Here is a 222,514-nt window from a genome sequence, read left to right as displayed (position 1 = left end):
CTTCGTCGAGAACCGCGTCCTCTACGCGATTCTCCGCGAGTGCATGGCGCTGCTCGAGGAGGGCATCGTGACGCCCGAGGGCCTCGACGCGTGCGTCAAGTGGGGCATCGGCTACAAGCTGTCCGTCGTGGGCCCGACGCGCCTTCTCGACATGGCCGGACTCGACATCTACCAGGCCGTGTCCGGTTACCTGAACAAGGACCTCGACGCGAGCACCGACACCCCGCAGTTCATCAAGGACAAGATCGCGGCCGGTCAGCTCGGCTTCAAGACCAACGGCGGCATGTACGAGTACGGCGACGGCGACGTCGACGCGAAGCGCAAGGAGATCATCACGGGTCTCATCGCGGCGCGGAAGACGCTCGCCTCGATCCCCAACGTCTGATCGGGGACGTCGATGGGTTCCGCGGTGACCGTCGTCGACATCGGCGACGGTCTCTCCCGCACCCGGGGCGCGGCGGTCGACGTCGCGTTCCGGGTGCGGGGGAGCGGTCCTGCTGTGGTGCTGCTGCACGGCACGTCGGCGAACCACGCGGTGTGGGAGCCGGTCGGCGATGTGCTCGCCGAGAACGCGACGGTCGTCGCACTCGACCAGCGCGGGCACGGCCGGAGCGACAAGCCCGCCACCGGGTATCGCGGTGAGGACTTCGTATCGGACGTGGAGACTGTGCTCGACGCCCTCGGCATCGAGCGCGCCGTCGTCGCGGGCCACTCGCTCGGCGGCCGCAACGCCTGGCTCGCCGCCGCGCGCCTCCCGGATCGCGTGAGCGGTGCCGTCGTCGTCGACTACACGCCGTACGTCGAGCCGGCGGTCCTCGACGAGCTCGACGTCCGCGTCGCCCGCGGCTTCCGATCGTTCGCGGATCGCGCCGAGGTCGAGCAGTACCTCCGCGACCGTTACGCCGCGATCCTCCCGGGTTCCATCTCGCGCCGCGCCCTCTGGGGCTACGGCCCCACCGAGGACGGCCGACTCGAGCCGCTCGCCTCACCGAGGGCGATGACCCAGCTCATCGAGGGCTTCCGGACCCCGTACGACGAGGAGTTCCGGAGCGTCCGGGTGCCGATGACGCACCTCCGCGGCCGGGGGAGCGCAATCGTCAGCGAGGCCGCATGGGCTCGTGCGATGATCGACCGCCCGGACGACCTCTTCGTCGTCGTCGACGACACCGACCACTACATCCCCGAGGAGCGCCCCGCGCTCGTCGCCGCCGAGATCACCTCCGTTCTCGGAATCTGACCGAAAGGACGACCACCATGCCCCTCTTCATCGCCGACCTCGCCGTCTCGAGCCCCGACATCGAGAACCTCGGTGCCATCCCCCTGAACTTCACCGCAGACGGCGGCAACGACACCCCGTCGATCGAGATCTCGGGAGCCCCCGAGGGCACCGTCGAGCTCGCACTCATCGTCAACGACCCCGACGCTCCGCTTGCGCAGGGCTTCACCCACTGGGTGGTCTACGGCATCGCGCCCGACGCGACGACGCTCGACCTCTCGGCCCCCGGCGTCCGCGTCGCCCCGAACGGCGCCGGCCAGGCTGCGTACTTCGGACCGCAGCCGCCCGTGGGTCACGGCGTGCACCACTACTTCTTCTTCCTCTACGCGTTGGGCACTCCGGTCGAGGGCGACCCGTCGCGCGAGGAGTTCCTCGCGACCTACGCCGACTCGATCATCGAGCAGGCACGCTTCGTGGGCACCTTCCGCCGCGACTGACCCCGCCGAACCCCCTCGTCGCGACGAGGTTGTGAACGTCGAGATCCGGCAAGAGCAGATTGCGAGATCCCTCGATCGCGATACCGATAGGCGCGTCCCGGCTGATCGTTGCCGTCGACTCGGGACGCGGTCGTATTGCAACGGCGGCTTGGCGTGCGAGGCCCGGAGCGCGCGTGCTGCGCGGGTGGGGAAATGGTCCTGGTCATTCCGCGAGGTTGCCAACCGCTTCGCGGTCGATGCCTCCGCCCAGGAGGCTGGGGATTCACGTCGGTCGCGGCCAATGCCGGCGAGTGACGGATCTCATCATCAGAACGCTGAGCGGCCGGCGCGGTCGAGCATCAAGACTCGGAATGACCTGGTCGCCAGAAGGAAACGAGGTGACTGGGGCTCTCAGGAGAACCGGGTTCGGCCGCCTCCGGGCGCGACAGACGCGCGGCAAGATGTCGTCGCGACGGCCGCGTTTGCTATCCGTGGAAAGTTTCTGATCCGGGGGCTCTCGGGCTGGGCGACCCTCCACGCAATTTCCGGAGCAGGACCCCGAGCTGAGCGACTTCGGCGGATGTGAGCCGGTCGGAGGCGAACTGGTCGACTTCGTCGCGCACGGCGGCCGACGCCCCTCGTAGGACGGCTTCGCCGGCAGCGGTGACCGACAAGAGGGACGCGCGGGCGTCACCGGGGTCTGAGCTGCGTTCGAGAAGCCCGGCTGCTTCGAGGCGGGAGAGCAACTTGCTGGCACCACCTTCTGTGATGGAGAGGTCACGTGCGACATCAGCGCCACGGCTGCGGCCGCGAGCCGCCACGACGCGGAGCGATTCATACCACGACGCGGGTACTCCTGCTTCGGCGCGGGTGCGGGACTCGACGCTGTTCCACAGAACGATCTGAGATCGCACGAGATCGTCGAAGAGTTGTGCCGAATCGTGCCGCCCGCGAGTGATACCGCTGTCCGGAGGGCTTTCGCTCCTGCTCTCGAGACCGTCTTCGGAGTCAGCGCGTTCGGCGACCGCGTCGAGGTAGCGGGCGATCTCTCCGGCTACGGCAGGATCGACTGGCGGCTTGAGGATCATCGCTCGCAGTTCGTGCGCGCGCGACGACTCATCCAACAAAGCCTGGCCAGCCGGGGTGATGCGTACCTGATTTCCGCGTCCATCGACGACGCACTCTTCGCGCTCGACCAGTTCACGGCGCTCGAGCGCCGTGACTGCGCGCGAGGCGCGACTGAAGGACAGCCCTCCGCGGGCGGCGATCTCGCCGATTCTCACCGAAGCGGGGGCATCATCGCCGAGGCCGAGCAGGACGTCGAACTCGACGAGCGTCACACCGCTCGTGGCGGCGAGTTCCCGCTCGAGCCGCCGGGGCACTGCGGCCGCTGCACGGAGGATGCCGCTCCACAACCTGTCCTCGGTGCGCAGGATGCGCCCTCGTTCGTTCGGCGTCATGTCGAGATCCTACAGGTGCTTGCGTACGCAAGGACGTTGTGTAATGTCATTACTTGCAAATGCATATATCTCCACGAAAGGACACGTCCATGGCAGACCTCAAGATCGCGATCATCCTCGGAAGCACTCGCCCCGGCCGCAACGGCAAGGGAGTAGCGGACTGGGTGTTCGCGAAGGCATCCGAGCGCACCGCGGCCGACTACGAGCTCATCGACCTCCTCGACTATCCGCTGCCGCACCTCGATGAGGCTGTCCCGCCGTCGATGGGCCAGTACACGAACGACCACACCAAGCAGTGGGCACAGAAGATCGCTTCATTCGACGGCTTCATCTTCGTCACCCCTGAGTACAACCACTCGACGTCGGGCGTGCTGAAGAACGCGATCGACTATGTCTACGCCGAATGGAACAACAAGGCCGCCGGTTTCGTGGCCTACGGTTCGCTGGGGGGCGCCCGAGCCATCGAGCACCTGCGCGGCATCTCTGCCGAACTGCAGCTCGCCGATGTGCGCCAGCAATTGAGCTTCTCACTGTTCACCGACTTCGAGAACTTCAGCACTTTCGCTCCGGGTCCTCAGCACGACGGCGCAGCTGTCGTGCTGTTCGATCAGCTCGAGGCCTGGGCTGGCGCGATGAAGACGCTCCGCTAGGAGCCACCCGGCGGGCGGAGCGTAATCAGGCGCTTCGCCCGCTTTCCCTCTCGCCAGAACTGCGTCCGCGGCACGCTGGCTCTCGTCGGTGCTGCTCGCTCCGGCACAACGGCCTCGTTCGAAATCGGCGACTCTCTCATCAAGGGGTGGACCTTCAAGACCATCGTGCAGGGAAGCTCGGTCCCACAGGTGTTCATCCCCAGATCATCGATCTCTGGCGGCACGGCTCGTTCCCGTTAGAAAAGCTCGTCCGCGAGTACCCGTTGAGCGGTATCAACCAGGCGTTCGAGGACTCCCGCACCGGCCTCACCGTGAAGTCGGTCGCCATCATGCCCGAAGCCTGACTGCCGACCCGTCACCAGGTGACGGAGGCGGTGACTCGGTACGAACGGAACGATCACGCCGTGGTCGTGCTGGGCGCGGTCCTCCTGGCACGTCGAGAGAATTCCGCGCATGTATTTTGAATGACTGGGAATGTATTGACGCAACGTTCGGTTCCTCCCTCTGTAGGCGGACTGCCTACGACCTGAACAAGGAGATCATCATGGCCACCCCGCTCGAAATCGTTCAACAGCTTCTGAGCAATCCGACCGACGCCGACAACGTCAACGCGATCCTCGCACCCGATGCGAAGTACGTCTCCCTCAATTTCGACACCCCGGACCTGCAGCGCATCATGCCGTGGGCCGGCAGCCATGACGAGCCAGGCGCCCTGCTGCAGACCTTCACCGACGTCAACCGGTATTGGACGAACGAGGCCTTCGAGATCACCGACTGGATCGAGCAGGACGGCAGCGTCGCGGCCTTCGGATCGTTCACCTACCGTTCGACAGTGCTCGGCAAGCAGGTCACGTCCGCCGTCGCCATCCTCGCGAAGGTGGTGGACCAGAAGGTCACGTACATGCAGTTCATGGAAGACACCTTCGCGACCGCCCGCTCCTTCCGCTCCGGCGGAACATGGACGATCCAGTCAAACCCCGACGGCACGACAATCGAGGTCTGAGTCATGCAGTTCGGAATCTTCTCGGTCAGCGACATCACCGCCGACCCGACGAGCGGCTCCACCCCGAGTGAGGCGGAGCGTATCGAGGGCACCGTGCTGATCGCGCGGAAGGCGGAGGAGGTGGGGCTCGATGTCTTCGCGATCGGCGAGCACCACAACCCCCCGTTCTTCTCCTCGTCCCCCACGGCGCTCCTGTCGCACATCGCTGCGCTCACCGAGCGGCTGATCCTGTCGACATCGGTGACTCTGGTCACCACGAATGACCCGGTGCGCCTCGCCGAGGAGTACGCGATGGCTCAGCACCTGGCCAAAGGGCGCCTCGACCTTACGCTGGGGCGCGGCAATACGGTGCCCGTCTACCCCTGGTTCGGGAAGGACATCAGACAGGGATTGCATCTGGCGCTGGAGAACTACAATCTGCTGCATCGGCTCTGGCGCGAGGACGTCGTCGACTGGGAGGGGCAGTTCCGGACGGCGCTCCAAGGCTTCACGTCGACGCCCCGCCCACTGGACGACGTTCCCCCGTTCATATGGCACGGCTCCATCCGCACTCCGGAGATCGCCGAGCAGGCCGCGTACTACGGCAATGGGTTCTTCGCGAACAACCTCTTCGCCCCCATCGGCCATTTCAAACCACTCGTCGAGTTCTACCGTCAGCGATTCGAGCACTATGGACACGGAACTCAGGAGCAGGCCATCGTCGGTCTCGGCGGTCAGGCATTCATCGCGAAGAGATCGCAGGATGCATTCGACGGTCTCCGCCCCTACTTCGCGAAGGCGCCCGTCTACGATCACAGTCTCACTCTCGAGCAATGGGCCGAGAGAAGTCCCCTCGCGGTAGGCAGCCCTCAGCAGGTGATCGACAAGACACTCGAACAGCAGGAGATCTTCGGCGACTACCAGCGCCAGCTCTGGATCATGGACCACTCCGGGCTGCCGACCAAGACGGTCCTCGAACAGCTCGACCTCCTGGGCGAAGAGGTCGTGCCCGTGCTCCGCACGGAGATGGCCGCACGCCGCTCGCCTGGCGCCGCCGAAGCGCCGACCCATGGGTCACTGGTGAGGGCGAAGTACGGAGACGGCGAACCCCGCCAGCCGCGCCCGAACGCCAACCGTGGCGACAACGTCACCGGCACCTCGCCGTACCAGGACAGTGATCCGTCCCAGCCTGCCCGTCATCCGGTGTTCCAGTGACCCCCGATACCCGTCTCGCCAACGAGGCCTGGGAGGCGCTCTTTCGCGCTCAGGTTCTCTTGATGCGCCGATTCGCTGACGATGACATCTGGATCGAGGTGACGCAGAACGAATACGACGTGCTCTACACCCTCTCGAAGGCGCCGGACGGTCTCAGTATGGTCGAGGTCAATCGCGGCATTTTGATGTCCCAGGGTGGAGTGTCGCGACTCGTCCAAAGGCTCGTCGGCCGCGGCCTCATCGAACGGTGCACCGATGCGCGCGACCGTCGCGCGTCATCTCTCCGTCTGACACGTGAGGGGGCGGAACTGCAGCGCACCGTCGGACGGCGGCACGCCCGCTCGGTCGCAGAGGCAATGCAGCGAGCTCTCGATACCGAAGACCTCCGGCTCATACGCGAACTCGGTCGGAGGATCGTCGCGTCGGAAGGCAACTCGAGGACACCGTCATCACAGGCACCCGTGAAACGTGAGGAAGAACTGACATGACCGAACTCGACTCGGAGACGCGACGCCTCGTCATCGTGAACGCAGGCACGAGCGACCCCTCCTCGTCCCGGATGCTCGCGGATCGCATCGCTGGAAAGACGATCGATCGGCTGAACGCGGATGGCATTCACGCCATCGTCCAGACGATCGACCTCGGGCCCCTCGCGGGCGAGGTCGGTCACGCCATCGTCTCCGGCACTCCGGAGGGTGCTCTCGCCGAGGCGATCCTGTCGTTGGCCGGTGCCGACGGCGTGATCGCGACGACGCCCGTGTACAAGGGCGGTATGAGCGGATTGTTCAAGTCGTTCGTGGATGTCCTGGACAACGACCTCCTGATCGCGACGCCGGTGGTGCTGGCGGCGACAGCCGGCAGTGCACGCCACGCCCTCGTCATCGACGACCAACTCCGTCCGCTCTTCGCCTTCATGAGGTCGCTGCCGACACCTACGTCCGTGTTCGCCGCGCCGGAGGACTGGGGTGACCCCGCTCTGGGGAAGCGTATCGATCGCGCGGCCCTCGAGCTGTCGGCGCTCGTTGGAAGCGGGATCGCCGCAAAGATCAGCACCGAGGGGTGGAAGAACTATCAGCACGGCTGGGGTGGCGTCGCCGCAGGACAGGACGCCTACGCCGTCGATCTCGGTAGCGACCTCATGCGGATCGCGGCCGGCGGGCGATGACACTGTCGGAGTTCGCTCTGTCACGTCCGCACACGGCATGAAAAGCGTCCGATGCGACAGTCGCATCGGAATTCTCAAGAAGAAAGAAGGGCCATCGTGGCCAGATTCGACAACAAGGTAGCGATCGTCACCGGAGGAGGAAGCGGCATCGGGGCGGAGATCTCCCGCGAACTCGCCGAGGAAGGAGCCTCCGTCGTCATCACCGACATCAAGATCGAGGCCGCGCAGACGGTCGTCGACGAGATCGTCGCGGCCGGAGGAAGAGCTGCCGCGTTCGCCCAGAACACCGCGAAGTGGCAGGACTCGGAGGCAGCCGTCGCCTTCGCGCAGGCGACGTTCGGTGGTCTCCACCTCGCCGTGAACAACGCCGGTATCGGCGCAGCGCCGCAGACCATCGGTGATTACGACATCGCCGCCTGGGACCGAGTGCGGGCTGTCGACCTCGACGGTGTCTTCTACGGTCTCAAGTTCCAGCTTCCGGCGATCGTCGCCGCGGGCGGCGGTGCCATCGTGAACATGGCCTCTGTCCTCGGCTCCGTCGGCATCGCGCAGAACGCCGCCTACGTGACGAGCAAGCACGCGCTCATCGGTCTGACGAAGGTGGCCGCGCTCGAGTACACGTCGCAGGGCGTCCGTACCAACGCCGTCGGACCCGGCTTCATCGACACTCCGCTGGTGCGCTCGAGTCTCTCGCCCGAGGCGCTCACCGCGCTCGAAGGCGAACACGCCTCCCGCCGTCTTGGTACCGACAAGGAGGTCGCTGCGCTCACGCTGTTTCTCTTGAGCGATGCCGCGTCCTTCATCTCCGGCAGCTATCACCTCGTCGACGGTGGTTACTCAGCGCACTGATTCCGCAACCAACGGCTGCCCGCCCGCGGTCATCGCAGGTGGGCAGCCGCGGGCATCAGATCCTGCAACGAGCTCAAAAGACTTGAGACCGGCCGCTGCATGTGTCCGACCTCGTGTTTTCACCGGACGCGGGTCAGCCGCCGAAGCGCGCCGCGAAGGACTCGGCGATCGCGATGACCGCGGCGTGGACCGGGCCGGCCGTGATCGACGGGATCACGGACGCGTCGACGACGTGGAGGTTGTCGAGGCCGCGGAAGCGCAGGTCCGGCGTGACGGGGGCGTCGTCGGCGGAGCCTATCGCGAGCGTGCCGACGGGGTGGTGGTGCGTGATCGCGGCGCGCGCGATGAAGGCATCCGCCTCGTCGGGTGTGGACACGGATGGGCCGGGCAGCACCTCGGCGTCCCGCCAGTGGGCGAGTTCGTCCGATCGGCCGACCATGCGGGCGTGCTCCAGCGCCAGCCGGAACATCTCGCGGTCGTGGGCGGTGTCGAGGTAGTTCGGGTCGATCACGGGCTCATCGCCGATGTCCGAACCCGAGATGCGGAGCGATCCGCGGCTCGTCGGGTTGGTGACTCCGAAGAGGAGCGTGTAGCCGGCGCCCGGCAGGACGTGCGCGGCCTCGGCCGTGAACGACTCGGACGCGCTCGGGCCGACGACGCAGCCCACCACGATGTCGGCCTCGCCGGTCGTCCGCTCCCAGCCGTCCTTCGACAGGTACGTCATCGACTCGGACAGCTGCAGACGGCTCGCAGGCACGGGAATGCGCGAGGAGTAGAGGTTGCCGGCGCCGAGCAGGTGGTCGTGCAGGTTCTTGCCGACCTGCCGCGACTCGATGAGCGTGTCAACGCCGGCCGCCGAGAGAACAACGGGATCGCCGACGCCCGAGCGCATCAGGAGGAGGGGGTCGCCGATGGAGCCGCCGGTGAGGATGACCTCGTCGGCCTCGAGGATTTCGTCCTGGCCGTCGCGCGTGACGGCGACACCGGAGACCCGCGCGTCCGAGAACAGGAGACGGTGGACGGTCACGCCCGTGAGCAGGGTCAGGTTCGGCCGGCCGAGCACGGGGTCGAGGTAGACGTCCGACACCGTGACGCGCTGTCCGTCGCGGATCGTGAGCGAGTTCGGGGTGGCGCCGAGCATCTCGCCTTGACTGTGGTCGGGGATCCGCGCGACGCCGAGCGCCTCCCACGCCGCGAGGTAGTCGAGCACGAGCGGGCTCGACAGGTCCGGGCCCGGCAGCAGGACGGGGAGCGGACCGGCGTCGCCGTGCACGTCGCTCGCGCCGCCGGAGAACGTCTCGGAACGGATGAAGGCGGGAAGGAGCGCGTCCCACGACCAGCGGTCGTCGCCCGTCGCCTCGACCCACCGGTCGAAGTCGGCGCGGCAGCCGCGCATGTGCGCCATCGCGTGCACGAGGCTCGACCCACCGGGCCCCCGGCCGCGCGCCCAATCGAGCGATCGGCCGGCGAGCCCCGGTTGCGGGGTTGTGCGGTACGACCAGTCGTACGAGCGACCGTGGATGAACGGCCACAGCTCCGGCCGTCGCATCTCGGGATCGGTCACACGCTCACCGGCCTCGAGCACGGTCACGCGGCGGGACGGATCGGCGCTCAAGCGATTCGCGATGACGCTCCCCGCCGAGCCCGCCCCGATGATGAGGACGTCGGAACCCATGGCGGCGCTCAGTTGCGTGTGTGGCCGGCGTCGACCACGAGCGTCTGGCCCGTGATCCACCCAGCCTTCTCCGAGGCGAGGAACGCGACGGCGGGCGCCACATCCTGCGGGAGCCCGCGGCGGTCGAAGGCCTGCATCGGCACGACGTAGTCGAAGCCCGACTCGTGCGGGCCGGAGAGCACGCCCTCACTTGCGATGATGCCGGGAGCGACCGCGTTGATCGTGATGCCGAGCGGGCCGAGCTCGCCCGCGAGCCCGCGGACGAGGCCGATCGAGGCGCCCTTCGTCGCGACGTAGTGGGCGCAGTCGGGGGTGCCGGCGACGAAGGTGTTCGAGGCGATGTTCACGATGCGACCGTAGCCCGCCTCACCCATGACCGCGGTGACGGCGTGTGTCATGAGGTAGATGCCGTCGAGGTTCACCGACATGACCTTGCGCCACTCCTCGAAGGAGATCTCCGCCCAGGGTGTCAACGGCACAAGGGCGGCGTTGTTGACGAGCACGTCGATGCGGCCGAACTCCTCGACGACTTCGGCGACGACGGCGGCGACGCGCTCGGGGTCGCTCACGTCGAGGATCTTCGCGACGCCGGAGTTGCGCTCGGCGACGGCGGCGGCGCCCTCTGCGTTGACGTCGGCTACGACGACGGTCATGCCGTCGGCGGCGAGCTCGTCGGCGATGGCGGCGCCGATGCCCTGGGCCGCTCCGGTGATGAGGGCGACGCGTTTCGTGGACTCGGGCATGTCGGGTTCCTCTGATTCGGGTGGTGCACTGCTGATGGGAGAGTCGTGCGGGAGACGGGGAGGGAAGCTGATCGGCCTAGGAACCGCCGTAGTACTCGGGGGCGAGCTTCCAGCCCTCGAACGAGGCGAGCTCGTGCGACGGGTAGATGTCGGCGTCCTTCGTGCGTGCGAGGTAGTTGAGACGGCGGATCGCCTGGACCGACTTGGCGGGGTCGAGGTGGAAGCCCGCGATCCACTCCTTCTCGAGCGTCGTCCGTGTGTAGGCGGCGTCGCCGCAGAACAGCATGTTCTTCTCGTTCTCGAGCTCGACGAGCAGGGAGTAGTGACCGATCGTGTGACCGGGCGTCTCGAAGAGCCAGACCCCGGGGACGATCTCGTAGTCGCCCGAGATGGGGCGGTACTGGACGTCCGCGTGATCGAAGGACATGTCGGAGTAGCCGAGCCGCTCGAACGGCTCGGGCACCTTCGCGTGACGCAGCTCCTCGGTGTGTACGAGGGTCGTCGCCTTCGTGAGGTGCTTGTTGCCGCCCACGTGGTCGAAGTGGAAGTGCGAGTTGACGACGATGTCGACGTCGTCCGGCGTGAAGCCGCACGCGGCGAGCTGCGCGGGGATCGTCTGCTCGGGCGTCTGCAGCGGGAGTTCGAAGGGGAGCACCTTGTTGACGTGGTCGAGGTCGAAGCCCGTGTCGTAGAGGATGAGCGCGTCCGGGTGCTCGATGAGCACGCTGTAGACGGGGAAGCGGACCGGGTTGCCGGCGTTGATGTGCCAATGCACGTCCGACTCGTCGATCACGAGAGTCCCTCCGTCGAGGAGGTATACCTTCGGGTCCGTCATGGCGGTACTCGCTTCCTGGAAATTATCACTCCGCGTTAAGTGATGATCACGTTATGAGAAGCGATTCTCAACTGTCAAGGAATCGGCCGCGAGTTTACGGACCGGAAACACCGAGCCTCAGTCGGCCGCGACGGCAGGGAAGTCCTCGAACATCGGCATGCCCGTGTAGTAGGCCCAGCGGTAGCAGTGCTCGAGCATGGGTTCCGCCGCGAAGTCGCCGACGCACGTCGCGTCCTGGTAGCGGTCACCGCTGTCGTCCACGTAATGCGCGCGGCAGAGCACGCGCCACGACGTGTCGCTCACGCTCTCGTCCTCGATGGGATGATCGGAGGGAAGCCAGCACTCGGTACGGGTGATCGCCTCCGGGTCGACGTTCGACGTCGGGCCGGCGACGGCGGCCAGCGTAGCGAGCGCTTCCTCGTCCTCCTCGGAGAGCGGAGGGGCCGAGCTGCAGGCCGCGAGGGTCGAGGCGAGCAGGACGGCGAGCATGGCGTGGATGGAGCGACTCATGGGTACAACCTCCCGCAGACGGCGTCGACCGGCAGTGTTTCCGACAGGTAACAAGTGAATTTCGTGCTTGGCAACCGCAATTTATTCTCATATCGTAGCGCTACCCCTGCACAATGTAAGAGGAACTTGAGACCAGCACTCCTCGAGGCCCCGGGGGTCCATCACCCTGAGAGGAAGATCTCGGCAATGAACGGATACACCAGCGGAGCCCGCCGCAGTAGGGCGTCACGCGTTCTCATCCTCACGGTCTCCGGCGCGCTCGCCGTCGCCCTCACCGCGTGCTCCTCCGGGCGCGGCGGTAGTGGCGACACGGGCGGAACCGACGACTCGGCCGGAACCGACGTCACCCAGTTCGCCCTCGTGGCTCCCGAGAACGAGTCGGACTACGGCTACAACCAGGCCGGCATCGACGCCGCGAACGGTGCGGCCGAGGAACTCGGCATCGACGTCACGATCGTCCCCGACGCGGGCTACGACAACATCGAGACCGTGCTCAACCAGGTCGCCGACGGCGGAGCGCAGTTCATCGTCGCCCACGCTTCCGGCTACAACGTCGGAGCGGCCGCCGCGGCCGCTGCGAAGAACGTCCCGATCCTCATCCAGGACGCGGGCGAGGAGGAGAACGTCCCCGACCTCATCGCGGCCGTCAAGCCCGAAGGCCAGGAGGGCGGGTATCTCGCGGGAGTCGCCGCGGCCATGGCGACGACCTCCAAGACGGTCGGCATCGTCGTCTCCGCCGACAACGCGAACTGGTTCGCGATGTCGTCGGGCTTCGCCGAGGGTGTCTACAGCGTCGACCCGACCATCCAGGTCCTCTACACCTCCGTCGGACCGGCCGCCTACGCCGACGCCGCCGGTGGCAAGACCGCGACGGAGCAGATCATCGCGTCCGGCGCCGACGTCGTCTTCGGCATGGGTGACGGTGCGACGCTCGGATACCTCCAAGCGATCGAGGCATCGGAGGGCGTCATGTACATCGCCGACATCGGCGACGTCACGCCCGGCCTCAACGACACGAGCAAGCTGCTCACCTCCGTCCGGTGGAACTACGAGCCCGCCTACGTGCAGGCGATCAAGGACATCGAGGCGGGGACGTTCGGCGAGAGCACCTACCCCGTGGACGTCGAGAACGGCGGCATGTACCTGCAGGAGACGGACGCCCTGACGCCCGAGATCATGACGGCGGTCGAGGAGGCCTCGACGGCCATCGCCGACGGCTCGATCACGCCCACGATCGCGACCTCGGCCGACGAGGTCGCGGGCATCATCGCGGCCAAGGGCGAGTAGCACGGCGGTCGGTGCCGGAGACCGCCCTCTCCGGCACCGACCTCCTCCTGTCGCAAGTCCCCTCCTCCCGCACACTCAAGGAGCAATCGTGACGACAACGGCCACGAGCGACGTCATCTCCCTGCGAGGCATCACGAAGGCGTTCCCCGGCGTCGTCGCGAACGACGACGTCTCCCTCGACATCGTCCCCGGTCAGGTCCACTGCCTGCTCGGGGAGAACGGCGCCGGCAAGTCGACGCTCATCAGTATCCTCGCGGGCATGCAGCAGCCCGACTCCGGGACCGTGTCGATCGGCGGGACCGTCGTCGACATCTCGTCGCCGAAGGTCGCCGTGGACAACGGCATCGGTGTCGTCCACCAGCACTCGACCCTCGTGCCGGCGTTCACCGTCCTCGAGAATCTCATGCTCGGCGACGGCGGGGTCCTCCTGGACGAGAAGCGCGCGACCCGGCGGCTCGAGGAACTCGCCGGACTGCTCGGCGTCGAGATCGACCCCCACGCGCTCGCCTCCGACCTCGGGCTCGGCCAGCAGCAGCAGGTCGAGATCGCGAAGGCGATGTGGAAGGGCAGCCGGCTGCTCGTGCTCGACGAACCGACGTCGATGCTCACGCCTCAGGCGATCGAACACCTCGCCGAGAGCATCGCCCGCGTCAAGGCCGAGGGCCTCGCCGTCGTCCTCATCACCCACAAGCTGCGCGAGGCGTATGCGATGGGAGACTGCGTGACCATCCTCCGCGCCGGTCGCAACGTCGGCCACATCTCCACGGAGGAGCTCGCGACCTACTCGGAGCAGCAGGCGCAGGACGCGATCCTCGCCGCGATGTTCGGGGAGGACATCGTCGCCGTCGGCGACGAGGCCACCGAACTCGCGGGCGCGACCGAAGCGAGCAGGGAGACCGCGGCGATCGACTTCGCGAGCCGCCCGGTGCGGCTCGAACTCCGCGGCGCCTCGAGCCGCGGTGCGGGGCGCGACGTCGATGTCGAGGACGTGTCGCTCACGCTGAGGGAGGGCGAGATCCTCGGGATCGCGGGAATCGACGGCCACGGCCAGAACGCGCTCTCGGAACTCGTCGCGGGACAGCGGCCGGCCTCGACGGGCACGCTCGTCTTCGACGGCGACGACATCACACGATCCGGTGTCCGGGGGCGGCAGCGCCTCGGCATCCGCTACGTGACCGACGACCGGTTGCACGAGGGCACCGTCGGTTCGATGTCCGTCGCGGTCAACCTCGTCATCAAGCGCATCGGCGAGCAGCCGTTCTGGCGCTCCGGCCGCATCCAGCCGAAGGCCGTCGACGCGGAGGCGAAACGCCTCATCGACGAGTACGGGATCCGCACGCCGTCGCCCGCGACCCGCGCCGGGACGCTCTCGGGCGGCAACATCCAGAAGATCCTGCTCGCACGCGAACTGACGAACGGCGCCCGACTCGTCGTCGTCAACAAGCCGACGTACGGGCTCGACCTCAAGACCGTGCACCTCGTGCGCGAGATCCTCACGGACTTCGCCGCGCAGGGCGGCTCCGTCCTCCTCCTCTCCACCGACCTCGACGAGCTCATCGAGCTGTCGCATCGGATCCAGGTCATCTCCCGCGGACGCCTCGTGGGCAGCGTCGTCAACGACGGCCCGGGTACCGCCGAAAAGGTGGGCCAGTACATGACAGGCGCGATCGAAGGCACCGACTGATGAAGACCGAGACCAGTTCAGCCCTCGTCCAGGGCTTCGTGAGATCCGTCGTCCCCGTGCTGCTGGCCCTCATCGTCTCGGGGCTCATCATGCTCGCGATGGGAGCGAGCCCGCTCGACTTCTTCGCCGGGGTGTGGCGGTACGGCATCACGGGCAGCAACTGGCAGCGCAGCCTCGCGCTCATGTCGCCGCTGCTCATCGTCGCGATCGGCATCATCGTCGCCTTCCGCGGCCAGCTCTGGAACCTGGGCTACAACGGCCAGTACCTCCTCGGCGCCGTCGTCGCCTCGGGCCTCGGGCCGATCCTCTACGCGGTGATGCCGGCGTTCCTCGCCACGATCATCGTGTTCGTCGTCGCGGTGCTCGCGGGTGCGGTGTGGTCCCTCATCCCCGCGATCCTGAAGGCGCGGTACGGTACGAACGAGATCATCACGTCCCTCGTGATGTCGTTCATCGCCATCGGGGTCGTCAACCTGCTCATCAAGGGTGTGTTCAAGGACCCGGGTGTCACGACGCCGCAGACGACGGTGATCCCGGAGGACCAGCTCCTCCCGTACATCCCGGGCACCGAGATCCACATCGGGTTCCTCATCGCCATCGCGCTCGCGATCGTGGCGCAGATCGTGCTCAGCCGGACGTCGTTCGGCTTGCGGATCGACATCTTCGGTGCGAGTCCCAAGGCGGCGCGCCACGTCGGGCTCAACTCGACCTGGATGGTCGTCCTGCTGTTCGCGATCTCGAGCGGCCTCATCGCATTCGCGGGGTCCGTCGACATCCTCGGTCAGTTCACGTACCAGCGCGCCGACTGGGACCCGCGGTACGGTGACGCGGTCATGCCACTCGTGTTCCTCGCGCGGTTCCGGCCCGTCGCGGCGATCCCGTTCGTCGCCTTCTACGCCGTGCTCGCGACCGGCGGCACGCTCGCCGCCCAGCAGGCCGGCCTCAACGTCGACTTCCTGTTCGTCATCGTCGGTCTGATCCTGCTCTTCATGACGATCACCGAGTACATCGGCAACCGCCGCGCCCTCGGGCAGAGCTACGTTCCCGCCGGGCTCCGACGCACCGTACTCCAACCGTTCACGCGCACTTCCGAGAGGACTTCGGCATGAGCGAGATGCTGTCAGCGACCTTCATCACCGTCTTCATCGCGACGGTGATCGCGCAAGCGATGCCGCTCATGCTCGCGGCCGTCGGCGAGACGATCGGCGAGCAGGCCGGCATCCTGAACCTCGGTATCGAGGGCGTGATGCTCATCGGCGCCTACACGGGCTTCGTCGTCACCCTCATGACGGGGAGCTTCTGGATCGGGATGCTCGCCGGGGCCATCGGCGGCGTCGTCGCGAACGCGGCGATGCTCGTGCTCAACGTGTGGCTGGGGCTCAACCAGATCGTCATCGGCCTTGCGATCACGCTCATCGGCGAGGGCATCACGAGCGTCCTCTACCTGCAGAATTACACGAGTTCCCCGGCGAGCCTCGGCGCACAGCCGCGCATGCCGATCCCCGGCCTCTCTGAGATCCCCGTGATCGGGCCGGCGCTCTTCCGGCAGTCGGGCATCTTCTGGCTCATGATCGTGCTGATCCTCGTGCTCGCCTTCGCCCTCGCACGGACGAGCTGGGGGCTCTCGACCCGATCCGCTGGGCAGAAGCCGTCCTCCCTCGACGCGGCCGGCGGCAGCGTCATGCGGACACGTTCGACGGCCGTGATCCTGAGCGGCGTGCTCGTCGGCCTCGGCGGCGCCTACCTTGCGCTCCTCACGACCGCGACGTTCAGCCCCCACCTCACCAACGGGCTCGGCTTCATCGCGATCGTCATCACGATGCTCTCCCGCGGACGCATCCTGATCGTGATGCTGACCTCGCTCGTCTACGGTCTCGCCGTGGCGATGGGACCGGCCCTCCAGGTCATCGGCTTCACCGTGCCCGCCGACATCATCAAGATGTTGCCGTTCATCATCGTCATCGTCATGCTGATCGTCTTCGCACGGAGTTCGGTCGTTCCGCCAGCGCTCGGTGCGCCGTACACCCGCGGGGCACGATGACGGCCAGGCCTCCGCTGCCCGCCGCTAGGATCGATCGGAGCCGATGACCATGACAGCCGACGACGAGAACCTCGAAGAGCCCACCGCGACACCGGCCGAACCCCAGCGGACGAAGGGTGTGGACAGCGCGCGGCGCGCGCTGCAGATCCTGCTCGAGTTCAGCGAGAGCACGCCTGAACTCACGGTCGACAACGTGCTCGAGAAACACGACATCTCCGTCCCGAGCGCCTACCGCTACATCTCTCTGCTCCGTGAGCTCGACCTCATCGAGGAGCGCGAGAAGGGCCGGTTCGTCCTGTCGCCGCAGATCCTGCGTCTCGCGCGCGCCGCCGAGACGGCGATCGATTTCCGCGCCCAGGTGCAGCCGATCCTCAACCGCATGGCCGAGGAGACGGGTGAGACGGCCCTCTACCTCCGCCGCGTCAACGATTCGGCCGTGTGTCTCGCGATCGCCGAGTCCGACCACCCGATCTCGATCTCGTTCCAGCCCGGCAACCTCATGCCGCTCTACGGCGGCGCCGCAGCGAAGCTCCTCCTGAGCGAGCTGACACCGGCGAAGCTCGCCCAGTACTTCTCGAGGCTCGGTTCCGTGCTGTCGAAGAAGGAGAAGAAGAGACTCGAGGAGGACCTCGGGCCGCTCCGCGAAGCCGGGTACGCCGAGAGTGCCGGTGAGGTCGACCGCGGCGTGTGGGCGAGCGCTGCGAGTGTGCACAGCAACGGGCTCTCGCTCGGCGCACTCACGATCGTCGCGCCCGACTACCGCCTCACGGACGAACACAAGGCGCGCATCGCCGACGCCGTGCGTGCGGGGGCCGCGGCCTTCCAGGACGTGGTCGCCGACCGCACGTGACGCGACTCGCGCGTGGCCGGCGGCGCCCGGACGGCGCCGCGTGGACCGGAGGGTCAAGCCCGAGATTCCCGCATCAGTGGCGTGATCGGGTTGCGGAATGGCCGAGGCCGGTCCTCGGGCGTACCGGGGACCCGTCAGGGGAGGGTCTTCAGGTGTTCGACGAGCGCGGCGAGCACCGGCAGCTGACCCGCGTGGATCTTGTCGGCGGCGGTGAGCAGGTCGTACCAGCGAGCATCGTCGATCTCCGGGAATTCGACGAAACGGCCCGACCCCTTCGGCACCTCGATCGCGATCGTATTGCTCGCGACGGTCAGATCGCCGAGATCGTGTTCGACCGCGAAGACGGTGATCACCTTGCCCGACGATTGTCGGAACTCTCCGAGTTCGACGTACCGGCCATCGGGAGCGGGCACGCCCGTCTCTTCGGCGAACTCGCGCCGTGCAGCGATCTCGGCGGTCTCATGCTCGCCGTACTCGCCCTTCACGACGCCCCAACCGCGAGCGTCCTTCTTCGCCCAGAACGGACCGCCTGGGTGCACGAGCCAGACCTCGACGCTCTCGTCGGTATGGCGGTAGGGGAGGATTCCGGCGCTGCGCTTCACCTCCCCATTCTCGCTCCCGTCACCGACACCGGTGACGGGAGCGAGACGTCGGCGCCCGCCGCGTCGGGGATCGCGGGCGGGCGCCGGCCGGCGGGGGAGCCGGTCTTGCAGTACCGTGTTAGGTACGTTTCCACGCTAGATGCCGTCGGCGATCGTCGCCAGTCGGCTAAAGAGGGGACCCCGACGGCGACGGGCGCGTCCCCGCGGAACCGATGCGCCGGATCCGCGAGAACGCGCCCGTCGGGGTGCGTCCGCGTGCAGTTACTTGGCGAGGAACGTGAGCAGGGCCTCGTTGATCTCGGCGGCATGCGTCCAGAGCATGCCGTGAGGCGCGCCCTCGATCTCGACGTAATCGGCGCTCGGGACGAGCTTCGAGAAGACGCGTCCGGTCGAATCGATCGGAAGGATGCGGTCGTCCGTGCCGTGCACGATGAGCGTCGGCACGTCGATCTTCGCGACGTCCGCGCGGAAGTCGGTCAACCAGGTCGGCTGTGCCGCAGTGGCGGCGAAGGGTGCCGATCCGATCGCGGTGATCCAGCTGGCGTGCGACGCCTGCTCGCTGAGGCGCGAGGGGATGTTCTCGTCCTCGTTGTAGAAGTTCTTGAAGAACTCGGTGAAGTAGGCGTATCGGTCGTTCGTCGCGGCCTCGAGCAGTCCGTCGAACACTTCCTGGGGGACGCCCGTCGGGTTGTCCTCCGTCTTGAGCAGGAACGGCTCGAGCGAGCCGAGGAAGGCGGCCTTCGCGATGCGCTCCGAGCCGTAGGTGCCGAGGTAGCGGCCGAGCTCTCCGGTGCCCATCGAGAAGCCGACGAGGACGACGTCCTGGAGATCGAGCGTCGTGAGGACCGTGTCGAGGTCGGCCGCGAAGGTGTCGTAGTCGTAGCCCGTCGTGACCTTGCTCGAGCCGCCGAAGCCGCGCCGGTCGTAGGTGATGACGCGGTAGCCGGCGGTCAGGAGCGCCGCGGTCTGCTTCTCCCACGACGCACCGTCGAGCGGGTAGCCGTGGATGAGGACGACGGGCTGGCCGGCTCCGTGATCCTCGTAGTAGAGCTCGATGTCCGTGCTGTTTTCGGTTCCGACGGTGATGTAACCCATGGTCTGTTCCTTTTCGTCGAGTGCTCTCGAGGATCGTTCCGATGAAGCGGTCCCACGAAGGGAGAACGGTCGTTCTCCGTTGGTGCTCAATCTAGAGAACGTTCGTTCTCAAAGTCAAGTAGTGTGGGTGTCATGACAGTGGCCGCTTCGAGAACACTCGCGAACGACACCGCAGCGCGAATCGTCGCCGCGGCCGATGTGTTGTATTACGCCCGAGGATTCCAAGCCGTGGGGATGGACGAGGTCCGATCGGCAGCGGGTGTCTCGTTGAAGAAGCTCTACCAGGAGTTCCCGTCCAAAGAGGCGCTCGTGCTCGCGGTCCTCGAGGCGCGGCACGAGATGTGGGAATCAGGGGTGACGTCGGCCGTCTCGCATGCTGCGAACGCTCGCGACGGTCTCCTCGCCATCTACGACTACCTCTCGAGCTGGTTCTCCGACGAGTCGTTCCGGGGCTGCGGATTCATCAACGCCTTCGGTGAGCTCGGAACGGTGTTCCCCTCCGTGGCGGAGATGGCGCGTGAGCACAAGGAGTCGTTCCAGCGCGATGTGGCCGCCCTCGTCGCCCGCGCGGGCGCCGACGCGTCTCTCGCGCCCCAGCTCGCGCTCCTCGCCGAAGGCGCTCAGACGACGGCGGCGATCTCCGGGTCGGCCGAGTCGGCCCGTCATGCTCGCGCCGCAGCCGAGGTGCTCATCGAGGCGGCACTCGCGCGCTGACGGGTCTCACGGGGTGTCCGCGGGGCGGAGGGCGAGCCGCCCGAAGGCGCTCCCTCCACTCCCGCACGCGGCCATCCCCCCCCGAAGGGGATCGCGACGCCGCGAGCACCGGCCGCGAGGCGACCGGTTCGCCCGCTCCGCATGGCGGTGACCGTCGGGGCGACGGCACCTGCCGTGTAAGGACGAGGGTCGAGAACGGGCGTTCTCAACCGTGATGAGACTAGAAAACGTTCGTTCTCGAAGTCAAATCGACGCGCTGCTGCGACCTCAGTCGCGCGCGGCTTCGAGTTCCAGCACGGCGTCGAGGAGGGCGTGTGCGACCGCGTCCTTGGAGCCGTCCACCTCGGCGACCGGGACGCCCGCGCGATCGATCACGATGACCGCGTTGTCGTCGGCGCCGAATCCCGTCCGCCATCCCACGACGTTGAGCGCAAGCAGGTCGGCACCCTTTCGCGCCATCTTCGTGCGGCCGAGCTCGAGGAGGGCCTCCCGGTCGGGAGCGGTCTCCGCAGCGAATCCGACGACCACCTGCCCGCGTGGGCGTTCCGCGGCCAGACCGGCGAGGATGTCCGGAGTCCGCTCCAGTGTGAGGCTGAGCGCGTCGCCCGAGTCGTCCTTCTTGATCTTGGACTCGGAGACGGTGGCGGGTCGGTAGTCGGCGACCGCTGCGGCCATGACGACGACATCGGCGGTCGCGGCCTCGGCGCGCATCGCCGTCGCGAGCTCCTCCGCTGTCTCGACCCGGATCACCTCCGTGCCGAATTCCGTGCGAAGGTCCCCCGTCGCGGGTGCGACGTCGGCGTCGAGGTGGGCGGTGACGAGAGTCACGCGCGCCCCGCGCGCCGCCGCAGCGCGGGCGATCGCGAGCCCTTGCTTGCCGCTCGAACGATTCCCGATGAATCGCACCGGATCGAGCGGTTCGCGTGTGCCGCCCGCCGAGACGACGACCTGGCGACCCGCGAGATCCTGGGGGGCCGAGGCCGGATTCGCCTCGCCGTCGACGCGTGCGAGGGCTGCTGCGACGATGTCCTCCGGCTCGCTCATCCGCCCGGGGCCCTCGTCCGGCCCGGTCAGCCGTCCATACTCGGGGCCGACGATGCCGACTCCGCGTGAGCGGAGCGTCGCGATGTTCGCGACGGTGGCGGGGTGCTGCCACATCTCCGTGTGCATCGCGGGAGCGAGCACCAAGGGAGCGCGGCTCGCGAGCACCGTGGTGCCGAGCAGATCGTCGGAGAGACCGTGCGCGAGTTTCGCGAGGGTGTTCGCGGTCGCGGGGGCGATCACGATGAGGTCGGCCGCTTGACCGAGCGCGACGTGCCGGACGGTGTCGACGCCCTCGTAGAGCGAGGTGGTCACGGGGTTGCCGCTGATCGCCTCGAGAGTGGGGAGCCCCACGAACCGGAGGGCGTTCTCGGTCGGGACGATGTGGACGTCGTGGCCCGCCTTCACGAAGAGGCGTGCGACCCCGACCGCCTTGTAGGCGGCGATCCCGCCCGTGATCCCCACGACGATCGTCAGCCGCTCGGCCATGCGCCACCTCTTCCGGGCGGTCAGGACCCGCCGTTCGTCTAGTCTGACGTAGTCCGTTCGCCAACGCCCGGGAGGCCGTCGCATGTGCACCGTCGTCGTGGGATTCGAGCCCGGGAGCGCGTGGCCCGTCACCATGCTCGGGCTGCGCGACGAATCGCCGGGCCGGCCGTGGGACCCGCCGGGCGCCTGGTGGCCGGAACTCGGGGACGGTGTGGTGGGGCTGCACGACCGCGAAGCGGGCGGTGCGTGGCTCGCGACCAACTCCGGAACGGGGCGCGCGGCGGTCATTCTCAACCGCCGCGAGGAGTTGCCGGAGCCCGAGGGCGGCTGGACATCGCGCGGCGTCGTCCCCCTCGAGGCCGTCACGACGGGGGTCGATCCGCTCGTCGTCCCGCGGACGCGTACGTTCAACCTCGTCGAGATCGCCCCCGATCGTGTGCGTTTCACACGTTGGGACGGCACGCGCGTCCAGTCAGTCGACCTCGGGCCGGGCGTGCACATGATCACGCACGAGGGCCCCGACACCTTCGATGTGCCCCGGGTGTCGCGCTGGCGTCCGCACTTCATCGACGCCGGTCGCCCGACCGGGTCGCCCGGAGGGGCGGATTGGGATCCCTGGCTCGACGTCTTGCGTGAGAGTTCGCAGCTGCCGCCGGATCATGCTGAGGCGATCGTGCGCCAGGACGAACATGACGGCTTCGTCCTCGCGTCGCTCTCCGTGACCGCCTTGGCCCTCGGGCCGGGCGGCGTCGACCTGCGCACGGCCCGCCTCGACGAACCGGGCCGTCTCCCGGAGCGCCTCGACTGGCTGGAGGCGTGAGGTGACGTACACGGTGCGGCGGGCCGAGGTCCGCGACATGGATCCCCTCGTGCTCTATCGGATCCTGCAGGTGCGGAACGCGGTCTTCGTGGTCGAGCAGGTCGCAGCCTACGACGACATCGACGGGCGCGATGCGGAGTTCGGCGCCGAACTCATGTGGGCTGAGGAGGACGGCGAGATCCTCGCGACGCTGCGCATCCTCCAGGAGACGGACGCGATCCGGATCGGCCGGGTTGTGACCGCGGCCGCCGCTCGTGGTCGCGGGATCGGCGCCGATCTCATGCGGCGCGCCGTGCAGCGCTGCGTCGAGGTACGGCCGGACGAGCCGATCCTGCTCGACGCACAGTCCCACCTCGTGGACTGGTACGCGCGGTTCGGCTTCGTCGTCGAGGGCGAGCCGTTCGTGGAGGACGAGATCCCGCACCGCCGCATGCGGCGTCCCGCGGCCTGAGTGTCATCAATGCGGGGCAGCCCTTCTTACGTGAAATCTCTCGGAGCACGACGGTCCCGATGCGGCGTATCGAGCGAGGAGGCTCCCGAGCCGCCCACGTACCGCGGGCCGAAGGGGTGGGGGATCGAGGCGCCCCGCAATCCCCCGGGGAACGACGGCTCGCCGGGCTAGCCTCGAGGACATGCGCGATTGGACCGAACACGTCATCTGGTGGCACGTCTATCCGCTCGGCTTCGTCGGTGCCGACACGACGGGGCAGGATCGCACGCCGACCCACGAGCTGCGCCGCCTCGAGGGCTGGCTCGACGACGTCATCGCCCTCGGCGCGAATGGGATCGCGCTCGGCCCGATCTTCGCCTCCTCGACGCACGGCTACGACACGATCGACTACTTCCGCATCGACGAGCGCCTCGGCGACGAGGACGACTTCGCATCGCTCGTGACGGCGGCCCACGATCACGGCATCCGGGTCCTGCTCGACGGGGTCTTCAATCACGTCGGTCGGGAGTTCCCCGACACCGCCCTCCTGCGCGAGGGCGGCACCTTCGAGGGACACGACGCCCTCGTCGAGTTGGACCACGACGACCCGGCGGTCGCCGATCTCGTCGCTCGCGTGATGATCCACTGGCTCGACCGAGGTGCCGACGGTTGGCGACTCGATGCCGCATATTCGGTGCCGCCGGCGTTCTGGGCGCGTGTGCTCCCGCGGGTCCGCGAGGTCCACCCCGACGCATACATCGTCGGTGAAGTGCTGCATGGCGACTATGCGGCGATCGTCTCGGAATCCGGAATGGACGCGGTCACGGAGTACGAGTTGTGGCAGGCGACCTGGCACGCGATCGCGGAGATGAACTTCTTCGAGCTCGACTGGACCCTCACGCGCCACAACGAGATGCTCGACACCTTCGTTCCGTACACCTTCGTGGGCAATCATGACGTCTCGCGGCTCGCCACGCGCATCCCCGACGAGCGCCACCGGGCGCACGCCCTCGTCCTGCTGTTCACCCTCGGGGGGACGCCGTCCGTGTACTACGGCGACGAGCGCGGGCTCGAGGGGCTCAAGGAGGAGCGCTTCGGGGGCGACGACGCCATCCGCCCCGAGTTCCCCGCGTCACCCGCCGAACTGCCCCGGGGGCGCGAGGTCTTCGCCCTGCACCAGGAACTCATCGCCGTGCGGCGCCGACACGCGTGGCTGCATACGGCGCGGAGTCGGACACTCGCGCTGACGAACGAGACGCTCGTGCTGGAGGTGCGCTCGGGCGACGACCGGCTCGTGGTCGCCCTCAACCTCGACGATGCGCCGCTCGTGCTGGACGGATTCGACGGGGTCGATGCCGGGAACGCGATCGCGGGGGCGTTCGACGGTCGCGTCGTCCCGCCTCACGGCTGGGCCATCCTGGCCTGACCGCTCCGACACCGAGTGGGTCGACGGGGCGGGGTGGACCGGTCAGTCGGCGGAGGCGGCCTTCTCGGCGCGGCGTCGGTCGCGTTCGGCGTCGGCCGCCGCGGCTTCTTCGGGGGTCGGAGCGGTGCCTCCGAGGTGGCGGGGTTGCCACCACTGGCCGGTGCCGTCCTGCCGGTATCCCGCTTGCAGCGTGTCCGTGAGCGACTGCAACTGGGCCTTCAGTTCGGCGAGCTTCTCGGGCACCGAGTCCTCGGGCGTGACGCGGATGGGCTCGCCGTACGCGAAGTCGACCTCGACGCCGATGCGGTCCCGCAGACGGATCTTCCGATTCTTCGTGAGGAGACGCTGTCCGCCCCATACCGCAACGGGGATGACGGGCACGCCGGCCTCGGCCGCGAGCCGCACGGCCCCGGACTTGAGGTCGCGGACCGTGAACGAGGCGCTCACGCCCGCCTCCGGGAACACGCCGATGATCTCCCCGCGTCTCAGGGCGGCGACGGCCTCGGCGTAGGCGGAGGCGCCTGCCGACATGTCGACCTCGATGTGCTTCATGCCGCGCAGCAGCCATCCGACGATCGGCTTGTCGAAGGCGCGCTTCGTGGCCATGAACCGCACGCGGCGGCGCGTGTGCAGCCACGTCTGCCACTCGACCAGGGCGAACTCGAGGTAGCCGAAGTGCGTCATCGCGAACACGGCACCACCGGTGCGAGGGATGTGCTCGAGTCCCGTCGCACGGCGCTTCAGACGCCACGACGCGAACAGTGCTCGACCCGCGCCGATAGCGGCGGAGTAGATGGGCTCGGGGGATCGCCTCGTCATGTCTATAAGCGTATGGGGAGGCTCCGCAAAGACGTGGGGAGGGCGGGGGCGTTGTGGCCGGCCGTCGCCCTGGTGTAGCGGATCGGTGCGTGCTCAGGCGGGTGCGCGCAGGGCGTCGACGCACTGCCGCAGTGTTGCGACGAGGGCGGCGCGGTCCTCGGGGGCGAGGGGCTCGACCATACGGTTCTCGACCGTCTTCACGGCGGCGCTCGCCGTCCGGAGCTGTTCGCGCCCGCGGTCCGTGAGGCGCGTGGGGATCGCGCGGCCCGAGGCCTCGTCGCCCACCCTCTCGACGAGGCCGTCGCGCTCGAGTGACTGGAGAAGCACGTTCATCGACTGCCGGGTGACGAATGCCCCGCGCGCGAGCTGGGAGTTCGAGAGCCCGGGGCGTTGCGCGAGTAGTTCGAGACAGGAGTAGTGCGTGATCGTCATGCCCAATGGCCGCAGCGCGGCCTCCATGCTGATGCGGAGAGCGCTCGACGCCTCCTTGAGCAGATAGCCGACGGAGGTGTCCAGATCGATCCCGTTGCGCACTTGACCCATGTCAGCATTCTGACATACGCTCGCCTATGTCAGAAACCTGACATCCGCTTCAGGAGGACACCATGACCACGATCGGCCCCGACTTCATCTCACTCCAGGTGCGCGACCTCGACCGCGCCGCCGACTTCTACGAGCACCACCTCGGCCTGACGCGCCAGCCCGGTCCACCGCACGCCGTCGTCTTCGACACGAAGCCCGCCGCCTTCGCGGTTCGCGAGGCGGTTCCCGGCATGGACCTCGACGCCGCTCCACTCGGGCGAGGCGTCGCGATCTGGCTGCATGCCCCCGAGGCGCAGAAGGTCCACGACGCGCTCGCCGCGGCCGGCGTCGAGATCGCGTCCGCACCGATCGACGGCCCCTTCGGGCGCACCTTCACCGTCGTCGACCCCGACGGATACAGCATCACGTTGCACGACAAGGCCTGACGCCTCCGGGGAGTCGGCGGTCGAGCTCGATCTAGAGCGCGGCGACCCGGGTGACGTGCACGACGGCCACGCCCTCCTCCTCGGAGGCGGCGAGGTCGACGTCGGCGAAGATCCGCCAGTCGTGATCGCCCTCCGGGTCGTCGAGGATCTGTTGCACGTGCCAGACGCCCTCATCCGGTCGCTCTTCGATCGAGAGCATGCGCGCGCTCCGGGCATCCGGGCCCGTGCCGATCGAGTCGTGCTGCGCGTAGTAGGCGTCGAGCGCGTCGCCCCACTGGGCCAGCCCGAACCCTGCCGGGCCGTCGAGCTCCATGAGGCCCTGCTCGTCCTCGAGTGCCATGAGTTGCACGCGCCGGAACAGCTCGTTGCGCACGAGCACCGTGAATGCACGCCTGTTCCGCAGCACGCTCGGCGGGGGCGGCGGGGCGACCGGCGCCTCCGGATCGATCGTCGGATTGATGAGCCTCTCCCACTCGTCGAGGAGGCTCGAATCGACCTGGCGGACGAGTTCACCGAGCCACTCGACGATGTCGAGGAGCTCCTCGCTCTTGAGCTCCTCCGGGACCGAGTGACGCAATGCGCGGTAGGCGTCACCGAGGTAGCGGAGCACGAGACCCTCGCTCCGACCGAGCGCGTAGTAGGAGACGAACTCGCCGAATGTCATCGCCCGCTCCGCCATGTCGCGCACGACGGACTTCGGCTTGAGCTCGTAATCGCGCACCCACGGCTGCGTCTCGGCGAACGTCTCGTAGGCCGCGGTCAGCAGCTCCTCGAGCGGCTTCGCATAGGTGACGTCCTCGAGGAGTTCCATGCGTTCCTCGTACTCGATGCCCTCCGCCTTCATCGCGCCGACGGCATCGCCCCGCGCCTTGTACTCCTGCTGCGAAAGCACGGGACGCGGGTTGTCGAGGGTGGCCTCGATGACGCTCACGATGTCGAGCGCGTACTCCGGTGATGCCGGGTCGAGCAGATCGAGTGCCGCGAGGGCGAACGGCGAGAGCGGCTGGTTGAGGGCGAAGTCGTGTTGGAGCGGCGCCGTGAGCCGGATGATCGGCCGGAGCGGCGTGCCGTCCTCGGCGACATCGCCGTGCACGACCTCGACCACCTCCGCCGTGACGAGGGTGCGGAAGATCTCGATCGCACGGCGGGCGAGCGCGTATTTCCGGACGCGCGGTTCGTGGCTCGAGAAGATGAGGTCGCGCACGTCGGAAAGGGCGTCGCCACCGCGGGAGATGATGCTCATGAGCATCGATGCGGTCATCTGCATGCGGCTCGTGAGCGGCTCGGGCTCGGCCGCGAGGAGCTTCTCGAAGCTCGCCTCGCCCCACGAGACGAAGCCCTCGGGTGCCTTCTTGCGGATGATCTTCCGCTTCTTCTTCGGGTCGTCGCCCGCCTTCTCGATCGCGCGCGCGTTCTCGATCTCGTGCTCGGGGGCCTCGACGGCGACGTAGCCGGCGGTGTCGTAACCGGCGCGGCCGGCCCGACCCGCGAGCTGGTGGAACTCGCGCGCGGTGAGCTGACGCATCTTCGTTCCGTCGAACTTGGTGAGCGCCGTGAGCAGAACCGTGCGGATCGGCACATTGATCCCGACGCCGAGCGTGTCCGTTCCGCAGATCACGCGCAGCAGCCCGCGACCCGCGAGCTGCTCGACGAGACGGCGGTACTTCGGCAGCATCCCCGCGTGATGCACGCCGATGCCCGAGCGCACGAGTCGGCTGAGCGATTTGCCGAACGCCGTCGTGAAACGGAACTCACCGATCGCGTCGGCGATCTCATCGCGCGCCTCTCTCGAGAGCATCTTGATGCTCATGAGCGCTTGCGCGCGCTCCATCGCCGCCGCTTGCGAGAAGTGCACGATGTAGACGGGGGCCTTGTCGGTGTGCAGTAGTTCCTCGACCGTCTCGTGAATGGGCGTGCGCTCATAGGAGTGGAAGAGGGGGACGGGGCGCTCGACGCCTGTGACCTTCGCGACGGGGCGACCGGTGCGCTCTTCGAGGTCGTCCGCGATGTCGGTGACGTCGCCGAGGGTCGCGGACATGAGGAGGAAGCGCGCGCGGGGAAGTGTGAGGAGAGGCACCTGCCAGGCCCAGCCGCGGTCGGTGTCCGCGTAGTAGTGGAACTCGTCCATGATGACGACGTCGACGAGCGCCTCCTCGCCGTGGCGCAGCGCGAGATTCGCGAGGATCTCGGCGGTGCAGCAGATGATGGGGGCGTCGGCGTTCACCGACGTGTCCCCTGTGACCATGCCCACGTTCTCCGCGCCGAAGACATCGACGAGCTGGAAGAACTTCTCACTCACCAGGGCCTTGATCGGCGCCGTGTAGTAGCTGACCTCGCCGCGCGCGGTCGCGACGGCGTGGGCGGCGATCGCGACGAGCGACTTCCCGGTCCCGGTGGGTGTGGAGAGGACGACGTTCGCGCCCGTCACGATCTCGAGGACCGCCTCCTCCTGTGCGGGATAGAGCGCCGTGCCGCGTTCCTCGGCCCACTCCGCGAACGCGGTGTACGCGGCGTCCGGGTCGTCGGTCGTCGGCATGCGTTCGAGGAGGGTGGTCACCCTACGACGCTAGTCGCTCCCGCTTCGGCCCGCCCCGTTCCGTTCCCACTCCGCCACGGACCCCCTTCCCCGGCGTCAATTGCGTACGCAACGGACGTCCGCGGCCGTAATGACACCCGCCACTGTCCGTTGCGTACGCAATCGCTCGGTGGTGTGGGCGGCGGAGGTCAGGGGTGCAGGGGGCGGGGAGCCGAGAACACGGTGTCGACGCCGGGGGAGTAGAGGACGGAGTCCGGTGTGCGGCCGGCGAGGTCCGGAAGGTCGGCCGCGGTGAGGAGCTCGTCGTCGAGGTGGACGAGTTCCGCACGCTGCAGCGGCCACGGCTCATGGGAATTGCGGCTGTACGTCGTCCGGCCGAGGTGGCGCTCGTGGAAGGCCCAGCGCGCCGAGAGGAAATCCGCGAGCGGATCACTGACGACGGGTTCGTCGAGCACGCGCGCCACGAGGTGCGTCGATGGTCGGCCCGATCCGAAGCGCCGGGAGCGGTAGGCCACGAGGTCGACGCGGCGGCCGAGCGACATCCGCGCCCACCGGTAGTTCAGCCCGAACGCCACCCGCGCGGCGAGTACGGGCACGAGGTGCGACGCTTCGAGCGAGGCGAACACGACGCCGCGATGGCCGGCGTCGTCGACGGAGTAGTGTCGCACGTTCACTTCCGGGAAGTCGCCGAGCCACGGGACGGGCGGGCCGCCGAAGAACGACGAGCGCGACATCTGAAAGGCGATGAGCCCGACCCACGCGCTACCGTCGAACTCGTCCGGGCGAGTGCCGACCGGGAATCGTGACGCGATCTCGGCGGCGTCGACGCGCCAATGCACGAAGGTGACGTCACTCCAACGCTGCGAGAGGATGCGCCGGCCGGGAAGCGGCGGCGCGCTCGGCGTGATCGGTTCGGGTCCGTCGCTCATTCCGGTAGCTTCGCAGAGAGCAGTCCGTCGCGGCGCGGCTCGGGGGATCCGGTCAGCGGTACCACGCGGCTCGACCGAGGAAGGTGTCGTCGAGCATCATGCGGACAAGGCCGAGGCGGAAGACCTTATAGGTCTGGTGTCGCGCCTCCCGGAACGACGCATCGACGCGCGGATCGGGAGAGTAGAGGTCATTGACGCTTCCCATCCCGCCCCGCAGCATCCGCCCGACGTGACGATGGATCTTGCGCCGTTCAGCGGGGGAGTCCGTCCTCTCGAGGTTCCGTGCGATCGAGCGGAAACCGTCGGCCCAGTAGGTCGCGGTCGGGCTGTCGAGGCATCGAGCGAGGAGCCGAAGTCATCGAGGGTACGCACGGCGTGCGCCTGGTCGTCCGATCTTCGCCCGATGATCATCGTCGCCAGATCAGCGGGTCCGCTGTCAGCCCACCGGCCCCGTGTCCAGCCGCTGAGCCGAGTCGTGCTCCTCGATAGGGTCAAGCCATGAGTAAGTCCCCCGGGTCGGTGGCCGTTGCGTTGATCGCTGTCGCCCTCCTCAGCGGGTGCGGCATCTCGATCCCCGCTGACCCCGACGGTACCCTGGAACGCGTGACCGGCGGTGAGCTGCGTGTCGGCGTCACCGAGAGCGTCCCCTGGACGGAGATCGAGGGAGGCGGAGATCCCACGGGCACCGAGGTCGACCTCGTCGAGGAGTTCGCGGAGAACATCGACGCGGACATCGAGTGGTCCGAGGGTGGCGAGGCGGATCTCGTCTACCGCCTCGAACGGGGTGAACTCGATCTCGTCATCGGCGGCTTCACCGACACGACACCGTGGACCTCGAAGGCCGCGATGACGCAGCCGTACGCGGAGTCGACGAACCCGGAGGGGAAGACGGCGAAGCACGTGATGCTCACCCCGATGGGGGAGAACGCATTCCTCGTGCGGCTCGAGCGGTTCCTTCTCGAGGGGGAGGGGGAGCAGTGACGAAGGCCACACCCCGCTTCGGCCGAACCGAGCTGCCCGACCGGCAGGCGGACGTCCTGAAGGCGTCCATCCGCATCCAATGGGCGACGCTGGCCTTCCTCGTGATCACGATCGTGCTCGTCTACCTCGTGCTCGGGAACTCGCAAGCGATGAAGGCGGCGTGGATCGAGGACTTGCTGTCCCTCGCCCCACCGCTCGCCTTCCTCATCGCGGTCCGCATCGTCAACCGGACCCCGACCATGGGGAACCCGTACGGCTTCCATCGCTCGGTCGGCGTCGCGCACCTCGTCGCGGGCGTCGCGCTCTTCGTCATGGGCGCCTACCTCATCGTGGACTCCGCGTCCGGGCTCCTCTCCGCGGAGCACCCGCCGATCGGATCGGTCGAGCTGTTCGGTAACGTCATCTGGCTCGGCTGGCTCATGATGGGCGTGATGGCGCTCACCATCCCCCTGCCCATCTACTTCGGGCACCGCAAGATGGCACTCGCGAAGGAACTGCACGACAAGGTGCTCTACGCCGACGCCGACATGAACAAGGCCGACTGGCAGACCGCCGTCGGGTCGATCGTGGGCGTCGCGGGCATCGGCATCGGCTGGTGGTGGGCCGACGCGGCGGCCGCGATCTTCATCGCCTCGAGCATCGTGCGGGACGGCGTGAAGAACGTCCGGGCGGCGGTCACCGACCTCATGGACTCGCGCGCGACGACGTTCGACGACGGGAAGCCGCATCCCCTCGGCCGCCGCGTGGTGGACGAGGTGCGCGCGCTGCGTTGGGTCGACGACGCCGGCGTCCGCTTGCGCGACCAGGGTCACGTCTTCCACGCCGAGGTGTTCGTCGTGCCGCGTCGGGGCAAGGTGTCGCTGAGCGAGCTCGAGGACGCCCGCGACCGACTCATCGCTCTCGACTGGAAGCTGCAGGACGTCGTGCTCGTTCCCGTCGAGCAGCTCCCGGAGGAGGTCGGCGGTTCCCTCCACGACCACCAGTCGGAGCGCAACCGGTAGAGGGCCGTCCACTGTCAACGGGCGGACGTGCGGCCGTAGCGTCGGTTGGATGGAGGGACGACAACGGAAGGACGACTCATGCTGGGTGAACGACCGATCGATGCGATCCTGCTCGTGACGGACCTCGACGAGGCCCGTGAGTTCTACGGCGGCACGCTGCAGCTCGAGGTGATCGAGGCCAACGAGAAGACGATTTCGTTCCGGGCCGGTGAGACGCGCCTCAAGGCTTCCCTCAGCACGACGGGCACGAAGGACGAGCAGACGCAAGCGTCGTGGCGCGTCGACGACGTCCGCGCCGCTGTCGAGTGGCTGCGGTCGCGCGGCGTGCAGCCCGAGGAGTACGACACCGACGAGCTGAAGACCGAGGACGGTGTCGCCGACCAGGGCGATGCGTACGTCGCCTGGATCACCGACCCCTTCGGCAACGTCCTCGGCGTGGAGCAGTCGAAGTCCTGAACCGGCGGTCGGCCGGGCGAGGCCCCCCTCACAGCCTCGCCCGGCTACGGCGTGGGCATCCGGCTTGATAGGCAAGTGGTTACTTGCTTATACTCGTCGTATGGCCGACGTGTTCAAGGCGATCTCCGACGAGACGCGCCGGGCCATCCTCGACGAGCTGATCGAGCGCGACGAGCAGACGCTCTTCGAACTGTGCTCGCGGCTCGCGATGCGTCACGCCGTGACCTCGTCGCGGCAGGCGGTCTCGCAGCACCTCGACGTCCTCGAGGCCGCGGGCCTCGTGCGTCGGGAGAAGCGCGGCCGCTACACCTTCCACACCATCGACACCCGACCGCTCGCGCAGATCGCCGAGCGCTGGCCCATCACGGAGGCGCCGCAATGAAGCTTCAAGCCGTATCCATCTTCGTCGACGATCAGCAGAAGGCCCTCGACTTCTACGGAGGAGTCCTCGGCTTCCAGACGGCCGCCGACGTGCCGATGGGGGAGCACCGATGGCTCACCGTCGTGTCTCCGGAGGATCCGACCGGAACGCAGATCTCTCTCGAGCCGAAGGACCACCCGGCCGTCGTCCCGTTCACGGACGCACTCGCCGCGGACGGTATCCCCTTCTGCGTGTTCGGCGTCGAGGACATCCACGCCGAGTGCGAGCGACTCACCGGTCTCGGCGTCGTCTTCACGCAGCAGCCCACCGACATGGGTCCGGTCACGGTCGCGGTGCTCGACGACACGGTCGGAAACCTCGTCCAGCTCGCCCAGTACACCGGAGCCTGACTGCCGCGAGGTTCAGTCGCGGCGGAGCATGCGGTCGACGGCCTCGGCGACGAGCGCGTCGTCGACCGGTCCGACCGTGAGGGCGCGGTGGATCGTGAGGCCCTCGATGAGCGCATCGAGCAGCATCGTCGTGTCCGCGTCGAAGTGGCGCCGGAGCGCGATGCGGCTGCGCGTCATCCACCGGTCGGTGATGGTGCGGAACTCCGGTCGGCGCGCGGCGAGCGTGTAGATCTCGTGCGAGAGGACGAGGTCCTCTGGGTGTGTGAACACGTCCTTGAGGATGATGTCGACGACGGCTCGGCGCGCCTCGTGGGGCGTCGTCGCGGCGCTCATCCGCGCTTCGAAGCGGTCGGCGACGGTGTCGGCGAAACGGTTGAAGGCGGCCTGAAGCAACTCGTCCATTCCGGCGAAGTGATAGGTCATGGAGCCCAGTGGGACATCCGCCTCGAGCGCGATGCGGCGGTGTGACGCTCCGGCGACGCCTTGCTCGGCGATCACGCTCAAGCATGCGTCGATGATTCGATCGCGCCGCTGCGGGTCGGTCCTCCGCGCGGCGTTCACGGCTCGACCTTCCGGGGCGCGCGGGCCGGGGCCGCCGGCGCGTCGTCCGTCGTCATGTGTACGAGTGTACACATCATGTGTACGCTCGTACACGTGCCTGCACCATCCCTTCCCGGTCCCTCCCGTGAGGAGCGCCGGGCCCGTGCCGCCGTGAATGCGCTCTTCCTTACAAACGGGGCCCTGATCGCGAATGTCGTCCCGCGATATCCCGAGATCAAGGCCGATCTCGCCATCGACAACGCCGCCTACGGCATCGCGATCGCGGCCTCGGCGGCGGGCGCGATCGTCGCGGGTCTCGGAGCCGCAGCCCTCCTCCGCCGTTTCGGATCGGCGCGCACGGCCGTCACCGGCACGATCCTCACGGCGCTCGCGACGGTGCTCGTCGCGTTCGCGCCGTCGCTCGCGCTCTTCGCGGGCGCGCTGCTCGTCTCGGGCGCGCTCGACTCGATCACCGACGTCGCGCAGAACTCACACGGCCTGCGCGTGCAGCGCCGCTACGGGCGATCGATCCTCAACTCGTTCCACGCGACGTGGTCGATCGGCGCCGTCCTCGGCGGTGTCATGGCGGCCGGGGCGATCGCGCTCGACCTGCCCCGTCAGGTGCACTTGCCGATCTCCGCCGCGATCTTCGCCGTCGTGTCGCTTGTGGCGTTGCGCTTCTGTCTCCCGGGTCCCGACAGTGATGATGCCGCTCCCGTAGACTCGAGCCCCGGCGCCTCCGGTCGAGCGGGGCTGCGCCCCCGCACCGTCTTCCTCCTCCTCGCGCTCGTCGCCGTCGCCGTCTCGGGGATCGTCGTCGAGGATGCGGGTTTCTCGTGGGCGACGCTGTACCTCGACCGCGACCTCGGCGCGTCGATGGCCGTCGCGGCATGGGGCTTCATCGCCCTGGTCGGCGCCCAGTTCGTCGGACGCCTCCTCGGCGACGCCTTCGTCGATCGCTTCGGGCAGCGGAACGTGGCACGCGCGGGCGGTGTCATCGCCGCGCTCGGCATGGGTGCTGCGCTCCTCTTCCCGTCCGTGCCGGGCACGATCGCGGGCTTCGCTGCCGCGGGATTCGGCGTCGCGACCCTCATCCCGGCAGCCATGCATCAGGCCGACGAGATTCCCGGACTCCGCGCGGGCACGGGGCTCACGATCGTCTCGTGGCTCATGCGGCTCGGATTCCTGCTCTCCCCGCCCATCGTCGGCCTCATCGCGGACGCATCGAGCCTGCGTCTCGGACTCATCCTCGTGCCCCTCGCCGGGGTCGTGACGCTCCTACTCGCCGGTGTACTCGGGCCGCGTCGCCGCATCACGGGGTGACGGTCAGCGGTGGGTCTCGAGGAGGGTGATGAACTCGTCCGCCATCGCGAGCTGCTGCTGCAGCCTCGCTCGCCGCTCTTCGGCTTCGGCGAGGAAACGTTCGAGGGCCTCGCGTGTCGCGGCGTCCGGTTCGTCCGCCATGGTGTCGATGACCTGCAGGAGCTCCGCCATCTCCTCGAGGGTGAAGCCGAGGGGCTTCATCCGGCGGATGAGGATGAGGCGGTCGTAGTCGCCTTGGGTGTAGAGGCGGAATCCGCCCTCGGTCCTGCCGGACGCGCTCACGAGCCCGACCTCGTCGTAGTGGCGGAGCGTGCGCAGGGAGAGGCCGGTGCGTTCGGCGAGTTCGCCGATGTGCATCGTCGTCGGTTCGGTGGTCACGCTGGCCTCACTTCAAGTCAACCCTTACGTTAGGGTAGAGTCATGGGTATCGGCTGATCGAGCCGAGAACCCCCACCATCTTGCCGCGTCGCTGAACGCATGCTCGGATGGCGCGACGAAGCGCCGGACCTCGCACTCTCCCCACCGGTCCTCGCGCTGAGGGCCCCGACTCTGACTGGAGCCCCTCCATGCCCATCGGCACGAAGACCCTCTCTCGCGAACGCTATCGAGCGGAACCGTCGGTCATGACCGCACTCCGCACGCCCCGCATCCTCACCCGTGAGGTGCTTGCGGGCCTCGTCGTCGCACTCGCGCTCATCCCCGAGGCGATCTCGTTCTCGATCATCGCGGGCGTCGACCCGCGGGTCGGACTGTTCTCCTCCTTCGTGATGGCCGTCTCCATCGCGTTCCTCGGAGGTCGGCCGGCGATGATCACCGCCGCCACCGGCGCGATCGCTCTCGTCATCGCGCCCGTCGCGCGCGAGTACGGCATGGACTACTTCATCGCGACCGTGATCCTCGGCGGGATCTTCCAGCTCATCCTCGGTGCCCTCGGTGTCGCGAAGCTCATGCGGTTCATCCCGCGGAGCGTCATGGTGGGCTTCGTGAACTCGCTCGCGATCCTCATCTTCTCCGCGCAGCTCCCGCACCTCATCGGCGTTCCGTGGCTCGTTTACCCGCTCGTGGCCATCGGCATCGTCATCATGGTCGTCATGCCGCGCCTCACGAAGGTCGTCCCGGCGCCGCTCGTCGCGATCGTGCTCCTCACGGCGGCCGTGATCGTGACGGCGATCGCCGTTCCGACCGTGGGAGATCAGGGCGAGCTGCCCCGGAGTCTGCCCGAGCTGTTCATCCCGGACGTGCCGCTCACCTGGGAGACGTTCACGACCATCGCGCCCTACGCGATCGCCATGGCCCTCGTCGGTCTACTCGAGTCGCTCATGACGGCGAAGCTCGTCGACGACATCACGGACACGCACTCGCAGAAGACGCGGGAGTCCCTCGGCCAGGGGGCCGCGAACGTGCTCTCCGGTCTGTTCGGGGGCATGGGCGGCTGCGCCATGATCGGCCAGACGATGATCAACGTGAAGGCGTCCGGCGCACGCACCCGCATCTCGACGTTCCTCGCCGGGGTCTTCCTGCTCATCCTCGTGGTGGTCCTCGGTGATCTCGTCGCGATCATCCCGATGGCGGCTCTCGTCGCCGTCATGATCATGGTGTCGGTGGCGACGTTCGATTGGCACAGCATCCGGCCGTCGACCCTCCGCCGTATGCCCATCGGCGAGACGGTCGTGATGGCGGCGACCGTGGTCGTGGTCGTCGTGACCCACAACCTCGCGATCGGCGTGATCATCGGGGTCATCGCGGCGATGATCGTCTTCGCCCGCCGCGTCGCTCACTTCGCGACCGTGGAGCGCACCGTGGACGACGGCGCCGCTGTTCCCACCGCCTACTACGCGGTCACGGGCGAGTTGTTCTTCGCCTCGAGCAACGACCTCACGACCCAGTTCGAGTACGCCGCCGATCCGGAGCGCGTCGTGATCGACATGTCCCGTTCGCACATCTGGGACGCGTCGACGGTCGCGGCGCTCGACGCGATCGTGACGAAGTACGAGAACCACGGGAAGCGCGTCGTCATCGAGGGCATGAACGATGCGAGTGCGAGCATGCACTCCCGGCTCGCCGGCCACTTGGGCTCGGGCGAGTAGGGCCGGCCGGACCCGGCGAAAACGACGGAGCCGCGGGTGTGCATCGCACCCGCGGCTCCGTCGTGTTCGGTCAGTGGTCGGTCAGACGCCGACCGTCGGGGCGGACCCTGCCGGGGGCTTCCGGTGGTCGGCCGTCTCGCCGGGCACCGTCGTGTCGTCGGCGGGCAGGACCACGTGGTCGATCGCCCCGGTCGTCGCGGTGGTGTACCACTCGCTGAGCGACGGATCCTCCGTGTCGAGCCAGGCGCCGGCACCCTTGTGGGCCTCGACCTCGCTGACACCGAAGACGAAGTCGTCTCCGTGCTCCTCGATCCCTCTGCGGACACCCTGCGAGATCGCCGTGCGCGCGAACCGCTGCCGCAGCACGTAGGGGTCGGTGCGCAGTTCCTTCGCCCACGACACCATGATGCCGATGACGACGAAGGCGAACGGGAGCGCCGTCACGACCATGATCGACTGCAGACCGCTCAGCGCCGTCTCCCCTCCCGCGAGCAGGAGGGCGAGCGCACCCGCTCCGAGGAGCAGGCCCCAGACGATCGTCACCCAGGTCGAGGGTTCGGGCTTTCCGCGCTGACTCATCGACCCCATGACGATCGCGGCCGAGTCGGCTGACGTCACGAAGAAGATGACGATCGAGAGCATCGCCACGACGGAGGCGATCGCTCCGAAGGGCAGCTGGTCGAAGACGGCGAACAGGACGGCGTCGGAGCCTCCGGCGTCGCTGATGGCCGCACCGCCCTGCTCGAGCCACATGGTCGTGCCGCCCATGATCCCGAACCACACGACGCAGACGAGCGAGGGAACCATGATGACGACCGTCACGAACTCCCGGAGCGTCCGGCCACGCGAGATCTTCGCGATGAACATGCCCACGAACGGCGTCCACGAGATCCACCAGGCCCAGTAGTAGGTGGTCCAGCTCGACATGAAGGCCGACGCCTCCTCGCCTTGCGTCGGGTTCCTCACGAGCATGGTTCCGAGCTCTCGGAAGAAGTCGATCATCGCGGCCGGGATGAGGTTCAGAAGGAACAACGTCGGGCCGGCGATGAAGATGAAGACGCCGATGATACCGGCGAGCACCATGTTGATGTTCGACAGCAGCCGGATCCCGCGCTTGATGCCGGAGACGGCGGAGACGACGAAGAGAGCGGTCAGGATCGTGATGGTCAGGATGAGGAATCCGTTGCCGAGCGGACCGATGCCGGTGACGTATTCGACGCCCCGACCGATCTGCAGCGCGCCCATACCGAGGGTGACCGCGGTGCCGAAGAGCGTGACGATGATCGCGAACACATCGATGACGGCACCGAGGGGCCCCTCGGTGCGCGAGCCGAAGATCGGTGTGAAGATCGCCGAGATCAGCGGGGACCGCCCGCGGCGGTATGCGGCGTAGGCGATCGCCCCGCCGACGAGCGCGTAGAAGCCCCACGCCATGGGGCCCCAGTGGAGGAACGCCTGGGCGAGCGCCGTGTTCATGGCGTTCACTGTTCCGGCCTCGGGAGTCGAACCGGGCGGGGGCGAGTTGAAGAAGGCGAGCGGCTCGGCCGGCCCCCAGAACAGCAGCCCGATGCCCATGCCGGCCGAGAACAGCATCGCGATCCAGGAGACCGTCGTGTACTCGGGCTTTTCGTCGTCGGAACCGAGACGGATCCCGCCGGTGCGGCTGTAACCCACCCAGAGCATGAAGATGATCACGGCGATCGCGAGCGCCGAGAACAGCCAGCCGAAGTTCATCGTGACCCACCCGAGCGACGCCCCGCCCGCGGCGCTGATGCTCTCCGGCGCGGCGAAGCCCCAGATCACGACAGCCAGGACGAGCGTGCTCGCGATGGCGAGCACGACCCAGTTCGTCGGGAAGGTGCGACCCGTCTTCTCGACTCCGATCCCGGGGATCAGCGCCGGGTGGACGGGGATCATCCCCGGATCGTTCACCTCGCGGATGACCGATTTCACGGGATCCGGTCTCGGGGGAACAGGGTTCTTTCGTGAGTCGACCATGCGGTCCTCGCGTTTCGTATGTCGTCGTGCGTTGCGTATGCGTCAGGCGTGTGTGTTCGGCGAACAACCATAGCAACGAGACGAGCGAGCGGCCAGGCGACGGGCGAGGCGGCGGACCGGCGGAGGCGGCTCACCCGATGATGGGCCGCTCCTCGGGCACGTCGTAGAGAAGGTTCCGCTGCCGAACCGCGAGCGCGGCGGCGAGTCCCGCCGGTCCGATGCGCCCGGCGACCATGAGCGCACTCAGCACGTACTTGCCGAACGGGTGGAGTTCCTCGCTCAATCCGACGGACAGGCCGCACGTGGCGAAGGCGGAGATGACCTCGAAGAGGATGCGGTCGAGTGGCGCATCCGTGACGAGCATGAGGAGCGCGGTCGCGCTGAGGACGAGGGTCGCCCCGAGGAACGTGACGCTGATGGCGAGCCGGAGCGTGGCATCGGGGATCGTTCGGTTCGCCGCGCGGACGTGCCGGTCACCGCGCGCCTCGGCGACGATGGCGAGGAACAGGACCGCGATCGTCGCGACCTTGATCCCTCCGGCCGTCGACGCGGATCCGCCGCCGACGAACATGAGCGCGTCGGTCGCGAGCAGCGTCGCGGGCAGCGACTCACCCGTGTCGGTGAGGGCGAAGCCGCCTGAGCGCATCATGACCGACGAGAACAGGGAGTGGAAGATCTTGTCTCCGACGCCGAGGTGTCCGACGGTTCCCGCGTTGTTCCATTCGAGAGCACCCCAGGCGATGGCGCCCGCGACGAGCAGCATCGTCGTGACGGAGAGCGTGAGCTTGGTGTGCAGCGTCCAGCGGGCTTTGTTGAAACGGTGCGTGATGATCGTGAGGAACACGGGGAAGCCGAAGCTCCCGACGAAGACTCCGACCATGATCGGCGTCAGGATCCAGAGATCCTGCCCGTAGGCGGCGAGGCCGCCTACGTTGGAGACGAAGCCCGCGTTGTTGAACGCCGACACGGCGTAGAACACGCCGTGCCAGACCCCGTCCCACCAGCGCTCGTCGACCATGACGAAGCGGGGTACGAGGACGACCGCGAGCGCCGCCTCGATCGTCAACGTCGTCAGGACGACGATCCGGAGCAGGCTTCCGACTTCGCCGAGCCCGGAGGACCCGATGCTCTGCTGGGCGAACACCTTGCTCTTGACCCCGAGCCGGCGGCTCACGGCACGCGCGAGCAGCAGCGCGATCGTGATGATGCCGAGGCCGCCGGTCTGGATCGCGACGAGGATGATGACCTGACCGAGGAACGACCAGTGCGTGGCTGTGTCGACGGTCACGAGGCCGGTGACCGTGACCGCAGACACCGCCGTGAACATGGCGTCATGCAAGGGGGTCGAGCGGCCGTCGGCGGATGCCGCCGGGAGGGAGAGGAGCACCGTGAACAGGGCGGCGGCGAGGATGAAGACGAGCGCGGCGGTCCGGGCCGGGGTCTTCTTCGCGGCGTCGCCGATCGCCCCGGCGATGCGGTGACCGAGAGGGCGCACGAACGCTCCCGTCGGCGACTGCGGCGACTGCGGCGACTGCGGCGAACGGGGGCGGAGCGGTGACGTCACGGGAGACCTCCTTCGAGACGCGAGGAACCGGGGCCGGACGGTCGTCCCGGCCCAATCCGAGTCAGCTTAGGTCAGACAGGGCCCGTCGACACAGCCTTCGCCCTCCGGAACCGCAGGTTGAGTGTCACGGCGAGGGCCGCCGTGACCGTGAGGATGACCGCGGCCAATCCGACGGCGTAGACGCTGATCATGCCGTACCCGCCCGCGGCATCGGGGTCGAGGAAGAAGTAGGGGTACCAGTTGGCGGATCGGCCCCGCACGAGCGTGTAGATCGCCCAGACGACGGGGAAGGCCAGAGACAGCCAGACCGCCTTCGGGGGAACGCGCTGTCGGGTGAAGAGCGCGAAGTCGAGGATCGCGTACACGGGGAGGACGAAGTGGAGCAACCGCGACGACAGAGGCGCCTGGAGGAGGAACGGTGCGAGAGCCTCGTTGAAGATGAGCAGCGCGAACACTCCGCCCGAGATGACGACGTACGACGTCGCGAGGAGTCGGAGCACCGTGAGCCAACGGGGCTCCGGGCGGCCACGGACGCCGAAGACGATCGCGAGGGTGAGGGCGATGACGGCGATGATGTGGCTGTGGATCGTGAAGTAGCTCATCACGTTGACGGCGTAGCACGTCCCGTAGATGTAGAAGCAGCTCGTCCGCGACAGAAGCGCCCACACGGTCGTGACGAGCGCCACGGATCGAATGGCCGTAATGACGAGACGCACGGCGCACCTTCCGACGAACGAGTGGTGTTACGCAGCGTACCGGCCGGCGGATAGCTTCTTCGGTCACCGGGCGCCAGAGGTCGCCCGAAACCGGTGAACCGTGTTCACTGGTGGGGTCGACGTCCGCTGACCGTCAAGGAGCATCCATGTGGTTCGACTCGTGGTCCGATGTCTGGCGGGTGCTGCTCGTCGGGACCGCAGCATACGTCTTCCTGGTCCTCCTCCTCCGGTTGTCCGGGAAGAGGACCCTCAGCCAGCTGAACGCCTTCGACTTTATCGTGACGGTGGCGCTCGGCTCCACTCTCGCGACGATCCTTCTGAGTTCGGACGTCGCGTGGGTCGAGGGGGCGATCGCCCTCGCCCTGCTCGCGGCCCTGCAGCTGCTCGTGGCCTTCACGACGTCACGACTCCCGCACGTGCAGAAGATCGTGAAGTCCCGACCCACCATGGTCCTCACCGACGGGAGGGTCGATACTCGGGCACTCGCCCGCAATCGGCTCACCGAGCAGGAGCTCCATCAGGCCGTCCGCAGCAGCGGGGTGGGGGATCTCTCACTCGTCGCCGCCGTCGTCCTCGAGACGAACGGGAAGCTCAGCGTCATCCCGAAGCAGCAGCTCGGGGACGGATCCGCCCTCGCCGACGTGGACGGCGACGTCGGGCGGTGGTCCTCCTCGGACGACTGACGGGTGCCGAGCGGGGACCCCGGCTGCCCCGCGCCCGGCGTACTCTCGACGGCGTTCCCTACGCTGGGTTCATGACACGATCCGTCGACCCCTCGTCCGGCTGTCAGAGGGCCCGTGACGAAATGGCCCCACGCGCGAACCACCGCACCGGGACGGAGGGCGGCCGATGAACGGCGACCTCCTCCTCAACATCGCCCTCGTCGTCGTCTTCGTCCTCGTCGGTGGCGTTTTCGCCGCCACGGAGATGGCGCTCGTCACCCTGCGCGAGAGTCAGGTGAACGCGATCGCGCAGCGCGGCAAGCGCGGCGAGAAGGTCGCGGGCCTCGCCCGGAACCCGAACACCTTCCTCTCCGCCGTGCAGATCGGCGTGACCGTCGCCGGGTTCGCGTCGGCCGCGTACGGCGCGTCCTCGATCGCCCCGTCCGTCGCGCCGCTGTTCGTGTCGCTCGGCCTGTCGGAGCCGGTCGCCTCGACCGTCGCGACGATCGCGCTCACCCTCGTGATCGCGTACCTCTCGCTCGTGCTCGGCGAGCTCGCACCGAAACGCCTTGCAATCCAGCGGAACGCCGCATTCGCTTACGCCGTCGCCCCCGTTTTGAACGGGTTCGCGACGCTCATGCGTCCCGTCATCTGGCTCCTGTCGGTCTCGACGAACGCGGTCGTGCGCCTGCTCGGCGGCGACCCGAACAAGTCGGGCGAGGAGCTGACCGAGGAGGAGTTGCGCGACATCGTGTCGAGCCACGAGGGCCTGCCCGACGATGAGCGCCGCATCCTCGACGACGTGCTGTCGTTGCGGGACCGCCAGATCAGCGAGGTCATGCGGCCGCGTCCGGAGGTCGCGGCGCTCGATGGTGCGGGGACGATCGCGGACGCCGTCGATCGCGTCCAGGACCAGCCGTTCTCGCGCTACCCGGTGGTCGACCAGTCGATCGATGACATCACCGGCTTCGTGCACGTGCGTGACCTCTTCGACGCGGCGTCCGAGGACGCCACCCGCCCCCTCACGGCCGTCGTGCGCGACATCCCGTACCTGCCGTCGACAGCGCGAGTGCTGCCGACGCTCACGGGCATGCGGGCGAAGAACCAGCAGATCGCCGTCGTCGTCGATGAGTACGGCGGGACGGACGGCATCGTGACGCTCGAGGACCTCGTCGAGGAGGTCGTCGGCGAGATCTTCGACGAGTACGACACCGATGTGGCGCCAGACGAGCTCGCCGCGGAGGGCGGTCTCGTCGACGGTCGCCTCAACATCCAGGACTTCGAGGAGACGACGGGGCTGCAGGTGCCCCGCGGTACATGGGACACCGTCGCCGGGTTCGTCCTCGACCGACTCGGCCGTCTCGCGGCCGTCGGAGACTCGGTCGAGCTCGACGGTGCCACGATCCAGGTGACGGCGATGGACCGGCGCCGCATCTCGGAACTCCTCGTCACGAAGCGCCCCCGCCCCGCCGATGATGTCCCCGCCGAAGGCGACGCGCCGCGCCCGTCCGACGCAACCCGGTGAGGTGTCCGGTGTGGTCGCTCTCGCCGTCCGGGAGGCGACCACAGGTGACACCTCACGGGAGGTGGGGGAGGGTCAGTCGGTCGTGAGCTCGATGAGGATGGAGTGCTGGGGGAAGAGGATCGGCCGCTGCAGGCCCACCGACATGAGGGCGCGCCCCGAAAGGGTCACGCCGTCCTGCGCCCACGGTAGCGGCGACTGCCCGGGGCCGAGCACACGGGGGAGCGGGGCGGGTACGCGAACCGTGTAGAGGCGCGCGGGGTCGAGCCCAGCGAGGACGAACCGTCCCGGCGGATGCGCGATGCCGGTCGTGACCTGGGTCAGGGCGAAGAGTCCCCACGATCCGTCGTGCGTGATGGCGCCCCGCAGGTCGATCGCGGGATCGGTGACGTCCACGTGAACGGTCCGTGCGGTGTGGAGGCGATCACGCCACCGCTTGTGGGCGGAGATCCAGTCGCCGAGGTGTGCGCGCTCCTCCGGAGAGGCCTCGCGCACGTCCCACTCCACGCCGAAGTGGCCGAAGATCGCGCCGGCGGCTCGAAGGTCGAGGCCGAGCGTCCGTCCCGTCGAGTGCGACGTCGGGCCGCTGACGTGCTCGCCCATGAGTTCGGGTGGGAGCAGCAGCCCCGTGTAGCGCTGGATGTCGAGCCGCTCGATGGGGTCGATGCAATCGCTCGTCCAGACGCGATCGGTGTGCTCGAGGATGCCGAGGTCGACGCGGGCGCCTCCCGATGCGCACGATTCGATCTCGAGCCCGGGATGGCGACGGCGGAGCTCGTCGAAGAGTGCATAGAGCGCGACGGTCGCCTCGTGGACGCCCGCACGCCCCGTCATCGAGGAGGCGCCGTCGACGACGTCACGGTTGTGGTCCCACTTGATGTAGGCGATGCCGAGCTCCGCGACGAGCGCGTCGATCCGCTCGAGCAGGTAGGCCGAGACCGCCGGGTTCGCGACGTCGAGGACGTACTGCTGTCGTCCGGGGAGCGGTGTGCGCCCTGCCACGGCGAGCATCCAGTCCGGGTGTTCCCGCGCGAGGTCGCTGTCGAGGCTCACCATCTCGGGTTCGAACCAGAGCCCGAACTCGAGCCCGAGCGAGCGGACGTGGTCGGCGAGAGGGCGGAGTCCCTCCGGCCATACCGTCTCGTCGACGTACCAGTCGCCGAGGGACGTCGTGTCGTCGCGTCGGCCGCGGAACCAGCCGTCATCGAGGACGAAGCGCTCGGCGCCCACGCCGGCGGCGACCTCCGCGAGCTCGGCGAGACCGGCGAAGTTCTGATCGAAGTAGACCGCTTCCCACGTGTTGAGCGTCACGGGGCGCGGGCGTGACGGGTGAGTCGGCCGGGCACGGACGTGTTCGTGCAGTCGGGCGGAGAGCGCGTTGAGCCCATCGCCCCAGGTTCCGTAGACGGTCGGAGTCGTGTACGACTCGCCGGGTGCGAGGACGATCTCGCCGGAGCCGAGCAGCTCGCCACCCATGAGCAGGGTCTCGCCCGTGACGCGTTTCTCGGCGCGGATCACGTGGTTGCCGCTCCATCCCACGTGCAGCGCGTGGGCGATCCCCCGCTCGAAGCCGAAACCCGGTTCGCCCGCGACGAGCAGCAGGGTCGCGTCGGCGCCGGGGCGGCCCTTGTGACTCGACCGCTCGTGGGTGCCGATCGTGAACGCGTGGCGTTGCGGCGAGCGCTCGTGCAGGTGCCGTCCCGTCGTGTCGAGGATCTCGCGCGCCGACGGCGGCACGGGGAGCGTGACGGCGAGGGCGTCGAGCGTGTATTCGTCGTCGCCGGTGTTCGTGAGGGCGATGGTGCTCGTGACGACGCCACCGGCGCCGATCGCGAGCCGGAACTCGGCGCCGAGGGCTGCGGAGGGGTCTGCGGCCTGGGCGATGATGCTCGTCGCGGGCCCGTTCGTCCTGTCCGCTCCGGTGTCCGCGTCGCGCACGGCCTCCACGTGAGTCGTGCGGAGGGCGGGTGAGAAGCCGAGTCCGCCGGTCCGGTGCCCGCGCAGACCGGGCGAGCCGAACCACCCGTCTGCGTGCTGCGGCAGCAGCGTGAGTGGCGCCGGGTCATCGAGCCCGCCGGACGCCCGCTGCGGGATGGAGGCGGTCGCGAGGTCGCGCAACTCCCCGTCGGCGACCTCTCCGAGGTCCTCTCCCCACCAGAGGATCGTGGGGAGGGGGGTCGCGAGGTCGATGACGACGCTCGTGCCGCCGCGCCGGAGATGGAGCATGTCGCGTCGTTGCATGACTTATTTCTACGGTAGAAATAAAGTGCGGTCAAGCCGGGCGGTCGCCGCGGGCTGACCGGTGTGCAGCGCGGAGGGGATCGGACGATGAAGCAGATCACGACAGGCGGGCTGATCCCGTCCGCCCGAGAGCTCGCCCGCCAGATCCTCATCCACGGCCCCGTGACACGCGCTGAACTCGGGCGGACCCTCGGCCTCTCGCCCGCGAGCCTGTCCCGATTGACCCGGATGCTCACCGACGCCGGTTTCATCGTCGAGGGTCACGGGCCCGCGGACAAGGCGCTCGGCCGCCCCGTTCGGCCCCTCGACGTGCGACTCGACCTCGGCGTCGTCGTGGGCGCGAAACTCACCGGGGACGCTATGACCGTCGTCGCCACCGATCTCCGTGCCCGAGTCCTGCGCCAGGCGGAGCGGCCTCTCGAAGACCGTCGCCCCGAGGCGGTCGCGGCGATGCTCAGGGGGCTCGTAGCCGACATCACGCACGGCGAGCGTGTCCTCGCGATCGGGGTGGGACTCGGCGGACTCGTCGATCCCGACGGTGTCGTGCGGCACGCTCCGTACCTCGAGTGGCGCGACGTGCCGCTGCGCGAGATGCTCCGGGGCGGCTCCGGCTCCGATGAGACCCTCGTCATCGAGAACGACGTGCTCGCACTCACTCGAGCGGTGCAGTGGTTCGGCGCCGGCCGCGGACTCCGCGACGTGGCCGTCGTGACCATCGGCATGGGCGTCGGCTACGGGCTCGTCATCGACGACCGTGTCGTCGCCCGTCCCGACTCGGGCGTCGGACTGGCCGCGCATCTCCCGCTCCGCTCCGACGGGTGGACGTGCGTGGAGGGCCACGTCGGGTGTGCATCGGCGATGCTCACGATCCCGGGGATCGTCGGGGAAGCGTCCTCACGCATCGGCCGCTCCCTCGACTACGCCGACGTGTTGCGGCTCGCCCACGGGGGAGAGGCGGAGGCCGCGGCGGTCGTCCGGATGTCCGGTGCCGCGTTCGGTCGGCTCCTCGCCCTCGTCGCCAATCTCACGAGCGTGAGTGACATCGTCATCGCGGGGGACGGCGTGGCGCTGTACGACATCGCGCGATCCGAGGTGCGCGCGGCGCTCGACGCGGACCGGCGACCACTCGCGGGACCGGTTCGCATCGTGAGGGATCCGAGCGGCTTCGACGAATGGGCGCGAGGGGCTGCCGCCGCCGCGATCCAGTCGTTCCTCCTCGACGACTGACGTGGGCCGGCGGGTGGATCGCTGTCATCCCGTGTGGGTGGACGGCGGGGGGCCGACGGCGTGCAGGCGGCGCCCCGTGGGAGCGGGCGGCTCCTCCTGGTCCGTGAACTCGAGCGGGGCCGCCTCCTCGATCGCGATCGAGACGCCCTGCGTCACGAGGCACGACAGGCGGCTCCCGCCGGCGAGCGTCACGACGACGAACCGCCCGCCGTCGCGCGCCGCAGTGAGGATGTCCTCCTCCAACCCGTCGACCGATTGCGCGACGTCGAGCGGATACGATCGTCCGCCCAGGATCAACGTGTGATTCATCTCGTCCCCTCCGTCGGTCAGCGCATCCTCAAGACGACGGTAAGAAGCGACTCCCCCTTCGGTCGAGCACTTGACCTCTTCCCGTGGCCCCCGGTTACGATGTCGGCCCGCCCACCGGGGGACGACGCCTTCCCGACGTCGGCCGTCACGGCTTCCTCGGCCTGACTACGTCCGGATCACGGGGACGGGGTCGCTTGAGCCGGCGAACGGCTGACGACCCGAGTATCACGCGCTGACGCGGAACCGGCGCCCCTCGAACCCCACGACGTCCCCGACGGCGAGCTGCCGCCCCCGGCGCCGGTCGACCTCGCCGTTCACGGTCACGAGACCGTCGGCGATGATCTCCTTCACCTCGCCCCCGGAGTCGAGGATCCCGGCGAACTTGAGGAACTGCCCGAGGCGGATCATCTCTCCACCGATCACAACGTCCTCGGTCGGCGTTCGCTTCGTCATCCCGGAATGCTAACCGATGCGCCCTGCCCAGCAGACCTGGTGTTCAGGCATTCGGGGGCCCGGCGGCCTCACGTCAGGAGGCGGGCGCCACACTCACGGTCCACGTGACCCCGAAGCGATCGGTGAGCATGCCGAACCCGGGGGACCAGGCCGATGCGGCGAGCGGCTCGATGACCGTTGCGCCCTCGGACAGCGCGGTCCACGGGCCGGTCACCTCGCCGAGACTGTCGCCGCCGAATGCGACGAAGAACGGTGAGTCCGTCACAGTCGTGCCGTTCTCTCGGTGGGTGGCCGCCACCGCTCGCGGCTCGCTCCGCCCGGGTACGTCGTACGCCATGACTCGGAATCCCACGGGAGAGAAGGCGGCGCCGAAGACCACCTTGTCGCTGTCGGGGAGGCCGGCCGGCATGCCGAGGTCCCCATACGTGGTGACGGTGCTGTCGCCACCGAAGGCCGCGGCGTAGAACGCGAGGGCCTCTCGTGCCTCGCCGTGGAAGTTGAGGTGGGTCGTCGTGGTCAGGGTCATGGTGTCTCCTCGATAGGTGAGCGTCCGCTCGTGTCATTACCGATTGGGGTGAGACCAGGGTCCGTGCCATTGCGGTCAGGGAACGTCCGGTATGTGAGAGAGGATGTCCCCATGCCGGTCTCCGATTCGCCTTCCACGTCGAAGCGACTGCTCGCGCTGCTGTCGCTCCTGCAGACGCGGCGTGATTGGCCGGCACCGGCGCTCGCCCGTCGGCTCGACGTGAGCGAGCGCACCGTGCGCCGCGACATCGGCCGCTTGCGCGAACTCGACTACCGGATCGACGCCACGCGCGGTCCGGACGGCGGATACCGCTTGCAGGCCGGTTCCCGGCTGCCGCCGCTGCGGTTCGATGATGAGCAGGTCGTCGCCATCGTGCTCGCATTGCGGACCGCGGGGGCGCTCGGGGCGGATCTCGACGAAGCGGCGGAGCGTGCCCTCGGTACGATGTCGCGTCTCATGCCCTCGCACCTCGCGCACCGCATCACGGGTCTCGTGTCCGTCTCAGCGGCGCCGACCGGGGGAGCGCCGACCGTCGTCGATCCGGCCGTCCTCCTCCGGGTCGGCGAGGCGATCCGGGCGGGGGAGGAACTGCGCTTCGGCTACGCCTCTCCGGGCGTGTCTTGGGAGGACCGCGTGCGCAGGATCGAACCGCATCACCTGCTCCTGCACGTCGGCTGCTGGTACCTGATCGGCTATTCCGCCGAGCACGAGGAGTGGCGGGTCTACCGCGTCGATCGCATGGAGCTCCGCAGCCACAACGGGCGTCGGTTCGCGCCCCGCGTCGTCCCCGGCGGTGATCCTGCGCGCTACCTGTCTGCGCGCTTCCGCGGGTCCGACGGCGAGGGCAGCTGGGCGTGCTGGGGCGAGGCGACGGTGCATGCGGCGCTCGCCGACGTCGCACCCTTCGTCGGGGACGGGACCGCGGAGACGCTCGACGATGAGCGGTCGCGCGTCCGGCTGGGCTCGTGGTCGTGGGGGAGCCTCGCCGCCACCCTCAGTCGCTGGGAGGTGCCCCTCTCGGACGTTCATCCGCTCGAGCTGCGTACAGCGTTCGCCGCGCTGGCGGCTCGGGCCACCGCGGCCGCGACGGGCCCCTCGACCGTCACGTGATTGGGACGCCGCGGCGTGCCGCAGCCCCCTCGCGCACGGGGCGATCGCGTGCGCAGTGGACAACTGCGGGTGGAATTGCACCCGCAGTCGCCGTTGCGCACGCGATTGTGGACTGTCGAGGCGGCTCAGTCCTGACGGCCGTGGGCGGCGACGAGTTCGTCGTAGCCGACCCTGTAGTCGGGATACTCGAGGTGGCCGAGCACGGAGCGGAGTGCCGTCCCGTCGAAGGCGTTGCCGCTCGGTTCGTTGCTCTCAGCCGTGGGCGGTGCCGTGACACCGAGCCGTGATGCGATGTGGTCGACGACCGCGCGGAGTGCCGCCGGTTCCTCGTCGACGGCGTGGAGGACGCGTGGAGGTGCCTCCATGGTCAGGAGTACCTCGAGCGCACGGGCGAGGTCGGCCTCGTGGATCCGGTTCGTCATCCGCCCACCGTCGACCGAGGGTGCCGTGAGGGTCTGCCGGATGAGGAAGTCGCGGCCCGGACCGTAGATCCCGGCCGGGCGGAGAATGATCGCGCCGAGGATGTCGACGGCGGCCGACTCTCCGTCGATCAGCATCCGCGCCCGCTCGGTCTCACCCGTGGGTTCGCCGGATTCCGTGATCGGCTGGGGGCCACGCCAGCTCTCGAAGACGCCGGTCGACGAGACGAAGACGGTGCGGGTGGGCCGCGTGGGCAGTGCCGCGGTCAACCCGGAAAGGGCGGTCCGGTAGCCGCCGTTCACGGCACTCGGCGTGAGGGTCACAACGAGGGAGTCGGCGTGGGGGAGCGGGGTGGCGCTCGGTTCGGAGAGGTCCGCCGCGATCGACGAGAACGTCGGCGGAACGCCGCTCACGTCGCGACGGAGCGCGACGACCCGGCCCCCCGCGGCGATGATGCGATGGCCGAGCGCCGTGCCGAGCTTCCCGCATCCGGCGATGAGGGTGGTGCCGGGTGCGCGCGCGGGGAGAGTCGTCACGGACCGACTGTGCCACACCCGAGCAACTGCGTACGCAACGGACAACGGCGGGTGCAATTCCACCCGCCGTTGTCCGTTGCGTACGCAAACCCGCCGGGTGAGGGCCTCAGGGCGGACGCGACCAGGGAGGACGCGCCCTGAGCGAGGCACGGCCCTCGGGGCTCGGTACCGAGCACGGCGCTACGCTGAGCCGTGATGAGCGAGAGCGAAGCGGGTCGGCCGGTCGGCGTCCGTGACGTCGCGCGTCTCGCCGGCGTCTCGACGCAGACGGTCTCGCGTGTGCTCAACGACTACCCCGGCATCCGGGACGAGACGCGCCAACGGGTGCTCGACGCGGTCGCGTCGCTCGACTACCGCATCAACAACGCGGCGCGCGCTCTCGGCACACGTCGTTCACGCATCATCGGGGTCGTCGCCTCCGACACCTCGCTGTACGGTCCGTCGGCGGGGATCACGGCCCTCGAGGCGGCGGCTCGCGAGCGGGGACGTTGGATCGCGACGGCCTACGCCGACGCGGACGACGCCGAGTCGGTGCTCGCGGCGGTCGGACATCTCCTCGCCCAAGGCGTGGACGGTATCGTGCTCGTCGCGCCTCATGTGGGCACGCGTGCGGCTGTCGAGAAGGCGGCCATCACGATCCCGGTCGTGTCGCTTCACGCCGAACCGGGGGCACGTCAGGCGGACGGGGCGGCACTCACCGTCACACACCTCGCGGATCTCGGTCACCGCCGGATCGCCGAGATCGCCGGCCCGTCTGACTGGTTGGAGTCCTCGGTCCGGAGTGCGGGCGTCGCCATGGCGGCGGCGCGGTCTGGCGTCCAGGTCGTCGCGCGTTGGGAGGGCGACTGGACGGCGTCCTCCGGCCACGCACTGGCGGAAGCAGTCGAAACGTTGCTCGCGGGCAGGAACGCCGGAACGGACAACAGCAGGAATGTCGGCAGGAACACGCCGACGGGGATCGTCGTCGCCAACGACCAGATGGCGCTCGGCCTCATGGCGGGCCTCACCGCGCGCGGCATCGCGGTTCCGGGCGGCGTCTCGATCGTGGGGTTCGACGACAACCCGGATGCGGCGTTCTACACGCCGGCGCTCACGACCGTGCGCGTGGATGTGGCCGGCGAGGCGCGTCGCGCCATCGACGCCGTGCTCGGCGAGACGGGCTCGGAGCCGGCGGCACCACGGCTCGTCGTGAGGGCATCGACGGAGGCCTTCTCGCGCTGATCCGATCGGATCTCGGTGTTCGGGCCTGCGCAGACCGGGCCTCTGGCGGCGAGAGCATGTTACCGGTAACATCATTCGGAGCCGGTGGGAGCCGGCGCTCGACCACTTTCACTGGAGAAACGTATGACGAGCCCTGCCGCGGCGACGACGCCCCCGCCCCACCTCTCGGATCCGGACATCCTGTCGGCGATCGAGACCGTCAGGGCGGACGTCGCCCGGCTCCACGGAGAGCTCGTCCGTTATGGGCTCGTCGTCTGGACGGGCGGAAACGTCTCCGGCCGTGTCCCCGGTGCCGATCTCTTCGTCATCAAGCCGTCCGGGGTCTCATACGACGACCTCACCCCCGAGAGCATGATCCTGTGCGACCTCGACGGCAGCGTCCTCCCCGGTACGCCGGGCAGCGAACGCACCCCGTCGAGCGACACCGCGGCCCACGCCTACGTCTACCGGAACATGCCGGACGTCGGCGGCGTCGTGCACACCCACTCGACGTATGCGGTCGCCTGGGCGGCCCGCGGCGAGGAGATCCCGTGCGTCATCACGGGCATGGCCGATGAGTTCGGCGGGCCCATCCCGATCGGCCCGTTCGCGATCATCGGCGACGACTCGATCGGCCGGGGCATCGTCGAGACGCTGTCGGGTCACCGATCCCGTGCGGTCCTCATGCAGAACCACGGCCCCTTCACGATCGGGGTCGACGCGGCCGATGCCGTGAAGGCCGCCGTGATGTGCGAGGACGCGGCCCGCACGGTGCACATCGCGCGCGAGGCCGGTCCGCTCATCCCCATCCCGCAGGATCGCGTCGACGCGCTCTTCTCGCGGTACCAGAACGTGTACGGCCAGGCATCGGACGAGCGCCGATGAGCGGCGCAGAGGCGATCCTCGCTGGGCGCACGTCCCTCGGCATCGAACTCGGTTCCACCCGCATCAAGGCCTGCCTCGTCGGGGAGGACCCGTCGGACGTGCTCGCGACCGGGAGCCACGACTGGGAGAACGCATTCGTCGACAGGATGTGGACGTACTCGCTCGACGACGTGTGGACGGGTCTTCGAGCGGCCTTCGCCGACCTCGTGGCCGATGTCGAGCGTCGTTACGGCGTCCGACCGGAGACCGTCGGCGCGATCGGGATCTCGGCGATGATGCACGGCTACCTCGCGTTCGACGAGAGCGACGAACTGCTCGTTCCGTTCCGGACGTGGCGCAACACCACGACGGGCCGCGCCTCGGAGGAGCTCTCCGGACTGTTCGGTGTCAACATCCCCCTCCGCTGGTCGATCGCGCACCTGCACCAGGCGGTACTCGACGCGGAGCCGCACGTCCCCGACATCCGGTTCGTGACGACGCTCGCGGGTTACGTCCACTGGCGGCTCACGGGTGAGAAGGTCCTCGGGGTGGGCGACGCGTCCGGCATGTTCCCGATCGACTCGTCGACGACCGATTACGACGCCGACCTCCTCGCGCGCTATGACGACCTCGTGGCTCCCACCACGCCGGGGTTTCGACTCCCCGACGTGCTGCCGACCGTGCTCGCGGCGGGACGTCCGGCGGGAGAGCTCACGGCGGACGGCGCAGCCCTTCTCGATCCGACGGGAGCGCTCCGCCCGGGTATCCCGATGTGCCCGCCGGAGGGTGACGCCGGAACCGGCATGGTGGCGACGGGAGCGGTCTCGCCGCGCACCGGCAACGTGAGCGCCGGGACGAGCATCTTCGCGATGGTCGTCCTCGAACGCCCCTTGCAGCACCCGCACCCCGAACTCGACGTCGTCACGACGCCGGGGGGCGATCCCGTCGCGATGGTGCACTGCAACAACGGCGCGAGTGAACTCGCCGCTTGGGTGGGACTGTTCCGGCGCTTCTCCGAAGCCTCCGGAGCCCCGGTCGACGCGGACGCCGCCTTCGAGACGCTCTTCCGCGAAGCGCTCGAGGGCGATTCCGACGCGGGGGGACTACTCGCGTACAACCATCTCGCGGGTGAACCGATCGCGGGTCTCGACGAGGGGCGGCCTCTCGTCGTCCGCGCCCCGGACAGTCGCTTCACGCTCGCGAATTTCATGCGGGCACAGGTCTACGGCGTCTTCGGGACCCTAAGCCTCGGCATGCGCGTTCTCGCGGATGAGGGCGTCGCCCTCGACACGATGTTCGCCCACGGCGGCGTCTTCCGCACGGCGGGCGTCGCGCAGCGGTTCTTGGCCGCCGCGATCGATGCGCCCGTCGCGGTCATGCGGACCGCGTCGGAGGGCGGCGCGTGGGGCATCGCCGTCCTCGCGTCGTACCTTTCGGCGGCTCCGTCCGGTGCGTCTCTCGGCGATTACCTCCACGACCACGTCTTCGCGGGTGCCGCGATCGACACCGCGGCACCCGCGCCCGACGACGTCGCGGGCTTCAGGGTCTACCTCGCGCGCTACGAGTCGGGGCTCGCCATCGAACGCTCCGCGGTCAGCGCTCTCTGACGCTCCGCTCACGACGCCCATTCTGCAGACAGGAAGAAGGACCTCCCATGCCCGCACTCACGACCTCGTTCGATGCCCTCGAGATCTGGTTCCTGACCGGCAGTCAGGGCCTCTACGGCGAGGACACCCTCCGCCAGGTCGCCGAGCAGTCGCAGACCATCGCGACGACCCTCGGCGACTCGGGGCTTCCCGTCCGCATCGTTTGGAAACCCGTTCTGACCGACTCGGCGTCGATCCGTCGCGCGATGCTCGACGCGAACGGCGACGACAACGTGATCGGGCTGATCGCATGGATGCACACGTTCAGTCCGGCCAAGATGTGGATCGCGGGGCTCGACGCTTTGCAGAAGCCGCTCCTGCACTTCCACACGCAGGCGAATGTCGAGTTGCCCTACGCCGACATCGATTTCGACTTCATGAACCTCAACCAGGCGGCGCACGGCGACCGCGAGTTCGGCTACATCCAGACGAGGCTCGGCGTCGCGCGGAAGACCGTCGTCGGTCACGCGACGAACCCGCGCGTCACGGCCGAGATCGCGACGTGGAGTCGCGCGGCCGCGGGGTGGCACGCCGCGCAAAACATGAAGCTCGCGCGGTTCGGCGACAACATGCGCTACGTCGCGGTCACGGAGGGCGACAAGACCGAGGCCGAGCACCGTTTCGGCGTCCAGGTCAACACGTGGTCGGTCAACGAGCTGGCGGCCGCTGTCGACGCCGTGCCATCCGATGCGATCGACGCGCTCGTGGCGGAGTACGAGGAGCTCTACGACGTCGCGCCGGAGTTGCGCGTCGGCGGCGAGCGGCACAGCTCGCTCCGTGACGGTGCGGCGATCGAGCTCGGGCTGCGCGGCTTCCTCGAGGAGGGTGGCTTCTCCGCCTTCACGACGAGCTTCGAGGACCTCGGGTCACTCCGGCAGCTGCCGGGACTCGCGGTGCAGCGCCTCATGGCGGACGGCTACGGCTTCGGCGCCGAGGGCGACTGGAAGACGGCCGTGCTCGTGCGCGTCGCGAACGTCATGGGCAGCGGACTGCCCGGCGGCGCGAGCCTCATGGAGGACTACACGTACGACCTCGTCGACGGCGCCGAGACGATCCTCGGGGCTCACATGCTCGAGGTGAGCCCGACGCTCACGACGGCGAAGCCGACCCTCGAGGTCCACCCGCTCGGGATCGGCGCCAAGGACGATCCCGTCCGCCTCGTCTTCACGGCCGACCCCGGCACGGCCGTCGTCGTCGCGCTCTCGGATGTCCGCGACCGGTTCCGCCTCACCGCGAACGTCGTCGACGTCGTCGAGCCGCGCGCCCCGCTCCCGAACCTCCCCGTCGGTCGCGCCGTGTGGCAGCCGCGGCCCGACTTCGCGACGTCGGCGGCCGCGTGGCTGACCGCGGGCGCCGCGCACCACACCGTGATGTCGACGGCCGTGGGGATCGAAGCCTTCGAGGACTTCGCGCGCATTGCGGGTGTCGAGCTCCTCGTGATCGACGAGTCGACGACGCTCCGCGCGTTCGAGCAGGAGGTGCGCTGGAACGCCGTCTACCACCGCATCGCCGACGGCCTCTGACCCGCCCCTCTTCCTGGCGCATCTGCGTACGCAACAGTCATCCGCGGGTGAAATAGCACCCGCGGATGACTGTTGCGTACGCAAATGCCGGGGGTGGCGGTGGGGGCACGTGCGTTTGGATTCCGTGAGGACGGCGGAACGGGTGCGATCTCGGGTGTCTACTCGGTTGCGGTGCCCGATATCGGGCACCGCCAGCCGTATCGGCGGGCGTGAACCGCCTCCAGGAGGAGCCGTCCGTTGCTCGACATCCTCTTACGTACTCGGTATCCCGCAACGGGAGACGATCCCCGACCGTGGCTGCGCGCAGCCGGTCAGATCGAGGTCATCGGCCTCGCCCCCGACGCGCTCCGCGACCGGCTCGCCGGTGGCCGGATCTACCCCGCCGAACGCATCGACGCCGCGCTGTCGAACTACTTCCGCCTCGGCAACCTCACGGCGCTGCGCGAGCTCGCCCTGCTCTGGCTCGCCGACGAAGTGGATAGCGCCCTCAAGGACTACCGGGCCGAGCACGGGATAGACAGCAAGCGGGAGGCGCGGGAGCGCGTCGTCGTGACCCTCACCGGCCCCGGCATGGGTGCGCCGGCGCGTCGCTCAAGCGGCAGCGTGAGAGAGGTGCGCCTCGCAGCGGGCCAGGAGGTCGCCGCGGCGGGCGCCCGCCGCGCGGGCGCTGTCCATGACGCTGCGGCCCGTGCGGCTCTGCGTTGTGACGTCGAGCTGCGGGCAGGCGAAGAGCACGTCGTAGAAGGGCGCGAGGGTGCCGTCCGAGAACGCCGTCATCCGACTGAGGGCCTGCACCGGTGTGCCGTAGCGCTGACCGGAACAGAGGTTGACGTCGGCACCGCCGTCGATCAGGCGCTGCAGGAGAGCGGGCTCGGTCGCGAAGTCGTGCTGCATCGCCGAGAGCAGCGTGTGCAGGGCGTTGACGTGATCGCCCGTTTCGGCCGCCGTGTCGGCGCCATCGTCGATCAGCCGATTGGCGATGGCGACACGCGCCAGCGGGTCGGCGTTCTTGAGCGCGTACATGAGCACCGTCGTGCCCGTACTGTCGGACCACCCCGCTTGTTCCGGCTGGTAATCGGCGAGGAAAGCGCGCTCGCTCTTCCGGGTGTTGCGGAACACGGTGGGATACGTCATGTTCCAGTGTCGCAGGTTTGCGAGGAAGCGCCGACGATTCCGTGAAGATCGACCGGGCATCGTGTTCGTCTAGGGGTGTCTTCCTCGATGGGCGGCCAACTCGCAAGGGGCTGCGCAGCGTCGACCGGCTCACGACACTGGGGAGCATGACCGACATCGGAATGCGGGCGTCGTCGACGCTCCTCAGCGCGCGCGGCCCGCTGAGCGCCTCCCTCCTTCAGCTCCTCGAGAGCCGCCCCGACGATGTGGGCGCGATCACGTCCTGGCACGACGCCGTGCAGGGGACGCTCGCGTCGACGAGCGACGTCATCGTCGACGACGACATCCAGTTCACACTCTTCCTGCTCTACTCCCTGCACTACGGCGGACTCGTCGACCCGGACGGTGTCTGGGAATGGAACGTCGACCTGCTCTCGGGGCGTGCGCGCATCGAGGCGACGTTCGACGGCCGGCTGCGCGACGTCGTGCCGATGCCGGAACTCCCGGAGGCCCGGAGCGCCGCGGTCGCCGCGATGCTCTTCGAGCTCACCAAGCCAACGCCCGGTCCGAGCCTGTCGCGTTTCCTCGCGCGGAAGGCGACGGCCGAGCAGGCACGCGAATTCCTCATCCAACGCACCGTCTACACACTTCGCGAGGCCGATCCGCATTCGTGGGGGATCCCGCGCCTGCAGGGGCGCAGCAAGGTCGCGCTCGTCGAGATCCAGTCGGACGAGTACGGGGCCGGGCGGCCGGAACGGCAGCACGCGGCGATCTTCGCGCGCACGATCGAGGGTGTCGGACTCGATGCGACGTACGGTGCCTATCTCGACGACATCCCCGCGATCACCTTCGCATCGCTCAACGTCATGTCGATGTTCGGCCTCAACCGACGACTGCGCGGAGCGATCGCCGGCCACCTCGCTGCGTTCGAGATGACGTCGTCGATCCCCAACAAGTCCTACGGCGACGCGTTCCGGCGGCTTGGCTTCGGCGAGGACGTGACCGAGTACTTCGACGAGCACGTCGAGGCCGACGCCGTGCACGAGCAGATCGCCGCACACGATCTCGCCGGGTCGCTCGCCGAGGACGAGCCACACCTCCTCGCGGACATCGTCTTCGGGGCGAGCGCGGGGTTGTACGTCGACGGACTGCTCGCCGACCACATCCTCGAGGCGTTCGAAGCCGGCCGGTCCTCACTTCGCTCGTCCTCACGGTCGGTATGAGCGACGCTCCGAGCACCCCCGGCGGCGTCCGTGACGATCGCGGCGTCCGTGCTGATCGAGGGGCTCGCGTGGAGAAGCGGCTCGATGCCGAGTACGTGCTGCCGCTGCGGTGGAACGAGGACGAGGAGACCGGTGAGGGGTCGATCGAGCTCGCCGACTACCTGCGCCGACTCGACGGCTGGATCGATGTGACCGTCGTCGACGGGTCGGACGCCCCGATCCTCGCAGCGCATCGGCGCCGGTGGGTCGACGAGTCGCGTCCCACGGCACTCCGGCTCATCCCGGCCGAGCCGTGGCCGGGCCGGAACGGGAAGGTCGCTGGTGTGATGACGGGGATCCGTCGCTCCCGCCATGAGCGCGTCGTGATCGCGGACGACGACGTGCGGTACGACCGCGAGTCGCTCGCGCGCGTGCTCACCCGGCTCTCCGACGCCGATATCGTGCGTCCGCAGAACGTCTTCCGACCGATGCCGTGGCACGCACGGTGGGACACGGCGCGCTCGCTGCTCGCGCGTGCGACGGGTGGTGACTTCCCCGGGACCTTCGCCTTCCGCCGCTCGACGCTCCTCCGCGCGGGCGGGTACGACGGCGACGTGCTGTTCGAGAACCTCGAGCTCCTGCGCACGGTGCGCGCCGCCGGTGGCCGGGAGGAGCGTGCCGACGACGTCTTCGTCGCCCGGCGGCCACCGACGACGCGCCGCTTCCTGGAGCAGCGCGTCCGGCAGGCGTACGACGAGTGGGCGCGGCCCGGGCACCTGGCCGTCGAGCTCGCGATCGCCCCCATCGTCGTGTCCTCCCTCCGCACTCCGACGCGGCTCGTGGCCGTCACGGTGGTCACCGTCGCGCTCGCCGAGGCCGGTCGTCGCACGGCGGGCGGCGCGGCGGCGTTCCCTCCGTCATCGTCGCTCTGGGCACCGCTGTGGCTGCTCGAGCGCGCCGTCACGAGCTGGCTCGCGGTCGTCGCCCGCGCACGCGGCGGCGTCCCCTATCGCGGCGCGCGCATGCCGGTGGCCGCGCATTCTGTTCGAGAGGTACGCGACCGGGTCGCGGGAGTCGGAGGTCCGTCGTGACTCGTGACGAGGAACGGGTCCGCATCTCGCCGTATCCGGACGGACCGCTCGTCGTACGCGGCGACGTCGTGATCGTGGGGCCCGACGGCGAGGAGATCGTGCCCAAACGACGCACGGTCGCGCTGTGCCGGTGCGGCGTCTCGGCGATCAAGCCGTGGTGCGACGGCACCCACAAACTCGTGAACTTCCGGACGGAGCCGCCGGCGCCGGAGTGAACGCGACGGGCCGTCGGACGTCGGCAGCGGTTCGGAGCGGGACGTCACCCGGTCTTCATCCGCCGGCCCTGGAATGGGGGAGAGACGTCCACCGGGGAGGAGTAGCGTGGCGAACAGTCCTCGAGGGCATCGCCCTCTCACGAGCTCTGCACCGGCGCCGAGATCGAACCCTCTGTACCGTCCCGACCCGGTAGTGGAGTTCTGGTGGCCCTCACAGTCACGCCGTACGGCGAACGCAAATTCGGATCGACCAACGCCCGGCCTCGCATTCGCGAGGTCTACGACTCGACGTCGGGCTGGCGCGACAGCCCCGAGCCGGGTCTACGGCTCGATGAGCAGAGCGCTCGGCAACTGCAGCGCCGCGGCTTCACCGCGGTGCGTGTGCGCTGGCGGCTGCGCACCGTCGAGATCGTCTTGAGGCGGTACCTCGGCGAGTGACCGTCCTCCCGCCCCATCGTCGAGTCCCTCGGCTACGAGCAACCAAAGAGCTACACCCGTCCGAGGGCGCCAGGTAGACCTAGCGCCCTCGCACCCGAAGTGCAGCCTTCGGCGCCCCCCCTGGTGTGCGGGCTTCGATTCCCGGCAATAGTCGTGAGGGACGACGAACCCCCCGTGACCACAGGGTCGCGGGGGGTTCGTCAGCGAGAGGCGTGAATGTCAGCTCGTCGTCTCGCGGCGGCGGCCGTGGATCAGGGCAGCTCCGATGCCGGTGACGAGCAGCGCGAGCGCCGCGAGCAGCGCCCCGGCGGGCTCGGCTCCCGTGACGGCGAGGCCATCGCCCGCGTCCGGATCCGCGTCCGGTCCGGACGGCGCCATGCCGTCGTCGGGGACCGTCGGGTCCGTCGGGTCCGTCGGGTCCGTAGGGTCACCGGGCGTGGGCTCGCCCGGGACCTCCGCGAGAGTGCACACAATCGTGCCTTCGCGAAGCGAGAACCCGTCCGTGCCGTTGTCGTCCGACCACACGACCAGCTTCACACCGTCGACGCACTGATCGTTCGGCGCGATCGCGAGGCCCTCGTTGTTCACGTTCGGCATGTCGGCCGGACGCTCCACGACGAGGACGACCCCGAAGGCGCCGGGGGCCGCCGCGATTCCCATCGCGCCCTCGGCCGGAGCAGGAGCAGTGGCGTCGATGTCGAGGATCGCGGAGCGGCCGTCGCACGTGTCGTCGCACACCGCCCAGAGCAGGTCCGTCGCACTGTCGTACTCGAGTTCCATGATGCTCGGGAACCCGCTCTCGATCGTCGCGATGCGCTGCAGGTCCGTCGAGTCCTGGTCGAGCGCGTACACGTAGAGCGAACCGGTGGCCTCGAGTCCGACGACGAATAGGCCGCCGCCGTGGCCCGGGTAGTCGGCCGGGTCGTAGAGCGAGCCCGTGCTCTCGTCGACGAAGCCCTTCGCGAGGAGGTCGGCGTCCGGGATCCATGTGATGCCCTCGAGACCGGCGTTCGCGCCGATCGTCGGGACGTCGCTCGCGAGGTCTGCGGCGAGGTTCCACTCCCGGTCGGCCGAGAGCTCCGTCCCCGTCGCGGAGACGTCGTAACGGATGACCGACGGGCGGCTCGTGCCGGAGACGTCGTTGTTGCGCTCCGTGGAGACGAAGACGCCGCCGGCCGAACCCGCGTCGGTGAGCGCGACGCCCTCGGCGTCCACGTCGCCCGTTCCGTCGGCGTAGTGCAGCGCCTTGCCGGATTCCCACCCGGGAGTGGACGATGGGGTCCACTGGCCGTCGATGTTGTCGAGACGGTAGAGCGTGCCGGGACCGTTCTTGACGGCCCAGAGCGTGTCGGCGCCGGTCGCGCCGGCGGAACCCGTGTCGGTGTCCTCGAACACGAGACCACTCATGTTGCTGCCGAAGTAACCGGCCTCGTCGACCGTCGAGACGGACTCGTCACCAGGCCAGGGTGCCGTGACGAGGTCGCCCTCGCAGGCATTCGGGGCTCCCTTCGTCGGCTCCGTCGTCGCGGCGAACTCGCCGGTCCCATCGGGGCAGCGGCCGTAGGTCGTCGCCGCGTGCCCGGTCCAGGAATAGGCGTCCACGAGAGTCGTGCCGTCGGCCGCGAAGAGTCGGGCCGAGTCGGTGCCGCCGAGACCGAAGCCGCCGTCGACGTCGACGTCGATCGCGAGGTGCGCACCGGCCTCGACGGTCGTCCCGGCCGGGATCGCGAGCGTGCGCGCGTCGTTGTCGTCCTTGAGGATCATGCCCGAGATGTCGACGGGCGTCGCGCCGTTGTTGACGATCTCGATCCAGTCGACGGGATCGGCGCCGCTCGAGTCGATCTCGTTGATGCGCACGGGCAAACCGCAGTCGTTCAGGGCGGCCTTCGTGACGGAGGTCATGAGGACGAACTCACCGGCCGCGTCGGGGCAGCGCCCGTAGGAGGTCGCCGCGTGGCCCGTCCAGGCGTGCTGGTCGACAGTCGTGGCGCCGTCGGGAGCGAAGAGGCGCACGGCGTCGTTCGCACCGAGGCCGTAGCCGAGTTGCGTCTCCTCGACGATGAAGAATCCCCCTGCCGCGATGCGCGACCCTGCGGGCAGCACGCTCACGTGGGTGTCGTCGCTGTCCTTCACGATCCAGCCGCTCAGGTCGATCGCCGCGGCCGTCGGGTTGACGAGTTCGACCCAGTCACCCGGCGTTCCGCCGTTCGACTCGATCTCGTTGATCCGCACGTCGGCGCCCTCCGGCGCGGGCACGGCGTTCGCGGCGCCTCGTGTCGACTCGAGGGTCTGCACGAAGCCGCCGCCGCCGTCCGGGAAACGTCCATAGGTCGTGGGGGAGTGCATCGACCACGTGTACTCGTCCACGAGGGTCGTGCCGTCCGTGTCGAACAGCCGCACGCTGTCCGCTCCGCCGAGACCGAAGGTCATCTCCGGCTCGCCGACGACGAGGAAGGCGCCCGGCTCGATCGTCGACCCGGCAGGAACGACGAACGTGTGCGTGTCGTCGCTGTCGCGGAGCACGAGGCCGGTGGCGTCGACGGCGACGAGGCCCGTGTTGGTGAGCTCGATCCAGTCGCCGGGCTCGCCGCCGCTCGACTCGATCTCGTTGATGACGACGGCGTCGACGGCGTCGAGGGAGCAGGCGTTCGCGGTGCCGCGGGTCTGCTCGACGGTGAGGATGAACTCGCCGGTGCCGTCGGCGCAGCGGCCGTAGCTCGTGGCGGCGTGGTCGGTCCACGCGTAGCTGTCGACGAGGGTCGTGCCGTCGGCGAGGTAGAGGCGGGCCGTGTCGGCTCGGCCGAGGCCGAAGGTCATCTCGGGTTCGCCGATCACGAGGTAGCCACCCGGGGCGACGATCGAACCGGAGGGGAGCGCGTCGGTGCGCTCGTCCTTGTCGTCCTTGATGATCCAGCCGGAGACGTCGACGGCCGTCGTGCCGGTGTTCGTGAACTCGATCCAGTCGCCGGGGACGGCGTTGCTCTGGGCGATCTCGTTGATGCGGATGGGTGACGCCTCTGCGGCGGTCGCGGTCGGAGCGATCGCGAGGGTCGCGAGGAGTGGTGCGGCAGCGGCGAGCGCGAGGAGCGCGCGCGCCGATGGTCGGGTGGGTGTGCGCATGGGGTGCCCTTCGAGGCGAGCGTGTGGCGGCCCGGGGACGTGAGCCGTCGTCGAGTCTGTCGGCACCCGGCGAACCCTGGGTGAACACCAAGCAAACGCCGTCCCCTCCGCCCCGAAAGGGCTACTGCCGCACGAGGGCGCCAGGTCCACCTGGCGCCCTCGGCACCGGTGTACCGCCCTCGTTTCGAGCAGGGCGCCAGCGGGACAGCACGTCACACACAACCGCGCAAGAGGGACGACACGACCTCCGGCGGTTGCCCATACTGGGCCGACCGAACACGAGGAGGACAGGATGAGATCCGTCGCCGATCAGAGCGTCGCGGAACTGGGGGGACGCATGAGCGTGCTCTCCCGTCAGAAGAGCGACCACATCGAGCTCGACCGGCTCCTGCAGCGCTTGGGGGAATCGACGCACGAGGAGCAGCTGCCCGTGCTGCTCGATCTCTACCGTCTCGTCTTCCCTCACGCTTTCGCGGAGGAATCGGTGCTCTGGCCCGTCATGCGCCGGGTCCTTCCGGACGGCGGGGAGCTCACCCTCCAGGTCGAGCAGGAGCACCAGGAGGTGAACGAACTCGTGACGCGGCTCGAGGATCTCGAACTCGGCTCGGTCGAGCGCCAAGCGGCGATCGACCGACTCGTCGACGTGCTGCGCGAGGACGTCCGGGACGAGGAAGACGAACTATTCCCCCGACTGCAGGAGCGAGTGCCCGCTGGCCGACTTCGGCTCCTCGGTCTCGCCTGGGAGGTGACGCGGCGGATCGCGCCGACGCGCGCGCACCCGATCGTGGCGCGGCGCCCGCCGGGCAATGTCATCGCCGCGCTGCCGCTGTCGGTGCTCGACCGGTCGCGTGATCGACTCGACGCCCTCCGCCTGCGCGGAGCGGGTCGAGGGGAAAGCGCCCTGCTCGCCACAACGACCGCCCTCACTCGAGCCGCACACTCGATCGAGCACCTTCCCGCCATGCGGCGGGGCGAGGATTCGTCGACACGTGTCGACCCTCGCCCCGGTCGGCCGAGGGCCGCCGCATCCGCCTCGGCGATCGCGGGAGTGCTCCTGGTGGTCGCCCTCGTGCGTCGGGCCCGTCAGAGGTCGTAACCTCCCGAGACCTCGACGTCCTGACCGGTGACCCAACGAGCCTCGTCCGACGCGAGGAGACCGATCACGGCGGCGACGTCGTCGGCCTCACCGATCCGGCCGAGCACCGTGCGACGCGCTTGCGGTTCGATGAGCTCGGGGAACCGCGAGAACGCATCGTCGCCGAGCCGGGTCCGCGTGACTCGGTGCGAGACGGAGTTCGCGCGGATGCCGCGCGCACTCAACTCGCGAGGGCGCTAGTTCGCAGCCGAGGGCGCCAGGTGTACCTGGCGCCCTCGGACGGGTGTAGCTCTTTGGGTGGGGTCAGCGCGCGGTGCGCGACGTGCGACCGCGGAGGCCGGCGACGGTCGTGAGGGCGATTCCCGCGAGGAGGACGAGCGTGCCCGCGATGATCGGCACGGTGGATTCCGAGCCGGTCACGGCGAGGGGCTCGCCGGAGCCGCCCGCGCCGGAGGTTCCGGAGCCGCCGCCCGAGCCGTCGCCGCCATCCGAGCCGTCGCCGGATCCGTCACCGGATCCGTCACCGCCCGAGCCGGGGAGTGGCGCCGGGGTGGGGCCGTCGGTCGGGGCCGGCGCGGGAACGACCGCGGCCGCGACGATGACGATGGTGTACGACTCGGTGTCGGTCACGCTGTCGCCGTTGTCGGCCTCGACCGTGACGTCGTAGCTGCCGGGAGTGGTCGGCGTGCCGGAGAGGGTGCCCGTGTCAGAGTCGAGTTCGAGACCCGGCGGGAGAGCGCCGTCGACGACCGTGAAGCTCGAATCGGGCGTGCCGTCGGCCTCGATGTCGAATGCGTACTCCGTGCCGACCGTGCCGTCATCGGGAGCATCGGAGATGATCTCCGGCGTGGTCGTCTCGGTCGTGCTGCCGGCTCCACAGGGCTCGGGAGCCGTGATGAGGTTGGAGTCCAGTGTGACGGCCCCGGTGAGTGCGAGGAGCCGGCCGGCGATGACCGCCGACGTGTTCGCCGTGACCGATTCGCCGGCGATGACGGTTCCGGCGAATTGCGCCGCACTTCCGATGGTCGCGGAGCTCCCGACCTTCCAGAAGACGTTGCAGGCGCTCGCGCCGCCGGAGAAGGTCATGACCGTCGCCGAACCGATCGTGAGGGAGCTGTCCGCCTGGATGACCCACACGCTCTCGGCCGAACCGGAGAACGCGAGGTCGCCGTTCTCGGCCAGATCGATCGCGCCGCCCGAGTAGACGCCGGGAGTCAGCGAGCGGCCGTCGAGCTGCGTGATTCCGCTCTCCTGCGGCGTGAGCGAATCGGCGACGCCGAACGCGGCCGACGCATCGGTCTGAGCGTCCTCGGCCTCCTCGACGTTGACGTAGAGCTCGCCTCCCACGATCACACCGGGTCCTTCGGTGAATCCCGTCACGGAGGTCCCCGGGCTGAGCCCTACGTCGCCGTTCACGACGGTGGGGCCGGTGTTGGTCACGGTCTCGTCGCCGAGTACGGCGAAGGTTGCCGCGCGACCGAGGTTCACGGGGCCGTCGATGATGATGTCCGCGTGGGCGGCCGACCCGAACGCGAGCGCGAGTACGGCGGCGAGGCCGAGAGTGGCGGCCGAGCGGGGGAGGGCGGATGAATGGACCGAGGGGGCCATGGCGGCACCTGACTGCGAAGAGGAGGCACCAGAGTGGACGCAGTCGATGCGTCAGTATGTTCCCCGTTAACCTCTGACTACACCCGGGAGTGCTCGTCCGCAAGAGCGCGGCGGGCGCCTGGCAATCGGCCCGGCGCTCTTCCACGGTCGTCGTTCGTGTGAGCGGACCCCCGGGAGGTGCGGATTTCTGCGGCCGGTCGGGCCGATCGTCGTGCTCGGCCCCGCGGTGCGGCCGGCCGTCTCGCCCCGAAAGGGGGGATGGAGGCGGGCGACGACCGGAGAGCGACAGGCATCGTCGATGCGCTCCGTGAGGTGGACTGAAGGGCGCTCGCGCAACCGTCGATTCAGATCGCTCGCGTGATGCGATCATGGGTCGCATGGGATCTATGAATGTCGACGGACAGAGCTACGACTTCGAGGATCGGTTCCTCGCGCACGTGCAGGTCGTCCTCGCCCAGAAGATGCGTCGCCACGAGAGCTTCCTCCTGTCGTGGACGTCACCGTCCCACGAGGAGGCGTACGGCCGGGTCTCGGTATGGATCAGTCCCGCCGCCGTCGTCAGCTTCCGTTTCGCCGGGTCACGCACGGCGGCGCTCAATCACGCCTGGCTCGAGACGATGATCACGGCGACGCACTCGACGAGGGGCCTCGACCTCGACGTCCAACGCGAGCCGGTCGAGGGCTCCCCGGCCTCCGGCTGATTCCGCACGGCGAGCGCTCTCCGACTCTGCGGCGGGCACTGCATACGGGGTCGATCCACATTGCGCAACGCCACGCGGTCCCGGGCGCTTCGCGACAGAGTGAGCGAATGCGATGCATCACCTACGCCGGCGAAAACGTGATCACCTCCGATGACGCCGCGGCCACCCTCGTCGAACTCACCGCTGCCCTGGCCAAGCGCGGCCACGCCGAGGCTGTACGGTTGCCGATCGTGCTCGAGGACAGCGGGGCGCACGAGTGGGCCGAGCTCGTCATCGGCGTCGGAAACGACGTGCTCTCCATCCCGCACCCGTGGGAAAGCGGGGACGTCGACTTCTCCGAGGAGACCGTCGAACTGCGTCGCCAACTCGACTCCGTGCGTCCGGCCCGTGTCGCCGAGATCGTCGTGGGCGGCGACGGTCCCCGCACGGGTTTCGATGGCGAGGAGGACGTCGACCGGTTCTTTGATCTCGACATCACGTTCGACGACGGCACACGGCGCTGAGGACGGTGCTTCCGGCATCGCCGATCCGGTCATCCGGCTCGGCGATTCGTCGTTTCGGGGCGGCGCGGCAGGGGTCGCGCAGGGGTCGCGGAGGGGGCGCCCAGGGGTTCCAGTGAGGTCGCCGGAGCGATGCGCAGCGGGGTGTGGGAAGGTAGAGGGTCTGCGGTTCTCTCCACGGGAGGTCCGCACCGACAGCGGGAGCTCTCCATCCGAGGTGATTCCGCGACATCCCCGCCCCCACGACGACGCGTGCATCAGCATCGTCGGAACCGCGTCTCCGATCCTCTCGGTCGCGCGTCGGGGCCCATCGACTCCGGCACCCCAGGTGGTGCCACCCCTCGCGCCGCACCGAGCGACGCCCGTTCCGAAAGCACCCATACGTGACTCTCAAGAAGACCCCCCGCCACGAACTCGACCTCCCCACGCCCCGCCGTCTCGCCGACGGCGGTCTGCGCGTGACGCCCCTCGGCGGCGTCGGTGAGGTCGGCCGCAACATGACCGTGTTCGAGCACAAGGGCAAGCTGCTCATCGTCGACTGCGGCGTGCTCTTCCCCGAGGAGAACCAGCCCGGCATCGACGTCATCCTCCCCGACTTCACCGCGATCCGTTCGCGCCTCAAAGACGTCGTGGCCGTCGTCCTCACGCACGGACACGAGGACCACATCGGCGGGGTGCCGTACCTCCTGAAGGAGCGGCCCACGATCCCCATCGTCGGTTCGCGCCTGACCCTCGCGCTCGTCACGGCGAAGCTCGAGGAGCACAAGATCACGCCGAAGACGGTCCAGGTGAAGGAAGGCGACGAAGTGCAGTTCGGTCCCTTCGGCACCGAGTACTTCGCCGTCAACCACTCGATCCCCGACGGCCTCGCCGTCGCGCTCCGCACGAGCGCCGGCACGGTGCTCTGCACCGGCGACTTCAAGATGGACCAGTTCCCGCTCGACCGTCGCATCACCGACCTCGGCGGCTTCGCGCGTCTCGCCGACGAAGGCGTCGATCTCTTCCTCACCGATTCGACGAACGCGGACGTCCCGGGCTTCACGACGAGCGAGGAGGACCTCGCCCCCGCGATCGACCAGGTGTTCCGCACCGCGCCCCGTCGCATCGTCGTGTCGAGCTTCGCGAGCCACGTGCACCGCATCCAGCAGGTCATCGACGCGGCCGAGCGCCACGGTCGCAAGATCGCGTTCGTGGGACGTTCGATGGTGCGCAACATGGGCATCGCCGCCGAGCTCGGCTTCCTGCGCATCCCCAAGGGCATGCTCGTCGACATGAAGGCGATCGAGAAGATGCCGGACGAGAACACCGTCCTCATCTGCACCGGCTCGCAGGGCGAGCCGATGGCCGCACTGTCGCGGATGGCCAACCGCGAGCACATCATCGAGATCGGCGAGGGCGACACGATCCTGCTCGCGAGCTCGCTCATCCCCGGCAACGAGAACGCCATCTACCGCATCATCAACGCCTTCACACGCTGGGGCGCGCAGGTCGTGCACAAGGGCAACGCGAAGGTGCACGTCTCCGGCCACGCGAGCGCCGGTGAGCTCACCTACTGCTACAACATCGTGAAGCCCTCAGCCGTGCTGCCGTACCACGGCGAGTGGCGTCACCTCACGGCCAACGCGGCGCTCGCGCGCAAGACGGGCGTCGCCGACGACCAGGTCTTCGTCATCGAGAACGGCGTCTCCGTCGACTTGGTCGACGGTCGATCGAGCATCAGCGGCCGCATTCCGGCGCCATACATCTTCGTGGACGGGCAGACCATGGGTCTCGCGACCGAGACCGCCATGAACGACCGCAAGGTCCTCGCCGAGGAGGGCACGATCACGATCCTCGCGATCGTCGACTCGACGACGAACGCGCTCCTCGAGCCGCTCGAGTTCTTCGCGCGCGGCTTCGTCGAGGAGAAGGGCTGGGAGGAGAACGCCAACAAGGCGATCACCGAGGCCCTCGCGGGCGCCGGCCCGCGCTCGAAGACCTCGGCCGACGAGCTCGAGGCCCTCATGACGCGCACGATCGGTCGCTGGCTCTCGCGCCGGCACCGCCGGAACCCCGTCGTCACGACGATCGTCGTCGACGAGTAGGACGACCGCTCGGAGCCCGACCGAATGTCGGTGGTCACGGGGAGACTGAGGGGACATGGATACCGTGACCGCTCCGTCCTCTCCGTCCTCCGAGGCTCTCCCGCGTCCGGCGCGGCCGCTGCTCGAGATCACGCGCATCTATGCGGAACCGGCGGCGGCCGCCGCCGAGCGGGGTCGGCAGATCCTCGCGCGGTGGCCGGAGGCCGAGGTCGTCGAGGTGCCGAGCCACTGGCAGATCCCCGAGCTGCACGGCGACGAGCGGAATGTGCGGCGCTGGGTCCGCATCAAGACCGAGGCGCTCGTGCTCGGCACGAAGAAGACCCTCACCGTGCGTCCGAACGGTCGTTCGGCCGACTTCATCGCGCCCTCGCACGCGAACGGCTGCGCCATGGCGTGCGTCTACTGCTACGTTCCGCGACGCAAGGGCTTCAGCAACCCGGTCACGACGTTCACCAATATCGAGCAGATCGCCGCGGCCATCGCCAAGCACGCCACGAAGCAGGGCATCAAGCTCGAGCCGAACCAGTGCGACCCGGACCTCTGGGTCTACGACCTCGGTGAGAACAGCGACTGCAGCGTCGACGCGATGATCAGCGACAACGTACGCGATCTCGCCGAGCTCTTCGGTGCGCTTCCCAACGCGAAGGGGTCCTTCGCAACGAAGTACGTCAACCGCGACATGCTCGAGTGGGACCCTCAGGGCAAGATGCGCGTGCGTTTCTCGCTCATGCCTGCAGAGACGGCGAAGCTCGTCGACATCCGCACGTCGCCTGTACCCGAGCGGATCGCCGCGATCGACGACTTCGTCGAGGCCGGATACGAGGTGCATGTCAACTTCAGTCCCGTCATCATCGAGGACGGTTGGCAGGAGAAGTGGGCGGAGCTCCTGCAGCAGCTCGACGCGTCGACCTCGCCGGCGGCCAAAGCGCAGATGGCGTGCGAGGCCATCTTCCTGACCCACAACCGCGCTCTCCACGAGGTCAACACGGGCTGGCATCCGAAGGCCGAACAAGTGCTCTGGCGTCCCGACCTGCAAGAGGCGAAGGTGTCGCAGAACGGTCAGGCGAACGTCCGCTACCGCTGGGAGGACAAGCAGCAGTACCTGCGCGAGTTCCTGCAGCTCGTGGAGCGGTACGCGCCGTGGTGCCGGGTCCGTTACGCGTTCTAGTGCAGGGCCTGTCGAGCGCTCAGCCGCGGTGGCGTCGGATCCGGATCGGCCCTTTCGCCGTGGACGGATCGACGACGTTCCCGCCACCACCGTCATGAACCGGCGTCATGAATCGGCGGGTGCGCGGTCTCTCGGATGGGCCGTGCGAACGCGCCCGAACAATCCGAAGGAGTGCCATGACCACCACCACCTTGAGTCCCCTGCCGCAGCGTTCGACCGAGGGAACCGGCGTCGACCTCGTGGGCGGAAGTCACACCGCCGATCAGCGGCTCGCCGCTCTCGTCGACGAGCTCTCGGACCGCGACCGGCGTCACCTGGCCGAGGCGGCCGCGCGGCGTCCCGTCCTCTGGCTGCTCGCGATGACCGCGACGGCCGTCGCACTCGCCCAGATGGCCGTATCGATCGCCGTCGCCCCGTTCTGAGGGGTTCGCGCCCGAGACTCCGCAGCGCTTAATTCCTTCCGTCGCCGTCAGAGACCGGGCGGGGTGTACGACGTGGAGAAGATCCGCCCCTCAACGCCACCACGCTCGCGGCGCTTCATTCGCGACCCCGGGCTGCCCACCCGGTCCGCGGACGTTCTCGTCAGCGCGCGGCGGGACGACGTTCGTCTCCGCTGCGCGCCAGATCGGCCTCCAGCTCGCGCACGATGGGGAGCACACGTTCCCCGAAGGCCTCGACCTCCTCGATGAAGTGCAGGAAGCCGAGGAGGAAGAGGTCGACGCCCTTCTTCTTGTATTCGATGATGCGGCGGGCGACGAACTCCGGGTCGCCGATGAGCTGGGTGCGGAAACCTCGTTGTACTGGACGAGGTCCTCGAACGAGGAATCCGCCCACATGCCCTTCTTGTCGCTCGTCGACGGTCCGGCCTGTTGCACGGACTTCCGGAAGCCCTCGACGGAGGCTGTGTCCGTCTTCGCGATGATCTCCCGCAACTGCTCGCGCGCCTCTTTCTCGCTGTCTCGCACGATCGCGAAGCCGTTGAGCCCGAACCGCACCGTGCGGCCGTGCTCCGCCGCCACCCGCGTGGTGCGGGATCGTGTGCTGTTCCGTTGGTCCGTCACCGTGCTCGTGGTCCTCGCCCCCGCGCTCGTCTCGGGGCTCGAGGTCTGGGCCCCCGCCCTCGCGGCGGCGGTCGTCCTGACCGTCGTCTTCGCGGTCCGCCGCCGGTCGGCCCTGCGGTTCTCGCTGCTTCCGTGGCAGCTCGTGCTGTTCGCCTCCGGACTCTTCCTGACCGTCGACGCGGCGCAGGGCCTCGGCCTCACGCACGCCGTGGCGGCTCTCGCCGGCACGGGAGACGGACCGGCGGAACTGCTCCGGCTCGCGTCCGTGTCGGCGGTCGGCGCGAACGCGCTCGACAACCTCCCCGCGTATCTCGCGTTCGAGCCCGCCGCCGGGAGCCCGGAGCGACTCGTCGCGCTCCTCATCGGCGTCAATGCCGGCCCCCTCGTGACGCCGTGGGCGTCGCTCGCGACGCTGCTCTGGCACGGGCGACTGACGTCGCTCGGGGTCGAGATCTCGTGGTGGAGGTTCGCCGGACTCGGTCTCATCGTCGCCCCGATCACCGTCGTCGCCGCGACCCTCGCGTTCGCGCTCACACTCTGACCGGTGGCCTAGCGCTCTCGCGGCCCGCTGTACATAGCCAAGTCGTCTAGCTATGTCGAGTGAGGATGATTCCACCGCACCGGAGTTCCGACGTCACGACCGGGGATTCGCACAGCGTGATGCAGACGTTCGCCGACCGAGCGGACGGACCATCCCCCCGTCAGCGGATGTGACGGAACGTGATCCGCGCTCGGCGCAGGGGGAGGCCCAGTCGATCCGCGCGGGAGTAGGCGACGAGGATCCCGGCGATCCCGCCGACCGCCTCGACGACCTCGGGGAGCGACATCCGATCGGTCTCGACGTGGGTCGCGAAGCGGTCGGTGCGCAGGGCCGCGTCGTTGTCGTCGAAGTGCTGTAACGGCCAGCCCTCGGGGTCCTCGAAGCGCGCGCGGACGCGGCGCCGCACGGAGTCGCGGGACGCGAGCAGCGTCACGTGATGCGTCTCGACACCGGCGGAGTGGAGGGTGCGGAACACGGTCTCGTGGCGGTCGGGGTCGGCGAGCGTCATCGGCACGATCACCGGGCCGGGGTGTCGCAGCGCGAGATCCGCGAGCAGCTCGGCGATGGTCGGCGTCCACCAGGGCGTCTCCTGGAAGTCGACGCGCAGCTCCGGCGGGTACATGCGCTGGATCCCGATGCCGAGCAGCTCCGGGTCGGAGACGACGCTTCCGCGGACCTGGCGATGCAGCTCGTGGGCGACGTGGGTCTTCCCGACGCCGAACGTCCCGTTGATCCACAGCAGCACGCTCCGACCCTATCGGTGGGGGCACCGGGGCCCGCGAGACCGCCGTCCGCACCCCGCCACGGTCGTAGGCTGGAGGGCATGCCAGCCGACAGACGGTTCACACCCGCGCCCGACGTCGCCCATGAGGGCACCGACGTCGTCGCGATCCTCTCGGCGATCGCGGGCGGTCTCGCGGTCGCGTGCTTCTTCGCCCCGTGGTTCTGGGTGATCTACGTCGCGATCGGCGTCGCGGTCCTCGGCTTCCTGCTCGGACTGCGCTCCCGCAAGCGGCTCCAGGCGGATCCGACACTCGGCGGAGCCGGGCTCTCGGCCTTCGGGTTCCTCGCATCGATCGTCGTGCTGATCGTGCGACTGCCCGTGCTCGTGATCGACATCTCGGTGCTCCTCGGCGCGAGTTAGACCGCGGCGGGCGCGGCCGGATGGAGCGCGGATCGACCGCGGATCGACCGCACCGCTCCGCCTCTCCGTCACGTAGCATGTCGGGCATGGCATCCGATCGCTCCGACGACATCGATCACCTCGACTTCGAGACCCCGAGCGATCTGGAACGTCAGTTCGCGGCGCCGGCCGCACGTCGGGACTCACCCGTGACGCCGATCGCGTCATCGCAGCGTCCGGAGCCCGACGACGATGACGACGAGGACGGCCCGACGCGACTGCCCTCCTACCGTCGACGCCGCGCGATCATGTTCCTCGTCGCGATCGTGCTCCTCGTCGCACTCTTCCTCTCGAGCGGCATCCTGAGTCTCTTCCGCCAGGCGCCGGCTCCCACGGACGACGGCGACCGCACGGTCAACGCCACCCGCCCCCTCCCCACCCCCTAAAACGAGAGAGCTACTGCGGCTCGAGGGCGACAGTTCCACGGGGCGCCCTCGCACCCGAACTGCGGCCCTCACGGCGCGGTGACGGCGGCCCGCGACGGCGGCCCGATCGGGGGATGGGCCGGCCGACCCTCGCGCTCCTACTCTGGGATGAGTCGGAGCGTGGCGCGGGGGAAGGAGTGGCCGATGGTCGCGACCCTGCACTTCAGCGGTCCCGTGTTCGAATGGCGGGGTCCGGCCCCCATCCATTTCGCGCGCATCCCCGAGGACGGCGCTGATCTCCTCGGCGAGCGCGTTCCTGTCGTGTCCTACGGCTGGGGGATGGTCCCGGTGTCCGTCCGCATCGGCGACACCGAGTGGAGGACGTCGCTGTGGCCGAAGGAAGGTGGCTACGTGCTGCCGGTGCGGGATAAGGTCCGCCGGGCGGAGCGGATCGCGCTCGATGGTGTGGTCGACGTGAGGATGACGGTGATCGGATCCTGACGGCTCGCCGGCTCGCCTCCCCGAGGGCGCCACGACAAACTGCCGCCCTCGGGCCGCAGTAGCCCTCTCAGACGAGGAGTCGGCCGAGTTCGTCCGCGCCCGCCTCGAGCGTCGCGAGCACATCCCCCGGGTCCTCGATGCGCGAACGGGGTGCCGCGAAACTGACGCTCGCGACGAGTCGCCCGCGCTCGTCGCGGATCGGCACCGCGAGGCATCCGAAGCCCGGGACGAGTTCGTCGACCTGTCGAGCGAAGCCGGCGCGGCGGGTCTCCTCGACGATCGCGCCGAGGGTGTGGCCGGATCGCGTGGACGTCGCGGAGACGCCGCGCTCGGCCAGGAGGAGCCGCCCCATGGCGGATGCGTCCCAGTCGCGTACGATCCGGTTCTCGTCCGAGAGGGGGAAGTCGTCGTCGACATCGACCACGGCGATCCGGTCCGTGTCGTAGCGGGCGAGATGGACACCTCCGCGGATCCCGGAACGCAAGCGCTCCATGACCTCGCGCGCGGCACGGGGCGGCGGGGACGGTGCGACGAGATGCGCGAGCTGGACGACCTTCCGGCCCAGAGTGAAGCCCGTGAGATCGGGCATTCGGACGAGGTACTCCTCCTGGACGAGGAGATTGATCAACCGGTAGGTCGTCGCGCGCGGCATCCCGAGGGCGTCGGAAATCTCGCGCGCGGTGACCCCGGCGCCGCGCGCCGCGACCTCCTCGAGCACCGCCAGAGCGCTGTGGATGGCCTTGGGCTGGCGCGCTCGCACGTCGTCGACGAGCGGTCGGGAGGGGCGGCCTCCGTCAGGTCCGTCCTCGGGTCCCGCTCCGTTCGTCGCGCGTGCCACGTCGCTCACCGTCACCCGCCGCCGGACCGTTCCGTCCCGCCGGGCCGTCCCGTGCCGTGGCCGCGGAGGGCGCCCCCGAGTACATCGCTCGCGATGGGCTCGTCGTGCACGCCGATCCGGTGCCTCAGGCCGGGGACGTTCCGATCGCGCACGAGCGCCCACACGAGGCCCGCCGCCATGACGGCGAGGAGCACCCACACGCCGGGCGAGCGTTCGCTCTGCGATTCCTCGCCGAGGTAGACGAGGAGAGCACCGAGGAGCAGACCCACCGTGAGGATCGAGCGCACGACGGGCGGCCAGGTCAGTTCGCCGATCCGGTGGAGGAACACGGGCGCGGCGGCGCAGACGAGGACGTAGGCGGTGATGTACCCCCCGGCGGCGACGACGATGAGGACCTGCATCGTGTCCCAGAGCGCTGCTCCGAGGAGAGCCGCGCCGACGGGTACCACGGCGACGAGCGGAGTCGACGCGACGACGGCGACGAACGGCGTCCGGAAACGTGAATGGGTGCTCCCGAGCACGGCCGGAGCGAGTCCTTCCCGCCCCATCGAGAAGAGCACGCGGACGAGCGCGGTCATCGACGCGATGGCGCACGCGACGAACGAGGTGGCGATGCTCAGATCGAGCAACGCGCCGACCCACGCGACACCGAACGCCGACGCCAGCTGATCCACCGGCATGACGCTCTCCGACATCCGTTCGCCGATGACGTCGAATCCGAGGACGAAGCTCGTGCTCGAGAGCACGTAGAGCGCTCCCGACACGACGACGGTCCAGACGATCGCGCGCGGGATGGTCCGGAACGGCGTCCGCGCCTCGACACCGAGGGTCGCTGCGCTCTCGAAGCCCACGAAGGCCGTGAGACCGAGCACGACGCCGACGGCGAGCGTGGGCGGCGAGACGGCCGCCGGCGACAGGACGCTCCAGTCCGCGCGTGGCGCGATTGCCTGGAGCAGGAGGACAACGAGCGTGACGATGATGCCGACGGACACCGCCTCCACGACGAGGGCGACGCGAGTGGAGACGCGGATACCGCGCGCGAGCACGAGGGCGACGAGGGCCGCGACGAGGGCGATCGTCCCGGCGAGGAGCACGGGCGACGCGTCGACGCCCGGGACGACGCGTGCGAGCAGGACGGACGCGTACGTCCCGGCGCCGCCGAGCGCGAACATCGAGATGAATCCGTACCCCGTCAGCAGCGCGACCCCCGCGACGAACGACGCCCGCGTGCCGAGGCCCTTCGCGACGAACGTGTAGAGGGAGCCCGTCGCCGCCATCCGGCGAGTGAACTCGTTCACGGCGGAGGCGACCAGGAGGGCGAGGACGGCGGCGAGGGCGAGCGACCACACCTGGGCGGCGCCCGCGACGACGCTCAGAAGGAGGGGCACCGTGGTCGCCGCGGCCGACGGCGCCGTGGCGGAGACCGACTGCCCGAGCACGTCGGCGAACCCGATGCTGCGCCGGGCGAGGCCGTGCATGGGGGAGCGCGATCCGATGCCGTCGATCGGTCGAGGGTCGCTGATCGCGCGTTCAAGAGCCGTCATGGTGCTTCTTCCTGATCGCCGCCCACGATACGAGCGTGTCGTTGCGGCACGACGACGGCCGTGTTTCGAGCGGGTCAACCCTGAATGAGACAGCCGCGCCGGACCGTCCCATTCACGACCTCCGAGTCGTTACGCACGGGAGACATCGCCGCAACGCGACCGGACCACAGTGGAGCCGAGCACCGCCACCGTCCCGTCCACCCCGACAACAGGAGATCCCCGTGACCGTCATGAAGGACCCGGCGCAGAGCGCCGCACCGATTCAGAAGGACCGCGCCCTGAAGGGGTCGCTCGGCGTCACCGCGATCGTGTTCATGGTGGTCGCCGCGGCCTCGCCGCTCACGGTCATCGGCGGAGCGGCGCCCCTCGGCATCCTCCTCGGCAACGGGGCAGGCTTCCCGAGCCTCTACGCGATCTCCGCCGTCATCCTGCTCCTCTTCTCCGTCGGGCTCGCGGCCATGACGAAGGTCGTGCCGAAGCCGGGCGCCTTCTTCACCTTCGTCGGCTACGGCCTCGGGCGGAGATCCGGACTCGCGGCCGCGTACCTCGCGCTGCTGACCTACACGACCATCCAGGTGAGCGTGCATGGCTACGTCGGCTACATCCTCCAGGTCACCGTGAGCGGCCTCGGCGGCCCCGACATCCCGTGGTACGTCTACTCGATCGCCGTGATCGCACTCGTCGGTCTGCTCGGGTACCACCACATCGACCTCTCCTCGAAAGTGCTCGGCGTGCTGCTCGTCGGCGAGATCGGCATCGTCCTCGGGCTCGTGGCGGCCGTCGTCTTCAGTGGGAACGCTCCGGAGGGACTCTCGCTCGCACCGTTCACCATGGAGAACCTCGCCTCCGGCAACCCGGGCGTCGGCCTCATGTTCGCGATCGCGGCCTTCATCGGCTTCGAGGCGACGGCCATCTTCCGCGACGAGGCGAAGGACCCCGACCGCACGATCCCGCGCGCGACCTACGCCGCCGTCATCGGCATCGGTGTCTTCTACACGCTCGCGTCGTGGGGTCTCGTGATGGCCGTGGGTCCCGAGGGCATCCTCGGCGTCCCGCTCGACCAGGCCGGCTCGCTCATCATCGTCACGACGGCGCAGTACCTCGGTGTCGTGGGCGAGGTCATCATCAACGTGCTCCTCATCACGAGCATGTTCGCGTGCGTGCTCTCGTTCCACAACGTCCTCACGCGGTACCAACACTCGATGGCGAACGCGGGAGTGCTCCCCGCCCGACTCGGCGACGTGCACGCGAAGCACCTGTCGCCCCACGCGTCCTCGCTCGTCCAGACCGCGACGGCGGCCGTGCTCATCGCCGCCTTCGCCGTGCTGGGGCTCGATCCCGTCCTGCAGGTGTTCACGTGGTTCGCCGGGGTCGCGACACTCGCCATCGCCGTGCTCATGGCCGCGACGAGTGTCGCCGTGATCGCCTACTTTCGGCGCAATCGCTCCGCCGACGCTCGCATGTGGAACACCGTGATCGCCCCCGTGCTCGGCTTCGTGGGCCTCGTGGTCTCCTCCGCCGTCATCATCGCCTACTTCCCGATCATGGTCGGCGACGTCGACGCCACGGGCACTCCGACGTTCGGGGCGGTCAGCGTGTTCCTGCTCGCGCTCGTCGTCGTCTTCCCCCTCATCGGCTGGGTCCAAGGCGCCGTGCTGCAGCGCCGTTCCCCCGCCACCTACGCCGACCTGACGGAGGCGATCTCCTCCTGACGTACAGCCGCCGGCGGACCGACCCGGTCGCCCTCCTCTCCCGACTCCAGTCCCGACTCCAGCTCCGACTCCAGCTCCGACCAGCATCGAAAGGCCAGACATGACGATCGCCGACCTCCACTCCACCGACGAGAGCACGAACGCGGACGGGGGCGTGCACCCGCTCGGAAACCTCACCGCGGCGGAGTACGAGACCATCCGCTCGATCGTCTCCGCGTCCGACGAGTTCGCCGAGACGGTGCGGTTCGCCTACGTGGGCCTCGACGAGCCGCACAAGCGCGAGGTGCTCGCCTGGCAGGCGGGCGACGCCCCGCTCCCCGACCGCCGGGCACGGGTCCTCCTCCTCGACATGGCGACGGGCCGCTCGACCGACAACATCGTGTCCCTGACGGCGGGGACGTTCGAGACCCGTCAGATCCTCGACGGGTCTCGCGGGCAGCTGCCGATCCTCGACGCCGAATTCGAGGAGATCTGGAGCATCGTTGCCGACGACCCGCGCTGGGTCGACGCGCTCGCGACGCGCGGGCTCACCGTCGACCAGGTCATGTGCGTTCCGCTCTCGGCCGGGTCGTACGACTTCCCGGAGGAGAAGGGCCTCCGGATCCTGCGCGTTCTCGCATTCCGGCAGGACTATCCTGAGGACCACCCGTGGGCGCACCCGGTCGACGGGCTGAGCGCCTACGTCGATGCGGCGAACCGTCGCATCACGCGCCTGATCGACGACCGAGTGATGCCGATCCCCTCGACGAGCGGCAACTTCGACGATCCCGCGCTGCAGGGCGCCCCGCTCGAGACCCTCAAGCCGATCGTGATCACGCAGCCGGAGGGCGCGAGCTTCGACGTGGACGGCGACATGGTCACCTGGGCGAACTGGCGGTTCCAGGTGGGCTTCGACGTCCGCGAGGGCCTCGTGCTCCGTCAACTGAGCTTCGACGACCACGGCGAGACCCGCCCCGTCATCTACCGGGCGTCAATCGACGAGATGCTCGTGCCCTACGGCGACCCCAGCCCCGTGCGCTTCTGGCAGAACTACTTCGACACGGGGGAGTATCTCTTCGGCCGCTACACGAACTCGCTCGAGCTCGGCTGCGACTGCGTCGGCGAGATCCGCTACTTCGACGTGACGGTGGCCGACGAGCTCGGCGCCCCGCGGACCATCTCCAACGGCATCTGCATGCACGAGGAGGACTTCGGGACGCTGTGGAAGCACAGCGACCTCTTCACGGGCTCCAACGAGGTGCGCCGCAGCCGTCGCCTCGTCATCTCGTTCTTCACGACCGTCGGCAACTACGACTACGGCTTCTACTGGTACCTCTACCTGGACGGCACGATCGAGTGCGAGGCCAAGCTCACCGGTGTCCTCTTCACCTCGTCGTTCGCGGGCGACGCCGAGGACGGCACCGCATACCCCTTCGCGTCGGAGGTCGCTCCCGGTCTCGGAGCCCCCTACCACCAGCACCTCTTCTCCGCCCGCCTCGACATGATGGTCGACGGAGTCGCGAACGCCGTCGACGAAGTGGACGCCGTTCGACTCCCCGTGAGCGAGACCAATCCGCACGGCAACGCCTTCACCAAGCGCGTCACGCGGATCCGCGGCGAGGCCGAGTCGGGGCGCACGGCGGACGCCTCGGTGGCGCGCAGCTGGTTCGTCTCGAGCACGGAGAAGACGAACGCCATGGGCCGCCCGACGGGATACGTCCTCTATCCCCAGGACGCGCCGACGCTCATGGCTGATTCCTCCTCGTCGATCGCCCGGCGCGCGGAGTTCGCCACGAAGCACCTCTTCGTCACCAAGTACGACCCGGCGGAGCGATACGCGGCGGGCGACTTCGTGCACCAGAACCCCGGCGGCGACGGACTGTCGCGCTTCATCGCGGACGACGCCCCCGTCGACGGCGAGGACATCGTGGTGTGGCACACCTTCGGTCCGACCCACTTCCCCCGTCCGGAGGACTGGCCCGTCATGCCGGTCGACTACGCCAAGTTCACCCTCAAGCCATACGGTTTCTTCGATCGGAATCCCGCGCTCAACGTCCCGGCGCCCGTCGTCGCCCACTGCTCGATGTCGCCGGGCGCAGGGGTGCACGGCGAGCACGCGGGTCACGGCCACGCAGGGGCGCACGACCACGCCCACATCGATCACGGCGGCCACGACCACGCGGGTCATGACGGCACAGCGCACTGACGGCCCGTGACCGAACTCCTGCACGTCGCGGCGCTCCTGCCGGCGACCCTCGGTGTGTGCTGCACCGCGGCCCGCCGACGGGCGACGCCCGAGCTCGTGGCGGCGATCGTCATGCTCGTGGTGATGGCGGATCTCGCGCTCGGCGTCGTCTCGGTGCCGCCCATCACCTGGACGGCGGTGCTCGTGGCGACGGCGTTGAGCGTGGTCTGGTCCTCCCGGCGTCGGGAGGACCGGTCGCCCGTCGGGCGGGACGCCCCGGGCACGGGACGGGGTCCGGCGGTCGCAGCGGTCGCTCCGATCACGGGGAGGCACACGGCTCGCGGGATGAGCGTGATGACGGCGGCGGGCGCCCTCGTCATGGCCGGTCTCGCGTCCCTCATGTCCCCCGCCGTTCCCGGCTCGGCCGACGCGGCCGTCACGACGGCCTCGTCGGCGGCGGTGGGCGGTCATCACGCCGTGGACGCGCTCGGCGGCGTCCTCCCCGCTGCCGTCCTTCTGGCGGCGGCCGTCTACACCGGAGTCGTCGTGTGGGGCGTCGTCCGCGGGGTCCGGGAGCGGCGGAGGCGTCTGGAGACCGCCGAGCTCGCGAGCATGGCGACCTCCGTCGCCCTCATGGCGCTCGTCGTCGCCGTCTGAGCCGTCGCCGTCTGAGCCGTCGTCCGAGAGGCCGTCGTCGAGCGCGCTCCGCAAGCGGTCAGGGGTGCCGTCTACACTCGTGACGTCATGACCCCACTCCTCCGCGCACCCGCCGATCGTCGCGCGGGAGCCTGGTGGTGACCGCTCGCCGCCGTCCCGCACGGTCGAGCTCGCGGAGTCGGTCTCGGCCCCGTCCCCGCCGCCGTTCGACGGGATCGGGCGGACTCGTGGCCACCGCCGTCGTCGCCTCCGTGGTCGCGGTCGGGATCGTCGTGTCCCTCGTCGTCCTGGCGACGGGGGTCGGCTCGACCGGCCCCGACGCCGATGCCGCTCCGCCTCCCGGCGCGACGGATCCCATCGTGGAATCGAACCAGATCGACGCCGTGCCCGTGCCCGCGAACCGCTCCGTCTCCGCCCTTCCCGACCCCGACTGGGTCGCCGAGATCGCCGGGCGCACCGGCATCCCCATCCGATCGTTGGCCGCCTACGCGGGCGCGGCTCTGCGTCTGGCCGAGGAGCAGCCCGACTGCCGGCTCGAATGGACGACCCTCGCCGCGATCGGGAGGGTCGAGACCGTGCACGCCACGATCTTCGACTCGGCGCTCGATGATGACGGGCGATCATCGCCGCCGATCGTCGGGATCGCGCTCGACGGTGACGGTGTGCTCGCGATCGCCGACACGGACCACGGGGCGCTCGACGGCGATGCGCAGTGGGACCGCGCCGTCGGTCCGATGCAGTTCATCCCGTCCACCTGGGCGATCGTCGGAGCGGACGGGAACGCCGACGGCGTCGCCGACGCCCAGCAGATCGACGACGCGGTCCTCACGGCCGGGCGCTACCTCTGCGCGCACGAACGCGATCTCTCGAGCTCCGCCGACTGGATCGCCGCCGTCCACGCCTACAACCCGAACACCGAGTACAACAACGCGGTCGCGGACTTCGCCGACCGGTACGCCACGGCGGCGAACGGCTAGCGACGGTCGGTGTGCGCCGTCGCGCCGACGGGTCGCGGCAGCCCTCCACCGCATCGATCGCCCGGCCGACGGGGCCCGACGGCTACCGATACGATGGTCGGCATGGTGAAAATGGCCGAGGCGCTCGTGCGCCTGCAGACCCTCGCCGAACTCCCCACGGTCGCCACGGTGGCCGCGGCATTCCGTGAGGCCGGTCACGAACTGGCACTCGTCGGGGGCCCGGTCCGCGATGCGATGCTCGGGCGGGGGACCAACGACCTCGACTTCACGACCGATGCGCGCCCGGACGAGATCCTGCGGATCGTCACACCCATCTCGACCGCGCAGTGGGACATCGGCCGCGAGTTCGGCACGATCGGCGCCCGGATCGACGCCGAGACCGTCGAGATCACCACGTACCGGGCCGATGAGTACGACGGCACGACGCGGAAGCCCGTCGTCGCGTTCGGGGACTCGCTCGAGGGCGACCTCGTGCGCCGCGACTTCACCGTCAACGCGATGGCCCTGCGGGTTCCCGAGGTCGCACTCGTCGACCCCTCCGGCGGTGTCGAGGACCTCGTCGCCGGGATCCTGCGGACGCCGATCGAACCGGAGGTCAGCTTCGGCGACGATCCGCTGCGCATGTTGCGGGCCGCGCGATTCGCCGGGCAGCTGGGGTTCTCCGTCCACGCCGATGTGCGCACCGCGATGGCGGAGCGCGCGGCGACGCTGGACATCGTGAGCGCCGAGCGCATCCAGGGGGAGCTCACCAAACTGCTCTCGACGGACGCGCCGCGCGAGGGGATTCGCCTCCTCGTCGACACAGGGCTCGCCGAGCGGTTCCTGCCCGAGATCCCGGCGCTGCGGTTGGAGATTGACGAGCACCACCACCACAAGGACGTGTACGAGCACTCCCTCACGGTGCTCGACCAGGCCATCGGGTATGAGAAGCAGAGGCACCCGGGGGAGGCGCCGGACCTCGTTCTGCGCCTCGCGGCACTCCTCCACGACATCGGCAAGCCGGCCACGAAGCGCACGGAGGCCGGCGGGGTGACGTTCTACCACCACGACATCGTGGGCGCGAAGCTCGCGAAGAAGCGGCTCACCACGCTCCGGTACGACGGCGACACGATCCGCGACGTCGCGCGCCTCGTCGAACTGCACCTCCGCTTCTTCGGGTACACCGAAGCGGCGTGGAGCGATTCCGCGGTCCGGCGCTACGTCCGCGACGCCGGTCCACTGCTCGAGCGGCTTCACATGCTGACCCGCGCCGACGTCACCACCCGCAACCGCCGCAAGGCCGACCGGTTGGGCTTCGCCTACGACGACCTCGAGGACCGCATCGCCGTGCTGCGTGAGCAGGAGCAGATCGACGCCGTGCGGCCGGAGCTCGACGGCAACCGCATCCAAGAGGTGCTCGGCGTGCCCCCGGGACGAGTCATCGGGGAGGCGTACCGCTTCCTCCTGGAGCTGCGGCTCGACGACGGCCCTCTCGGCGAGGAGGAGGCGGAGCGCCGTCTCTTGGCATGGTGGGCCGAACGCGACGAACGCGGTTGATCGTGCGAGCCCGGGTACCTGGATGCGCACTCACATCGCGGAGGTGAGGGCCTCTCACTGGGCCGATCCGGGGTGTCGGGCGTATCCTTTCCTTCGGTCGTCCCGCCGAAGCGGCATGCGGACGGCCATGTAAGGCGGAACCCGAGGCCACGACCGCCGTGGCATTCCGCCCGTCGGAGCCGGGCAGTGAGGTGTCCGGTACCGCCCGGTTCGCGTGTCGCCCGCCGATGCCGACCGGACCGAGAAGCCGAAGGACGCCCCATGACACATCGCATCGCCCGCCTCGCCGCCCTCGCCACCGCCGCCTCGCTCGCATTGGCGGCGTGCGCTCCCGAGCCGCGGCCCGACGCCGCGGACCCCACGACCGTGACCTTCCGCTTGTGGGACCCGACAGTCGCCGCGGCGTACGAGGACTCCTTCGCCGCCTTCGAGGAGGAGCACGCCGACATCGACGTGCAGATCAACGTCGTCGAGTGGGCCGATTACTGGACGGATCTCCGGACGGATGTCGCCGAACAGACGATGGACGACCTCTTCTGGGTCAACAACTCCTACTACGGGGCGTACGCCGACGCCGGTACGCTCGTCGACATCGACGAGGCCCTCGGGGAGGCGGCGAAGGACGCGTGGGAGCCGAGCGTCGTCGACCAGTTCACACGTGATGACACGCTGTGGGGTGTGCCGCAGTTGTACGACGGCGGCGTCGCCGTTTACTACAACGCGGCACTCCTGGAGGCCGCGGGTCTCACGCCCGCCGACATCGAGGACCTCACGTGGTCGCCGGACCCCGAGCAGGACACGTACACTCAGGTCGCCCGGTCCCTCACCCTCGACTCGTCCGGGCGCGCCGTCGGCGCCGAGGGCTTCGACCCCAATGCCATCACGCAATACGGCACCAACCTCGCCTACGACCTCCAGGCGATCCTCCTGCCGTTCATCGGCTCGAACGGCGGCACCTTCCAGGACGGCGAGCGCTTCACCTTCGGTGAGGAGAAGGCCACGGAGGCCATCTCCTACGTCGTATCGAAGATTCGGACCGACCGCGTCGCACCGAGCCCGCGCGAGACGAACGAGAACGGCGACTTCAGTCGTGATGCGTTCGTCGACGGACGGATCGCGATGTTCCAGTCGGGCGTCTACAACCTGAAGAACGTCGAGGCCGGCGCTGAGTTCGAGTGGGGCGTCGTCCCCATCCCGGAGGGCCCGGCCGGCCGTGTCTCGGTGACGAACGGAGTGGTCGTCGCCGGAAACGCCGCGTCCGAGAAGCGGGACGCCATCACCGAGGTCCTCGAGTGGCTCGGGTCGGAGGACGGCGCTGCTCCCCTCGGCGAGACGGGTGCGGCGGTACCCGGCGTGACCGAGGCGCAGAGCACCTTCTTCGACTACTGGGAGGAGCAGGGTGTGGACATCGACCCGTTCTTCGATGTCGTCGGAGATGACACCATCCCCGCGCCGACCGGTGCGGACTTCGCGAAGGCGCTCGAACAGTACGACCCGATCCTGCGGGACGTCTTCCTCGGTGTGGTCCCCGCCGACACCGGTCTCCGTCGGGCGGAGGACGCGGCCAACACGGCCGTCGCGGGCTGACCACCCCGCACGTCCCGCTGAGCCTCCCCAAGTAGTCACTTTGAGCGAATTGCGTCCCATGTAGGCGACGCATTCCGCTCAAAGTGACTACCCGAGCGGGGAAAGCGCGTGGGCGTCTGCCGTCCACAGATAGGGCGAGCGCCACTTGTCCACCGAGGGCGGCTCCTCGGGCATCCGGCTACGGCCTGTCAGCGCAGACTGCGTGCATGTCTGACAGGAGTTCGTTGCAGGGACTGCCCCTCATCTCGTCGAAGGACCACCGCAGTCTGGGGCGGCAACGGCGCCCCTCCGACGCCGACGGCGAGAGGCGGATCCGGCGCGGGGTGTACGTCGCGTCCGAACAGTGGGATCGTGCCGACGACGCGGCGCGGTATGTCTCGCGGATCCGTGCCGTCGCCGCCACGCGTATGACCGACATCGTCTTCTCGCACCAGTCGGCTGCGGTCCTCCTCGGGCTGCCGCTGCTGGGCGGCAGCCCCCTCGCCGTTCACGCGACGACGTCCCCGGCCTCTCGGCGGCGAAGTCGCGCGGGCGTGATGTGGCACCACGTCCGACTCGAGGGGGGCGAGGCCGTCGGAGAATTCGACGGTCGCATCAAGTACTCGCGGAATCGTCTCCCGGGCGAGGCGTCGGTCGAAGACGTCGTCTGGGCGGAGAAGCGCCGCGAGGACGACCTCCGCGCGGCGCAGTCAGAGGTCGTCCGATGGACCTGGCAGGACGCCCTCGACGGGACGTCCTTGATCACCGCTCTGGCACGACACGGAATCGCGGCCTCCGCTCCTCATCGATCGCTCCCCGTCTTCACGAAAGGAAAATCATGACCATCACGATCGTGCCCAACGCCACCCTCGCTCTCAGCCGCGGCAGCGCGGTAGTCAGTTCGAGCGGTGCGCGACGCGCAGAGGCGACCCACACCGCTCGAAGTGACTACATGGACGTGGAGCGGAACACGCGCATGGCGGTTCCCCGCGATGTCCGGTACGATAGGCAGGTTGCCCGCGTGGATCCGATCCGCTTCCCGCGTCGCAACGATGCTGATTACCCTCCTGTTGCAGACCGTCTGCAGCCGTTCAAGTCCGAAGGAGGTGGGTTAGTGACGCATCAGTACGAACTCATGGTCATCCTGGACCCCGAGATCGACGAGCGCACTGTCGCTCCGAGTCTCGACAAGTTCCTCAACGTCATCCGCAACGATGGTGGAACGATCGACAACATCGACATCTGGGGCCGTCGTCGCCTCGCTTACGAGATCAACAAGAAGACCGAGGGCATCTACGCCGTCGTCAACTTCACGGCGAACTCCACTGCGACCGACGAGCTCGACCGCCAGCTGAAGCTGTCCGAGGCCGTCATGCGCACCAAGGTGCTGCGTGCGGAAGAGGGTTTCGCCCTCGTCGCCGCGGAGAAGAAGCGCGCTGAGGCCAAGGCCGCTCGTGCCAGCAAGGCCCCCGCCAAGGCTGCCGCGAAGGACGCCTAGTCAGATGGCCGGCGAGACGATCATCACCGTCGTGGGCAACCTCACGGCCGACCCCGAACTGCGCTACACGCAGAACGGGCTCGCGGTTGCCAACTTCACGATCGCTTCCACCCCTCGTTCCTTCGACCGGGCATCCGGCGAATGGAAGGACGGTGAGGCGCTCTTCCTCCGGGCGAGCGTGTGGCGTGAATTCGCCGAGCACGTCGCCGGTTCGCTCACGAAGGGCAGCCGCGTCATCGCGACCGGTCGCCTCAAGCAGCGTTCCTACGAGACGAAGGAAGGCGAGAAGCGCACGTCGATCGAACTCGAGATCGACGAGATCGGTCCGTCGCTGCGTTACGCCACCGCACAGGTGAGCCGCGCGCAGTCGTCCGGTGCCGGCGGTGGCGGCGGTCGTGGTGGGGCTCCTGCCGTGACTGACGAGCCGTGGGCCGCGAGTGCTCCCGCCACGTCGACCTCCGGGTCGGCGGACGGCTGGAACACGCCGGGCTCCTACTCGGACGACACTCCCTTCTGATCCTCCTGACCGCAGCGGCGCAGCGCGTCACGAGCGGTGAGAACACTCTTCATACGTAAAGGAAACCCACATGGCTGGAAAGTCTGGCGGCCCGAGCCGCAAGCCCGCCCGCGGGAAGGGCGCGAAGAACGCGGCCCCCGCGAAGGCGATCCGTGTCGGCGTCATCGACTACAAGGACGTCGCCACGCTCCGCAAGTTCATCTCCGAGCGCGGCAAGATCCGTGCTCGCCGTATCACCGGTGTCTCCGTCCAGGAGCAGCGCCTCATCGCACGTGCCGTCAAGAACGCGCGCGAGATGGCTCTGCTTCCCTACGCCGGTTCTGGCCGCTAAGGAGCGCTCCCATGTCGAAACTGATTCTGACGCACGAGGTCACCGGCCTCGGCACCCCCGGCGATGTCGTCGAGGTGAAGAACGGGTACGCCCGCAACTACCTCATTCCGCAGGGCTTCGCCGTGGCGTGGACCCGTGGTGGAGCGAAGCAGGTCGAGCAGATCAAGGCGGCTCGCGCCGCTCGTGAGCTCGCCACCCTCGAAGAGGCGCAGTCGCTCAAGGCGAGCCTCGAGTCGAACACCGTGAAGCTCGCCGTCAAGGCGGGTGCGGAGGGGCGTCTCTTCGGCTCGGTCAAGACCGTCGACGTCGCGGAGGCCGTCAAGGCCGCCGGGCTCGGCGAGATCGACCGTCGCAAGATCGAGATCCCGACCCCCATCAAGTCGGTCGGAACCCACGAGGCCACCGTGCGCCTCCGTGAGGACCTCTCCGCGACGATCACCCTCCAGGTGGTCGCGAGCAAGTAAGTCGTCGAGCGGCGCTCACAGCCCGCTCCACGTCGCCTCGAGGCGGCGATCGGACTCCGGTCCGGTCGCCGCCTTTCGCGTGTCGGGACCCGAGCGCCTGAGAGGGGAGCGTGCGGGGTTCTGCGCTCGACGGAACATGAGTACTGCTCGGTGATGAGGGGTGAATCGCAGATTTCTCGGGCGATGAAAGTGTGCACTTGTGCACAGGCTGCTTGTCAAATCAAAACCCTCAAGCGGTACTTGAAGCTGTTTTTACCCACAGGCGGTGGAAACTCTACTTTCCCGATGAGAGGCACTTTATTCGACCGTATCGCCCTAGTCTGGTCGAGTTGTCCACAGGTTCTGTTCACAAGCTCTGCGGCGTTTCGCGCACTTTCCCCACAGGTTTATCCACAGGGGTCATTTGTCGCATTCGTTCCACCGTTCGTAGGGTGGGGCAACGCCGAACCGAACCCGCCGAGCCCGCTTCTCCCGGATGTCAGAGGTACCCGATCTACTGGGACTATGGCGCCGGACGTCGCCAGCGAGGGCCCGTCCGGGAACATATTGCGATCGAGCGTCGCGCGGTGACTCCGAGTCCCGCGTGGGGCTGGTCCGTCACAACCGTCCTGGTCCAGTCAACATCCGAGGGAGTACGAATGTCGATCGCTCATCTGGGCCTCTCCGACCAGTTCCCCGGCGAGGAGACCCGCCAGAACGAGCGAACCCCTCCGCACGACATGCTCGCTGAGCAATCGGCCCTCGGCGGCATGATGCTCTCGAAGGACGCCGTCGCCGATGTCGTCGAGACGGTGCGCGGTGGCGACTTCTACGTGCCCAAGCACGAGATCATCTTCGACGCGCTCCTGTCGCTCTACTCGCACGGCGAACCGACCGACGTGATCGCCGTCACCGACGAGCTCATCAAGACCGGTGACCTGCAGCGCGCCGGCGGTGCCGATTACCTGCACACGCTCACCTCGCTCGTCCCCACCGCCGCGAACGCCGGGTTCTACGCCTCGATCGTCGCCGAGCGTGCCCTGTTGCGTCGTCTCGTCGAGGCGGGCACCCGCATCGTGCAGATGGGTTATGCCGGCGAAGGCGAGGTGCTCGACCTCGTCAACAACGCCCAGGCCGAGATCTACTCCGTCGCCGCCAACGACAACACCGAGGACTACGTCCCCCTCAACATCGCGGTCGACGCGGCCATCGAGGACATCGAGGCGGCGAAGGGTCGAGATGGTCAGTTCACGGGAGTCCCGACCGGTTTCTCGGGCCTCGACCAGCTCACGAACGGGCTCCACCCCGGCCAGATGATCATCATCGCCGCGCGACCGGCCCTCGGTAAGTCGACGCTCGCACTCGACCTCGCGCGCGCCGCCGCCATCAAGCACAACATGCCCGCGATCTTCTTCTCTCTCGAGATGGGGCGCTCCGAGATCGCCATGCGACTCATGTCGGCCGAGGCGTCGGTGCCGCTCCAGAGCATGCGCAAGGGCACGCTCGACCAGCGCGACTGGACGACGATCGCGTCGGTCCGGGGCCGCATCAACGACGCGCCCCTCTACATCGACGACAGCCCCAACATGACCCTCGTCGAGATCCGAGCGAAGTGCCGTCGACTCAAACAGAAGGTCGGATTGAAGCTCGTCGTCATCGACTATCTGCAGCTCATGACCTCGGGCAAGCGCGTGGAGAGCCGCCAGCAGGAGGTCTCGGAGTTCTCGCGTGCGCTCAAGCTCCTCGCGAAAGAGCTTCAGGTGCCCGTGATCGCCCTCTCGCAGTTGAACCGTGGTCCCGAGCAGCGCGCCGACAAGAAGCCGGCCATCTCCGACCTCCGCGAGTCGGGCTCAATCGAGCAGGACGCCGACATGGTCATCCTGCTCCACCGTGAGAGCGCGTACGAGAAGGAGAACCCGCGAGCGGGCGAGGCTGACCTCATTGTCGCCAAGCACCGTAACGGTCCGACCGACACGGTCACGGTCGCGTTCCAGGGGCACTTTTCCCGGTTCACGGATATGGCGCCGATCTAGGAGCACCGATCATAGGTTCTCCGCGAAGATGGCGGAATCTCAGATGAAGTGACGCCTCATTGGGGATTCGCCACGTTCCTGAAAACGTGCAGCCGGACGTGGGGACGCCCACCCTGTCGGACGTGTGACGGCGACTCTTCGCGGGAGCGTGGCATGCCCCGGCTCTCTTTGGTGCGAACCTACTCCGACCCCTGGTCGTCCCTCGCCCTCATGGCCGAGAAATGGTGCCCATGGCTTCCGGCGACGGCCGCCAGGATTTCGTCGGCGGAATCGCCACGGACGTGCGAGTACTCATCGGAGATGTGACGTGCGAGTTGGTCGATCACATTCGCCAGAGCGATGCCGTGAGCGCGGACGCGATCGCTCGTCGAGCTCGCCGCAGCATCCCGGAGCACGAGGATGAAGCGCATGGCGTGCGGAGCGGACAAGCGCTCGTCGCGCTCGGCGAAGTAGAAGATCTCGGCGTTCTGCGTGAGGTCCGCTGACACTTCCGCGAGGGAGTGCGTGACCTTCGCCAGTAGGGCGCTGGCTCCGGCATCGTCGACGTTGTCGAGCCGGGTGAGGCCGGCGTCCGCGAGGGCGGTGAGCTCGATCGCGAGCGTCCTCCGGCGTCCGAGAGCCGGGTAGACCTGCATGAACCAGGACACCGATGCCGTGAGGAGTCCGAATCCGCCGAGCGCTTCGAGCGGCGACAACAGGCGCAGGGCGTCGACCGTCGGGACCGCGTCCCCGTAACCGAGGGTGGTGAGCGCCACCATCGAGATCGTGATGGCCTCGGCGAAGGGGTGATGACGGTACGGATCGACGCCCGTGTACGCGAAGCCGCCGGGAACGTGGGGAAGGTAGATGAGGGCCCATCCGAGCGTGCTCAGCATGACCCAGCCGACGGTCACCGTGAGAATCGCCAGCGGACCGAGGCTCGGAAGCGGTCGTCCGCCCCGACCTCGAATTGACCAGGCCGCCCGGAACACGAGGTGGGACAGACGGCCCGTTCCGCTCGGTCGGAGGAGCGTCTGGAAGACGTCGTTCGCCGTGACGATCAGCAGGATCGCGCCGAGAATGGTGGAGAGCACGGCCATGGCGCTCAGTATGCCAGGAGCAAGGAGCCGCGTTCACCGAGGGTGGCGGTGCGGCCCCGCTGTCCGCACATTCGCCGAGCGGCAATCGACTCACGGTGCCGGGGTGCCGGGGTGCCGGGGTGCCGGGGTGCCGATGCCGATGCGGATGCCGACCACGGCGTCCGCGCGCTGACGCGTGCGCGTGAGCCGCGCGGACGCGGTGGTGACGACGGTCTCCTCCGGCCTGCTCAGCGTCGCAGCCGTGCCCTCGTGCGGGTGACTCCCCGCAGCGAGGCGCCGACGGGCTGCCCGAGGTAGATGCCGAGCGATGCCCCGACGGCGAGGCTCACCCCCACGACGGCGGCGCCTGCGAGGGTCGTGAAGCCGGCGAGGAGGACCGCCGCGCTGTCGCCGGACTCGACGATGCTGAGCAGGCCGCGGAACACGGCGGCCCCCGGTACCAGGGGGAGTATCGCCGCGGTCGTGATGGCGACGCTCGGGACGTGGAGGCGATAGGCGACGAGTGTCCCGACGAAACTCCCGACGAAGGCGCCGACCCCGCTCGCGGCGGCTCCCTCGAACCCGAGCTGCGACGCGGTGAGGTAGACGAACCATGCGACGAGACTGAGCGCCGCGCTGATCCCGATGATCCTCCCGCCGGCGCCGTTGAACACCGCCACGGCGACCGCGACGAGGGTCGCGCCGGCGAACTGTAAGGGGACGGAGCCGAGAGGGAGCGCTTCCGTCGGCGGGACCATCGCGAGACCGATCACGCGCGCGGTCTCGAGACCCGCGAGGATGCCGAGCACGACACCGAGCGTGTGCGTCATGAGTTCGAGGATCCGGCCCGTCGCCGTGAGCGCGAAGCCGTCGATGGCGTCTTGCGCCGCGCCGACGACAGTGAGCCCGGCAAGCATGAGGACGACGCCGGACGCGACGATCACGGACGGCCGGACGTCAGCGGCGATGTCCCAGCCCGTTTCACCCAGCAGCGGAGCGCCCGCAGCGATCACCGTCAGCACGAACGCGCCGGCGACCTGACTGAAGAAGAAGGGCACCTGGGCTCGAGCGAGGGCGTACTGGGTGAGCGCCGCGAGCCCCGCGGCGACGAACGCGAGGACCATGACGAGCCAGTTGCCGCCGAACATGACCGCGACGCCGACGGCGAGCAGGGCTTGCGAAGCGATGACGATGGCGGGCGGGTAGCGGAACGGCGCGCGGCGGATCTCGCGGTAGCGGGTTCGGGCTGTCGTGAGATCGAGCCCGTCCGCCACGTCGACGAGCAGGGCTTGCAGGCGTTGCAGCCGAGCGTGGTCGGGCGCCGATCCGCGCACGACGCGCAGCAGGGTGATCGGTTGTGCGGCACCGTCGCGGTGATGAGCGACGGTGATCGAGTTGTAGGTCACATCGACATGCACGGGATGGAGGCCGTACGCGCCGGCGGCGCGGACGATCGCCGTCGTGACGCCGCTCGCGTTCGCTCCGGACACGAGCATCGTCTCACCGATCCGCATAGCCAGGTCGAGGATCTGAACGGCGAGCCGATCGTCGACGATCGGCAGCGTGTCGGTGAGTGTTTCCGTCCGCCGCTCGGGCCGATCGAAACCGGGCAGCCAGGTCAGGATGCTCCGTTCACGCCGACTCATCGCGGTGGTGCTCCTCAGGTTCGGCTGCGTCGATCCGGACGAGTCTAATCGGCCGGGGCCGACGAGCCGGCTCGCGGCGTAGCCTGAACCTCATGATCGATTCGCGTGCCCGTACCGCCCTCGAGGTCGCCGACTGGCGACGTCGGGTGTTCGCCCTCTACGACACCGTGCGCAACGAGGACGACCCGGCGAGAGCGCATCAACTGTGGCGCACCGGTCGTGACGAGCTCATGGGCTCCCACCCCGCGAGCCCGCTGCAGGGCGATGAGCGCGCACGCTTCACGGGCCTCCCGATCGCGCCGTACGACCCGGCGTGGCGCTTCGAGCTGCCGATCGTGCCGACCGAGCCCGCCGGCTTCGAGTTCCCGACAGGAACGGATGGCGTCGTCCCCTTCGAGCGGCTCGGGAAGGTCGAGATCCCCGGCGTCGGCTCCCTCGACGTCTGGCGGCTCATGACGTATGGCGGCGGGCTCTTCGTCCCGGTGCGCGATGCGCTCGCGGGTCGTGAGGGCGGTACGTATGGCGGCGGGCGATACCTCCTCGACACGATCAAGGGTGCCGACCTCGGGCTGGACGCCGAGCGGGAGTCCCTCGTGATCGACCTCAACTTCGCGTACAACCCGTCGTGCGCGTACGACCCGGCATGGGCCTGCCCGCTCGCCCAGCCTGGCAACGTCGTCGGCGTACCGGTCCCGGTGGGTGAGCTCTACGGCGTGTGAGTCGAGATGTGTATGAGTCGAGGGGGTGTGTGAGTCGAGGGGCGTGCCGTCGGCGCTCGGGGCCCGGTCGGACCCCGCCGGGTGACCGCGTAGACTGGAGGGGCTCCGCAGAACCCACCGAAAGAGGCCCCGACCGTGGCTCATCCCGCCGACGTCGATCACGGCGCGACCCTCGGTTCGTCGAGCCGCATCGCCCGCGCCTACTGGCCGGTCCCGCTCGTGCGTGCCGCCGCCGCGGCCGCCGTGGCCCTCGTGACGACCTTCTCGCTCGACCACTCGAGCATGCTCGGGCTGCTCGTCTTCGGGGTCTTCGTGCTCGGCGCCGGCGTGCTGGGCGGCGTGTTCGGCGCAGCACGTCTCGGTGGCGACACGACGTCCCGCCGTTTCTTCCTCGGCCAGGCCGCGGTGTCTGGCCTCGCCGCCATCGCCGCCCTCGCCTTCGCGATCCTCGCGCCGACGCCGCCGGCCTACGTCTACCTCGTCGTCGCCTGGTCGCTGCTCTCCGGCCTCCTCGAACTCGGAGCGGGCGTCGTCGCCCGCTCCCGGATCTCCCTTGCTCGGGACTGGATGACGGTCGGCGGTCTCACCGTCCTCCTCGCGATCGTGTTCCTCGCCGTGCCGCCGGACTTCACGACGAACTACTCTGGCGCGCAGGGCGTTTCGGGCACCATGACGACATCGATCATGGCGGTCGGTCTCTTCGGCGCCTATGCCGCGATCATCGCCGCCTACCTCGCGATCGGCGGCATCACGCTGCGTGGCGAGCGGAACCGCGGAGCCGCCTCCGGCGATCCCCGAGAGACAGGACGGGTCGCCTCATGAGCCGCGACGGACGACCCAGCATGCGCGACGTGCTGAAGCCCCTCGAACTCCTCGCGCTCGCGGCGGGGATGGGCCTGTTCACGGGGCTCATCGCCCTGATGTCGACCCGTGACGTGGTCATCGCGCTCGTCGGCTTCGGCATCGCCTTCATCGTCGCTCTTGTGCTTCTTGCGATGTTCGCTCTCTCGATCGCCCCCACCGAGGACGAAAAGCGCGACATCGCCGAGCAGGACGGCCCGCCCTCGGCGCACTAGATGCGCGCGTGGTCATGCTTGCGACCGTGACGGGGCGCGTCCCTCGACACGATCGTGGGTCACTCGACTCCTCGAGTGACCCACGGTTCCTCGTGCTGACGTGCGCGGCTACGGCAGGTAATCGACGAGGTCGGACGCGACCCCGACGTACGACGCGGGGGTGAGCGCCAGCAACCGGGACTTCGCTTCGTCGCCGATGTCGAGACGGTCCACGAACTCCGTGAGATCGGCGTGGCCGATGCGCTTGCCGCGCGTCAGCTCCTTGAGCATCGCGTAGGGATCGGAGATCGAGGAGCGGCCGGCGACGACCTCGGCGCGGATGACCGTCTGGATCGCCTCGCCGAGCACCTCCCAATTGCCGTCGAGGTCGGTGGCGAGCGCGGCGCGGTCGAGGTCGATCTCGCCGAGGCCGCGGGAGAGGTTGTCGAGCGCGAGGAGCGAATGTCCGAGCGCGACGCCGATGTTCCGCTGCGTCGTCGAGTCGGTGAGGTCGCGCTGGAGGCGCGACGTCACGAGCGTCGCGGCGAGGGAGTCGAGCAGAGCGGAGGAGAGCTCGAGGTTCGCCTCGGCGTTCTCGAAGCGGATCGGGTTGATCTTGTGCGGCATCGTCGACGATCCCGTCGCCCCCGCTTGCGGGATCTGGCGGAAGTAGCCCATCGAGATGTACGTCCAGACGTCGGTCGCGAGGTTGTGGAGCACCCGGTTGGCGTGGGAGACCCGCGCATAGAGTTCGGCCTGCCAGTCGTGCGACTCGATCTGCGTCGTGAGCGGGTTCCACGTGAGCCCGAGACCCTCGACGAACTCCTTCGAGAGCGCCGGCCAGTCCGCGGCGGGGTCTGCCACGACGTGTGCGGAGAAGGTCCCCGTCGCGCCCGAGAACTTGCCGAGGTACTCGGTGCCGTCGATCTGCGTCGCGATGCGCGTGAGCCGGTGGGCGGTGACGGCGAGCTCTCGCCCCATCGTCGTCGGCGTCGCCGGCTGGCCGTGCGTCCGCGCGAGCATGGCGTCGTCACGGAACTCGACGGCGCGCGTGGAGATCTTCTCGATGACGCCGCGGTACTTCGGGAGCCAGACGCCGCGGACCGCGGCGGACACCGTGAGGGCGTACGAGAGGTTGTTGATGTCCTCGCTCGTGCACGCGAAGTGCGTCAGCTCGGCGATGGCGTCGAGTCCGAGAGCGGACAGCCGCGACCGCACGAGGTACTCGACGGCCTTCACGTCGTGCCGTGTCGTGGCCTCGAGGGCTGCGAGTTCGTCGATCTCCTGCTGGCCGAAGTCGCGGACGAGGGAGCGGAGGGCGTCGCGTTGCGCCTCATCGAGCGGGCTCGAGCCGAACATCGAACGGTCGGTGAGGAAGATCAGCCACTCGACCTCGACCTGGACCCGTGCACGGTTGAGACCCGCCTCGCTGAGGTGCTCGCCCAGTTCGGTGACGGCGGCGCGATACCGCCCGTCGAGAGGGCTGAGCGGCTGAGGGGGAAGTGCGGTCATTGTGTTGCTCCCTGACGGACGGCGGGTTGGAGTTGGCGGAAGAGTGCGATGCACGCCCGCTCTATCATCCCAAGAACCTCGTCGAACATCCGATCGTCGGAGTAGTAGGGGTCCGGCACATCACCGAGATGCACCTGACCCGCGTCGAATGCCAGCAGCAGTCCGATCTTGCCCCGGTCCTCGTCCGTCGTGGCCCAGGAGCGGAGGATGCGTTCGTGGCTGCGGTCGAGCGCGACCACGAGGTCGAGGTCCGCGAACCACTCCGCCTCGAATTGACGCGCGCGATGGGCCGTTCCGTCGTAGCCTCGCCGGTGCAGGGCCGCGACGGTCCGGCCGTCCGCCTGCTCACCCACGTGCCAGTCGCCCGTTCCTGCCGAGGCGACGCTGACGTGGGCGCCGAGACCCGCTCGTGCGGCGAGGCTCGTGAACACGACCTCCGCCATCGGGGAGCGGCAGATGTTGCCTGCGCACACGAAGCAGATGCGGAACGGCTCCACTGTCTTCGTCGTCGGGCCGTCGAAGTCCATCCGCTCATTGTGGCCCACCGAGTGTTCGCTGCACAGAGCGGATCGCACCCGTCGTCCAGAGCCTGGCTCCCGGCGCGTTCATCCCCGGGGATCCCCGGCAGCGCGGCTCGGGAGGGTGCGACCCGCGCACAGTGGGTCAGCCGGGCAGGGGATCCGGCGAGAAGGAGGGACATGTCCGAGTTGACCCGTGACGGGCTCGAGAGGATCCGGGAGGCGTTGAGAGCGGAACGGTGGGCCGTCGCCCGACTGCACGCCCTCGCGAGTGCGTCGGCCCGTGAGGTGATGGCCCGAGCCGACGCGGAGGAGTGGGACTCGCGTGCGGCGGACCTCTTCCGATCCCGATTGACGGAGATCTCCGAGGAACTGACGTCGGCGCGCCGAGCGCTCGCGCGGGCGATCGATGCGATCGATCGGGCTCTGCTCGCGCTCGCGAACGTCGTGCCCGTCGAGGAGCCGGCGGGGGTGGCCCGATGAGCGAGATCGAGGTGTCGACGGGAGCACGATCGAGCGTCGACACGGACGAACTCCACGAGCGGGCGATGTACCTCGACATGCTCGCGGCCACGGTGTCCGCGTGGCGCTTCGACGTGCGTGAAGCCGTCGCTGCCGTCGCATCGGTACCGGAGGCCGCGCCGTACGACTTCGCGCGCGACGATCTCGTCGCAGCGACGGCTGCTCTCGAACGGGCCTCCGACCAGGCCGCACGCGTCGGTGCGGCCGCGTCCGTCGCTGCTTCGGCATACGGAACCGCCGACCGAGTCGCCAACTCCCTGATGGACTGGGCCGGAGGGCTCGCCGGACGGGCCTTCGGATTCCTCGCGGCGCGGGCGCTCCCTGCGCTCATCGCACCGATGGCGAGTGCGGCGGGTGCGGCTCTTCCCGTGGTGCTTCCGGCGCTCGTGGCGGCCGGCGTGGTCTGGGCGAACCCCGTATCGAGACGGGCCGTCGCGTCGCTCGGCGCCGACTTCGGAGCCTGGGTCACTGCACAATCGAGACATGTGGCGAACCCCGCGGCAGTGGGGCTCATCCGAGCGGCGGTGTCTGCGACGGACGACGTCGTCGCCGGCGCGCTCCGAGCACCGCGCGGTGCCATGGACGCGGGACTGGTCGGGGTGGTCTCGTCACCACTCGTCGCGGCCACCGCACGCGCGCTGGACACTCCCGTCAGTGTCACCCCCGTGGGATCCGGCCGGAGCGTCGTCGCGCCGGCCTCGGTCGCCGAGGTCGCCGCGCGCATCCCGGCGAACGCGCCCGGGCAGCCCCAAGTCCGCGTCGAGAAGTACCAGACGGGCGACGGCGCTGCGTCATGGGCCGTCTACGTGGGGAGCACCGTCGAGTTCGGCGTGGGTGAATCCGCGGAAGCGTTCGACCTCGAGTCCGCCGTCGGCTCCATGGCGGGCGAGGACGGGGCTGCCTACCGCGCGGTCGTGCAGGCGATGGAGGATGCCGGCGTGGGGGCGGCGGACCCGGTCGCACTTGCCGGTCATTCCCAGGGCGGCCTCGTCGCGGCGGCCGTCGCCGAGAGCGGCGACTACGCGGTCGACTCGCTCGTGACGTTCGGTGCCCCCACGGCCCAGATCCCCGCGGCCGACGGTGTGCCGACTGTCGTCGTCGAGCACTCGGACGACCTCATCCCGGCGCTCGCGGGTCAGGCTCCGGCCGATGACGCGCGGACGGTGGTCGCGCGGGACACGTTCTCCCGGGAGCAGGAGGGCGACTCGCTCATGAGCGCCCACTCGATCGAGGAGTATGCGCGCACGGCGGAACTCATGGATCGGTCGGACGACCAGAGACTCGCGGAGTTCCGCGAGGCGCTCGTGCGATCAGTGCCGGAGGGAGCGCCGGGGTCGTCCGTGGACTACCGGGCGGACCGGGTGCTGCCGTGACGGCGGCCGCTCAGTCGCGCGAGCGCAGCTGCGGCCGCAGGATCAGGTTGAAGATTCCGTTGATGATGGCGAAGACCAAGGCTCCGAGCACACCCCACCAGAAGCCGTCCACCTGCAGGCCGAATCCGAAGAGCGACGTGATGGCGGCGACGAGCATGAGGAGCAGGCCGTTCACGATGAACGAGATGAGCCCGAGCGTGAGGATGTACAGGGGGAAGGCGACGATGCGGATGGCCGTGCCCACGATGCTGTTCACGAGGGCGAAGACCACGGCGACGATCAGATAGGTGACGACGGTCGCGACCCAGTCACCGCCCGTCCAGGGGGTGACGGAGACGCCGGCCACGATGAGAGTGGTGAGCCAGATCGCGACGGCGTTGATCACGATGCGAAGGAGGAGTCCGCCCATGCCGCCACTATCCCACGGAGACGGACGGCGACGCCACCCTCCCATGGGGCCCACGATCCTCCGCGACGGCGCGACCCGGGTATTCCGGACCGGTTATGGGCCGCGCGTCTACACTCGAAGGGTGACAAACCCCGAGCAGCCGATGGTCAAGCTCCGTCCGGAGATCCTGGCCACTCCTCCGTACCGACAGGGGAAACCGGCCGGCGCCGACGCATTCAAGCTGTCGAGCAACGAGAACCCCTTCCCGCCGTTGCCCGGGGTGCTCGAGGCCGTGATGTCCGCCGTCGCCGTCAACCGGTACCCCGACGCCTCGGCGCTCGCGCTCCGGGAGGTCCTCGCCGAACGACACGGCCTGAGCGTCGACGAGGTGCACGTGGGGGCGGGGTCGGTCGCTCTCCTCAGCCAACTCATCACGGCGGCAGCCGGCCCGGGCGACGAGGTCGTCTACGCGTGGCGCTCCTTCGAGGCCTATCCCGGGCTCGTGACCGTCGCGGGCGCCACGAGTGTCCAGATCCCGAACCGGCCGGACCACTCCCACGATCTCGAGGCGATGGCCGCGGCGGTGACCGAGCGGACCAGAGTGGTCATCGTCTGCTCACCCAACAATCCCACGGGCACCGTCGTGTCGGCCGACGAGATCGACGCGTTCCTCGATCGCATCCCGTCCGACGTGCTGGTCCTCCTGGACGAGGCGTACGCCGAGTTCGTGACGGGGCCGGGAGTCGTCGACGGACTGCGGCTCGTCGGCACTCGTCCGAACCTCGTCGTGCTGAGGACCTTCTCGAAGGCCTACGGCCTCGCCGGCCTGCGCATCGGCTGGGCCGCCGGGCCCGCCGTCGTGCTCGACGCGGCGCGAGCCGCCGCCATCCCGCTCTCGGTCACGGAGCCGGCGCAGCAAGCGGCGATCGCCTCACTGCGGCTCGAGGACGAACTCCTCGCGCGCGTCCGTTCCCTCGTCGCGCTGCGCGACTCCCTCGCGGGAGATCTCCGCGCAGCGGGGCTGGCCGTCCCCGAGGCCCACGGCAATTTCCTCTGGATACCGGCGGGGGACGAGGCCACCCGAGCGGGAGAGATCCTCGTCGAGAGCGGTGTCGTCGCCCGGGTCTTCCCGGGGGAAGGCGTGCGCGTGTCCGTGGGTGAGGACGACGCCGCGGGGCGAATCGTCGTCGCCGCGGCCCGGATCGTCGAGATGCTTCCCGCCCACCACCCCGCAAGACGAACGGAGGTTCGAGTTGACTGACGTGACCCGCACGGTGGCGGATGCGCCCGTGCAGTTCCTCGCTCCCGACGGGACGTTCGCGCCGAACGCCGCCGCCGAGGAGTACGCGGCTTTCGTCGACGGTCTCGATGACGCGGCGCTCCAGCGGATGTTCCGCGACATGGCGCTCGTCCGGGCGTTCGATGTCGAGGCCGGGAACCTCCAGCGGCAGGGGCAGCTCGCACTCTGGGTGCCGAGCCACGGCCAGGAGGCCGCCCAGGTCGGATCGGCGTACGCGATGAGGCCGCAGGATCACGTCTTCCCCTCGTACCGGGAGCACGCCGTCGGTCTGGTCCGCGGCATCGATCTGATGAACGTCATCCGCCTTCTCCGCGGACTCACCCACGGCGGTTGGGATCCCAAGGACCCGCGGAACGGCAACTTCCACCTCTACACGCTCGTCATCGGATCCCAGGCGCTGCACGCGACGGGATACGCCATGGGCATCGCGTTGGACGGCGCATCGGGAACGGGTGACCCCGAGAGCGACCAGGCCGTCGTCGCCTACTTCGGCGACGGCGCGACGAGCCAGGGAGACGTGAGCGAGGCGTTCGTCTTCGCCGCCAGTTATCAGACCCCCCAGGTGTTCTTCCTGCAGAATAACCACTGGGCCATCTCGGTCCCGGTGTCCCGTCAGTCGCGCACCCCGCTCTACCGGCGTGGAGAGGGATTCGGCATCCCGAGCGTTCAGATCGATGGCAACGACGTGCTCGCGAGCTACGCCGTCACGGCGAAGAACCTCGACGAGGCCAGGGGCGGAGGCGGTCCACGGCTCGTCGAGGCGCTCACGTACCGCGTCGGTGCGCACACCACGAGCGACGACCCCACGAAGTACCGCACCGACGACGAGCTCGCCTCGTGGGTGGCGCGCGACCCGATCGTCCGCTTCCGGGCGTACCTCGCCGGGCGGGGCGCGTCCGACGAGTTCTTCGCCGGCATCACGGCGGAGACGAAGGACTTCGCCGCCGACACGCGGCGGCGCACCCTCGCCCTGGAATCGCCCCCCGCCGAACTCATGTTCGAGAACGTCTACACCGACGAGCACCCGCTCACGGCCGAGCAGTTCGAGTGGCTCGAACGATACGAGGAGAGCCTCGAAGGGGGCGACGCACGATGACCGAGACCACCACCGCCCACGCGCCGACGACGACCGAGTTGGCCACCATGCCGATGGCCAAGGCTCTCAACGCCGGACTCGCCGCCGCGATGGCGGCGGACGAACGGGTCCTGCTCATGGGGGAGGACATCGGCACGCTCGGAGGCGTCTTCCGTGTGACCGAGGGCCTCAAGAACACGTTCGGCGAGAACCGGGTGATCGACACCCCGCTCGCCGAGTCGGGCATCGTCGGCACGGCGATCGGGCTCGCGATGCGCGGCTACCGCCCCGTGTGCGAGATCCAGTTCGACGGCTTCATCTTCCCGGGCTTCGACCAGATCACCACGCAGCTCGCGAAGCTCACGAATCGTCACGAGGGCAATCAGGCCTTCCCCGTCGTCATCCGCGTCCCGTACGGCGGACACATCGGTGCCGTCGAGCATCACCAGGAGAGCCCGGAGGCCTACTTCGCGCACACCCCCGGCCTCCGGTCCGTGAGCCCGTCGACACCCCACGACGCCTACTGGATGATCCAGGAGGCCATCGCGGCGAACGACCCCGTGATGTTCTTCGAGCCGAAGAGCCGATACTGGCAGAAGGGCGCCGTCGACCTCTCAGCTCCGGCCGTTCCTCTGCACTCGAGTCGTGTGGTGCGCCCGGGCAGTGACGTCACGGTGCTCGCCCACGGCGCCATGGTGAGCGTGTTGCTGCAGGCGGCCGAACTCGCGGCGGCGGAGGACATCAGCCTCGAGGTCGTCGACCTCCGGTCGATCGCCCCCGTCGACTACGCGCCGATCCTCGAGAGCGTCCGGAAGACGGGGCGGCTCGTCGTCGCCCAGGAGGCGCCCGGCTCGGTCTCGGTGGGGTCGGAGATCGCCGCGACGGTCGCTGAGCGGGCGTTCTACTCGCTCGAGGCGCCCGTGTTGCGTGTCTCCGGCTTCGACGTACCCTTCCCGCCGGCGAAGCTCGAGGGCATCTACCTGCCCGACGCCGATCGCATCCTCGAGGCCGTCGACCGCGCCCTCGCCTATTAGTCCGATCTCAGGAGCACCAGCATGAGCGAGCAGAACATCACCCTCCCGGACGTCGGCGAGGGCCTCACCGAGGCGGAGATCGTGTCCTGGCACGTCACACCCGGCGACCGGGTCGAGGTGAACCAGGTCATCGTCGAGATCGAGACGGCCAAGTCGCTCGTCGAGCTGCCGTCGCCCTTCGAGGGTGTCATCGGCTCGGTGCTCGCCGAGGAAGGTCAGACCGTGGAGGTCGGCGCGCCGATCCTCACCGTGCAAACGGCCGTGGCGAGCACGCCCGAGTCCGCGGCGTCGGCATCGGCGGCAACCACAGGGGCGGTCGCACCCGAGACGATTCCCGCCGGCCCGGTGGACGACGCCGAGGAGGCCGCGACGGACGCCGCATCCTCCGTCTCGCCGTCGGAGGACGGCGAGGGTTCCGTCCTCGTGGGCTATGGAACCGGGGGCCACGCGACGTCGCGCCGCAAGAAGGGCCTCGCGGCACGGCGGCCCGCCCCGCCGGCATCCGTCCCGGCTGCCGCCGCAGGTCCTGTCATCGCGAAGCCTCCCATCCGGAAGCTCGCTCGCGATCTCGGCGTCGATCTCGCGGAGGTGGAGGGCACCGGTCTCGCCGGTGAGATCACCCGTGACGATGTCGTCCGGAAGGCGAGCCAGGCGAGCGTGTTCCGCAACATCGAGACTCCGGCGTGGGGCGACAGCCGAGAGGAGCGCATCCCCGTCCGGGGCGTGCGGAAGGCAATCGCCAACGCGATGGTGTCGAGCGCATACAGCGCGCCTCACGTGTCCCTCTTCGTCGACGTCGACGCGACCCGCACCATGGAGTTCACGCGACGCCTCAAGGCGTCGCCCGACTTCGCGGGCGTGAAGGTCTCGCCGTTGCTCGTCATGGCCAAGGCCATGATCTGGGCGGTGCGGCGCAATCCCATGGTGAACGCCACGTGGACGGACGAGGAGATCATCGTCCACCACTTCGTGAACCTCGGTTTCGCCGCCGCGACGCCGCGAGGACTGCTCGTGCCGAACGTCAAGGACGCGCAGGGCATGAGTCTGCTCGAGCTCGCGAAGGCCCTCGAGCAGAAGACGCTCGAAGCGCGCGACGGCAAGACGCCGCCGGCGGACATGCAGAACGGCACCATCACGATCACGAACATCGGCGTCTTCGGCATGGACACGGGCACCCCGATCCTGAACCCGGGTGAGGTCGGGATCGTCGCGCTCGGGACGATCAAGCAGAAGCCGTGGGTCGTCGACGGCGAGGTCCGCCCCCGTTATGTGACGACCCTTGGAGCGTCCTTCGATCACCGCGTCGTGGACGGCGATGTCGCGAGCCGCTTCCTCGCCGACGTCGCGTCGATCGTCGAGGAGCCGGCCCTCCTGCTCGAGTAACGATGACAGGGGAGAGTCGTCTTCCCTGATGGGTCGGCGGCTCACGACGGGCCGAACTCCCGTGATGAGCGCCGCCGATCCTGCACAGCGACCGCGAGACGCCGCTTCTCGGGCCGCCGGGTAACAAATCCACAACGGTTCGTGAACATCCCGATGAGAGGCGCTTTCCGCTCTGTCGTGCGGGCTGAGGAATGCGCCAAAAGGGCCCCGTCGAGAGTCCTCCGGTTCGCGCTCGTGCCTCATGGGCGTTAGCGTTGGGGAGGCCCGCGAGGGCCGAGAACTGAGTCCGCGAGAACGCGACGCAATCCCGCTGGGAGTGCCGCGCGATCGTATGGCGAGGGCGTCGGTGCCGGTCCCATGACCGGCCCAGCGGCCGTCCCGATTCGCTGTGACGCGAGCACCGGAGCATCCTTCAGGGGGATCTCCCGTGTCGTCACCGCTTGATGGGAGAGACGTCCGCACACGCACTCAGCCCGGGCGAGACCAGGAGAACCGCGAGGCGGTATTCGTCGCGCGCGTTTCGGAGTGCAGTGAGCAACGAGCGAGAAAGCAACGACGTCGCCATCCGGGCGGACGGGATCTACAAGGTGTTCGGGCGGCGTCCGAAGGAAGCGGCGAAGCGACTCGCCGACGGGGCCGACCGGAACGCGGTCGCGGGACTCGGGACGGCGGCGGTCATCGACGCCACGTTCGACGTGACGGTCGGCGAGATCTTCGTGGTGATGGGCTTGTCGGGGTCCGGCAAATCCACCCTGATCCGGATGCTCAACGGTCTCCTCGAGCCGACGGCCGGATCGGTCGAGGTCTTCGGCACGGAGGTCGCCGGTGTCTCGGAGGCCGCGCTCCGCGACGTGCGTCGGAAGCGCGTCTCGATGGTGTTCCAGCACTTCGCGCTGTTGCCGCACCGAACGGTCATGGACAACGCGGCCTACGGGCTCGAGGTGCAGGGAGTACCGGTCGCCGAGCGGCGGGAGCGCGCGCAGCGCGTCCTCGAACGCGTGGGCCTCGCGGGCTGGGAGGACAAGTTCCCCGGCCAGCTCTCGGGCGGCATGCAGCAGCGCGTGGGCCTCGCGCGAGCGCTCGCCGCCGACACCGACATCCTGCTCATGGACGAGGCGTTCTCCGCGCTCGACCCGCTCATCCGCCGTGAGATGCAGGAGCAGCTCGTCGAGCTGCAGCGCGAACTCGGCAAGACGATCGTCTTCATCACTCACGACCTCAACGAAGCGATGTTCCTCGGCGACCGCATCGCCGTGATGCGCGACGGCCGCATCGTGCAGTTGGGGACACCCGACGACATCCTCACGGATCCCGCGAACGACTACGTCGCGCAGTTCGTGCAGGACGTCGACCGCGCCCGCGTCCTCACTGCCGCCGGCGTCATGGAGCCCGCACGATCCGTCGTCTCCGCGACGGCCGGTCCGCGAGCGGCCCTCCGGACGATGCGGGATCTGCAGACCTCCGCGGTCTTCGTGGTCGGCAACGGCCGCAAGCTCCTCGGAGTCGTGCACGACACCGACGCTCTCAAACTCGTCAAGCGCGGGCACAAGGACCTCATGCCGATCGTGCGGACGGACGCGTCGACGGTCACCGGCGAACAGCACCTCGTCGACCTGTTCGAGCCGTCCGCCGAGAGCCCACTGCCCGTCGCGGTCGTCGACGACGCCGGTCGTCTCCTCGGCGCCATTCCGCGAGTGACGCTCCTCGCCGCGCTCGGCAACGTGACGAGCAGCGCGATCACCTCTGAACTCGCCGTCGTGGGGCCCGCACCGACCGTGCCCGTCGACGTCATGACCGAGACGCTCAGGGAGACGGCCGTGCTCAGCGACGAACCGGACGCAGCCATCGAAGGGACCCACGCATGAACGACCTCCGCCTTCCCCTCGGCGAGTGGGCCGAAGACGTCGTCGATGTCATCACCGACGTGTTCCAGCCGCTCTTCGACGTGATCCGGACGGTCTTCCTCGGCCTGTACGACGGGGTGGACTGGGTCCTCTCGACCCCGCCGTTCTGGGTCGTCATCATCGTCGCCGCCGCCCTCGCGTTCATGGTGAAGGGCTGGAAGCTCGCCGTCGGATCGGTGCTCGGATTCGTCGTGATCCAACTCGTCGGCCAGTGGGCCAACGCGATGGACTCGCTCGCGCTCGTCCTCGTCGCGGGCCTCGTGGCCGTGGTCGTGAGCGTGCCCGTCGGCATCCTCGCCGCCCGGTCTCAGGTGGCGTCGACGATCGTGAAGCCGATCCTCGACTTCATGCAGACGATGCCGGCGTTCGTCTACCTCATCCCCGCCCTGATCCTGTTCCGTGTGGGCGTCGTCCCCGGCATCGTCGCGACGATCATCTTCGCGATGGCACCCGGCGTGCGCCTCACCGAGCTCGGCATCCGCGGCGTCGACCGCGAGGTCGTCGAGGCCGGTCAAGCGTTCGGCGCCTCGCCAGGGCGCATCCTGCGGCAGATCCAGTTGCCGCTCGCGCTCCCCACGATCATGGCCGGGATCAACCAGGTCATCATGCTCGCGCTGTCGATGGTCGTCATCGCGGGGATGGTCGGCGCCGGCGGGCTCGGCGGTGAGATCGTCGCGAGCCTCAACCGCATCGACATCGGCCTCGGATTCGAGGCCGGACTGTCCGTCGTGATCCTCGCGATCTTCCTCGACCGGGTGACCGCGTCGTTCGGCACGCGGGGCGCGAAGCGCTCGGCCACCAAGTCGGTCGACGAGAAGCCGGCGGCGAACGGATCGGGCGAGGGCGCCGACGATGACACCCGTCGTGACACTCGCGACGAGGCCCGCGACGAGGCTGAGAGAGTCGGCGGCGGCGGCCCCCGGCGCGCACCCACCATGGGTGGCTGAAGCCGTCCGTACCCAGGACCCCCACCCCCCGGAACCCGCGGGGAAGAAAGGAAACAATGAAGAAGCACAGCAGGATCGCCATCGCGGCGGTCGCCACAGCAGGACTTCTCGGACTCGCCGGCTGCGCCGGCGATTCGAGCGACTCGGCCGGAGGTTCGGACGAGGCGTCGAAGGACATCACGATCGCGGTCTTCAACGGCTGGGACGAGGCCGTCGCCACGAGCGAGCTCTGGAAGGCCGTGCTCGAGGAGCAGGGCTACAACGTCGAGCTCGAGTACGCCGACGTCGCACCGGTCTTCGCTGGTCTCTCGTCGGGCGACTACGACATGACCACCGACGTGTGGCTTCCCGGCACGCACGCCTCGTACCTCGAGGAGTTCGGCGACGACATCACGGACCTCGGTGCGTGGAACGACGAGTCGAAGCTCACGGTCGTCGTGAACGAGGACGCTCCGATCGACTCCCTCACGGAGCTCGCGGACAACGCTGACCTCTTCGGCGACACGATCGTCGGCATCGAGCCGGGCGCGGGTCTCACCATGGCGATGGAGAACGAGGTCATCCCCGGTTATGGGCTCGAGGACATGAACTTCGTCACCTCGTCGACCGCGGCGATGCTGACCGAGCTTCAGACGGCGACGGAGTCGGGCGAGAACATCGTGGCGACGCTGTGGGACCCGCACTGGGCCAACACCGCCTACCCGGTGAAGGAGCTCGAGGACCCCGAGGGCGCACTGGGCGGCACGGAGTCGCTGCACACCTACGGCAAGGCCGACTTCGCTGAGGAGTTCCCCGAGGTCGCCGAGTGGATGGGCGACTTCGAGATGGATCTCGACACCCTCTACTCGCTCGAGCAGGTCATGTTCGTCGACTACGACGGTGACGACTACGGCCCCATCGTGGAGCAGTGGATCGAGGACAACCAGGATTACGTCGACGGCCTCACCAGCTGAGTCGATCGTGTCGGATGAGACGGGCGGTGCCGAAGGGCACCGCCCGTCTTGTCGTCTCCGGTGTGATGTGATCGCGGATGTCGTGCGCTCGGTCTCGCCCGCGGTCGGGCGGGTTCAGCGGACGAGTGTCGGTGCGCCCGGGAATGGACGGCGGGGGAGCCGCGTTGCCCGTCCCTATGACCACTACAGGACTCTCGACCATCGGATTCATCGGCTCCGGGAACATCGGCGGTCAACTCGCCCGCTTGGCCGTCGCGCACGGGTACCGGGTCGTCATGAGCAACTCGCGCGGGCCCGAGACGCTCGCTGACCTCATCGAGGAGCTCGGCCCGCAAGCGCGCGCCGCGACCCCGGAGGACGCGGCCGCATCCGGCGACCTCGTCGTCGTGACCGTGCCGTTCGCGGCCTACCGTTCGGTTCCCGTCGCTCCGCTCGACGGCACGGTCGTCGTCGACACCAACAACTACTACTTCGAACGTGACGGACACATCGCGGAACTCGACGACGCGACCACGACGGTGTCGGAGATGCTCCAGGCGCACCTGCCCGGTTCACGCGTCGTCAAGGCGTTCAACAACATCATGGCGAAGGACCTCACGACGGACGGCCGTCCGGCCGGCTCCGCCGACCGCCGCGCACTCCCGATCGCGGGGGACGACGCCGAGGCCAAGCGCATCGTCTCGGAGCTGCTCGACCAGTTCGGGTTCGACGCCGTCGATGCGGGCCCTCTCGCGGACAGCTGGCGCTTCGAGCGCGATCAGCCGGCGTACGGCACCCGCATGACCGCCGCCGACGTCCCTGCGAAGCTCGCCGACGCACGGCGCGCCTGAGGCGGCCCGACGTCTCTCTCCGCGCATCGACGATGGCGTTTTTTTGATAATGAATGTCAATAGCAGGTAGAGTTGCGGTCATGTCTCGACGTCTTCCCGCCTTCCTGCTCGCCGTTCCCGCCGCCGCACTCGTCCTCTCGGGCTGTGCGACAGGCTCGGGGTCCGGATCGGACGGGTCGACCGGCGGCTCCTCGACGGGTGTCTCCGTCGTCGCGTCGACGAACGTGTATGGCGACATCGCGTCCACGATCGGCGGCGACGCCGTCGAGGTGACGAGCATCATCGACTCGGCCGCGAAGGACCCGCACTCGTACGAGGCGACTGCGCAGGATCAGTTGACCGTCTCGAACGCCGCGCTCGTGATCGAGAACGGCGGCGGTTATGACCCGTTCATCGACACCCTCGTCGAGGTCGCGGGTGCGGATGACCTCGTGGTCCTCAACGCCTCCGAACTGTCGGGTCTGATCCCGGGCGAGGAAAGCACCGCCCATGCCGACGAGGAGCACGCCGAGGGCGAGGAGCACGCGGAAGGCGAAGAGGAGCACGCGGAGCACGAGCACATCGAGGGCTTCAACGAGCACGTCTGGTACAGCATCGACGCGATGGACGCGCTCGCGCACGATCTCGCCCACGAGCTCGGCGAGATCGACCCCGACAATGCGGAGACCTTCGAAGCCAACTACGAGGCGTTCGCCGAGGATCTCGGGAGCGTGACCGCCGCAGCGGACGCGATCGCGACCGAGCACGAGGGCGAGGGCGTCGCGATCACCGAACCCGTGCCGCTCTACCTGCTCGAGTCCGCGGGATTCGTCAACGTGACGCCGGACGCCTTCAGTGAGGCGATCGAGGAGGGGACGGACGTGTCACCGGCGGTGCTCGCCGAGACGCTCGACCTGTTCTCCTCCGGTGACGTCGCGCTGCTCGCCTACAACTCTCAGACCTCCGGGCCCGAGACGGAACGTGTGCTCGAGTCGGCGGAGGCGGAGTCGGTGCCGGTGGTCGATTTCACAGAAACGCTCCCCGACGGTGACGACTACATCGGCTGGATGACCGCCAACCTCGAGGCCGTCGCCGACGCCATCGGATGACCGCTCCCGTATCCTCACGTGCACGAGCGACGCCCCCGAGGGTGTTGGATGGACGAGTGGACGATGAGCAGCGTGAGGGCGGCGACGTCCTGCGTCTCGAGAACGCGTCACTCGGCTTCGGCGAACGGACCCTCTGGAGTGGTCTCGACCTCAGCGTGAAGCGCGGAGAGTTCATCGCGGTGCTCGGACCGAACGGGTCCGGAAAGACGAGCCTCTTGAAGACCGTGCTCGGTCAACAGGCCCTCGATTCGGGGCGGGCTCTCCTCGGAGGCGCCCCCGTCCGCAGCGGCGATCGCCGCATCGGCTACATCCCCCAGCAGAAGCTCGTGCCGCCGGGGACTCCGCTCCGCGCACGCGACCTCGTGGCGCTCGGGGTCAACGGGCACCGCTTCGGACTGCCGTTGCCACGGCGCGGCGAGCGGGAGCGCGTCGAGGAGCTGCTCGCGGACGTCGGAGCGACGTCGTACGCCGACCGTCCGGTCGGCAGCCTCTCGGGCGGTGAGCAGCAGAGACTGCGCGTCGGCCAGGCGCTCGCCGACGACCCCGTCCTGCTCTTGTGCGACGAACCCCTCCTGAGCCTCGACCTCGCGCACCAGCGCGGGGTCTCCGAGCTCATCGACCGCCGGCGGCGCGAGCACGACACGGCCGTGCTCTTCGTCACCCACGACATCAACCCGGTGCTCGACAAGGTGGACCGCATCCTCTACCTCGCGGGCGGGCGGTTCCGTGAGGGCACGCCGGACGAGGTTTTGCGCGGAGAGGTGCTGAGCGAGCTCTACGGCTCGCCCGTCGACGTCTTCCGCTCTCACGGCCGGGTCGTCGTCGTGGGCGTCCCCGACGCCCAGACGCACGCGCACCACACGCATCACCCTCCCGACGAACGGCCGGGGGCGCACGCGTGATCGATCTCGACACCTACGTCCAACTGCTCGGTCTGGTTCAGAACTCCATCATCGCCGGGGCCGTGCTCGGTCTCGTCGGCGGACTCGTGGGCGTCTTCGTGATGCAGCGGGACATGGCTTTCGCGGTGCACGGCATCAGTGAGCTCTCCTTCGCGGGAGCGGCCGGCGCACTGCTGCTGGGCGTGAACGTGGTCGCGGGCTCGCTCGTCGGCTCCCTCATCGCGGCGATCCTCATCGGGTTGCTTGGGGCGCGCGCTCGCGATCGGAACTCGATCATCGGTGTGCTCATGCCCGCCGGTCTCGGCCTCGGGATCCTCTTCCTCGCGCTCTACCCCGGTCGGAGCGCGAACAAGTTCAGCCTGCTCACGGGCCAGATCATCGCCGTCGACTCGCCTCAGCTGGCGTGGCTCGTCGGGATCAGCCTCGTGGTCCTCGTGGCGTTGCTCCTCATCTGGCGTCCACTGACGTTCGACTCGCTCGATCCCGACGTCGCGGCGGCCCGCGGAGTGCCGAGCCGCTTCGTGGCACTCGCCTTCATGGTCCTGCTCGGACTCATCGTGGCGGTGTCGGTCCAGATCATCGGTGCGCTCCTCGTCATGGCACTGCTCGTCACCCCCGCGGCGGCGGCGCTGCGCGTCTCGGCCTCACCCGTGCTCGTGCCCATGCTCGCGAGCGTGTTCGGGCTCTTCTCGGCGGTCGCGGGCATCCTGCTCGCGATCGCGGGTTCACTGCCCATCAGTCCCTACATCACGACGATCTCGTTCGCGATCTACGTCGTGTGCCGACTCGTCGGCCGGGCCTCGCGCCGCCGCCTCCGCGCCGCCGTCTGAGTCAGGCCGGTGTCGGTTCCGCAGCTCAGCGCTCGGACGCATCCGCTCCCGCGCCGCCTCGGCCTCCCGACCGCTGCTCGCGCACGACCTCCTGGAACTCCTCGTCGAGACTCTGCGACGCCTTCACGGCCGTGACCATGCCGCTCAGGAACTTCGCGACCGCCGCCAGTTCGTTCTCGTCGAGACCGTCGACGAGGGCGATCATGCGCTGGTGCATGCCGCCGAGCGTCTCGCGGACCTCGTTGTCGCTGTCCACCGTCGGCACGACGATGACGGCGCGACGATCGTTCGGATGTGGTTCGCGGGTCACGTGGCCGCTTCTGCTCAATCGGTCGACGAGGGCCGTGACCGACGCCGACGTGACGCCGAGGATGCGGACGAGGTCCCGCTGGAGGACCACGCGGTCCTCCCTCTGGGCCTTCAACAGGTAGCGCAGTGCGATGAGGTCGGTCTCGTTCATGCTCATCGAGGAGCGCGTCCGAGACCGCATCTCGGTCTCCGCGTCACGATAGTGGCGCAGGAGGTTGAGCACATCGACGCTCGTCGCGCCGGCGTGCTGCGGGTACCAGTAGCCGGAGGAAGGCTCGTCGGTGCGCTCGGGCTGTCCCGGCTCGCGTCGGCGGAACTCGTCGGACGTCATGTCAGGCCGCGGTGCGCTCGATGCGGGCGTAACGGGGGCGCGGTGCGAAGAGGGCACGTCGGCGACGCACGGTTCCCGCGAGCGCTCGCTCGGCATCACTCACGGACGTGAACGTGCCGATGACATCGCCGTCACCGTCGCACGCGACGACCCGATCGGCGCCGGACCAAATCACGGGTCCGCGCGGGAAGCGGTTCACTGTAGTCGATGCGTTCGGGTTCTGCATCATTCTCCTTGCCGGGTGAGTAGCTAGACGGCCTAGCTATATGGTCATCTAAGTAAAGCCGACGAGATCGTCCGGCGCAACGCCCTCGAAAGGACCACACCGATGCCCGCCTCCCCGTCACTCGTCTGGGCCCACCCGGACGCCCCGCTCTGGGTCGCCGTCGGCTCGACGGTCGAGGGCGATTCGCACGCGGGAGTCGTCGAGCGGGTCGCCGGGTCCTTCGTCGCCGTGGACGGCCTCGGTACCCGCCTCGGCGCATTCCGTCGCCGCGAGGAGGCGTCGTCCGCCGTCCGCGCCGCGTGGGCTCGTGGGACGGGGCGGCCGTCTTTGCAGAGCATGCGGTCGCGCGGGGAACTCTCGTCCGTATCCTGATCCTGCGGGGCCACCGCGCGAAGGCGCGGCTATCCTGGGAGGGACGGGCGGACGGCCGAGGAGTGGTGGAGATGGCGAAGCGGAACACATGGCAGCGTGAGGCCGTGCGTGAGGCGCTCGACGAGACCACCGGCTTCATCAGCGCCCAAGCGCTCCACTCGCAGCTGAAGGGCGGCGGGTCCCCGATCGGCCTCGCGACCGTCTACCGGGCGCTCGCCGACCTCGCCGTCGATGGCGCAGCCGACTCGCTGCAGTCGCCGGAGGGCGAGAGCCTCTACCGCGCATGCGAGACGTCCGGCCACCACCACCACCTCATCTGCCGCTCGTGCGGGCTCACCGTCGAGATCGAAGCGAACGAGGTCGAGCGGTGGGCCGTCTCCGTCGCGTCGAAGAACGGCTTCACGGAGGCGCAGCACGTCGTCGACATCTTCGGGCTGTGCAGCGAGTGCACGGCGAAGGCCGCCGCCCTCCGCTGACCCCCTGTCTCGACCCGAGCACCGACCCGTGAGGTGTCGCATGTCGTCGCTCACCGGCATCGAGTAGCGGCGAGTTGCGACACCTCACGGGCGTTGTCAGCGGGCGATGTCGGTGACGAAGCTCTGGACGCGCTGCCGCAGGATCTCGATCCGGTGCTGACGCGCGGCTTCACGATCGAAGCCCAGGTAGGCCGACGGCGGAAGGACGCGTACGTTCTTCGAGCACTCGAAGTGTGAGCACACGAGCGTCGCGACGGTGTTGCCGTTGCGTCCCGCAGCTCCCGATCGCCGTGCGCTGAAGAGCACGACTTCGTTCGGGAGGGTCACGTCCTCGCACCACGAGCACTGCGCTTTCGCGCCCGGCCGGTCACCGCTCTGACGCAGGATGACCCCGACCGGGGCATCGTCGACGTGGGCGACGACGTACCCGAGCGCGGGAGACTTCGGATCGCGCCAACCGAGGAAGTCCCGGCGTTCCCAGTCGAGCTCGTCGAGGGTCGGAGGCAGGAGGACCTCCTTGCGCTCGCGCTGTGAGGCGTTGACGAAGGAGGAGCGGATGTCTTTTTCCGTGAGGGGGAGCATGGTTGTGCCTTTGCTGTCTGGCTGCTGCTGTCTGGCCGCCCGTCGAGCGACGTGGCCGCCGGTGAGTCGGAGAGGGGACGGACGGCGTCGGCCGCACCCGCGTCGGGCGGGCTCGTGACGCGGCCCGGGCGCGGCGCAGAGCGCTCGCGGTCACCGAGGAACAGCGTTACCTGATGTCGGCGTACGAGACGCCGACGACCTCCGAACGCCCGACGGGCAACGAGGGGGACAGGATGGTTTTCACGACGACGATCCTACGCGCTCGGCCGGGCCGGGCAGCGGAAGCAGTCAGAGCGCGGCGAGGGCCTCGTCGATGATCGCGACGCCGCGGCGGGCCTCCTCGTCCGTGACGACGGCCGGCGGGACGACGTGGAGCCGGTTCTCGGCCGTGAACGGCAGGAGACCACGGCCGAGCAGATCGGCCTTGAGCGCACCCATCCGCTTCGCGTCGAGCGGCGTGCGCGCTTCGCGGTCGGAGACGAGCTCGACCGCCCAGAAGACGCCCGTCCCGCGCACCTCTCCGACGATCTCGTGCCGCGAGAGCGCCGTGAGAGCCGGACCGAGCACGTCGGATCCGATCCGCTTCGCGTTCTCGACGACGCCTTCCTCGGCCATCGCGGTGATCGTCGCGATGACGCTCGCCGCAGCGAGCGGGTGCCCCGAGTAGGTCAATCCGCCGGGGAAGACGCGCTCGTCGAAGTGGTGGGAGATGGGGTCGGAGATGACGACACCGCCGATCGGGACGTAGCCCGAGTTCACGCCCTTCGCGAAGGTGATGAGGTCGGGTCGCACGTCGAACGCGTCGAATGCGAACCACTCGCCGGTCCGCGCGAAGCCCGCCATGACCTCGTCGAGGATGAGGAGGATGCCGTAGCGGTCGGCGATCGCCCGAGCGCCCGCGAGGTAGCCGGGCGGCGGCATGAGGACCCCTGCGGTGCCTGGGATCGTCTCGAGGAGGATCGCCGCGATCGTGTCGGCACCCTCCGCCTGGATGACGCGTTCGAGGTGGTGCAGCGCCCGCTCCGACTCCTGCTCCGGTGTCTCCGCCCAGAACTCGGAACGGTAGAGGTAAGGACCGAATGCGTGCACGTGGCCCCGCGCGAACTCGTTCGGCATGCGGCGCCAGTCGCCCGTCGCGACGATGGCCGCCCCGGTGTTGCCGTGGTAGGACCGGTAGTGGGAGACGATCTTGTCGCGACCCGTGACGAGACGCGCCATACGGATCGCGTTCTCGTTCGCGTCGGCTCCCCCGTTCGTGAAGAAGACCTTCGAGAAGCCCTCCGGGGCCCGCTCGAGGATGAGGCGCGCCGCCTCCGCTCGCGTCTCGTTCGCGTGGGCCGGGGCGACCGTCGTGAGCCGCGCGGCCTGCTCCTGGATCGCGGCGACGACCCTCGGGTGCTGGTGACCGATGTTGACGTTGACGAGCTGGCTCGAGAAGTCCAGGTACTCACGACCGTCGACGTCCCACACGGTGGAGCCGAGGCCGCCGGCGAGGGGGAGGGGCGCGAGGGATCCCTGGGCGGACCAGGAGTGGAAGACCGTGCTGCGGTCGCTCGCGGAGACGGAGGCGTTCGTCGCGCCGGTGGAGGGTGCGCCGGTCGGGGCTGCGCCGGTCGAAGCGGCGTGAGGCGAGGAGGTGGTGGTCATGGTGGCCTGTCCTTCGAAGCGATCAGTACTTCACTGTATGCGCGACCCGCTCGCGGGCGAGTGGCGGATTTGTCGATACGATCGACTGTCGGATCGACAAAGCGCGAGGACCGGAGGTGCGTGTGCCCACGACGCTGCGCGCGCTCCTCGCGACTCCGGCCTTCCGGTTGCGCCTCGTCGCGGGTGCGGAGGCTGCGTCGCCCGTCCTCGACGAGCCACTGCTGTGGGCCCACAACTCCGACCTCCTCGATCCGACGCCGTGGCTCGAGCCCGGCGGCTTCCTCCTCACCGACGGGACGCACCTCGGCCCCGGATCCCGGCGCGAAGAGGTCGACGCGTACGTGTCGAGACTCGTCGCGAGCGGCACGCGGGCGCTCGGCTTCGCGACGGGGATCGTGCACGACGTCATCCCTGCGGTGCTCGTCGACGGCTGTGTCCGCGGGTCCCTTCCGCTCCTCGAGGTGGCCGACCGCACCCCGTTCATGAGCATCATCCGCCACGTGTCCGACGTCCTCGCGGCGGAACAGCGCGAGCGGCTGGAGTGGTCACTCGCGGCGCAGCGGGCGATCGCTCGTGCAGCGCTCCGTCCGGACGGACTCGGGGCGATCCTCGACGAGCTCGAACGGAGGCTCGACTGCTGGGTCGCACTCTTCGACCCCCTCGGGAACCGCATCGACGTGCGCACGCGCATCCCGATGCCGGACGGTGCAGAATCCGTCGTGGAGGAGGCCGTGCGCGCCGCGCTGGCGCGCGGCAACCGGTCGAGCGCCCGGGTGATCGTGGGGTCCGACGCCGTGACCGTCCAGACCGTCGGCCAGCGGGGCCGTATCCGCGGTGCGCTCGTCGTGGGTACGGCGGCGCCACTCGACGCCGCCGAGACCGACCTCGTCGCGAGCGTCATCGCGCTCGCGAGCATCGCCCTCGAACAGAGTCGCACCGTCGAGACGGCCCGCCGCCAGTTGCGCTCCGGCCTCCTCGAACTCGTGCTCTCAGGCGTCGTCGATGTTGCGAGTCGGACGGCCCAGCGCCTCGGCGGTCGGCTCCCCGATGCCCCCGTGCGTGTCGCCGTGATCTCGATTGCCGACGAGGGACGGTCGCTCCTCGACGAGCTCGACCTGCTCTCGGGCACTGACTCGGGGCGCGTCTTCGTGGCGGAGCGTGACGACGAGATCGTGGCCGTCGTCGCCGCGGGCGATGAGCCGGTGGCCGAGTCGAGCGTGCACTCGGCCAGTGGGTCGTTCGAGCGGGTGCTCGCTCGTCGGGGTGTTCCGGTCGGACTCTCAGCCCCCATCGGGTGGAACGACCTGTCGAGGGGGTTGGCGGAAGCGCGGCAAGCGGCCACGCGGGCGACGACCGACCGCCCCGTCGTGCGTTTCGAGGGGCTCGCGGAGGAGGGCATGCTCGGACTCCTGCAGGCGAGCGGTGCCGAGACGCTCGCGCGGCGTTTCCTCGCCCCTCTCCTCGCCCTGCCCGTCGCGGAGCGCGAGCTCGCGGTCCGGACGGCGACGGTGTGGCTCGAGCACAACGGTGCATGGGACCCGCCGGCGAAGGAACTCGGAATCCATCGCCAGACACTGCGCAACCGCATCTCGTCCCTCGAATCACTGCTCGGGATCGACCTCGGTGCCTTCTCGGCGCGCTCGGAACTCTGGACGTCGCTCCGCCTCCTCTTCCCCTCCCCCTCCCCCCACTAAAAACTTCCTCTGTGCTCGAAAATTCGTGCACAGAGGAAGTGTTCAGGGGGGTGAGGGGGGTCAGTTCTGGGGGAAGCCCAGGTTGATTCCGCCGTGGGAGGGGTCGAGCCAGCGGCTCGTGATCGCCTTCTGCTGCGTGAAGAACTTCACACCCTCCGCGCCGTGCGCCTTCGTGTCGCCGAAGAGCGAGTCCTTCCAGCCACCGAACGAGAAGGTCGCGACGGGAACGGGGATCGGGACGTTGATGCCGATCATCCCCACCTGGACCTCGTTCTGGAAGCGGCGAGCCGCTCCACCGTCGTTCGTGAAGATCGCCGTGCCGTTGCCGAACGCGCCGCCGTTGATGAGCGCGACGCCCTCCTCGTACGACGGCACCCGGACGACCGAGAGCACCGGTCCGAAGATCTCCTCCGTGTAGGCGCGCGACGTCGTCGGCACGTTGTCGAGCAGGGTCGGCCCGAGCCAGAAGCCGTTCGGGTCCCCGTCGACCTCGATGCCGCGGCCGTCGACGACGACCGTCGCGCCGTCCTCCTCGGCGATGCCGATGTAGGAGGCGACCTTGTCGCGGTGCACCTCGGTGACGAGGGGGCCCATGTCGCACGAGCGGCGCCCGTCGCCGACCGTGAGCGTCGCCATCCGCTCGCCGATCTTCGCGATGAGGTCGTCGGCGACGGGCTCGACCGCCACGACGACCGAGATCGCCATGCACCGCTCGCCCGCCGAGCCGAAGCCCGCGTTGATCGCGCTGTCGGCCACGAGGTCGAGGTCGGCGTCGGGGAGGACGAGCATGTGGTTCTTCGCACCACCGAGGGCCTGGACCCGCTTGCCGTGTGCCGTTCCCGTCTCGTACACGTACTTCGCGATGGGCGTCGAGCCGACGAAGGAGATCGCGCGGACGTCGGGGTGCGTGAGGAGGCCGTCGACCGCCTCCTTGTCGCCGTTCAGCACGGTGAAGACACCGTCGGGGAGACCGGCCTCCTTCCAGAGCTTGGCCATCCAGATCGCGGCGGACGGGTCCTTCTCGCTCGGCTTCAGCACGACGGTGTTACCCGCGGCGATCGCGATGGGGAAGAACCACGCGGGCACCATCGCCGGGAAGTTGAAGGGGCTGATGATGCCGACGACGCCGAGGGGCTGCTTCGTCGAGTACACGTCGATGCCCGTGGAGACCTGCTCGGAGTACTCGCCCTTGAGGTGGTGCGCGAGGCCGGTCGCGAACTCGACGACCTCCTGGCCGCGTGCGATCTCGCCGAGGGCGTCCGAGACGACCTTGCCGTGCTCGCTCGTGATGATCTCGGCGAGCTCGCCCTTGCGCTCGTTGAGGAGCTCGCGGAACGCGAAGAGGATGTTCTGCCGCTTGGCGAGCGACATGTCGCGCCACGCGGGGAAGGCAGCGTGCGCCGAGGCGATCGCCTTCTCGATCTCCGCCTGGTCGGCGAGCGCGACGTGCTTCGTCGCGACGCCGAGCGCCGGGTCGTAGACGGGCGCGGTGCGCCCGCTCGAGGAGGGGGATTCGGCCCCGTCGATCCAGTGGGGGACGACGGGGAGGTTCGTGGGGGTGTCGGTCGTCATGATCTCTCTCGCGTGGGGAGGCGTCGGACGCTGGCCGCGTCGGTGACCACGTTAGTTCTCCCGATTTGTCCGGACAATGTCGATTTGTCCAGTCCGTGAGGCGAGAGTTCGACAGATTGTCGCGCTCCCCCGCGGGAGACCCGGAGTCTCGGCGGTTACCCTGGTCTCGTGCCAGCCGAGACCTCGAGAACGACCACGACAGCGGTGCCGCCGTTGCAGCGGTCAGCGGCGACGGTCCGCAAACCCGCCGGCTCCTGGCGGGCTCCCGCGATCGGAGCGGGGATCGTCCTCGCGATCCTGATCGCGATCCGGGCCCTGAGCCCCGAACAGCTCGACGTGCCGCAAGCATTCAGCGACTTCTTCACCCTCACGCTCAGCGTCCTCATCGAATCGCTGCCTTTCGTGGTGCTCGGGGTGCTGCTGTCGATACTCGTGCAGGTGTGGCTGCCCGCCGGCGTCATCGAGCGCTTCCTGCCGAGTCAGCCGTTCCTCCGGCGGGCGTGCATCTCGCTCCTCGGCATGTTCCTTCCGGTGTGCGAGTGCGGCAACGTGCCCCTCGCCCGCGGTCTCATCATGCGCGGCTTCACCGTCCCGGAGTCGATCACCTTCCTGATCGCGGCGCCCATCCTCAACCCGATCGTCATCGTCACGACGCACGCCGCGTTCGGCTGGGACAGCGGCATCCTCGTCTGGCGCATCCTCGGCGGCTTCGTGCTCGCGAACCTCATCGGGTACGTCTACAGTCGCCATCCCCGCCCCGCGTCGTTGCTGACCCCGGCATTCGAGGAGGCGTGCCGCCGCGAAGAGCACTCCCACGGCACGCGAGTCGGTCAGAGCATCGAGCAGTTCCAGACCGAGGCGCGCGCCGTGATGCCGGCCCTCATCATCGGTTGTTCGATCGCGGGAGCGGTCCAGGTGCTCGTGCCCCGTGCGGCGCTCGTCGAGCTCGGGACGAACCCGGTGCTGTCGGTCGCAGCACTCATGCTGCTCGCCCTCGTCATCTCGATCTGCTCCAACGTCGACGCCTTCTTCATCCTGAGCTTCGGATCGACCTTCCTCCCGGGCGCGATCGTGGCCTTCCTCGTGCTCGGCCCGGTCGTCGACGTCAAACTGCTCGCCCTCATGCGCACGACCTTCACGACGAAGACCCTCACGCAGATCACACTCATCGCCGTGCTGTTCACGGGAGCACTCGGCTTGGTGGTGAACCTTGTCGGCTGAGCACGGTTCCCGGTTCCTCGGCGCCGGCCTCATCCTGGTCATGAGCGTGTGCGCGCTCTGGCTCGCGGTCACCGGTCAGCTCGGGATCTACGTCAATCCCGGCAACACGCCGTTCATCGTCGCGATGTCGGCGATCGCCGTGATCGCGAGCGTCGCGGTCCTCGCCCGTCCTCGCACCGGCCACGAGCACGAGCACGGCGACGAGCCCGCCGGCCACGAGCACGATGCCCTGGCCGGGCACCCGCACGTCGAGGACCTGCTGCACGAGGTCGACGGCACCACGTCGGCACTCGCGGGAGACCCACGCCCCGCGCGTCGCGCCCTCTCCGGTGTGCTCGGGGCGGCGACGGCCGTCTTCTGCGCCGTCTTCGCCCTCGCCTTCCTCGTGCTCCCTCCCCGCGCGATCAGCGCTGCGGTCGCCGAGATCCGCGACGTCAACGCGAGCACCCTCCTCACGGATCCGGGGGACCAGACCGTCGAGCTCACGGCGAACGGCGACTACTCCACCTACGGGCTCCGCGAGTGGGCGTCGCTACTGCGCCAGAGCACCCATCCGGAGAGCCTCATCGCGACGCCGTTCGAGGCGATCGGCTTCGTCACGCCCAGTGAGGATTCGGCCGATTCGTTCGTGCTGACGCGTTTCGTCGTGAGCCACTGTGCGATCGATGCGCAACCCGTCGGGGTCACCGTCTACTCGCCCGGCTGGGACGAGCGATTCGAGGTGGGGTCGTGGGTCACGGTCGACGGCGCCTTCGCCGTGGCGCCGGACGCCTCGGCGGTCAGCCCCGTCTCCGTCTCGCCCGAGTCGGTCGATCCGACCCCCGAGCCGGACGTCCCCTATGAGTACTGATCGGCTGAGTACCGATCGTCGCGCCGGTGCGGATCGGAGCGTGGCAGCGCCGTCGGGCTCGCGAGCGACCCGGTTGGCCGCACGCCGCCGCTCGGTGTTCCGGCGCACGCTCGCGGCGACCATCGGAGCGCTCCTCGTCATCGTCGTCGGCGCGGGGGCCGTGGGGCTGCTCCAGGGGCCGCAGCTCGCGCGCGCGGACATCGATGTGGCGTCGACCGTCGCGGACTCCGGTGCCCGGCTGATCCTCTACGCCGACCGCCCGATCCGGGAGGTGTCGGCCGATGACGTCACGGTGACGCCGGCGGCACCCGTGACCGTCCAGACGGAGGGGACGGCGATCCTCATCCGCTTCGACGCCGTGCTGGCATACGACACCGACTACGAGGTGACGGTCGACGACGTGCGGTCGCCGGGGTCCGCCCCCTTGTCGGATTTCGCCTACGCCTTCTCGACGGGCGAGCCGCCGCTCTACATCCTCGAGCGCGACGACACGGGCGACGACCACATCCGCCGGATCGACATCGCGGGGGAGGGGGAGACGGTCTTCGCGGCTCCGCGGATCCAGCAGTTCGAGGTCGTGGCGGACGACCTCGTCGTCGCGACGATCACCGACGAGGACCACTCCCAACTCTTCTCCGTTCCGCTCTCGGGGGGTGAACCCACGGAGATCCCGCTTCCGGGTGAAGGGCGCGTCGAGCAGTTGCAGTCGTCGCCCCGTCAGTTCCTCGTCGGGTTCCTCTACTCGCAAGACGCCGGTACGGCGACGAGCATCGAGAGCGGCCTTTTCGTCCTGCGCACGAAGACCGATGATCCTCCCGTGCGGGTCCGGGCCACGGGCACGGAGGAGACGAACGTCACACAGTGGTCCTTCGTGCCGTCGACGACCTCGGTCCTCGTCCGCACGTTCGATGACGAGCTCGTCGTCGCGGACGCGCTCGTTCCGGGGGATCCGGTGCTCCTCGGCGACGCCCTCTTCATCCACGGGTTCCTCGTCGACGAGCAGACGGCGATTGTGGAGCGCATCGATGCGATCGTGCAGGTCGATCTGCTGACGGGGGAGGAGAGTCCGTTCCCGGTCCCACCGGACCTGACGGGCAACCCGGGTGAGCTCGCGTCGCTCTCAGGCTCGGCGTACGTACGCATCTACTCGCAGTACGACGCCGCGTCCGGTTCGCTCAGTCAGTCCGTCGAGCTCGTGGACGATGAGACCTCTCGGCGGCTCTACGCCGTCGACGACGTCGGCACCTCGATCCTCCAGGTCTGCGCCTCCCCGAACGGGCAATACATCGCGGTCGTCGAGGCCCGGAACCGCGCAGAATTCGGCTCCGATCTCTACCCCATCCTGCCGATGCCGCGGGGCGTCTCGACCGTGCTCATCGAGCGGAAGTCTGCCGAGGTCGCGGCGACGATCGCCGGTTTCGACCTGCCGTGGTGCGCGCGTCCGCCGACGGACTGACCGGGGACGCCGCTAGCCTGGCAGGACGGCGGGGACGATCCGCCGCGAGAACCGCAGGGGGACAGATGTCGAAGCGTGCAGTGATGGCGGCCGTGGTGCTCGCCGCGGGGATCGCTCTGGCCGGCTGCACGAGTGGCTCGCCCGAGCCGTCGTCGTCGCCGAGCGCCGGGGGATCGACGCCCACGCGTCCGACGCCGACCGCGACGGCTCCGACCCCTTCGGTGACGGCGACCCCGGCACCCACGCCGACGCCGACCTCTCCGGCGTCGTGGACGGCGGAGAGCGCGTACGCCGCGTGCGTCGCGTTCCATCGTGACAAGACCGCTGCCGACGGGCTCGACCCCGACTCCGCCTCGTGGAACCCCTACAGCCCGGACGTCGTCCGGCAGAACGGCTCGGAGTGGCTCGTCGACCTGATCGGCACCGTCGAGGACGACGACGGCAACGTCTACGACGGGATCTTCTCGTGCACCGTCGGAGGTACGCCCGCCGCTCCGAGCGTTTCGGAGTCCGCCGGGATGTGACGTGCTCCCGCTATGCCGCGGGTGCGCGCACGGCCGGCATGACGAGTCCCGCGACGATCGTGAGGGCGGCCGCGATGATGACGGCGAGGAACACCGCACTCGAACCGGATTGCACGGCCGCGGCTGAATCCGGTCCGCCGGAACGGGCGATCACCGAGTTCGCGATCGCTCCGAAGACGGCGACACCGACCGCGCTGCCGATCGAGCGCATGAACATGTTGGCGCCCGTCACGACGCCGCGCTCCTCCCACTGGACCGACGACTGGGCCGCGATGAGGGTCGGTGTCGCGACGAGTCCGAGACCGAGTCCGACGACGAAGCACGAACCGGCGACGAGGAACGCGTTCGGTGTCCCGGCGCTCGCCCAGAGCATGAGTGCTCCCGCGACCGAGGTCGCGAGACCCATGAGCGCCGTCGGGCGGAAGCCGACGCGCAGATAGATCCGCCCGGACTGCGACGCCGTGATGGGCCAACCGAGCGTCAGGGCGGCGACCGCGAGCCCGCCGACGAGCGGCGTCGCGCCCGCCGACACCTCGAGGAACGTCGGGACGAACGAGGTCAGCCCGACGAGGATCGCGCCGACCCCGAGCGAGATGAGCGACGTCGTCGTGATGAGGCGCCGGCGGAAGATGGTGAGCGGGAGGACGGGCTCGGCGGCGCGCTGCTCGATGAACCCGAAGATCACGAGGAGGACGGCCCCGGTGCCGAACGCCGTCAGGCTCTGCCACGACAGCCAGTCCCACGCGTTGCCGCCCTCGAGGACCGCGAGGATCACGAGCGTCAGCCCGACGGTCAACACGCTCGCCCCGGCGATGTCGACGCGGTGATTCGTGCGTTCGATCGTCTCCTTGTGGTGGCGCCGCAGCATGTACGCCGCGAGGAGACAGAGCGGGATGTTGACGAAGAAGATCCATCGCCAATCGAGGTACTGCGAGAACAACCCGCCGAGGGTCGGGCCGACGACGGACGAGATCGCCCACACGCTCGCAAGGTAGCCTTGCGCCTTCGCGCGCTCCCGCACCGTGTAGATGTCGCCGGCGATCGTCACGGAGACGGGCAGCACGGCTCCGGCACCGAGCCCCTGCACGGCACGGAAGACGATGAGCGACGTCATGTCCCAGGCGAAGCCGCAGAGGATCGAGCCGAGCAGGAAGAGGCCGATGCCGGTGAGGATGATGGGCGTTCGGCCGACCGTGTCGGCGAGCTTCGCGTACACGGGCACCGACACCGCTTGGGCCAGCAGATAGACGGAGAAGAGCCAGGGGAACTGAGCGAAGCCGCCCAGATCCTTCACGATCGACGGCACCGCCGTCGCGATGATGGTCGACTCGATCGCGATGAGACCCGTCGCGAGCATGAGGGCGATGAGGACGGGGCCTCGCGCGGAGCGGAAGCCGACCTCCTCGTCGGTCACGGTCACGAGTGGGGTCCGGGGGCGGCGAGGCAAGAAGGCACGGGAAGCCCAACGCGATCGCGCCGAGCGCATTCCCGATTCCGGCGATCCGGAACCGGGGTCACTCGGCTGGGTTCACTCGGCTGCGACGTACAGGACGTCCGTCCACTCGCCGCCCACGGTCCACCGACCGGTGTCTTGAGCGCCCAGCGGAAGCGCCACGAGGACGTTCCCCTCGAGGGTCTCGCCGGAGTCGATGTCCTCCGCGAAAGCGAGATCTGTTCCGGGGGGTACCGCCGGCACCTCTCCGGGGTAATAGGCCACGTTGGCCGTCGGGGCGAAGGCGACGTAGATCTCGTTGTAGACCGTCGCGGTGCCGTCGCCGAGGTAGGTGATCTCAGCGGAGACGTACGCGTACTGGCCGAGGCCCCCGACGAGGTCATCGGAGACGTGGATGTCGGCGTTGGCCGTCTGCACCTCGTCGAGTGCGTCGAACGTCGCATCCATGAGCGTGATCTCCCACCGGGGCTCGCCGTCACGCGTCACTACGACGGTCTCCCCGAGGCTCAGCGGTGCGTCGAAGGTCCCGTCGGACGCACTGTCGTCGAGGGGAGCGATCGTCTCCTCGGCATCGTCGTACCCCGTGCTGTAGACGTCGCTCGTGTTCCAGCCGAAGAGCGCCGTCGATGCCGTGGCGGCGAGGACTCCGGAGTAGACGACCGCGAGTGCGACGGAGACGACGAGGGCGACGACACTCGTGATGGTGCCGGCGAGCGCCAGTCCCCGCCCGCGTGCGAGCAGGAAGAGGGCGGCGATGCCGAGCCCGGAGCCGGCGACGGCGAAGCCGACGCTCGCGAGGTTCACGATCGGAACCGTGCTCCCCATCACGGCGAGAACGCCGAGTGCGAGGGAGGCGATTCCGAGCGCGTGCCCGACGCGGGGGCCGGACGAGGCCGCGGCGGTGGCGGGCGCCGGTTCACCGGAGAGGGATTCGGCGAACGCGTCGCGGATCGTCACGGGCGGGGTCGGGAGCGCCGGTGGGTAGGCGGGCGGCACAGGTGAGTGGGGAGGGACGGGGGAGTCGGGCATTCGTCGATCCTCGCGCACCGCTCGCCGCCGCCGCGCGTCCCTGTTGGAGTGACAGCGGCGTTGGAGTGACACCGACGTCGGCGCGACACCGACCGCTTCCTCGTGTAGGATGGCTCTTTGGCTGGGCGGACTCCTTTCGTCCATGCACGTGCGACAACTCCCATCAGAACCATCCCCAGAAGCACCCGGGGGTTGAGTCGCGCCGACAAGAGATCTTGGGCGGAACACTCGTTCCGCGGTATCGACAGGAGAGAACCAATGGCAGCAGTGTGCCAGGTGACCGGAGCCGTTCCCGGCTTCGGACACAACATTTCGCACTCGCACCGGCGCACCAAGCGCCGTTTCGACCCGAACGTTCAGAAGAAGACGTACTACGTGCCGTCGCTTCGTCGTAACGTCACCCTCACGTTGTCCGCCAAGGGCATCAAGGTCATCGACGCCCGTGGCATCGAGTCCGTCGTGAAGGACCTGCTCGCACGTGGGGAGAAGATCTAACCATGGCCAAGCAGCAGGACGTCCGTCCCATCATCAAGCTCCGTTCGACGGCCGGCACGGGGTACACCTACGTGACGAAGAAGAACCGTCGCAACGACCCCGACCGTCTCGTGCTCAAGAAGTACGACCCCGTCATCCGTAAGCACGTCGATTTCCGAGAGGAGCGCTAAACCATGGCCAAGAAGAGCAAGATCGCCAAGAACGACCAGCGTAAGGTCATCGTGGAGCGCTACGCCGCGAAGCGCCTCGAGCTGAAGAAGACCCTCGTGGACCCCAATGCGACCGACGAGGCCCGCGAGGCCGCACGTCTCGGCCTGCAGAAGCTCCCGCGCGACGCGTCGCCGATCCGCCTCCGCAACCGCGACGCGATCGACGGGCGCCCCCGTGGGCACCTCTCGAAGTTCGGCATCTCGCGTGTGCGTTTCCGCGACATGGCGCACCGAGGCGAGCTGCCCGGCATCACCAAGTCGAGCTGGTAAGCACCACCGCGTCACACGCGTTCGAAATGGCGGCCGGTCCCCTCGGGGGGCCGGCCGTCGTCGTCTGCGGGCGGTGCGGAGCGCGAGCGGAAACGCCCGCCCGTGGGGGCCTCTCCCCGTCGGGGGTGTCGGGCCCGGCTGTTAGCATCGCAGCATGCCCAGCACTCGGAGATTCAGGGGGTTCGCGGTGCTTGCGGCCATGCTGCTGACAGCGGCCGGCCTTACTGCGTGCACGGTGACCGTCGAGGGAGAAGCGGTGCCGGCGGACCAGCCCCCGGGCATCAACGTCGACATCCTCGCGGCGGGCGAGTCGGTCGACATCGACAGTGACCCGGGTGCGACGAACGACTTCTGGGATGACAACGCCTCCAACGCGAGCGCCCCCGAATACGAGCCGCCGCCCGAGGGTGAAGAGGCCCTCACCGACAACCCCACGGGCGTCGTCGTCGACCCGACCACGGGACCGGTCGAGGCCGTCGACCCCGAAAGCCTGCAGGACTCGTCGGCGGGCAACCCCTTCGCCGCACCGGGGCTCTCGGGTCAGACGCAGGGTCGGTTGTACGGCGCGTTCGACGACCAGACCGCCTACGTGTGCTCCGCGACCGTCGTGACCTCCGCCGGTAAGAACATGGTCGCGACCGCGGCCCACTGCGTCTACGACGCCTTCGGAAAGCGGTACGCCCAGAACCTGCAGTTCGTGCCGGCCGACCACAATCAGATGGAGGAGACGCCGTTCGGCATCTGGTACGCGAACACGATCTTCGCGCCCACCGAGTTCATCGAGCAGGCCGAAGCCGATGCAAGCGGGCGCACCGCGGGAGACGGCTGGTACTACGACTTCGCCTTCCTGAGCATGGACGCGAACGAGGACGGCCAGCAGATCCAGGACGTCACGGGGGGCCAGGGCCTCTCCTTCGGCGGCGAACTCGACGGCGTGCTCTCGATCGGTTACCCGGCGGCTCCGCCGTTCGACGGGATGACGCAGCGGTACTGCTCGTCGAGCAACGTCGCCGACCGCTACACCAACGACTACGTTCTCTCGTGCGACATGACGGGCGGCTGCTCGGGCGGAGCGTGGCTCACGAAGTTCGACTCGACCACGGGGGCCGGTTACCTCATCGGCTCGAACTCCCGCGGAGGGGGTGGGCAGTTGTTGAGCGCCGCGCTCGGCGAGGTGGCCCTCGCGCTCTACAACCAGGCCGGAGGGGGAGCGTGACGCGGCCATCGTGGCGGTCCCTCGTCGGATGCGCCGCCGTGGCCTCCGTGGTCCTCGGCGCGACCGGGTGCGCGACGCGGGAGGTCGACGGCGAAGCGCACGCCGACACGGCGGCTCGCCAGGATTTCCTGCAGGCGGTCTTCGAGGAGCGGTTCGCCGCCGCCTCCGAGCAGCTCACGGCCGGTTCCGACATCGCGGGGTTGGAGTTCGTCTCCATCGTGGGAGGCTCCGAGGAATTCGACCTCACGCGTGACGTCGTGTTGCTCGGCGAGCCGGCGACGGTGGTCGTGCGCGAGAGCTCGAGCCGTGAGGGCGACACGATCGACGTCTACCACGAGGGCGGCGCGGACACCGATTTCCTCCTGCTCGGGCCGATGTTCTCCGAGCTGAGCCCGACACTGTGGACGGAGGTCCCCACCGTCATCGGTGCGAGCGATGACCCGTGCGCTCTGCCCGCCCAGCGGGTGTTCTGCGGCGCGGCGGCGGCGTTCGAGGAGCGCAACGACGACTTTGTGCCCGTCTACGACCTCACGACGGACGACGGCGGCGCATCGCGGGTCAGTGTCACGACGTCTCTCGCCACCATCGCGGCGCAGGCCGAAGTGCTCGCCCTCCCCGCGGGCCTCGTCGACACCGAGGACCTCGACGAGGACGCTGTCGCCACGATCACGATCGAGAGTGACGCCGAGGGTGCGTTCGCCGCGATCGAGCTCTCCGCTCCACTCGGCGGCGACGCGGGTCGGCTCCTCGTCGGTTTCGCCACGAGTGGGCCTGTCGACCCCGACGACGTGCCCGAAGCGCCGTCGCCGTTCGACGTCACGACGATCCCCGAGGCGGACGTCGACGCGTTCTACGAAGAGATCCAGAGGTTGAGAGATGAGTGACGGTCGCACACCCACGGGCCCGGAGGGCCAGCAGCCGGATCGTGCCGGAGCCGAGAATCCCCCGCTCCATTCGCCCCAGCCCGCACAGCCCGGTCAGCCGACCCAGCAGGGTCAGCAGGGTCTGCCGACCCAGCAGGTACCGCCTCACCAGCACGGGTACGGGCAGCAGCAGTGGTGGAATCAGCAGCCGAACGGCGGCGCCTCCCCGCCGCCCAGAGACCAGCCGGACCGGTACCCCGGGTCCGCCGTTCCGCCCCAGCGCTACCCGACGCCGACGGCCCCGACGCAGCCGTTCGGTGCCCCGGTGCCTCCCGCCGCACGCCAGCCGGGCCAGCCGGGCCAGCCGGGCCAGGGACACCCGGTCCAGTACGCGGCCGGCCCGGGACAGCAGCACGCGGCTTCGCCCGGCTTCGGACCGTACAGCCAACACGGCGGTGCTGCGGGGGCGGGCTCGCCCGGCGACGCGCCGAGAACAAGGCGCCGGTTCTCGTGGGGCGCCGCCTCCCTCGGTCTCCTCGCCGGTGCGGCTGTCGGAGCACTCATCACTCTCGCGGTGACGGGGCAGTTCGTTCGCCCCGTCTTCACGGGTGCGTCCGTGGAGGACGGCGTGCAGGGTGTGCTCGAGGACGAGTTCGGGCTCCCCGACGTCGACGACGTGTCGTGCCCCGAAGAGCCCAGTGCGGCGGCCGGTGCAGAGTTCGCGTGCGCATTCACAACGGGTGACCGGGAGTTCTCCGTCCAGGTACGGGTGCTCGACTCAGGGGGCCAGTACCTCGTCGGCGCCGTCACGAGCGGGGACTGACGCCTCGCCTCGCGCGGAGGCCGTCGGTCGGCCGGCGGTGTCCGCGGGCGTCGTCACGAGAGCTGCACGTGGCTCGTGGGGGTCGCTCGAGGAGCGCCGCGCGAGGCCGCGGTGACCGACACGCCGGAGGCGATCTCGGCGCACAGCGCGTAGTTCCGCGGAATCTCGCGGATTTCTGTTACATTCGAGGCGGTCGAGAGACCGGTCGCCGTGCCGAAACGGTCGGCGGCCGCTACAGGAGAAAACGACTGTACTTCGTAACAAGGTCCGAGGAGGACACTTCATGGCTGATAAGTCGCTTAACAAGACCGAGCTCGTTGCAAAGATCGCTTCGGAGTCGGGCCAGAGCCAGGCTGCGGTGAGCGGCGTTCTCGACGCTCTGTTCTCGGTTCTCGCTGACTCGGTCAGCAACGACGTCAAGGTCAGCATCCCGGGTTGGCTCGCGGTCGAGCGCACGTCGCGTGCCGCTCGCACGGGCCGCAACCCGCAGACGGGTGAGACGATCCAGATCGCGGCCGGTCACTCGGTCAAGGTCTCCGCCGGCTCGAAGCTCAAGGCCGCCGTCAAGTAGTCTCGGCTCCACAACGCCTCGATGGGGCGGTCGACGCATGCGCGTCGACCGCCCCATCGGTGTCTTCCGCCCCGCTCTCGTTTCCTTTCCCCCTCCCCCCCGCATTCGCGGTCCTCACCCTCATTCCCCGGCCGCACCTCGTTCCCCAGCGCCATGTGCCGACTTTTCGCCCTCCGGCGTCGAGGATGGACGACAGCCGTGCAGATCGACGGGCGCGGGCGGACGGTCAGGCGGCAGCGCGTACGCTTGAGGGGTGAATCGGACGACGCGCATCCTCGGTCCGGCGGTGCTCGTGCTCGTCGGCATCCTCGCACTCGTCGCGGCTCTCGCGTTCGGCGGCGGTGCCGCTCCGATCTCGATCGGAGACCCGGGCCCCGTCGCGCGGTGGGGGCTTCCCCTGGCCAAGATGTTCGTCAACCTCGGGGCCGCCGGCCTGATCGGCGCCATCGTCCTCGCGCTGTTCGCCCTCGGGCCCGGTCGCGAGGAGTTCGCGAAGACGCTCGACGTCGCGTCCGCGAGCGCCGCCGTCCTGACGGTCGCTTCGGGACTGACGGGCTTCTTCACGTTCCTCGTCGTGACGAACACGCCGTTCGCGCTCGACGACGACTTCGGTGTGCGGCTCGGCTTCTTCCTCACCGAAGTGGAGGCGGGGCAGGCGTGGCTCACGACGACGCTGCTCGCCGCCACTGTGACCGTGCTGTGTTTCGCCGTCCGCAACCTGACGGCGCTGTTCTTCGTGGGGGTCCTCGCCGCGGTGAGCCTGCTGCCCATGGCCCAGCAGGGCCATGCGGCCGGAAGCGCCGGCCACGACGCCGCGATCACCGCGCTCGGGCTGCACCTGCTCTTCGCCGCCGTGTGGTTGGGCGGGTTGCTCGCCCTCGTGATCATCCGGCCTGCGCTCACCGCCGGTCGACTCCCGGAGGTCCTGGCGCGGTACTCGACCCTCGCGCTCGTCTGCTTCGTGGTCGTCGCCGTCTCCGGTTACGCGAGCGCCGAACTGCGGATCGGGAGCCTCGACCGGCTCGCGACGCCCTACGGCCTGCTCGTGGTCGTCAAGGTCGCGGCCCTCGTCGTGCTCGGGCTGTTCGGCGCCTCCTACCGTTCGATCCTGCTGCGCCGCATGATCGATTCGGGACGTGAGCGCGCGCGGTTCTGGTGGATCGCCGTCGCCGAGCTCGGCTTCATGGGAGTGGCCTCGGGCGTCGCTTCCGCGCTCGCCCGCACCGCGACCCCGGTGGCGGAGGCGGAGGCGGCACCCACCGTGCAGACGCCCGCCCAGGTGCTCACGGACGAGCCCCTCCCGCCGGAGCTCACCCCCATCGGCTACCTGACGTCGTGGAACATCGACCTCCTCTGGGGGCTGTTCTGCGCCTTCGCCGTCTTCTTCTACGTCGCCGGGGTCGTCCGACTGCGCCGCCGGGGCGACTCCTGGCCTGTCCTCCGCACGGTCTCGTGGATCGCCGGCATCGTCCTGCTGTTCTGGGTCACGAGCGGCGTCGTCAACGTCTACCAGCAGTACCTCTTCAGCATCCACATGCTCGGGCACATGCTGCTCGCGATGGCCGTCCCGATCCTGCTCGTGCCGGGCGCTCCGGTCACACTCGCGATGCGGGCGATCCACAAGCGCTCCGACGACTCGCGCGGCGCCCGCGAGTGGATCCTGCTCGCGGTGCATTCGCGTTACGCGACGGTGCTCTCCCACCCGATCGTCACGGCGGTGCTGTTCGCCGGCTCACTCTGGGTGTTCTACTTCACCCCGGTGTTCCGGTGGGCGATGACCGACCACATCGGTCACCAGTGGATGATCGCGCACTTCCTCGCGACCGGTTACCTCTTCGTGCAATCGCTCATCGGCATCGATCCCATCCCGCACCGGTTGTCCTATCCGCTGCGGCTGTTCCTCCTGCTCGCCACGATGGCCTCGCACGCGTTCTTCGGGCTCACGATCATGTCCTCGCACGGGCTCTTCCTCGCGGACTGGTTCGGTGCGATGGGTCGCACGTGGGGTGCGACGCCGATGGAGGATCAGATCGTCGGCGGCGGGATCGCCTGGAGCATCGGCGAGATCCCGACCGTGATCCTCGCGATCGTCGTCGCCGTCCAGTGGGGACGCAGCGACACCAAGGAGCAGAAGCGCGTCGACCGCGCGGCCGACCGCGACGACGACGCCGAGCTCAAGGAGTACAATGCGCGGCTCGCGGAACTCGCCGACCGCGACGTGACCCCGTCCCGCTGAGAGCGCTACACCCGCACGAGGGCGCCACGTGCACCTATCGCCCTCGGCACCGACGTGTAGCACTCGCGGGGGACGACGCTAGGCGGTCCCGTCGTGGCCATCAGGCCGCCCGGAAGGTGAGCTTTCCGCGCTCGGCGCGCGTGAGCGGCGGGATGGATCGCAGCAGTTCGCGCGTGTAGTCGTGGCCCGGTCGGTCGAAGATCTGCTCGGTGTCGCCCGTCTCCACCGCGACGCCGCGATACATCACGAGGACCCGGTGCGCGAGGTTCCGCACGACCGACAGATCGTGCGAGATGAAGATGATGCTGAGGCCGAGCCGGTCCTGCAGGTCCACGAGCAGATCGACCACTTGCGCCTGGATCGTGACATCGAGCGCCGAGACCGGCTCGTCGCAGACGAGCACGTCGGGGTCCCGCATGAGCGCACGGGCGATGCCGATCCGCTGTCGCTGGCCGCCGGAGAACTGGTGCGGGAAGCGATCCATCATGTCCGGCTTCAGCCCGACGAGGTCGAGAAGTTCCGCGACGCGGTCGCGCCGCTCGGCCGTGGATCCCGTGCGGGCGACGGCGAGGGGTTCCGCGATCACGTCTCGGACACGCATCCGCGGATCGAGTGACGTGTAGGGGTCCTGGAACACCATCCCCACTCCCGACTGCGCGGCCGGTCGTCGGCCCCGCGTGCGCCGCGTCACGTCGCTGCCGAGATATTCGACCGTGCCCGAGTCGACGCTCTCGAGACCGACGATCATGCGCGCGAGGGTGGACTTCCCGCTTCCCGACTCGCCCACGATCGCGAGGGTCTCCCCGCGGCGGAGTTCGAGGTCGACGTGCGCGACCGCGTGTACCGCCCGGCGGGCGAGCGGGGATCCGGCGGAGAACGTGCGGTCGAGGCCTGTCGCCGTGAGCACCGGGCTGCTCGAGGCGTCGGCTGCGCTCAACACGCGAGCAGGCGACGGGTGCGGCGCGGAGTCGAACAGCTGCCGGGTGTACGGATGGTGGGGAGCCGCGAACATGGCGTCGGCGTCGCCCGTCTCGACGACCTCGCCGTGCCGCATGACGACGAGTCGGTCGGCGACCTCGGTCACGACCCCGATGTCGTGGGTGATGAGCAGGACGCCCATGTCGAGCCGACCGCGCAGTTCGTGGAGCAGTCGCAGGATCTGCGCCTGGACGGTGACGTCGAGCGCCGTCGTCGGCTCGTCCGCGATGAGCAGGTCCGGTTCGAGGGCGATCGCCATCGCGATGAGGATGCGTTGCCTCATCCCGCCCGAGAACTGGTGCGGATAATCGTCGACGCGTGACGCGGGCGAGAGGATGCCGACGAGGTCGAGGAGTTCGATCGCCCGGGCCCGAGCCGCCTTGCGGGAGACGCCGCGATGAACCCGCACGATCTCGCCGAGTTGGTCGCCGACCGACAGGACGGGGTTGAGGGACGAGAGCGCATCCTGCAGGACCATGCTCATCCGCTCGCCGCGCAGCGCACGTCGCTCGCCGGCGCCGAGGGACAGGAGGTCGATGTCGCCGAGCCGCAGGGCGTCCGCGGTCACGATCGCGGCGTCGTCCTCGATGCCCATGATGGCTCGTGCAGTGACGGTCTTGCCGGACCCGGATTCGCCGAGCAGCGCGACGAGTTCCCCGGGACGGACGTCGATGTCGACGCCGCTCGCGGCCGTGGACGTGGTGTGCTCACCGCGGAACTCGATGCGCAGGCCGCGAACGTGCAGCACGGGTGAGGGTGTCTGGGTCGCTGAGGCCGCGTCGATTGATGCCGTCGTCATGCCTGTCATTCTGCACCCTGAGTTCGGCCGAAATGTTTCACGCGCGTGAAATCCGCACCGAAATAGCGCACGTATGTTGACAGCAGTGCCGGAAATCGTGATTGTTGGGTCGTGGGGCGCCGAGAGCTCCCTCGCCGCCCGATCCGGACGGCCCTGAACCACGAAGGAGGCACCACCGTGCTCGAACCCTCAGAGCGCTACACCGGCTACACGGCCTACGAGTACCTGGAAGCGGGCGTCGACTACCGGCACTTCGACTACGCGAAGCAACTCGGCCGCGTGCCCGAATATGCCGGTCTCGACTTGAGCTCGGCGCAGGCCGAGCGCACACAGCGTCTGCTCGACCAGGAGACGGTCATCTCCCTGCACGAACACGTGCAGGTCTTCCCCGAGAACATGGACTACTTGCGTGACCACATCCGCCAGGGACGCGAACCCACGGGGTACGAGGGTCTGTCGCGCTCCGGCCTCACAGCCGTCTTCGACAACGGCATGGACGGGACCTGCTGCATCTCGAGCGACGCCGGTTGGAAGTACCAGGACGTACTCTTCGATCTCGGCGTCCGTATGGCGGACCTCGCGCACCAGGACTTCGTCATCAAGGGCGAGACGCTCAAGGACATCCAGTACGCGAAGGAGACGGGACGCATCGCCCACATCTTCGCCCTCGAGGCCTCGACCATGATCGAGAACGAGGTCGACCGGCTCGACGTGCTGTACGGCTTCGGTGTGCGCCAAATGGGCATCGCCTACTCGGAGGCCAACACCCTCGGCAGCGGACTCAAGGAGCGCGGCGACGGCGGTCTCACCTACTTCGGCGAGCGCGCGGTCGCCCGCATGAACAAGCTCGGCATTGCGATCGACATCTCGCACTCGGGCGACCGCACGTGTGTCGACGTCATCAAGGCGTCGACGAAGCCCGTGTTCATCACCCACGCCGGCGCGCGCGGGTTGTGGCCGACGAGCCGCATGAAGACCGACGAGACCATCATCGAGTGCGCGCGTCGCGGCGGTGTCATCGGCATCGAGGCCGCTCCGCACACGACGCTGTCGCCGTCGCATCCGCTCCACTCGCTGGAATCCGTCATGGATCACTTCCAGTACTGCGTCGACCTCGTCGGCCTCGAGCACGTGAGCTTCGGGCCCGACACGCTCTTCGGCGACCACGTGGGCCTCCACGAGGCGTTCTCGTCGAACCTGTCTCTCGGTCAGGCGCACGCGAACGTCGACTACGAGAAGGTGCCGTACGTCGACGGCGTCGAGAATCCCGCCGAGGCGTTCGGCAACATCATCGGCTGGCTCGTGAAGCACGACTACTCCGACGACGAAATCCGCGCGGTCGTCGGCGGTAACACCCTGCGCGTACTCGAGGAGGTCTGGGTCTGATGCACTATCGGAGATCGATGATCGTCGGCGTGGCCGCTGCCGCCGCGCTGACACTGAGCGCTTGCGCACCGCAAGCGCCGGAGGAGAGCGGGGGCGGGTCCGCGGAAGCGGGCGACGCGACGCTCACCATCGCCACGACGACGGACGTCGTCAACTACAACCCGCTCATCGGCAACAGCCGGAGCGACTACTGGATCACCAACCTGATGTATCCGCACTTGCTCAGCATCGCGAACGACGGCAGCAAGGAGCCGCAGTTGGCCGAGGAGTGGGGCTACGTCGATGAGACGACGGGCTACTACGAGATCCGCGACGACATGACGTGGAGCGACGGCGAGAAGCTCGACGCCGAAGACGTCGCGTACACGATGAACGCAGTGAAGAAGGACGCCCCCTCGGGGACGTTCTATGGCCAGCTCGCGAACTTCGAGTCGGCCGAGGCCGTCTCGGACACGCGTGTCGAGATCACTCTCACCCAACCGGACTCCTCCATCGTCGAGGAGATCGGCTTCTGGGGGAACGTCGTCCCGCAGCACGTCTTCGAGCCGGCCGGATCGACGGCCGAGTTCGCGAACGACGGCAGCGACGGCGGCTGGGTGAGCGCCGGTCCGTACCTCCTGACCGATGTCCAGGTCGGCCAGAGCTACACGATGGAGCGCGTCGAGGACTACCCGCTCGTCGAGGGCGGGACGCCGATCGCCGCGAAGGTCGTCTACCGCGTCTTCCCCGACGTGAACACCGAGATCCTCGCGCTCCAGAGCGGCGAGGTCGACGTCATCGCGAACGCCTTGCCGCCGGCTCAGGTCGAGCAGCTCCGCAACACCGACGGCATCGAGATCGCCGAGGTCACGGGCCTCGGTTATGCGCACATGGTCTACAACATGCAGAACCCGGACCTCGCCAAGGTCGAGGTCCGCAAGGCCCTCGCTCACGCCGCCGACTACCAGGCGATCCGTGACGTCGTGTTGCAGGGGCAAGCCGACTCCACCGGGTCGAGCCCTCTCATGCCGGTGCTCTCGACCTACTACGACGACTCCATCGAGGAGTACGAATTCGACACCGACCTGTCACGGTCTCTCATGGAGGACGCCGGCTATACGGCCGACGCCGCCGGGATGTTCCCGGTGAGCTTCCGCCTGATCTACTCCCTGCAGGACAGCGTGACGAGCCAGTGGGCTCAGCTCGTGAAGGAGAGCTCGGCCGAGGCCGGAATCACGATCGAACTGCAGGGCACGGAGCGCAACACGTACCTCGCGATGACGAACGAGGGTGACTACGACATCTATGCGGGCAACTTCGCGATCATGGACGACCCCGTGACGAACTTCACGTTGTCGTACCTGCCGGGTGGAGCCATCAACTACACCTACGTGGACGACCCCGAGCTCAACGCCCTCATCGAGGAGGCCTCCGCGGCCTCCGACGTGGACGAGAAAGTCGAGATCATGCAGGAGGCTGCGGCCATCGTGCACGAGCAGGTCTACGACAACATCATGTACACGCAGAATCTGTACATGGCGTACAGCTCGGACTGGGACGGCTTCGTCTCGAAGCCGAGCGAGCTGCTCTCGATCGTGAATCCTGTCTCCGTCGCGAGCGCGTTCCCGGTCTCCGAATAGCCGCCGAGTAGTCCAACCGGTCCACAGACTCGTCCGCCGACGAGTCCACCCTCAGACAGGAGAGTCGCCAGCGTGTCCATCGCTCTGTTCGTCCTTCGCCGACTCGGCCGGGGGATCCTCACGATCTGGTTCGCCGTGACCGTGACGTTCCTCCTCCTGCGTCTCCTCCCCGGTGACCCGGCGCTCGCCGTCGCGAGCCCGAACATGACGGAGGAAGCGCGGGCGACTCTCCTGCAGCAGTACGGCCTCGACCAGCCGCTGCTCACCCAGTACGTCCTCTACCTCGGTCGCCTCTTTCAGGGCGACCTCGGGACGTCGTTCACCCAGTCGATCCCCGTGCTCGACGTGCTCATGGAGCGCTTGCCGTGGACGCTCCTGCTCACGGCGACGGCGCTCGTGCTCACCGTCGTGATCGGGATCCCCCTCGGTGTGCTCGCCGCATCGCACAAGGGCGCGTTCCTCGACCGGTTCGTGCAGATCGTCGGCGTGACGGGGCAATCGCTGTTCGTACCGAGCGTCGGCATCGTGCTGCTGCTCGTGTTCGGCCTGAACCTCGGCTGGTTCCCGATCGGCGGTGCGTACACGGACGGCGTCTACGGCGGCGAGTGGTACGTCTCCGTTCTCACGCACCTCGTGCTCCCGGCGTTGTCGCTCACGCTCATCCAGCTCGGTTCGTACGTGCTCACGATGCGGGCGACCCTGATCGACGCGCTCGGCGACGACTACGTGACCCTCGCGAAGGCGAACGGTCTCTCGCCGCGGCGCATCCTCTGGAAGCACGCGCTCCGCAATGCGCTGCTGCCGGCTACGACGCTCATCGGCCTGCAACTGGGCTTCCTCGTCGGAGGTGCCGTTCTGACCGAGACGGTGTTCGCCTACCCGGGTATCGGCCGGGGCATCTACGAGGCCGTCACGCAACTCGACTTCCCCGTGCTTCAGGGCGCGTTCCTCCTCCTCGCCGTCACCGTCGTCGCGGCCAACACGCTCACCGACATCACCTACGGATTCCTCGACCCGAGAGTGAAGACCTCATGACCACTCCGCTGCCGGAGAGTGCACTCGTCGATTCCACGCCGGAGCCGTCAGCCATCGGAGCGACCCGAGCGAGCCGAGCCACGTGGCGCGCGTTCCGACGCATGCCGCTCGGGATGATCTCGCTCGGGATCCTCGTGGCGCTCGTGCTCGTGAGCGTGCTCGCGCCGGTGCTCGCCCCGTACCCCGCCGGTTATGGCATGGACGTCTTGCGTCCACCGAGTGCCGCCCACGTCTTCGGGACCGACGCGCTCGGTCGCGACGTGTACGGGGAGGTCGTGTGGGGCACGCAGCAGTCCGTGCTCGTGGCGGTCGCCGCGTCCGCGATCGCGATCGCGTTCGGAACCGTCGTCGCCGTCGTCGGCGCCTACGTCCCGAAGCTCGACGCGCTCATCAGCGTCGTCGTCGATCTCACGCTCTCCCTTCCCGTCCTGCCCCTCATGATCCTCATCGCGGCCCTCGTAGGACCCAGTACGTCGACGATCATCCTCGTCGTCGCGGCGTTCTCGTGGCCGGAGGTGACACGACTCGTGCGTTCGCAGGCGCTCGCGGTCGTGAAGCTGCCGTACGTCGACGCCGCGCGGCTCATGACACGGAATCACGCGTGGATCGTCGGTCGCCACGTGGTGCCCGCAGTGACGCCCGTCATCGTCGTCTCCGTCGTCGTGACGGCGTCGCGCGCGGTGCTGTCCGCGGCGGGCCTCGCATTCCTCGGCCTCGGCGACCCGACGACGTGGTCGTGGGGACGCATCCTCTACGAGGCACAGCAGTCGGGTGCCATGGTGAGCGCGTGGTGGCTGACGCTGTTCCCGTCGCTCGCGATCCTCGCGCTCGTCCTCTCCGCCACTCTCCTCTCGATCGCCTACAACGACGCACGGAACCCGAGGAATCATGCCCGCTGACATCCGATCCGCCGACGGTGAGACCCGGGACGCCTTCGAGCAGCGCCTCGCCCCGGCGGTCTTCCACCGGATCCGGGAGCGCGTCGTCATGGCGCTCGCCGATGAGGGCCTCTCGGCGGTCCTCACCGACGACCCGGAGGACGTCGCCTACCTCACGGGCTTCTTCCACCACCCCGGCGAGCGGCCCGTCGCCGTCCTGCTGCGCGACGACGGCCGCATCCTGCTGCTCGTTCCGGAACTCGAGCGCCAGCACGCCGAGGAACAGGAGGCTCAAGCCGAGATCGTGACGTTCGCGGAGTATCCGGGGCTCGAGTCGCCGTTCGCCCCGCTCGCCCGTGCGAGCGGGCCGATGCGCGGGCGGGTAGGGGTCACGACTCTCGTCACGCACCACCGGCTACTGCTCGCGAGCGCCGCGTTCACCGGCGTGGACTGGGTTCCGACAGAGCTCGTCACGCGGGCCCGTCAGGTGAAGTTCCCCGAGGAGATCGTCCTCCACCGCGAGGCTGCGCGTATCACCGACCGGATGCTCGAGGCGGGTGTCACCCTCGTCACGGATGCGGTCGCCGGCGGAGGACCGTTGCCGAGCGAGCAAGAACTCGCGAGCCACGTCGGCTCCGTCGGCGTCGGCGCGATGTACGCCGAGCACCGTGACGTCGTCGTGGTGTCGTTCCTCGCGGGCGGCCTGGTCTACGCCGGCGCCAACTCGGCCATCCCGCACGGGCTGCCGTCGGCGTACCGACTGGCACCCGGGGACACCTTCATGCTGTCGCTCGGCTGCGCCGTCGGCGGGCGGTTCGTCGAGGGTGAGCGCACGTTCGTCCTCGGCGATCCGAGTGACGAGCAGCGGCTCTATCACGACACCGTGCGCCTCGCTCAGGCCGAGGGATCGCGCGCGATCGCTCCCGGGGTGCAGTGCAGCGACAGCAACGCCCGGTGCCTCGACGTCATCCGCGGCGCCGGTCTCGGGCGTTACCTGCGGCACCGTCAGGGACACGGGATCGGCCTCGGCATGCACGAGCCGCCGTGGCTCGAAGACGGAGACGCCACGCCGCTGCTGCCGGGGATGATCGTCTCGAACGAACCCGGCCTCTATGTCCCGGGACACGCCGGCTACCGCATCAGCGACAGCGTGCTCGTGACCGAGACCGGGTCCGAACCACTCACGGGTTTCCCGCGCGACCTCGACTCCTGCACCATCCCCCTCTGATCCCCGTCGATTCCCCTCGATACCCGCCCGACCACCGGAAGGACACCCTATGACCGAGAACGTCTCCGCCGAGTTCGCGAAGGCCACGAGCCCCGCGCAGCGCATCGTGATCAACGGCAACGAGCTCGCCGTCGAAGTGCTGGGTCCCGAAGGCGCCCCGGTGATCCTCACCCACCACGGCGCCCCCGGACTCGGCTCGCGCGCCGAACCGAGGGCGAGTTTCGGGCGCCTCGCCGACGAATACCGCGTCATCGTCTTCGACGCCCGGGGGAGTGGGGAGAGTGAGGGCTCTGGAGTGTTCAGCCACGAACAATGGGCCGCGGACCTTGACGCCCTCCGGGAGTGGGTCGGCGCCGAGACCGTCGCCATCGCGGGCGGCTCGTACGGGGGCTTCATGGCGATGGAGTACGCCACCCGCTATCCCGACCGCGTCGAGGCGATCGTCCTCCGCGACACCGCACCGGACAACGGCAACGCCCACCTCGCTCGCGAGAACGCGCTCGCCTCGGATCGCGTCACGATCGACATGGAGAAGTTCGACCGCATCGACGAGGGGCGCGTGCGCGACAACGACGACCTTCGGGACTGCTGGCGCGAGATCCTCCCGCTGTACGACTACACGTACGACCCGGAGGCCACGGAACGGAAGGTCGAGGCGACGCCCTACCGCTTCGAGGCCCACAACTACGCGTTCTCGACAAACCTCCCGAACTACGACCTCAAGCCGCTGCTTCCGACGATCACCGCTCCAATGCTGATCACGGTGGGCCGTACGGATTGGATCACGCCGGTATCGTGTAGCCAGACCATCGCCGACCTCGTGCCCGGGTCGCGGCTCGCCATCTTCGAGCACTCGGGGCACTCGCCGCAGATCGAGGAGGCCGAGGAGTGGACGAGGACCGTTCGCGGATTCCTGCACGAGGTGTACCCGCCGTCCTCGACGCCGACGGCGGCCGTGTGAACCCCAACGCCCTCGATCGACTGAGCGACCTCGACAAGCGCATCGTCGTCGCGATGCAGCGCGACGGCCGAGCGTCGTGGCGGGCGATCGCCGATGCCGTGGGTGGGACGGTCGCTACGGTCACCCGGCGGGGCCAGCAGCTCATCGCATCGGGCGTCGTCCGGGTCGCCGCCGTTCCGGCCCTCGGCGCCCACGGGACGTACGACGCGTTCTTCGTCCGGATCACGTGCCGGCCGGGGATGCAGATGGCCGTCGCCGAGCAGCTCATCGCACAACCGGACGTGCGGTTCTGCACCGTCGTGACGGGCAATTACGACATCATGGCGGAACTCGTCGTGCGCGGCGGGGCGACGCACTATCCGCAACTGCTCGAAGACCTCCAAGGCATCGACGGCGTCGCCCAGTGGCGCAGCGACCTCATCATGCACGTCTACAAGGTGAGCTTCGACTGGGGGCGTCAGCTCTATGGTGAGCGCATCGATCAGGACGTCGCGGCGATCGAGCCCGAGGAGCCGGAGACGTGCAAGCCCGAGCACTTCGACGACGCCGATCTCCAGATCCTCGCGGCGCTGCGCGAGGACGGCCGTGAGACGTTCCAGCGCATCGCCGACGGGCTCGGCATGAACGAATCGAGCGTGCGCCGGCGGTTCGAGCGCATGCGAGCGGCGCGGTGCGTCGACATCCTCACTCTCGTCCCGTCGGCCGCGCTCGGCATGGGCGCCGAGACCCTCATGACCGTCCGCGTCGCTCCCGCTCGCCTCGACGCCGTCGCACGCGAGCTCGCACGCTACCCGTTCGTGAGGTACCTCGCCGCGATGCTCGACGAGAACGCGCTCCTGTGCGAGGTCATCACTCCGGCGGTTCCCGAACTGTACCGCTTCATCACGGAGTCGCTCTCGAGGCTCGACGGGGTCGAAGGGTGGAGCGCGAACATGGAGTTGCTCTATTTGAAGCGCGGCTTCATCGAGACCCCGTGGTGGCGCGGCCAGGTCGCCCCCTCCCGCTGAAAGCGCTACACCCGTCTGAGGGCGCCAGTTGCACGCGGCGCCCTCGACACCGACGTGGCGCCCTCGAGCGGCACGGTCGAGTGGGAACGTGCGGGTCGCCGACGGCACCACCGATATCCCGCCAATGAGTCGCTCTGCATCCGCTCGGGCATGGACCGTCCGCCGAGAGCGGCAGTTTGGTCCCGAGGGCTGTCGGTAGAGGTGTAGCCGTCGTGCGGGTGTAGCCCTTTGGGAGGGAGGGCGAGAGGGTGACGCGTCCGTTAAGATTTGAGGGGCCGCGCGGTGGGACGGTCCGACGACGGAAGGGGTGCGCGTGGACGCTGTGCCCCTCTCCGCTGAACAGCAGGAGGTCTTCGACCTCATCGAGACCACGATGGAGCACGTCTTCGTGACCGGCCGGGCCGGCACGGGCAAGTCGACCCTCCTCAACCACCTCTCCTGGAACACGTCGAAGTCCATCGTCATCGCCGCGCCGACAGGGGTCGCGGCGCTCAACGTCGGCGGTCAGACGATCCATTCGCTCTTCCGGCTCCCGATCGGTGTCATCGCCGACCACCCGATCGACCAGAACGATCAGCTCCGCAAACTGTTGAACGCCGTCGAGACGCTCGTGATCGACGAGGTCTCGATGGTCAACGCCGACCTCATGGATGCGATGGACCGGAGCCTCCGGCAGGCGCGGCAACGTCCGCACGAGTCGTTCGGCGGCGTGCAGGTGATCATGTTCGGAGACCCGTACCAGCTCGCGCCGGTGCCGGGCGACGGTGACGAGAGGGCCTACTTCGCGGACACCTACCGCTCGATGTGGTTCTTCGACGCGAAGGTCTGGCGGGAGGCCGACCTCCGGATCGTCGAGCTCCGCGAGGTGCACCGGCAGCAGGATGAGGACTTCCGCTTCATGTTGAACGCGGTCCGCCACGGCCAGGTGACCGCGGAGATCGCCGGGATCCTCAACTCGACGGGTGCTCGAACACCCCCCGAGGACGGGGTCATCACACTCGCCTCCCGGAACGACGCCGTCACGCGGATCAACCGTGTCGCCCTCGAACAGCTGCCCGGGCGCGCTCTCACCGCGAACGCGGAGGTGAGCGGTGACTTCGGCGGCCGCAACTTCCCGGCGGAGGAGGCCCTCGCGCTCAAGGTCGGTGCTCAGGTGATGTTCCTCCGCAACGACACGGCCGGCGAGCGCGGCATGCGGTGGGTCAACGGAACGATCGGCACGGTGACGCGCATCCAGGGGAACGTTCGCGTCGAGGTCGACGGCGAGGAGTTCGACGTCGAGCCCGCGACCTGGGAGCGGTACCGCTACAGCTACTCGGCGACGACGAAGCAACTGAAGCGTGACATCGTCGCGGAGTTCACCCAGTTCCCGCTCCGACTCGCGTGGGCTGTGACCATCCACAAGAGCCAGGGCAAGACGTACGATCGTGCCGTCGTCGACCTCGGACAGCGGGCCTTCAGCCCGGGGCAGACCTACGTCGCCCTGTCGCGGCTCACGTCACTCGACGGCTTGTACCTCACGCGGCCGCTCCGCCCGTCGGACATCATCGTGGACCCGGACGTGCAGCGTTTCATGGCCGACGTGAGACGGCCTCCGACGGTCGGCTGAACCGGGCCGGTTCTCGCGGCGCGAGGCGGAGGGGCTCAGTGGCCGCCGTGCCCGTCCTCGATCGCGGGGCCCGGGACGTCGTGACTGCCGTGGGGAACGGCGAACTGGCCGGCCCACGTGCCGGAGAGGGCGGGCGTCACGAGGGCGGCGACGAGGGCGGCGGACGCGGCGAGGGCGCCGATGAACCGCCACGGGTGCTCATCGGCGTCGCGGGTCGCTGCGGCCGGGACGCCGGCGCGCGGCGGGGTGCTCGTTCGACGACGAATCGAGAAGAGCACCGCTCCCGCGGCGACCACGCCGAGGACCGATGCGGCCGCCAGCGGACCGAGGGGCAGCAGGCCTCCGACGCCGAGCGCGATGCTCGCAGCCCAGAAGGCGACGGGGAGAAGAGTGAGGATCGCGAACGATCGCGGAGCGGGGACTCGGCCCTTCACGAAGGTGAGGACCGCCCACGCGGACTCGGCGACGCCCACGAGGACGAAGACGATGAAGAAAGGGAGGGGAGAGCCCGCGCCGACGGCGAGGTGCACGAGTCCGGCACCCAGACCGAACACGGCGACCATGCTGCTGATGTTCCTCGACACGGGCTCTCCTCTCTCAGGTGCGGTGGACGTGCGCCGACCGGTTTCGTGGTGTGGTGGGGTCAGCTCATCACCGACCCTGGCGGTCGCCTCAGACCGTCGCGGTGCGCGAACGCTTGTCGGCGCCCAGGCCGGCACCGAGCAGGATGATGGCGCTCGCGAGGTGCAGGAAGTGGTCGGCCGTGTTGAGGGCGAGGATGTTCAGCGCCGAGTCGACGATGAAGAACCCGACGATGCCGAGCAGCAGGTAGACGGCGCCGACGACCGTGTTGACGGTGCGTGCGGCGGCGACGCTCGAGAGCCCCGCGATGAGCAGCGCGGCGCCGATCAGAAGGTGGGCGATGTTGTGGAGCGGGTTCACCTCGAAGATCCCGAGGAGCAGTCCGCCCTCGGTCGCGATGAAGCTGACGCCGCCGGTGACGGCGAAGCCGAGCAGACCGACGAGCAGGTAGACGGCGCCGAAGATCGTGGCGACCAGGCGGTTCACGGATGTACGCATTTTTTCCTCCTTGGTGCACGGCCGACTCCGCCGTGTCTTCTGATCATTCGGAGGAGCGGGCACGCTGGTTTGGTCCCACTCTCGCAGCCGCTGCTCAGGTTGCTCGCCCCCTAGGAAATCGGAAGCGCGGTGATGTACCATCGCGCGGCTCCGCGCGCGTGGGCTCGCCTCGGCACCGGTGCGCCCCTCCCCGATCGATCGGGCCGGCGGATGATACCGACTCTCTAACGGTGCGGTCACGGCCCCGTCCGGGGCGAGCCGCCGCCGGTAGAATCGGCGCCAGGACAGAGGGGGACATCACACGTGCGCTTCCGATCAGGAATCGGTCGCCGACTCATGGCGGTCAGCGTCGCGGTGACCCTCCTCGCTCTCGCCGGTTGCTCGACGGACGGCTCGGCGGCGATCGACCTTCCCGCGCAGACCGACGCGCCCCTCACCGGCGACATCTCCGGCCGCATCGACGACGCGGTGGATCGGGCGATGTCGCTCGCAGCCGCTCCCGGGGCCATCGTCGGCGTCTGGGCGCCGTGGTCCGGGTTCCAGCTGAAAGGCTACGGCGAGGCCGAGATCGGCGGCGAGGCGATGTCGCCCGACATGCACTTCCGCGCCGCGTCGACCACGAAGGCGATGACGTGCACGGTGCTCCTGGGGCTCGTCGACGAGGGCCGTGTGGCTCTCCACGATCTCGCGAGCGAGTTCGTGTCCGTCGTCGGCATCGAGGGCATCACCCTCGGGCAGCTCTGCCAGAGCACCTCGGGTCTCGGCAACTTCCGATCGACGTTCCAAAGCCAGTTCGTGAGCAACCCCACCCGGCGCTGGGTCCCAGAGGAACTCGTCTCCGACGGAGTGGCGCGTTCGAGCGATGCCGCTCCGGGATCCGCCTACACCGACGATGACACCGCCTACGTCCTGCTCGGGATGGCGTTGCAGCGCATCGGTGGCGAACCGCTCGGCGACCTGTTCGAGAAGTACGTCTTCGACCCGATCGGGATGCGGGAATCGTCGCTGCCCGCTGCGGCCACGACCACCCTGCCGGAGCCCGCCGCGCACGGATACCAGGTCGTCGGGGACGACTGCGCGGCCCCGAAGGACCTGTCTGAGCTCTCACCGTCGATGCTCGGTACCTCGGGCGGGGCCGTGACGACGGCAGACGATCTCAAGCGGTTCGCGCAAGCGTTCGCCACCGGTTCGATGTTCTCCGACGAGACGGCGAAGACCCAGTGGACGACGGTCCCGCTCGGCGGCGACGCGCCGACGTGGCAGGGATACGGCTACGGCGCCTTCCAGATCGGTCCCCTTCGCGGGCAGGTGGGGAATATCCCGGGGTTCTCGACCGCCGCGTTCAGCGACCCCGCCACGGGCCTGACCGTCGTGGTGATGCTCAACTCGTCATCGGCACGGGGAAAGCTCGTGCGCGCTCTCGCGCTCGAGCTCGCGTCGTATGCTGCGGCCGCCCCCGCGGCGGACGGCCAGACGCGGCCCGAGCCGACGCTGCCGTGGTCGCCGGAGCAGATGCAGGCGGAGTCCACCTCCGCGGCCGTCTGCCAGGAGGGGCGGTGAGTCGGCGATGGTGCTGAGCGCCTTCGACCTTTTCAGCGTCGGGATCGGTCCGTCCTCCTCCCACACCGTCGGTCCCATGAGGGCCGCTCGCCGCTTCGTCGTCGGACTCGACGCTGACGGTCTGCTGTCCGCGGTCGCGCGGGTCCGCGTGGAGCTGTTCGGCTCGCTCGGTGCCACGGGCCACGGCCACGGGTCCGAGAAGGCCGTGGTCCTCGGTCTCGAGGGCGCGGAACCTGAGACCGTCGACACCGCCACGGCGGATGAACGCGCGGCTCGGGTGCGGTCGGAAGCGGCGATCACCCTGCTCGGGACGCGGCGCATCGGCTTCGCGGAGGACGACCTCGTCATGCACCGTCGGCGATCACTGCCCGCTCATCCGAACGGTATGGGCTTCGCCGCGTGGGACGCTTCGGGCGCCCTCGTGCGGGAGCGCGTCTTCTACTCGGTCGGCGGCGGGTTCGTCGTGGACGAGGACGCGGTCGGCGCCGACCGGGTCGTCGTCCGGGAGAGTGCGGTGCCGTTCCCCTTCACGACGGGGGCCGAGCTGCTTCGTCACTGCGCCGACTCGGGACTGTCGATCAGCGACGTCATGCTCGCAAACGAGCGGGTGTGGCGGAGCGAGGAGGAGATCCGTTCGGGACTGCTCGCCCTCTGGCACACGATGCAGGAGTGCGTGCGCGCAGGGTGCACGACGACGGAGACGACGCTCCCCGGTGGTCTGCGCGTGCCACGTCGGGCACCGAAGCTCTTCGCCGCTCTCGCCGCGGAGCACGAAGCCGGTGAGGACAACCCGACGGAGTGGGTCAACCTCTTCGCTCTCGCGGTCAACGAGGAGAACGCGTCGGGCGGGCGCATCGTGACGGCGCCGACGAACGGTGCGGCCGGCATCGTCCCGGCCGTCCTGCACTATTACGAGCGGTTCGTTCCCGGCGCCGATGACGACGGTGTCGTGCGGTTCCTGCTCGCCGCCGCGGCCGTCGGCATCCTCTTCAAGGAGAACGCATCCATCTCTGGGGCGGAGGTCGGCTGCCAGGGCGAGGTCGGCTCCGCGTGTTCGATGGCGGCCGGCGGCCTCTGCGAGGTCCTCGGCGGGACGCCCGGGCAAGTGGAGAACGCCGCCGAGATCGGCATCGAGCACAACCTCGGGCTCACGTGCGACCCCGTCGGCGGCCTCGTCCAGATCCCATGCATCGAGCGCAATGCGATCGCGAGCAACACCGCGGTGAACGCGGCGCGCATGGCGCTGCGCGGGGACGGCGTACACACGGTGTCCCTCGACAAGGCCATCAAGACGATGCGCGAGACGGGTGCCGACATGAAGGTGAAGTACAAGGAGACCTCGCGCGGCGGGCTCGCCGTCAACGTCATCGAGTGCTGACCGGCTCACGATGGCGGGAAAGCGCGGAATCGTGACGGCGTCGCGCGGGCCGACGACGTCGGTGCGGCGGTAGCGTCGGGTCATGCCGATTGTTCCCGACAGCAAGAACTGGACCTGGGTGCTCGACGAGACCTGCACGGAGTGCGGCCTCGACACGCGGACCGTCGCGTTCCCCGACCTGCCCGCCCGCGTCCGAGCGAACGCCGCGGCCTGGCCGCACGTGCTGGAGCGGTCCGACGCCCGGGTGCGACCGGACGAGGACACCTGGTCGCCGCTCGAGTACGGCGCCCACGTCCGCGACGTGTTCCGGATCTTCGACGGTCGCTTCCGAGTGATGCTGACCGAGGACGACCCGACCTTCGCGAACTGGGACCAGGACGCGACGGCGATCGAGGACCGGTACGCGGAGCAGGACCCCGCCGTGGTCGCCGCCGAGCTCATCGAGGCGGCGGAGACGGTCGCCCGGACGCTCGAGGCTGTGCCTCCGGCGGCGCTCGGCCGCACCGCGCTCCGCAGCGACGGTTCGCGCTTCACGGTCGAGTCGCTCGGTCGGTACTTCCTGCACGACCCCGTTCATCACCTCCACGACGTCACGGCCTGACGGCGCCACGGCCTGACGGCGTCATGGCCTGATCGGCACGACGACCGCGCCCCCGCGTGCGGGCGGACCGGCGGCGGCCCGGGGGAGGGGATACTCTGGGGACGTGAGTGAGCAGCGGAAGACCCAGTCGATGAAGCCGGAGACGGCGGCGAAGAAGCTCGGGATCTATCTTCCCGCGACCCCGACGGAATTCCAGGAGGGCGAGCTGACGCGCGACGACTTCCTCGAGCTCCAGGCGAACCCGCCCGAGTGGCTCTCCGAGCTGCGCCGGACGGGCCCTCACCCCCGGTCCGAGGTGGCCCGGAAACTCGGCGTCTCGAATTCGGGTCTCGCGCGCGCGGGAGTCGACGACGTCCTGACGACGGCCGAGATCAAGGCGCTCCTCGAGGAGATGCCGGAGTGGCTCGTCGCTGAGCGGGCGACCCACGCGGCGGTGCGCGAGGACGCTGCGCGATCGGCCGAGAAGAAGGCGGAGAAAGCGCGGAAGGCCGAGAAGGCGGAGCGCTCCGCCCGCTGATCGAGGACGGGTCGCGAGCATCGCGCGAGCGAAGGCCGCCGGGGAGCTTCCGGCGGCCTTCGTGTCTCTTCGGGTGGTGCGGCTAGACGAGCCAGCGCTGCTTCTGCACGATCGGGAGGCTCTTCCACCAGCCGCGGTCGTGACGAAGGTCTTCTCGGCGGCGATCGCAACCGGTGCGGCGGCGATCGCCTCGGATGCGGCCGAAGCCCTGGAGCGTGGCGGTCATGGTCTCGTTCCTACCGGGAACTGTTCGAGTGGCGGTCTGTTTCCGATCCTCAGTCCTCTCGCGGGTCCGGTCTCCTCACAGGGTCCAGGGTCCCTCGGTCCCTCGTGGTGTTCCGGGCGACGCGTCGCTCGGTGCGAGCGCGCAGGTCGCGCTTCATCCGCGCCCATTCGGTTCCTGTGACCGTTCTGCTCATCGTGGATCGTGTCCTCTCGTTCTCGACCGACGATTCCGGACCGAAGGAGGCGACGGTAGGGCCGAAGGTCCGTTCGGACGCGTCTTCGCCGTCGCCACGGGCCGAAGGTCCCTGTTCCGGGTACCGCGGCCCGCCTACCGTCGTGATCATGACGATCAGTGACACTCCCCTCGGTTCCCTCCCGCTCGGCGCGTCCGACTCCGCCTGGCGCGGGTTCGCCGCCGGTGCCTGGACGGAACGCATCGACCTCCGGGACTTCATCCAGCACAACGTGACGCCCTACAGCGGGGACGCGTCGTTCCTCAGCAGGCCGACCGCGCGGACGACGGAGGTGTGGGAGAGCGTCTCCGCCCTGTTCCCCGCCGAGCGGGAGCGTGGCGTCTACGACGTCGACGCCACGACCCCCTCGACGATCACCGCTCACGCCCCCGGCTACATCGACCGGTCGCGGGAGATCATCGTCGGCCTGCAGACGGACGCTCCCCTGAAGCGCGCCATCATGCCGTTCGGGGGCTGGCGCATGGTCGCCGGCGCCCTCGAGACCTACGGCTACCCGGTCCCCGCGGACCTCGAGACCGTCTTCACCCGGTATCGCAAGACGCACAACGACGGCGTCTTCGACGTCTACCCGTCGTCCGTCAAACGCGCGCGGCACAGCCACCTCATCACGGGACTGCCGGACGCCTACGGGCGTGGACGGATCATCGGCGACTACCGCCGGGTCGCGCTCTACGGAGTGGATCGACTCATCGCCGCGAAGAAGGAGGAGCGCGCCGAACTCGACGGGATGCCGTCGACGGAGGACGTCGTCCGCGATCGTGAGGAGAACGCCGAGCAGATCCGCGCCCTCCAGGAACTCGTCGAGATGGCGCGGAGCTACGGCTTCGACATCTCGCGCCCCGCGGAGAACGCCCGCGAGGCCGTCCAGTGGCTCTACTTCGCCTACCTCGGCGCGGTGAAGGAGCAGAACGGGGCGGCCATGTCGTTCGGGCGCAACACCGCATTCCTCGACGTCTTCATCGAACGCGACCTCGCCGACGGCTTCATCGACGAGCGGGAGGCGCAAGAGCTCGTCGACGACCTCGTCATCAAGCTCAGGATCGTGCGGTTCCTGCGCACACCCGAGTACGACGCCCTCTTCTCCGGCGACCCGACGTGGGTCACGGAGACGATCGGCGGTGTCGGTGAGGACGGCCGGCCACTCGTCACGAAGACGGCCTTCCGCTTCCTGCAGACCCTGTACAACCTCGGGCCGGCACCGGAACCGAACCTGACGGTGCTGTGGTCGCCGGACCTCCCCGCGGGCTTCAAGCGCTTCTGCGCTCAGGTCTCCATCGACACGTCCGCCATCCAGTACGAGTCGGACAGCCTCATCCGGGACGCGTGGGGTGACGACGCCGCGATCGCGTGCTGCGTCTCGCCGATGCGTGTCGGGAAGCAGATGCAGTTCTTCGGCGCCCGGGTGAACGTCGCGAAGGCCCTGCTCTACGCGATCAACGGCGGCCGGGACGAGGTGACCGGCGAGCGCGTCGTCCTCGATCGGGAGCCGATCGCCGGCGACGTGCTCGACTACGACACCGTGTGGGCTGCGTACCTCGACCTCCTGGAGTGGCTCGCCGGGACCTACATCGACGCGCTCAACTGCATCCACTACATGCACGACAAGTACGCATACGAACGACTCGAGATGGCGCTCCACGACCGCGAGGTGCTCCGCACCATGGCGTGCGGGATCGCGGGGCTCTCGGTCGCCGTCGACTCGCTCTCCGCGATCCGCCACGCTCGCGTCACTCCCGTACGGGACGCGCGCGGTCTCGTCGTCGACTACGTCGTCGACGGGGAGTACCCGACGTACGGCAACGACGACGACCGGGCGGACGCGATCGCGGTGGAGATCGTCGAGCGCTTCATGGCGATGCTCCGGAAGCACCCCACCTACCGGGGCGCCGTGCACACCCAGTCCGTGCTCACCATCACCTCGAACGTGGTCTACGGCAAGAACACCGGGAACACTCCCGATGGACGCCGTGCCGGCGCTCCCTTCGCCCCCGGCGCGAACCCCATGAACGGCCGGGACAGCCACGGCATGCTGGCATCCGCGCTGAGCGTCGCGAAGCTCCCCTACGACGCGGCTCAAGACGGCATCTCCCTCACCACGACGGTCGTCCCCACGGGGCTCGGGCACACGGCGGCGGAGCGGGCGGACAACCTCGTCGGACTGCTCGACGCGTACATCGAGGCCGGGGGCTACCACCTCAACGTCAACGTGCTCACACGTGAGACCCTCGAGGACGCGATGGAGCACCCGGAGAAGTACCCGCAGCTCACCATTCGCGTCTCGGGATACGCCGTGAACTTCGGCCGTCTCACGCGCGAGCAGCAGCGGGACGTCATCAGCCGCACCTTCCACGGCTCCGTCTGAACGTCGGAGGACGAGCGATGACCATGGGGACCGTCCCGGCGACGGGAGAACCGCTCGGCGCGGACGGCGGACACCTCGCCGTGCCGGCAGACGAAGCAGGGCGGCTGCTCGAGGCCGGGCGGTCTCTCGAGCTGGCCGCCCGCCGGGCCGGTAACGCGGGTGTCGTGCACTCGTGGGAGCTCGTGACAGCCGTCGACGGACCGGGGACGCGTATGACGCTCTTCCTGTCCGGGTGCCCGTTGCGCTGCCAGTACTGCCAGAACCCGGACACGTGGCACATGCGTGACGGCGAGCACACGGCGCTTGAGACGATCGTCGATCGCCTCGAGCGCTACCGCGGGGTGTTCGCGGCGACGGGCGGAGGGCTCACGATCTCCGGGGGTGAGCCCCTCATGCAGTCGGCCTTCGTCGCCGCGATCTTCGCCGCGTGCCGACGGCTCGGCATCCACACGGCTCTCGACACGTCGGGCAACCTCGGCGCGCGGGCGTCGGACGCGTTGCTCGATGACACGGACCTCGTGCTCCTCGACGTGAAATCGGGGATCCCCGAAACGTACCAGGAGGTCACGGCCCGCGAACTCGCGCCGACGGTCGCGTTCGGGGACCGCCTGAGCGCTCGCGGAAACCACATGTGGATCCGCTTCGTCCTCGTGCCCGGGCTCACGGATGCCTACGACAACGTCGAGGCGGTCGCCGACATCGTGTCGCGGTGGTCGACGGTCGACCGCGTCGAGGTCCTCCCGTTCCACCAGATGGGCGCTTCGAAATGGGAACGGCTCGGCGTGCCGTACACGCTCGCCGAAACGCGAGCCCCCGACGACCGGCTCCTGGAGCGCGTCCGCGCGCAATTCCGCTCTCGCGGTCTCACCGTGTGGTGACCGACGGGAAGACAACCACCGGGCGATCCTCGCCCATCACGGAAGGAAGAGATCATGACCGACCACATCGTCCCGGGGCGCTTCTCGGGGAAGACGGCGATCGTCACGGGCGCAGGAGCCGGTATCGGTCGTGCGACGGTCGAGAGGCTGCTCGCCGAGGGCGCTCGCGTCGTCGCGACGGACGTTGTGCCCGAACGGCTCGACGCACTCGGCGCCTCGGTCGAGACCGGTGAACTCGTCACCGTCGCGGGGGACGTCAGCGCTCAGGAGACCATCGATGCCGTCCTCGCCGCTGCCGAGGGGCGCGTGGACGCGCTCGCGAACGTCGCAGGCATCATGGACGGTTTCCTCCCATCGGAGGAGATCGATGACGCGACATGGGAGCGCGTCATGGCGGTCAACGTGACGGCGATCATGCGGCTCACCCGCGCGGTGCTTCCGCACATGCGCGCGGCGGGATCGGGGTCGATCGTCAACGTGAGTTCCGAGGCGGGTCTGCGCGGGTCGGCGGCGGGCACCGCGTACACGACATCGAAGCATGCGGTCATCGGCTACACGAAGAGCACGGCGTTCTTCTACACGCCGCAAGGGATCCGGTGCAACGCTGTCGCTCCCGGAGGGGTCGCCACGAGCATCGAGGCCCCGTTCCGGTCGGCGTTCGCCGGCGAGCGACTGGGGCCGATCATGCAGACGAACGTGCCCCCGATCGCCACGGCCGCGCAGCTCGCCTCGGCGATCACCTGGCTCCTGAGTGACGACTCGCTCAACGTCTCCGGCGCGGTGCTCCCGAGCGACGGCGGCTGGGCCGCGATCTGATCGCGGCGGCGATCTGATCGCCGCCCGCAGGCATCAGTAGGACGAGGCGCCCTCTGCGGTCGCTGGGGCTGAACCGGCCGCGGGGGTGTCGCCTGCTGCTTCCGCGAGGATCGATCGCGTTCCCGAGAGCCCGAGGCGCGTCGCGCCCGCGTCGATCATGGCGAGGGCGTCGCCGAGGGTCCGGATGCCCCCGCTCGCCTTCACCTCGGCGGCGTCGCCGACGGTCTGCTTCATGAGCCGCACGGCGTGCACCGTCGCACCACCCGCGGGGTGGAATCCGGTCGAGGTCTTGACGAAGTCTGCTCCCGCCGCGACGGCCGCGCGGCAGGACGCGACGATCTCGTCGTCGGTCAGGGCGGCCGACTCGATGATGACCTTGAGGACCCCCGGAGCAGGGATCGCGCCACGCACGGAGGCGATGTCCGCCTCGACGAGATCGAAGCGCCCGGCTTTCGCGGCTCCGATGTCGATGACCATGTCGATCTCGTCGGCCCCGCGCCCAACGGCTTCGAGGGTCTCGGCGGTCTTCACGGCGGTCGTGTGCTTACCCGAAGGGAAGCCCACGACGACGGCGACGGCGAGGTCCGCGTCGGTCGGGATCGTGAGCGGGAGGAACGAGGGGGAGACGCACACCGAGAACGCGCCGAGTTCGATGGCCTCCGCGATGTGGGCGTCGATGTCCGCTTGCGTCGTCTCCGGCTTCAGGAGGGTGTGGTCGACGCGACGGGCGAGCGCGGTGGATTCAGCGGTGGGGGTGGGCATGACGACCTTCCGGAGGCGACGACGGTGGACGACCGCGACGATGCGGAAGACACCCCATTTTACCTCCCCGGAGGTGTCGCCTCCCGTCCCCGGACGCGCGGGCTTCTGCTCTCCCACCACCCCGACGTGCGTGTGTCGGGGTGTGACGAGTGGGGTTACGTGGGGAGCAGCGCGACCGGCAGGATGAGAACGACACCCGACGATGGAGGCCCGTGATGAGCACCACCCGCAGAATCGACACGACTCATGCCGGGAGTCTCCCGCGCACACCGGAACTCATCGCCGCGAACGACGCCCGTCGGCTCGCGGAGGACGGCTTCACACTCGAGCGCACGCCCGAGTTCGAATCGTTGCTCACGACGGCGGTCGCCGACCTCGTGCGCCGCCAGCTCGACCTCGGCGTCACGATCGTCGGCGACGGTGAGTTCGGCAAGGCGATGACGAGCGCGGTCGACTACGGCGCCTGGTGGTCGTACTCGTTCCAGCGCGTGAGCGGGCTCTCGGTCACGGGGTCCGACATCTTCTCGCAGCAGCCCGTGCGCTCGGCGCCGGGAGACGTGCGACTCACGAGCTTCCCCGATCGCCGCGACTGGACGATCTTCGCCGAGGCCTATCAGGACCCGAGCTCGGGCATCTCGACGGGCAGCACCGCGACGGCGTTCCCGAGCACGACGGGTCCGCTCGAGTACCGCGGGCACGACGCGATCGCCTCCGACATCGCCAATCTGAGGGCGGCGCTCGCGGAGACCGGAGCGGAGCAGGGCTTCATCACCTCGCTCTCGCCGGGAAGTGGAGCGCGCATCGCGAACGACTACTACGCGACCGACGAGGAGCACATCTGGGCGTGGGCCGACGTGTTGCGCGAGGAGTACGCCGCCATCATCGAGGCGGGCCTGACGCTGCAGATCGACGACCCGTCGATCGCGGAGAACTGGGACCAGATCAATCCGGAGCCGAGCGTCGAGGACTACCGGGCCTTCACGCGCATCCGCGTCGACGCACTCAACTACGCGCTGCGTGACCTCCCGGAGGACCGGATCCGCTTCCACCTCTGTTGGGGCTCCTGGCACGGCCCGCACACGACGGACATCGAGTTCCGGCACATCGCCGACCTCATGCTCGCGATCAACGCCGGTCAGTACTCCTTCGAGGCGGCGAACGTGCGCCATGCCCACGAGTGGAAGGTCTGGAAGGACCTCGAGCTGCCGGCGGGGAAGAAGATCCTGCCGGGCGTCGTGAGTCACGCGACCAACGTCGTCGAACACCCGGAACTCGTCGCCGACCGGATCGAAGCGTTCGCGTCCGTCGTCGGCGCGGAGAACGTGGTCGCCTCGACGGACTGCGGGCTCGGCGGCCGCATCCACCCGCAGATCGCCGTGGCGAAGCTCGCGTCCCTCGGTGAGGGCGCACGCATCGCGACGGAACGCCTCTTCGGCTGAGTCCGCTGCAGCCGGCTGCCGTAAGCGGCTCCACGTCCGGCCGGTCGGCCCGTGTCGAGGGCTGGCTCCCAGCCCTCTCCTCATCTAGCGTCGTGACTCGTGCTCCCGATCGGGAGTCGTTGGCCGTCGAGGAGTGCCGCCGAATGACCCTTTTCCGACCGGACCGCAACCCCGTATCGTCATCGTCGCGTGTGACGCGTGCTCTCGAAGGCTTTCGAGCATCGTTGTGGGTGATGCCCACGGCGGCCGTCGTCGTGACGATCGTGGTCGCGTTCGTCCTCTCGCTCGTACGGCCAGCCGGGACCTCGCACTGGGCGGAGCCGTTCTGGCCGGGCGACGCTTCGTCGGCCGCCGGCTTCCTTCAGGCGGTCGCCACCGCCACCATGGCGGCAGCGACACTCACCTTCTCCCTCACCGTCGTGGCCCTGCAACTCGCGTCTCAGCAGTTCTCGCCGCGACTGCTCCGGGAGTTCGCTCGCGACAGGGTCACCCAGTCGGTCCTCGCGATCCTCGTGTCCACGTTCGTCGCGGCACTCGTCGGGCTGCGCGGGGTCGACGCCGACGACCCCCTGCCTGTCCTGCTCCTCGGATTCGTGCAACTTCTCGCCCTGGCGTCGACGATCGCCCTCGTCTTCTTCCTCGGGCACATCGTGCGGGTGCTGAGGGTCGACACGATGATGCTCGCGGTGCACGCGGAGACGGTGGCGACGATGCATGCGTCGTACCCTCCTATCGAGGACCACTCGCGGGATGTGGGTCCCGGGCTGCCCGGTCCCGCCGGCGGGTCCATCGTCGGCTCACTGAGTAGTGGCTTCATCCGCACCGTGCACTGGGAGGCCCTCGTCGATACTGCGCGACGCGAGGAGGTGCTCATCCGCATGGGGGTCCGTCCAGGAGACCACGTCACGGAGGGGTCGCCCGTGCTCGCGGTGTGGCCCGTGGGAGAGTCGACGTCGGTGGACCTCGAGGCGCTCGAGCACGCGGCCGACGCGGCGATGGAATTCGGCTTCGAACGCACGATCGAGCAGGATGTCGCGCTCGGCTTCCGGCAACTCACCGACATCGCGGTCAAGGCGATCTCGCCCGGGGTCAACGATCCCGTGACGGCAGCGCACGCCGTCGGTTACTGCGCGGACCTCCTTCGGCGGCTCCAAGGTCGACGACTCGGACCGCGCCGGTACGAGGACGCGGAGGGCACGGTCCGGCTCATCGCTCCCGATCGCGACATGCGCTACTACCTCGACCTGGTGTGCGGACCGGTGCGTCGATTCGGGAGGGGCGAGCCGATGGTGTTGTGCGCGCTGCTGCGTCTCCTCCGCGATGCCGCCGCAACGGCTCGTGACGAGACCCAGCGTGAGGAGATCCGACGTCAGTCCCTCTTGATCGTCGACGACATGTCGTCCGACCTCCTTCCCGCGGACAGGGAACCGGTCCTCGATCTGGCTCGACGCGTCGAGACGGCACTCGCGGGAGATGTCGACTCCGCTTATCGCGATCGCGCCGGTGAGACGCGGTCGGTCTGACACTTCACGCACTCCCAGGGGGCCTCGAGCGAGCCGTGCCACGCGGGAAGGTCGTCGGTCTCTCGGCAATCAGTCAGTCAGTCAGTCAGTCAGTCGGGAGCATCGAGCGGGAACGACTCCTCCTCCTCCTGCCTGGACGGAGTGAAGCGGCGACCGGTGACGGACCGCGGTCTCACACGGACGACGACGTCCTTCCGCCCGTGGAGGAACGGCGGGCATGATCGTCGCCCGTCCCGATGCCGATCCCGGCCGTGGTGACCGCCGGGATCGGAGCGATGAGCACGGGAGCCGGAGCCCGCCCGAGCACACGGTCACACGTCGTGCCGAGGGGGTTCAGTTCGGGTGCCCGTGATCGCCCGAGGACGAGGAGGGAAGCACCCGCCGCGAGCCCGGTGAGTCCCGTCACCGGATCGCTGTGCAGGAGGCGAGTGCTCACCTCGACGCGGGGGTCGGCCTCCACGCCGGCGAGCGCGTTCTCGACGGCCGCCATGACGTCTTTCGAGCCGGCCCCGTCCTGCTGTGCGCAGTGCACAAACAGGAGGGGCTCGCCGAGGGCGCCCGCCTCCGCCAGACCGAGGGGGACGAGGGACTCGACGTCCCCCGCGGTCTCGATCCCCACGACGACCCCGCGCCGCCGGGTGCCGACGAGCGGAGGGACCACCATGACGGGACCACGTGCGGCCGCCGCGACCTGGACGCTCCGCGAGCCGAGCACATGGTCGGAGACGGTGTCACCGGCCGGCGTGCCGACCACGAGCAGGTCGTCCGGTCCGACCGCATGCGTGAGCGCCCACGCGACGGGGCCGTGCACCACATCGAGTTCGACGGCGACGTCCGGCCTCTCGGCACGGACGGATCGACCGACGGCCGCGATGCGCGCGGACGCCTCCCTCGTCATCTGCTCGGCGAAGTCGATGCCCATCGATCCGGCTTCCTCCTCCACGACGGTGACGAGTCGGACCGGCTCTCCCGTGCGGCGGGAGCGCTCGAGTGCCCATGCGAGCGCGACGGTCGACTCCACGGATCCGTCGACTCCGACGCCGATCGTCGTATCGACCGGGGTCGCGTCGACGGGGTGGTGTCGCTCAGGGGAATGGGTGGTGGTCATGACGGATCCTCCTTGATCGTCTCGATGACGGTGGTGCGGGGTCGTACCCGACAGCGTGCGCTCATCGCCCCATCGACGACAGGGTCCTTCGTCCCGCGGCCCGGCCGCGGGAGAGGACAGTCGCGGCCGGGGTGTTAGCAGCCGACCATCGGAAGCGGTAGGCCCTGCCGCCCGCAGCGGCGTCGTCCTACGGTCGTTCCACACGCGACGGCCACGGACGAGAGGGACACATCATGCTCGAGGACTCGAACAACACGGGAGACGTCAGAGGAGATGACGATCTCGAGCAGCCGGACCCCGCCTCCGCTCCTCCTGAGGAGCCGGGCGACGACCTCGGGGAGGACATCGGCGACCAATTGCAGATCCTCGACCCGGATGACGGGGCGCAACCGGCCGACGACGACGGCGAGGCGGGCGAGCCCGCCTGATCACGAATCGTTGCGCGGCCGCCTCGGCACCTCGACGGAGCGACGGGTCCGGGAACGCACGATGAGCGTCGGACACACGGGTGCGGCGACGACGTCGTGGCTCGTGGAGCCGACGAAGAAGCGGTCGAACGCCGTCGTGCCGTGCGAGCCCACGACGAGTAGTGCGGCGCCTTCGGCTGCTTCCCGGAGGACCCGGCTGACCGCGACGTCGCTCAGGATGCCGCCGACCTCGAGTTCGGGATAGTGTTCCGACGCCTCCTCGACCGCGGCATCCAGGATCTTCCGGTGGGCGTCCTCGTAGAGCGTGAAGTCCATCGCGAGCTCCGATCCCATCGCGGCGGCGAAGGACGCTCGGTTCCAGGAGTGCAGGAGCTCGAGGCGCGCCCCGAGTCGTTCGGCCTCGCGGGCCGCGGCGGCGATCGTGACGCGATCGTCGACACCGCCCGATATCCCGGCGACGACGCGCGCAGGGATCGCCGACGCCTGCCAATCCTCCGGGATCACGGCGAGGTCCGTGCGCCCCACCGTCGTCAGCCGGACGGCCATCGACGGGTGGTGGAACACCGGGGTCCGGTTCGCGTTCCCTGTCCCGACGACGAGGAGGTCGGCGTCCTCTGAGGCGTCGAGGATCTCCCGGGCGGGGGAGCCCCACGAGAGCAGGGTCCGGAACGCGTCGTCGTCGAGAACCGACCGCAACGCGTCCGCCGCATGGTGCAGGACGCGCTCGCCGTTCAGCATGACCTCCTCGATGACGACATCGCCGAGGACGGGGTCCGGCTTCAACACGGTCAGGACGTCGACGACGACCCGGGAGCGCCGAGCCCTCTCGACGGTCCACCGGAGCGCGGCGTTCGAGGTCGGAGTCGGATCGAGGGCCAGCACGATCCGTTCGGGCGATCGCGCGGGCCCGGCGGGGAGCGCCGGTCGCAGGGGCGAGGATCCGAGGGATCCCATGGTGGTGGTCATGATGTCGTCCTCTCCGTGATCGTCGGCGCCCGATCGAGTGGACCACCGATCCCTCACAGTCTCCGCCGACGGCGACCGTCGCCTTAGAGGCTTTGGTCCCGTCGGGAGGACCTTCGGCACTGTGAACGGCCTGCTCGACGACCGACACTCGAAAGCGCGGTCCGGAGAGGTCCGGGGCGCCGACGGAAGGAGTGGTGATGATGGCCGAGAACACGAGGGCCGAGGAGGACGGACGACGGGGTGTGATCGTCGTGGGGCACGACGGCTCCTCCGGAGCGGAGAGAGCGCTGAAGGAAGCGCTCGAAATCGCTGAGGGCGCGGGGGCGTACGTCGAGATCGTCCGCGCCTGGACGATCGACACCGCGCCTCCCGGCACCCTTTTCGCCGAGGGAACCGTGGCTCCCGTCGCGGAGGTCGACGACGCCGTGCGCGCCCGCTTGGAGAAGGACGTCGCGGCGCTCGTCGCGCAGCATCCGTCGGTCTCGGTCGTGTGTCGGGCGACGCTCGGTCATGCCTCCGAGGTGCTCCTCGACGCTGCGGAGACCGCGCGAATGCTCGTCGTCGGTTCTCGCGGTCGCGGGGGCTTCGCGGCGCTCCTCCTCGGCTCCGTCAGCGACCAGTGCGTCCGGCACGCCCGGTGCCCGGTCCTCGTGGTGCCCCCATCGAGCCGCGGACCCGGGAGGCGGGGACGACCGTGAGCGCTGCTCTCGGGTTCCCCCGCTCCTGTCCGGGTTCACGGGGCGCCGGTCGAGGTCCGGTCGCGAACGAGGATCTCGGTCGCGAGGGCGAGGCTCTTCCCCCACACGACCGCCCGGTCGAGTTCTTCGTCCTCCGGGTGGCTCCCGATCGTGACACGGAAGCTCTCGGGCGCGAGGACGCTCCGGCGACCGGTCCGAGCGAGTCGGCGTGTGATGCGGTGCGACGCCGCGCCGCTGAGCGGCTTCGGGATGTCGGCGCGCGTGTCGAAGGCCGCGCAGAGGGTGTCTGCGGGGGGAAGCCCGTCGAGCCACTCCCGCACGCCCCGATCGAGCGCATGCTCCTCGAGCTCCAGATGCCGCTCGGGATCGGCGCTCCAGTCGGCCGCTTGGGCGCGACTCTCCGGGCGAGGCAGGGAATGGGCGTGGGTGGGCGCGCCGACGACCAGCAGGTCGGCTTCCGCGACATCGGCCGCGGTCACGTCCGCGACACATGTCACGCTGATCCGGTGCGGGGGAGTCGCTCGGCGATGCTCGATGCCCCGCGCGATGCGTTCGGCGATCGACCGGGTGTTGCCGAACATGGACTCGTAGACGATGACGACGTTCATTGTGTACCTCCACCCCCAGGATGCTCGGGCGTGGTGGCGTTCCCCAGGGCCGAAGGTCCCCGTCGTCGGGACCGAGGGGTCAGGGAATCGAGGAGTCAGGGAGTGCGGTGTTCGACTCCGTAGACGGCCGCTTGCGTCCGCCGTTCCATGCCGAGCTTGTCGAGGAGGGAGGACACGTAGTTCTTGACCGTCTTCTCCGCGAGCCCGAGCTTCTCGCCGATCTGACGGTTCGTGAGTCCGTCGGCGATCGAATCGAGCACTTGCCGCTCGCGCAACGACAGGGCGACCTCGATGCGGTCGTCGGGCGGCGCCGATTCGGTGACGACGGTGCGGCGGACGTGCGGGTCGATGAGCCGCTTCCCCGCCGCGACCGCGCGGATGCTCTCGATGAGCTTCTGCCCCCGGATGTCCTTGAGGACGTAGCCGGCGGCTCCCGCGAGGGCGGCCGCGTACATCGCGTCGTCGTCGTCGTACGCCGTCAGGATCAGGCAGTGCACCTCCGGGTGCGCCGACCGGATGTCCCGACAGACGTCGATGCCGTTGCCGTCGGGAAGTCGGACGTCGATCAGTGCGACGTCCGGGATCGTCGCGGCGATGCGTTGACGCGCCTCTCGTGCCGTCGAAGCCTCGCCGATGACGGTCAGGTCCGGCTCCCGGCCGAGGAGTCCGGCGACTCCCTGCCGGACGACTTCGTGATCGTCGATGAGGAATACCGTGGTCATGCTCGTCTCCCTGTTGACTGCGTCAGCGGAACGGTCCATTCGAGGAGGGAACCGGAGGGCTCGCGTGGTCGGAGCGAGAAGGTGCCGCCCCACCGGGCCGCGCGCTCCGCGAGGTTCCCGGTGCCGCTCCGACGGGTTCCTCCTGCCGGGCCACGCCCGTCGTCCTCGACGCGGACGACGAGCCGGTCGGGCTCGGCGGCGACGGTCACCGACGCCGACGACGCCCGGGCGTGCCGGGCGACGTTCGAGATCCCCTCCGTCACGACCGCGATGACGTCATCGACCATGTCGTCCGGGAGGGACGAATCGATGGGCCCGCTCAACTGCAGCCGTGGTGTCGGCCCGCCGGTGTGGTCGTGAGACGTGACGACGTCCATGATGCGGTGCTTGACCGACTCCCGTGGGCGTCTCGAGGTGAGCGCGAAGATGGCGGTGCGGATCGAGCCGATGGCCTCGTCGAGGGCCGTGACCTGCTCCTCGACCCGTTCCCGGAGCCGATCGTCGGCGATCTCCGACCCGGCCGCCTGCAGATTGAGCCCGGCGCCGAAGAGCCGCTGGATCACGTGGTCGTGCAGATCCCGGGCGATGCGGCCCCGGTCCTGGAGGACGGAGAGCTTCTCGCGGTCGGCGCGCCCCCGCTCGAGCGCGAGCGCGATCGCGCACTGATCCGCGAAGTCGGCCGCGAGCTCGAGGTCGGAATCGGAGAACCGCTGTCGGCCCTCGACGCGGGAGACCGAGAGAGCACCGATCGTGGCGTCATCGGCGAGGAGCGGGAGGATCATCGACGGGCCGAGGATCATCGACGCATCGGACTCCGAGGTGTGCACGGAGCCGAGGCGGTCTCGGCGCACGGGTGCCCCGGAGTCGAGAGCATGCGCGGTCAGGCTCCCCTCCCGGGGAAAGACCATCGCCCGGAAACGGTCGCCGTCGGCCCCGGCGACGGTGTCGACGATGAGCTCGCCGTCGCGGTGGGGGAGGATGACGCACACGACCTCGGCGTCGGCGAGTTGAGCGGTCACCTCCGCGATCGTGGCGAGCGCGTCGTCCTGCCCGCCCGAGAGGAGCGAGGCGGCGATCTGGGCGGACGCGGCGCTCCACTGCTGCCGGCGTCGTGTCTCCTGGAAGAGCCGCGCGTTGTCGATCGCGACGCCTGCCGTCGCGGCGAGACCGACGAGCAGCTCCTCGTCCTCGGCACTGAACCCGCCGCCGCTGTGCTCGGTGAGGTAGAGGTTCCCGTACACTTCGTCCCGGACCCGGATCGGCACGCCCAGGAAACTGTCCATGGGCGGATGGCCGGCCGGGAAACCGCTCGACCTGCGGTCCTCGGAGAGATGCTCGAGGCGGATCGGGTGGGGGTCGTCGATGAGCGCGCCGAGGAGCCCGCGTCCGTGGGGGTAGTGGCCGATCACCTCGGGCAGGTCAGGTTCTCCGCCGACGTGGATGAACCGCTCGAGCCCGCCCTCCGGGCCGATGACGCCGAGAGCGCCGTAATGCGCGTGGACCAGATCGACGGCGGCCTCGACGACGGTGCGGAGGACACGCTCGAGATCGAGCTCGTCGACCATCGCCCGGTTCGCGTTGATAAGGGATCTGAGTCGCTCTTGCGACTCCAGCACGCGCCCGCCCCACGCGTCGAGTCGGGACCTCTCGCTGTCGGGGCCGCGATCGGTCACGTCCGCCGCGTCAGAAGCGCTCACGCTCAGCCTCCCTCGAGTGCGCGGTCGGGACCGTCTCACGCGACGGCCCGCCTCCCAGTATGGGCCCGTCGGTGCGCACAGGCGACTGGCGTCCGGATCGAGTCCGGATCGGGTCCGGTTTCATACCAAGCAGGTCAGGGGCGAACGGTCACGTCGACCGGGCTCCTGCGACCGCGCGCAGAGCCCAGAGGATGGAGACGACATCGACCGCCTCCTGCAACCAGGCTCCCACGAGAGCCGGGAGCAGGCCCACCGCGGCGACGATCATGAGTGCGATGCTCAAGGCGATGCCGATCCCGATGCTCTGGAGAGCGACGGTGACCGTCTCTCGACCGATGAGCAGGGCCCGCGATACGCACGAGAGGTCGTCCCGCAAGAGGACGATGTCGGCTGAGTCGCTCGCCGCCGTCGAACCGCGCGCTCCCATCGCGATCCCGACGTCGGCCGCCGCGAGCACGGGGGCGTCGTTGACGCCGTCGCCCACCATGACCACCGGGCGCTCGCGAACGGCGGCGATCGCCGCGACCTTGTCCGACGGCAGGCACCCCGCTCGCACGTCGTCGATGCCGACGGCCGCCGCGACGTGGTCGGCGGTGACGCGGTCGTCGCCCGTGAGCATCATGACGTGACGGACGCCGTGCGCCCGCACGTCGTCGATTGTTGCGCCCGCTTCGGCCCGGACGTCGTCACGGAACACGAGTGCCCCGGCGAACCGGCGACCGATCGCCGCGTAGACGGCCATCTCGCCGGCGTCGAGAGGCGTCGGTGCGACGTCGGCTCCGATGTGGGCGGCGACGAACGATCGCTTTCCGACGGCCACGACGGTTCCGGCGATCGTCGCCGTCACCCCGTTTCCCGTCGTCTCCTCGGCCTCCTCGGGTGAGGAGAGGGGGAGGCGGTGCGCGTCGGCCGCGGCGATCATCGCGCCCGCGAGGACGTGCGTCGACGCCTGCTCGGCGGACGCCGCGAGTCGCAGCAGCTCGGATCCGTCGCCCTCCTCCGGACGCACGGCGACGAGCGCCATCGATCCGTGCGTCAGTGTCCCGGTCTTGTCGAAGGCGACGGTCCGTGTCCGGTGGAGTCGCTCGAGGCTCGAGCTGTCCTTGATGATGACGCCGCTCCGCGAAGCGCGACTCATCCCCGCCAGGAACGCGACCGGCGCTGCGATGATGAGCGGGCAGGGGGTCGCGACGACGAGCACCTCGGCGACGCGGACGGGATCGCCCGCCAGCAGGCCCGCCGTGACGGCGAGGCCGAGCGAGAGCAGCGTGTACGGGATCGCGAACCGGTCGGCCAGCCGCACGAGGGGGGACCGGCTCGCGGACGCCGCTTCGACGAGCGCGACGATCTGGTGGTATTGACTGGCTTCCGCCGTGCGGATCGCACGGATCCTCACGGGCGCCGGGCCGTTGATCCCGCCGCTCAGGACCTCGTCGCCGGCGACCCGCTCGACCGGGACGCTCTCGCCCGTGAGCGTCGACTCGTCGAAGACCCCTGTGCCCCCCACGAGGACCCCGTCGACGGGGACGATCTCGTGCGATCGCACGAGGAGCTCGTCACCCGGACGGATCGCCTCGACGGGGACATCGGTGAGCGTCCCGTCCCGATCGATCCGATGCGCCGTGCGCGGAGCGTCGGCGACGAGGGCGCTCAGGTCGCGCTTCGCTCGGCTGGCGGCGTAGTCCTCGAGGGCCTCGCCGCCTGTCAGCATGAGCACGATCACGAGAGCCGCCCAGACCTCGCCGACGGTGACGGCGACAATGATGGCCGTGATCGCGAGGACGTCGACGCCGACCGATCCCGAGCGGAGGTCGCGGATCATTCGCAGGCTGGAGCGTATGGCCATGGTGACGGCGGCGGTCGCGGGCACCCATTCGGCCCACGGCCAGCCGAGGACGAGGAAGACGAGGCCGACGGCGCCGACGAGGATGGTCGCGAGCACGAACGGGTATCGTCGTGCCGCCGCGACGACACGCCAGGGCACCGACGGACCCGCCGGAGCCGCCGGAGCCGCCCGCGGTGCGTCGTCGCGGCGTGGAACGAGTGTCATCTCCGCCCTCCCCTCCCCTCCCGGCATGGGCGGGGGCACCGCGTTCAGGCGACGCGGTGCCCCGCCTTCTCGCGTCAGAACTCGAAGACGAGTCGCGCGAGAGCCTTGCCCGAGAGCACCTCGTCGATCGCCTCGTTGACCTGGTCGAGCGACCGGGTCTCGGCGATCACGCGGGTGCGACCGGCGGCGTGGAGTTCGAACACCTCGGTGAGGTCCTGTCGTGTGCCCACGATCGAGCCGATGATCGAGATGCCCTTGAGGACCGTCTCGAAGATCGACACCGACATCGTCTCCTCCGCCGGGAGGGCGACGCAGATGAGGCGACCGCCACGGTTCAGGGAGGAGAACGCCTGTTCGAACACCCGAGGGGATGCGGCGAGGACGATCGCGACGTCCGCGCCGCCGAGAGCGGTGATCGCCGCGACGGGGTCGACCTTCGCGGCGTTCACGACGTGCGAGGCGCCGAGCTCCGTCGCCAGGTCGAGCTTGGCGTCCTCGACGTCGACGGCGATCACCGTCCCGCCGAAGATGGTCGCGTACTGCAGTGCGAGGTGTCCGAGACCGCCGATACCGAAGACGACGACGCGTTCGGTGGGGACGATGTCCGCGACCTTCGCGGCCTTGTACGTCGTCACACCCGCACACGTCAGGGGAGCGGCGTCGACGGAGGAGACGCCGTCGGGCACCGGGACGACGAATCGCGCGTTGGCGACGGTGTGCTCCGCGAAGCCACCGTCGACGGAGTAGCCGCTGTTCCGCTGCTGCTCGCACAACGTCTCGCGTCCGTCGATGCAGTATCGGCAGTTTCCGCACGCGAAGCCGAGCCACGGGATCGCGACGCGCTCGCCGACACGGCGCTCGGTGACTCCCGCGCCGAGCGCCTCCACGATGCCGACGCCCTCGTGCCCGGGCACGAAGGGCGGTTGCGGCTTCACGGGCCAGTCGCCGTGAGCGGCGTGGATGTCCGTGTGGCACAACCCGCACGTCTCGAGGCGGATGAGCACCTCGCCGGGCCCCGGCTCGGGAACATCGCGGTCGACGACCTCGAGCGGAGTGGTGAACGATGTGACGACGGCTGCCTTCATGGGTCCTGTCCTTGGTCATCGCGTGACTGATCCGTTGGGGTGATGGATTCACGCGGTCTCCATCGCAACTCCACTCTTCGTCATCGGGTGCTCGTGCGTCAGGGCCGAAGGTCCCCCCTCGGCTCCTCCGCCTGCTCGTCCGCCTGCTCCTCCGCGGCTCCCGCGAGTGGGGGATGGTGAGCGATGGGGACGGGCTTCCGATCCACAGGTGGAGTGCGGTCGTCGCGAAGCGCAGCTCCTACGCTCACACGCGCGTCGTGGAAGCGACGGCCGGAGATCGAGGCCGGAACGAGGCGGACGAGAATCGCCTTCTCCGTCGGATGTGCGGGGAGGATGGCCGAGAGCGGGGCGTCGTCGAGGAGTCGGACGGCCGAGGCCACCGCGCGGACCACGACACTCCAGCGGAAGACGCCGTCGTTTCCGTCCGCCTCGAACGCCACGGCCGGCGCCCTCGTCAGGTCCATGTGCTTCGCCCCGAGCGCCGTGCGGAAGTACACGTGGCCGGCGTGCACCGCGTAGGTGACGGGGAACACGTCCGGGGAGCCGTCGGTGCCCTCGACGGCGAGACGGCCGACGTCCGCCCGCTCGAGCAGCCGCCAGCACTCCGCCGTCGACAGTTCCTCGACGAACTCGTCGTGTCGGTTCATGAGCCCTCCCCTATTCGTTGTCCCTCCGGTGTTCGCCGCTGCGCTCGCGGCGGCGTCCGGTCGCTCCGATCGACGGCGGCCCCACGTCCACTCGGCGACGGCGGGAAGGTCCTCACCGTGCTCGCGCGTGCACGCACGCGCCTCGAGGCGCGCGTCGACCATCCGCTGCCGGAGTGTCGCGTAACGGGCAGCGAGCCCGGGGACGCGGTCGAGGACGTCGATCACGAGCCGGAAGCGATCGAGGTCGTTGAGCATCACCATGTCGAACGGCGTCGTGGTCGTGCCTTCCTCCTTGTATCCACGGACGTGGAGCAGGGAGTGGCCGTTGCGGCGGTAGGTGAGACGGTGGATGAGCCAGGGGTAGCCGTGATACGCGAAGATGACGGGGCGATCACTCGTGAAGACGGCGTCGTACTCGCCGTCGCTCAGCCCGTGCGGGTGCTCGCCCTCGCTCATGAGTCGCATGAGATCGACCACGTTCACGACCCGCGTGCGCAACTCGGGGATCTCCTCCCGGAGGATCGATGCGGCCGCGAGGACCTCGAGCGTGGGCACATCCCCGGCGCACGCGAGGACGACGTCCGGTTCCTCGCCGGCGACCTCGGTGCCGGCCCACTCGAAGATGCCGAGGCCCCTCGTCATGTGGGCGATCGCCTGCTCCATGGTCAGCCAGTTGAAGGTCGGCTGCTTCCCGGCGACGACGACGTTGACATAGTCGACGCTGCGAAGGCAGTGGTCGTAGGTGGAGAGGAGCGTGTTCGCGTCGAATGGCAGGTACACGCGCACGACGTCGGCCTTCTTGTTGACGACGTGATCGATGAAGCCCGGGTCCTGGTGCGAGAGCCCGTTGTGATCCTGCCGCCAGACGTGTGAGGAGAGCAGGTAGTTGAGTGAGGCGATGGGTCGACGCCAGGGGATGCCCGCACTCACCTTCAGCCACTTGGCGTGCTGATTGAGCATCGAGTCGACGATGTGCACGAAGGCCTCATACGTGTTGAAGAGGCCGTGCCGACCGGTGAGCAGGTAGCCCTCGAGCCATCCCTGGCACTGATGCTCACTGAGCATCTCCATCACTCGCCCCGAGCGCGCGAGGTGCTCGTCCGACGGCAGATACCCGGCGTTCCACTGCTTGTCGGTCACATCGAGCACGGCTCCGAGCCGGTTCGAGGCGGTCTCATCCGGTCCGAAGATGCGGAACGTCGTGGGGTTCGATCGGGCGACCTCGGCGAGCCACCGCCCGAGCACACGCGTCGGTTCGTCGACCGTCGCACCCGGGGAGGGGACGTCGACCGCGTGGTCACGGAAGTCCGGAAGGACGAGGTCACGCTTCAGGACGCCCCCGTTGGCGACGGGGTTGGCGCTCATCCGAAGATCGCCGTCCGGGGCGAGATCCGTGATGCGTTGGACCGGTGCGCCACTGTGGTCGAACAGCTGCTCCGGGCGATACGACCTCAGCCAGTCCTCGAGGATCTGGAGGTGCTCAGGGGTGTCCCGGGCGCTCGCGAGCGGGACCTGGTGGGAGCGCCAACTGTTCTCGGCCGCGTGACCGTCGATGGTCGGCGGGCAGGTCCAGCCCTTCGGGGTGCGCAGCACGATCATGGGCCATGCCGGGCGCCCCTCGAGCGTGCCCTCCCTGGCCACGCGCTTGATGCTCGCGATGTGATCGAGCACCTCGTCGAGGGTGTCGGCGAACCGCCGGTGTACGGCCGCCGGGTCCTCGCCGTCGAACCCGCCGGACACGAGGTAGGGAGTGTGGCCGTACCCCCTCATCAGTTCCATCAGTTCGTGCTCGGGGATGCGAGCGAGCACCGTGGGGTTCGCGATCTTGTAGCCGTTGAGGTGCAGGATCGGGAGTACGACGCCATCGCTGACGGGGTCGATGAACTTGTTGCTGTGCCAACTCGTGGCGAGGGGCCCCGTCTCGGCCTCGCCGTCGCCGACGACCGCGGCCACCAGGAGATCCGGGTTGTCGAACGCGGCACCGTAGGCGTGCGACAAGGCGTATCCGAGCTCGCCGCCCTCGTGGATCGACCCCGGCGTCTCGGGCGACGCGTGGCTCGGGATCCCGCCGGGGAAGGAGAACTGGCGGAACAGTGCCCGAAGTCCCGACTCGTCCGGCCCGATCTCGGGGTTGAGCTCCGTGTAGGTGCCGTCAAGGTAGGCGTTCGCGACCATGCCGGGCCCGCCGTGCCCCGGTCCCGTGATGTAGATCGTCGACATGGCGCGTTCGCTGATCACACGATTCAGGTGGGCGTATATGAGGTTCAGCCCGGGCGTCGTCCCCCAATGCCCGAGGAGGCGCGGCTTGATGTCCTCCCGCGTGAGCGGTCGACGCAGCAGCGGGTTGTCGAGCAGGTAGATCTGACCGACGGAGAGGTAGTTGGCGGCTCTCCACCACGCGTCGATACGGTCGAGGTCCGCATCCGACGGTGGAGTGGCGATCGGACGCGCGAACGCTCCGGAGGAGGGCGTCGTCGTCGCGGGGTCCGTCGGCGTTACGGGGGACGAGTGTGTCACCGTCATTCGTGTTCTCCCTCGGGGGCGCTGCGCGCCGTCGCATCAGGCCGGGGCGGGAGCCCGCCATCGGCAGTCGCCGGGGTCATGGCTTCGATCCGCTCCGCTCGGTCCGAGGAGTCGGGGACGATGAGCACCGGTACCGGGGAGTGTCGGATGACGGCCTCGGTCGCGGAGCCGAGGAGGAGACCGGCGAAACCGCCGTGTCCCCGAGCACCCATGACGACGGCTCGCGCCCCGCGAGCGGCCTCGAGGAGGACGGGTGCGGCAGGGCCCTCTCGAGTCAGCAGGGCGGTCCCGGGCGGCAGCGAGCGACCGAGGACGCGAGTGGCCGAGCGGTGGAGGTTCTCACGGGCGTCGTCCTCGGGTGACCAGGCGGGCGGAAGCGATCGTCCGCCGACGAACGATGCCGGCTTCCTCCAGGCGATCACGACGTGGAGCGGGCTGCCGAGCAGGTGGGCGGCGTCGCCGGCGATCCGGAGAGCCTCGAGCGACGCAGGCGACCCGTCGACTCCGACGACGATCGGCCGTTCGTCAGTGGTTGAGAGGCTCCGCAGCACGACGTCCTCCGGGCCGCGCGTGATGAGGACCGGGCACGGAGAGTGCCGAGCGACGGCCTCGCTCACGGAGCCCAGCAGCAGCCCGGCGAAACCGCCGTGGCCGCGACTCCCCACGACGAGGAGCGAGGCGTGCCGAGCGGCGGCGATGAGGACCGGTGCCGGCGCGCCGGGACGGGTGGAGGACGAGAGGTCGTCCGGCGACGCGGCACCGAAGGCGGTCGACAGGGTGGCGGAGAGGTCGTCGCGGGCCTGGGCCTCCGGAGACCAGTCGAGCATCGTCGCGTAGCCGTCGTAGGCCACGCTGGGGTACTGCCACGCGAGGACCGCCCGGAGCGGGGCCCCGGTGAGTTCCGCGACGCGGCCCGCCGTCCGGAGCGCGATGATGGACTCGGTAGAACCGTCGACGCCGACGATGATCGGTCGAGGGTGAGCCGTGATCGGGCCCTCCTCGCCGAGGGGCGCCGTGAAGCCGTCTGTCGTGGTCATTCCGGCAGTCTCCTCGCGGCGTGATCCCGCGCACAGGGTCGAACGTCCTCCCGGTCGGACCCGCCGAGTGATCGCGTGGCGACGTAGGCGCGAGCGGTCATGGCGAGCGACTCGCCCCACCGTCGCGCGCCATCCTGCTCATTCCCGCTGAACATCGCACGGGGGAGCAGCAGGACCCCGGCCGGCCTCCGCCCAGGTGGTCTGGGAGGTGCGGTGGGAGCCCGCGCGGGGCAGAGCGCGGCGTCGACGGTCGTACTCGCCGTATCGTCCGTTCCGGCCGTTCCCCCCGTGCTGGCCCTCGGTGTTGCTGCACGTGCGGCGACGACGAGCTCGTCGCCGCCGCACGGCTTGGTCTCGGCGACCCACGGCATCACGTCGTCTTCGCACACGTGCGCGAAGACGCCTCCCCGGCGGATGCCGTCGGCAAGGACCTCGGCGAGCGGGCGTGTACCCGGCTCGTGGGGGTCGACGAGGATCCGAGCACGCACCATGTCGGATCACACCGCCGGGACGATGACCACGGGGCACACGGAGTGCGCGGCGACGGCCGCCGTCACCGAACCCATGGTGAGACCGGAGAACCCTCCGCGGCCGCGGCGGCCCAGCACGACGGTGTGGGCGGTCGCGCTCAGGGCGACGAGCGCCTTCGCGGGCAGGGAATGCACGGTCCGAGGCCGCACTCGTGCCGGTCGAGCCGAGCCGAACGCCGTGTGCAGCGCGTCATCGAGCGTGCGTCGCGCCTCCGGCTCCGGCGACCACTCCGACGGCGGAAGGAAACCGCCGGCGAAGATCGACGGCCACTCCCACGCCGAGATCACGTCGACGGGGAGATCCAGGGCATCACCCAACGCGACGGCGTAGCGCAACGCGGCGATCGAGGTCGCGGATCGATCGACGCCGACGACGATGGGTTTCCCGCCCGACCCGGTCGCCGTACCGGTCTGCTCGGGTCTGTTCTCGCGTGCCATGGGTCCAGTGCACCACCGGGCGCGGCACTCATGCAGGGTCGAAGGTCCCGTGTGCTCGGCGGCCTGTCGGGATGATCGGTGCCTCTTGGGATGGTCGTCGGCCTACCGGGCGGGAGATCGACGGGACTCCGGACGCGTCGGGACGGGACCACTCGTGAGCGCCGTGACCCCGTCGCTCACCACGGCTGTCGGCACGCCGATGTTGAGGAGGACGTCGTGCGTCACGCGACCGACGGCGGCGGGCGCCGACACGGCTTGGGACCGCCCGACGACGAGCAGGGCCGCTCGCGCCGACGCGCGGACGAGCGCCGGCGCCGCCGGGCCGTGGACGACTCGCGAGCGGATGGTGAGACCCGGGTACATGCTCTCGGCGCGACGGCGGGCGGCCTCGAGAGACGCGACGGCCCTGTCCCGCTCACGATCCGCATCGCGTAGGTGCTCTCCACGCGCGACCGGGATGGAGCGGACGATCACGAGTTCGTCTCCGAGGTCGTGGGCCTCTCGCGCGGCGAAGACGAGCGCCGCGCGCCCGTCGGGCGAGTCGTCGAGACCGACGACGACGCCCCGCGCCGTCGACTCCGGGACGGCCGGCACGACGATGACGGGGCTCATCGACGCCGCCACGAGCTGCAGTGAGCGGGACCCGAATGACGACCCGCGGAGGAACCCCGTCTTGTGCGACCCCACGACGATCGCACCGACGTCCGGGTACGTCCTCGAGATCGCCCATACCGGGTCCCCGACGGTGAGAGCGGTCTCGATCTCCGTATGGGGCGCGACTGCGGCCGCTGACAACCGCTCGGTGGTGAGGAGCTCCTCACCTCGGAGGTCCGGATGCCCCGTCGTCGACCGCTCGGCGGCACCGTCGACGACGTGCACGACGACGAGCCGGCGCCCCGATCGCTCGGCGCACCGTGCCGCCCACTGCAGCGCCGCACGTGACGGCTGCGAGCCGTCTACCCCCACCACGAGCGTGTTGTCCATCTCGACCTCCGTGCCGTACCGGGGTGGAGTCGTCGTGACGACGGGCGACGACCACCCACCGGATCCCAGTGTCACGCGCGGCTCGTCGAGCGGGCAGGGTCGAACGTCCCGGTCGCGCAGCGCGAGATCGTGGGAGGCGTCACCCCGACGCGGTCGTCCCACTCGCTCACCGAGAAGTCCGTCGAGAAGAGCACGGCGAGGGCCTCTCGTCGCGCTCGTTCCGAGTGGGTCGCGTGCGGGACGGAGCCGCCCCCGTCGAGGCGCGACTCCGCCGCGGTCACCGACACGAGGTGACTGAGGTCCGCGTCGGGGTCCTGGGCGAGCTCGGCGGCTCCCGCCACCCGGAGGCGGTGGCTGCCGGCGAGGCGGGAGAGCGTCATGAGGCGTTCGAGCACCGCTCGTCCCGCTCCAGCCGGAAAGGTGACGATCGTGCGATTGCCTTCCCCGAGGCTCGCGACGGCGGACGCCATCGTGTCCCCGATCGATGCGAGAGGGGACACGCACAAGATGACGGTCCCCCGCGCGAACCGCGCTGCCGGTGCTGCGGCCTGCGCTGCCGGCGGTGTCGTGCTCGCGTCGACGGACGGCAGCGATGTCGCACGGGCAGCGGCAGCGGGGACGGGAGAATCGAGCAGGTGAGGCACGGCTGTCCTTTCAGGAGGGTCTGAAGCAGTCTGAACGGAAGGCGAGCAGGGCCACAGGGACCTTGGTCCCACCGCTCGCGATCCGGACGGATAACACGAGCGACGGCCCTGCGACAATGGGGGGCGTCCGGCCGGGGCGCCTCCTAGCGTTGAGGCCACCGAGCGGCGCGTGCGCCGTTGCGGGAGAACGACACCACCGCACGCGATGACGGAGGACGAATCATGACGACAGACCAGTACACCTTCGACGACCCGACGACGCGTTACCCGTCGATCAGCCCCTCCTCCGGCGAGGACCAGCCGGAGCCAGGCCTCGACGCCGAACTCGGCACGAAGGCGGACCTCGGAGAATTGACCTACCGCGGCACGGGTCGGCTCGAGGGTCGCAAGGCCATCGTGACGGGCGGAGACTCGGGCATCGGCGCCGCGACGGCGATCGCCTTCGCTCGTGAGGGCGCCGACGTGCTCATCTCCTACCTCCCCGAGGAGGAGGAGGACGCCCAGCGCATCGTGGGCTTCATCGAGGAGGCGGGCCGCAAGGCCGTCGCCTTCCCCGGCGACCTCAAGGACCCCGCGTATTGCGAGGCGATCGTGACGCGTGCCGTCGAGGAGTTCGGCGGTCTCGACATCCTCGTCAACAACGCCGGGAAGCAGATCGAGCAGGAGTCGCTCGAGGACATCGACGACGTCCAGCTCGAGGACACCTACGAGACGAACATCCTCGCGATGTTCCGCGTCACGCGTGCCGCCCTCACGCACCTGCCCGCCGGGTCGACGATCATCAACACGACGTCGATCCAGGCGTACAACCCGTCGCCGACGCTCGTCGACTACGCGTCGACGAAGGCCGCGATCAACAACTTCACGAAGGGACTCGGGCAGCAGCTCGCGCCGAAGGGCATCCGCGTGAACGCCGTCGCCCCCGGCCCGATCTGGACGCCGCTGCAGGTCTCCGACGGGCAGCCGAAGGAGGACCTGCCCGACTTCGGCAAGAGCGTCCCGCTCGGTCGTGCCGGTCAGCCCGCCGAGCTCGCCCCCGCATTCGTGTTCCTCGCCTCGCCCGAGTCGAGCTACGTCGTGGGCGAGACCCTCAACGTGAACGGCGGCAGCCCGACCCCGTGATCCACCGATCACGATCCACCGCGGCGGGGCGTCCATCGTGACCCGCGACGACGACCGACACGCGCAGCAGCCGCTGCGCGTGTCGGTCGTCGTACCCGTGAAGGACGACGCGGAGCACCTGCGGACGTGCCTCGCGGCCCTCGCCGAGCAGACGGTGCCCCCGTTCGAGATCATCGTCGTCGACAACGGCAGCCGTGACGACAGCGCTCTCGTGGCGGTGTCCGGGGGAGCGAGCGTCGTCGCCGAGCCGACTCCGGGGATCCCGGCCGCCGCGAGCGCCGGCTACGACTCCGCGCTCGGCGACGTCATCGCGCGCCTCGACGCCGACTCGATCCCGCCGACGGAGTGGGTGGAGCGCATCGCCCGTCACTTCGAGGCGGATCCCGCGCTCGGCGCCGTCACGGGCCCCGGCGTCTTCTCCGAGCTCCGCGGCGCCTCCCGCGTGCTCGCTCGCACGTTCTACATGGACGCGTACTTCGTGCTCGTCGGAGCGGCGCTCGCGCACTGGCCCGTGTTCGGCTCCAACTTCGCCATGCGCAGTGACGCGTGGCGTCGGGTGCGCTGTTCCGTGCACCGCGACGACCCGGAGGTCCACGACGACATGGATCTCAGCGTCTTCCTCGGCCGTGCGCACTTCATCCGCCTCGACCGCGACCTCGCCGTCCCCATCTCGGCGCGGCCGTTCGGCGATGTGCGCTCGATGTGGAAGCGCAACCGCCGGGCGTTCCACACGCTCCGCGTCGGTGGACGGGCGGCGTCCTCGGTGCGCCGCTGGCGTGATCGACTCGTCCGGACGCGGTAACGCCCCCCGGGCCCTCGTCATCCTCCCGGCCGAGCGGAACGGTACCCGCGGGTGAGGCGATCGGGGCGCGGGCCTCCTAGGCTGGCACCACGCGTGTGTCGACCCGGGTCGGTGATCCGGCGACCGGATGCGCGGGGGAGGATCGGATGGACCTGGCGCTGCTCGTCGAGCGGCTGCGGAACTGGCGGCTCCGGGTCGACGTCTTCGTCGCCGCGGTGGTCGTGATCCTCGCGCTCGATCCGCCCGTCGAGGTGGATCGTGCCATGCCGATCGTCGCGATCCTCGCGGGCGTCGGCATCGTGGCGCGGAGTGTGAGCCCGTCCGTCGCGCTCATCTCCGTCTGGTTCATGGCCGGCTCGCAGATGATCGTCAACGAGCGACCCGGGTTCGCCGCCATCGCGATCCTGCTCGTGCTCTACTCGTCCGCACGCGTCGGGAGCGTCATCGAACTCGCCGCTTCGGCCGCATCCGTCGTGATCGGCGGCGTCATCGCCACGAACTACCTCATGGCGGGGACGCGCTACGCCATCATCGCGTTCAGCTCCTCGGGGTGGAGCGCCCTCGCACTCATCGCGCCGACCGTCGTGCTCGCCGCCGCGTGGCTCGCGGGCTTCGCCGTGCGGTCGTTCCGCGGGCAACTGCGCGAGTCGGAACGGCGGGTGATCGCGGAGGATCGGACCGAGCAGGCGCTGAGCGCCGCCGAGGCCGAGAAGGTGCGCGCCGACATGGCTCGCGACGTGCACGACATCGTCGGACACTCGCTCGCCGTCATCATCGCGCAGGCGGACTCCGTGCAGTTCCTGGACGACGTCGGCCGCGTCCGAGCGGTCTCTGCGACGATCGCCGACACGGCACGGCGGTCGTTGCACGAAGTGCGCGAGGTCCTGAGCGGCACGACCCCGGGAGAAGCCGAGGAGGAGCCGCCCGACCTCGACACCCTCGTCGAGCAGATCCGTGCCGCGGGGGTGACGGTCGAACGAACGGTGCGCGGCGAGCAGCGACCTCTCGACGCGAGCCACTCCGTCGTCGTCCGTCGCGTCGCGCAGGAGATGCTCGCGAACGCGCTCCGGCACGGCGACCCGGGTGCCCCGATCGTTCTGCGCGAGGTGTGGCGGTCGAACGACGTCGTCGTCGAGGTCGAGAACCGCGCGATGGCCGAGGCGACCCCCGACAGCGCCGGTCGCGGCACGGGATCGGGCATCGCGGGGATGCGGCAGCGCCTCGCCGCCGTCGGCGGTTCTCTCGAGGCCGAGGCGGTCGACGGCGTCTTCTCCGCACGTGCCCGCATCCCCCTGCGCACCGGAGTCGGGACGGTGACGCCGTGATCCGCGTCATGCTGGTCGACGACCAGGAGCTGTTCCGCGGAGGGGTGCGCGTCGCTCTCGACGCCCAGCCCGACATGGAGGTCGTGGGCGAGGCCGGCGACGGTCGAGAGGCCGTCGCCCTCATCGACGAGGTCCGACCGGACGTCGTGCTCCTCGACATCCGGATGCCCGTGATGGATGGTGTGGAGACGGTGCGCACCCTCTTCGACGGGTCGCGCTCGTCGCTGCCCCGCGTCATCGTGCTCACGACGTTCGCGCTCGATCGTGCGGCGGCCACCGCCATCCGTCACGGCGCGAGCGGTTTCGTGCTGAAGGACGCGACGCCGGCCTTCCTCGCCGCCGCGATCCGCGCGGTCCACGCAGGGAGTACCGTGCTCGCAGCCGACGAACTCGGCGAACTGTTCGCGACCGACGTCCTGGCAGCGCCCGCGGCCCCGCCGCCCGCCGAGTATCGGGAACTGAGCGCACGCGAGCAAGCGGTGTTCCGGCTCGTCGCGCGCGGCCTCTCGAACGCCGAGATCGCCGAGCGCGAGTTCGTGAGCGAATCGACGGTGAAGACGCAAGTGAGCAGTATCCTCGCGAAACTCGCGCTCCGGGACCGCGTCCAGATCGTCGTGTTCGCACACGACCACCGTCTCGTCGACTAGGTACAGGGCGCCGTCCGATCGTCTCGTCAGAGAGCCGCGCCGCAGCGGAAGACCTCGGCGGCGAGGGCATCGACCGCCGCCCGCGCGTCTGTCGATGCGGCTCCGGGCGGCGTGTCCTCCGCCCAGATCGTGAAGGCGATCGTGGTGCCGTCCGCCGCGTCCGCGATCCCCGCGAGTCCCGACATGTCGCTGAGGGTGCCGGACTTCGCGCGGATACGGCCGGCGGCGTCGGCATTCTCGGTGGAGAAGCGGCCGTCCTCCGCGAGGGTGCCCGTCCGACCCGCCACCGCGAGCCCCTCATCGACGACCGACAGGTCGTCCCGGTGCCGTGCGATCTCCACGAGCAGGCGCGTGACGAACGCAGCAGGCACGGCGTCGTCCCTGCTCAGGCCGGAGCCGTCGGCGAGCCGCAGATCGTCGACGGGGAGGCCGAGGTCGGCGAGCGCTCCAGTCGTGCCGGCGTCGATCGCCTCGAAGTCGCTCCCCGCACCGCGCTCGATCGCGACGAGCCGCGCGAGCGATTCCGCGAGCGTGTTGTCCGAGTGCGTGAGCAGGTGGCGGACGAGGTCCCGCACGGGGGCTGAGTGAACGGACCCGAGCCGTTCGGCGTCATCGGGAGCATCCACGAGCCCGCCCACGGTCACGTCGGAGCCGAGCAGTGCGGCGAATGCGGTGGCGGCGCGGCCGACGGCCGAGTCGCCGCGCGGCGAGTACGCGCGGGTCGGGTCGTCGCGGTCACCGTCCACCATGAGGGCCGTGATGTTCGACACCGATCCCGACGTGCGCGCGGAGTCGGGCCAGCCCGGTTGCCACGCCGGCCCGGAGAAGAGACCCGCGTCGACCTCGAGACGACGGACGGGGACGCCCGCGAGCCGCGGATCGCGCGACCGGGCGTCGAGCACCTGCCGGGCGAGGTCGTCGAGGTGGGGAGCGCCCGGATAGACGGATTCCTGGCCGCTCGGGAGCCGGCTGAGAGTCGGGTCACCACCGCCGACGAGTACGACGGTGTCCACCTCGGTCCCCTGGACGACCCGGGTCTCGATGGTCGTGTCCCCGCCGAGGGTCGCGACGGCTGCGGCCGCCGTGAGCAACTTCATCGTGCTTCCCGTCGCCGCCGCATCGCCGCTCCGGATGCCGACGAGCTGCTCGCCGCTCGAGACGTCGCGGGCGTCGAGGTGCAGAGTCCCCGACGACCACGAACCGACCGCGTCGTCGATCCGGCACTCCCCGGCCGGCGCCACGAATGGGTCGGTGGGCGACATCGAGCCTGCCGGGAACGGGGACCAGTCGTTCACGGTCACCATGGTCGCCCCGACGATCGCGAGGAGGGTGGCCCCGACCACGGCGGTGGTCCGGCGCACCCGTCGTCGCCTCGTCGCTTCGGTCTTCCGTTCGCGTTCTCGACTGCTCACACCTCGACGCTACGGATCCGTGAGTCGCGGCACCTCGGTCGCACGGACATGACGCGTCATCCCCGAGACGGAATCCGTATCAGCCCTTGACGGCTCCCGAGGTGAGGCCCTGGACGATGTACTTGCTCGCGAACGCGAACATCACCATCGTGGGGATGATGGTGAGGACCGCTGCAGCGGACATCGATCCCCAGTCGATGTTGTAACTCGTGATGAACCCGTTGAGAGCCGTCGGTACGGTTTTGTTGGCGTCCGAGGTCATGAGCGTGACCGAGAGGAACAGTTCGTTCCAGCAGCTCACGAAGTTGAAGATGAAGGCCGCGACGATACCCGGCGTCATGATCGGCACGAGCACCCGGAAGAGGGCGCCGATGCGACTGCAGCCGTCGATCATCGCGGCCTCCTCGAGGGCGTCCGGGACGTTCTCGAAGAATCCGCGCAGCATGATCGTCGAGAACGGGATGCACATCGCGATGTAGACGAGCACGAGGCCGCTGCGATCGTTCACGAGCCCGAGGTTGACCATGAGCTGGTAGAGCGGACCGAGCGCGATGAAGCCCGGGATCATCTGGGTGACGAGGAACGCCATGAGCACGGCGCTCTTCGCGCGGAACTCGAAGCGCGCGATGACGTACCCCGACAGCAGCGAGATGAGCGTCACGAGCGTCGCGGCGACGACCGAGACGATGATGCTGTTCGTCAGGTACGTGCCGAAGTTCGACACCGCGAAGAGGTTGACGAAGTTCTCGAGCGAGAACGTCTGCGGCCAGTACTCCACCGGGAACGCGTAGATGTCGCGACGCGGCTTCACAGCCGTGACGACGATCCAGTAGAGAGGGAAGAGGGTGATGACGAGCCAGATGGCGAGAGCGACGATCCGGACGGTCTTCCCGGTGCGCGATTGCGTCGTGATCATCGGTACGCCTCCTTCTTCTCTCGCGTCGCGAGCAGATAGAACACGGCGAAGATCGCGAGGACGAGCATGACGATGAGCCCGAGGGCGCTCGCCCGGCCGTATTCGCCCTGCTGGGTGATCGAGATCATGTAGCTCGTCACGATGTGGGTCCGCCCGCCCGGGCCGCCGCCGGTCATGCCGAAGATGAGGTCGGGGAAGTTGAAGATCCAGATCGTGCGCAGCAGCACGGTGAGGGCGAGCGTCGTCCGGATGTAGGGGACCGTGACGTGCCAGAAGGAGCGCACCTTGCCGGCGCCGTCGAGGGCCGAGGCCTCGTAGAGTTCGTCCGGCACCGATTGGAGCGCCGCGAGGATCATGATCGCGAAGAACGTGACGCCGTACCAGACGTTCGCGATGATGACGGCGGGCATCGCGAGGGCGGGAGTCGCGAGCCAGGGGAGTGGACTGTCGACGAGGCCGCTCCGCATGAGGAGGTCGTTGATGACGCCGAACTCGCTGTTGAACATCCAGCGGAACAGGACACCGATGAGGAAGCCGGAGACCGCCCACGGGAAGAACACGAGCGCCTGGTAGATGCCGCGGAACCGGAACTTCCGACGCATCCACAAGGCGAGGGCGAAGCCGATCACGAACTGGGGGACGATCGACCCGATGACCCAGACGATCGTGTTGCCGACCGTGCTGTAGAAGAGCGGATCGGAGAGCACGACGCGGAAGTTGTCGAGTCCCGTCCACGGCTGTTCCGCGACGTTGTAGATCGTCCACGTCCTGAACGCGCCGAGGCTCCCGGAGAGCATCGGGTAGTAGGTGAACACCGCGACGATGACGAATGCCGGAGCGAGGAACGCCGCGATCGTGAGCGCGCGGCGCCGGGTGAAGGCGCGGCGACGGGAGGCGGGGGGCCGTGAGGGCCCATCCGCCGGAGCGGCGAGCGGTGTCGCCCGCCGCTCCGGGAGGGTGGTGGTCACGGTCTCACTTCTCCGATGCGTACTTCTCCGACCAGTACTCGTCCCACCCGGCGAGAACGTCCTCCGGGGTGGACTCGCCGAGCAGCATCGACTGCAACTCGCGGTCGGCCTTCTTCTCCCACTCGGTCCACCATTCGACGGCGCGCGGCTGCACGACGTTCATGTAGGTGTCCGGGTCGGTGTTCATCGAGACGTACGTCGCCCAGGGACCCTCGGCGAAGTAGGGGTCCTCTTGCGCCGCGGTGACGATGGGGACGAGGGAGTTGCCCTTGGCGAAGGTGAGGGGAGCGTCGCCGGACGAGAGGTACTCGACGAGGGCGACGGCCTCCTCCTTGTGCTCGCTCGACTCGGCGACGCCCCAGCCCGCCGAGGCGAGCGGCTGCGCGGCCTTGCCGGAGGGCCCGACGAGGAGCGGGGTGGTGCTCCACTGGCCCTCTTCGAGCGTCGAGTCGTCGCGGATCGTCGCGATGACCTCGGGGTCCTGGAGGAGGAAGGCGGTGGAGCCGGATGCGAAGCCCTGCACCATCTCGGGGTAGCCCCACGCGATCGACGAGGGCGGCGAGCCGTTCTCGAAGAGCTCGAGGTAGTCCGTCATCGCTTCCTCGGCCTCGGGCGTTGCGAAGACCGTGGAGCCGTCCGGAAGCAGGAACGCGTTCTCCGGGTCGATCTCGTCGGCGGCGTAGGCCGTGATGATCGCGGCGGCGTTCGACGCCCCGTTCGTGCCGCCGCGGAACGCGTAGCCGTATTGGTTCGACGAGGGATCGTTGATGGCGGAGGCCATCTCGATCATCTCCTCCCAGCTGTGCGGGGGCTCGTCGAAGCCCGCCTCCTCGATGAGGTCGGTGCGGTAGAAGAGGCTGAGGCCGTAGAAGCCGTAGGGGATGAGGTAGGTCGGCCCCTCCTCGTTCGCGAAGGACTTCGCGTTCTCGGTGAGGGCGTCCCAGCCGTCCCAGTCGGCGAGGTCGCCGTTCATGTCGTAGAGCCAGTCGTTCGCGGTGAAGGGACCGACGGTCGAGTCCTGGACCTCGAGGACGTCGACGCCGTTTCCCGCCTGCAGCATCTGCTGCAGGGTCGAGAGGGCCTGCTCGTTGGGAGGGGACACGAGCTCGACGGTGACGCCCGGGTTCTCCTCCTCGAAGCCCGCGATGAGTTCCTTGAGGATCTTCTGGCGGGCGGGGTTCGTCAGGGTTTCGACCATCTGCAGGGTGACGTCGGAGCCGTCGCCGCTGCTCGAGCCCGAACACCCGGTGAGGGCGAGGGCGCCGGCGGCGAGCATCGCCACGAACGCCGGTGTGCGGTTCTTCATGTGTTTCCTCCGTGCTGTCGAGAGTGCGGTGGGAGTGGGGTGGGGGAACGAAGCAGAGGGGCCGGAACGGAGGCCGGTCAAGCCGTCGCGGACGTCGGCACGGGTACGGCCCGAGCCGCGAGGGTGTCGAGGGACGCGTCGGGGTCGGCCGAGCGCGCGGCATGCAGGGCGGCGACGGCGGGCACGCCGGTCTCGACGAAGCGCGCGTAGTCGTCCGCCGTGTTGTAGAGGTGGGCCGAGAGGCGCAGGAAGCCGCGGCCGCGCCACGAGGTCGTCGCAGTCTGGAAGCCGAGCCGCGCGAAGACGCGGTGCAGCATGTGGGCGTCCTCCGGCGTGCTCACGACCCCCGGGGGCAGCTCGACGAGTCGCAGTGCGGGAGCGTGCACGGGCATATCGACGTGGGCGCGGACCCCCGTCGCCTCCTCGAGTGCCGACGCGACCGTGGCCTCGGCGTGGGCGGAGAGCGCCGACACGTACTCGCGCATCGTGTCCCAGCCGAACTCCTCCTCGATCGTGTGCAGTGCATGGGGAGCCGAGAGGATGGCTGTGAGGTCGACCGTGCCCTGCGTGTCGAAGCGCTGGGGGAACGGATCCGGTGCTCCCCACGAGTCGATGAGCGGGAAGAGGTCGTTCGCGACTCGAGGGGAGACGACGACGGCGGCGGTTCCTGACGGTGCGCATGCCCACTTGTGCAGGTTGCCGACCCAGTAGTCGGCGTCGATGCCGTCGGCGGGTCGGGGATACAGTGCGGGGGCGTGGGCGGCGTCGACGAGGAGCGGGACGCCGAGCGCGTCGAGGCGTGCCGAGATGGCCGCGACGGGGAAGACCCGCGCCGTCGCCGAGGCGATCTGGTCGACGATCACGAGCGCCGTCCGATCGGTCGTGGCACCCGACACGGCGGAGACGACGTCGTCGTCCGAGGAGTCGAGATCGAGCGGGACCATCGTGATGCTGCCACCGACCCGGCGGACGGCGCGCTCGGCCGCCATCCGGACCGCGCCGTAGATGTGGTCCGTGACGATGATCTCGGCGCCGGGCTCGAGCTCGAGCGACTGCAGGACCACGGTCACGCCGGCGCTCGCGTTGGGGACGATCGCGGTGAGCTCCGCGGGCGTGCCGAGGAAACGTGCGATCTGCTCGCGGGCCTCACCGACGCGCACCGGAGCGGTGGAGAACCAGGCTCCCGGTCCGCTGTTCATGAGGGTCACGAGGGACACGTGGTGCTCGATGGTCGCCGTCGGGACGGCGCCGTACGATCCGTGGTTGAGGTGGACGACGTCTCGCGCGAGACTCCACGAGTCCCGGGCCGGACGGCCGTCTCGGGACAGGATGGCGGCCGGAGCCTGGGGGTGGTCGAGCGCGAGGGGCATGAAGAGCCTTCCCGAGAAGTCATCTGATCTCTTGGGCTCGAATGAGCTTACGGATACGGTAGTGACGACGGCGCGTCTTGTAAACAACCGATTCCGCGGGGACGTATCCGGGCGGGAGGGGAGAGCGTCAGGAAAGTCATCAGATGAGTGAGGTGGAAGGCGCGAGCCTCTACGATGACAGTCACACGAAAGGTCGCCCATGACGGTGATGAAGACGGCTCTCGACGGGCTTCGCCACATGATCTCCTCGGGGGAGCTCGGACCGGGCCAGAGATTTCCTCCCGAGGCCGAGCTCTGCAGTCGTCTCGACGTGTCCCGAAGCTCCCTCCGCGAGGCCGTCCGTGTCCTCGATACGCTCGGGGTCATCGAGGTGCGCCATGGATCGGGCACCTACGTGTCCCGGCTCGATCCGGCCGACGTGGTGCGCGGGTTCTCGCTCACGGTCGACCTGCTCCCGCTCGACGGTCTCCTGCAGCTCTTCGAGATCCGTCGTGTGCTCGAGGGCAACGCCGCGGCGCAGGCCGCCGCCCGTGCCCCGGAGGGACTCGTCGAGCGGCTCACTGCCCTGTGCGACGCCATGGAGGCGAGTGGTGACGTCTCGACCGTCGCCGAGCTCGACGACGAATTCCACGAGGCGATCTCGGTCGCGGCGGGGAACCCCACGGTGACATCGCTCATCGCCGTCTTCCGCTCGCGCGGTCGCCACTACAAGATCTTCGATTCCGACCCCGCCGCGCCCGTCAAGCGGACGAGCGACGAGGGGCACCGAGCGATCGTCGAGGCGATCGCGCGCCGCGATCCGGCGGCCGCCACGGCGGCGGCCGCATCACACGTCGCACGGACCGAGTTCTGGCTGTCGACGCTGCAACCGGCGCCCGAGAACTGAGGGCGGCGGGCGAGCGCTGCCGTCGTCCGGTGGGGGCCGTCAGCTCTGAAGGGTCGGATCGGGGAAGAGCGTCTCGACGGAGGGCTTCCGTCGGCGGGACCGGGCCCATACGACGAAGCCGAAGAGCGTGAACGCCCCGTAGAAGACGTACATGAAGCCGGAGGCGTAGTAGCCGGCACTGAAGAGCAGGGGCACGCCCACGAGGTCGACGGCGACCCAGATGAGCCAGAACTCGACCCAGCCCTTCGCCATCCCGTAGGTCGCGAGCAGGGAGCCGACGAAGATCCACGCGTCCGCCCACACGGGTTCGTACGATCCGAGCGCGCGGAACAGCGGCGTGAGGAGGGCGGTGCCGCCCACGAGGGCGACGACGAGGAACACCCGATTCCGCCACCCGGCCCAGTGGGGTTCGACGGCCGTGCCGCCGTTTCGGCTCGCAGTCCGCCACCGGTACCAGCCGTAGATCGACACGGCGATGAACATGATCTGCCGCCCGGCCTGGCCGAGGAGATTCACGGGATTCGGGGTGTTGAAGACGGCGCCCAGGAAGACGGTCAGGAGGAGGAGGTTCCCCACGATCCCGATCGGCCACGCCCAGACCTTGCGGCGCATGCCCCCGAGAGCGCTCAGGAGCCCGAAGACGTTGCCGAGCACTTCGCGCCAGAGGATCGCCTGGTCACCGATGCGCAGTTGCGCATCGAACAGCCACAGTATGAACTCCACCCCGCCCCTAACGCGCCCGCCGCCGGAACCCTTCCCGGCCTTCCCGGTCCCCTCCCACCCTAGGGTCGCGCCCGCCGCCCCCCGCTCTCCCCCTTAAACACTTCCGATGTGCACGAAAATTCGTGCACATCGGAAGTGTTCAGGGGGGTCAGCGGGGGGTGACGCCGTGGAAGCGGAGCGTGACGAGCTGGAAGGGGCGGAGGGAGAGGGTGAGCGTGTCGTCGTCCGCGACGAGCGCCTGCTGGTCGACGTCGCGCTCGAGGAGGTCCGTCTCCGTGACTGACGCGAACGCGAAGCCCGCCGTCACACGCGAGCGCGCCTTCGAACCACGCGCCTCGTAGAGGCGGACGACGACGTCGCCGCTCCGGTCCTCCGCGAGCTTCACGGCCTCGACGACGACCGCGGTGTCGTCGACCGTGAGCACCGGCGCGATCTCGTCGGCCCCGGTGATCTCGCGCGGCGGGATGTTCAGGCGGTAGCCCTCCGCTGCGGCGTCGAGCACGTCGGCTCCCACGCGGATCGACGTGCGGAGGACGTGGCGGCCCTGATCGGCGTGCGGGTCCGGGAACGTCGGTGCCCGGAGGAGCGACTCACGCACGAGCGTCGTCGTGCCGCCATCGCCGCCCCGGTCCACCTCGCGGGTCGAGCGGGTGATGTCGTGGCCGTACGTCGAGTCGTTCGCGACGGCGACTCCGTAGCCCGGCTCGCCGACGTGCACCCAGCGGTGTGCGCTCGTCTCGAAGCGCGCTGCGTCCCACGACGTGTTCGCGTGCGTCGGACGGTTGATGTGCCCGAACTGGATCTCGCTCGACGCGCGCTCCGCGTGCACGTCGAGGGGGAATGCGAGCTTCAGGAGCTTCTGCCGCTCGTGCCAGTCGACGTCCGTCGTGAGGTCGAGCGTCGGCCGGTCGGCCGCGAGCGCGAACTCCTGCACGAACGTGCTCTCGCCGTGCGATCGCGTGACGCGCACGACGGCCCGCCGCGCGTCCTCCGACACCACCTCGATCGCATCGACCACCGTGATGGCGGAACCGTGCCGCTGGTAGTGCACGTCGATGTCCCACGCATCCCACTGAGCGGGGGTGTCGCGGTAGATCCAGAGTTGGCCCGCGCGCTCGCCGGGGGCGACGAGTTCACGCTCGGCCACGACGTCGAACAGGGAGGAGACGAGCCCCTCGCCGTCGATGACGACTCGGAGCAGACCGTTGTCGAGCGTGATGTCGTCGCCGGAACGGTCGACGCGCACCCCGTCCGCATCGGTGCCCGCGGACGCCGAGCCGCCGCCCAGTGCGGGGACGCCGTCGACGCCGTAGGGGCCGGCGTTCGCGAGCAGGACGTTCTCTCCCGCGCCGGCGAGAGCTGCGAGCGACCGCTCGACGATGCCCTCGAGCACACCGGCGACGCGCTCGTAGTGCGCCTCGGCGACCTCGTACACCCAGGCGATGGAGGATCCCGGGAGGATGTCGTGGAACTGGTTCAGCAGGACCGTGTGCCACGCCTCGTCGAGTTCCGCCCACGGGTACTCGAGGCCCGCGCGGATCGACGCGGCGGTCGCCCACAGCTCCGCCTCGCGCAGCAGGTGCTCGCTGCGGCGGTTGCCGCGCTTCGTGCGCGCCTGCGACGTGTAGGTGCCGCGGTGGAACTCGAGGTAGAGCTCGCCCGACCAGACGGGCGGCTTCGGCAGCTCGGCCTCGGCGCGTTCGAAGAACGACAGCGGGCTCGCCATCTCGACGGTGGGGGAGCCCTCCAGGCTCTTCGTGCGCTCGGCCGCCGCGACCATCTCGCGCGTCGGTCCGCCGCCGCCGTCGCCGTAGCCGAAGGGCACGAGCGACGCGTTCGCGTCACCCTTCTCCTTGTACTGGCGCTGCGCCCGGTGGAGGTCCTCGGCGGAGAGGACCGCGTTGTAGGTGTCGACGGGCGGGAAGTGCGTGAAGACGCGGGTCCCGTCGATGCCTTCCCACGCGAACGTGTGGTGCGGCATGACGTTCGTCTCGTTCCACGACGGCTTCTGCGTCAGGAAGTACCGCGACCCGGACGCGCGCACGATCTGCGGCATCGCGGCGGAGTAGCCGAAGGAGTCGGGCAGCCAGACCTCGGGGGTGTCGATGCCGAACTCGCGGAGGAAGAAGCCCTTCCCGGCGACGAACTGCCGCGCCATCGCCTCACCGCCCGGGAGGTTCGTGTCGGACTCGACCCACATGCCGCCGACGGGGACGAAGCGGCCCTCGAGGACGCGCTCACGGATGCGGGCGAAGAGGTCCGGGTAGAACTCCTTCATCCACGCGAACTGCTGCGCCGACGAGCACGCGAAGAGGAACTCGTCGTTCTCGTCCATGAGGGCGAGGACGTTCGAGAAGGTGCGGGCGCACTTGCGGATCGTCTCGCGCACGGGCCAGAGCCACGCGGAGTCGATGTGGGCGTGGCCGACCGCGACGAGGCGGTGCGCCGACGCGTACGCGGGGGAGGCGAGGAGCGGTGCGAGGACATCACGACCCGCTTGTGCGGTCCCGGCGACGTCGTCGGGGTCGACCGCGTCGATGACCCGCTCCAGCCCGCGCAGGATCTCGGCGCGGCGCGGGAGCTCGTCGCCGAGTTCGCGCCACAGGCCGTCGAGCGTCCAGATGTCCTGCGCGAGCTCCCAGACCGTCACATCGCGGAGGGCGACGTCCATGATCCGGGTGCGGTAGAGGGGCTCGTCACCCGACGTCGCGAGGTCGCCGAGGTGGGTCGGCGCGTACACCGACTCGCCCTGCACGTCGGGGTTCGACGCCGCCTCGACGTACAGGTCGATCGCGTCGCCCGGCCCGAGTCGCAGCGGGACGGCGTTGTTCATCGGTTCGACGGCCTTCACGATGTTCCCGTCGGTGTCCCAGACGAGCCCCTCGGCCTGGAAACCGGGGTGTCCCGTCACGAAGCCGAGGTCGAGGAGGAGCTCGATCGCCGTCCCCTCGGTCGTCCACTCCGCCGGGATCGTTCCCGTGAGGTGGAACCACGTCGTACCCCAGGGGCGGCTCCACTCCTCGCCCACCGTGAACGGGCGGAACTCCTGGCCGACCGCGTCGGAGAACGGCACGGGCTCGCCCGGGACGTCCCATGCGGTGACGGTGAGGGGCTCGCGCTCGCGGTAGATCGCCGGAGTCACACGTTCCGACACGAAGCGGCGGATGCGGAGGTCGACGAAGCTGACGGGATCTGGCATGAAGAGGATTCCTTCTGTGAGGGGCGTCGGTCGATGATCGACGCGCCAGGGGCGGGTGTCGTGCAGGAGTGGACGGATGGGGAGAACGGGGGACGTCGGGCGAGGGTGGAGGCGTCGCGCGTCAGCCTTTCACGGCGCCGGCGAGTGCGAACGACCCCCCGCCGAGCCGGGTGACGAGGACGTAGAGCGCGAGAACGGGGACCGAATAGAGCAGCGAGAACGCGGCGAGCTGCCCGTACGCGACCGAGCCGTACTGGCCGAAGAACGAGAAGATGCTGACCGCGGCCGGAAGCTTCTCTGGGCTCAGCAGGAGCACGAACGGGATGAAGAAGTTCCCCCACGTCTGGATGAAGACGAAGATGAACACGACCGCGATGCCGGGCCGCATGAGTGGGACGACGATCGCGCGGAGGGTCCGCATCGCCGACGCCCCGTCCGTCCACGCGGCCTCCTCGAGGGAGATCGGGACGGAGTCCATGAAGTTCTTCATCATCCAGATCGCCATGGGCAGCGAGGTCGCGGCGAGGAACAGGATCGTTCCGACCATGTTGTCGATGAGGTTGAACGCCACGAACAACGCGTACACCGGCACCATCATGGCGGTGATGGGCAGACACGTGCCGAACAGCACGCCGTAGAGGAACGGTTTGTTGATCCGCATCGAGTAGCGCGACAGCGGGTACGCGGCGAGGATCGCCGCGAGCACCGTCACGACCGCGCACCCGGCTGAGAGGATGAAGCTGTTCGTGAGCGGGATGAGCGACGTCTCGGGCGTGAGGACCGTGAGGAAGTTGTTGAAGGAGGGCGCCTCCGGCCACTTCACCGACAGGCTCGCGCTCGCGTCGAGCGACGCGAGGACCAGCCACACGAGCGGGAGGAGGAAGACGATCCCGATCACGACGAGCACGATGCTCGAGAACCAGCGCATCGCACGGCCACGGGGGGCGGCCATGCTGAATTCCCGCTTCGCGTCCGCCGTCGTGATCGACCGCGTCGACGTCTCCGGCCCCACGAGGGCGCGTTCGGCCGCTGTGGTCTTCACCATGTCAGTCCACCTCCGGCTTGAGGGCGCGGATGTAGAGGACGCCGAAAACGGCGCCGACGAGGAGCAGGATCGTCGCGATCGCGGTGCCGAAGCCCAGCTCGCCGAAGCGGAAGGCCTCCTGGTACGCCAGCAGCGGCAGTGTCGTGCTGTCGGTGCCGGGACCGCCGCCCGTCATGACGAAGATGAGGGCGAAGACGGAGAGCGTCTGCAGCGTCGTGAGCATGAGGTTCGTCGAGATGCTCCGCCGGATCATCGGCACGGTCACGAGGGTGAAGCGCTGCCACCCGCGTGCACCGTCGACCTCCGCCGCCTCGGTGATCTCCGGTGGGACGTCGTTGAGCGCCGCCGTGTAGACGAGCATCGAGAACGCTGTGCCGCGCCAGATGTTCGCGAGGATCACGCAGAGCATCGGGAACACGTAGAGCCAGTTCACCCCCGGGATACCGAGTCCCGTGAGCATCGTGTTGAGGGTGCCGCCGTCGTTGAAGAAGGCGTATGCGGCGAACGAGGCGACGATCTCCGGGAGTACCCATGCGGTCACGACGATCGTCGAGACGATCACGCGCACGGGCTTGTGCGACGACTGCATGAGGACGGCGAGTCCAAGGCCGAGCGCGTTCTGCCCGATGAGGGCCGAGGCCACGAGGAACACGAGCGTGAGGAGCACCGACTTCGGGAAGTCGGGGTCGCTGAAGAGGCTCGTGTAGTTGTCGAGACCCACGAACTCCGCGTTCGAGGCGGAGGCGCCGCTCAGTGACGAGTCGGTGAGCGAGCCATAGAGCGACGAGACGACCGGACCGAGCAGGAAGACGGCGAGCAGGACGATCGCGGGCAGCAGCGGGGCGCTGCGGAGGAGCGTGCGTCCGGGTCGCCGCTTCCGCTGCGCCGGCCGCCCGGCCCCGGGCGCTGTGGGAGCGCCCAGGGCCGTCGGAGCGGTGGTCGTCATCAGTTCGACGCCGCCATGGTGTTCTCCTCGCCCACGATCCCGATGACCGCTTGGTCGTAGGTCGCGGCGGCCTCCTCGGGTGACTGCTGACCGGTCATGACAGACTCCATCGCGACGGTGATCTCCGCCGAGATCTTCGAGTAGTCGGAGTTCGCCGGACGGAAGTGCGTGTCGGACACGAGCTCGGAGAAGAACCCGAAGGTCGGGTTCGCGTCCGTGTACTCGGGGTCCTCGGCGACGTCCGTGCGGACGGCCACCTGGCTCGCGGCGACGTCGTAGCTGAGCGAGTTCTCCTGGTTGAGCGCGGTGCTGATGAAGTCCCACGCGGCGTCCTTGTTCTGCGATCCGGCGCCCATCGCGAGCGTCCATCCGCCCGACATGCTCGTGCGGCCGGGCTCCTGCCCCTCCTGCGTCGGCATCGCGGCGACCTGCAGCACCTCGGACCACTCCGGCCACGGCGACGATCCCGTCTCGATCCAGGTCCCGCTCGCCCACGAGCCGTCGAGACTCATCGCGAGCGTCCCGCCCGGGATCCACTCGCTGTTGATGGTCGTGCCGATGTTCTTGTCGAGGGCCTGCTGCGGTGTCGGTCCGAGTCCGCCCTGGTAGATGTCCTCGATGAAACCGAGCGAGTCCTCGAAGCCCTGCGAGCCGAGGATCCACTTCTGCTCGTCGGTGTCGAAGAGTTCGTCCTCGGTGCCGGAAAGCAGCATCTGGAAGCCCTGCATCGAAGCGCCCTCCGACTGGCCCTTGCCGGAGTAGATGTTGAAGGGCACGATCTCGGGGTCGTAGGCCTTGACGGCCTCGGCCGTCTCGAGGATGTCGTCCCAGGTCTCGGGCGCCCAGGGCACCTCGACGCCGGCGGCGGAGAGGATCTCCTGGTTGTACCAGATCGCGCGTGTGTCGGTCCCCATCGGGATGCCGTAGATCTTGCCGTCGTCACCGGCGCCCGCCTGTCGCGCGTTCTCGGGGAACTGTTCCCAGTCCTCCCACTCGGCGATGTAGTCGTCGAGCGGGGCGAGGTAACCCGCCTCGACGTCCGTCTTCACCATGAAGGTGTCCTCGTACATGACGTCGGGCGCCGTCGCGGCTGACCGGTTCATGAGGGCGAGCTTCGCGAAGTAGTCGGCTTCCTGGGCCTCGATCGGGACGAGTTCGACCGTCATCCCCTCGTTGGCGGCTTCGAACTCCTCCTTGACCTTCTTCATGTGTGCGTCCATCTGAGTGAACTGCCCGAACTTCTGGTACGCGACCTTGAGGGTGTCCGCGTCGCCTCCGTCGCCTCCGGCTGCGCAGCCGGAGAAGAGAAGGACGGAGGTCGCGGCGATCGCCGCGATTCCGAGGTGGCGCTGTTTCATGGTGCTCCTTTGCTCCACGACCGTCCCCGGCTTCGTGGCGACAGTGCCACGGCCCGCGGTCTCGGTATATGTAAAACGATTGGAGTAACCCATGTCAATACATTTCGGGGAACCGTTATGCGGCTGACACCGACACCGACACCGACACCGACACTGACGCTGACACCGACACCGACACCCACACCGACACCGACACCGACACCGGTGTCGTCTCGACGAGCTCGGTGACGGGGCTGGCCGGTCAGCCGGCGATGAGGAGTGCCGACGGGCGCGGCGACAACGTCTGGTCGAGGACGAGGCAACCTGCCCCGACCGCCGCGACGTCCTCGCCGATCGCCGAACTCTCCACGGTGACGGGGTGACTCGGGATGAGGGCGGGGTCGTCGGCCACGAGGCGCTCGATCCGCTCGCGGAGGATGGGGGCGATGCGTCGCCAGAACGGTCCGCCGCACACGACGTGATCGATGTCGAGGAGATTGACGACGGAGACGAGGGCGCGAGCGATGTGCGTCGCGGCGTCGTCGGAGATCGCAACGGCTGCGGCATCCCCGCGGCGGGCCGCCGCCGTGAACTCGGTGAACCGGTGGTCCGTCTCGTCGAAGTCGATGTGTCGGACCGGCCCGTCGAGCGGAGTGTCGATGGAGGCCGTCGGGCCGAGGATACCCGAGCTGACGGCTCGCTGCACGAGGCGGAAGGGCACGACGAGATCGCCGACGCAGCCCCGCCGCCCGCACGCACAGACGGGACCGTCCGCTTGCACCATGAGATGCCCCATGTCGCCGGCGTTGTCACTCGCTCCGCGGAGCACCTCGTGGTCGACGACGAGGCCGATGCCGATCCCGGTGCCGTAGTAGAAGAAGGCGAAGTTGTCGCGGTCCTCTCCGGAGTCCACCCATAACTCCGCGACGGCGGCCGCGGTCACGTCCTTCTCGAGCACGACGGGGAAGCCCGTGGCCTCCGCGAGGGCGTCGCGGAGCGGGACGTGCTGCCAGCCCTCGAGGAGTGGAGGGTCGAGCAGGATGCCTTGCGTCGAGTCGAGCGGTCCGGGGGCCGCGATGCCCACACCGAGCACACTCGCGCGCGCGACGTCCTCGCGGGCCAGCAGGGCGCGCACCTCCTCGGCCATGAGCGCGATGACCGTGTCGGGGTCGGCGGCCGACGGAGTGGGGGTGCGGTGGTCGGCGACGACCTCGCCCGCGAGATCGAGCAGCGCGTAGGTCACGACGGTGGGATCGAGGTGCACCCCGACGGCGTATCGGCTCGTCCGCACCAGCTCGACGAGAGTTCTGGGCTTGCCCGGTCCGGCGATGAGTCGCTCGCCCTCCTTGACCAGACCGGCCTTCAGCAGCCTCCGGGTGACGTTCGAGACGGTCTGGGCGGACAGCCCGGTCTCCCCCGCGATCTCGACGCGGCTGAGACCGGGGGAGGCGCGACGGATCAGGTCGAGGATGACGGCCTGGTTGTAGTCGCCGACCGCCAGCAGGTTGTGTCCTTTACGCAACGAGCCCCTCTCTCCCGGCCGATGACGACGTGAGGGCTCGATCCGTTCACGCGGGCCCCCGGCGTTCTCACATCATGAACCATCCGGCGCCTTTCGGGAGGTCGACCCGACTTTTGAAGGTTTAGAGGGGTTTTTCTCATTCACAAAAAGGGCCATGGAGAGCATCGACAACCCGTATACACCGAACGCCGGCGCGTCCCCCGAAGTGCTCGTCGGACGAGAAGATCAGACGTCGGCATTCGATACCCTGCTGCGGCGCCTGAGTCGGGGGAGATCCGAACAGTCGATGATCGTGACGGGTTTGCGAGGCGTGGGTACTGACACTTTCGCCAGACGATGTTCTCACAGCTGAAGGCAGCGTTGTTGCGCCTCTCGCCACGCGATCGATGGACCGAACGTGGTCGACGGGCGGCCGAGGTGTTGAGCGCGTCCGCCGTATCCGTCGATCGTTCAAGGAACATGGTCGATGTCATGGGACATCCCGCCCGCCGAGGGGGATGCCGATCATGGTGACCTCGGCATGGATCTCGCGGATGTCCTCGTAGCCATCGGTGAGGCCGCTCGGGAGCAGGAGAGGGGGCTCGTGCCGGTCGCGAGAGGGCCGCGATAGCGATTTGCGCTGCGCCGCGCAATGCCGCGCGCCCGTGCCGTGCCATCGCCTACTGTCGCCCGAGTGAGTACGACCGACGACACTGCAGATATCCACGACGCGGCCCCTGACGGCGGCGCGCTCAAGCGCGACATCACCGGCAGACTGCTCTTCCTTTTCATCCTCGGCGACGTGCTCGGCGCTGGCGTCTACGCGCTCGTCGGGACCATCGCCGCCGAGGTGGGCGGCGTCACCTGGGCCCCGATGATCGTCGCCCTGCTGTTGTCCCTGCTCACCGCGGCGTCGTACGCGGAACTCGTGACCAAGTATCCGAAGGCCGGCGGATCGGCGGTGTTCGCACAGCGCGCGTTCCGGTCGTCGTTCGTCTCCTTCCTCGTCGGATTCAGCATGCTCGCCGCGGGGATCGTGAGTGCGGCGGGGCTCGCGCTCGCCTTCAGCGGCGACTATCTGGGCACCTTCATCGACGTGCCTCCCGTGCTCGGCGCGGTCGTCTTCCTGCTCGCGGTCGCGCTCCTCAATGCGCGCGGCATCAAGGAGTCGATGCGCACGAACCTCGTGATGACCCTCATCGAGACCTCCGGTCTCGTCCTCGTCGTCGTGACGGCGGCGATACTCCTGGGTGGCGGAGGCGGCGACCTCTCGCGTGCCGTGACGTTCGCCGAGGGGATCGATCCGGTTTTCGCGGTGTTCGGCGCCGCGATCCTCGCCTACTACTCCTTCGTCGGATTCGAGACGTCGGCCAATGTCATCGAAGAGGTGCGCGATCCCTCCCGCGTCTACCCGCGCGCCCTCTTCTCCGCGCTCCTCGTGGCGGGCGTCATGTACGTCCTCGTCGGAACAGCGGCGTCGATAGCGCTGCCGGCGGACGAGCTCGCGGACTCGACCGGTCCGCTCCTCGACGTCGTCGCGGCGTCCGGGGTGGGTGTGCCCGCATGGCTGTTCAGCCTCATTGCACTCATCGCGGTGGCGAACGGCGCACTCCTCACTCTCATCATGTCGAGCAGGCTCGCGTACGGAATGGCGAAGCAGCGGCTGCTCCCGTCCGTTCTCGGTCGCGTGCTGCCGAAGCGCCGGACGCCGTGGGTGGCGATCGCCCTCACCACCCTCGCCGCCATGGTGCTCGCCTTCACAGGGGACGTGGCGACCCTCGCCGAGACCGTCGTGCTCCTCCTCCTCTTCGTGTTCCTCAGCACCAACGTCGCGGCCCTGGTGCTGCGGCGGGACCGGGTGGAGCACGAGCACTACCGCGCCTGGACCGTGATCCCGGTGCTCGGCGCGCTCTCGTGCGTCTTCCTGTTGACGCAGCAGAGTGGGGAGGTCTGGTTGCGTGGGCTCCTGCTGCTCGCGATCGGTGCCGTGCTGTTCGTGATCACGGCGCTCGCGCGACGACGGACGACGCATGCCGACGCGTAGTCGGAGTCGCCATTCCGCGAGCGTCGGCAGATGGCGCGGCTGGGGCGCCGCCCATCGCAAGCGGTTGGAGCTGACGGGCGGTCTCGTCGTCGACATCGTCGACACGGGGCGGCCATCGGGAGCACCCACGGGTCATCCGGTCGTCCTGCTCGTTCACGGGATCGGCATGACCTCCGCGAGCCTCGAGCCCGTCGCGACCGCCGTCGCCGCGACGCACCGGGCCGTCTGCGTCACGCTCCCGGGCTACGGGGGAACGCCGCGCCCGCCCCGTCCCCTGTCGGTGGAGGACGACGCCGTCGTCGCCGCGGAGGTCGCCGAACTGCTGGGCCTGCGCTCAGTGGTGGCGGTGGGGCAGTCGATGGGTACACAAGTGTGTGTGGAGCTTGCGCGGTCCCGGCCGGATCTCGTGACGGGGCTCGTGCTCGTCGGCCCGGTCGTGGACGACCGCCATCCCCGGGTGATCGATCAGGCGGTGGCGCTCGCCGTCGACAGCACGCGCGAGCGTCCCCTCGCGAACGCCATCGTGATCCGTGACTACCTGCGCTGCGGCCCCCGGTGGTACCTGAAGACATTGCCCGCCATGCTCGCCTACCCCACGATCGAGCGCGCGGCCGAGGTCGCCGCCCCGACCATCGTCGTCCGCGGCTCCCGTGACCCGATCGCCGGGACCGAGTGGGTCCGTCGCCTCGCCGCGAGCCTCCCTGACGGGCGTGTCGTCACCCTTCCGGGCGCTCATCACGTGCAGTTGATCGTGCCCGACGACGTCGCCGCTCTCGTGCGCTCGCTCGCGAATGACCGATCGCGCGCGATCCGTCAAGGCCATGCACGGCACGGCCGGAGCGACCACGATGGCAACACAACGACACTCGAGAGAAGGAGCAACGCATGAAGACGAAGTTGATTTTCCTGGCCGGTGCCGCCACAGGTTTCGTGCTCGGTTCCAAGGCGGGTCGTGGCGCGTACGAGAAGATCAAGGCGAAGGCCACCGAGACCTGGGAGGACCCGAAGGTCCAGAAGGGACTCGAGACGGCCGGTGAGTTCGTGTCATCGCAAGCGCCCGTCCTGGGCAGCAAGCTCCAGGACGCGGCGTCCACGGTCGCGAGCAAGGTCAAGAAGGGCACGGGCGGTGACAGCACGTCGAGCGGCAGTGCCTCGAGCGACAGTGCCTCGAGCGACAGCACGTCGAGTGACAGCACGTCGAGTGACGGCACGTCGAGTGACAGCGGCGACGTGACGCCGGGCTCGGCCTCCACGGACCGATGACCGGGGCGGGAGACGCGTCGGCCCCATCGGCCGACGCGTCGATCCCCCAGCTCAACCTCGATCTGGAACGCGCCCGCCTCGAGTTCCGCGAGACCATCGGCGCGATAGAGGAGCGGGTGAACATTCCGGCCCGGTACCGCCGCTGGCGGCAGAAGGCGCGGGGTGCCGACCGTGCTTTCCCCGTCGCGATCGCCGCGGGCGTCGCGATCGGTGTCGTCGCCATCATCGGCATCGTCCAGGCCGTCCGGTCGCACCGTCACTGATCCGGGTCACTGATCCGGGTCACTGACCGGCGCGGGTGACCGACCGGTCCGGGTAGCGCACAACTCAGCAGGAGGGGTAGGGCCATGGCGGAAGACACCGCAGCCACCAGAGAACGCACGGCACCAGATCCGGACGATCCCCGTAAGCCGGATGACCCGACGGACATCCAGAAGCCGACGCTCCTGTACGTGCTCAAGAAGACGCTGCGCGAGTTCAGCGCGGACCAGTGCACGGACCTCGCAGCGGCGCTCACCTACTACGCCGTCCTCGCGCTCTTCCCCGGGCTCCTCGCCGTCGTGTCCATCCTCGGTCTCTTCGGAGCAGCCGAGAGGACCACCGAGACGGTCCTGACGATGGTCGAGAGCCTCGCAAGCGCCGACGCCGTCGCGGCGTTGAGGGATCCGATCGAGCAACTCGTGTCCTCGCCGGCGGCGGGGTTCGCCTTCGTCACCGGTCTTCTCGGCGCCCTCTGGTCGGCATCCCGGTACGTCGGCGCCTTCGGTCGCGCGATGAACAGGATCTACCAGATCGACGAGGGGCGCCCCATCTGGAAGCTCCGCCCGACCATGCTCGGCGTCACCGTCTTCACGGTCGTGCTCCTCGTGATCGGCGCTCTCATCCTCGTGCTGAGCGGACCCGTCGCCGAGGCGATCGGCGACGTCATCGGGCTCGGCCCGGCGGCACTCATGGTGTGGAACATCGCGAAGTGGCCAGTGCTACTCGTCATCGCGGTGGTCGTCATCGCCGTGCTCTACTACTGGTCGCCCAATATCAAGCAGCCGAAGTTCCGGTGGATGAGTCTCGGCTCCGTGCTCGCGCTCGTCGTGTGGGTGATCGCCACCGCTGCTTTCGGTTTCTACGTCGCGAACTTCAGCAACTACAACGCGACCTACGGGTCGCTCGGCGCCCTGATCGTCTTCCTGCTGTGGTTGTGGATCACGAACATCGCGCTCCTCTTCGGTGCGGAATTCGACGCCGAACTCGAGCGCGGTCGTGAACTCCAAGCGGGGATCGCCGCGGAGGAGACGATCCAGTTGCCGCCCCGCGATACGAAGCAGAGCGACAAGAAAGCCGACCAGCATGCGAAGGACGTGCTCGACGGGCTGAAGCTCCGCACCTCCCACGGCAAGACCCCGCCGGAGGACGGATCGTCCGACGGGAACCACGATCACGATGAGAAGAACGATCATGACGAGAAGCAGGAGCGCACCCATGGCCGGCACGGCTGACGAGAAGACCACCGGGGGCGCCGCGAGCACCCCGCCCGCTCCGAGGACCCTCACGGGACGCGCCGTTCCGAGCGCGGTGGGGCCGGCCGACGCGACCATCGACACCCCGGAGTCGCCGGCCGAGTACATCGGGAGGGCCCGCGCGAAGCGGCCACGCATCGCGCTCGCCGGGCCCTACGGGCACCCCATGCACGCGGTCGTGATCACGCTCCCGATCGGCGCGTGGGCGGCGAGTGTCGTCTTCGACATCATCGCGTTCTTCGTCGACGACCCGAGCGCTTTCACGCTGGGGGCTGCGGTTCTCGTCGCGATCGGCCTCGTCGGAGCGGTGGTCGCCGCGCTGCTCGGCTTCCTCGACTACAGCCAGATCCCCGCGGGGACCCGCGCGCGCGCCGTCGCCACCGTGCACATGGTGGCGAACCTCCTCGCGATGCTGCTCTTCACGGTGAGCCTCGTGACCCGGTGGTTCACCGGACTCGACGAGATCTCGGTCCCCGCATTCGTGATCAGCCTCGTGGCGATGGCGATCGTGGGGGGATCGGGCGCACTCGGCGGAGAACTCGCGTATCACTTCGGCGTGCGCGTCGCGGACGAGGACGAGCAAGCGCGCATCTTCGGGGCACGGCGGCGCTGACATGGGGAAGAGTCTCGGACGCGTCGTCGTCATCACGGGGGCGTCGAGCGGGATCGGGCGTGCAGCGGCGCACCGATTCGCATCGGAAGGGGCCCGCCTCGTGCTCGCCGCCCGCTCGGCGGACAGCCTCGAGGAGGTCGCGGACGAGTGCCGCGCTCGTGGCGCCGAGGCGCTCGTCGTCGTCACCGATGTGTCCGACGAGCGACAGGTCGACGCTCTCGCCTTCGCCGCCAACGCTCATTTCGGTCGCATCGACGTCTGGGTCGCCAATGCATCCGTCTTCAGCTACGGCTCCTTCGAGGAGACGCCGCCCGACGTGTTCCGCCAGGTCATCGAGACGAACCTCTTCGGCGTCGTCTACTCCGCCCGGGCCGCACTGCCCTTCTTCCGGGCCCAGGGCGGCGGGAGTCTCGTCATCACGAGCTCCCTCTTCGGCAAGGTCACGGCCCCCTATGTCGCGCCGTACACGGCGAGCAAACACGCCACGTTCGCGCTCGCGCAGGTCCTGCAGGAGGAGCTGAAAGGCACGAAGATCCGGGTGAGCGCCGTGTTGCCCGCGACGATCGACACCCCGATCTACCAGCACTCCGCGGACTCGCCCGGAGTTCAGATGCATCCGCTGCCTCCGCTCGTGACCCCGAAGCGGGTCGCGAAGACGATCGTCCGGGCCTCGCACGCGCACGGCCCGCGCACGAAGGTCGTCGGCAACATGCAAGGGTCGCTCATCGCATTCAACGGCCTCGCTCCCGAGAGCTACAAGCGCGCGGTCCGCCCCGCGATGAGGGTCATGGGGATGCGTCGTACGGACGAGCCGCAGACGCGCGGGAACGTGTTCGAGCCCGGGGGAGCGACGAACAGCGTGACGGGGGGCTGGGCGCGCCGGCGCCGCCGCCGCTTCCTGCTCGTCTCGGCAGGAGCGCTCGCCCTCCTGGCGGTGGCGCGAGCGCTGCGCTCCTGAGCCGCTCCTTCCTCACGAGCCGGGCTCGACCGATCTCAGCGTGATCTCCGTCCACGTACGGAGTTGACGCCACCGTCCGGAGGGTCGAGCACCGTGGGCCGGTACGGCCGGTAGCGGCTGCAGGACGTCGGCGTCGGCGAGTGCCGAGACATCGAGATCCGCGATCTCCCCGACGTCGGCCACGGAGACCTGGAACGTGCGGAAGGGGCCGAGCGGCGGGGGAGACCCGAGCACGGCGAGATCGACCTCCGACAGCTGCGGCGTCTGATCGAGGAGGAACGCCGCGGCGTGGAGCGCCAGTGCGTCCCCGCCGTCCCCGCCGTCCCCGCCGTCGGTGTCGCCCGTCGTCCAGGCGGCGATCTTCCAGAACTGCAGCGGAATCCGCGTGCCTCGGTAGAGCGGGTCTCGGGGGCCGAGGACCGGTCCCGTGAAGACGGACAGCAGGAGGCCGGTGGCCTCGGCGTAGGCGAGGACGTGGTCCTCGAGGCCCACCCAGAGTTCCTTTCCCTGATTGAACTCGGCGGCCTGCGGGGCCGCGTTCGTGTAGCAGAAGGTGTCGATGTTGGCGGCGACGGCTTCTGCCTGCTCTCCCCAGACGGGATCGCGCCGGCGGACGAGGTGTCCGCGGTCGAGGTCGTTCCGCGCGTAGACCGCCGGTCCGGTCTGCTCCTCCGCCGGGATGCGATCGTCGAGATGCCAGTCGTCACCGCGACCGACGTCGACGATCCGGGCGCCGTCGATGTTCACGCCGGTGACCGCCGCGAGACGTCGATCGGGATCGAGGGCGACCGTGAAATGGGTGTACGGCAGGATCCTCGGCTCGGCGACGGAGCGGGCACGGGGGAGGGGCAGCGGTACGGCGAGGAAGTCCTCGTCGTACCCGAGAGGGAGCGACGGCGGCGTGGCGGCGGACGGCGGGATCGTCATGAGGGCCAGTGAATCACCACCGTCCGACGTCCGCGTGAACGGACGGGGTCGTCGCGACCGCGGAGGCGGCGCGTCCGGCCGCCTCCGCAACCCCTCGCGGGCGTGGAAAGGGGTTAGCCCCTTCCGTCTACACTGTGGGGATGACTGAGCCGAGCGACACGTCCTCCGGCTACTGGTACGGACAGGAACGTCGCACGACGCACGCCGTCGACGTGCTTAACGCCCTGCGTCGCTACCGGCGGTCCGAGACGGCGATGCGGCGTCGCACACGGGAGTCCATGAAGATGGGCGAGACGGACCTCCTCGCCCTCCAATTCCTGTTGCGTCGCTCCAAGGAGGACGTCCCCGTCGGACCACGCGATCTGTCGACCTACCTGCAGATCTCGTCGGCCTCCACGACGGTGCTCATCGACCGTCTCGTCCGCAGCGGCCACGTCGAACGGCGGCCGCACCCGACCGACCGCCGGGCGCTTCTCCTCGTGCCCACCGTCGCGACGGACGACGAGGTGCGCCAGACCCTCGGGCAGATGCACAAGCGGATGCTCGCGGCCGCGGAGACCCTCCACCCCGATGAGCTCGAGACGGTCGTGCGCTTCCTCGACAGCATGCGCAACGCAGTCGACGCCGTCGATGTCCACGACGCCCACGACACCCACGGGCCCGCATCGGAGCCGTCACGAGTGGGGCGGAGCGCGAACCCCTCGCCGTCAGGACGCTGACCGTGGCGCAGCCCTCGGCCACTCACGCGCTGAGACCCACCCGGCGGGCGCTCTCCTCCCAGAGTCGTTCGGCGAGCATCCCGTCGTACGCCTGCGTGCTCGTCTTCGCGATGGACCGCTTCTCGTAGTACTCGCCCGGTTCCCAATCGGTGCCGGGTGAACTCGTCGCGAGCCAGACGAGTTGCTCAGCCCCCGTCTCGGGACCCTGCAGGAGTACGCGACGGAGCGGAGTGCGGTACACGAATCTCATGAGGCTCGTGGTCTCCGACGCGAACCCCGTCGCGATCGTTCCCGGGTGGAAGGCGACGGCGGCGAGTCCGCGGTCGCCGTATCGGCGTTCGAGTTCCCGCGTGAAGAGGATGTTCTCGAGCTTCGCGTTGCCGTACGCGCGGTTCGCGGAGAAGCCCTGCTCGGTGTCGAGGTCGTCGATGTCGAGCCGGCTGAAGAGCCGTGCGGCGGCACTCGACGTCGCGATCACCGTCGCTCGGCTGGCGAGCAGCGTGTCGATGAGGAGATTCGTCAGGAGGAAGGGGGCGAGGTGATTCACCTGCAAGGTCTTCTCGAACCCGTCGACCGTGCGTGTGCGGTCGCCGAAGACGCCGCCGGCGTTGTTCGCGAGGACGTCGATGCGGGGGTGGTTCTGGCGGAGGGCGGACGCGAGGTCGCGCACCTGGTCCAGTTCCGCGAAGTCGGAGACGTAGCGGTCGGCGCCGAGCTCGTCGGCGACCGCGTTCGTCTTCTCGCGTGAGCGACCGACGATCACGAGGGCGTGGCCGTCGCGCGAGAGCCGGCGGGCGGCGGCCGCACCGATCCCGTCGCTCGCACCGGTGATCACGATCGTCCGTCGTTGCGTCATGCCGCCACCCTACGGCGCTGGGCGGATCCGTCGAGAGGATTGAAACTGAGTGTTGCTCGGGTATTGCGCACGGCCCTCGTCCGGGGGACGATGGGAGAGTCGCCGGTGAAGGGAGTCCGCCGTGGTGGTCAGGAGTCTTCTCGCCGTCAGCGCGGCCGCGTTCGTGGTCCTCGTCGTCCTCTCCGGCTTCCTCGGCGTCGCGATCGTCCAGGACGTCATCCCGCAGATCGGCACCGTCGGCATCGCGAATCTCGAGCTCGAGCATCTCCTCGGCACGAGCTGGGCGGCCAACGCCGCTCTGCTCGCCGGCGTGATGGCCGCCGGCGCGGCGCTCGTCATCGCCCGACGATCCCGCCGGCTCTGATCGGCGATTGGCTCTGATCGGCGATTGGCTCTGACCGGCGGTCGTCGCACCATCAGCAGGTTCTTCGCCGCCCATGGTGCCCGCCGCTCGCGCGAGCGTCGTTTCGCACGTCCGGAGCCACGTGACGCTGTCCACCCCGTGTTCCGGCGGGTCTCCCGCCGCTAGCGTGGGGACATGTCGACGAACACACGCGTGATGGCCTGCACACCCGAAGACGTCTTCGGAGTCCTCAACAACGGCTGGCTCTTCCCCGTCTGGGTCGTCGGAGCCTCGCGGATGCGCGACGTGGACGACGACTGGCCTCGCCCCGGGAACAAGCTCCAACACTCCTTCGGCGTCTGGCCGTTCCTCATCAACGACGAGACGACGGTCCTCGAGTACGACCCGCCGCGGCGTGTCGTCATGCAGCCCGCCGGATGGCCGATCGGCGAGGCGCGCGTCACGATCGAGGTGAAGCCGCACCACCGCGGTTGCGTCGTGCGCATCAGCGAGCAGGCCGTCAAGGGTCCCGGTTCTCTCGTGCCGGCACCGCTCGTCGACATCCCCCTCTTCCTGCGGAACCGCGAGACCCTCTTGCGGCTCGCCTTCATCGCCGAGGGGAAGTCGGACAACGGCGACGCTCCGGAGAAGGCGTGATCGGCGCCGCTGCCGATTTCGACACCGACGTCGACGCCGTCGTCGTCGGTTCCGGTCCGAACGGCCTCGCGGCGGCGGTGACACTCGCCCGCGCGGGATTGTCGGTCCGTGTCCTCGAGCGGAACGCGACGATCGGAGGCGGTGCCCGGACGGCCGAATCGACGCTACCCGGATTCCTGCACGACGTGTGCTCCGCGGTCCATCCGATGGCTCTCGCGTCCGGGTTCTTCCGGCGCTTCCGGTTGCAGGAGCGCATCGAGCTCCGGCTGCCCGAGGTCTCCTACGGTCACCCGCTCGACGGCGGTCGCGCGGGGATCGCCTACCGGGACATCGATCGCACCGCCGATGCGCTCGGGCGTGACGGCGCCGCCTGGAAGCAGCTGATGGGGCCCCTCTCGGCGCACGCCGACGAGGTCGCGCAATTCGCGGGTTCCCCCATCCTCCAGATCCCGCGCCACCCGGTGACGGTCGCCCGTTTCGGTCTGCGCGCGCTCGAGCAGGGTCTACCCATGTGGAACGCCCGTTTCCGCGAGGACGTGGCACCGGCCATGTTCACGGGAGTCGCCGCACACTCCATCCGTCCGATGCCGAGCCTCGCGACGGCGGGAGCCGCGCTGTCCCTCGGCGCCTACGCGCACGGTCGGGGCTGGCCCGTCCCGGTCGGAGGTAGTCAAGCGATCATCGACGCCCTCGCCGACGATCTGCTCGCCCACGGCGGCGAGATCGTCACGGACGCGGAGGTCACCGACATTGCCGCGCTCGGTGACGTCCGCGCGGTGCTCTTCGACACGAGCCCGCGCGCACTCCTGCGCATCGCGGGGGACCGGCTGCCGAGCGGATACGCGAGACGTCTCGCGCGTTTCCGATACGGCAACGCGGTCGCGAAGGTCGACTTCGCCCTCTCCGGCCCCGTGCCGTGGACGAATGAGGAGCTCCGCCGGGCGGGGACCCTCCACGTCGGCGGCACCCGCGCCGAGATCGCGTCCGCCGAAGCCGATGTGGCCGCCGGGCGCCACAGCTCAGCGCCCTATGTGCTCGCCGCGCAGCCGTCGATCCTCGACGCCGGCCGTGCTCCCGCCGGCGGTCACGTCCTCTGGGCGTACACACACGTCCCGCGTGACTCGTCCATCGATCAGACCGAGACCATCACGCGACAGATCGAGCGGTTCGCTCCCGGTTTCCGTGATCTCGTGCTCGCCACGTCGAGCAAGACGGCGCAGGACATGGAGAATGACAACCCGAATTACATCCTCGGTGACATCGCCGCGGGTGAGGCGAGCATGAGCCAGCTCATCGCGCGTCCCGTGCTGTCGACCGACCCGTGGCGTACTCCCGCGAAGGGCGTCTACCTGGCATCCTCCTCGACGCCGCCCGGCCCGGGTGTCCACGGCCTCGCGGGGTGGTACGCGGCACGGAGCGCCCTGCGCCACGAGTTCGGGATCACGGCGATGCCGTCTCTCGCGCCGTGACGGTCGGTGTCCCGGCACCGTCGGCGGACGACCGGCGGAGTGCGCGTCGGTCGTCGGGGCCGGTGCGCACACTCCGTCTGCTCCTGCTCTCCTCGCACCCGGGACCGACCGCCGCGGTCACCGTCCTGTGTGTCGTACTGGGCCTCGCGATCACTCTCGAGCCGTGGCGACTGCTGGTGCTCGGCGCCGCCGTGCTCGCCGGGCAGCTGTCGATCGGGTTCTCGAATGATGCGATCGACGCGACCCGCGATGCCGAGGTGGGTCGCGTCGACAAGCCGATCGCGCGCGGGGAGATCAGCCGCCGCACCGTCGCCGTGGCCGCGGCGATCGCCCTCGTCCTCGCGCTCGCGCTCTCCGCGGTGCTCGGCGTCGGGATGCTCGTCGCGCACACCGTCGTCATCGCGGGAGGGTGGGTCTACAACGCCTGGCTCAAGCGCACCGCGTTCTCGGTCCTGCCGTTCGTCGTGAGCTTCGGCACGGTGCCGTCGCTCGCCACCCTGTCGGCGTCGGAGCCTGCCGGTGCCGCCGCGTGGGCGAGTGCGACGGGTGCGATCCTCGGCGTCTCGATCCACTTCACGAACGCCCTCCCCGATCTCATCGACGACCGGAGGACGGGCGTGCGCGGGCTGCCGCACCGGCTCGGCCGCCGGGTCGCCGGGGCACTCGCGTTCACGGCTCTCGCGCTCGGAGCCGTCGTGGTCCTCGTCGGTCCGACCCTGTTGAGCGGGGCGTCACCCGGACGGCCGCCCGGCGTCGTCGAAGTCGTGGGCTTCGCCGCGACCCTCCTGATCGCTCTCGTCGGCCTCGTGCTCGCGGTGGGTCGGCCGGCGCATCGGTTGCTCTTCCGCCTCGTGATGGCCGCGGGGCTCCTCATCGCGATCCAGCTGGCGCTCGGCGGAGTCCGCCTCGTCGCGTGAGCCTCTACTGTGCAGCGTGTGCCGTGCGTGTCGTGCGTGTCGTGCGCACGGAACGGATGAGGGTCCGGGCGATGCCGCGCGCGAGCGCCGTGGTGTGGCGGGGGTCCCGCAACCGCATCGCGAGGTCGCCCGTGACGAGCAGGAGGAGCTCGTCTCCGAGCAGCGCCGCCTTCCCGCCGCGCCCGCCGCCGTCCTGCTCGCGGACGAGGGGCCGGGAGAGATCGCGGAGCCGTGTGCGCAGAGCCTCCGAATCGCGCCGCACCGCGGCGGCGACCTCCTCGGGCCCGTGTTCGTACTCGGCGGCCGTGCCGAGGACGGCGCACCAACGCGATCCGAGAGGACGTTCGCGGAAATCGTCGAGTGCGTCGAACACCGCGAGCAGGCGGTCCTCGTCGTCGTCGTGACGGGCGACGGCCTCATCCCATGTCGCGATCCACGCGCGATGGCGGCGGTCGAGGGCGGCCGCGAGGAGCGCTTCCTTGCTCGCGAAGCCCCGGTAGAGCGTTGCGGCGGAGACTCCCGCTTGCTCGATGACGGCGTCGATCGGCGTCGCCGCGATGCCTCGAGTGAAGAAGAGGTCGTCCGCAGCGTCGAGCAGTCGGGTCTCGGTGCTCTCGCGGATCGCCATGACAGCACCCTAGACTACAAAAGTGAAACGTGCGTTTTCGTTTGAGTCCACCTCGTCGCTCGTCCTCGTGACGGCGGGGACCGGACTGATCGCCGCGACCTACGGGCTCATCCGGCTCGCTTTCGGGCTCTTCCTCCCCGACGTGCGGCGGGAGCTGGGTCTCGCCCTCGACACAGCCGGGGTGATCTCCGGCGGAGCGTCGGTTGTGTACTGCGTGGGGGCGATCGCCGGATTCATCTTGGCCTCGCGCCACGCCCGGATCATCGCCACGGCCGCCACGATCGCCGGTGCTGCGGGAGCGCTCGGTATGGCCGTGGCCCCGAACGTCACGCTCTTCGCGGTGTTCGCGATCGGGAGCTCCGCCGGCGCGGGACTCGCATCGCCGGCTCTCGTGACCCTCGTGGGGCGGAACCTCCCGGAGCGTTCCGTGCCACGGTTCCAGACGGTCGTGAACGCGGGCACGGGTCCGGGACTCGCCCTCGCGGGTCTCCTCGCTCTCCTGCTCCTTCCCGACTGGCGCGCAGCCTGGTTCCTCTCCGCCGTGTTCACGGTCATCGTCGGCGTGCTCGTGCTCCTCGCCGATCGCGGGCCCGCCCCCGACGCCTCACCGGCCAGGGCGCTTCCGCCGCTGTCGTGGTACGTGGACCACACGCGTGTCATCGTGGCGGCGCTGCTGATGGGATTCGGATCCGCGGCGGTGTGGACGTACGCCCGCACCGTCCTCGTCGATGCCGGGTCCGGCGAGACCCTCTCGATCACGGCCTGGGTGGCACTCGGCCTCGGCGGGTCGACCGTGATCCTCTCCTCCCGGTTCACCGATCGCGCGGAGCCGCGCCATCTGTGGGCCGTGACCGCCGGTCTCATCGCGATCACCTCGGCGATCGTCGGCGTCGGTTCGGAACGACCCGCCGTCATCCTCGGTGCGGCCGTCATCTTCGGCTGGGCGTACACGGCGGGCAGCGGCGCGCTCATCGGATGGACGATGCGGATCGATTCCGAGCGCGCGGCCGCGGGCACCGCCCTGCTCTTCGTCGTGCTGATCCTCGGCCAGGCCATCGGAGCGGTGGCCGCCGGCCTCCTCGTCGTCGTCGCCGGATACCCCCTCGCCTTCCTCGCCGCCGCCGCTGTCGGCGCGGGGGCCGCCGGCATGGGAGTGACCCGGACCCGGCATGGGAGTGACCCGGGTCCGGCTGCGGCTGGGTCGCTGAGGTAGCGGCACTGAGGTTGCGGCACTGGACCCGCTACCGATGGGCGGCTCAGTCGCCGCCCATCGCGTAGACGCGCCCGAGACGGGATCCCCCCGTGCCACGCAGCACTCGCGAGAGCACGGCCGCTCGCGCTCGGATTCCGATGGACGTTCCGGGAGCGCTCAGGGCCATGTTGACTTCCGCCTGCCGAGCGGCGGCGACGGCCGCGGTGCGTCGCGTGCGGTCCCAGGCCTCGAGCCGATCCGATGACGCGCTCCCGTCCAGGAGAGCGACGACGACGGGCACGAGCGCGGCGACGTCGAGCCACCCGAGATTCATCCCCTGGCCGCCGATGGGACTGATCTCGTGGGCGGCATCGCCCACGATGGCGATGCGTGTGCCGACGGCGAAGCGTTCGGCGAGGGAGCGCCGAACCCCGAAGGCGCTCACGAGGGTCGCCGAGGCCGGGTCGACGGTGATGCCCGTTCGTGTCGCGACGAGGCGTGCGAGCACGTCCGCTCCGGCGTGAGGCAACAGCACCGGAGTGTGTGCGACGAAGCGCCGCACACCACCCGGGAGGGGGAAGGACTCGACGACGCCGTCGGGCGTGAGCGTCACGACCGCGTCCTCCCCGTCGTCGGTCGTGTCGGCCACGTCGCCCATGAGGTAGCGGTCGCGGTAGCTCCGGCCGCTCGTCCGCACGCCGAGTCGGCGCCGCGCGGGACTCTCGGTGCCATCGGCGATGACGACGAACCGCGCGCGCTGTTGCGTCTGGGTGCCGGTCCGAGCGGTGCCCGTGCCCTCACCCCTCACCGTCACTCCTCGGGGATCGGGTGCGACGCCGACGACGTCGAGGCCGTACCGGACGGGCGCGGTGCCGATCGTGCGCAGCACCTCCTCGAGGAGCGCCTCCGTGCGATGCTGCGGGAGCGTCGCGACGAAGGGGAATCGGCGCGAGACGCCGTCGAACGACACCGTGCCGACGTGGCGGGGCCGCACTGCCGTGCCGATGAGCGGGGCGACGCGGGCGTGACCACGTCGGACGCGGACGGCCTCGTCGATGAGCGGCTCCGCCGCTCCGACGCGCTCGAGTGCCGCGAGCGCGGGAGCGTGCACGCCGATCGCGCGGGAGAGCAGCGCTCGCTCGTTCCGCTTCTCCCACACCTCGACTTCGAGTCCCGCGCGCGCGAAAGCTCCCGCGGCGAACAGACCGGTCGCTCCCGCTCCAATGATGAGGACGTCGATCATCGCCGGTCGTGCCCATCGCCGGTCGAGGCCGACTCCATCCCGACGGCGTCGAGGAGGGCGAGGACCCGGAAGGGTGCGTGCCGCTCCACGCGCCAGCCGCTCGGGAGGACACGTGCGAGCTCTCGCGCGGTGTAGCTCCGTCGGATGGAGCGCAAGCCGTCCGTGCGCAGGAAGGAGCCGCGGGCGATCGGCGTGATGCCGACCTGATAGCCGACGTATGCTGCCCGGCTGCGCTGGATGTCGTTGTGGACGGCGAGACGGCGGGCGAGCGCCGCCGAGTCGCCGAGGACCTGGTCGAGGGCCGTCGCGTCGAGATGGTGGAGCACGTGGTTCGAGAGCACGACGTCGAAGCGCTCCCCGCGGGCCACGAGTTCGGAGCTGCCCTCGCGGCGGAACGACACGTTCGGCGGAGCGGGACGGTTCGTCGCGAAGGCGAAGGCCCTCGCATCGGGATCGATCGCGGTGATGACGAGTTCGAGACCGTCGGATCGCGCCCACCGCGCGAGCGCGATGGGGACGTCACCTCCGCCGAACCCGATGTCGAGTATCGAGAGCGACGACGCTCCCGTCGGGGAGGTGAGCGCCTCGCGCGCGAGCGGCCGGATGAGGTCGCGATAGACGCCGCGCCACCCGGACACGAGGCGATTGACCATGCCGAAGCGCGCATACGTGCGATCGAGCGCGATCGGGTCACAATCGGGGTCGTCCATCAACTCGATGAGCTCGGTGTCGCGTTCGCGGAGCGACGGCCACCACGCGTCGTCCCGTCGTCTCCGGGACGCTGCGCGCTGCGGAGAGACGTTCACCGTCCGCCTCGACGAGTCATCATCGCGGACTCCACGGTGAGGCCGGGTCCGAACGCCATCGCGCACACGCGTTCGGCCGCGTCGGGTGCCGTCACGGAGGCGTCGTCGCCGTGCAGGATGGAACGCAGGATGAACAGCACGGTTCCACTCGACATGTTGCCGACCGTTCGGAGGACCTCGCGGGACGGCTCCAGTTGCGCGTCGTCGAGACGGAGGGTCGTTTGCACCCGGTCGAGAATGCTCCGCCCGCCCGGATGGATCGCCCACTTCTCGATCCGTCCGGAGGGATCGTCGACGGCTCCGTCGACGGTGCTCATGACCGGCGCCAGGGCTGCCTCGATCGAGCGTCCGATGATCTGGGGGACGTAGCTGCTCAGGACCATCTCGAAGCCGTGATCGGAGATCGTCCACGCCATGTCCGCTTCGCCGTCGCTCGTGATCGTCGTGGAGAAGTGGTCCAGCTCGAGGGACGGCCCGATCGCTCCGTCCTCCCGCGCGGTGACGACCGCGGCTGCGGCTCCGTCCGCGAACACCGACGAGGCGACGATCGAGTCGGGGTCGTCGGACGAGCGGATGTGTAGTGTGCAGAGCTCGACACACACCACGAGGACCACCGCGTCCGGGTCGGCCGCGCAGAACTGGGCGGCGGAGCGCAGCGCCGGGAACGCGCCGTAGCATCCCATGAACCCGAGGTGGTAGCGCTGAGTGTCCGCGTCGAGCCCGAGAGCGCGGACGAGTCGGTAATCCGGCCCGGGCGCGAAGAATCCGGTGCAGGAGACCGTGACGACGTGGGTCACGTCGGACGCCTCGAAGCCCGACGCGTCGAGAGCGGCGCGCGCCGCTCCGATGAGGAGAGGAGGTGCCTCGCGCGTGTAGACGTCGTTGCGTACGCCCGTGCCGGGGTTCAGGATCCGCCCCGATTCCCGGGAGAAGAAGATCGGCGCGGAATCGTCCGAAGGAGCAGTGCCGTCCGCCGGTGCGGAGCCGCCCGGTGCCCGGTCGGCCAGTTCGCTGATCACGGTGTGGCGGGTGTCGATGGCGGACGCGTCGAATGCGGCGCCGATGAGTCGCTGCGCCAACCGCGACGCGTCTGGCTGGCTTCGGAAGATGTCGCGCACCGACTCTTGCGAGATGACGGCGTCCGGCACGCGGGTTTCGATGGAGCGGATACGGGCGGGCATGGTGTCAGGCTAATCGCGACCGGGCACTCGCCGGTGCCCCTGTCGATCCCCGGCTTCGGGGGCTACGGTGCCCGCTCCTCACTCCCAGCAGAGGCAGAAGGGGTGGCCCGCCGGGTCGGCGTAGACCTGGAACCCCTTTGGCGCGTCGAGATCGTCGGCACGCTTCAGGAGCCGGGCGCCGACCGCCATCGCCTCGTCGTGCGCCGACCGGATGTCGTCGACGATGAGGTCGAGGTGGAGCTGCTGGGGCTCGCCGTCCGGCCACTGCGGGGGCACGTGGTCGGGTGCGAGCTGGAAGGCGAGTTCCTCCCTTCCATCGACGTGGAGCGAATGCCAGTCGTCGTCGCGTTCGACGGTGCCGCCCAGCAGGTCGGCCCAGAAGGAGCTCTCGGCCTCGAGGTCAGCGGTGTCGAACACGACGATCTTCCGTGTGATCCTCATAGCGGTCATCCTGCCTCGAGCGCGTGCTCAGGACGTGGAGGTGATGGCGTCGGTGAATGCCGGCAGGTCCTCGGGCGAGCGGGAGGTGATGAGCGTCCAGTCCCCGTCGGAGTCCGTGACGAGTTCCTCGTCCGTCCACGTCGCGCCGGAGTTCCGGAGATCCGTCTTGAGGCTCGCCCACGACGTGAGGCTCCGGCCGTCCGTCAGGCCCGCCTCCACCAGCAGCCACGGACCATGGCAGATGGCGGCGATCGTCTTGCCGTCACGCGCGAAACTGCGGGCGATCTCGATGGCGTCGCTCTGCTGGCGGATGTTGTCGGCGTTGATCGTGCCGCCCGGCACGACGAGGAGATCGAAGGACGCTGGATCGACGGCGTCGATCGTGGTGTCCGGCGTGACGGTCTCGCCCGGGTCCTTGTCTCCGACGAGGGTCTGGATGGGGTCGGTGGACACGGCCGCGATGGTGACGTCGATACCGGCGTCACGGAGGGCCTTGACCGGCTCCGTGAGTTCGTCCTGCTCGACTCCGTAGTTCGTGGTGATGACGAGAGCGCTCATCGTTCCTCCTTCATGCGTCGTGCTGTCGGTTCTGTCTCGGGTACTCGGGCGTCGTGCGGGTCAGACGAGCGCGCGTGCCGCGCGGGTCACGTCGAGGGACTGTGCGACCTCGACGGCGCGGTCGTAGCGCTCGCCCGCGAGGGCCACGTAGACGCGGCCCACGTGCTCGACGAAGCCCATGACCCGCTCGCCATGCGCGACGCGCAAGAGACTCGGGGAGACGCGGTCGAGGACGAGTTCGTCATGTGCGTCGGTCTCGACGACACCGGCGTGAATGAGTGGCGTGTGCTCACGAATCGGTGCCGCCTCACGCATCGGTGCGGCGTCACCCGCCGGTGCCACCGGCCGGACTGGCCGGGTGCTCTTCCGGGTGGCGTGGATGTCCCGGGTGGTGTGGATGTCCAGTGTCATGATGCAGCTCCCCTTCATGCGCGCCGACGTCCGCGGCCCGCTGCCATCGGCTGCCGGTGTGCGTCCGGTGCCGGCTCCCTCGTCTGCGCCTGACGCGAGCGAGGTTTCGCGGGAATCGTCTTCGATCACCCGCTGCTTCCACGGTAGGCGCACCCCGCGCGAGGGACACCTCCTTGACAGTCGGAGGGGAGCGGACTAGCCCGGGCGGCGGTGTGGACGACGGGTCGTCGTCAGCGCCGGCGGACCCGGATCAGCAGGAAGACGGCGAGGGCTACGACGGCGCTGCCGGCGGCGACGACCGCCGCCACGGGGACGGGCTGCTCTGCCGCCCGAGCACGAACGCGGGAGACAAGATCCCCCCACCGCCGCGTCGGATCGAACGTCTCAGCGGTTGGCGCTGTCATACTCGCCCTCGCCCTTGAAGGCCCGGACGTCGGCCTTCACGTTCTCGACGGCTTCGGTCGGCACAGGGGGGACGCCCGTCTTGAGCGCCTTCAGCCCGACGAGTGCCAGCACGATGACGATGATCAGCACCACTCCGCCGACGATGAGTGCCGAGGCCCATGCAGGCAAGATCAGGGACAAGGCGATGATCGCCGCCGCCAGCAGGATCTGCAGGAAGATGATCGCGAGGATCCCGGCGCCCACGAGAAGGCCGACACCGACGCCCGCCGACTTGAGTTTCGCCGTCATCTCCTGCTTCGCGAGCTGGATCTCGCCGCGGATGAGCCGCGAGATGAGTTCGGGCAGACGTCCGATGAGCGAGCCGAGAGACCTGTCTTGAAGGCTTGGGCGATCCTCCGTGGAGCGTGTGGACATTGTCGGTCCTCTCGTCGATGATCCCGGATCGGGTTCGTGCTGTCCGTTCCATGCTCCCGCGCCGAAGGGGAGAACGACAAACGGAAGGTGTGACCGTTCCCCGCTCGGGGGGCAGGCCCTATACTTCCCGCGCCCTCGCCCGTCACCCGAGAGGCGATGGAGCTCGACCGCGGGCGCGGGCCGGAGGGAGGAGTCCTATCAGGAACCCGCTGTGGGGGAGGGCCGGGAAGCGGTTGAGTGCGATGCTCAGGTCCTGCTCCGGCAGGTAGTAGTCGAGCCGGGCGAGTTCGAGCATGGCGGTCTCCATGATGGCGACGGTCGCACGCTCTCCTGGGCACCGGTGCCCGCTCGCGGCGTCACCGGCGCCTTGAGGCACGAGCGTGAACGGGTCGCCGTCCCAGTCGCGGAAACGGTCGGGGCGGAAGACGGTGGAGTCTCCCCAGATACGCTCGTCGTGGTTCGTCGCATACAGGTCGAGCAGGACCCAGTCGCCCGGCTCGAAGACCCGGTCCCGCCACTCGAACGACCGTGTCGCCGTGCCGCCGATGACGGGGAAGAAAGGGTAACACCGGCGTACCTCGTGGGTCAGGAGGAGAGCGTCCTGCTCGGGAGTGGCTCCCGTGCGCAGTCGCCGCCGCCACCCGGGCCACCGATTCATCGCGTGAGCCCCGAAGACGATGAATCGGGCGACGGCGACCGTCGGGCGCAGCACGTTGAGGAGTTCGACGGCGGCGACCTCGAGGGGAAGCGGCCGGTCGTCGTCACCACGGGCGTTCGCGAGGCGGCGCAGGGGAGTCTGCCGCACATCGGCCGGGGAGGACTTCCGACCGGAGAGCCTCAACCGCTCGGACTCCCTCCGGTCGGCGGCGATGACGTCGCGCGCCCACCGTTCGGCGTTCCGGCGGCGGGCCCGCGCTGCCCAATTCGCGGGCCCGAAGGAACCCGCCCCGTTGATCATCGCGATGAGGTCACCGCTCAGCCGATCGACGTCGACGTTGGAGGGAGCGATACCGACCCAGCGCAGAGCGACACGGGTGAGAAGTCGCACGAGTTCGTCGTGCAGTACGACCTCACCGGTCCAGGTGCGGACGGCTCTCGCCCATTCGTTCCGGTAGACGCTCTGCACGTCGGCGATCGCGGCGTCGTCCATGAGGAGTTCGACGAACAGGGACTTACGTCTCCGGTGTGCTGCTCCCGTGAGCGATTGCACGCTGCCCTCGTCCTGCAGGAGGTGCATGACCGAGGTCGGCATCGCGCGCTCTCTCCCGAATCGGTCGCCGTCGTAGAACATCCGAGCGGCGTCCGCGCCGTACACGACCGTCGCGGGGCGCAGCATCAGCCGGGTCTCGAAGAGGTCGCCTCCGGCGCGCTCGAAGCGATTGCGGCCGTAGAGATACCCCTCCGTGAGGAGTGCCACGGAGCTGTCGGTCCCGGCCGGGCGAGTGACGCGGCGTCCTCCGGAGCGACGGCGGATGGACCGCCTGGATTCGTCCCGCTCCTGGATCCGGCCGTTCCCCTCGTGTTGACTCATGCCGGAAGCCTCCTCCCGATCGCCCCGCCTCTCAAGCGCTTGACACCCTTTCCTGGCCGAAGGCGCCGTGCAGGGGGCTGGCCCGTTGCTTCTGGACTCAGCCCTTGCGCGCCTGGGTCGCGACGCCTTCGATGAAGTAGCGCTGGCCGAACGCGAACAGGATGAGCATCGGGATCGTGACGATCACGCTCGCGACCATCACGTACTGGTAGTCGCCGTGTCCGCCGTTGGTCGGGCTGAACGTCGTCATGGCGTAGGAGATGCCGAGCGGCACCGTGAAACCCTCGACGCTTCCCGCGTTCAGGTAAATGAGCGCTCCCTGCAGGTTGTTCCAGCTGGCCTGGAACTCGAACAGGAAGATGATGACGAACGAGGGTATCGAGAGAGGCAAGGCGATGCGACGGAACAGCCCGAAGTAGCTCGCCCCGTCGAGACGCGCCGCCTCGAATAGCTCCTTCGGCAAGCCGAGGAAGAACTGCCGCTGGAGGAAGATGTAGAACGCCGAGCCGAAGAGATTCGCCGCGAACAGCGGGAGTGACGTGCCGAGCAACCCGAGGTTCTTCCAGATGAGGTACTGCGGCACCATCGTGACGGCGCCCGGCAACATCATCGTCGCGAGGACGAGGCCGAAGAGCAGGCCGCGGCCCGGGAAGCGGAAGTACGCGAAGCCGAATGCCACGAGGGAGCTCGAGACGGCCACGAACGCCGCGGCCAGGAGCGCGATGACGAGACTGTTGAAGATCCACGAGAACAGCGGAAGCTGGTTCCAGACCTCCGCATAGTTGCCGGGGAGGATCGTGTTCGGGATGAGGCGGTTGTCGAAGACCTCGCCGCGCGGCTTGAGGCTCGCCGACACGAGCCAGACGAACGGGTAGAGGAACAGGGCGCTGAAGGCTGCGAGGAGGACCCAGAGGACTCCCTTGAGCACCCGGCGACGCGTCCGGTACTTCGCGTCTCCGGCGAACCGGCGTTCCGCGCGCGCCGGCCCGGCGGGCTGCTCGGCGAGTTCGGCGTCGAACTCGGGCGGGAGCGTGCCAATCGGGCCGCTGTGGGTCGAGACGGCGTCGTCAGGAGTGGCCTTCCCCGAAGCGGGGCCACCGGCGGTGCTGTCGTCGAGGCCCGGACCCGTCGTGGTGCCCGTCGATGAGCTCATCGGTTGTCCCCCTCGTAGTAGACGAATCGGTTGCTGACCTTCACCTGCACGAGGGTGATGAGCAGGATGATGACGAACAAGAGCCACGCCATCGCGGCCGCGAATCCGAAGTTGAACTGCCGGAACGCCTGCTGGAAGAGGTAGACCCCGTAGAACAACGAGGACTCCGGCGACGCGTTCGTCTGATCGCGCCAGAACAGGAGATAGGCCTGGTCGAACACCTGCAGGGCCGCGATCGTCAGCACGATCACGTTGAAGAAGATCGCTCCCGAGATCATCGGGACGGTGATCGAGAAGAACTGTCGGACGGGCCCGGCGCCGTCGAGCGCGGACACCTCGTAGAGCTCGACGGGCACGTTCTTGAGCGCCGCGAGGAAGATGACCATCGTCCCCGCGACGCCCCAGAGCGTCATGAGGACGATCGACGGCTTCACCCAGTCCGGGTCGATGAGCCACTGCGGGCCTTCGATGCCGAAGATTCGCAAGAACTGGTTGATCGCGCCGGTGTTGCCGTTGAGCAGGAGGAGGAACATCGCGGCGGTCGCGACCGTCGGCGTCATCCGCGGCAGGTAGAAGACCGTGCGGAAGAAGCCGGCACCGCGGCCGACGCGGTTGAGGACGAAGGCGAGCAGGAGCGCGAAGGCGATCTCGAACGGCACGGCGAGGATCGCGTAGAACAGGGTGTTACGGAGCGACAGGGCGACCTTGGGGTCCTCGAAGAGTCCCGCGTAGTTGTCGAAGCCCGTCGGGGAGATCTCACCCGTCGCGAGGTTGTAGTCGCTCATCGAGATGACGAGGCTGTACCCCATCGCTCCGGCCGTGAACACCAGGAATCCGATGATCCACGGGCTGATGAACAAGTAGCCGGCGATCGCTTCCCGCTTGTTGTACTTGCGCACCCGGATCTCGGAGACCGGGGTGTGCTGCGTTCGCGTCTGCGACATCTGTTGGTGCACCCTCCTCGAGCGACCCGCCGTGCCGAGCCCCGATGGGACGTTATGGCGGGAGAGGCGACTCGTTCAACACATTGCTTTCCGAGGAGAAGCATGCTCCCCTGCTGCTCCGACGAAATGTCAAGGGGATGAAACCACGAGAAGCGCTTCTCTCGCAAAGCCGCGTACGCGCTTCGTCCGGATTGCGCAAGGCCGCGCCCAGCGCGCACCCTCGGGGTACCGTCGCTGGCACGTCGGGAATCCCACCGGCGGTCGGACCATCGAAGGGAGATCACATGGGTGCGGATGACAAGGTGGAGAACACCACCGAGAAGCTCACCGGTAAGGCCAAAGAGACTTTCGGCCACGCGACGAACGACGACGAGAAGGTTGCCGAGGGCCGTGGAGACCAGTCGAAGGCCGACCTCAAGCAGGCCGGCGAGAACGTCAAGGACGCCTTCAAGTAAGCAGGCGACCACGAAGAACGGGCCCGGGAGCATCGCCCCGGGCCCGTTCTCGCTGCAGTGATGACCGGGCCGGATTATCCGACGGCCTGGTCGTATGCCCGCATCGCCGCGTTCTGAGCGTCGGCGAGTGCGTCCTCGGGGGTCTTGTCGCCGAGCAGCACCGATTGGACGGCGTTGTTCAACTCGGACTCGATCTGCTGACCCGCCGGCGAGGCACCGAACGTCTCGCCGTTCTCGACTGCGTCGTAATAGGTCGAGATCGTCTGATCGAATCCGGCGTTCCCGCTCTCACCCACGTACTGCTCGCGGACGAACGTGTCGGCCTCCGGCGAGCCCGTGAAGAGACCGGCGTTGATCGCGCCGGGTGTCTCGGAGAGCGTCGCGGCGCGGGCCTCGCCGGCCGCCTTCCACGCGTCGAGGCTCGTGAGCTCGAGAGCCCACGAGCACGCGGCGTCGGGGTTCTTCGCGTTCGCCGGGATGACGAACGCCTGGCCGCCTGCGACGGCGAACGGCTCGCCATCCACGCCGCGGAACGGCACGGCCGAGATGTCGAGCGCGTCGACGTACGGGCTCAGCACGTTCACGTACCACTGCGCATTCACCTGAGCGCCCACCTGGTCGGCGACGAACTGGTTGTTCTCGCCGAAGGTGTCGAACGAGTCCGTGAAGCTCTTGACCTTCGCGTAACCGCCCTGGGCATCGGTGATGCGCTTGAGCAGCTCGAGCCCCGCGACGTTCGACTCGTCGTCGAGCGTCGGCTTCCCGTCCTCGACGAGCATTCCGCCCGCTCCGAGGATCCAGAGACCGGCCTGGCCCCCGGCGACCGGGTCGAACCCGATGAGCGTGGGATTCCCATCGCTCTCCTGGTACATCTTCTCGATCGCACCAAGAAGAACGTCCGGCTGGGACGTGTCGATCTCCTCGGGCGCCACCCCGGCGGCCTCGAGCACACGGTTGTTGAGGATGATGGCCGGCGGCTGATAGAACTGCGGCACCCCCCACACCCCGTCGTCGTACGTGACATCGTCGAGCACCGACTCGTAGTAGGTCGACGCGGGGTCGACGTCGTGGATCGAGAAGCACTCGTCGAGGGGCATGATCAGCCCCTGGGAGGCGTAGGTCGCGACGAAGCGACGGTCCATCTGGACCACGTCGGGCACGTTTCCGCCGGCGACGCGCGTCGTGAACTTCTGTGCGTCGAACGACGTCTGGTCGATCTCGACCTCGACATCGCCGAGTTGGTCGGCGGCGTAGTCGAGCCGGGACGTCCCCACGTCGTCCGCGTTTTCGAACCCCCAGGCGTTGAGAGTGCCGGTCGCCTCCGTGGAGAACGACACGTCGCCGCTCCGGGTCGCGCCGCCCCCGGAACTGCAGGCGCTCATGGCGGCGACCGCGGTGACGGCTCCGACCGCCACGAGCGTGCGAGTGATTTTCCTCATGACTTCCCTTTCCTTCTGTCGTCGTGCGTGGCGAACGCATGGTCGATTCGGCGAACGGCGACGGCCTGAAAGTAGCCAGAAGTGCGCCGGGCGAGAAAGTCCTTGCCGCGACGAGGAGAAGTGTGCTTCTCTACAGAACCGCGAGAGCGAGTCGGGAGGGGTCGCGTCCACGCGCTCCTGAGGGACAACTCATCGCCGCGCCGACGAGCGGTGGTTTCACTCTCACTTCCGCTTCCGAGCGTCACAGATTTCAAGATTCGGCGATACGAGTGACATAGTCATCGCATGGCCTCCCTCATCTACGGCACCGAGACCTTCGAGTTCGAAGATCGTCAACTCGCGCACGTCAAGTTCGTCATCAGTCAGAAGCTCCGCCGTCAGGAGAGCTTCCTGCTGTCCTGGTCGTACTCGCTGGCCCTCGGCTCCGGCCGGAGTTCCATCTGGCTCAACGAGCACAGCCACTTGCACTTCCGTTTCAACGGCAGCAAGCCCCCGACGCTCAACCAGGTCTGGCTCGAGCGCCTCATGACCGCGTCGTTCTCCGTCCGAGGTCTCGACCTCGACGAGTGCCCCGAGCCGCAAGAGCAGTGAGCGGTTACCGACCGGCGTCATGACCTCTTCGACAGGCGACGATCGTCCCGGCGACGGGAAGGATGCCGTCGATCGGATTGCAAATCGAGCCGGCGGCTCGGGGATCCGCGTCGCCGTCGCGGAGTCTCTGACGAGCGGCACGATCGCCTCGCGACTCGGGGCGGGCTCCGGCGCGTCGGAGTGGTTCGCCGGCGGTGTCGTCGCCTATGACTCCGAGGTCAAGTTCTCGGTGCTGGGAGTCGAACGCGGCCCCGTCGTGACGGCGACGTGCGCGCAGCAGCTCGCCCGTGGGGTCGCGTCGCTCTTCGGCGCGGACGCGGCGATCGGCGCCACGGGTGTCGGCGGCCCGGGCCCCGAGGAGGGGCAGCCGGAGGGTACGACATTCATCGCCGCCCTCGTGGGCGATCGCCTCGAGGTGCGCGAATTCCATTTCGAGGGCGGCCCCGCCGACGTGGTCTCCTCCGCGACGGAAGCCGCCGTCACCCTTCTCGCAGCGATGCTCGAGAACGGCGACGACGGCTCCTGCTCGGATGGCCGTCCGCTCAGTTGAGCGCGACCCGTCCGGTCATGCGGCGGGGTCGAGGACGACCTTGATGCAGCCGTCCTCTTTCTTCTGGAAGACCTCGTACATGTGCGGCGCCTCCGCGAGCGGCACCCGGTGGGTGACGAGGTCGGCGGTGCCGAGCGGATCATCGTCCCGCTCCGCGAGCGGCAGGAGCGTCGGCGTCCATCGCCCGACGTTGCACTGACCCATGCGCAGGGCGACCTGCTTGTCGAACATCGACTTCATCGGCATCGGGTCCGCCTCGCCACCGTAGACACCGCTGATCGAGACGGTGCCGCCGCGGCGGACGAGCTCGAGCGCTCCATGCAGCGCAGCGAGCCGGTCGATACCGGCCTTGTCCATGGCGGGACGCGCGATCGCGTCCGGCAGGAGACCGATCGCGGCGTGGGCCGCTGCGGCGACGGGCGAGCCGTGGGCTTCCATCCCGACAGCGTCGACCACCGCGTCGGGACCCCGCCCGTCCGTCGCGTCGCGGATCTCCTCGATGACGGTCTTGGTCGAGTCGAAGGTGCGGATTCCATACTTCTCCGCGAGTGCCCGCCGCTCGGGCACCGGATCGATCGCGTAGACCTCGTACCCGAGGTAGGCGCCGATGCGCGCCGAGAACTGTCCGACCGGCCCCAGGCCGTAGACGCCGAGGCTGCCGCCGTCGGGCACGCCGGCGTACTGCACGGCCTGCCAGGCGGTCGGGAGGATGTCGCTCAGGAAGAGGTACCGGTCGTCGGGCAATTCGGTGCCGACGACGATGCAATTGGCGTCGGCACGGTGCACCCGTAGGTACTCGGCTTGGCCCCCCGGCACCTGCCCGTACATCTTCGTGTAGCCGTAGAGCGATGCTCCCGTGCCGTACTCGTGGACCTGCGTCGTCTCGCACTGCGACTGCAGCCCGCGCTTGCACATGTAGCACTCGCCGCACGCGATCGTGAAGGGGATGACGACACGGTCGCCCGCTTTCACGCGCGTGACCTCGGAGCCGACCTCCTCGACGATCCCCATCGTCTCGTGGCCGAGGACGTCGCCCTTGCCGATGAACGGACCGAACAGCTCGTAAAGGTGCAGGTCCGAGCCGCAGATCGCTGCGGAGGTCACACGGATGATCGCGTCCGTCGGCTCGACGATCCGCGGGTCCGGTACGTCCTCGATGGTCACGTTCCGCTTGGCCTGCCAGGTGAGGGCCTTCATGGGTAGTCCTTTCGATCGATGGAGCCTGTGCTTGGGCGTGCCCGAGAGCGTCGCGCGTGAGGCGGGGTGGAGACGGGACCGCCTGAGGGTCAGTTCTCGCGCCAGTCGTTGCTCTCGAGGTGGGAGCCCGCCTGGGGGCCCATGTTGAGCATTCCGCCGTCGACCGCCCACGATGCGCCCGTCACGTACGACGACCGGGGCGAGGCGAGGAAAGCGATGACGTCGGCGATCTCCTCCGGGTTGCCGGGGCGACCGAGGGGAACGCCCGGGCGCTCCATCTCGCGCGCGTCCACGTCTTCGGTGGAGTTCATGGGGGTGTTGATCTCACCCGGCGCGACGGCGTTGGCCGTGATTCCGAGGTGCCCGAGTTCGAGGGCGACGGTCTTGAGGAGCCCGCCGAGGCCGTGCTTGGCGGCGTCGTAGGCGGACGAGCCGACGCGCGGCTGCGTCTCGTGAACGCTCGTGACGCCGATGATGCGGCCGCCGTTGCCCGCCGCGACCATGCGCTTCGCCGCACGCTGAATGCAGACGAACGCGCCGTCGAGGTCGGCCGCGATCACCTTCCGCCAGTCGTCGATCGTCTGGTCGAGGAACTTCGTGTGTTCACCCATTCCGGCGTTGTTCACGAAGACGTGGAGCCCGCCGAGTTCGTCCGCCATGCTGTCGACGACGTCCCCGCAGCTCTCGAGGTCGGTCGTGTCCAACTGGGCGACGACGGCACGGACGCCGTGCCGGCGCACGAGCTCCGCCGTCTCGTTCGCGCCATCCTCGTCCGAGTGCCACGTGATGCCGACATCGAACCCGTCGCGGGCGAGGGCGACGGCGGTGGCGCGCCCGATACCGGAGTCGGAGCCGGTCACGATCGCCGTCCGTGTGGGGTCGGGGGTGCTCGTGCTGCTCGTCGTGCTGTCGCTCATCGTTCCTCCAGTGCTCTTCGAGTGCTTCGCGCGGTGCCGGGCGGTCGGACGGGCATGCCGTTCACGGGCACGCCGAAGGCGCGTCTCCCCGGGAGGGGCGACAAGAAGAAAGTGGGGGTGGAATGACCCGACACACTCCACCCCCACGCCGAACGCGAGGCTCCGAGCCTACGGATCGCCCCTTCTCCGAGGGCGCCGCTGCTTCGTAAGCCTGTGCTGCATCCGAACCATTACCCACGTTATCGACGGGCACACTTCAGCACAGGGCATTGACAATCTCCGACATGTGCATAAAGTCTGGCCTCGCGGTGGAACGAGTCGTTCGTCCACCGAACAATCGGAGCGGAGGACGGATGTCGGACCCACAACGTGACGAGAGTGGCGAGCCCGCGGTGAACGACCCGGCGAAAGACCCGGCGATCGTCGGGGAGCGCCTCACGGGGGAACGGGACGCGCAGGACCCCGACGGCCTGTTGACCGTGGACCAGATCGCGGGAGGCAGCCACGGCGCGTCGCCTGAGGAGGGACTCAGGGTACCGCGGGACGGGCGCATCGAGGAGCCCACGGTCATGACCGACGGCGGGGAGACCGAGACCGACGAGTCCTGAGGCTCGCCTCGCCCGCCGCGCCCGCCGCGCCCGCGTCGCCGCCACTCACCCGTCACTCACCCGCCGAGGACGCGCTCCTCGATGAAGCGGTTGCGGAACACGCCTCGAGGGTCGTACGTCTCGACGAGAGCGGCCCACTGCTCGAGGCGGGGGTACAGCGGACCGAGGTCGGGGGCCGTCGCGAGGAAGTGCTTCCCCCAGTGGGGTCGGCCACCGAGCGGGAGGAGGATCTCTTCGATCGCCGGCACGACCGCGTTCACGCGATCCACGTCGGGAACGAACGTGAAGTGCACGCCCACGACGTCGTGCTCGAACGCTCCGCTCAGCCACAAGCGGTCGGCCGCCACCGTGCGGAGTTCCGTGATGAGGAGGGCTGCGTCGATGCGCGCCCCGATCAGGCGCAGCGACCGCAACGCCTCCCGGATCCTCGACCGGGGCACGAGGTATTCCGTCTGGATCTCCTCTCCGGCGCTCGGGGTGGTGTCGAGCCGGAAGTGCGGCAGCAGCTCCGACCAGGGGCGGGCGACACCGAACGGAGTGAGGTTCGAGGGCTGCTCATCGGAGAGCTCCCACGTGGGAGCCGCGACCGCGCCGAGGTGCGTCGCGTCGATGAGGTCCGGGGTCGACTCCGTCACGAGCGTCTTGAGCCAGAGGTGATCGATGACGTCTGCCGACCAACGGGTGAGCACACTCACGCTGTAGGCGGCGCTCATCACGGCGTCGAAGTCCTCGATGAGACGATCCCAGGACACGCCCGTGAAGGCGTCCTGCCGGATGTCGAACGTCGGCCGGACCTCGAGGGTCACTCGAGTGACGACTCCGAAGGCACCGAGGCCCACGACCATGCCGTCGAAGCCGTCGGTCTCTCGGTCGACCTCGAGGAGGTCGCCGTCGGCGGTCACGAGTTGCAGACCGGCCACGGCGCTCGAGAGCGTGCCGTTGTCGTCGCCCGATCCGTGGGTGCCGGTGGCGGTCGCGCCCCCGACGGAGATGTGCGGCAGTGACCCGAGGTTGTGGAGGGCGAGTCCGCGCTCGTGCAGGAACCGCGCCAGATCGCCGTAGCGCGTCGCCGAGCCGACGGTGACCGTGCCGCGTTCCGCGTCGACGACGGGGTCGGACGGCAGACGTCCGAGGTGGACGAGCGTCTCGCTGTCGGGCAGGGCGTTGAACGAGTGCCTCGTCCCGAGGGCCCGCACCCGTCGGCCGGACCGGACGATCGCCCTCACCTCGTCGAGGGATTCGGGCTCGACGATCACGCCCGAGTAGGTGTAGTTGCCCGCCCAGTTCGCCCGATCGGCACCGGTCGTCGGCCGTTCGCCGCCCGCCCTCCGCCAACCGTCACCGTTCGCGGTGTTGTGGCTGTTCGCGGTGTTGTGGCTGTTCGCGGGCTCGGCGTCCATGTGCGTCATCGCATCTCCTGATCGCGGGGCGACGGGTCGTCCTCGTGGGACAACGCTACGTCCTCCGAGCGGGAATGACGCGCACGTCGGCGGGTCGGGCACGGCCCCGCCCCCAGGGAGCCGTGACCTCGGCGGGTTACCGTCGAGGTGATGACTCCCCGACTCCTCTTCCGCATCGTCGCGATCGCCGAGGCCATCACGTGGGCTTTTCTGCTCACCGCGATGTTCCTCAAGTACGTCATACGGACGACGGAGGCCCTCATTCCGCCGGCTGGTGGGGTGCACGGCTTCGTCTTCCTGTGCTTCGTCGGCGTGACGGTGTTCGTCTGGGTGAATCAGCGGTGGTCCGTCGTGACGGGGGTTCTCGGGCTCGCGAGTGCTGTCGTGCCGTTCGCCACCGTTCCCTTCGACGTCGTCATGGATCGCCGTGGCCGACTCGACGGCGGGTGGAGGCTCGCGGCGGGGGGCGATCGGCCGCGGGGAGTCCTCGAGCATGTTCAGGCGTGGGTGCTGCGTCGACCGGTCGTCGCGGCGGTCTCCGCCGTCGGGCTCGTGACGGTGGTGTTCATCGCCCTCCTCCTCATCGGTCCGCCGGTTCCGTCCTCGTCCTGACGAACGCCGGCGGGCGTGCGCGAGAGCAGGCGGCGTGTACGAGTGCAGGCTGGCGTATACGGGCGCACCCGGCCCCGGCGGGCGTGATCAGCCGGTGGCGGGGAGCCGAGCCCGTGATTTCGTAACGTATGTCCATTCGACGTGCCCCGGTCCTCTCACGTGGGGGACGCCGTTGGGCGTGCTGATGCGCCAGGGGCCGGTGTCGATGTTCTGGTGGTGGCCCCAGCAGAGGAGGACGCCGTTGTCGGAGGACGCCGTTGTCGACGTGGGTTCGGCCGCCGTCTCGCCAGGGGATGACGTGGTGGACTTCGCACCATCCGGCGGGAATCCTGCAGCCGGGGATGATGCAGCCGCCGTCTCGTCCGATGATCGCGCGGCGCTGAGTCGCGTTGAAGCAGCGCTGCACGGACGACAGGGACAGGACCCGCCCGTTCGCACTGAAGGTCTCGAGTTGGAACCCGCCGGTGTCGATGAGTCGTTCGATCGTTGTGACGGGAACGGGTGTGTCGAGTCCGTCGATGGATCCGACACCGTTCGGGTCGGCG

221 protein-coding genes and 3 pseudogenes (1 of these 224 cut by a window edge) are annotated in these 222,514 nt (G+C 69.1%); 135 read left to right on the top strand and 89 right to left on the bottom strand.

Annotation, left to right across the window (positions count from 1 at the left end; translation table 11 throughout):
- The 3 genes in view from ELQ92_RS13950 to ELQ92_RS13940 are tightly spaced (at most 24 nt apart) and all read left to right on the top strand, a layout consistent with a single transcriptional unit that may run on beyond the window.
- Window positions 1-385, top strand: partial view of a 3-hydroxyacyl-CoA dehydrogenase NAD-binding domain-containing protein gene (locus ELQ92_RS13950; protein ID WP_128499921.1) — the end only. Its footprint begins 551 nt before the window's first position; the window shows 385 of its 936 coding nt (coding positions 552-936); its start codon lies off the left edge, out of view; it ends in the stop codon at window positions 383-385.
- 24 nt (window positions 386-409) lie between these two features.
- A complete protein-coding gene (locus ELQ92_RS13945) occupies window positions 410-1,237 on the top strand; it encodes an alpha/beta fold hydrolase (protein WP_166426800.1) in 828 nt (275 codons plus the stop codon).
- A 17-nt stretch (window positions 1,238-1,254) separates the two neighbouring features.
- Entirely contained in the window at window positions 1,255-1,713 is a 459-nt protein-coding gene (locus ELQ92_RS13940; RefSeq protein WP_128499919.1) for a YbhB/YbcL family Raf kinase inhibitor-like protein, read from the top strand.
- A 464-nt stretch (window positions 1,714-2,177) separates the two neighbouring features.
- Here the strand turns inward: ELQ92_RS13940 and ELQ92_RS13935 are convergent, their stop codons facing one another.
- Entirely contained in the window at window positions 2,178-3,152 is a 975-nt protein-coding gene (locus ELQ92_RS13935) for a MarR family winged helix-turn-helix transcriptional regulator (protein WP_128499918.1), read from the bottom strand.
- A gap of 89 nt (window positions 3,153-3,241) precedes the next feature.
- Here ELQ92_RS13935 and ELQ92_RS13930 point away from each other — a divergent pair, with 89 nt between their 5' ends.
- The 7 genes from ELQ92_RS13930 to ELQ92_RS13900 all read left to right on the top strand — a co-directional run bounded on the left by ELQ92_RS13930 (window position 3,242) and on the right by ELQ92_RS13900 (window position 8,013).
- The gene (locus tag ELQ92_RS13930; protein WP_128499917.1) at window positions 3,242-3,802 is read left to right on the top strand and encodes an NADPH-dependent FMN reductase; all 561 of its coding nucleotides are present in this window, start codon (window positions 3,242-3,244) and stop codon (window positions 3,800-3,802) included.
- A gap of 146 nt (window positions 3,803-3,948) precedes the next feature.
- Window positions 3,949-4,146 (top strand): hypothetical protein, encoded by a 198-nt coding sequence (locus tag ELQ92_RS13925; RefSeq protein WP_128499916.1) that lies wholly within the window; start codon window positions 3,949-3,951, stop codon window positions 4,144-4,146.
- A 200-nt stretch (window positions 4,147-4,346) separates the two neighbouring features.
- Window positions 4,347-4,805, top strand: coding sequence for a nuclear transport factor 2 family protein (locus ELQ92_RS13920; RefSeq protein WP_128499915.1), 459 nt, complete (start codon window positions 4,347-4,349; stop codon window positions 4,803-4,805).
- 3 nt (window positions 4,806-4,808) lie between these two features.
- The gene (locus ELQ92_RS13915; RefSeq protein WP_128499914.1) at window positions 4,809-5,999 is read left to right on the top strand and encodes a CE1758 family FMN-dependent luciferase-like monooxygenase; all 1,191 of its coding nucleotides are present in this window, start codon (window positions 4,809-4,811) and stop codon (window positions 5,997-5,999) included.
- A gap of 62 nt (window positions 6,000-6,061) precedes the next feature.
- The gene (locus ELQ92_RS13910) at window positions 6,062-6,487 is read left to right on the top strand and encodes a MarR family winged helix-turn-helix transcriptional regulator (protein ID WP_128499951.1); all 426 of its coding nucleotides are present in this window, start codon (window positions 6,062-6,064) and stop codon (window positions 6,485-6,487) included.
- A complete protein-coding gene (locus ELQ92_RS13905; RefSeq protein ID WP_128499913.1) occupies window positions 6,484-7,164 on the top strand; it encodes a CE1759 family FMN reductase in 681 nt (226 codons plus the stop codon). Before ELQ92_RS13910 ends, ELQ92_RS13905 begins: the two co-directional genes overlap by 4 nt.
- 96 nt (window positions 7,165-7,260) lie before the next feature.
- A complete protein-coding gene (locus ELQ92_RS13900) occupies window positions 7,261-8,013 on the top strand; it encodes an SDR family NAD(P)-dependent oxidoreductase (RefSeq protein WP_128499912.1) in 753 nt (250 codons plus the stop codon).
- Window positions 8,014-8,146: 133 nt separating this feature from the next.
- On the opposite strand, the gene ELQ92_RS13895 is transcribed toward ELQ92_RS13900, so the two are convergent.
- From ELQ92_RS13895 to ELQ92_RS13880, 4 genes are all read right to left on the bottom strand, one after another.
- Window positions 8,147-9,688, bottom strand: coding sequence for a GMC family oxidoreductase (locus tag ELQ92_RS13895; RefSeq protein ID WP_128499950.1), 1,542 nt, complete (start codon window positions 9,686-9,688; stop codon window positions 8,147-8,149).
- Between the two features lie 8 nt (window positions 9,689-9,696).
- Window positions 9,697-10,431: a pyridoxal 4-dehydrogenase, SDR-type gene (gene pldH / locus ELQ92_RS13890; protein ID WP_128499911.1), complete on the bottom strand. Its 735-nt coding sequence runs from the start codon at window positions 10,429-10,431 to the stop codon at window positions 9,697-9,699.
- 76 nt (window positions 10,432-10,507) lie between these two features.
- Window positions 10,508-11,266 carry a 4-pyridoxolactonase gene (pldA, locus tag ELQ92_RS13885; RefSeq protein WP_128499910.1) on the bottom strand — a complete coding sequence of 253 codons (759 nt, stop codon included), beginning with the start codon at window positions 11,264-11,266 and terminating at the stop codon, window positions 10,508-10,510.
- 117 nt (window positions 11,267-11,383) lie between these two features.
- The gene (locus ELQ92_RS13880; RefSeq protein WP_128499909.1) at window positions 11,384-11,776 is read right to left on the bottom strand and encodes a hypothetical protein; all 393 of its coding nucleotides are present in this window, start codon (window positions 11,774-11,776) and stop codon (window positions 11,384-11,386) included.
- Window positions 11,777-11,962: 186 nt separating this feature from the next.
- Between ELQ92_RS13880 and ELQ92_RS13875 the strand changes: the two genes are divergently transcribed.
- From ELQ92_RS13875 to ELQ92_RS13855, 5 genes are all read left to right on the top strand, one after another.
- The gene (locus ELQ92_RS13875) at window positions 11,963-13,063 is read left to right on the top strand and encodes a putative B6 ABC transporter substrate-binding protein (RefSeq protein WP_128499908.1); all 1,101 of its coding nucleotides are present in this window, start codon (window positions 11,963-11,965) and stop codon (window positions 13,061-13,063) included.
- A gap of 88 nt (window positions 13,064-13,151) precedes the next feature.
- A complete protein-coding gene (locus ELQ92_RS13870) occupies window positions 13,152-14,747 on the top strand; it encodes a putative B6 ABC transporter ATP-binding protein (protein ID WP_208004392.1) in 1,596 nt (531 codons plus the stop codon).
- Window positions 14,747-15,856: a putative B6 ABC transporter permease subunit 2 gene (locus ELQ92_RS13865; RefSeq protein WP_128499906.1), complete on the top strand. Its 1,110-nt coding sequence runs from the start codon at window positions 14,747-14,749 to the stop codon at window positions 15,854-15,856. Before ELQ92_RS13870 ends, ELQ92_RS13865 begins: the two co-directional genes overlap by 1 nt.
- A complete protein-coding gene (locus ELQ92_RS13860; protein WP_128499905.1) occupies window positions 15,853-16,788 on the top strand; it encodes an ABC transporter permease in 936 nt (311 codons plus the stop codon). The genes ELQ92_RS13865 and ELQ92_RS13860 overlap by 4 nt, the downstream gene beginning before the upstream one ends.
- 43 nt (window positions 16,789-16,831) lie before the next feature.
- Complete coding sequence (locus ELQ92_RS13855; protein WP_128499904.1) at window positions 16,832-17,638, top strand: IclR family transcriptional regulator; 807 nt, start codon at window positions 16,832-16,834, stop codon at window positions 17,636-17,638.
- Between the two features lie 134 nt (window positions 17,639-17,772).
- Here ELQ92_RS13855 and ELQ92_RS13850 read toward each other — a convergent pair whose 3' ends face one another.
- Both ELQ92_RS13850 and ELQ92_RS13845 read right to left on the bottom strand, forming a co-directional pair.
- A complete protein-coding gene (locus tag ELQ92_RS13850; protein ID WP_128499903.1) occupies window positions 17,773-18,240 on the bottom strand; it encodes an NUDIX hydrolase in 468 nt (155 codons plus the stop codon).
- Between the two features lie 261 nt (window positions 18,241-18,501).
- Window positions 18,502-19,335, bottom strand: a complete 834-nt coding sequence (locus ELQ92_RS13845; protein WP_128499902.1) for an alpha/beta fold hydrolase — start codon at window positions 19,333-19,335, stop codon at window positions 18,502-18,504.
- Between the two features lie 132 nt (window positions 19,336-19,467).
- Between ELQ92_RS13845 and ELQ92_RS13840 the strand changes: the two genes are divergently transcribed.
- Window positions 19,468-20,049, top strand: coding sequence for a TetR/AcrR family transcriptional regulator (locus tag ELQ92_RS13840; protein WP_128499901.1), 582 nt, complete (start codon window positions 19,468-19,470; stop codon window positions 20,047-20,049).
- A gap of 267 nt (window positions 20,050-20,316) precedes the next feature.
- Here the strand turns inward: ELQ92_RS13840 and coaBC are convergent, their stop codons facing one another.
- Window positions 20,317-21,579, bottom strand: a complete 1,263-nt coding sequence (gene coaBC / locus ELQ92_RS13835) for a bifunctional phosphopantothenoylcysteine decarboxylase/phosphopantothenate--cysteine ligase CoaBC (RefSeq protein WP_128499900.1) — start codon at window positions 21,577-21,579, stop codon at window positions 20,317-20,319.
- 82 nt (window positions 21,580-21,661) lie between these two features.
- Between coaBC and ELQ92_RS13830 the strand changes: the two genes are divergently transcribed.
- From ELQ92_RS13830 to ELQ92_RS13820, 3 genes are all read left to right on the top strand, one after another.
- Complete coding sequence (locus tag ELQ92_RS13830) at window positions 21,662-22,399, top strand: NRDE family protein (RefSeq protein WP_128499899.1); 738 nt, start codon at window positions 21,662-21,664, stop codon at window positions 22,397-22,399.
- A gap of 1 nt (window position 22,400) precedes the next feature.
- On the top strand, window positions 22,401-22,850 hold the full coding sequence (locus ELQ92_RS13825) for a GNAT family N-acetyltransferase (protein WP_243695043.1): 450 nt from the start codon (window positions 22,401-22,403) through the stop codon (window positions 22,848-22,850).
- Between the two features lie 181 nt (window positions 22,851-23,031).
- Window positions 23,032-24,255 carry an alpha-amylase family protein gene (locus tag ELQ92_RS13820; RefSeq protein WP_128499898.1) on the top strand — a complete coding sequence of 408 codons (1,224 nt, stop codon included), beginning with the start codon at window positions 23,032-23,034 and terminating at the stop codon, window positions 24,253-24,255.
- A 42-nt stretch (window positions 24,256-24,297) separates the two neighbouring features.
- On the opposite strand, the gene ELQ92_RS13815 is transcribed toward ELQ92_RS13820, so the two are convergent.
- Together ELQ92_RS13815 and ELQ92_RS13810 are read right to left on the bottom strand one after the other, a co-directional pair.
- Window positions 24,298-25,074, bottom strand: a complete 777-nt coding sequence (locus ELQ92_RS13815; RefSeq protein ID WP_128499897.1) for a lysophospholipid acyltransferase family protein — start codon at window positions 25,072-25,074, stop codon at window positions 24,298-24,300.
- A gap of 93 nt (window positions 25,075-25,167) precedes the next feature.
- Window positions 25,168-25,617, bottom strand: a complete 450-nt coding sequence (locus ELQ92_RS13810) for a MarR family winged helix-turn-helix transcriptional regulator (protein WP_128499896.1) — start codon at window positions 25,615-25,617, stop codon at window positions 25,168-25,170.
- A gap of 62 nt (window positions 25,618-25,679) precedes the next feature.
- On the opposite strand from ELQ92_RS13810, the gene ELQ92_RS13805 reads away from it, so the two are divergent.
- On the top strand, window positions 25,680-26,042 hold the full coding sequence (locus ELQ92_RS13805; protein ID WP_128499895.1) for a VOC family protein: 363 nt from the start codon (window positions 25,680-25,682) through the stop codon (window positions 26,040-26,042).
- 31 nt (window positions 26,043-26,073) lie between these two features.
- Here the strand turns inward: ELQ92_RS13805 and ELQ92_RS13800 are convergent, their stop codons facing one another.
- From ELQ92_RS13800 to ELQ92_RS16815, 3 genes and pseudogenes are all read right to left on the bottom strand, one after another.
- Entirely contained in the window at window positions 26,074-28,578 is a 2,505-nt protein-coding gene (locus ELQ92_RS13800) for a DEAD/DEAH box helicase (protein ID WP_128499948.1), read from the bottom strand.
- Between the two features lie 188 nt (window positions 28,579-28,766).
- Entirely contained in the window at window positions 28,767-29,507 is a 741-nt protein-coding gene (locus ELQ92_RS13795) for a YqjF family protein (RefSeq protein WP_128499894.1), read from the bottom strand.
- Between the two features lie 52 nt (window positions 29,508-29,559).
- Window positions 29,560-29,823, bottom strand: a pseudogene (locus tag ELQ92_RS16815) (DUF6966 domain-containing protein); the annotation flags it as partial.
- A gap of 182 nt (window positions 29,824-30,005) precedes the next feature.
- Here ELQ92_RS16815 and ELQ92_RS13790 point away from each other — a divergent pair.
- The 5 genes from ELQ92_RS13790 to ELQ92_RS13770 all read left to right on the top strand — a co-directional run bounded on the left by ELQ92_RS13790 (window position 30,006) and on the right by ELQ92_RS13770 (window position 32,716).
- Window positions 30,006-30,488, top strand: a complete 483-nt coding sequence (locus ELQ92_RS13790; protein WP_128499893.1) for a transporter substrate-binding domain-containing protein — start codon at window positions 30,006-30,008, stop codon at window positions 30,486-30,488.
- Window positions 30,485-31,489: a cation efflux transmembrane domain-containing protein gene (locus ELQ92_RS13785; protein WP_128499892.1), complete on the top strand. Its 1,005-nt coding sequence runs from the start codon at window positions 30,485-30,487 to the stop codon at window positions 31,487-31,489. Before ELQ92_RS13790 ends, ELQ92_RS13785 begins: the two co-directional genes overlap by 4 nt.
- Window positions 31,490-31,567: 78 nt before the next feature.
- Window positions 31,568-31,945, top strand: a complete 378-nt coding sequence (locus tag ELQ92_RS13780) for a VOC family protein (protein ID WP_128499891.1) — start codon at window positions 31,568-31,570, stop codon at window positions 31,943-31,945.
- Between the two features lie 100 nt (window positions 31,946-32,045).
- Entirely contained in the window at window positions 32,046-32,327 is a 282-nt protein-coding gene (locus ELQ92_RS13775; protein WP_128499890.1) for an ArsR/SmtB family transcription factor, read from the top strand.
- Complete coding sequence (locus ELQ92_RS13770; RefSeq protein WP_128499889.1) at window positions 32,324-32,716, top strand: VOC family protein; 393 nt, start codon at window positions 32,324-32,326, stop codon at window positions 32,714-32,716. Before ELQ92_RS13775 ends, ELQ92_RS13770 begins: the two co-directional genes overlap by 4 nt.
- Before the next feature lie 12 nt (window positions 32,717-32,728).
- On the opposite strand, the gene ELQ92_RS13765 is transcribed toward ELQ92_RS13770, so the two are convergent.
- A complete protein-coding gene (locus ELQ92_RS13765) occupies window positions 32,729-33,277 on the bottom strand; it encodes a TetR/AcrR family transcriptional regulator (RefSeq protein ID WP_128499888.1) in 549 nt (182 codons plus the stop codon).
- Window positions 33,278-33,370: 93 nt separating this feature from the next.
- Between ELQ92_RS13765 and ELQ92_RS13760 the strand changes: the two genes are divergently transcribed.
- The gene (locus ELQ92_RS13760) at window positions 33,371-34,579 is read left to right on the top strand and encodes an MFS transporter (RefSeq protein WP_243695041.1); all 1,209 of its coding nucleotides are present in this window, start codon (window positions 33,371-33,373) and stop codon (window positions 34,577-34,579) included.
- Between the two features lie 3 nt (window positions 34,580-34,582).
- On the opposite strand, the gene ELQ92_RS13755 is transcribed toward ELQ92_RS13760, so the two are convergent.
- Window positions 34,583-34,936, bottom strand: coding sequence for a MerR family transcriptional regulator (locus tag ELQ92_RS13755; RefSeq protein WP_128499947.1), 354 nt, complete (start codon window positions 34,934-34,936; stop codon window positions 34,583-34,585).
- Between the two features lie 209 nt (window positions 34,937-35,145).
- Between ELQ92_RS13755 and ELQ92_RS13750 the strand changes: the two genes are divergently transcribed.
- Window positions 35,146-36,666, top strand: coding sequence for a SulP family inorganic anion transporter (locus ELQ92_RS13750; protein WP_128499886.1), 1,521 nt, complete (start codon window positions 35,146-35,148; stop codon window positions 36,664-36,666).
- Between the two features lie 81 nt (window positions 36,667-36,747).
- Here ELQ92_RS13750 and ELQ92_RS13745 read toward each other — a convergent pair whose 3' ends face one another.
- From ELQ92_RS13745 to ELQ92_RS13735, 3 genes are all read right to left on the bottom strand, one after another.
- Entirely contained in the window at window positions 36,748-38,583 is a 1,836-nt protein-coding gene (locus ELQ92_RS13745) for a BCCT family transporter (RefSeq protein WP_243695040.1), read from the bottom strand.
- A 211-nt stretch (window positions 38,584-38,794) separates the two neighbouring features.
- Window positions 38,795-40,228 (bottom strand): TrkH family potassium uptake protein, encoded by a 1,434-nt coding sequence (locus ELQ92_RS13740; protein ID WP_128499884.1) that lies wholly within the window; start codon window positions 40,226-40,228, stop codon window positions 38,795-38,797.
- 71 nt (window positions 40,229-40,299) lie between these two features.
- The gene (locus ELQ92_RS13735; RefSeq protein WP_128499883.1) at window positions 40,300-40,944 is read right to left on the bottom strand and encodes a Pr6Pr family membrane protein; all 645 of its coding nucleotides are present in this window, start codon (window positions 40,942-40,944) and stop codon (window positions 40,300-40,302) included.
- Between the two features lie 146 nt (window positions 40,945-41,090).
- Between ELQ92_RS13735 and ELQ92_RS13730 the strand changes: the two genes are divergently transcribed.
- Both ELQ92_RS13730 and ELQ92_RS13725 read left to right on the top strand, forming a co-directional pair.
- Complete coding sequence (locus ELQ92_RS13730) at window positions 41,091-41,627, top strand: DUF421 domain-containing protein (protein WP_128499882.1); 537 nt, start codon at window positions 41,091-41,093, stop codon at window positions 41,625-41,627.
- A gap of 166 nt (window positions 41,628-41,793) precedes the next feature.
- Window positions 41,794-43,131 (top strand): hemolysin family protein, encoded by a 1,338-nt coding sequence (locus ELQ92_RS13725; protein WP_128499881.1) that lies wholly within the window; start codon window positions 41,794-41,796, stop codon window positions 43,129-43,131.
- A 72-nt stretch (window positions 43,132-43,203) separates the two neighbouring features.
- On the opposite strand, the gene ELQ92_RS13720 is transcribed toward ELQ92_RS13725, so the two are convergent.
- Window positions 43,204-45,369, bottom strand: coding sequence for an alpha-galactosidase (locus ELQ92_RS13720; protein WP_128499880.1), 2,166 nt, complete (start codon window positions 45,367-45,369; stop codon window positions 43,204-43,206).
- An 87-nt stretch (window positions 45,370-45,456) separates the two neighbouring features.
- On the opposite strand from ELQ92_RS13720, the gene ELQ92_RS13715 reads away from it, so the two are divergent.
- Complete coding sequence (locus ELQ92_RS13715) at window positions 45,457-46,596, top strand: ROK family transcriptional regulator (protein WP_128499879.1); 1,140 nt, start codon at window positions 45,457-45,459, stop codon at window positions 46,594-46,596.
- 24 nt (window positions 46,597-46,620) lie between these two features.
- Here the strand turns inward: ELQ92_RS13715 and ELQ92_RS13710 are convergent, their stop codons facing one another.
- The 3 genes from ELQ92_RS13710 to ELQ92_RS13700 all read right to left on the bottom strand — a co-directional run bounded on the left by ELQ92_RS13710 (window position 46,621) and on the right by ELQ92_RS13700 (window position 47,884).
- Window positions 46,621-46,905 carry a hypothetical protein gene (locus ELQ92_RS13710; protein ID WP_128499878.1) on the bottom strand — a complete coding sequence of 95 codons (285 nt, stop codon included), beginning with the start codon at window positions 46,903-46,905 and terminating at the stop codon, window positions 46,621-46,623.
- A gap of 225 nt (window positions 46,906-47,130) precedes the next feature.
- On the bottom strand, window positions 47,131-47,358 hold the full coding sequence (locus ELQ92_RS13705; RefSeq protein ID WP_128499877.1) for an RNA-binding S4 domain-containing protein: 228 nt from the start codon (window positions 47,356-47,358) through the stop codon (window positions 47,131-47,133).
- 73 nt (window positions 47,359-47,431) lie between these two features.
- Entirely contained in the window at window positions 47,432-47,884 is a 453-nt protein-coding gene (locus tag ELQ92_RS13700) for a VOC family protein (RefSeq protein ID WP_128499876.1), read from the bottom strand.
- 111 nt (window positions 47,885-47,995) lie between these two features.
- On the opposite strand from ELQ92_RS13700, the gene ELQ92_RS13695 reads away from it, so the two are divergent.
- Window positions 47,996-48,994 (top strand): helix-turn-helix transcriptional regulator, encoded by a 999-nt coding sequence (locus tag ELQ92_RS13695; protein ID WP_128499875.1) that lies wholly within the window; start codon window positions 47,996-47,998, stop codon window positions 48,992-48,994.
- A gap of 125 nt (window positions 48,995-49,119) precedes the next feature.
- Here the strand turns inward: ELQ92_RS13695 and ELQ92_RS13690 are convergent, their stop codons facing one another.
- The gene (locus tag ELQ92_RS13690) at window positions 49,120-49,950 is read right to left on the bottom strand and encodes a Rossmann-fold NAD(P)-binding domain-containing protein (RefSeq protein WP_128499874.1); all 831 of its coding nucleotides are present in this window, start codon (window positions 49,948-49,950) and stop codon (window positions 49,120-49,122) included.
- Between the two features lie 195 nt (window positions 49,951-50,145).
- Here ELQ92_RS13690 and ELQ92_RS13685 point away from each other — a divergent pair, with 195 nt between their 5' ends.
- The 9 genes from ELQ92_RS13685 (at window position 50,146) to ELQ92_RS13645 (ending at window position 59,242) form a co-directional block, all read left to right on the top strand.
- Window positions 50,146-51,171 (top strand): LacI family DNA-binding transcriptional regulator, encoded by a 1,026-nt coding sequence (locus ELQ92_RS13685; RefSeq protein WP_128499873.1) that lies wholly within the window; start codon window positions 50,146-50,148, stop codon window positions 51,169-51,171.
- Between the two features lie 123 nt (window positions 51,172-51,294).
- On the top strand, window positions 51,295-52,035 hold the full coding sequence (locus ELQ92_RS13680; protein ID WP_128499872.1) for an L-ribulose-5-phosphate 4-epimerase: 741 nt from the start codon (window positions 51,295-51,297) through the stop codon (window positions 52,033-52,035).
- The gene (locus tag ELQ92_RS13675) at window positions 52,032-53,621 is read left to right on the top strand and encodes a xylulokinase (RefSeq protein ID WP_128499871.1); all 1,590 of its coding nucleotides are present in this window, start codon (window positions 52,032-52,034) and stop codon (window positions 53,619-53,621) included. Before ELQ92_RS13680 ends, ELQ92_RS13675 begins: the two co-directional genes overlap by 4 nt.
- A 47-nt stretch (window positions 53,622-53,668) precedes the next feature.
- Entirely contained in the window at window positions 53,669-55,183 is a 1,515-nt protein-coding gene (gene araA / locus ELQ92_RS13670; RefSeq protein ID WP_128499870.1) for an L-arabinose isomerase, read from the top strand.
- A gap of 237 nt (window positions 55,184-55,420) precedes the next feature.
- Window positions 55,421-56,362: a hypothetical protein gene (locus ELQ92_RS16810; protein ID WP_424980217.1), complete on the top strand. Its 942-nt coding sequence runs from the start codon at window positions 55,421-55,423 to the stop codon at window positions 56,360-56,362.
- A gap of 101 nt (window positions 56,363-56,463) precedes the next feature.
- Window positions 56,464-57,519, top strand: a complete 1,056-nt coding sequence (locus ELQ92_RS13660) for an iron-containing redox enzyme family protein (RefSeq protein WP_128499869.1) — start codon at window positions 56,464-56,466, stop codon at window positions 57,517-57,519.
- A 68-nt stretch (window positions 57,520-57,587) separates the two neighbouring features.
- Window positions 57,588-58,589 (top strand): glycosyltransferase family 2 protein, encoded by a 1,002-nt coding sequence (locus ELQ92_RS13655; RefSeq protein WP_243695039.1) that lies wholly within the window; start codon window positions 57,588-57,590, stop codon window positions 58,587-58,589.
- Entirely contained in the window at window positions 58,586-58,804 is a 219-nt protein-coding gene (locus ELQ92_RS13650) for a CDGSH iron-sulfur domain-containing protein (RefSeq protein WP_128499867.1), read from the top strand. The genes ELQ92_RS13655 and ELQ92_RS13650 overlap by 4 nt, the downstream gene beginning before the upstream one ends.
- A 204-nt stretch (window positions 58,805-59,008) precedes the next feature.
- Window positions 59,009-59,242 (top strand): hypothetical protein, encoded by a 234-nt coding sequence (locus ELQ92_RS13645; RefSeq protein ID WP_128499866.1) that lies wholly within the window; start codon window positions 59,009-59,011, stop codon window positions 59,240-59,242.
- Between the two features lie 219 nt (window positions 59,243-59,461).
- On the opposite strand, the gene ELQ92_RS13640 is transcribed toward ELQ92_RS13645, so the two are convergent.
- On the bottom strand, window positions 59,462-62,362 hold the full coding sequence (locus tag ELQ92_RS13640) for a lamin tail domain-containing protein (RefSeq protein ID WP_128499865.1): 2,901 nt from the start codon (window positions 62,360-62,362) through the stop codon (window positions 59,462-59,464).
- A 292-nt stretch (window positions 62,363-62,654) separates the two neighbouring features.
- On the opposite strand from ELQ92_RS13640, the gene ELQ92_RS13635 reads away from it, so the two are divergent.
- Window positions 62,655-63,458 (top strand): hemerythrin domain-containing protein, encoded by an 804-nt coding sequence (locus ELQ92_RS13635; protein WP_128499864.1) that lies wholly within the window; start codon window positions 62,655-62,657, stop codon window positions 63,456-63,458.
- On the opposite strand, the gene ELQ92_RS13630 is transcribed toward ELQ92_RS13635, so the two are convergent.
- Both ELQ92_RS13630 and ELQ92_RS13625 read right to left on the bottom strand, forming a co-directional pair.
- Complete coding sequence (locus tag ELQ92_RS13630) at window positions 63,446-63,682, bottom strand: SDR family oxidoreductase (protein ID WP_128499863.1); 237 nt, start codon at window positions 63,680-63,682, stop codon at window positions 63,446-63,448. The genes ELQ92_RS13635 and ELQ92_RS13630 overlap by 13 nt on opposite strands.
- A gap of 79 nt (window positions 63,683-63,761) precedes the next feature.
- A complete protein-coding gene (locus ELQ92_RS13625; protein WP_128499862.1) occupies window positions 63,762-65,066 on the bottom strand; it encodes an ice-binding family protein in 1,305 nt (434 codons plus the stop codon).
- Window positions 65,067-65,443: 377 nt separating this feature from the next.
- Between ELQ92_RS13625 and ELQ92_RS13620 the strand changes: the two genes are divergently transcribed.
- From ELQ92_RS13620 to ELQ92_RS13600, 5 genes are all read left to right on the top strand, one after another.
- Window positions 65,444-65,767, top strand: coding sequence for a DUF7882 family protein (locus ELQ92_RS13620; protein WP_128499861.1), 324 nt, complete (start codon window positions 65,444-65,446; stop codon window positions 65,765-65,767).
- Between the two features lie 107 nt (window positions 65,768-65,874).
- Window positions 65,875-66,270 (top strand): hypothetical protein, encoded by a 396-nt coding sequence (locus ELQ92_RS13615; RefSeq protein ID WP_128499860.1) that lies wholly within the window; start codon window positions 65,875-65,877, stop codon window positions 66,268-66,270.
- Between the two features lie 494 nt (window positions 66,271-66,764).
- Complete coding sequence (locus ELQ92_RS13610) at window positions 66,765-68,351, top strand: ribonuclease J (protein ID WP_128499946.1); 1,587 nt, start codon at window positions 66,765-66,767, stop codon at window positions 68,349-68,351.
- A 55-nt stretch (window positions 68,352-68,406) separates the two neighbouring features.
- Window positions 68,407-69,519, top strand: a complete 1,113-nt coding sequence (locus ELQ92_RS13605; protein ID WP_128499859.1) for a spore photoproduct lyase family protein — start codon at window positions 68,407-68,409, stop codon at window positions 69,517-69,519.
- Window positions 69,520-69,695: 176 nt separating this feature from the next.
- Entirely contained in the window at window positions 69,696-69,941 is a 246-nt protein-coding gene (locus ELQ92_RS13600; protein WP_128499858.1) for a hypothetical protein, read from the top strand.
- 160 nt (window positions 69,942-70,101) lie between these two features.
- Here the strand turns inward: ELQ92_RS13600 and ELQ92_RS13595 are convergent.
- Window positions 70,102-70,535 (bottom strand): annotated as a pseudogene (locus ELQ92_RS13595) (LLM class flavin-dependent oxidoreductase); the annotation flags it as partial.
- Between ELQ92_RS13595 and ELQ92_RS13590 the strand changes: the two are divergent.
- On the top strand, window positions 70,438-71,121 hold the full coding sequence (locus tag ELQ92_RS13590) for an SLC13 family permease (protein WP_128499857.1): 684 nt from the start codon (window positions 70,438-70,440) through the stop codon (window positions 71,119-71,121). The pseudogene ELQ92_RS13595 and the gene ELQ92_RS13590 overlap by 98 nt on opposite strands.
- A gap of 160 nt (window positions 71,122-71,281) precedes the next feature.
- Here the strand turns inward: ELQ92_RS13590 and ELQ92_RS13585 are convergent, their stop codons facing one another.
- Window positions 71,282-71,866, bottom strand: a complete 585-nt coding sequence (locus ELQ92_RS13585) for an AAA family ATPase (protein WP_128499856.1) — start codon at window positions 71,864-71,866, stop codon at window positions 71,282-71,284.
- Between the two features lie 78 nt (window positions 71,867-71,944).
- Here ELQ92_RS13585 and ELQ92_RS13580 point away from each other — a divergent pair, with 78 nt between their 5' ends.
- The 3 genes from ELQ92_RS13580 (at window position 71,945) to ELQ92_RS13570 (ending at window position 73,170) form a co-directional block, all read left to right on the top strand.
- The gene (locus tag ELQ92_RS13580) at window positions 71,945-72,265 is read left to right on the top strand and encodes a hypothetical protein (protein WP_128499855.1); all 321 of its coding nucleotides are present in this window, start codon (window positions 71,945-71,947) and stop codon (window positions 72,263-72,265) included.
- 86 nt (window positions 72,266-72,351) lie between these two features.
- On the top strand, window positions 72,352-72,690 hold the full coding sequence (locus ELQ92_RS13575) for a hypothetical protein (protein WP_128499854.1): 339 nt from the start codon (window positions 72,352-72,354) through the stop codon (window positions 72,688-72,690).
- A gap of 183 nt (window positions 72,691-72,873) precedes the next feature.
- Window positions 72,874-73,170, top strand: a complete 297-nt coding sequence (locus ELQ92_RS13570) for a DUF1905 domain-containing protein (RefSeq protein ID WP_128499853.1) — start codon at window positions 72,874-72,876, stop codon at window positions 73,168-73,170.
- 67 nt (window positions 73,171-73,237) lie between these two features.
- On the opposite strand, the gene ELQ92_RS13565 is transcribed toward ELQ92_RS13570, so the two are convergent.
- Window positions 73,238-74,008, bottom strand: coding sequence for an IclR family transcriptional regulator (locus ELQ92_RS13565; RefSeq protein WP_243695038.1), 771 nt, complete (start codon window positions 74,006-74,008; stop codon window positions 73,238-73,240).
- Between the two features lie 11 nt (window positions 74,009-74,019).
- The gene (locus tag ELQ92_RS13560; protein ID WP_128499852.1) at window positions 74,020-75,552 is read right to left on the bottom strand and encodes an APC family permease; all 1,533 of its coding nucleotides are present in this window, start codon (window positions 75,550-75,552) and stop codon (window positions 74,020-74,022) included.
- 230 nt (window positions 75,553-75,782) lie between these two features.
- On the opposite strand from ELQ92_RS13560, the gene ELQ92_RS13555 reads away from it, so the two are divergent.
- From ELQ92_RS13555 to dnaB, 12 genes are all read left to right on the top strand, one after another.
- Entirely contained in the window at window positions 75,783-77,264 is a 1,482-nt protein-coding gene (locus ELQ92_RS13555) for an APC family permease (protein WP_128499944.1), read from the top strand.
- 100 nt (window positions 77,265-77,364) lie between these two features.
- Window positions 77,365-79,449 (top strand): primary-amine oxidase, encoded by a 2,085-nt coding sequence (locus ELQ92_RS13550; protein WP_128499851.1) that lies wholly within the window; start codon window positions 77,365-77,367, stop codon window positions 79,447-79,449.
- A 6-nt stretch (window positions 79,450-79,455) separates the two neighbouring features.
- Complete coding sequence (locus ELQ92_RS13545; protein ID WP_128499850.1) at window positions 79,456-80,085, top strand: hypothetical protein; 630 nt, start codon at window positions 79,456-79,458, stop codon at window positions 80,083-80,085.
- Window positions 80,086-80,312: 227 nt separating this feature from the next.
- Window positions 80,313-81,062, top strand: coding sequence for a lytic transglycosylase domain-containing protein (locus ELQ92_RS13540; RefSeq protein WP_208004390.1), 750 nt, complete (start codon window positions 80,313-80,315; stop codon window positions 81,060-81,062).
- Between the two features lie 102 nt (window positions 81,063-81,164).
- Window positions 81,165-82,598: a CCA tRNA nucleotidyltransferase gene (locus ELQ92_RS13535; RefSeq protein WP_128499848.1), complete on the top strand. Its 1,434-nt coding sequence runs from the start codon at window positions 81,165-81,167 to the stop codon at window positions 82,596-82,598.
- A gap of 261 nt (window positions 82,599-82,859) precedes the next feature.
- On the top strand, window positions 82,860-84,185 hold the full coding sequence (locus ELQ92_RS13530) for an ABC transporter substrate-binding protein (RefSeq protein WP_128499847.1): 1,326 nt from the start codon (window positions 82,860-82,862) through the stop codon (window positions 84,183-84,185).
- A gap of 206 nt (window positions 84,186-84,391) precedes the next feature.
- The gene (locus ELQ92_RS13525; RefSeq protein ID WP_128499846.1) at window positions 84,392-85,006 is read left to right on the top strand and encodes a hypothetical protein; all 615 of its coding nucleotides are present in this window, start codon (window positions 84,392-84,394) and stop codon (window positions 85,004-85,006) included.
- Window positions 85,007-85,278: 272 nt separating this feature from the next.
- The gene (gene rpsF / locus ELQ92_RS13520; RefSeq protein WP_128499943.1) at window positions 85,279-85,662 is read left to right on the top strand and encodes a 30S ribosomal protein S6; all 384 of its coding nucleotides are present in this window, start codon (window positions 85,279-85,281) and stop codon (window positions 85,660-85,662) included.
- Window positions 85,663-85,666: 4 nt separating this feature from the next.
- Entirely contained in the window at window positions 85,667-86,179 is a 513-nt protein-coding gene (locus ELQ92_RS13515; protein WP_128499845.1) for a single-stranded DNA-binding protein, read from the top strand.
- Between the two features lie 70 nt (window positions 86,180-86,249).
- Window positions 86,250-86,510, top strand: coding sequence for a 30S ribosomal protein S18 (rpsR, locus tag ELQ92_RS13510; RefSeq protein WP_128495110.1), 261 nt, complete (start codon window positions 86,250-86,252; stop codon window positions 86,508-86,510).
- 11 nt (window positions 86,511-86,521) lie between these two features.
- Window positions 86,522-86,974, top strand: coding sequence for a 50S ribosomal protein L9 (gene rplI / locus ELQ92_RS13505; protein ID WP_128499844.1), 453 nt, complete (start codon window positions 86,522-86,524; stop codon window positions 86,972-86,974).
- Between the two features lie 638 nt (window positions 86,975-87,612).
- The gene (gene dnaB, locus ELQ92_RS13500; RefSeq protein WP_128499843.1) at window positions 87,613-88,986 is read left to right on the top strand and encodes a replicative DNA helicase; all 1,374 of its coding nucleotides are present in this window, start codon (window positions 87,613-87,615) and stop codon (window positions 88,984-88,986) included.
- 179 nt (window positions 88,987-89,165) lie between these two features.
- On the opposite strand, the gene ELQ92_RS13495 is transcribed toward dnaB, so the two are convergent.
- Both ELQ92_RS13495 and ELQ92_RS13490 read right to left on the bottom strand, forming a co-directional pair.
- Window positions 89,166-90,065: a potassium channel family protein gene (locus ELQ92_RS13495; protein WP_128499842.1), complete on the bottom strand. Its 900-nt coding sequence runs from the start codon at window positions 90,063-90,065 to the stop codon at window positions 89,166-89,168.
- Between the two features lie 227 nt (window positions 90,066-90,292).
- Window positions 90,293-91,690, bottom strand: coding sequence for a threonine/serine exporter family protein (locus ELQ92_RS13490; RefSeq protein ID WP_128499841.1), 1,398 nt, complete (start codon window positions 91,688-91,690; stop codon window positions 90,293-90,295).
- A gap of 92 nt (window positions 91,691-91,782) precedes the next feature.
- On the opposite strand from ELQ92_RS13490, the gene ELQ92_RS13485 reads away from it, so the two are divergent.
- The 3 genes from ELQ92_RS13485 (at window position 91,783) to ELQ92_RS13475 (ending at window position 93,485) form a co-directional block, all read left to right on the top strand.
- Window positions 91,783-92,409, top strand: a complete 627-nt coding sequence (locus ELQ92_RS13485; RefSeq protein ID WP_128499840.1) for a DUF1684 domain-containing protein — start codon at window positions 91,783-91,785, stop codon at window positions 92,407-92,409.
- A 135-nt stretch (window positions 92,410-92,544) separates the two neighbouring features.
- Complete coding sequence (locus ELQ92_RS13480; RefSeq protein ID WP_128499839.1) at window positions 92,545-93,231, top strand: hypothetical protein; 687 nt, start codon at window positions 92,545-92,547, stop codon at window positions 93,229-93,231.
- Window positions 93,228-93,485 carry a hypothetical protein gene (locus tag ELQ92_RS13475; RefSeq protein ID WP_166426798.1) on the top strand — a complete coding sequence of 86 codons (258 nt, stop codon included), beginning with the start codon at window positions 93,228-93,230 and terminating at the stop codon, window positions 93,483-93,485. The genes ELQ92_RS13480 and ELQ92_RS13475 overlap by 4 nt, the downstream gene beginning before the upstream one ends.
- A gap of 108 nt (window positions 93,486-93,593) precedes the next feature.
- Here ELQ92_RS13475 and purB read toward each other — a convergent pair whose 3' ends face one another.
- Both purB and ELQ92_RS13465 read right to left on the bottom strand, forming a co-directional pair.
- Window positions 93,594-94,976, bottom strand: a complete 1,383-nt coding sequence (gene purB, locus ELQ92_RS13470; protein ID WP_128499837.1) for an adenylosuccinate lyase — start codon at window positions 94,974-94,976, stop codon at window positions 93,594-93,596.
- Window positions 94,973-95,503, bottom strand: a complete 531-nt coding sequence (locus ELQ92_RS13465; protein WP_166426797.1) for a low molecular weight protein-tyrosine-phosphatase — start codon at window positions 95,501-95,503, stop codon at window positions 94,973-94,975. The genes purB and ELQ92_RS13465 overlap by 4 nt, the downstream gene beginning before the upstream one ends.
- 171 nt (window positions 95,504-95,674) lie before the next feature.
- Here ELQ92_RS13465 and ELQ92_RS13460 point away from each other — a divergent pair, with 171 nt between their 5' ends.
- Both ELQ92_RS13460 and ELQ92_RS13455 read left to right on the top strand, forming a co-directional pair.
- Complete coding sequence (locus ELQ92_RS13460; protein WP_128499836.1) at window positions 95,675-95,977, top strand: hypothetical protein; 303 nt, start codon at window positions 95,675-95,677, stop codon at window positions 95,975-95,977.
- Complete coding sequence (locus ELQ92_RS13455) at window positions 95,974-97,389, top strand: lipase family protein (RefSeq protein WP_128499834.1); 1,416 nt, start codon at window positions 95,974-95,976, stop codon at window positions 97,387-97,389. The genes ELQ92_RS13460 and ELQ92_RS13455 overlap by 4 nt, the downstream gene beginning before the upstream one ends.
- A 10-nt stretch (window positions 97,390-97,399) precedes the next feature.
- Here the strand turns inward: ELQ92_RS13455 and ELQ92_RS13450 are convergent, their stop codons facing one another.
- The gene (locus tag ELQ92_RS13450) at window positions 97,400-97,798 is read right to left on the bottom strand and encodes a phage holin family protein (protein ID WP_128499832.1); all 399 of its coding nucleotides are present in this window, start codon (window positions 97,796-97,798) and stop codon (window positions 97,400-97,402) included.
- Window positions 97,799-97,940: 142 nt separating this feature from the next.
- Here ELQ92_RS13450 and ELQ92_RS13445 point away from each other — a divergent pair, with 142 nt between their 5' ends.
- The 11 genes from ELQ92_RS13445 to ELQ92_RS13395 all read left to right on the top strand — a co-directional run bounded on the left by ELQ92_RS13445 (window position 97,941) and on the right by ELQ92_RS13395 (window position 110,023).
- Window positions 97,941-99,038, top strand: a complete 1,098-nt coding sequence (locus ELQ92_RS13445; protein WP_128499941.1) for a histidinol-phosphate transaminase — start codon at window positions 97,941-97,943, stop codon at window positions 99,036-99,038.
- Complete coding sequence (locus tag ELQ92_RS13440; RefSeq protein ID WP_243695037.1) at window positions 99,031-100,173, top strand: thiamine pyrophosphate-dependent dehydrogenase E1 component subunit alpha; 1,143 nt, start codon at window positions 99,031-99,033, stop codon at window positions 100,171-100,173. Before ELQ92_RS13445 ends, ELQ92_RS13440 begins: the two co-directional genes overlap by 8 nt.
- The gene (locus ELQ92_RS13435; protein WP_128499830.1) at window positions 100,170-101,186 is read left to right on the top strand and encodes an alpha-ketoacid dehydrogenase subunit beta; all 1,017 of its coding nucleotides are present in this window, start codon (window positions 100,170-100,172) and stop codon (window positions 101,184-101,186) included. Before ELQ92_RS13440 ends, ELQ92_RS13435 begins: the two co-directional genes overlap by 4 nt.
- A 21-nt stretch (window positions 101,187-101,207) precedes the next feature.
- Complete coding sequence (locus tag ELQ92_RS13430; RefSeq protein ID WP_128499828.1) at window positions 101,208-102,569, top strand: dihydrolipoamide acetyltransferase family protein; 1,362 nt, start codon at window positions 101,208-101,210, stop codon at window positions 102,567-102,569.
- A gap of 530 nt (window positions 102,570-103,099) precedes the next feature.
- Window positions 103,100-104,434 (top strand): quaternary amine ABC transporter ATP-binding protein, encoded by a 1,335-nt coding sequence (locus ELQ92_RS13425; RefSeq protein ID WP_243695036.1) that lies wholly within the window; start codon window positions 103,100-103,102, stop codon window positions 104,432-104,434.
- Entirely contained in the window at window positions 104,431-105,420 is a 990-nt protein-coding gene (locus tag ELQ92_RS13420; RefSeq protein ID WP_128499824.1) for an ABC transporter permease, read from the top strand. The genes ELQ92_RS13425 and ELQ92_RS13420 overlap by 4 nt, the downstream gene beginning before the upstream one ends.
- Before the next feature lie 56 nt (window positions 105,421-105,476).
- On the top strand, window positions 105,477-106,373 hold the full coding sequence (locus tag ELQ92_RS13415; protein WP_128499822.1) for a glycine betaine ABC transporter substrate-binding protein: 897 nt from the start codon (window positions 105,477-105,479) through the stop codon (window positions 106,371-106,373).
- A gap of 176 nt (window positions 106,374-106,549) precedes the next feature.
- A complete protein-coding gene (locus ELQ92_RS13410) occupies window positions 106,550-107,203 on the top strand; it encodes an NADPH-dependent F420 reductase (protein ID WP_128499820.1) in 654 nt (217 codons plus the stop codon).
- Between the two features lie 80 nt (window positions 107,204-107,283).
- Complete coding sequence (locus ELQ92_RS13405) at window positions 107,284-108,291, top strand: metal ABC transporter solute-binding protein, Zn/Mn family (protein ID WP_128499818.1); 1,008 nt, start codon at window positions 107,284-107,286, stop codon at window positions 108,289-108,291.
- A 56-nt stretch (window positions 108,292-108,347) separates the two neighbouring features.
- On the top strand, window positions 108,348-109,193 hold the full coding sequence (locus ELQ92_RS13400) for a metal ABC transporter ATP-binding protein (RefSeq protein ID WP_243695035.1): 846 nt from the start codon (window positions 108,348-108,350) through the stop codon (window positions 109,191-109,193).
- On the top strand, window positions 109,190-110,023 hold the full coding sequence (locus ELQ92_RS13395) for a metal ABC transporter permease (RefSeq protein WP_128499814.1): 834 nt from the start codon (window positions 109,190-109,192) through the stop codon (window positions 110,021-110,023). The genes ELQ92_RS13400 and ELQ92_RS13395 overlap by 4 nt, the downstream gene beginning before the upstream one ends.
- A gap of 25 nt (window positions 110,024-110,048) precedes the next feature.
- Here ELQ92_RS13395 and ELQ92_RS13390 read toward each other — a convergent pair whose 3' ends face one another.
- Both ELQ92_RS13390 and ELQ92_RS16345 read right to left on the bottom strand, forming a co-directional pair.
- Window positions 110,049-110,663 (bottom strand): MarR family winged helix-turn-helix transcriptional regulator, encoded by a 615-nt coding sequence (locus ELQ92_RS13390; RefSeq protein WP_128499812.1) that lies wholly within the window; start codon window positions 110,661-110,663, stop codon window positions 110,049-110,051.
- A 1-nt stretch (window position 110,664) separates the two neighbouring features.
- Window positions 110,665-110,889, bottom strand: a complete 225-nt coding sequence (locus ELQ92_RS16345) for a hypothetical protein (RefSeq protein WP_166426796.1) — start codon at window positions 110,887-110,889, stop codon at window positions 110,665-110,667.
- Window positions 110,890-110,991: 102 nt separating this feature from the next.
- On the opposite strand from ELQ92_RS16345, the gene ELQ92_RS16340 reads away from it, so the two are divergent.
- On the top strand, window positions 110,992-111,261 hold the full coding sequence (locus ELQ92_RS16340; RefSeq protein ID WP_166426795.1) for a hypothetical protein: 270 nt from the start codon (window positions 110,992-110,994) through the stop codon (window positions 111,259-111,261).
- Between the two features lie 71 nt (window positions 111,262-111,332).
- Window positions 111,333-111,737: a Fur family transcriptional regulator gene (locus tag ELQ92_RS13380; RefSeq protein ID WP_128499808.1), complete on the top strand. Its 405-nt coding sequence runs from the start codon at window positions 111,333-111,335 to the stop codon at window positions 111,735-111,737.
- A 96-nt stretch (window positions 111,738-111,833) separates the two neighbouring features.
- Here the strand turns inward: ELQ92_RS13380 and ELQ92_RS13375 are convergent, their stop codons facing one another.
- Both ELQ92_RS13375 and ELQ92_RS13370 read right to left on the bottom strand, forming a co-directional pair.
- Window positions 111,834-112,319, bottom strand: coding sequence for an FBP domain-containing protein (locus tag ELQ92_RS13375; RefSeq protein WP_128499806.1), 486 nt, complete (start codon window positions 112,317-112,319; stop codon window positions 111,834-111,836).
- A 288-nt stretch (window positions 112,320-112,607) separates the two neighbouring features.
- Window positions 112,608-113,966, bottom strand: a complete 1,359-nt coding sequence (locus tag ELQ92_RS13370) for an aspartate aminotransferase family protein (protein WP_128499804.1) — start codon at window positions 113,964-113,966, stop codon at window positions 112,608-112,610.
- 116 nt (window positions 113,967-114,082) lie between these two features.
- On the opposite strand from ELQ92_RS13370, the gene ELQ92_RS13365 reads away from it, so the two are divergent.
- Entirely contained in the window at window positions 114,083-115,660 is a 1,578-nt protein-coding gene (locus ELQ92_RS13365) for a PucR family transcriptional regulator (protein ID WP_166426794.1), read from the top strand.
- Between the two features lie 60 nt (window positions 115,661-115,720).
- Here ELQ92_RS13365 and ELQ92_RS13360 read toward each other — a convergent pair whose 3' ends face one another.
- Window positions 115,721-117,232: a CoA-acylating methylmalonate-semialdehyde dehydrogenase gene (locus tag ELQ92_RS13360; RefSeq protein WP_128499800.1), complete on the bottom strand. Its 1,512-nt coding sequence runs from the start codon at window positions 117,230-117,232 to the stop codon at window positions 115,721-115,723.
- Window positions 117,233-117,400: 168 nt separating this feature from the next.
- Between ELQ92_RS13360 and ELQ92_RS13355 the strand changes: the two genes are divergently transcribed.
- From ELQ92_RS13355 to ELQ92_RS13340, 4 genes are all read left to right on the top strand, one after another.
- Complete coding sequence (locus ELQ92_RS13355) at window positions 117,401-118,453, top strand: permease (RefSeq protein ID WP_424980198.1); 1,053 nt, start codon at window positions 117,401-117,403, stop codon at window positions 118,451-118,453.
- On the top strand, window positions 118,443-119,303 hold the full coding sequence (locus ELQ92_RS13350; protein WP_128499798.1) for a TIGR03943 family putative permease subunit: 861 nt from the start codon (window positions 118,443-118,445) through the stop codon (window positions 119,301-119,303). The genes ELQ92_RS13355 and ELQ92_RS13350 overlap by 11 nt, the downstream gene beginning before the upstream one ends.
- 40 nt (window positions 119,304-119,343) lie before the next feature.
- Window positions 119,344-120,759 carry a ketopantoate reductase family protein gene (locus tag ELQ92_RS13345; RefSeq protein ID WP_128499796.1) on the top strand — a complete coding sequence of 472 codons (1,416 nt, stop codon included), beginning with the start codon at window positions 119,344-119,346 and terminating at the stop codon, window positions 120,757-120,759.
- A 65-nt stretch (window positions 120,760-120,824) separates the two neighbouring features.
- Window positions 120,825-121,283 (top strand): hypothetical protein, encoded by a 459-nt coding sequence (locus tag ELQ92_RS13340; RefSeq protein WP_128499794.1) that lies wholly within the window; start codon window positions 120,825-120,827, stop codon window positions 121,281-121,283.
- 10 nt (window positions 121,284-121,293) lie between these two features.
- Here ELQ92_RS13340 and ELQ92_RS13335 read toward each other — a convergent pair whose 3' ends face one another.
- Window positions 121,294-122,640 (bottom strand): MFS transporter, encoded by a 1,347-nt coding sequence (locus tag ELQ92_RS13335; RefSeq protein WP_243695047.1) that lies wholly within the window; start codon window positions 122,638-122,640, stop codon window positions 121,294-121,296.
- 171 nt (window positions 122,641-122,811) lie between these two features.
- Window positions 122,812-123,765, bottom strand: coding sequence for a hypothetical protein (locus ELQ92_RS13330; protein ID WP_128499790.1), 954 nt, complete (start codon window positions 123,763-123,765; stop codon window positions 122,812-122,814).
- 258 nt (window positions 123,766-124,023) lie between these two features.
- Here ELQ92_RS13330 and rpmB point away from each other — a divergent pair, with 258 nt between their 5' ends.
- The 8 genes from rpmB to ELQ92_RS13290 all read left to right on the top strand — a co-directional run bounded on the left by rpmB (window position 124,024) and on the right by ELQ92_RS13290 (window position 130,448).
- Window positions 124,024-124,260 (top strand): 50S ribosomal protein L28, encoded by a 237-nt coding sequence (gene rpmB / locus ELQ92_RS13325; RefSeq protein ID WP_027464952.1) that lies wholly within the window; start codon window positions 124,024-124,026, stop codon window positions 124,258-124,260.
- Window positions 124,261-124,262: 2 nt separating this feature from the next.
- Window positions 124,263-124,430, top strand: coding sequence for a 50S ribosomal protein L33 (gene rpmG, locus ELQ92_RS13320; protein ID WP_022897487.1), 168 nt, complete (start codon window positions 124,263-124,265; stop codon window positions 124,428-124,430).
- A 3-nt stretch (window positions 124,431-124,433) separates the two neighbouring features.
- The gene (gene rpsN / locus ELQ92_RS13315) at window positions 124,434-124,739 is read left to right on the top strand and encodes a 30S ribosomal protein S14 (protein ID WP_128495077.1); all 306 of its coding nucleotides are present in this window, start codon (window positions 124,434-124,436) and stop codon (window positions 124,737-124,739) included.
- A gap of 154 nt (window positions 124,740-124,893) precedes the next feature.
- Window positions 124,894-125,955, top strand: coding sequence for a trypsin-like serine peptidase (locus tag ELQ92_RS13310; protein WP_128499788.1), 1,062 nt, complete (start codon window positions 124,894-124,896; stop codon window positions 125,953-125,955).
- Window positions 125,952-126,839: a hypothetical protein gene (locus ELQ92_RS13305; RefSeq protein ID WP_128499786.1), complete on the top strand. Its 888-nt coding sequence runs from the start codon at window positions 125,952-125,954 to the stop codon at window positions 126,837-126,839. Before ELQ92_RS13310 ends, ELQ92_RS13305 begins: the two co-directional genes overlap by 4 nt.
- A complete protein-coding gene (locus ELQ92_RS13300; RefSeq protein ID WP_128499784.1) occupies window positions 126,832-127,641 on the top strand; it encodes a DUF4333 domain-containing protein in 810 nt (269 codons plus the stop codon). The genes ELQ92_RS13305 and ELQ92_RS13300 overlap by 8 nt, the downstream gene beginning before the upstream one ends.
- Before the next feature lie 283 nt (window positions 127,642-127,924).
- Window positions 127,925-128,212, top strand: coding sequence for an HU family DNA-binding protein (locus tag ELQ92_RS13295; RefSeq protein WP_106562368.1), 288 nt, complete (start codon window positions 127,925-127,927; stop codon window positions 128,210-128,212).
- A gap of 253 nt (window positions 128,213-128,465) precedes the next feature.
- On the top strand, window positions 128,466-130,448 hold the full coding sequence (locus ELQ92_RS13290) for a bifunctional copper resistance protein CopD/cytochrome c oxidase assembly protein (RefSeq protein WP_208004388.1): 1,983 nt from the start codon (window positions 128,466-128,468) through the stop codon (window positions 130,446-130,448).
- A 100-nt stretch (window positions 130,449-130,548) separates the two neighbouring features.
- On the opposite strand, the gene ELQ92_RS13285 is transcribed toward ELQ92_RS13290, so the two are convergent.
- Window positions 130,549-132,225: an ABC transporter ATP-binding protein gene (locus ELQ92_RS13285; RefSeq protein WP_166426793.1), complete on the bottom strand. Its 1,677-nt coding sequence runs from the start codon at window positions 132,223-132,225 to the stop codon at window positions 130,549-130,551.
- Window positions 132,226-132,402: 177 nt separating this feature from the next.
- Here ELQ92_RS13285 and ELQ92_RS13280 point away from each other — a divergent pair, with 177 nt between their 5' ends.
- The 8 genes from ELQ92_RS13280 to ELQ92_RS13245 all read left to right on the top strand — a co-directional run bounded on the left by ELQ92_RS13280 (window position 132,403) and on the right by ELQ92_RS13245 (window position 141,948).
- Window positions 132,403-133,611, top strand: a complete 1,209-nt coding sequence (locus tag ELQ92_RS13280) for a dipeptidase (RefSeq protein ID WP_128499780.1) — start codon at window positions 132,403-132,405, stop codon at window positions 133,609-133,611.
- Window positions 133,611-135,230 (top strand): ABC transporter substrate-binding protein, encoded by a 1,620-nt coding sequence (locus tag ELQ92_RS13275; RefSeq protein ID WP_243695034.1) that lies wholly within the window; start codon window positions 133,611-133,613, stop codon window positions 135,228-135,230. The genes ELQ92_RS13280 and ELQ92_RS13275 overlap by 1 nt, the downstream gene beginning before the upstream one ends.
- A gap of 72 nt (window positions 135,231-135,302) precedes the next feature.
- On the top strand, window positions 135,303-136,265 hold the full coding sequence (locus tag ELQ92_RS13270) for an ABC transporter permease (protein WP_128499778.1): 963 nt from the start codon (window positions 135,303-135,305) through the stop codon (window positions 136,263-136,265).
- On the top strand, window positions 136,262-137,164 hold the full coding sequence (locus ELQ92_RS13265) for an ABC transporter permease (protein WP_243695033.1): 903 nt from the start codon (window positions 136,262-136,264) through the stop codon (window positions 137,162-137,164). Before ELQ92_RS13270 ends, ELQ92_RS13265 begins: the two co-directional genes overlap by 4 nt.
- Complete coding sequence (locus tag ELQ92_RS13260; RefSeq protein WP_128499776.1) at window positions 137,154-138,371, top strand: M24 family metallopeptidase; 1,218 nt, start codon at window positions 137,154-137,156, stop codon at window positions 138,369-138,371. Before ELQ92_RS13265 ends, ELQ92_RS13260 begins: the two co-directional genes overlap by 11 nt.
- A 49-nt stretch (window positions 138,372-138,420) precedes the next feature.
- Window positions 138,421-139,332 carry an alpha/beta fold hydrolase gene (locus ELQ92_RS13255; RefSeq protein WP_128499774.1) on the top strand — a complete coding sequence of 304 codons (912 nt, stop codon included), beginning with the start codon at window positions 138,421-138,423 and terminating at the stop codon, window positions 139,330-139,332.
- Window positions 139,260-140,339 (top strand): Lrp/AsnC family transcriptional regulator, encoded by a 1,080-nt coding sequence (locus tag ELQ92_RS13250; protein WP_243695032.1) that lies wholly within the window; start codon window positions 139,260-139,262, stop codon window positions 140,337-140,339. Before ELQ92_RS13255 ends, ELQ92_RS13250 begins: the two co-directional genes overlap by 73 nt.
- Window positions 140,340-140,652: 313 nt before the next feature.
- Window positions 140,653-141,948 (top strand): ATP-dependent DNA helicase, encoded by a 1,296-nt coding sequence (locus ELQ92_RS13245; RefSeq protein WP_128499772.1) that lies wholly within the window; start codon window positions 140,653-140,655, stop codon window positions 141,946-141,948.
- Between the two features lie 35 nt (window positions 141,949-141,983).
- Here ELQ92_RS13245 and ELQ92_RS13240 read toward each other — a convergent pair whose 3' ends face one another.
- Window positions 141,984-142,532, bottom strand: coding sequence for a hypothetical protein (locus tag ELQ92_RS13240; RefSeq protein ID WP_128499770.1), 549 nt, complete (start codon window positions 142,530-142,532; stop codon window positions 141,984-141,986).
- 88 nt (window positions 142,533-142,620) lie between these two features.
- Entirely contained in the window at window positions 142,621-143,028 is a 408-nt protein-coding gene (locus tag ELQ92_RS13235; RefSeq protein ID WP_128499768.1) for a DUF4383 domain-containing protein, read from the bottom strand.
- Between the two features lie 303 nt (window positions 143,029-143,331).
- On the opposite strand from ELQ92_RS13235, the gene ELQ92_RS13230 reads away from it, so the two are divergent.
- From ELQ92_RS13230 to ELQ92_RS13215, 4 genes are all read left to right on the top strand, one after another.
- Window positions 143,332-144,588, top strand: a complete 1,257-nt coding sequence (locus tag ELQ92_RS13230) for a serine hydrolase domain-containing protein (RefSeq protein WP_128499766.1) — start codon at window positions 143,332-143,334, stop codon at window positions 144,586-144,588.
- A 7-nt stretch (window positions 144,589-144,595) separates the two neighbouring features.
- Complete coding sequence (locus tag ELQ92_RS13225) at window positions 144,596-145,966, top strand: L-serine ammonia-lyase (RefSeq protein WP_128499764.1); 1,371 nt, start codon at window positions 144,596-144,598, stop codon at window positions 145,964-145,966.
- An 82-nt stretch (window positions 145,967-146,048) separates the two neighbouring features.
- On the top strand, window positions 146,049-146,567 hold the full coding sequence (locus ELQ92_RS13220) for a DinB family protein (RefSeq protein WP_128499762.1): 519 nt from the start codon (window positions 146,049-146,051) through the stop codon (window positions 146,565-146,567).
- Window positions 146,568-146,697: 130 nt separating this feature from the next.
- Window positions 146,698-147,084, top strand: coding sequence for a DUF5997 family protein (locus tag ELQ92_RS13215; protein WP_128499934.1), 387 nt, complete (start codon window positions 146,698-146,700; stop codon window positions 147,082-147,084).
- Window positions 147,085-147,166: 82 nt separating this feature from the next.
- Here ELQ92_RS13215 and ELQ92_RS16335 read toward each other — a convergent pair whose 3' ends face one another.
- Complete coding sequence (locus ELQ92_RS16335) at window positions 147,167-147,310, bottom strand: hypothetical protein (RefSeq protein WP_166426792.1); 144 nt, start codon at window positions 147,308-147,310, stop codon at window positions 147,167-147,169.
- 341 nt (window positions 147,311-147,651) lie between these two features.
- On the opposite strand from ELQ92_RS16335, the gene pflB reads away from it, so the two are divergent.
- From pflB to ELQ92_RS13200, 3 genes are read left to right on the top strand one after another with little or no spacing between them, the layout of a single operon-like run.
- A complete protein-coding gene (gene pflB / locus ELQ92_RS13210) occupies window positions 147,652-149,925 on the top strand; it encodes a formate C-acetyltransferase (protein ID WP_128499760.1) in 2,274 nt (757 codons plus the stop codon).
- Between the two features lie 17 nt (window positions 149,926-149,942).
- The gene (pflA, locus tag ELQ92_RS13205) at window positions 149,943-150,803 is read left to right on the top strand and encodes a pyruvate formate-lyase-activating protein (protein ID WP_128499758.1); all 861 of its coding nucleotides are present in this window, start codon (window positions 149,943-149,945) and stop codon (window positions 150,801-150,803) included.
- Window positions 150,804-150,857: 54 nt separating this feature from the next.
- Window positions 150,858-151,619, top strand: a complete 762-nt coding sequence (locus ELQ92_RS13200) for an SDR family NAD(P)-dependent oxidoreductase (RefSeq protein WP_128499756.1) — start codon at window positions 150,858-150,860, stop codon at window positions 151,617-151,619.
- Between the two features lie 33 nt (window positions 151,620-151,652).
- Here ELQ92_RS13200 and deoC read toward each other — a convergent pair whose 3' ends face one another.
- Window positions 151,653-152,381, bottom strand: a complete 729-nt coding sequence (gene deoC / locus ELQ92_RS13195) for a deoxyribose-phosphate aldolase (protein WP_128499754.1) — start codon at window positions 152,379-152,381, stop codon at window positions 151,653-151,655.
- Between the two features lie 215 nt (window positions 152,382-152,596).
- On the opposite strand from deoC, the gene ELQ92_RS13190 reads away from it, so the two are divergent.
- Together ELQ92_RS13190 and ELQ92_RS13185 are read left to right on the top strand one after the other, a co-directional pair.
- A complete protein-coding gene (locus tag ELQ92_RS13190; RefSeq protein ID WP_128499752.1) occupies window positions 152,597-153,820 on the top strand; it encodes a cobalamin-independent methionine synthase II family protein in 1,224 nt (407 codons plus the stop codon).
- Window positions 153,821-153,963: 143 nt separating this feature from the next.
- Window positions 153,964-155,343, top strand: a complete 1,380-nt coding sequence (locus ELQ92_RS13185; RefSeq protein ID WP_128499750.1) for a DUF2254 domain-containing protein — start codon at window positions 153,964-153,966, stop codon at window positions 155,341-155,343.
- Window positions 155,344-155,515: 172 nt separating this feature from the next.
- Here the strand turns inward: ELQ92_RS13185 and ELQ92_RS13180 are convergent, their stop codons facing one another.
- Entirely contained in the window at window positions 155,516-156,451 is a 936-nt protein-coding gene (locus tag ELQ92_RS13180) for a universal stress protein (RefSeq protein ID WP_128499748.1), read from the bottom strand.
- 233 nt (window positions 156,452-156,684) lie between these two features.
- On the opposite strand from ELQ92_RS13180, the gene ELQ92_RS13175 reads away from it, so the two are divergent.
- Window positions 156,685-156,879 carry a hypothetical protein gene (locus ELQ92_RS13175; protein WP_128499746.1) on the top strand — a complete coding sequence of 65 codons (195 nt, stop codon included), beginning with the start codon at window positions 156,685-156,687 and terminating at the stop codon, window positions 156,877-156,879.
- On the opposite strand, the gene ELQ92_RS13170 is transcribed toward ELQ92_RS13175, so the two are convergent.
- On the bottom strand, window positions 156,880-157,845 hold the full coding sequence (locus ELQ92_RS13170) for a universal stress protein (RefSeq protein WP_128499744.1): 966 nt from the start codon (window positions 157,843-157,845) through the stop codon (window positions 156,880-156,882). It lies immediately after the preceding gene.
- A 200-nt stretch (window positions 157,846-158,045) separates the two neighbouring features.
- On the opposite strand from ELQ92_RS13170, the gene ELQ92_RS13165 reads away from it, so the two are divergent.
- Window positions 158,046-158,543 carry a universal stress protein gene (locus ELQ92_RS13165; RefSeq protein WP_166426790.1) on the top strand — a complete coding sequence of 166 codons (498 nt, stop codon included), beginning with the start codon at window positions 158,046-158,048 and terminating at the stop codon, window positions 158,541-158,543.
- Window positions 158,544-158,578: 35 nt separating this feature from the next.
- On the opposite strand, the gene ELQ92_RS13160 is transcribed toward ELQ92_RS13165, so the two are convergent.
- The 12 genes and pseudogenes from ELQ92_RS13160 to ELQ92_RS13110 all read right to left on the bottom strand — a co-directional run bounded on the left by ELQ92_RS13160 (window position 158,579) and on the right by ELQ92_RS13110 (window position 171,508).
- Entirely contained in the window at window positions 158,579-159,151 is a 573-nt protein-coding gene (locus ELQ92_RS13160) for a flavodoxin family protein (protein WP_128499740.1), read from the bottom strand.
- 95 nt (window positions 159,152-159,246) lie between these two features.
- On the bottom strand, window positions 159,247-159,873 hold the full coding sequence (locus ELQ92_RS13155; protein ID WP_128499738.1) for a response regulator: 627 nt from the start codon (window positions 159,871-159,873) through the stop codon (window positions 159,247-159,249).
- On the bottom strand, window positions 159,870-161,570 hold the full coding sequence (locus ELQ92_RS13150; RefSeq protein WP_128499736.1) for a sensor histidine kinase: 1,701 nt from the start codon (window positions 161,568-161,570) through the stop codon (window positions 159,870-159,872). Before ELQ92_RS13150 ends, ELQ92_RS13155 begins: the two co-directional genes overlap by 4 nt.
- A 148-nt stretch (window positions 161,571-161,718) precedes the next feature.
- Complete coding sequence (locus ELQ92_RS13145) at window positions 161,719-163,620, bottom strand: heavy metal translocating P-type ATPase (protein ID WP_128499734.1); 1,902 nt, start codon at window positions 163,618-163,620, stop codon at window positions 161,719-161,721.
- A gap of 74 nt (window positions 163,621-163,694) precedes the next feature.
- The gene (gene adhP / locus ELQ92_RS13140) at window positions 163,695-164,705 is read right to left on the bottom strand and encodes an alcohol dehydrogenase AdhP (RefSeq protein WP_128499732.1); all 1,011 of its coding nucleotides are present in this window, start codon (window positions 164,703-164,705) and stop codon (window positions 163,695-163,697) included.
- Between the two features lie 98 nt (window positions 164,706-164,803).
- Window positions 164,804-165,352 carry a pyridoxamine 5'-phosphate oxidase family protein gene (locus tag ELQ92_RS16640; protein ID WP_243695045.1) on the bottom strand — a complete coding sequence of 183 codons (549 nt, stop codon included), beginning with the start codon at window positions 165,350-165,352 and terminating at the stop codon, window positions 164,804-164,806.
- Window positions 165,353-165,373: 21 nt separating this feature from the next.
- Window positions 165,374-167,875 (bottom strand): annotated as a pseudogene (locus ELQ92_RS13135) (phosphoketolase family protein); the annotation flags it as partial.
- Window positions 167,872-168,912, bottom strand: coding sequence for a universal stress protein (locus ELQ92_RS13130; RefSeq protein WP_128499730.1), 1,041 nt, complete (start codon window positions 168,910-168,912; stop codon window positions 167,872-167,874). The gene ELQ92_RS13130 and the pseudogene ELQ92_RS13135, both read right to left, overlap by 4 nt.
- Window positions 168,909-169,403, bottom strand: coding sequence for a hypothetical protein (locus ELQ92_RS13125; RefSeq protein WP_128499728.1), 495 nt, complete (start codon window positions 169,401-169,403; stop codon window positions 168,909-168,911). Before ELQ92_RS13125 ends, ELQ92_RS13130 begins: the two co-directional genes overlap by 4 nt.
- A 6-nt stretch (window positions 169,404-169,409) precedes the next feature.
- Complete coding sequence (locus tag ELQ92_RS13120; protein ID WP_128499726.1) at window positions 169,410-169,880, bottom strand: universal stress protein; 471 nt, start codon at window positions 169,878-169,880, stop codon at window positions 169,410-169,412.
- Between the two features lie 102 nt (window positions 169,881-169,982).
- Complete coding sequence (locus ELQ92_RS13115; RefSeq protein ID WP_128499724.1) at window positions 169,983-170,939, bottom strand: universal stress protein; 957 nt, start codon at window positions 170,937-170,939, stop codon at window positions 169,983-169,985.
- A complete protein-coding gene (locus ELQ92_RS13110) occupies window positions 170,936-171,508 on the bottom strand; it encodes a hypothetical protein (protein WP_128499722.1) in 573 nt (190 codons plus the stop codon). Before ELQ92_RS13110 ends, ELQ92_RS13115 begins: the two co-directional genes overlap by 4 nt.
- Before the next feature lie 222 nt (window positions 171,509-171,730).
- Between ELQ92_RS13110 and ELQ92_RS13105 the strand changes: the two genes are divergently transcribed.
- From ELQ92_RS13105 to ELQ92_RS13090, 4 genes are all read left to right on the top strand, one after another.
- Window positions 171,731-172,630 (top strand): SDR family oxidoreductase, encoded by a 900-nt coding sequence (locus tag ELQ92_RS13105; protein WP_128499720.1) that lies wholly within the window; start codon window positions 171,731-171,733, stop codon window positions 172,628-172,630.
- A gap of 37 nt (window positions 172,631-172,667) precedes the next feature.
- The gene (locus tag ELQ92_RS13100; RefSeq protein WP_208004386.1) at window positions 172,668-173,432 is read left to right on the top strand and encodes a glycosyltransferase family 2 protein; all 765 of its coding nucleotides are present in this window, start codon (window positions 172,668-172,670) and stop codon (window positions 173,430-173,432) included.
- A 146-nt stretch (window positions 173,433-173,578) separates the two neighbouring features.
- Window positions 173,579-174,757 (top strand): sensor histidine kinase, encoded by a 1,179-nt coding sequence (locus ELQ92_RS13095; protein WP_128499718.1) that lies wholly within the window; start codon window positions 173,579-173,581, stop codon window positions 174,755-174,757.
- Window positions 174,754-175,404 (top strand): response regulator, encoded by a 651-nt coding sequence (locus tag ELQ92_RS13090; RefSeq protein WP_128499716.1) that lies wholly within the window; start codon window positions 174,754-174,756, stop codon window positions 175,402-175,404. The genes ELQ92_RS13095 and ELQ92_RS13090 overlap by 4 nt, the downstream gene beginning before the upstream one ends.
- Before the next feature lie 26 nt (window positions 175,405-175,430).
- Here the strand turns inward: ELQ92_RS13090 and ELQ92_RS13085 are convergent, their stop codons facing one another.
- From ELQ92_RS13085 to ELQ92_RS13065, 5 genes are all read right to left on the bottom strand, one after another.
- The gene (locus ELQ92_RS13085) at window positions 175,431-176,816 is read right to left on the bottom strand and encodes a D-alanyl-D-alanine carboxypeptidase/D-alanyl-D-alanine-endopeptidase (RefSeq protein ID WP_243695031.1); all 1,386 of its coding nucleotides are present in this window, start codon (window positions 176,814-176,816) and stop codon (window positions 175,431-175,433) included.
- Window positions 176,817-176,895: 79 nt separating this feature from the next.
- The gene (locus tag ELQ92_RS13080) at window positions 176,896-177,732 is read right to left on the bottom strand and encodes a carbohydrate ABC transporter permease (RefSeq protein ID WP_128499714.1); all 837 of its coding nucleotides are present in this window, start codon (window positions 177,730-177,732) and stop codon (window positions 176,896-176,898) included.
- Window positions 177,729-178,700 carry a carbohydrate ABC transporter permease gene (locus ELQ92_RS13075; RefSeq protein ID WP_128499712.1) on the bottom strand — a complete coding sequence of 324 codons (972 nt, stop codon included), beginning with the start codon at window positions 178,698-178,700 and terminating at the stop codon, window positions 177,729-177,731. Before ELQ92_RS13075 ends, ELQ92_RS13080 begins: the two co-directional genes overlap by 4 nt.
- A gap of 4 nt (window positions 178,701-178,704) precedes the next feature.
- Window positions 178,705-180,006: an ABC transporter substrate-binding protein gene (locus tag ELQ92_RS13070; protein WP_128499710.1), complete on the bottom strand. Its 1,302-nt coding sequence runs from the start codon at window positions 180,004-180,006 to the stop codon at window positions 178,705-178,707.
- Between the two features lie 77 nt (window positions 180,007-180,083).
- Complete coding sequence (locus ELQ92_RS13065; protein ID WP_128499708.1) at window positions 180,084-181,376, bottom strand: aminotransferase class V-fold PLP-dependent enzyme; 1,293 nt, start codon at window positions 181,374-181,376, stop codon at window positions 180,084-180,086.
- A 199-nt stretch (window positions 181,377-181,575) separates the two neighbouring features.
- On the opposite strand from ELQ92_RS13065, the gene ELQ92_RS13060 reads away from it, so the two are divergent.
- The gene (locus ELQ92_RS13060) at window positions 181,576-182,262 is read left to right on the top strand and encodes a FadR/GntR family transcriptional regulator (RefSeq protein ID WP_128499706.1); all 687 of its coding nucleotides are present in this window, start codon (window positions 181,576-181,578) and stop codon (window positions 182,260-182,262) included.
- Window positions 182,263-182,301: 39 nt separating this feature from the next.
- Here ELQ92_RS13060 and pnuC read toward each other — a convergent pair whose 3' ends face one another.
- The 6 genes from pnuC to ELQ92_RS13030 form a co-directional block, all read right to left on the bottom strand.
- Window positions 182,302-182,985 carry a nicotinamide riboside transporter PnuC gene (gene pnuC / locus ELQ92_RS13055; protein WP_128499704.1) on the bottom strand — a complete coding sequence of 228 codons (684 nt, stop codon included), beginning with the start codon at window positions 182,983-182,985 and terminating at the stop codon, window positions 182,302-182,304.
- Between the two features lie 148 nt (window positions 182,986-183,133).
- Window positions 183,134-186,184 (bottom strand): alpha-mannosidase, encoded by a 3,051-nt coding sequence (locus ELQ92_RS13050; protein WP_128499702.1) that lies wholly within the window; start codon window positions 186,182-186,184, stop codon window positions 183,134-183,136.
- A gap of 121 nt (window positions 186,185-186,305) precedes the next feature.
- Window positions 186,306-187,136, bottom strand: coding sequence for a carbohydrate ABC transporter permease (locus ELQ92_RS13045; protein ID WP_128499931.1), 831 nt, complete (start codon window positions 187,134-187,136; stop codon window positions 186,306-186,308).
- A gap of 94 nt (window positions 187,137-187,230) precedes the next feature.
- Window positions 187,231-188,175 carry a carbohydrate ABC transporter permease gene (locus ELQ92_RS13040; RefSeq protein ID WP_128499700.1) on the bottom strand — a complete coding sequence of 315 codons (945 nt, stop codon included), beginning with the start codon at window positions 188,173-188,175 and terminating at the stop codon, window positions 187,231-187,233.
- Window positions 188,175-189,533, bottom strand: coding sequence for an extracellular solute-binding protein (locus tag ELQ92_RS13035; RefSeq protein WP_128499698.1), 1,359 nt, complete (start codon window positions 189,531-189,533; stop codon window positions 188,175-188,177). The genes ELQ92_RS13040 and ELQ92_RS13035 overlap by 1 nt, the downstream gene beginning before the upstream one ends.
- Window positions 189,534-189,774: 241 nt before the next feature.
- The gene (locus tag ELQ92_RS13030) at window positions 189,775-191,034 is read right to left on the bottom strand and encodes an ROK family transcriptional regulator (protein ID WP_128499696.1); all 1,260 of its coding nucleotides are present in this window, start codon (window positions 191,032-191,034) and stop codon (window positions 189,775-189,777) included.
- A gap of 673 nt (window positions 191,035-191,707) precedes the next feature.
- Here ELQ92_RS13030 and ELQ92_RS13025 point away from each other — a divergent pair.
- The 7 genes from ELQ92_RS13025 (at window position 191,708) to ELQ92_RS12995 (ending at window position 197,405) form a co-directional block, all read left to right on the top strand.
- Entirely contained in the window at window positions 191,708-193,057 is a 1,350-nt protein-coding gene (locus ELQ92_RS13025; RefSeq protein ID WP_243695030.1) for an APC family permease, read from the top strand.
- The gene (locus tag ELQ92_RS13020; RefSeq protein WP_128499692.1) at window positions 193,044-193,946 is read left to right on the top strand and encodes an alpha/beta fold hydrolase; all 903 of its coding nucleotides are present in this window, start codon (window positions 193,044-193,046) and stop codon (window positions 193,944-193,946) included. The genes ELQ92_RS13025 and ELQ92_RS13020 overlap by 14 nt, the downstream gene beginning before the upstream one ends.
- Complete coding sequence (locus tag ELQ92_RS13015; protein ID WP_128499690.1) at window positions 193,943-194,320, top strand: YtxH domain-containing protein; 378 nt, start codon at window positions 193,943-193,945, stop codon at window positions 194,318-194,320. The genes ELQ92_RS13020 and ELQ92_RS13015 overlap by 4 nt, the downstream gene beginning before the upstream one ends.
- Window positions 194,317-194,583, top strand: a complete 267-nt coding sequence (locus ELQ92_RS13010; protein ID WP_128499688.1) for a hypothetical protein — start codon at window positions 194,317-194,319, stop codon at window positions 194,581-194,583. Before ELQ92_RS13015 ends, ELQ92_RS13010 begins: the two co-directional genes overlap by 4 nt.
- An 84-nt stretch (window positions 194,584-194,667) precedes the next feature.
- The gene (locus ELQ92_RS13005) at window positions 194,668-195,813 is read left to right on the top strand and encodes a YihY/virulence factor BrkB family protein (RefSeq protein WP_128499686.1); all 1,146 of its coding nucleotides are present in this window, start codon (window positions 194,668-194,670) and stop codon (window positions 195,811-195,813) included.
- Window positions 195,797-196,447 (top strand): DUF2231 domain-containing protein, encoded by a 651-nt coding sequence (locus tag ELQ92_RS13000; protein ID WP_128499684.1) that lies wholly within the window; start codon window positions 195,797-195,799, stop codon window positions 196,445-196,447. Before ELQ92_RS13005 ends, ELQ92_RS13000 begins: the two co-directional genes overlap by 17 nt.
- A gap of 1 nt (window position 196,448) precedes the next feature.
- On the top strand, window positions 196,449-197,405 hold the full coding sequence (locus ELQ92_RS12995) for an SDR family NAD(P)-dependent oxidoreductase (RefSeq protein ID WP_128499682.1): 957 nt from the start codon (window positions 196,449-196,451) through the stop codon (window positions 197,403-197,405).
- Between the two features lie 12 nt (window positions 197,406-197,417).
- Here ELQ92_RS12995 and ELQ92_RS12990 read toward each other — a convergent pair whose 3' ends face one another.
- Window positions 197,418-198,332, bottom strand: a complete 915-nt coding sequence (locus ELQ92_RS12990; protein ID WP_128499680.1) for a DNA/RNA non-specific endonuclease — start codon at window positions 198,330-198,332, stop codon at window positions 197,418-197,420.
- A 140-nt stretch (window positions 198,333-198,472) separates the two neighbouring features.
- Here ELQ92_RS12990 and ELQ92_RS12985 point away from each other — a divergent pair, with 140 nt between their 5' ends.
- Window positions 198,473-199,051 carry a MarR family winged helix-turn-helix transcriptional regulator gene (locus ELQ92_RS12985; protein WP_128499678.1) on the top strand — a complete coding sequence of 193 codons (579 nt, stop codon included), beginning with the start codon at window positions 198,473-198,475 and terminating at the stop codon, window positions 199,049-199,051.
- Between the two features lie 22 nt (window positions 199,052-199,073).
- On the opposite strand, the gene ELQ92_RS12980 is transcribed toward ELQ92_RS12985, so the two are convergent.
- Window positions 199,074-199,907 (bottom strand): SDR family NAD(P)-dependent oxidoreductase, encoded by an 834-nt coding sequence (locus ELQ92_RS12980; protein ID WP_128499676.1) that lies wholly within the window; start codon window positions 199,905-199,907, stop codon window positions 199,074-199,076.
- Between the two features lie 121 nt (window positions 199,908-200,028).
- On the opposite strand from ELQ92_RS12980, the gene ELQ92_RS12975 reads away from it, so the two are divergent.
- From ELQ92_RS12975 to ELQ92_RS12960, 4 genes are all read left to right on the top strand, one after another.
- Window positions 200,029-200,271 carry a hypothetical protein gene (locus ELQ92_RS12975; RefSeq protein WP_128499674.1) on the top strand — a complete coding sequence of 81 codons (243 nt, stop codon included), beginning with the start codon at window positions 200,029-200,031 and terminating at the stop codon, window positions 200,269-200,271.
- Between the two features lie 174 nt (window positions 200,272-200,445).
- Window positions 200,446-200,907 carry an SRPBCC family protein gene (locus ELQ92_RS12970; RefSeq protein WP_128499672.1) on the top strand — a complete coding sequence of 154 codons (462 nt, stop codon included), beginning with the start codon at window positions 200,446-200,448 and terminating at the stop codon, window positions 200,905-200,907.
- Window positions 200,904-202,376, top strand: coding sequence for a phytoene desaturase family protein (locus ELQ92_RS12965; RefSeq protein ID WP_243695029.1), 1,473 nt, complete (start codon window positions 200,904-200,906; stop codon window positions 202,374-202,376). Before ELQ92_RS12970 ends, ELQ92_RS12965 begins: the two co-directional genes overlap by 4 nt.
- Window positions 202,377-202,438: 62 nt before the next feature.
- Window positions 202,439-203,293, top strand: coding sequence for a UbiA family prenyltransferase (locus ELQ92_RS12960; protein ID WP_128499929.1), 855 nt, complete (start codon window positions 202,439-202,441; stop codon window positions 203,291-203,293).
- 4 nt (window positions 203,294-203,297) lie between these two features.
- On the opposite strand, the gene ELQ92_RS12955 is transcribed toward ELQ92_RS12960, so the two are convergent.
- Window positions 203,298-203,921, bottom strand: a complete 624-nt coding sequence (locus ELQ92_RS12955; protein WP_128499670.1) for a TetR/AcrR family transcriptional regulator — start codon at window positions 203,919-203,921, stop codon at window positions 203,298-203,300.
- Window positions 203,922-203,943: 22 nt separating this feature from the next.
- Between ELQ92_RS12955 and ELQ92_RS12950 the strand changes: the two genes are divergently transcribed.
- Complete coding sequence (locus ELQ92_RS12950; protein ID WP_128499668.1) at window positions 203,944-205,134, top strand: MFS transporter; 1,191 nt, start codon at window positions 203,944-203,946, stop codon at window positions 205,132-205,134.
- A 43-nt stretch (window positions 205,135-205,177) separates the two neighbouring features.
- Here ELQ92_RS12950 and ELQ92_RS12945 read toward each other — a convergent pair whose 3' ends face one another.
- From ELQ92_RS12945 to ELQ92_RS12900, 10 genes are all read right to left on the bottom strand, one after another.
- The gene (locus ELQ92_RS12945; RefSeq protein ID WP_128499666.1) at window positions 205,178-206,356 is read right to left on the bottom strand and encodes an FAD-dependent oxidoreductase; all 1,179 of its coding nucleotides are present in this window, start codon (window positions 206,354-206,356) and stop codon (window positions 205,178-205,180) included.
- A complete protein-coding gene (locus tag ELQ92_RS12940) occupies window positions 206,353-207,162 on the bottom strand; it encodes a class I SAM-dependent methyltransferase (protein WP_279432172.1) in 810 nt (269 codons plus the stop codon). Before ELQ92_RS12940 ends, ELQ92_RS12945 begins: the two co-directional genes overlap by 4 nt.
- Complete coding sequence (locus ELQ92_RS12935; protein WP_128499664.1) at window positions 207,159-208,343, bottom strand: type III polyketide synthase; 1,185 nt, start codon at window positions 208,341-208,343, stop codon at window positions 207,159-207,161. Before ELQ92_RS12935 ends, ELQ92_RS12940 begins: the two co-directional genes overlap by 4 nt.
- 78 nt (window positions 208,344-208,421) lie before the next feature.
- Complete coding sequence (locus tag ELQ92_RS12930; RefSeq protein ID WP_128499662.1) at window positions 208,422-208,784, bottom strand: VOC family protein; 363 nt, start codon at window positions 208,782-208,784, stop codon at window positions 208,422-208,424.
- Between the two features lie 27 nt (window positions 208,785-208,811).
- Window positions 208,812-209,342 carry a type 1 glutamine amidotransferase domain-containing protein gene (locus ELQ92_RS12925; RefSeq protein WP_128499660.1) on the bottom strand — a complete coding sequence of 177 codons (531 nt, stop codon included), beginning with the start codon at window positions 209,340-209,342 and terminating at the stop codon, window positions 208,812-208,814.
- A 60-nt stretch (window positions 209,343-209,402) separates the two neighbouring features.
- Window positions 209,403-209,753, bottom strand: coding sequence for a hypothetical protein (locus ELQ92_RS12920; RefSeq protein WP_128499658.1), 351 nt, complete (start codon window positions 209,751-209,753; stop codon window positions 209,403-209,405).
- Between the two features lie 384 nt (window positions 209,754-210,137).
- On the bottom strand, window positions 210,138-210,572 hold the full coding sequence (locus tag ELQ92_RS12915; protein ID WP_128499656.1) for a phage holin family protein: 435 nt from the start codon (window positions 210,570-210,572) through the stop codon (window positions 210,138-210,140).
- Between the two features lie 142 nt (window positions 210,573-210,714).
- Complete coding sequence (locus tag ELQ92_RS12910) at window positions 210,715-212,103, bottom strand: cytochrome P450 (RefSeq protein WP_128499654.1); 1,389 nt, start codon at window positions 212,101-212,103, stop codon at window positions 210,715-210,717.
- 97 nt (window positions 212,104-212,200) lie between these two features.
- Window positions 212,201-213,256, bottom strand: coding sequence for a carbohydrate ABC transporter permease (locus ELQ92_RS12905; RefSeq protein WP_243695028.1), 1,056 nt, complete (start codon window positions 213,254-213,256; stop codon window positions 212,201-212,203).
- Complete coding sequence (locus tag ELQ92_RS12900; protein WP_128499652.1) at window positions 213,253-214,200, bottom strand: carbohydrate ABC transporter permease; 948 nt, start codon at window positions 214,198-214,200, stop codon at window positions 213,253-213,255. Before ELQ92_RS12900 ends, ELQ92_RS12905 begins: the two co-directional genes overlap by 4 nt.
- A gap of 284 nt (window positions 214,201-214,484) precedes the next feature.
- On the opposite strand from ELQ92_RS12900, the gene ELQ92_RS12895 reads away from it, so the two are divergent.
- The gene (locus tag ELQ92_RS12895) at window positions 214,485-214,655 is read left to right on the top strand and encodes a CsbD family protein (RefSeq protein WP_128499650.1); all 171 of its coding nucleotides are present in this window, start codon (window positions 214,485-214,487) and stop codon (window positions 214,653-214,655) included.
- Window positions 214,656-214,729: 74 nt separating this feature from the next.
- Here ELQ92_RS12895 and ELQ92_RS12890 read toward each other — a convergent pair whose 3' ends face one another.
- The gene (locus tag ELQ92_RS12890; protein WP_128499648.1) at window positions 214,730-216,094 is read right to left on the bottom strand and encodes an extracellular solute-binding protein; all 1,365 of its coding nucleotides are present in this window, start codon (window positions 216,092-216,094) and stop codon (window positions 214,730-214,732) included.
- 285 nt (window positions 216,095-216,379) lie between these two features.
- Between ELQ92_RS12890 and ELQ92_RS12885 the strand changes: the two genes are divergently transcribed.
- Together ELQ92_RS12885 and ELQ92_RS12880 are read left to right on the top strand one after the other, a co-directional pair.
- Window positions 216,380-216,685 (top strand): DUF7882 family protein, encoded by a 306-nt coding sequence (locus tag ELQ92_RS12885; RefSeq protein WP_128499646.1) that lies wholly within the window; start codon window positions 216,380-216,382, stop codon window positions 216,683-216,685.
- A 19-nt stretch (window positions 216,686-216,704) separates the two neighbouring features.
- Window positions 216,705-217,235 (top strand): CinA family protein, encoded by a 531-nt coding sequence (locus ELQ92_RS12880; RefSeq protein ID WP_128499644.1) that lies wholly within the window; start codon window positions 216,705-216,707, stop codon window positions 217,233-217,235.
- A 15-nt stretch (window positions 217,236-217,250) separates the two neighbouring features.
- On the opposite strand, the gene ELQ92_RS12875 is transcribed toward ELQ92_RS12880, so the two are convergent.
- Window positions 217,251-218,432, bottom strand: a complete 1,182-nt coding sequence (locus tag ELQ92_RS12875) for an alcohol dehydrogenase catalytic domain-containing protein (protein WP_128499642.1) — start codon at window positions 218,430-218,432, stop codon at window positions 217,251-217,253.
- An 89-nt stretch (window positions 218,433-218,521) separates the two neighbouring features.
- The gene (locus tag ELQ92_RS12870; RefSeq protein WP_128499640.1) at window positions 218,522-219,349 is read right to left on the bottom strand and encodes an SDR family oxidoreductase; all 828 of its coding nucleotides are present in this window, start codon (window positions 219,347-219,349) and stop codon (window positions 218,522-218,524) included.
- Between the two features lie 353 nt (window positions 219,350-219,702).
- On the opposite strand from ELQ92_RS12870, the gene ELQ92_RS12865 reads away from it, so the two are divergent.
- Window positions 219,703-219,957 carry a hypothetical protein gene (locus tag ELQ92_RS12865; protein WP_128499638.1) on the top strand — a complete coding sequence of 85 codons (255 nt, stop codon included), beginning with the start codon at window positions 219,703-219,705 and terminating at the stop codon, window positions 219,955-219,957.
- A gap of 56 nt (window positions 219,958-220,013) precedes the next feature.
- Here the strand turns inward: ELQ92_RS12865 and ELQ92_RS12860 are convergent, their stop codons facing one another.
- Window positions 220,014-221,366, bottom strand: coding sequence for a D-arabinono-1,4-lactone oxidase (locus ELQ92_RS12860; protein WP_243695027.1), 1,353 nt, complete (start codon window positions 221,364-221,366; stop codon window positions 220,014-220,016).
- Between the two features lie 141 nt (window positions 221,367-221,507).
- On the opposite strand from ELQ92_RS12860, the gene ELQ92_RS12855 reads away from it, so the two are divergent.
- Window positions 221,508-221,969: a DUF3817 domain-containing protein gene (locus tag ELQ92_RS12855; RefSeq protein WP_128499636.1), complete on the top strand. Its 462-nt coding sequence runs from the start codon at window positions 221,508-221,510 to the stop codon at window positions 221,967-221,969.
- The last annotated feature ends 545 nt before the right edge of the window (window positions 221,970-222,514 follow it).

Origin of the sequence: Labedella populi (assembly GCF_004078655.1) — a bacterium.
Lineage (GTDB): Bacteria > Actinomycetota > Actinomycetes > Actinomycetales > Microbacteriaceae > Labedella > Labedella populi.
Note: the sequence above shows the minus strand (reverse complement) of the source record. Positions and strands in the feature narration are given on the sequence as shown.

Excerpts from the sequence above, each read along its gene's own strand:
- dnaB (WP_128499843.1), top strand. The coding sequence starts at position 87,613 with ATGTCGATCGCTCATCTGGGCCTCTCCGACCAGTTCCCCGGCGAGGAG.
- ELQ92_RS12865 (WP_128499638.1), top strand. The coding sequence starts at position 219,703 with ATGTCGGACCCACAACGTGACGAGAGTGGCGAGCCCGCGGTGAACGAC.
- ELQ92_RS13130 (WP_128499730.1), bottom strand. The coding sequence starts at position 168,912 with ATGACCACGACAGACGGCTTCACGGCGCCCCTCGGCGAGGAGGGCCCG.
- ELQ92_RS13845 (WP_128499902.1), bottom strand. The coding sequence starts at position 19,335 with ATGGGTTACATCACCGTCGGAACCGAAAACAGCACGGACATCGAGCTC.
- ELQ92_RS13070 (WP_128499710.1), bottom strand. The coding sequence starts at position 180,006 with ATGAAGAACCGCACACCGGCGTTCGTGGCGATGCTCGCCGCCGGCGCC.
- ELQ92_RS13640 (WP_128499865.1), bottom strand. The coding sequence starts at position 62,362 with ATGCGCACACCCACCCGACCATCGGCGCGCGCGCTCCTCGCGCTCGCC.
- ELQ92_RS13450 (WP_128499832.1), bottom strand. The coding sequence starts at position 97,798 with ATGGGCGGACTCCTCCTTCGCATCGTGATCAACGCCGTCGCGATCTGG.
- ELQ92_RS13905 (WP_128499913.1), top strand. The coding sequence starts at position 6,484 with ATGACCGAACTCGACTCGGAGACGCGACGCCTCGTCATCGTGAACGCA.
- ELQ92_RS12890 (WP_128499648.1), bottom strand. The coding sequence starts at position 216,094 with ATGAGGAAAATCACTCGCACGCTCGTGGCGGTCGGAGCCGTCACCGCG.
- ELQ92_RS13080 (WP_128499714.1), bottom strand. The coding sequence starts at position 177,732 with ATGATCACGACGCAATCGCGCACCGGGAAGACCGTCCGGATCGTCGCT.
- ELQ92_RS13680 (WP_128499872.1), top strand. The coding sequence starts at position 51,295 with ATGACGAGCCCTGCCGCGGCGACGACGCCCCCGCCCCACCTCTCGGAT.
- pldH (WP_128499911.1), bottom strand. The coding sequence starts at position 10,431 with ATGCCCGAGTCCACGAAACGCGTCGCCCTCATCACCGGAGCGGCCCAG.
- ELQ92_RS13495 (WP_128499842.1), bottom strand. The coding sequence starts at position 90,065 with ATGGCCGTGCTCTCCACCATTCTCGGCGCGATCCTGCTGATCGTCACG.
- ELQ92_RS13590 (WP_128499857.1), top strand. The coding sequence starts at position 70,438 with ATGATCTCCCGCAACTGCTCGCGCGCCTCTTTCTCGCTGTCTCGCACG.
- rpmB (WP_027464952.1), top strand. The coding sequence starts at position 124,024 with ATGGCAGCAGTGTGCCAGGTGACCGGAGCCGTTCCCGGCTTCGGACAC.
- ELQ92_RS13580 (WP_128499855.1), top strand. The coding sequence starts at position 71,945 with ATGCCAGCCGACAGACGGTTCACACCCGCGCCCGACGTCGCCCATGAG.
- ELQ92_RS13020 (WP_128499692.1), top strand. The coding sequence starts at position 193,044 with ATGCCGACGCGTAGTCGGAGTCGCCATTCCGCGAGCGTCGGCAGATGG.
- ELQ92_RS12875 (WP_128499642.1), bottom strand. The coding sequence starts at position 218,432 with ATGAAGGCCCTCACCTGGCAGGCCAAGCGGAACGTGACCATCGAGGAC.
- ELQ92_RS13795 (WP_128499894.1), bottom strand. The coding sequence starts at position 29,507 with ATGAGCGACGGACCCGAACCGATCACGCCGAGCGCGCCGCCGCTTCCC.
- ELQ92_RS13405 (WP_128499818.1), top strand. The coding sequence starts at position 107,284 with ATGTCTCGACGTCTTCCCGCCTTCCTGCTCGCCGTTCCCGCCGCCGCA.
- rpsR (WP_128495110.1), top strand. The coding sequence starts at position 86,250 with ATGGCTGGAAAGTCTGGCGGCCCGAGCCGCAAGCCCGCCCGCGGGAAG.
- ELQ92_RS13300 (WP_128499784.1), top strand. The coding sequence starts at position 126,832 with ATGAGTGACGGTCGCACACCCACGGGCCCGGAGGGCCAGCAGCCGGAT.
- ELQ92_RS13455 (WP_128499834.1), top strand. The coding sequence starts at position 95,974 with ATGAGCGAGATCGAGGTGTCGACGGGAGCACGATCGAGCGTCGACACG.
- ELQ92_RS13675 (WP_128499871.1), top strand. The coding sequence starts at position 52,032 with ATGAGCGGCGCAGAGGCGATCCTCGCTGGGCGCACGTCCCTCGGCATC.
- ELQ92_RS13460 (WP_128499836.1), top strand. The coding sequence starts at position 95,675 with ATGTCCGAGTTGACCCGTGACGGGCTCGAGAGGATCCGGGAGGCGTTG.
- ELQ92_RS13040 (WP_128499700.1), bottom strand. The coding sequence starts at position 188,175 with ATGACGACCACCGCTCCGACGGCCCTGGGCGCTCCCACAGCGCCCGGG.
- ELQ92_RS13730 (WP_128499882.1), top strand. The coding sequence starts at position 41,091 with ATGTGGTTCGACTCGTGGTCCGATGTCTGGCGGGTGCTGCTCGTCGGG.
- ELQ92_RS12980 (WP_128499676.1), bottom strand. The coding sequence starts at position 199,907 with ATGACGCAACGACGGACGATCGTGATCACCGGTGCGAGCGACGGGATC.
- ELQ92_RS12910 (WP_128499654.1), bottom strand. The coding sequence starts at position 212,103 with ATGAGTCAACACGAGGGGAACGGCCGGATCCAGGAGCGGGACGAATCC.
- ELQ92_RS13445 (WP_128499941.1), top strand. The coding sequence starts at position 97,941 with ATGGTCAAGCTCCGTCCGGAGATCCTGGCCACTCCTCCGTACCGACAG.
- ELQ92_RS13235 (WP_128499768.1), bottom strand. The coding sequence starts at position 143,028 with ATGCGTACATCCGTGAACCGCCTGGTCGCCACGATCTTCGGCGCCGTC.
- araA (WP_128499870.1), top strand. The coding sequence starts at position 53,669 with ATGCCCGCACTCACGACCTCGTTCGATGCCCTCGAGATCTGGTTCCTG.
- ELQ92_RS13550 (WP_128499851.1), top strand. The coding sequence starts at position 77,365 with ATGACGATCGCCGACCTCCACTCCACCGACGAGAGCACGAACGCGGAC.
- ELQ92_RS13010 (WP_128499688.1), top strand. The coding sequence starts at position 194,317 with ATGACCGGGGCGGGAGACGCGTCGGCCCCATCGGCCGACGCGTCGATC.
- ELQ92_RS13275 (WP_243695034.1), top strand. The coding sequence starts at position 133,611 with ATGCACTATCGGAGATCGATGATCGTCGGCGTGGCCGCTGCCGCCGCG.
- ELQ92_RS13860 (WP_128499905.1), top strand. The coding sequence starts at position 15,853 with ATGAGCGAGATGCTGTCAGCGACCTTCATCACCGTCTTCATCGCGACG.
- ELQ92_RS13475 (WP_166426798.1), top strand. The coding sequence starts at position 93,228 with ATGAGCCGCGACGGACGACCCAGCATGCGCGACGTGCTGAAGCCCCTC.
- ELQ92_RS13830 (WP_128499899.1), top strand. The coding sequence starts at position 21,662 with ATGTGCACCGTCGTCGTGGGATTCGAGCCCGGGAGCGCGTGGCCCGTC.
- ELQ92_RS13215 (WP_128499934.1), top strand. The coding sequence starts at position 146,698 with ATGAAGCCGGAGACGGCGGCGAAGAAGCTCGGGATCTATCTTCCCGCG.
- ELQ92_RS13800 (WP_128499948.1), bottom strand. The coding sequence starts at position 28,578 with ATGCCGACGACCGACGACCCGGACGCCGCGTACACCGCGTTCGCGGAG.
- rplI (WP_128499844.1), top strand. The coding sequence starts at position 86,522 with ATGTCGAAACTGATTCTGACGCACGAGGTCACCGGCCTCGGCACCCCC.
- ELQ92_RS13145 (WP_128499734.1), bottom strand. The coding sequence starts at position 163,620 with ATGACACTCGTTCCACGCCGCGACGACGCACCGCGGGCGGCTCCGGCG.
- ELQ92_RS12915 (WP_128499656.1), bottom strand. The coding sequence starts at position 210,572 with ATGTCCACACGCTCCACGGAGGATCGCCCAAGCCTTCAAGACAGGTCT.
- ELQ92_RS13755 (WP_128499947.1), bottom strand. The coding sequence starts at position 34,936 with ATGCACATCGGCGAACTCGCCGAACGCACCGGCCTCTCCCTGCGCACG.
- ELQ92_RS12985 (WP_128499678.1), top strand. The coding sequence starts at position 198,473 with ATGACTGAGCCGAGCGACACGTCCTCCGGCTACTGGTACGGACAGGAA.
- ELQ92_RS13865 (WP_128499906.1), top strand. The coding sequence starts at position 14,747 with ATGAAGACCGAGACCAGTTCAGCCCTCGTCCAGGGCTTCGTGAGATCC.
- ELQ92_RS12995 (WP_128499682.1), top strand. The coding sequence starts at position 196,449 with ATGGGGAAGAGTCTCGGACGCGTCGTCGTCATCACGGGGGCGTCGAGC.
- ELQ92_RS13465 (WP_166426797.1), bottom strand. The coding sequence starts at position 95,503 with ATGGACTTCGACGGCCCGACGACGAAGACAGTGGAGCCGTTCCGCATC.
- ELQ92_RS13930 (WP_128499917.1), top strand. The coding sequence starts at position 3,242 with ATGGCAGACCTCAAGATCGCGATCATCCTCGGAAGCACTCGCCCCGGC.
- ELQ92_RS13725 (WP_128499881.1), top strand. The coding sequence starts at position 41,794 with ATGAACGGCGACCTCCTCCTCAACATCGCCCTCGTCGTCGTCTTCGTC.
- ELQ92_RS13310 (WP_128499788.1), top strand. The coding sequence starts at position 124,894 with ATGCCCAGCACTCGGAGATTCAGGGGGTTCGCGGTGCTTGCGGCCATG.
- ELQ92_RS13265 (WP_243695033.1), top strand. The coding sequence starts at position 136,262 with ATGACCACTCCGCTGCCGGAGAGTGCACTCGTCGATTCCACGCCGGAG.
- ELQ92_RS13610 (WP_128499946.1), top strand. The coding sequence starts at position 66,765 with ATGACCGTGTTCGAGCACAAGGGCAAGCTGCTCATCGTCGACTGCGGC.
- ELQ92_RS12870 (WP_128499640.1), bottom strand. The coding sequence starts at position 219,349 with ATGAGCGACAGCACGACGAGCAGCACGAGCACCCCCGACCCCACACGG.
- ELQ92_RS13005 (WP_128499686.1), top strand. The coding sequence starts at position 194,668 with ATGGCGGAAGACACCGCAGCCACCAGAGAACGCACGGCACCAGATCCG.
- rpmG (WP_022897487.1), top strand. The coding sequence starts at position 124,263 with ATGGCCAAGCAGCAGGACGTCCGTCCCATCATCAAGCTCCGTTCGACG.
- ELQ92_RS13200 (WP_128499756.1), top strand. The coding sequence starts at position 150,858 with ATGACCGACCACATCGTCCCGGGGCGCTTCTCGGGGAAGACGGCGATC.
- ELQ92_RS13390 (WP_128499812.1), bottom strand. The coding sequence starts at position 110,663 with ATGACGTCCGACGAGTTCCGCCGACGCGAGCCGGGACAGCCCGAGCGC.
- ELQ92_RS13750 (WP_128499886.1), top strand. The coding sequence starts at position 35,146 with ATGCCCATCGGCACGAAGACCCTCTCTCGCGAACGCTATCGAGCGGAA.
- ELQ92_RS13225 (WP_128499764.1), top strand. The coding sequence starts at position 144,596 with ATGGTGCTGAGCGCCTTCGACCTTTTCAGCGTCGGGATCGGTCCGTCC.
- ELQ92_RS12885 (WP_128499646.1), top strand. The coding sequence starts at position 216,380 with ATGGCCTCCCTCATCTACGGCACCGAGACCTTCGAGTTCGAAGATCGT.
- ELQ92_RS13065 (WP_128499708.1), bottom strand. The coding sequence starts at position 181,376 with ATGCCCCTCGCGCTCGACCACCCCCAGGCTCCGGCCGCCATCCTGTCC.
- ELQ92_RS13560 (WP_128499852.1), bottom strand. The coding sequence starts at position 75,552 with ATGACGGCTCTTGAACGCGCGATCAGCGACCCTCGACCGATCGACGGC.
- ELQ92_RS13430 (WP_128499828.1), top strand. The coding sequence starts at position 101,208 with ATGAGCGAGCAGAACATCACCCTCCCGGACGTCGGCGAGGGCCTCACC.
- ELQ92_RS13180 (WP_128499748.1), bottom strand. The coding sequence starts at position 156,451 with ATGACCACCACCCATTCCCCTGAGCGACACCACCCCGTCGACGCGACC.
- ELQ92_RS13045 (WP_128499931.1), bottom strand. The coding sequence starts at position 187,136 with ATGGCCGCCCCCCGTGGCCGTGCGATGCGCTGGTTCTCGAGCATCGTG.
- ELQ92_RS12855 (WP_128499636.1), top strand. The coding sequence starts at position 221,508 with ATGACTCCCCGACTCCTCTTCCGCATCGTCGCGATCGCCGAGGCCATC.
- ELQ92_RS13615 (WP_128499860.1), top strand. The coding sequence starts at position 65,875 with ATGCGATGCATCACCTACGCCGGCGAAAACGTGATCACCTCCGATGAC.
- ELQ92_RS13840 (WP_128499901.1), top strand. The coding sequence starts at position 19,468 with ATGACAGTGGCCGCTTCGAGAACACTCGCGAACGACACCGCAGCGCGA.
- ELQ92_RS13600 (WP_128499858.1), top strand. The coding sequence starts at position 69,696 with ATGACCACCACCACCTTGAGTCCCCTGCCGCAGCGTTCGACCGAGGGA.
- ELQ92_RS13720 (WP_128499880.1), bottom strand. The coding sequence starts at position 45,369 with ATGCAACGACGCGACATGCTCCATCTCCGGCGCGGCGGCACGAGCGTC.
- ELQ92_RS13575 (WP_128499854.1), top strand. The coding sequence starts at position 72,352 with ATGGCATCCGATCGCTCCGACGACATCGATCACCTCGACTTCGAGACC.
- ELQ92_RS13515 (WP_128499845.1), top strand. The coding sequence starts at position 85,667 with ATGGCCGGCGAGACGATCATCACCGTCGTGGGCAACCTCACGGCCGAC.
- ELQ92_RS12860 (WP_243695027.1), bottom strand. The coding sequence starts at position 221,366 with ATGACGCACATGGACGCCGAGCCCGCGAACAGCCACAACACCGCGAAC.
- ELQ92_RS13105 (WP_128499720.1), top strand. The coding sequence starts at position 171,731 with ATGACGACAGACCAGTACACCTTCGACGACCCGACGACGCGTTACCCG.
- ELQ92_RS13360 (WP_128499800.1), bottom strand. The coding sequence starts at position 117,232 with ATGACGACCGACACCCCCACGAACCTCCCCGTCGTCCCCCACTGGATC.
- ELQ92_RS13050 (WP_128499702.1), bottom strand. The coding sequence starts at position 186,184 with ATGCCAGATCCCGTCAGCTTCGTCGACCTCCGCATCCGCCGCTTCGTG.
- ELQ92_RS13170 (WP_128499744.1), bottom strand. The coding sequence starts at position 157,845 with ATGACCACCACCATGGGATCCCTCGGATCCTCGCCCCTGCGACCGGCG.
- ELQ92_RS13435 (WP_128499830.1), top strand. The coding sequence starts at position 100,170 with ATGACCGAGACCACCACCGCCCACGCGCCGACGACGACCGAGTTGGCC.
- ELQ92_RS13420 (WP_128499824.1), top strand. The coding sequence starts at position 104,431 with ATGAACGACCTCCGCCTTCCCCTCGGCGAGTGGGCCGAAGACGTCGTC.
- adhP (WP_128499732.1), bottom strand. The coding sequence starts at position 164,705 with ATGAAGGCAGCCGTCGTCACATCGTTCACCACTCCGCTCGAGGTCGTC.
- ELQ92_RS13530 (WP_128499847.1), top strand. The coding sequence starts at position 82,860 with ATGACACATCGCATCGCCCGCCTCGCCGCCCTCGCCACCGCCGCCTCG.
- ELQ92_RS13695 (WP_128499875.1), top strand. The coding sequence starts at position 47,996 with ATGCCGGTCTCCGATTCGCCTTCCACGTCGAAGCGACTGCTCGCGCTG.
- ELQ92_RS13260 (WP_128499776.1), top strand. The coding sequence starts at position 137,154 with ATGCCCGCTGACATCCGATCCGCCGACGGTGAGACCCGGGACGCCTTC.
- ELQ92_RS12880 (WP_128499644.1), top strand. The coding sequence starts at position 216,705 with ATGACCTCTTCGACAGGCGACGATCGTCCCGGCGACGGGAAGGATGCC.
- ELQ92_RS13000 (WP_128499684.1), top strand. The coding sequence starts at position 195,797 with ATGGCCGGCACGGCTGACGAGAAGACCACCGGGGGCGCCGCGAGCACC.
- ELQ92_RS13060 (WP_128499706.1), top strand. The coding sequence starts at position 181,576 with ATGACGGTGATGAAGACGGCTCTCGACGGGCTTCGCCACATGATCTCC.
- ELQ92_RS13935 (WP_128499918.1), bottom strand. The coding sequence starts at position 3,152 with ATGACGCCGAACGAACGAGGGCGCATCCTGCGCACCGAGGACAGGTTG.
- ELQ92_RS13775 (WP_128499890.1), top strand. The coding sequence starts at position 32,046 with ATGGCCGACGTGTTCAAGGCGATCTCCGACGAGACGCGCCGGGCCATC.
- ELQ92_RS12900 (WP_128499652.1), bottom strand. The coding sequence starts at position 214,200 with ATGTCGCAGACGCGAACGCAGCACACCCCGGTCTCCGAGATCCGGGTG.
- ELQ92_RS13715 (WP_128499879.1), top strand. The coding sequence starts at position 45,457 with ATGAAGCAGATCACGACAGGCGGGCTGATCCCGTCCGCCCGAGAGCTC.
- ELQ92_RS13295 (WP_106562368.1), top strand. The coding sequence starts at position 127,925 with ATGGCTGATAAGTCGCTTAACAAGACCGAGCTCGTTGCAAAGATCGCT.
- ELQ92_RS13555 (WP_128499944.1), top strand. The coding sequence starts at position 75,783 with ATGAAGGACCCGGCGCAGAGCGCCGCACCGATTCAGAAGGACCGCGCC.
- pflA (WP_128499758.1), top strand. The coding sequence starts at position 149,943 with ATGACCATGGGGACCGTCCCGGCGACGGGAGAACCGCTCGGCGCGGAC.
- ELQ92_RS13120 (WP_128499726.1), bottom strand. The coding sequence starts at position 169,880 with ATGGCACGCGAGAACAGACCCGAGCAGACCGGTACGGCGACCGGGTCG.
- ELQ92_RS13910 (WP_128499951.1), top strand. The coding sequence starts at position 6,062 with ATGCGCCGATTCGCTGACGATGACATCTGGATCGAGGTGACGCAGAAC.
- ELQ92_RS13815 (WP_128499897.1), bottom strand. The coding sequence starts at position 25,074 with ATGACGAGGCGATCCCCCGAGCCCATCTACTCCGCCGCTATCGGCGCG.
- ELQ92_RS16640 (WP_243695045.1), bottom strand. The coding sequence starts at position 165,352 with ATGAACCGACACGACGAGTTCGTCGAGGAACTGTCGACGGCGGAGTGC.
- ELQ92_RS13015 (WP_128499690.1), top strand. The coding sequence starts at position 193,943 with ATGAAGACGAAGTTGATTTTCCTGGCCGGTGCCGCCACAGGTTTCGTG.
- ELQ92_RS13810 (WP_128499896.1), bottom strand. The coding sequence starts at position 25,617 with ATGGGTCAAGTGCGCAACGGGATCGATCTGGACACCTCCGTCGGCTAT.
- ELQ92_RS13535 (WP_128499848.1), top strand. The coding sequence starts at position 81,165 with ATGGTGAAAATGGCCGAGGCGCTCGTGCGCCTGCAGACCCTCGCCGAA.
- ELQ92_RS12955 (WP_128499670.1), bottom strand. The coding sequence starts at position 203,921 with ATGGCGATCCGCGAGAGCACCGAGACCCGACTGCTCGACGCTGCGGAC.
- ELQ92_RS13625 (WP_128499862.1), bottom strand. The coding sequence starts at position 65,066 with ATGGCCCCCTCGGTCCATTCATCCGCCCTCCCCCGCTCGGCCGCCACT.
- ELQ92_RS13660 (WP_128499869.1), top strand. The coding sequence starts at position 56,464 with ATGACCGACATCGGAATGCGGGCGTCGTCGACGCTCCTCAGCGCGCGC.
- ELQ92_RS13635 (WP_128499864.1), top strand. The coding sequence starts at position 62,655 with ATGAGATCCGTCGCCGATCAGAGCGTCGCGGAACTGGGGGGACGCATG.
- ELQ92_RS13745 (WP_243695040.1), bottom strand. The coding sequence starts at position 38,583 with ATGATCCCCGTCCACCCGGCGCTGATCCCCGGGATCGGAGTCGAGAAG.
- ELQ92_RS13220 (WP_128499762.1), top strand. The coding sequence starts at position 146,049 with ATGCCGATTGTTCCCGACAGCAAGAACTGGACCTGGGTGCTCGACGAG.
- ELQ92_RS13920 (WP_128499915.1), top strand. The coding sequence starts at position 4,347 with ATGGCCACCCCGCTCGAAATCGTTCAACAGCTTCTGAGCAATCCGACC.
- ELQ92_RS13620 (WP_128499861.1), top strand. The coding sequence starts at position 65,444 with ATGGGATCTATGAATGTCGACGGACAGAGCTACGACTTCGAGGATCGG.
- ELQ92_RS13880 (WP_128499909.1), bottom strand. The coding sequence starts at position 11,776 with ATGAGTCGCTCCATCCACGCCATGCTCGCCGTCCTGCTCGCCTCGACC.
- ELQ92_RS13255 (WP_128499774.1), top strand. The coding sequence starts at position 138,421 with ATGACCGAGAACGTCTCCGCCGAGTTCGCGAAGGCCACGAGCCCCGCG.
- ELQ92_RS13895 (WP_128499950.1), bottom strand. The coding sequence starts at position 9,688 with ATGGGTTCCGACGTCCTCATCATCGGGGCGGGCTCGGCGGGGAGCGTC.
- ELQ92_RS13185 (WP_128499750.1), top strand. The coding sequence starts at position 153,964 with ATGACCCTTTTCCGACCGGACCGCAACCCCGTATCGTCATCGTCGCGT.
- ELQ92_RS13175 (WP_128499746.1), top strand. The coding sequence starts at position 156,685 with ATGCTCGAGGACTCGAACAACACGGGAGACGTCAGAGGAGATGACGAT.
- ELQ92_RS13335 (WP_243695047.1), bottom strand. The coding sequence starts at position 122,640 with ATGCTCGCGACGGGTCTCATCGCGATCGAGTCGACCATCATCGCGACG.
- ELQ92_RS12905 (WP_243695028.1), bottom strand. The coding sequence starts at position 213,256 with ATGAGCTCATCGACGGGCACCACGACGGGTCCGGGCCTCGACGACAGC.
- ELQ92_RS13605 (WP_128499859.1), top strand. The coding sequence starts at position 68,407 with ATGGATACCGTGACCGCTCCGTCCTCTCCGTCCTCCGAGGCTCTCCCG.
- ELQ92_RS13915 (WP_128499914.1), top strand. The coding sequence starts at position 4,809 with ATGCAGTTCGGAATCTTCTCGGTCAGCGACATCACCGCCGACCCGACG.
- ELQ92_RS12990 (WP_128499680.1), bottom strand. The coding sequence starts at position 198,332 with ATGACGATCCCGCCGTCCGCCGCCACGCCGCCGTCGCTCCCTCTCGGG.
- ELQ92_RS13340 (WP_128499794.1), top strand. The coding sequence starts at position 120,825 with ATGTCGAAGCGTGCAGTGATGGCGGCCGTGGTGCTCGCCGCGGGGATC.
- ELQ92_RS13190 (WP_128499752.1), top strand. The coding sequence starts at position 152,597 with ATGAGCACCACCCGCAGAATCGACACGACTCATGCCGGGAGTCTCCCG.
- ELQ92_RS16335 (WP_166426792.1), bottom strand. The coding sequence starts at position 147,310 with ATGACCGCCACGCTCCAGGGCTTCGGCCGCATCCGAGGCGATCGCCGC.
- ELQ92_RS13375 (WP_128499806.1), bottom strand. The coding sequence starts at position 112,319 with ATGCTCCCCCTCACGGAAAAAGACATCCGCTCCTCCTTCGTCAACGCC.
- ELQ92_RS13820 (WP_128499898.1), top strand. The coding sequence starts at position 23,032 with ATGCGCGATTGGACCGAACACGTCATCTGGTGGCACGTCTATCCGCTC.
- ELQ92_RS13705 (WP_128499877.1), bottom strand. The coding sequence starts at position 47,358 with ATGACGAAGCGAACGCCGACCGAGGACGTTGTGATCGGTGGAGAGATG.
- ELQ92_RS13790 (WP_128499893.1), top strand. The coding sequence starts at position 30,006 with ATGAGTAAGTCCCCCGGGTCGGTGGCCGTTGCGTTGATCGCTGTCGCC.
- ELQ92_RS12945 (WP_128499666.1), bottom strand. The coding sequence starts at position 206,356 with ATGATCGACGTCCTCATCATTGGAGCGGGAGCGACCGGTCTGTTCGCC.
- ELQ92_RS13035 (WP_128499698.1), bottom strand. The coding sequence starts at position 189,533 with ATGAAACAGCGCCACCTCGGAATCGCGGCGATCGCCGCGACCTCCGTC.
- ELQ92_RS13875 (WP_128499908.1), top strand. The coding sequence starts at position 11,963 with ATGAACGGATACACCAGCGGAGCCCGCCGCAGTAGGGCGTCACGCGTT.
- ELQ92_RS13370 (WP_128499804.1), bottom strand. The coding sequence starts at position 113,966 with ATGACCACCACCTCCTCGCCTCACGCCGCTTCGACCGGCGCAGCCCCG.
- ELQ92_RS13485 (WP_128499840.1), top strand. The coding sequence starts at position 91,783 with ATGATCGATTCGCGTGCCCGTACCGCCCTCGAGGTCGCCGACTGGCGA.
- rpsN (WP_128495077.1), top strand. The coding sequence starts at position 124,434 with ATGGCCAAGAAGAGCAAGATCGCCAAGAACGACCAGCGTAAGGTCATC.
- ELQ92_RS13805 (WP_128499895.1), top strand. The coding sequence starts at position 25,680 with ATGACCACGATCGGCCCCGACTTCATCTCACTCCAGGTGCGCGACCTC.
- ELQ92_RS13095 (WP_128499718.1), top strand. The coding sequence starts at position 173,579 with ATGGACCTGGCGCTGCTCGTCGAGCGGCTGCGGAACTGGCGGCTCCGG.
- ELQ92_RS13700 (WP_128499876.1), bottom strand. The coding sequence starts at position 47,884 with ATGACCCTGACCACGACGACCCACCTCAACTTCCACGGCGAGGCACGA.
- ELQ92_RS13380 (WP_128499808.1), top strand. The coding sequence starts at position 111,333 with ATGGCGAAGCGGAACACATGGCAGCGTGAGGCCGTGCGTGAGGCGCTC.
- ELQ92_RS16340 (WP_166426795.1), top strand. The coding sequence starts at position 110,992 with ATGCCCGCCTCCCCGTCACTCGTCTGGGCCCACCCGGACGCCCCGCTC.
- ELQ92_RS13155 (WP_128499738.1), bottom strand. The coding sequence starts at position 159,873 with ATGACCACGGTATTCCTCATCGACGATCACGAAGTCGTCCGGCAGGGA.
- ELQ92_RS16345 (WP_166426796.1), bottom strand. The coding sequence starts at position 110,889 with ATGCAGAACCCGAACGCATCGACTACAGTGAACCGCTTCCCGCGCGGA.
- ELQ92_RS12925 (WP_128499660.1), bottom strand. The coding sequence starts at position 209,342 with ATGAGCGCTCTCGTCATCACCACGAACTACGGAGTCGAGCAGGACGAA.
- ELQ92_RS12930 (WP_128499662.1), bottom strand. The coding sequence starts at position 208,784 with ATGAGGATCACACGGAAGATCGTCGTGTTCGACACCGCTGACCTCGAG.
- coaBC (WP_128499900.1), bottom strand. The coding sequence starts at position 21,579 with ATGGCCGAGCGGCTGACGATCGTCGTGGGGATCACGGGCGGGATCGCC.
- ELQ92_RS13780 (WP_128499891.1), top strand. The coding sequence starts at position 31,568 with ATGCTGGGTGAACGACCGATCGATGCGATCCTGCTCGTGACGGACCTC.
- ELQ92_RS13940 (WP_128499919.1), top strand. The coding sequence starts at position 1,255 with ATGCCCCTCTTCATCGCCGACCTCGCCGTCTCGAGCCCCGACATCGAG.
- ELQ92_RS12920 (WP_128499658.1), bottom strand. The coding sequence starts at position 209,753 with ATGACACTGGACATCCACACCACCCGGGACATCCACGCCACCCGGAAG.
- ELQ92_RS12970 (WP_128499672.1), top strand. The coding sequence starts at position 200,446 with ATGTCGACGAACACACGCGTGATGGCCTGCACACCCGAAGACGTCTTC.
- ELQ92_RS13685 (WP_128499873.1), top strand. The coding sequence starts at position 50,146 with ATGAGCGAGAGCGAAGCGGGTCGGCCGGTCGGCGTCCGTGACGTCGCG.
- pflB (WP_128499760.1), top strand. The coding sequence starts at position 147,652 with ATGACGATCAGTGACACTCCCCTCGGTTCCCTCCCGCTCGGCGCGTCC.
- ELQ92_RS13855 (WP_128499904.1), top strand. The coding sequence starts at position 16,832 with ATGACCATGACAGCCGACGACGAGAACCTCGAAGAGCCCACCGCGACA.
- ELQ92_RS13710 (WP_128499878.1), bottom strand. The coding sequence starts at position 46,905 with ATGAATCACACGTTGATCCTGGGCGGACGATCGTATCCGCTCGACGTC.
- ELQ92_RS13490 (WP_128499841.1), bottom strand. The coding sequence starts at position 91,690 with ATGAGTCGGCGTGAACGGAGCATCCTGACCTGGCTGCCCGGTTTCGAT.
- pldA (WP_128499910.1), bottom strand. The coding sequence starts at position 11,266 with ATGACGGACCCGAAGGTATACCTCCTCGACGGAGGGACTCTCGTGATC.
- ELQ92_RS13125 (WP_128499728.1), bottom strand. The coding sequence starts at position 169,403 with ATGGTGCGTGCTCGGATCCTCGTCGACCCCCACGAGCCGGGTACACGC.
- ELQ92_RS13525 (WP_128499846.1), top strand. The coding sequence starts at position 84,392 with ATGTCTGACAGGAGTTCGTTGCAGGGACTGCCCCTCATCTCGTCGAAG.
- ELQ92_RS13160 (WP_128499740.1), bottom strand. The coding sequence starts at position 159,151 with ATGAACGTCGTCATCGTCTACGAGTCCATGTTCGGCAACACCCGGTCG.
- ELQ92_RS12935 (WP_128499664.1), bottom strand. The coding sequence starts at position 208,343 with ATGCCCGCCCGTATCCGCTCCATCGAAACCCGCGTGCCGGACGCCGTC.
- ELQ92_RS12895 (WP_128499650.1), top strand. The coding sequence starts at position 214,485 with ATGGGTGCGGATGACAAGGTGGAGAACACCACCGAGAAGCTCACCGGT.
- ELQ92_RS13570 (WP_128499853.1), top strand. The coding sequence starts at position 72,874 with ATGGTCGCGACCCTGCACTTCAGCGGTCCCGTGTTCGAATGGCGGGGT.
- ELQ92_RS13410 (WP_128499820.1), top strand. The coding sequence starts at position 106,550 with ATGACCACTACAGGACTCTCGACCATCGGATTCATCGGCTCCGGGAAC.
- purB (WP_128499837.1), bottom strand. The coding sequence starts at position 94,976 with ATGACCGCACTTCCCCCTCAGCCGCTCAGCCCTCTCGACGGGCGGTAT.
- ELQ92_RS13165 (WP_166426790.1), top strand. The coding sequence starts at position 158,046 with ATGGCCGAGAACACGAGGGCCGAGGAGGACGGACGACGGGGTGTGATC.
- ELQ92_RS13770 (WP_128499889.1), top strand. The coding sequence starts at position 32,324 with ATGAAGCTTCAAGCCGTATCCATCTTCGTCGACGATCAGCAGAAGGCC.
- ELQ92_RS13285 (WP_166426793.1), bottom strand. The coding sequence starts at position 132,225 with ATGACGACGGCATCAATCGACGCGGCCTCAGCGACCCAGACACCCTCA.
- deoC (WP_128499754.1), bottom strand. The coding sequence starts at position 152,381 with ATGCCCACCCCCACCGCTGAATCCACCGCGCTCGCCCGTCGCGTCGAC.
- ELQ92_RS13330 (WP_128499790.1), bottom strand. The coding sequence starts at position 123,765 with ATGCCCGACTCCCCCGTCCCTCCCCACTCACCTGTGCCGCCCGCCTAC.
- ELQ92_RS13415 (WP_128499822.1), top strand. The coding sequence starts at position 105,477 with ATGAAGAAGCACAGCAGGATCGCCATCGCGGCGGTCGCCACAGCAGGA.